The sequence below is a fragment of the Williamsia sp. Y721 genome, from assembly GCF_059683565.1.
Window position 1 is genome coordinate 804286 of record NZ_JCASNH010000003.1, and the last position, 199511, is coordinate 1003796.

198 protein-coding genes, 6 tRNA genes and 1 pseudogene (1 of these 205 running past the window's edge) are annotated in these 199511 nt (G+C 63.5%); 117 read left to right on the forward strand and 88 right to left on the reverse strand.

Going from position 1 to position 199511, the window contains the following annotated elements; all coding sequences use genetic code 11:
- Positions 1-547, forward strand: partial view of a helix-turn-helix domain-containing protein gene (locus AC56PL_RS18500; RefSeq protein ID WP_497154693.1) — the 3' portion only. Its footprint begins 26 nt before the window's first position; the window shows 547 of its 573 coding nt (coding positions 27-573); its start codon lies off the left edge, out of view; it ends in the stop codon at positions 545-547.
- Between the two features lie 7 nt (positions 548-554).
- Here AC56PL_RS18500 and AC56PL_RS18505 read toward each other — a convergent pair whose 3' ends face one another.
- The 6 genes from AC56PL_RS18505 to ftsY all read right to left on the reverse strand — a co-directional run bounded on the left by AC56PL_RS18505 (position 555) and on the right by ftsY (position 9225).
- Entirely contained in the window at positions 555-1631 is a 1077-nt protein-coding gene (locus tag AC56PL_RS18505; protein WP_497154694.1) for an amidohydrolase family protein, read from the reverse strand.
- 14 nt (positions 1632-1645) lie between these two features.
- Positions 1646-3232: a signal recognition particle protein gene (gene ffh / locus AC56PL_RS18510; protein WP_495516781.1), complete on the reverse strand. Its 1587-nt coding sequence runs from the start codon at positions 3230-3232 to the stop codon at positions 1646-1648.
- Positions 3233-3236: 4 nt separating this feature from the next.
- The gene (locus tag AC56PL_RS18515) at positions 3237-5756 is read right to left on the reverse strand and encodes a [protein-PII] uridylyltransferase (protein WP_497154695.1); all 2520 of its coding nucleotides are present in this window, start codon (positions 5754-5756) and stop codon (positions 3237-3239) included.
- A 4-nt stretch (positions 5757-5760) separates the two neighbouring features.
- Positions 5761-6099, reverse strand: a complete 339-nt coding sequence (locus tag AC56PL_RS18520) for a P-II family nitrogen regulator (RefSeq protein WP_495516783.1) — start codon at positions 6097-6099, stop codon at positions 5761-5763.
- 50 nt (positions 6100-6149) lie between these two features.
- A complete protein-coding gene (locus AC56PL_RS18525) occupies positions 6150-7496 on the reverse strand; it encodes an ammonium transporter (RefSeq protein WP_495516784.1) in 1347 nt (448 codons plus the stop codon).
- Positions 7497-7728: 232 nt separating this feature from the next.
- On the reverse strand, positions 7729-9225 hold the full coding sequence (gene ftsY / locus AC56PL_RS18530; protein ID WP_497154696.1) for a signal recognition particle-docking protein FtsY: 1497 nt from the start codon (positions 9223-9225) through the stop codon (positions 7729-7731).
- Positions 9226-9380: 155 nt separating this feature from the next.
- Between ftsY and egtB the strand changes: the two genes are divergently transcribed.
- Together egtB and egtD are read left to right on the forward strand one after the other, a co-directional pair.
- A complete protein-coding gene (egtB, locus tag AC56PL_RS18535; RefSeq protein ID WP_497154697.1) occupies positions 9381-10613 on the forward strand; it encodes an ergothioneine biosynthesis protein EgtB in 1233 nt (410 codons plus the stop codon).
- Positions 10610-11569 carry an L-histidine N(alpha)-methyltransferase gene (egtD, locus tag AC56PL_RS18540; RefSeq protein ID WP_495516787.1) on the forward strand — a complete coding sequence of 320 codons (960 nt, stop codon included), beginning with the start codon at positions 10610-10612 and terminating at the stop codon, positions 11567-11569. Before egtB ends, egtD begins: the two co-directional genes overlap by 4 nt.
- On the opposite strand, the gene smc is transcribed toward egtD, so the two are convergent.
- The 10 genes from smc to rsmD all read right to left on the reverse strand — a co-directional run bounded on the left by smc (position 11554) and on the right by rsmD (position 21122).
- Positions 11554-15195 carry a chromosome segregation protein SMC gene (gene smc / locus AC56PL_RS18545; RefSeq protein ID WP_497154698.1) on the reverse strand — a complete coding sequence of 1214 codons (3642 nt, stop codon included), beginning with the start codon at positions 15193-15195 and terminating at the stop codon, positions 11554-11556. The two genes, egtD and smc, sit on opposite strands and share 16 nt — an antisense overlap.
- 17 nt (positions 15196-15212) lie before the next feature.
- Positions 15213-15503 carry an acylphosphatase gene (locus AC56PL_RS18550; RefSeq protein WP_495516789.1) on the reverse strand — a complete coding sequence of 97 codons (291 nt, stop codon included), beginning with the start codon at positions 15501-15503 and terminating at the stop codon, positions 15213-15215.
- Positions 15504-15534: 31 nt separating this feature from the next.
- A complete protein-coding gene (locus tag AC56PL_RS18555; RefSeq protein ID WP_497154699.1) occupies positions 15535-15981 on the reverse strand; it encodes an OsmC family protein in 447 nt (148 codons plus the stop codon).
- Between the two features lie 113 nt (positions 15982-16094).
- Complete coding sequence (locus AC56PL_RS18560; RefSeq protein WP_495516791.1) at positions 16095-16739, reverse strand: nitroreductase family protein; 645 nt, start codon at positions 16737-16739, stop codon at positions 16095-16097.
- Positions 16740-16781: 42 nt separating this feature from the next.
- Positions 16782-17663: a bifunctional DNA-formamidopyrimidine glycosylase/DNA-(apurinic or apyrimidinic site) lyase gene (gene mutM / locus AC56PL_RS18565; protein WP_497154700.1), complete on the reverse strand. Its 882-nt coding sequence runs from the start codon at positions 17661-17663 to the stop codon at positions 16782-16784.
- A complete protein-coding gene (gene rnc / locus AC56PL_RS18570; protein ID WP_497154701.1) occupies positions 17656-18390 on the reverse strand; it encodes a ribonuclease III in 735 nt (244 codons plus the stop codon). Before rnc ends, mutM begins: the two co-directional genes overlap by 8 nt.
- Positions 18387-18878 (reverse strand): YceD family protein, encoded by a 492-nt coding sequence (locus tag AC56PL_RS18575; protein ID WP_495516794.1) that lies wholly within the window; start codon positions 18876-18878, stop codon positions 18387-18389. Before AC56PL_RS18575 ends, rnc begins: the two co-directional genes overlap by 4 nt.
- Positions 18879-19054: 176 nt before the next feature.
- On the reverse strand, positions 19055-19828 hold the full coding sequence (locus tag AC56PL_RS18580) for a DivIVA domain-containing protein (protein WP_495516795.1): 774 nt from the start codon (positions 19826-19828) through the stop codon (positions 19055-19057).
- A 227-nt stretch (positions 19829-20055) separates the two neighbouring features.
- Positions 20056-20538 (reverse strand): pantetheine-phosphate adenylyltransferase, encoded by a 483-nt coding sequence (coaD, locus tag AC56PL_RS18585; RefSeq protein ID WP_495516796.1) that lies wholly within the window; start codon positions 20536-20538, stop codon positions 20056-20058.
- 35 nt (positions 20539-20573) lie between these two features.
- Positions 20574-21122: a 16S rRNA (guanine(966)-N(2))-methyltransferase RsmD gene (rsmD, locus tag AC56PL_RS18590; RefSeq protein WP_497154702.1), complete on the reverse strand. Its 549-nt coding sequence runs from the start codon at positions 21120-21122 to the stop codon at positions 20574-20576.
- A 188-nt stretch (positions 21123-21310) separates the two neighbouring features.
- On the opposite strand from rsmD, the gene ectA reads away from it, so the two are divergent.
- The 4 genes from ectA (at position 21311) to AC56PL_RS18610 (ending at position 24907) form a co-directional block, all read left to right on the forward strand.
- The gene (gene ectA, locus AC56PL_RS18595) at positions 21311-21832 is read left to right on the forward strand and encodes a diaminobutyrate acetyltransferase (protein WP_495516798.1); all 522 of its coding nucleotides are present in this window, start codon (positions 21311-21313) and stop codon (positions 21830-21832) included.
- Positions 21833-22024: 192 nt separating this feature from the next.
- Positions 22025-23302 carry a diaminobutyrate--2-oxoglutarate transaminase gene (gene ectB / locus AC56PL_RS18600; protein ID WP_495516799.1) on the forward strand — a complete coding sequence of 426 codons (1278 nt, stop codon included), beginning with the start codon at positions 22025-22027 and terminating at the stop codon, positions 23300-23302.
- 67 nt (positions 23303-23369) lie between these two features.
- The gene (locus AC56PL_RS18605) at positions 23370-23768 is read left to right on the forward strand and encodes an ectoine synthase (RefSeq protein ID WP_495516800.1); all 399 of its coding nucleotides are present in this window, start codon (positions 23370-23372) and stop codon (positions 23766-23768) included.
- 227 nt (positions 23769-23995) lie between these two features.
- A complete protein-coding gene (locus AC56PL_RS18610; protein ID WP_495516801.1) occupies positions 23996-24907 on the forward strand; it encodes a Sir2 family NAD-dependent protein deacetylase in 912 nt (303 codons plus the stop codon).
- On the opposite strand, the gene proB is transcribed toward AC56PL_RS18610, so the two are convergent.
- From proB to mobA, 11 genes are all read right to left on the reverse strand, one after another.
- A complete protein-coding gene (proB, locus tag AC56PL_RS18615) occupies positions 24880-25986 on the reverse strand; it encodes a glutamate 5-kinase (protein WP_497154848.1) in 1107 nt (368 codons plus the stop codon). The two genes, AC56PL_RS18610 and proB, sit on opposite strands and share 28 nt — an antisense overlap.
- Positions 25980-27446, reverse strand: a complete 1467-nt coding sequence (gene obgE, locus AC56PL_RS18620; RefSeq protein ID WP_495516802.1) for a GTPase ObgE — start codon at positions 27444-27446, stop codon at positions 25980-25982. The genes proB and obgE overlap by 7 nt, the downstream gene beginning before the upstream one ends.
- Positions 27447-27549: 103 nt before the next feature.
- Positions 27550-27813, reverse strand: a complete 264-nt coding sequence (gene rpmA, locus AC56PL_RS18625) for a 50S ribosomal protein L27 (RefSeq protein WP_028463135.1) — start codon at positions 27811-27813, stop codon at positions 27550-27552.
- Between the two features lie 33 nt (positions 27814-27846).
- Positions 27847-28158: a 50S ribosomal protein L21 gene (gene rplU, locus AC56PL_RS18630; protein WP_482138947.1), complete on the reverse strand. Its 312-nt coding sequence runs from the start codon at positions 28156-28158 to the stop codon at positions 27847-27849.
- A gap of 170 nt (positions 28159-28328) precedes the next feature.
- Entirely contained in the window at positions 28329-31772 is a 3444-nt protein-coding gene (locus tag AC56PL_RS18635) for a translation initiation factor IF-2 N-terminal domain-containing protein (RefSeq protein WP_497154703.1), read from the reverse strand.
- 343 nt (positions 31773-32115) lie between these two features.
- Entirely contained in the window at positions 32116-32529 is a 414-nt protein-coding gene (ndk, locus tag AC56PL_RS18640; RefSeq protein ID WP_495516804.1) for a nucleoside-diphosphate kinase, read from the reverse strand.
- A 31-nt stretch (positions 32530-32560) separates the two neighbouring features.
- Positions 32561-32956, reverse strand: a complete 396-nt coding sequence (locus tag AC56PL_RS18645; protein WP_495516805.1) for a hypothetical protein — start codon at positions 32954-32956, stop codon at positions 32561-32563.
- Between the two features lie 147 nt (positions 32957-33103).
- Positions 33104-33535: a DUF4233 domain-containing protein gene (locus AC56PL_RS18650; protein WP_495516806.1), complete on the reverse strand. Its 432-nt coding sequence runs from the start codon at positions 33533-33535 to the stop codon at positions 33104-33106.
- Positions 33532-34959, reverse strand: coding sequence for a bifunctional tetrahydrofolate synthase/dihydrofolate synthase (gene folC / locus AC56PL_RS18655; protein WP_495516807.1), 1428 nt, complete (start codon positions 34957-34959; stop codon positions 33532-33534). The genes AC56PL_RS18650 and folC overlap by 4 nt, the downstream gene beginning before the upstream one ends.
- Entirely contained in the window at positions 34956-37631 is a 2676-nt protein-coding gene (locus AC56PL_RS18660) for a valine--tRNA ligase (protein ID WP_497154704.1), read from the reverse strand. The genes folC and AC56PL_RS18660 overlap by 4 nt, the downstream gene beginning before the upstream one ends.
- Before the next feature lie 76 nt (positions 37632-37707).
- Positions 37708-38313 carry an NTP transferase domain-containing protein gene (gene mobA, locus AC56PL_RS18665; protein WP_495516809.1) on the reverse strand — a complete coding sequence of 202 codons (606 nt, stop codon included), beginning with the start codon at positions 38311-38313 and terminating at the stop codon, positions 37708-37710.
- A 67-nt stretch (positions 38314-38380) separates the two neighbouring features.
- Between mobA and AC56PL_RS18670 the strand changes: the two genes are divergently transcribed.
- Both AC56PL_RS18670 and fdhD read left to right on the forward strand, forming a co-directional pair.
- Positions 38381-40678 carry an FdhF/YdeP family oxidoreductase gene (locus tag AC56PL_RS18670; protein ID WP_495516810.1) on the forward strand — a complete coding sequence of 766 codons (2298 nt, stop codon included), beginning with the start codon at positions 38381-38383 and terminating at the stop codon, positions 40676-40678.
- Positions 40678-41499 (forward strand): formate dehydrogenase accessory sulfurtransferase FdhD, encoded by an 822-nt coding sequence (fdhD, locus tag AC56PL_RS18675; protein WP_495516811.1) that lies wholly within the window; start codon positions 40678-40680, stop codon positions 41497-41499. Before AC56PL_RS18670 ends, fdhD begins: the two co-directional genes overlap by 1 nt.
- Positions 41500-41512: 13 nt before the next feature.
- Here fdhD and clpX read toward each other — a convergent pair whose 3' ends face one another.
- The 5 genes from clpX to AC56PL_RS18700 all read right to left on the reverse strand — a co-directional run bounded on the left by clpX (position 41513) and on the right by AC56PL_RS18700 (position 45921).
- Complete coding sequence (gene clpX, locus AC56PL_RS18680; RefSeq protein ID WP_495516812.1) at positions 41513-42790, reverse strand: ATP-dependent Clp protease ATP-binding subunit ClpX; 1278 nt, start codon at positions 42788-42790, stop codon at positions 41513-41515.
- Positions 42791-42979: 189 nt separating this feature from the next.
- Entirely contained in the window at positions 42980-43609 is a 630-nt protein-coding gene (locus AC56PL_RS18685) for an ATP-dependent Clp protease proteolytic subunit (protein WP_482144759.1), read from the reverse strand.
- Positions 43610-43682: 73 nt separating this feature from the next.
- Positions 43683-44291 carry an ATP-dependent Clp protease proteolytic subunit gene (locus tag AC56PL_RS18690; protein WP_495516813.1) on the reverse strand — a complete coding sequence of 203 codons (609 nt, stop codon included), beginning with the start codon at positions 44289-44291 and terminating at the stop codon, positions 43683-43685.
- A gap of 162 nt (positions 44292-44453) precedes the next feature.
- A complete protein-coding gene (tig, locus tag AC56PL_RS18695) occupies positions 44454-45815 on the reverse strand; it encodes a trigger factor (protein WP_495516814.1) in 1362 nt (453 codons plus the stop codon).
- Between the two features lie 32 nt (positions 45816-45847).
- Positions 45848-45921 (reverse strand) — tRNA-Pro (locus tag AC56PL_RS18700).
- Between the two features lie 203 nt (positions 45922-46124).
- On the opposite strand from AC56PL_RS18700, the gene AC56PL_RS18705 reads away from it, so the two are divergent.
- Positions 46125-46198 (forward strand) — tRNA-Gly (locus AC56PL_RS18705).
- 118 nt (positions 46199-46316) lie between these two features.
- Here the strand turns inward: AC56PL_RS18705 and AC56PL_RS18710 are convergent.
- From AC56PL_RS18710 to AC56PL_RS18730, 5 genes are all read right to left on the reverse strand, one after another.
- A complete protein-coding gene (locus AC56PL_RS18710; protein WP_497154705.1) occupies positions 46317-46892 on the reverse strand; it encodes a hypothetical protein in 576 nt (191 codons plus the stop codon).
- On the reverse strand, positions 46892-47131 hold the full coding sequence (locus AC56PL_RS18715) for a DUF3263 domain-containing protein (protein WP_497154706.1): 240 nt from the start codon (positions 47129-47131) through the stop codon (positions 46892-46894). The genes AC56PL_RS18710 and AC56PL_RS18715 overlap by 1 nt, the downstream gene beginning before the upstream one ends.
- A complete protein-coding gene (locus AC56PL_RS18720) occupies positions 47124-47555 on the reverse strand; it encodes a hypothetical protein (RefSeq protein WP_497154707.1) in 432 nt (143 codons plus the stop codon). Before AC56PL_RS18720 ends, AC56PL_RS18715 begins: the two co-directional genes overlap by 8 nt.
- Positions 47556-47627: 72 nt before the next feature.
- Positions 47628-48383 carry a restriction endonuclease gene (locus AC56PL_RS18725; RefSeq protein WP_497154708.1) on the reverse strand — a complete coding sequence of 252 codons (756 nt, stop codon included), beginning with the start codon at positions 48381-48383 and terminating at the stop codon, positions 47628-47630.
- Entirely contained in the window at positions 48376-49080 is a 705-nt protein-coding gene (locus AC56PL_RS18730) for a hypothetical protein (RefSeq protein ID WP_497154709.1), read from the reverse strand. Before AC56PL_RS18730 ends, AC56PL_RS18725 begins: the two co-directional genes overlap by 8 nt.
- Positions 49081-49712: 632 nt before the next feature.
- Between AC56PL_RS18730 and AC56PL_RS18735 the strand changes: the two genes are divergently transcribed.
- From AC56PL_RS18735 to AC56PL_RS18835, 21 genes are all read left to right on the forward strand, one after another.
- Positions 49713-50498 carry a phage antirepressor KilAC domain-containing protein gene (locus AC56PL_RS18735; protein WP_497154710.1) on the forward strand — a complete coding sequence of 262 codons (786 nt, stop codon included), beginning with the start codon at positions 49713-49715 and terminating at the stop codon, positions 50496-50498.
- Positions 50499-50595: 97 nt separating this feature from the next.
- Entirely contained in the window at positions 50596-50916 is a 321-nt protein-coding gene (locus AC56PL_RS18740) for a hypothetical protein (RefSeq protein WP_497154711.1), read from the forward strand.
- Positions 50913-51113 (forward strand): helix-turn-helix domain-containing protein, encoded by a 201-nt coding sequence (locus tag AC56PL_RS18745; RefSeq protein WP_497154712.1) that lies wholly within the window; start codon positions 50913-50915, stop codon positions 51111-51113. Before AC56PL_RS18740 ends, AC56PL_RS18745 begins: the two co-directional genes overlap by 4 nt.
- A 26-nt stretch (positions 51114-51139) precedes the next feature.
- Positions 51140-51484, forward strand: coding sequence for a YfdP family phage-associated protein (locus AC56PL_RS18750; RefSeq protein WP_497154713.1), 345 nt, complete (start codon positions 51140-51142; stop codon positions 51482-51484).
- The gene (locus AC56PL_RS18755; RefSeq protein WP_497154714.1) at positions 51481-52323 is read left to right on the forward strand and encodes a DUF2303 family protein; all 843 of its coding nucleotides are present in this window, start codon (positions 51481-51483) and stop codon (positions 52321-52323) included. The genes AC56PL_RS18750 and AC56PL_RS18755 overlap by 4 nt, the downstream gene beginning before the upstream one ends.
- Before the next feature lie 39 nt (positions 52324-52362).
- Entirely contained in the window at positions 52363-52548 is a 186-nt protein-coding gene (locus tag AC56PL_RS18760; protein WP_497154715.1) for a hypothetical protein, read from the forward strand.
- Positions 52545-52787: a hypothetical protein gene (locus tag AC56PL_RS18765; RefSeq protein WP_497154716.1), complete on the forward strand. Its 243-nt coding sequence runs from the start codon at positions 52545-52547 to the stop codon at positions 52785-52787. The genes AC56PL_RS18760 and AC56PL_RS18765 overlap by 4 nt, the downstream gene beginning before the upstream one ends.
- Positions 52784-53284: a hypothetical protein gene (locus AC56PL_RS18770; protein ID WP_497154717.1), complete on the forward strand. Its 501-nt coding sequence runs from the start codon at positions 52784-52786 to the stop codon at positions 53282-53284. Before AC56PL_RS18765 ends, AC56PL_RS18770 begins: the two co-directional genes overlap by 4 nt.
- Positions 53284-53574, forward strand: coding sequence for a hypothetical protein (locus tag AC56PL_RS18775; protein ID WP_497154718.1), 291 nt, complete (start codon positions 53284-53286; stop codon positions 53572-53574). Before AC56PL_RS18770 ends, AC56PL_RS18775 begins: the two co-directional genes overlap by 1 nt.
- Positions 53571-53798, forward strand: a complete 228-nt coding sequence (locus AC56PL_RS18780; protein ID WP_497154719.1) for a hypothetical protein — start codon at positions 53571-53573, stop codon at positions 53796-53798. Before AC56PL_RS18775 ends, AC56PL_RS18780 begins: the two co-directional genes overlap by 4 nt.
- The gene (locus AC56PL_RS18785; RefSeq protein WP_497154720.1) at positions 53795-54310 is read left to right on the forward strand and encodes a DUF7448 domain-containing protein; all 516 of its coding nucleotides are present in this window, start codon (positions 53795-53797) and stop codon (positions 54308-54310) included. The genes AC56PL_RS18780 and AC56PL_RS18785 overlap by 4 nt, the downstream gene beginning before the upstream one ends.
- The gene (locus AC56PL_RS18790; RefSeq protein WP_497154721.1) at positions 54307-54546 is read left to right on the forward strand and encodes a hypothetical protein; all 240 of its coding nucleotides are present in this window, start codon (positions 54307-54309) and stop codon (positions 54544-54546) included. Before AC56PL_RS18785 ends, AC56PL_RS18790 begins: the two co-directional genes overlap by 4 nt.
- Positions 54543-55124, forward strand: coding sequence for a hypothetical protein (locus AC56PL_RS18795; RefSeq protein WP_497154722.1), 582 nt, complete (start codon positions 54543-54545; stop codon positions 55122-55124). Before AC56PL_RS18790 ends, AC56PL_RS18795 begins: the two co-directional genes overlap by 4 nt.
- The gene (locus AC56PL_RS18800; RefSeq protein ID WP_497154723.1) at positions 55121-55456 is read left to right on the forward strand and encodes a DUF7352 domain-containing protein; all 336 of its coding nucleotides are present in this window, start codon (positions 55121-55123) and stop codon (positions 55454-55456) included. The genes AC56PL_RS18795 and AC56PL_RS18800 overlap by 4 nt, the downstream gene beginning before the upstream one ends.
- Positions 55449-56303 (forward strand): PD-(D/E)XK nuclease-like domain-containing protein, encoded by an 855-nt coding sequence (locus tag AC56PL_RS18805; protein ID WP_497154724.1) that lies wholly within the window; start codon positions 55449-55451, stop codon positions 56301-56303. The genes AC56PL_RS18800 and AC56PL_RS18805 overlap by 8 nt, the downstream gene beginning before the upstream one ends.
- A complete protein-coding gene (locus AC56PL_RS18810; protein WP_497154725.1) occupies positions 56300-57424 on the forward strand; it encodes a hypothetical protein in 1125 nt (374 codons plus the stop codon). The genes AC56PL_RS18805 and AC56PL_RS18810 overlap by 4 nt, the downstream gene beginning before the upstream one ends.
- Positions 57421-57609 carry a hypothetical protein gene (locus AC56PL_RS18815; RefSeq protein WP_497154726.1) on the forward strand — a complete coding sequence of 63 codons (189 nt, stop codon included), beginning with the start codon at positions 57421-57423 and terminating at the stop codon, positions 57607-57609. The genes AC56PL_RS18810 and AC56PL_RS18815 overlap by 4 nt, the downstream gene beginning before the upstream one ends.
- Positions 57606-57731 carry a hypothetical protein gene (locus AC56PL_RS18820; RefSeq protein ID WP_497154727.1) on the forward strand — a complete coding sequence of 42 codons (126 nt, stop codon included), beginning with the start codon at positions 57606-57608 and terminating at the stop codon, positions 57729-57731. Before AC56PL_RS18815 ends, AC56PL_RS18820 begins: the two co-directional genes overlap by 4 nt.
- Entirely contained in the window at positions 57728-57997 is a 270-nt protein-coding gene (locus AC56PL_RS18825; protein ID WP_497154728.1) for a hypothetical protein, read from the forward strand. The genes AC56PL_RS18820 and AC56PL_RS18825 overlap by 4 nt, the downstream gene beginning before the upstream one ends.
- Positions 57998-58061: 64 nt before the next feature.
- Entirely contained in the window at positions 58062-58514 is a 453-nt protein-coding gene (locus AC56PL_RS18830; RefSeq protein WP_497154729.1) for a helix-turn-helix domain-containing protein, read from the forward strand.
- Positions 58515-58617: 103 nt separating this feature from the next.
- Complete coding sequence (locus AC56PL_RS18835; RefSeq protein WP_497154730.1) at positions 58618-59007, forward strand: hypothetical protein; 390 nt, start codon at positions 58618-58620, stop codon at positions 59005-59007.
- A 286-nt stretch (positions 59008-59293) separates the two neighbouring features.
- On the opposite strand, the gene AC56PL_RS18840 is transcribed toward AC56PL_RS18835, so the two are convergent.
- The gene (locus AC56PL_RS18840; protein ID WP_497154731.1) at positions 59294-59905 is read right to left on the reverse strand and encodes a hypothetical protein; all 612 of its coding nucleotides are present in this window, start codon (positions 59903-59905) and stop codon (positions 59294-59296) included.
- Positions 59906-60086: 181 nt separating this feature from the next.
- Between AC56PL_RS18840 and AC56PL_RS18845 the strand changes: the two genes are divergently transcribed.
- From AC56PL_RS18845 to AC56PL_RS19065, 45 genes are all read left to right on the forward strand, one after another.
- On the forward strand, positions 60087-60971 hold the full coding sequence (locus AC56PL_RS18845; RefSeq protein WP_497154732.1) for an SRA domain-containing endonuclease: 885 nt from the start codon (positions 60087-60089) through the stop codon (positions 60969-60971).
- Positions 60972-61221: 250 nt separating this feature from the next.
- A complete protein-coding gene (locus AC56PL_RS18850) occupies positions 61222-61677 on the forward strand; it encodes a DUF1643 domain-containing protein (RefSeq protein ID WP_497154733.1) in 456 nt (151 codons plus the stop codon).
- Between the two features lie 316 nt (positions 61678-61993).
- Positions 61994-62851: a hypothetical protein gene (locus tag AC56PL_RS18855; protein ID WP_497154734.1), complete on the forward strand. Its 858-nt coding sequence runs from the start codon at positions 61994-61996 to the stop codon at positions 62849-62851.
- A complete protein-coding gene (locus AC56PL_RS18860) occupies positions 62848-63183 on the forward strand; it encodes a hypothetical protein (RefSeq protein WP_497154735.1) in 336 nt (111 codons plus the stop codon). Before AC56PL_RS18855 ends, AC56PL_RS18860 begins: the two co-directional genes overlap by 4 nt.
- 42 nt (positions 63184-63225) lie before the next feature.
- Complete coding sequence (locus AC56PL_RS18865; RefSeq protein ID WP_497154736.1) at positions 63226-64410, forward strand: RtcB family protein; 1185 nt, start codon at positions 63226-63228, stop codon at positions 64408-64410.
- A gap of 196 nt (positions 64411-64606) precedes the next feature.
- On the forward strand, positions 64607-65047 hold the full coding sequence (locus tag AC56PL_RS18870) for a hypothetical protein (RefSeq protein WP_497154737.1): 441 nt from the start codon (positions 64607-64609) through the stop codon (positions 65045-65047).
- Positions 65035-65679, forward strand: a complete 645-nt coding sequence (locus AC56PL_RS18875; protein ID WP_497154738.1) for a hypothetical protein — start codon at positions 65035-65037, stop codon at positions 65677-65679. The genes AC56PL_RS18870 and AC56PL_RS18875 overlap by 13 nt, the downstream gene beginning before the upstream one ends.
- A gap of 98 nt (positions 65680-65777) precedes the next feature.
- Positions 65778-66017, forward strand: coding sequence for a hypothetical protein (locus AC56PL_RS18880; RefSeq protein WP_497154739.1), 240 nt, complete (start codon positions 65778-65780; stop codon positions 66015-66017).
- Between the two features lie 414 nt (positions 66018-66431).
- Positions 66432-67046 carry a hypothetical protein gene (locus tag AC56PL_RS18885; protein ID WP_497154740.1) on the forward strand — a complete coding sequence of 205 codons (615 nt, stop codon included), beginning with the start codon at positions 66432-66434 and terminating at the stop codon, positions 67044-67046.
- The gene (locus tag AC56PL_RS18890) at positions 67046-67687 is read left to right on the forward strand and encodes a glycosyltransferase family 2 protein (RefSeq protein ID WP_497154741.1); all 642 of its coding nucleotides are present in this window, start codon (positions 67046-67048) and stop codon (positions 67685-67687) included. Before AC56PL_RS18885 ends, AC56PL_RS18890 begins: the two co-directional genes overlap by 1 nt.
- Positions 67675-67992: a hypothetical protein gene (locus AC56PL_RS18895; protein ID WP_497154742.1), complete on the forward strand. Its 318-nt coding sequence runs from the start codon at positions 67675-67677 to the stop codon at positions 67990-67992. The genes AC56PL_RS18890 and AC56PL_RS18895 overlap by 13 nt, the downstream gene beginning before the upstream one ends.
- Entirely contained in the window at positions 67992-68603 is a 612-nt protein-coding gene (locus AC56PL_RS18900) for a hypothetical protein (protein ID WP_497154743.1), read from the forward strand. Before AC56PL_RS18895 ends, AC56PL_RS18900 begins: the two co-directional genes overlap by 1 nt.
- Positions 68604-68691: 88 nt before the next feature.
- Complete coding sequence (locus tag AC56PL_RS18905; protein WP_497154744.1) at positions 68692-69399, forward strand: hypothetical protein; 708 nt, start codon at positions 68692-68694, stop codon at positions 69397-69399.
- A gap of 13 nt (positions 69400-69412) precedes the next feature.
- Positions 69413-69715, forward strand: coding sequence for an HNH endonuclease (locus AC56PL_RS18910; RefSeq protein ID WP_497154745.1), 303 nt, complete (start codon positions 69413-69415; stop codon positions 69713-69715).
- 182 nt (positions 69716-69897) lie between these two features.
- A complete protein-coding gene (locus AC56PL_RS18915; RefSeq protein WP_497154746.1) occupies positions 69898-70320 on the forward strand; it encodes a phage terminase small subunit in 423 nt (140 codons plus the stop codon).
- Between the two features lie 52 nt (positions 70321-70372).
- Positions 70373-72079 carry a terminase large subunit domain-containing protein gene (locus AC56PL_RS18920; protein ID WP_497154747.1) on the forward strand — a complete coding sequence of 569 codons (1707 nt, stop codon included), beginning with the start codon at positions 70373-70375 and terminating at the stop codon, positions 72077-72079.
- A 10-nt stretch (positions 72080-72089) separates the two neighbouring features.
- Positions 72090-73499 carry a phage portal protein gene (locus tag AC56PL_RS18925; RefSeq protein ID WP_497154748.1) on the forward strand — a complete coding sequence of 470 codons (1410 nt, stop codon included), beginning with the start codon at positions 72090-72092 and terminating at the stop codon, positions 73497-73499.
- On the forward strand, positions 73483-74706 hold the full coding sequence (locus tag AC56PL_RS18930) for a VG15 protein (protein WP_497154749.1): 1224 nt from the start codon (positions 73483-73485) through the stop codon (positions 74704-74706). Before AC56PL_RS18925 ends, AC56PL_RS18930 begins: the two co-directional genes overlap by 17 nt.
- A complete protein-coding gene (locus AC56PL_RS18935) occupies positions 74696-75034 on the forward strand; it encodes a hypothetical protein (protein WP_497154750.1) in 339 nt (112 codons plus the stop codon). Before AC56PL_RS18930 ends, AC56PL_RS18935 begins: the two co-directional genes overlap by 11 nt.
- Before the next feature lie 145 nt (positions 75035-75179).
- On the forward strand, positions 75180-75704 hold the full coding sequence (locus AC56PL_RS18940) for a hypothetical protein (RefSeq protein ID WP_497154751.1): 525 nt from the start codon (positions 75180-75182) through the stop codon (positions 75702-75704).
- A 62-nt stretch (positions 75705-75766) separates the two neighbouring features.
- Positions 75767-76735 (forward strand): phage major capsid protein, encoded by a 969-nt coding sequence (locus tag AC56PL_RS18945; protein ID WP_497154752.1) that lies wholly within the window; start codon positions 75767-75769, stop codon positions 76733-76735.
- Between the two features lie 64 nt (positions 76736-76799).
- Positions 76800-77204 carry a hypothetical protein gene (locus tag AC56PL_RS18950; RefSeq protein WP_497154753.1) on the forward strand — a complete coding sequence of 135 codons (405 nt, stop codon included), beginning with the start codon at positions 76800-76802 and terminating at the stop codon, positions 77202-77204.
- The gene (locus AC56PL_RS18955; RefSeq protein ID WP_497154754.1) at positions 77195-77539 is read left to right on the forward strand and encodes a hypothetical protein; all 345 of its coding nucleotides are present in this window, start codon (positions 77195-77197) and stop codon (positions 77537-77539) included. Before AC56PL_RS18950 ends, AC56PL_RS18955 begins: the two co-directional genes overlap by 10 nt.
- Positions 77539-77745 carry a hypothetical protein gene (locus tag AC56PL_RS18960; RefSeq protein WP_497154755.1) on the forward strand — a complete coding sequence of 69 codons (207 nt, stop codon included), beginning with the start codon at positions 77539-77541 and terminating at the stop codon, positions 77743-77745. The genes AC56PL_RS18955 and AC56PL_RS18960 overlap by 1 nt, the downstream gene beginning before the upstream one ends.
- 260 nt (positions 77746-78005) lie before the next feature.
- On the forward strand, positions 78006-78422 hold the full coding sequence (locus AC56PL_RS18965; RefSeq protein WP_497154756.1) for a hypothetical protein: 417 nt from the start codon (positions 78006-78008) through the stop codon (positions 78420-78422).
- A 68-nt stretch (positions 78423-78490) separates the two neighbouring features.
- The gene (locus AC56PL_RS18970) at positions 78491-79090 is read left to right on the forward strand and encodes a phage tail tube protein (protein ID WP_497154757.1); all 600 of its coding nucleotides are present in this window, start codon (positions 78491-78493) and stop codon (positions 79088-79090) included.
- A 97-nt stretch (positions 79091-79187) separates the two neighbouring features.
- Positions 79188-79559 carry a hypothetical protein gene (locus AC56PL_RS18975; RefSeq protein ID WP_497154758.1) on the forward strand — a complete coding sequence of 124 codons (372 nt, stop codon included), beginning with the start codon at positions 79188-79190 and terminating at the stop codon, positions 79557-79559.
- A 134-nt stretch (positions 79560-79693) separates the two neighbouring features.
- Complete coding sequence (locus AC56PL_RS18980; RefSeq protein WP_497154759.1) at positions 79694-79936, forward strand: hypothetical protein; 243 nt, start codon at positions 79694-79696, stop codon at positions 79934-79936.
- Positions 79937-85327, forward strand: a complete 5391-nt coding sequence (locus tag AC56PL_RS18985) for a phage tail tape measure protein (RefSeq protein ID WP_497154760.1) — start codon at positions 79937-79939, stop codon at positions 85325-85327.
- Positions 85324-86247, forward strand: a complete 924-nt coding sequence (locus AC56PL_RS18990; protein ID WP_497154761.1) for a hypothetical protein — start codon at positions 85324-85326, stop codon at positions 86245-86247. The genes AC56PL_RS18985 and AC56PL_RS18990 overlap by 4 nt, the downstream gene beginning before the upstream one ends.
- Entirely contained in the window at positions 86244-87923 is a 1680-nt protein-coding gene (locus tag AC56PL_RS18995) for a Gp37-like protein (protein ID WP_497154762.1), read from the forward strand. The genes AC56PL_RS18990 and AC56PL_RS18995 overlap by 4 nt, the downstream gene beginning before the upstream one ends.
- Complete coding sequence (locus AC56PL_RS19000; protein WP_497154763.1) at positions 87923-88498, forward strand: phage gene 29 protein family protein; 576 nt, start codon at positions 87923-87925, stop codon at positions 88496-88498. Before AC56PL_RS18995 ends, AC56PL_RS19000 begins: the two co-directional genes overlap by 1 nt.
- 85 nt (positions 88499-88583) lie before the next feature.
- Positions 88584-89159: a M15 family metallopeptidase gene (locus AC56PL_RS19005; protein ID WP_497154764.1), complete on the forward strand. Its 576-nt coding sequence runs from the start codon at positions 88584-88586 to the stop codon at positions 89157-89159.
- Complete coding sequence (locus tag AC56PL_RS19010) at positions 89159-90115, forward strand: hypothetical protein (RefSeq protein WP_497154765.1); 957 nt, start codon at positions 89159-89161, stop codon at positions 90113-90115. Before AC56PL_RS19005 ends, AC56PL_RS19010 begins: the two co-directional genes overlap by 1 nt.
- Positions 90116-90118: 3 nt before the next feature.
- Positions 90119-90475, forward strand: coding sequence for a phage holin (locus AC56PL_RS19015; protein WP_497154766.1), 357 nt, complete (start codon positions 90119-90121; stop codon positions 90473-90475).
- Complete coding sequence (locus AC56PL_RS19020; protein ID WP_497154767.1) at positions 90472-90765, forward strand: hypothetical protein; 294 nt, start codon at positions 90472-90474, stop codon at positions 90763-90765. Before AC56PL_RS19015 ends, AC56PL_RS19020 begins: the two co-directional genes overlap by 4 nt.
- Entirely contained in the window at positions 90762-90968 is a 207-nt protein-coding gene (locus tag AC56PL_RS19025) for a DUF7620 family protein (RefSeq protein WP_497154768.1), read from the forward strand. The genes AC56PL_RS19020 and AC56PL_RS19025 overlap by 4 nt, the downstream gene beginning before the upstream one ends.
- On the forward strand, positions 90965-91435 hold the full coding sequence (locus AC56PL_RS19030) for a putative phage holin (protein WP_497154769.1): 471 nt from the start codon (positions 90965-90967) through the stop codon (positions 91433-91435). Before AC56PL_RS19025 ends, AC56PL_RS19030 begins: the two co-directional genes overlap by 4 nt.
- On the forward strand, positions 91420-92121 hold the full coding sequence (locus AC56PL_RS19035; protein ID WP_497154770.1) for a hypothetical protein: 702 nt from the start codon (positions 91420-91422) through the stop codon (positions 92119-92121). The genes AC56PL_RS19030 and AC56PL_RS19035 overlap by 16 nt, the downstream gene beginning before the upstream one ends.
- Positions 92118-93170, forward strand: coding sequence for a hypothetical protein (locus tag AC56PL_RS19040; RefSeq protein ID WP_497154771.1), 1053 nt, complete (start codon positions 92118-92120; stop codon positions 93168-93170). Before AC56PL_RS19035 ends, AC56PL_RS19040 begins: the two co-directional genes overlap by 4 nt.
- On the forward strand, positions 93167-93433 hold the full coding sequence (locus AC56PL_RS19045) for a hypothetical protein (protein WP_497154772.1): 267 nt from the start codon (positions 93167-93169) through the stop codon (positions 93431-93433). Before AC56PL_RS19040 ends, AC56PL_RS19045 begins: the two co-directional genes overlap by 4 nt.
- 39 nt (positions 93434-93472) lie before the next feature.
- Positions 93473-93808, forward strand: a complete 336-nt coding sequence (locus AC56PL_RS19050; RefSeq protein WP_497154773.1) for an LtfC-like domain-containing protein — start codon at positions 93473-93475, stop codon at positions 93806-93808.
- The gene (locus AC56PL_RS19055; RefSeq protein WP_497154774.1) at positions 93808-95163 is read left to right on the forward strand and encodes a hypothetical protein; all 1356 of its coding nucleotides are present in this window, start codon (positions 93808-93810) and stop codon (positions 95161-95163) included. Before AC56PL_RS19050 ends, AC56PL_RS19055 begins: the two co-directional genes overlap by 1 nt.
- A 23-nt stretch (positions 95164-95186) precedes the next feature.
- Positions 95187-95588, forward strand: a complete 402-nt coding sequence (locus tag AC56PL_RS19060; protein ID WP_497154775.1) for a hypothetical protein — start codon at positions 95187-95189, stop codon at positions 95586-95588.
- Between the two features lie 235 nt (positions 95589-95823).
- Positions 95824-96039 (forward strand): hypothetical protein, encoded by a 216-nt coding sequence (locus AC56PL_RS19065; RefSeq protein ID WP_497154776.1) that lies wholly within the window; start codon positions 95824-95826, stop codon positions 96037-96039.
- A gap of 212 nt (positions 96040-96251) precedes the next feature.
- On the opposite strand, the gene AC56PL_RS19070 is transcribed toward AC56PL_RS19065, so the two are convergent.
- Complete coding sequence (locus AC56PL_RS19070; RefSeq protein WP_497154777.1) at positions 96252-97154, reverse strand: LAPAL motif-containing putative phage structural protein; 903 nt, start codon at positions 97152-97154, stop codon at positions 96252-96254.
- Positions 97155-97364: 210 nt separating this feature from the next.
- Here AC56PL_RS19070 and AC56PL_RS19075 point away from each other — a divergent pair, with 210 nt between their 5' ends.
- Complete coding sequence (locus AC56PL_RS19075; RefSeq protein WP_497154778.1) at positions 97365-98000, forward strand: hypothetical protein; 636 nt, start codon at positions 97365-97367, stop codon at positions 97998-98000.
- A gap of 154 nt (positions 98001-98154) precedes the next feature.
- On the opposite strand, the gene AC56PL_RS19080 is transcribed toward AC56PL_RS19075, so the two are convergent.
- On the reverse strand, positions 98155-99291 hold the full coding sequence (locus AC56PL_RS19080; RefSeq protein ID WP_497154849.1) for a GmrSD restriction endonuclease domain-containing protein: 1137 nt from the start codon (positions 99289-99291) through the stop codon (positions 98155-98157).
- 242 nt (positions 99292-99533) lie between these two features.
- Between AC56PL_RS19080 and AC56PL_RS19085 the strand changes: the two genes are divergently transcribed.
- Genes AC56PL_RS19085 through AC56PL_RS19105 form a run of 5 tightly spaced genes read left to right on the forward strand, consistent with a single transcriptional unit; the run spans position 99534 to position 101206 of the window.
- Positions 99534-99800: a hypothetical protein gene (locus AC56PL_RS19085; RefSeq protein ID WP_497154779.1), complete on the forward strand. Its 267-nt coding sequence runs from the start codon at positions 99534-99536 to the stop codon at positions 99798-99800.
- Positions 99800-100429 (forward strand): molecular chaperone DnaJ, encoded by a 630-nt coding sequence (locus AC56PL_RS19090; RefSeq protein WP_497154780.1) that lies wholly within the window; start codon positions 99800-99802, stop codon positions 100427-100429. Before AC56PL_RS19085 ends, AC56PL_RS19090 begins: the two co-directional genes overlap by 1 nt.
- 32 nt (positions 100430-100461) lie before the next feature.
- A complete protein-coding gene (locus AC56PL_RS19095) occupies positions 100462-100659 on the forward strand; it encodes a hypothetical protein (RefSeq protein WP_497154781.1) in 198 nt (65 codons plus the stop codon).
- On the forward strand, positions 100656-100877 hold the full coding sequence (locus AC56PL_RS19100; protein WP_497154782.1) for a hypothetical protein: 222 nt from the start codon (positions 100656-100658) through the stop codon (positions 100875-100877). The genes AC56PL_RS19095 and AC56PL_RS19100 overlap by 4 nt, the downstream gene beginning before the upstream one ends.
- Positions 100874-101206 (forward strand): hypothetical protein, encoded by a 333-nt coding sequence (locus AC56PL_RS19105; RefSeq protein ID WP_497154783.1) that lies wholly within the window; start codon positions 100874-100876, stop codon positions 101204-101206. Before AC56PL_RS19100 ends, AC56PL_RS19105 begins: the two co-directional genes overlap by 4 nt.
- Before the next feature lie 359 nt (positions 101207-101565).
- Here the strand turns inward: AC56PL_RS19105 and AC56PL_RS19110 are convergent, their stop codons facing one another.
- Positions 101566-102879: a restriction endonuclease gene (locus AC56PL_RS19110; protein WP_497154784.1), complete on the reverse strand. Its 1314-nt coding sequence runs from the start codon at positions 102877-102879 to the stop codon at positions 101566-101568.
- A 434-nt stretch (positions 102880-103313) separates the two neighbouring features.
- On the opposite strand from AC56PL_RS19110, the gene AC56PL_RS19115 reads away from it, so the two are divergent.
- Positions 103314-103550, forward strand: coding sequence for a hypothetical protein (locus AC56PL_RS19115; RefSeq protein ID WP_497154785.1), 237 nt, complete (start codon positions 103314-103316; stop codon positions 103548-103550).
- Between the two features lie 317 nt (positions 103551-103867).
- Here AC56PL_RS19115 and AC56PL_RS19120 read toward each other — a convergent pair whose 3' ends face one another.
- Complete coding sequence (locus AC56PL_RS19120; RefSeq protein WP_497154850.1) at positions 103868-104956, reverse strand: site-specific integrase; 1089 nt, start codon at positions 104954-104956, stop codon at positions 103868-103870.
- A gap of 911 nt (positions 104957-105867) precedes the next feature.
- Here AC56PL_RS19120 and AC56PL_RS19125 point away from each other — a divergent pair.
- The 3 genes from AC56PL_RS19125 to AC56PL_RS19135 all read left to right on the forward strand — a co-directional run bounded on the left by AC56PL_RS19125 (position 105868) and on the right by AC56PL_RS19135 (position 109197).
- Positions 105868-107028: a lipase family protein gene (locus AC56PL_RS19125; RefSeq protein ID WP_495516815.1), complete on the forward strand. Its 1161-nt coding sequence runs from the start codon at positions 105868-105870 to the stop codon at positions 107026-107028.
- 52 nt (positions 107029-107080) lie between these two features.
- The gene (locus AC56PL_RS19130) at positions 107081-108325 is read left to right on the forward strand and encodes a lipase family protein (protein WP_497154786.1); all 1245 of its coding nucleotides are present in this window, start codon (positions 107081-107083) and stop codon (positions 108323-108325) included.
- A 194-nt stretch (positions 108326-108519) separates the two neighbouring features.
- Positions 108520-109197 carry a L,D-transpeptidase family protein gene (locus AC56PL_RS19135; RefSeq protein ID WP_495516817.1) on the forward strand — a complete coding sequence of 226 codons (678 nt, stop codon included), beginning with the start codon at positions 108520-108522 and terminating at the stop codon, positions 109195-109197.
- A 69-nt stretch (positions 109198-109266) separates the two neighbouring features.
- On the opposite strand, the gene sthA is transcribed toward AC56PL_RS19135, so the two are convergent.
- The 4 genes from sthA to AC56PL_RS19155 form a co-directional block, all read right to left on the reverse strand.
- A complete protein-coding gene (gene sthA, locus AC56PL_RS19140; protein WP_495516931.1) occupies positions 109267-110703 on the reverse strand; it encodes a Si-specific NAD(P)(+) transhydrogenase in 1437 nt (478 codons plus the stop codon).
- A 106-nt stretch (positions 110704-110809) separates the two neighbouring features.
- Complete coding sequence (locus tag AC56PL_RS19145) at positions 110810-111667, reverse strand: PE-PPE domain-containing protein (RefSeq protein WP_497154787.1); 858 nt, start codon at positions 111665-111667, stop codon at positions 110810-110812.
- Positions 111668-111737: 70 nt separating this feature from the next.
- On the reverse strand, positions 111738-112535 hold the full coding sequence (locus AC56PL_RS19150) for a DNA-formamidopyrimidine glycosylase family protein (RefSeq protein WP_495516819.1): 798 nt from the start codon (positions 112533-112535) through the stop codon (positions 111738-111740).
- A gap of 16 nt (positions 112536-112551) precedes the next feature.
- Positions 112552-113025, reverse strand: coding sequence for a ribose-5-phosphate isomerase (locus tag AC56PL_RS19155; protein ID WP_495516820.1), 474 nt, complete (start codon positions 113023-113025; stop codon positions 112552-112554).
- Positions 113026-113117: 92 nt separating this feature from the next.
- On the opposite strand from AC56PL_RS19155, the gene AC56PL_RS19160 reads away from it, so the two are divergent.
- Positions 113118-114149 (forward strand): M48 family metallopeptidase, encoded by a 1032-nt coding sequence (locus tag AC56PL_RS19160; RefSeq protein WP_497154788.1) that lies wholly within the window; start codon positions 113118-113120, stop codon positions 114147-114149.
- An 8-nt stretch (positions 114150-114157) separates the two neighbouring features.
- On the opposite strand, the gene AC56PL_RS19165 is transcribed toward AC56PL_RS19160, so the two are convergent.
- Positions 114158-114769: a mycothiol-dependent nitroreductase Rv2466c family protein gene (locus AC56PL_RS19165; protein WP_495516822.1), complete on the reverse strand. Its 612-nt coding sequence runs from the start codon at positions 114767-114769 to the stop codon at positions 114158-114160.
- Between the two features lie 174 nt (positions 114770-114943).
- Here AC56PL_RS19165 and pepN point away from each other — a divergent pair, with 174 nt between their 5' ends.
- Positions 114944-117511: an aminopeptidase N gene (gene pepN, locus AC56PL_RS19170; RefSeq protein WP_497154789.1), complete on the forward strand. Its 2568-nt coding sequence runs from the start codon at positions 114944-114946 to the stop codon at positions 117509-117511.
- Positions 117512-117605: 94 nt separating this feature from the next.
- Here the strand turns inward: pepN and AC56PL_RS19175 are convergent, their stop codons facing one another.
- The 3 genes from AC56PL_RS19175 to AC56PL_RS19185 form a co-directional block, all read right to left on the reverse strand.
- Positions 117606-118079 (reverse strand): DUF5130 family protein, encoded by a 474-nt coding sequence (locus AC56PL_RS19175; protein WP_495516824.1) that lies wholly within the window; start codon positions 118077-118079, stop codon positions 117606-117608.
- On the reverse strand, positions 118066-118317 hold the full coding sequence (ctaJ, locus tag AC56PL_RS19180) for an aa3-type cytochrome oxidase subunit CtaJ (RefSeq protein WP_495516825.1): 252 nt from the start codon (positions 118315-118317) through the stop codon (positions 118066-118068). The genes AC56PL_RS19175 and ctaJ overlap by 14 nt, the downstream gene beginning before the upstream one ends.
- A 123-nt stretch (positions 118318-118440) precedes the next feature.
- A complete protein-coding gene (locus tag AC56PL_RS19185; protein WP_497154790.1) occupies positions 118441-119130 on the reverse strand; it encodes an HNH endonuclease in 690 nt (229 codons plus the stop codon).
- Between the two features lie 185 nt (positions 119131-119315).
- On the opposite strand from AC56PL_RS19185, the gene AC56PL_RS19190 reads away from it, so the two are divergent.
- Together AC56PL_RS19190 and AC56PL_RS19195 are read left to right on the forward strand one after the other, a co-directional pair.
- Complete coding sequence (locus AC56PL_RS19190) at positions 119316-119711, forward strand: globin domain-containing protein (protein ID WP_495516827.1); 396 nt, start codon at positions 119316-119318, stop codon at positions 119709-119711.
- 64 nt (positions 119712-119775) lie between these two features.
- Complete coding sequence (locus tag AC56PL_RS19195; protein WP_495516828.1) at positions 119776-121425, forward strand: alpha-amylase family glycosyl hydrolase; 1650 nt, start codon at positions 119776-119778, stop codon at positions 121423-121425.
- A gap of 39 nt (positions 121426-121464) precedes the next feature.
- Here AC56PL_RS19195 and AC56PL_RS19200 read toward each other — a convergent pair whose 3' ends face one another.
- The 8 genes and pseudogenes from AC56PL_RS19200 to AC56PL_RS19235 form a co-directional block, all read right to left on the reverse strand.
- Entirely contained in the window at positions 121465-122157 is a 693-nt protein-coding gene (locus tag AC56PL_RS19200; protein ID WP_495516829.1) for a DUF8185 domain-containing protein, read from the reverse strand.
- Positions 122157-126971 (reverse strand): NAD-glutamate dehydrogenase, encoded by a 4815-nt coding sequence (locus AC56PL_RS19205; protein ID WP_497154791.1) that lies wholly within the window; start codon positions 126969-126971, stop codon positions 122157-122159. Before AC56PL_RS19205 ends, AC56PL_RS19200 begins: the two co-directional genes overlap by 1 nt.
- Before the next feature lie 87 nt (positions 126972-127058).
- Complete coding sequence (gene ettA / locus AC56PL_RS19210; RefSeq protein WP_495516831.1) at positions 127059-128732, reverse strand: energy-dependent translational throttle protein EttA; 1674 nt, start codon at positions 128730-128732, stop codon at positions 127059-127061.
- A 456-nt stretch (positions 128733-129188) separates the two neighbouring features.
- Positions 129189-129464, reverse strand: a pseudogene (locus tag AC56PL_RS19215) (transposase); the annotation flags it as partial.
- A 167-nt stretch (positions 129465-129631) separates the two neighbouring features.
- On the reverse strand, positions 129632-130942 hold the full coding sequence (locus AC56PL_RS19220) for a cutinase family protein (RefSeq protein ID WP_497154792.1): 1311 nt from the start codon (positions 130940-130942) through the stop codon (positions 129632-129634).
- A gap of 1320 nt (positions 130943-132262) precedes the next feature.
- Positions 132263-132556, reverse strand: coding sequence for a transposase (locus tag AC56PL_RS19225; protein WP_497154793.1), 294 nt, complete (start codon positions 132554-132556; stop codon positions 132263-132265).
- Between the two features lie 174 nt (positions 132557-132730).
- Positions 132731-133954 (reverse strand): cutinase family protein, encoded by a 1224-nt coding sequence (locus AC56PL_RS19230; protein ID WP_497154794.1) that lies wholly within the window; start codon positions 133952-133954, stop codon positions 132731-132733.
- A 1474-nt stretch (positions 133955-135428) separates the two neighbouring features.
- The gene (locus AC56PL_RS19235) at positions 135429-137534 is read right to left on the reverse strand and encodes a bifunctional copper resistance protein CopD/cytochrome c oxidase assembly protein (protein WP_497154795.1); all 2106 of its coding nucleotides are present in this window, start codon (positions 137532-137534) and stop codon (positions 135429-135431) included.
- Between the two features lie 88 nt (positions 137535-137622).
- On the opposite strand from AC56PL_RS19235, the gene AC56PL_RS19240 reads away from it, so the two are divergent.
- A tRNA-Arg gene (locus tag AC56PL_RS19240) sits at positions 137623-137696 on the forward strand.
- Positions 137697-137740: 44 nt separating this feature from the next.
- On the opposite strand, the gene AC56PL_RS19245 is transcribed toward AC56PL_RS19240, so the two are convergent.
- On the reverse strand, positions 137741-137968 hold the full coding sequence (locus AC56PL_RS19245) for a hypothetical protein (protein ID WP_497154796.1): 228 nt from the start codon (positions 137966-137968) through the stop codon (positions 137741-137743).
- 176 nt (positions 137969-138144) lie between these two features.
- Between AC56PL_RS19245 and AC56PL_RS19250 the strand changes: the two genes are divergently transcribed.
- Positions 138145-138543: a DUF6188 family protein gene (locus AC56PL_RS19250; RefSeq protein ID WP_495516837.1), complete on the forward strand. Its 399-nt coding sequence runs from the start codon at positions 138145-138147 to the stop codon at positions 138541-138543.
- Positions 138544-138560: 17 nt separating this feature from the next.
- Here the strand turns inward: AC56PL_RS19250 and AC56PL_RS19255 are convergent, their stop codons facing one another.
- Entirely contained in the window at positions 138561-139250 is a 690-nt protein-coding gene (locus AC56PL_RS19255) for a lysophospholipid acyltransferase family protein (RefSeq protein WP_497154797.1), read from the reverse strand.
- 162 nt (positions 139251-139412) lie between these two features.
- Between AC56PL_RS19255 and AC56PL_RS19260 the strand changes: the two genes are divergently transcribed.
- The 7 genes from AC56PL_RS19260 (at position 139413) to AC56PL_RS19290 (ending at position 145624) form a co-directional block, all read left to right on the forward strand.
- Entirely contained in the window at positions 139413-140696 is a 1284-nt protein-coding gene (locus AC56PL_RS19260; protein WP_497154798.1) for an HNH endonuclease, read from the forward strand.
- An 88-nt stretch (positions 140697-140784) separates the two neighbouring features.
- Positions 140785-141330, forward strand: a complete 546-nt coding sequence (locus tag AC56PL_RS19265) for a helix-turn-helix transcriptional regulator (protein ID WP_495516840.1) — start codon at positions 140785-140787, stop codon at positions 141328-141330.
- 50 nt (positions 141331-141380) lie between these two features.
- Positions 141381-143426: an FAD-dependent oxidoreductase gene (locus AC56PL_RS19270; RefSeq protein WP_497154799.1), complete on the forward strand. Its 2046-nt coding sequence runs from the start codon at positions 141381-141383 to the stop codon at positions 143424-143426.
- 19 nt (positions 143427-143445) lie between these two features.
- Positions 143446-143952 (forward strand): nitroreductase/quinone reductase family protein, encoded by a 507-nt coding sequence (locus AC56PL_RS19275; protein WP_495516842.1) that lies wholly within the window; start codon positions 143446-143448, stop codon positions 143950-143952.
- Between the two features lie 42 nt (positions 143953-143994).
- Complete coding sequence (cmrA, locus tag AC56PL_RS19280; RefSeq protein ID WP_495516843.1) at positions 143995-144798, forward strand: mycolate reductase; 804 nt, start codon at positions 143995-143997, stop codon at positions 144796-144798.
- A 69-nt stretch (positions 144799-144867) separates the two neighbouring features.
- Positions 144868-145467: an oligoribonuclease gene (orn, locus tag AC56PL_RS19285; protein ID WP_495516844.1), complete on the forward strand. Its 600-nt coding sequence runs from the start codon at positions 144868-144870 to the stop codon at positions 145465-145467.
- An 84-nt stretch (positions 145468-145551) separates the two neighbouring features.
- A tRNA-His gene (locus AC56PL_RS19290) sits at positions 145552-145624 on the forward strand.
- Positions 145625-145887: 263 nt separating this feature from the next.
- Here the strand turns inward: AC56PL_RS19290 and AC56PL_RS19295 are convergent.
- The gene (locus AC56PL_RS19295) at positions 145888-147120 is read right to left on the reverse strand and encodes an Ig-like domain-containing protein (RefSeq protein WP_495516845.1); all 1233 of its coding nucleotides are present in this window, start codon (positions 147118-147120) and stop codon (positions 145888-145890) included.
- A 250-nt stretch (positions 147121-147370) separates the two neighbouring features.
- Between AC56PL_RS19295 and AC56PL_RS19300 the strand changes: the two genes are divergently transcribed.
- A tRNA-Lys gene (locus tag AC56PL_RS19300) sits at positions 147371-147443 on the forward strand.
- A 215-nt stretch (positions 147444-147658) separates the two neighbouring features.
- On the opposite strand, the gene AC56PL_RS19305 is transcribed toward AC56PL_RS19300, so the two are convergent.
- Positions 147659-147880 (reverse strand): DUF3618 domain-containing protein, encoded by a 222-nt coding sequence (locus AC56PL_RS19305; RefSeq protein WP_497154800.1) that lies wholly within the window; start codon positions 147878-147880, stop codon positions 147659-147661.
- Between the two features lie 144 nt (positions 147881-148024).
- Between AC56PL_RS19305 and bcp the strand changes: the two genes are divergently transcribed.
- Both bcp and AC56PL_RS19315 read left to right on the forward strand, forming a co-directional pair.
- Complete coding sequence (bcp, locus tag AC56PL_RS19310; RefSeq protein WP_482144738.1) at positions 148025-148498, forward strand: thioredoxin-dependent thiol peroxidase; 474 nt, start codon at positions 148025-148027, stop codon at positions 148496-148498.
- An 18-nt stretch (positions 148499-148516) separates the two neighbouring features.
- Complete coding sequence (locus AC56PL_RS19315; RefSeq protein ID WP_495516847.1) at positions 148517-149230, forward strand: TetR family transcriptional regulator; 714 nt, start codon at positions 148517-148519, stop codon at positions 149228-149230.
- A gap of 27 nt (positions 149231-149257) precedes the next feature.
- Here AC56PL_RS19315 and acpS read toward each other — a convergent pair whose 3' ends face one another.
- Together acpS and AC56PL_RS19325 are read right to left on the reverse strand one after the other, a co-directional pair.
- Entirely contained in the window at positions 149258-149662 is a 405-nt protein-coding gene (gene acpS / locus AC56PL_RS19320) for a holo-ACP synthase AcpS (protein ID WP_497154801.1), read from the reverse strand.
- 3 nt (positions 149663-149665) lie between these two features.
- The gene (locus AC56PL_RS19325) at positions 149666-158887 is read right to left on the reverse strand and encodes a fatty acid synthase subunit beta domain-containing protein (protein ID WP_497154802.1); all 9222 of its coding nucleotides are present in this window, start codon (positions 158885-158887) and stop codon (positions 149666-149668) included.
- Between the two features lie 436 nt (positions 158888-159323).
- Between AC56PL_RS19325 and AC56PL_RS19330 the strand changes: the two genes are divergently transcribed.
- Positions 159324-159758 (forward strand): HIT family protein, encoded by a 435-nt coding sequence (locus AC56PL_RS19330; protein WP_497154803.1) that lies wholly within the window; start codon positions 159324-159326, stop codon positions 159756-159758.
- Entirely contained in the window at positions 159751-160521 is a 771-nt protein-coding gene (locus tag AC56PL_RS19335; RefSeq protein WP_497154804.1) for an SIR2 family NAD-dependent protein deacylase, read from the forward strand. Before AC56PL_RS19330 ends, AC56PL_RS19335 begins: the two co-directional genes overlap by 8 nt.
- Here AC56PL_RS19335 and AC56PL_RS19340 read toward each other — a convergent pair.
- From AC56PL_RS19340 to AC56PL_RS19350, 3 genes are all read right to left on the reverse strand, one after another.
- The gene (locus AC56PL_RS19340) at positions 160518-164681 is read right to left on the reverse strand and encodes a PDDEXK-like endonuclease domain-containing protein (protein ID WP_497154805.1); all 4164 of its coding nucleotides are present in this window, start codon (positions 164679-164681) and stop codon (positions 160518-160520) included. The genes AC56PL_RS19335 and AC56PL_RS19340 overlap by 4 nt on opposite strands.
- A 100-nt stretch (positions 164682-164781) precedes the next feature.
- Positions 164782-165117 carry a rhodanese-like domain-containing protein gene (locus tag AC56PL_RS19345; RefSeq protein WP_495516853.1) on the reverse strand — a complete coding sequence of 112 codons (336 nt, stop codon included), beginning with the start codon at positions 165115-165117 and terminating at the stop codon, positions 164782-164784.
- A 154-nt stretch (positions 165118-165271) separates the two neighbouring features.
- Positions 165272-167011, reverse strand: coding sequence for a DEAD/DEAH box helicase (locus tag AC56PL_RS19350; protein ID WP_495516932.1), 1740 nt, complete (start codon positions 167009-167011; stop codon positions 165272-165274).
- Positions 167012-167233: 222 nt separating this feature from the next.
- Between AC56PL_RS19350 and AC56PL_RS19355 the strand changes: the two genes are divergently transcribed.
- Positions 167234-169024, forward strand: coding sequence for an AMP-dependent synthetase/ligase (locus AC56PL_RS19355; protein ID WP_497154806.1), 1791 nt, complete (start codon positions 167234-167236; stop codon positions 169022-169024).
- Positions 169025-169120: 96 nt separating this feature from the next.
- Here AC56PL_RS19355 and AC56PL_RS19360 read toward each other — a convergent pair whose 3' ends face one another.
- Positions 169121-170071 (reverse strand): hypothetical protein, encoded by a 951-nt coding sequence (locus tag AC56PL_RS19360; RefSeq protein ID WP_497154807.1) that lies wholly within the window; start codon positions 170069-170071, stop codon positions 169121-169123.
- Between the two features lie 65 nt (positions 170072-170136).
- Entirely contained in the window at positions 170137-170448 is a 312-nt protein-coding gene (locus AC56PL_RS19365; RefSeq protein WP_497154851.1) for a hypothetical protein, read from the reverse strand.
- Between the two features lie 211 nt (positions 170449-170659).
- Between AC56PL_RS19365 and AC56PL_RS19370 the strand changes: the two genes are divergently transcribed.
- Positions 170660-172198 (forward strand): peroxidase family protein, encoded by a 1539-nt coding sequence (locus tag AC56PL_RS19370; RefSeq protein ID WP_497154808.1) that lies wholly within the window; start codon positions 170660-170662, stop codon positions 172196-172198.
- A 29-nt stretch (positions 172199-172227) separates the two neighbouring features.
- On the opposite strand, the gene AC56PL_RS19375 is transcribed toward AC56PL_RS19370, so the two are convergent.
- A tRNA-Leu gene (locus AC56PL_RS19375) sits at positions 172228-172312 on the reverse strand.
- 59 nt (positions 172313-172371) lie between these two features.
- Between AC56PL_RS19375 and AC56PL_RS19380 the strand changes: the two genes are divergently transcribed.
- Both AC56PL_RS19380 and AC56PL_RS19385 read left to right on the forward strand, forming a co-directional pair.
- A complete protein-coding gene (locus AC56PL_RS19380; protein ID WP_497154809.1) occupies positions 172372-172854 on the forward strand; it encodes a transcriptional regulator in 483 nt (160 codons plus the stop codon).
- Positions 172851-173210 carry a DUF3817 domain-containing protein gene (locus AC56PL_RS19385; protein ID WP_495516858.1) on the forward strand — a complete coding sequence of 120 codons (360 nt, stop codon included), beginning with the start codon at positions 172851-172853 and terminating at the stop codon, positions 173208-173210. The genes AC56PL_RS19380 and AC56PL_RS19385 overlap by 4 nt, the downstream gene beginning before the upstream one ends.
- 27 nt (positions 173211-173237) lie before the next feature.
- On the opposite strand, the gene rdgB is transcribed toward AC56PL_RS19385, so the two are convergent.
- Genes rdgB through clpS form a run of 11 tightly spaced genes read right to left on the reverse strand, consistent with a single transcriptional unit; the run spans position 173238 to position 180849 of the window.
- The gene (rdgB, locus tag AC56PL_RS19390; RefSeq protein WP_495516859.1) at positions 173238-173852 is read right to left on the reverse strand and encodes an RdgB/HAM1 family non-canonical purine NTP pyrophosphatase; all 615 of its coding nucleotides are present in this window, start codon (positions 173850-173852) and stop codon (positions 173238-173240) included.
- Positions 173852-174637 (reverse strand): ribonuclease PH, encoded by a 786-nt coding sequence (gene rph / locus AC56PL_RS19395; protein ID WP_495516860.1) that lies wholly within the window; start codon positions 174635-174637, stop codon positions 173852-173854. Before rph ends, rdgB begins: the two co-directional genes overlap by 1 nt.
- 47 nt (positions 174638-174684) lie before the next feature.
- Complete coding sequence (locus AC56PL_RS19400; RefSeq protein ID WP_495516861.1) at positions 174685-175449, reverse strand: cyclic nucleotide-degrading phosphodiesterase; 765 nt, start codon at positions 175447-175449, stop codon at positions 174685-174687.
- A 48-nt stretch (positions 175450-175497) separates the two neighbouring features.
- On the reverse strand, positions 175498-176316 hold the full coding sequence (gene murI, locus AC56PL_RS19405) for a glutamate racemase (RefSeq protein WP_495516862.1): 819 nt from the start codon (positions 176314-176316) through the stop codon (positions 175498-175500).
- Positions 176313-177011, reverse strand: a complete 699-nt coding sequence (locus AC56PL_RS19410) for a rhomboid family intramembrane serine protease (protein WP_495516863.1) — start codon at positions 177009-177011, stop codon at positions 176313-176315. The genes murI and AC56PL_RS19410 overlap by 4 nt, the downstream gene beginning before the upstream one ends.
- A gap of 37 nt (positions 177012-177048) precedes the next feature.
- Positions 177049-178020: a PLP-dependent cysteine synthase family protein gene (locus tag AC56PL_RS19415; protein ID WP_497154810.1), complete on the reverse strand. Its 972-nt coding sequence runs from the start codon at positions 178018-178020 to the stop codon at positions 177049-177051.
- A gap of 27 nt (positions 178021-178047) precedes the next feature.
- Positions 178048-178320, reverse strand: a complete 273-nt coding sequence (locus tag AC56PL_RS19420; RefSeq protein WP_497154811.1) for a MoaD/ThiS family protein — start codon at positions 178318-178320, stop codon at positions 178048-178050.
- Between the two features lie 12 nt (positions 178321-178332).
- Positions 178333-178737, reverse strand: a complete 405-nt coding sequence (locus AC56PL_RS19425) for a M67 family metallopeptidase (RefSeq protein WP_497154812.1) — start codon at positions 178735-178737, stop codon at positions 178333-178335.
- Between the two features lie 59 nt (positions 178738-178796).
- Positions 178797-179891, reverse strand: a complete 1095-nt coding sequence (locus tag AC56PL_RS19430) for a P1 family peptidase (RefSeq protein WP_497154813.1) — start codon at positions 179889-179891, stop codon at positions 178797-178799.
- A 36-nt stretch (positions 179892-179927) separates the two neighbouring features.
- A complete protein-coding gene (gene aosR, locus AC56PL_RS19435; RefSeq protein WP_495516868.1) occupies positions 179928-180509 on the reverse strand; it encodes an oxidative stress transcriptional regulator AosR in 582 nt (193 codons plus the stop codon).
- 4 nt (positions 180510-180513) lie between these two features.
- On the reverse strand, positions 180514-180849 hold the full coding sequence (gene clpS, locus AC56PL_RS19440) for an ATP-dependent Clp protease adapter ClpS (protein WP_495516934.1): 336 nt from the start codon (positions 180847-180849) through the stop codon (positions 180514-180516).
- A gap of 34 nt (positions 180850-180883) precedes the next feature.
- Here clpS and AC56PL_RS19445 point away from each other — a divergent pair, with 34 nt between their 5' ends.
- The 6 genes from AC56PL_RS19445 to AC56PL_RS19470 all read left to right on the forward strand — a co-directional run bounded on the left by AC56PL_RS19445 (position 180884) and on the right by AC56PL_RS19470 (position 190753).
- Complete coding sequence (locus AC56PL_RS19445) at positions 180884-182185, forward strand: nicotinate phosphoribosyltransferase (protein WP_495516869.1); 1302 nt, start codon at positions 180884-180886, stop codon at positions 182183-182185.
- Positions 182186-182239: 54 nt separating this feature from the next.
- Entirely contained in the window at positions 182240-182830 is a 591-nt protein-coding gene (locus AC56PL_RS19450; RefSeq protein ID WP_497154814.1) for an isochorismatase family protein, read from the forward strand.
- 13 nt (positions 182831-182843) lie between these two features.
- On the forward strand, positions 182844-184946 hold the full coding sequence (locus AC56PL_RS19455) for an ATP-dependent DNA helicase (protein ID WP_497154815.1): 2103 nt from the start codon (positions 182844-182846) through the stop codon (positions 184944-184946).
- Between the two features lie 123 nt (positions 184947-185069).
- Positions 185070-187076: a maltotransferase domain-containing protein gene (locus AC56PL_RS19460; RefSeq protein ID WP_497154816.1), complete on the forward strand. Its 2007-nt coding sequence runs from the start codon at positions 185070-185072 to the stop codon at positions 187074-187076.
- Positions 187073-189283, forward strand: coding sequence for a 1,4-alpha-glucan branching protein GlgB (gene glgB, locus AC56PL_RS19465; protein WP_497154817.1), 2211 nt, complete (start codon positions 187073-187075; stop codon positions 189281-189283). The genes AC56PL_RS19460 and glgB overlap by 4 nt, the downstream gene beginning before the upstream one ends.
- Before the next feature lie 21 nt (positions 189284-189304).
- On the forward strand, positions 189305-190753 hold the full coding sequence (locus tag AC56PL_RS19470) for a neutral zinc metallopeptidase (protein WP_497154818.1): 1449 nt from the start codon (positions 189305-189307) through the stop codon (positions 190751-190753).
- A 41-nt stretch (positions 190754-190794) separates the two neighbouring features.
- Here AC56PL_RS19470 and AC56PL_RS19475 read toward each other — a convergent pair whose 3' ends face one another.
- The 4 genes from AC56PL_RS19475 to AC56PL_RS19490 are packed head-to-tail and all read right to left on the reverse strand — an operon-like array spanning position 190795 to position 194570.
- Positions 190795-191763, reverse strand: coding sequence for a tetratricopeptide repeat protein (locus tag AC56PL_RS19475; protein ID WP_497154819.1), 969 nt, complete (start codon positions 191761-191763; stop codon positions 190795-190797).
- The gene (locus tag AC56PL_RS19480; protein WP_495516876.1) at positions 191763-192992 is read right to left on the reverse strand and encodes an MFS transporter; all 1230 of its coding nucleotides are present in this window, start codon (positions 192990-192992) and stop codon (positions 191763-191765) included. Before AC56PL_RS19480 ends, AC56PL_RS19475 begins: the two co-directional genes overlap by 1 nt.
- A 41-nt stretch (positions 192993-193033) precedes the next feature.
- Entirely contained in the window at positions 193034-193369 is a 336-nt protein-coding gene (locus tag AC56PL_RS19485; protein ID WP_495516877.1) for a DUF3817 domain-containing protein, read from the reverse strand.
- A gap of 13 nt (positions 193370-193382) precedes the next feature.
- Positions 193383-194570 carry an acetyl-CoA C-acetyltransferase gene (locus tag AC56PL_RS19490; protein ID WP_497154820.1) on the reverse strand — a complete coding sequence of 396 codons (1188 nt, stop codon included), beginning with the start codon at positions 194568-194570 and terminating at the stop codon, positions 193383-193385.
- Positions 194571-194637: 67 nt separating this feature from the next.
- Between AC56PL_RS19490 and mce the strand changes: the two genes are divergently transcribed.
- A complete protein-coding gene (mce, locus tag AC56PL_RS19495) occupies positions 194638-195120 on the forward strand; it encodes a methylmalonyl-CoA epimerase (RefSeq protein ID WP_495516879.1) in 483 nt (160 codons plus the stop codon).
- 117 nt (positions 195121-195237) lie between these two features.
- Positions 195238-196296: a hypothetical protein gene (locus AC56PL_RS19500; RefSeq protein WP_497154821.1), complete on the forward strand. Its 1059-nt coding sequence runs from the start codon at positions 195238-195240 to the stop codon at positions 196294-196296.
- 10 nt (positions 196297-196306) lie between these two features.
- Here AC56PL_RS19500 and AC56PL_RS19505 read toward each other — a convergent pair whose 3' ends face one another.
- Together AC56PL_RS19505 and nucS are read right to left on the reverse strand one after the other, a co-directional pair.
- Positions 196307-196567 carry an Rv1322 family protein gene (locus tag AC56PL_RS19505; protein WP_497154822.1) on the reverse strand — a complete coding sequence of 87 codons (261 nt, stop codon included), beginning with the start codon at positions 196565-196567 and terminating at the stop codon, positions 196307-196309.
- A 16-nt stretch (positions 196568-196583) separates the two neighbouring features.
- On the reverse strand, positions 196584-197264 hold the full coding sequence (gene nucS / locus AC56PL_RS19510) for an endonuclease NucS (RefSeq protein WP_495516882.1): 681 nt from the start codon (positions 197262-197264) through the stop codon (positions 196584-196586).
- Positions 197265-197350: 86 nt separating this feature from the next.
- Between nucS and AC56PL_RS19515 the strand changes: the two genes are divergently transcribed.
- The gene (locus AC56PL_RS19515) at positions 197351-197878 is read left to right on the forward strand and encodes an NUDIX domain-containing protein (RefSeq protein ID WP_497154823.1); all 528 of its coding nucleotides are present in this window, start codon (positions 197351-197353) and stop codon (positions 197876-197878) included.
- Positions 197879-197896: 18 nt separating this feature from the next.
- On the opposite strand, the gene glsA is transcribed toward AC56PL_RS19515, so the two are convergent.
- Complete coding sequence (glsA, locus tag AC56PL_RS19520; protein WP_497154824.1) at positions 197897-199291, reverse strand: glutaminase A; 1395 nt, start codon at positions 199289-199291, stop codon at positions 197897-197899.
- Between the last annotated feature and the right edge of the window lie 220 nt (positions 199292-199511).

Here is a 199511-nt window from a genome sequence, read left to right on the forward strand (position 1 = left end):
GACCGCGGTCGGCCCACGACTGCGTGCATTACGCCGCGACCGTGACATCACACTTGCCGACCTCTCCGCGACGACCGGCATCTCCGAGAGCACGCTGTCGCGGCTCGAATCCGGCGGCCGTAAACCCACACTCGAACTACTGCTGCCGTTGGCCAAGGCGTACTCGATCCCCCTCGATGAGCTCGTCGGCGCACCCCCGACCGGAGACCCGCGGATACATCTGCGGCCGATCAACCGCCACGGCCGGACATTCATCCCGCTCTCGCGACGTGCCGGGGGTGTCCAAGCGTTCAAACAGATCATTCCGCCACAGAACGTCCAGAACCCCGACCTCAAGACCCACGAGGGTTATGAGTGGTTGTACGTCCTGTCGGGACGGGTTCGCCTGATCCTCGGAGAACAGGATCTCGAGTTGGTGCCGGGCGAGGTGGTCGAGTTCGACACCCACGTACCCCACTGGATCGGCGCGATCGGGCCGGATCCGGCCGAAGTCCTCAACCTCTTCGGCGCACAGGGCGAGCGCGTCCATGTTCGGGCGCGCAGCTGAACGCAGCTCAGATGACGTTGCCGCCACAGACGATGGTCTCCGGCGCCCGCAGCACCGTCAGATCTGAGATCGGATCACCCGACAGCACAAGGACATCCGCGCGATCGCCCGCATCGAGGGCACCGACTCCCAGCCAGCGGCGCGCCGAGCCGCAGGCAGCGTCGAGCGCCGCTCGAGCGCCCAGACCGATGTCGGCCAGCGCCACCACCTCGTCGACGATGCGACCGTGTTCGACGAATCCGCCCGCGTCGGTCCCGGCGTAGATGTCGACGCCGGCGGCGACCGCACTCGCAAATGTGGCCGGCGCATCGGCGTAGAGCTTGCGCATGTGTTTCTGGTACGCCGGGAAGCGGTCGGCGCCGTCCGCGATCGACGGGAAGTTCTCCACCTGGATCATGGTGGGCACCAACCCGATCCGCTGCTCCGCCATCACCGCGATGAGTTCGTCGTTGAGGCCGGTGCCGTGTTCGATGCAGTCGATGCCGGCGCCGATCAGCCCGTACAACGCCTCGGTGCCGAAGACGTGTGCGGTCACCTTGGCACCACGATCGTGTGCAACAGAAATGGCTTCACGAAGCACGTCCTCCGGCCACAGCGGGGCCAGATCCCCGGTGTCGCGGTCGATCCAGTCCCCGACGAGCTTGACCCAGCCGTCCCCGGCCTCCACCTGCCTGGCCACCTCGGCGGGCAGATCGGTGACATCGTCGAGGTCGACGCCGTAGTCACGCAGGTAACGCTTGGGACGGGCGATGTGCTTGCCCGCCCGGATGAACTGCGGGCATCTGGAATCGGCGTCGAGCGGATGCGTGTCCAGCGGCGATCCGACCTCACGGATGAGCGTCGCGCCGGCCCGGACATCCGCGTAGGCGAAAGCGCGGGCCTGCTCGATGGTCACGCCCAGCCCCGGTGCGATACCCACGTGATTGTGGGCATCCACCAGACCCGGCATGATCCAGCCACCATCGGTCACGGTGACCGCACCCGGCAACGACTCGTACGAGATCACACCGTCGGAAACCCAGAACTCGATCGGTTCCCCGGTCCCGACGGCGCGACCACGAAAGTGCAACCGCGACTGCACCATAGGTGTGATCCCGACTACTTCTTCTTGGGCCGCTGGAACTGGCTGACGTCGATACCATCGAGTCCCGGCGGCATCTGATCAAGGCCGGCCGGCATGTTCGACAGGTCAGGGAAGCCGGCAGGCATTCCACCGGGCATGCCGCCAGGGAATCCGCCCCGGACCTTCGGCGGGGTCGGTCCGCGACCGCCCTTCTTGCCCTTCTTGCCACCCTTTTTGCGATTCACCTTGCGGTTGGCGCCGGGCATACCCATGCGGCCTGCCATCTGCGACATCATCTTCCGCGCGTCGAAGAAGCGATCGACCAACTGGTTGACGTCACTGACCGTGACACCCGAACCGTTGGCGATGCGGGCCCGGCGAGATCCGTTGATGATCTTGGGGTTGTCGCGTTCGGCAGGCGTCATGCCACGAATGATGGCCTGCACCTTGTCGAGTTGTTTGTCGTCGACCTGAGAGAGCGCATCCTTCATCTGACCTGCACCCGGCAGCATGCCGAGCAGGTTCCCGATCGGGCCCATCTTGCGGATCATCAGCATCTGCTCGAGGAAGTCCTCGAGCGTCAGCTCACCCTGACTGATCTTGTTGGCCGCGTCCTCGGCCTGCTGCACGTCCCAGTGCTGCTCCGCCGACTCGATGAGGCTGAGCACGTCGCCCATACCGAGGATGCGGCTGGACATCCGGTCGGGATGGAAGACATCGAAGTCTTCCAGCTTCTCGCCCGTCGACGCGAACATGATGGGACGCCCGGTCATCTCCCGGACCGACAGGGCGGCGCCACCGCGGGCGTCACCGTCGAGTTTGGTGAGCACCACACCGGTGAAGTCGACACCCTCGGCAAACGCCTCGGCGGTGGCGACGGCGTCTTGACCGATCATGGCGTCGAGGACGAACAGCACCTCATCGGGATTCACCGCATCGCGGATCCCCCTGGCCTGCCGCATCAATTCCTCGTCGATACCGAGGCGACCCGCGGTATCGATGATCACCACGTCGTGCAGCTTGGAAGTGGCTTCGGCGACACCGCCTTTGGCGACCTCAATCGGCTCGGCAAGACTCTCGGCGCCATCGTGACCCGAGACACCGAGCTCCCCGGTACCACCGATGTTCTGCCCCGGATGAGGTGCGTACACCGGCACACCGGCACGTTCACCGACGATCTGCAGCTGACTGACGGCGCCGGGGCGCTGGAGGTCGCAGGCCACGAGCATGGGCGTGTGCCCCTGCTTCTTGAGCCACGCGGCCAACTTCCCGGCGAGCGTCGTCTTACCGGCGCCCTGCAGACCCGCGAGCATGATCACGGTCGGCGGGGTCTTGGCGAACCGGATCCGTCGGGTCTCGCCACCGAGGATGCCGACAAGCTCCTCATTGACGATCTTGACGACCTGCTGCGCCGGATTGAGCGCCCCGGACACCTCGGCGCCCTTGGCCCGTTCCTTGATCCGGCTGATGAAGCCGCGGACGACGGGCAGCGCCACGTCTGCCTCGAGAAGCGCGAGACGGATCTCGCGACAGGTGCGATCGATATCGGCATCGGACAGCTTGCCCTTGCCGCGCAGATCGGTAAGGACACCGGCCAACCGGCCTGAGAGGGAGTCGAACATGCCCCTAGCCTATCGGGACACCGGATTTACCGGGTTTGTCGTCGTGCTCTCGGGGTGGCGCGGGTGGTGGCACCACTGCCAGGATCGCCTGTTCGAGCTGGTCACGGGCCTGTGAGCCGTCTCCGGGCAACCGGATACAGAACGAGTCGACCACCGATCCGCCCATCGTGGCGACCTTGGCCCAGGTGATGTTGGCGCCGTGACGCTCGAGAACATCGCTGACCCGGGCCAGCAGTCCGACCCGATCGCCGGCACGGAGTTCGAGGATGACACTGCTGTCGTCGTAGCCGTCGAACCAGATCACCTTCGGGGGTGCCTGTGCGAACAGCGCGGGCACCGCAGGCGACACGCTTCCGTCCGGAGGCGCCAGAGGCGCGCTGTCGCGTTCCTTGGCATCCAGTCGTGCGATCACATCGATCGCGCCTTCGACCGCCTGGATCAGTTGCTGGCGGAGCAATCCCACCTCGCCGGGATCGCCGAAGATCGGCGACACGAGGAACGTGTTGACCGCACTCCCGGCGTGCGTCTGCACGACCGCACTGAGCAACCGCAGACCCCGCAGCGACAGCACGCCTGCCATCCGGGACAACAAGCCCGGCTGCTCCGGCGCGATCATGGTCACGGAGAAGGTGTGCTGGTTGTCGGTGGACACCATCTCGACGCTGACCCCACCGGCCTCGGCGAGAGCGATCAGCTCTGGTGTCAGCGGATCAGGGGTGGACAGGTCGCCACCCTCCATCAGCCGCAGGCACCGCCTGACCAGTTCACCGATCAGCGACGCCTTCCAGTCACCCCAGACGCCCGGTCCGGTGGCCAGCGAGTCGGCCTCGGCCAGCGCCGCGAGCAGCTCCAGCAGGACCCGCGAGCCACCGAGCGTGTCGACAACGCTCTGCACCGTCGCCGGATCGTCGAGGTCGCGGCGGGTTGCCATCTCCGGCAGGAGCAGGTGGTAGCGCACCATCTTCGACAATATCGCCACGTCCTCGGGCCACAACCCGAAGCGATTGCCCACCTGGTTGGCGAGTTCGGCACCGACAACGCTGTGATCGGCACCGCGCCCTTTGCCCAGATCGTGTATCAGGGCGCCCAGCACCAACAGGTCCGGTCGTGACACCCGCGTGGTCAAAGCGCTTGCGTTGGCCGCGGTCTCGACAAGATGCCGGTCGACGGTCCAGGTGTGGATGGGGTCTCGGGGCGGAAGGTCGCGCACCGCACCCCATTCCGGAATGAGCCGGCCCCACAGGCCGGTTCGGTCCAATGCCTCGATCGGCGCGATCATGTGTTCGCCGGATCCGAGCAGGACCAACAGATCGCTCAGAGCGTCCGCGGGCCAGGGTTCGCGCAGTTCCGGTGCAAAATCCGCCAGCCGGGCAAGTGTCGCTGCGGCCATCGGCAGTCCGGTCCGCGCCGACGCCGCCGCGACCCGGAGAATGAGTCCGGGATCCTTGCTCGGGAACGCGTTTCGCGCCAGCGCCACTTCACCCTGGTGCTCGACAACGCCCTCGTCCAGCGGTCGCCGGATCGGAGATCTCCGCAGCTTCGACAATCCCTTGCGGGGCAAAGAGTTCGACGAGGTGCGCAAACCCACGTCGACGGCGTAGCTGATGGTGCGCGCACTGTCACTGATGGTGCGCGCCAGCTCGAACCGATCGCCAATCCGTAGTGCGGCACCGATCTCGTCGGCGTCCTGCGCCCGTAGCTGTTCCCGTGGCCGACCGGTGATCCGGTGCAGTTCGGTACGAACGTCCAGCAAGCGCGTGTATGCCTGGCGCAGTCCACCACCGGGCGAATCCGGCCGCAGCGCGGCCATGCCGTCGGTCAGCTGCGCGATGGCCAACGCGTCGAGCATGTGCACATCACGTAGACCGCCGCGACCGTATTTCAGGTCGGGTTCGGCGCGGTGCGCGATGTCGCCACTGCGACGCCAACGGTCACGGGCCTGATCCACCAGACCGCCGAAGCGCGAACGGATGTCGGTACGCCACTGCTGGCGGACACCACCGATCAGCAGCCGGGACAGGTCCTCGTCGCCTGCGATGTGCCGCGCCTCGAGAAGTCCCAGCGCCGCAGTCATGTCGGAGGCGGCAACCTGCAAGGCCTGCGACACCGTCCGGACACTGTGGTCGAGTTTGATGTGTGCGTCCCACAGCGGATACCAGATCTGATCGGCGACCTCGGCGACGACGGCGGGATCCATCTCGTCGTGCAGCAGGATCAGATCGAGATCGGAGTGGGGCAACAACTCTTGGCGGCCGAGTCCGCCGACCGCGACGATCGCAAACCCACTACCCGGTTTGATTCCGATCTCGGCGGCCTTGGTGGTGAGCCAAAAGTCGTGTAGGTCAACGAGCACCCGCCGCAGGGCGGGCGCATCGATGCGCTTGTTGCCGTCGGCGCGGGTGAGTAATTGTTTGCGTGCCGTGACAAGGTCTGTTGCCGCGGCAGGGGTCGCGTGAGACGGCTGCGGTCCTGCTTCCGAGGGTTCCTCGGAAGCAGGACCGCGACCGCCATTGAGAAATGGCACTGTCTTACAGGGCTTCGCTGCCGCGTTCTCCGGTACGCACCCTGATGACGGCTTCCACCGGGGACACCCAGACCTTGCCATCACCGATCTTGCCGGTGCGTGCAGCTTCGACGATCACATCGACAACCTTGTCCACTGCGGCGTCGTCGACAACGACCTCGACACGAACCTTGGGAACGAAGTCGACCGAGTACTCCGCACCGCGGTAGACCTCGGTGTGGCCCTTCTGGCGACCGTAACCCTGGACCTCGCTGACGGTCATACCGACAACGCCTGCTTGTTCCAGACCGGCCTTGACATCTTCGAGCGTGAACGGCTTCACGATCGCGGTAACTAGCTTCATTTGTTGTATCCCTCCATGAGGATCACTTAGCGAGATTGAGTTTGCAGGACTTAAGCGAAGTCATACGCGCTTTCGCGGTGATCCGTCTCATCGATACCAGTGTCCTCATCTTCGGTGGTGATCCGCCAGCCGAGTGGCTTGAGTGCGAACGCGATGATGGTGGTCATGACAGCGGTGAATGCGACTGCGACCAGTGCGATGACGATCTGGATGACCAGTTGCTTTCCGCCGCCACCGTAGAAGAGGCCGGTCTCGGAGGCCAGCAGGCCGATGCCGATGGTGCCCCACAGGCCGGCAACGAGGTGCACGCCGACGACGTCGAGCGAATCGTCGAAGCCGAGCTTGGTCTTGAGACCGACGGCAACAGCTGCGAGTGCACCGGCGATCACACCGAGGATCAGCGAACCGATCGGGGTCAGCGCGCCACAAGCCGGGGTGATGGCGACCAGACCGGCAACGATGCCCGATGCTGCGCCGACGCCGGTCGCGGACTTGTCGCGGATCTTCTCCACGACGAGCCAACCGATCAGACCGGCTGCGGTCGCGGCGGTGGTGTTGATCCAGACCAGGCCTGCCAGAGCGTCTGCGGTGCCTTCGGAACCGACGTTGAAGCCGAACCAACCGAACCACAGGATTGCCGCACCGAGCATGACGAACGGCACGTTGTGCGGGCGGTAGGCGGTGCGACCGAAGCCGACGCGCTTGCCGATGATCAGAGCAAGGACCAGACCCGCCATACCGGCATTGATATGGACAACCGTGCCGCCTGCGAAGTCGATCGGGGCAACCTTGGCAACGATGTCACCGTCGACGTCCTCGGTTCCGAAGATCCATGACGCGAAGCTGTCCTCGGCGTTCGAGAGCAGACCGCCGCCCCAGACCATGTGCGAGAGCGGGAAATACACGAGGGTGGCCCAGACGCCCGTGAAGACCAGCCATGTCGAGTACTTCACGCGCTCGGCGAGCGAACCCGAGATCAGCGCAACGGTGATCACCGCGAAGGTCAGCTGGAAGCCGGCCCAGACGATGGCCGGGACGTCTCCGAAGCCGCCGATGACATTCAACGTCTCGCCGTCGATGTCTTTGGTCTCCATCAGTTGATTGAGGCCGAAGAGCGAGAACGGGTTGTCGAAGATGCCCAGGATGTCATTGTCGCCGGTTGTCGACGACGAGAACGACATCGAGTAACCCCAGAGCACGTAGATCACGCTCACGACGCCGAGGGAGCCGAAGGACATCATCATCATGTTGATGATGGATTTCTGACGCGACAGGCCACCGTAGAAGAAGGCCAGCCCCGGTGTCATGAAGAGCACGAGTGCGGCGCTCGTCAGGACCCAGGCGGTCGCCCCGACGTCGTAGGGCGCAAACGCATCGTCTGGCAGTGCCAAAACCACTGTAAGAAACCTCCTAGAGTGCGCCGACGGCTCGGCGCCTTCAAAGAGATTGGCGGTCGAGGATTTCGTTTAGGGTCCTCTTAGGTTTCAGGCGTGTGAACCGCCACCCGATTCATGTTTCATCTATGTATACCGGCAGGAACTATGTTGATCAGAGTGCCGAACCGACGTTGATTTGTTGTGTGAGGCCGTCTCGAGTCGCGCGAACTCACACGATCTGAGCAGCGGCAGATCAGCCCAACAGAGCGTCGACGAACGCCTCTGGTTCGAACGGTGCAAGGTCATCGGCACCTTCTCCCAAACCCACCAGCTTCACCGGCACTCCGAGCTCGCGCTGCACATGGAAGACGATCCCGCCCTTGGCCGTGCCGTCCAGTTTGGTCAGCACCACCCCGGTGATCGAGACGACTTCGGAGAACACCTTCGCCTGGGTCAGGCCGTTCTGTCCGGTGGTCGCATCAAGGACCAACAGCACCTCGTCGACGGCGGCCCGCTTTTCGACAACACGTTTGACCTTGCCAAGCTCGTCCATGAGTCCGGTTTTGGTGTGCAGCCGACCTGCGGTGTCGATCATCACCACGTCGACGCCTTCCTCGATGCCACGTGAGACGGCATCGAACGCGACCGCAGCGGGGTCTGCGCCTTCTTTACCGCGGACCACCTCGGCACCGACCCGCTCAGCCCAGGTTTGCAGCTGGTCCGCCGCGGCGGCTCGGAAGGTGTCGGCCGCTCCGAGCAACACCCGGCGGCCGTCGGCCACGAGAACGCGGGCCAGTTTGCCGGTGGTGGTTGTCTTGCCGGTGCCGTTGACACCGACCACGAGCAGGACGGACGGCTTGCCTGCATGCGGCAGTGCGCGGATCGAGCGGTCCAGGTTCGGTTCGATCTGTGCGATCAACACCTTGCGGAGCAGGGCCCGGACCTCTGCCGCCGAACGAACCGGCGCTTGGGCGAGTTCGGTACGCAACTGTTCGACCACTGCCATTGTCACCGATGTACCGAGGTCGGCCATCAGGAGCGTGTCCTCGATCTCTTCCCAGCTGTCCTCATCCAGGTCACCGGCACCGAGCAATCCGAGCATGCTCTTGCCCAGTGCGTTCTGAGACCGCGACAGACGACCGCGGAGCAGGCCCAACCGGCCCGCGGTCGGGGCGATCTCGTCGAGCGTCGGCTCCACGACCTCTGGCTCGAGCTCAGGTTCCGGCGCCACGATCTCCGGTTCGAAGACCTCCGGTTCGACAACCGCCGGCTCGACAACCTCCGGCTCGACGATCTCAGGTTCGATGATCTTCGGCTCGACAACCTCAGGTGCCGGCGCGGCGGTCTCGGGCTGGGCGGTCTCAGGCTGCGCGGTCTCAGGCTCGGCGACCTCGGGTTCCGCTACCTCGGGTTCAGCTGTTTCCGGCTCGACGACCGGCGTCTGGGCAGCGGGCGGTTCGACGACCTCTGGCTCGGGCGCAATCTCTTTCGCAGGTGCACTCGGGACGTCCGGGGCCGGCGGTTCGGCAACCGACGTCCCGGACCCACCCTGGGTGAACGAGAAGCCCGAACCCGCCTGATAGCCGCCCGATTTGTCGACCTGCCTGGTGCCATCGGATCCGGTGATCTGATCTTCGCTGTCGCGCAGGGAGATTCGACGGCGACGAGAGACCACCAGGCCTCCGACCACCAGCGCCAACAGCAACACGGCAACTACAACAACGATCGCGATTACGGCACCTGAGTTCACCGGCCCAGTCTGCCAGAGGGGATCTGAGCCGCACGTTGAGGACACAGTCGAGGGAACGATGGCAACTGCACCGATGACCAGGATCTGGGCGTACGGTGATTGTCAGACCCTGCACCCATACTCGTTACGCCCTGACCACGACCAGGAGACGAACAATGAGCATTTCGGTTGACCAGTCCGCTCTGACCACCAAGTTCCTCGACGTGCGCGGGCTCACCGACCGTCTCACCGCGGCACTCTCGCCCGAAGACCAGACACCTCAGTCGATGCCGGACGCCAGTCCGACCAAGTGGCACCGCGCGCACGTCAGCTGGTTCTTCGAGGAGTTCATACTCCGCGACCTCCCCGGATACACCGTCTACGACGAATCATTCCGCTATCTGTTCAACAGCTATTACGAGGCCGTCGGTGCCCGTCATCCCCGGCCGGAGCGAGGCCTGATCACCCGGCCCGGCGTCCTGGAGATCACCCGCTACCGCGAATACATCGACCGCGCCCTGACCGCTGCCCTCACCGAAGACCGACTCGATGACGCAGCGATCGCACTGGTGGAACTGGGCTGCAACCACGAGCAACAGCACCAAGAACTCGTGCTGATGGATATCAAGCATCTGCTCTCCACCCATCCGTTCGGCCCCGTGTACGTCGATCGGGCGTCTGAATCAACCGCATCGGCCCCTCCCCTGCGGTGGCAATCGATGGTCGGTGGGCTGGTCGAGATCGGCGCCGATGGTCGCGGGTTCAGCTACGACAACGAGGGTCCGCGCCATACCGTTTATCTGCATGATTACGAGATCGCCAACCGGCAGGTCACCAATGGTGAATGGCTCGAGTTCATGGCCGACGACGGCTACCGGCGCAGCGAGTTCTGGTTGTCCGACGGCTGGGCCCGTATCCAGGAGACCGGATGGACCGCACCGGGTTACTGGAGCAACGACGACGGGACCTGGACCACGTTCACGCTGTCCGGCCGTCGCCCGCTGGTGTTCGACGAACCGGTTGCGCACGTCTCCTTTTACGAGGCCGACGCGTACGCACGTTGGGCCGGTGCCCGCCTTCCGACGGAGTTCGAGTGGGAGAACGCCGCGGCCCTCACCGGCGGGCGCCGCGGCGGGCTGCTCGATCCGAGGCGATGTCACCCTTCGATCGCCACGGAGGCGATGGTCGGCGACGTGTGGGAATGGACGTCGAGTGCCTATCTCCCCTATCCGGGGTTTGTCCCGGCCAACGGCGCAGTCGGTGAATACAACGGCAAGTTCATGAGTGATCAGCACGTCCTACGCGGCGCAAGCGCTCTGACCCCGCGCGGCCATGAGCGGATCTCGTACCGCAATTTCTTCCCGGCACCCTCTCGATGGGTCCTCAGCGGCCTGCGGCTGGCCCGATGACCGGGTCGAACACGTCGGTGAATCCGGATCTGGTCGCCGACGCGGTGGTCGGCCTGTGGCAGGACCCGCCGGTCCTTCCGGCCAAGTGGTTGTACGACAAGCGCGGCAGCGAGCTGTTCGACGAGATCACGCGCCTGCCGGAGTACTACCCCACCCGACGGGAGACCGAGATCCTGCGAGCCCACAGCGTCGACATCACCCGGCAGTCGGGTGCCCGCACCATGATCGAACTCGGCTCCGGGACGTCGGAAAAGACCCGATTGTTGTTGCAGGCGTTCACCGATCGAGGCGGGGCGTTCACCTATGTGCCGCTCGATGTGAGCATCGAGATGCTCACCTCGGCTTCTGAGCAGTTGGCTGCGGAGTTCCCGGCCATTTCAGTCGAACCGCTCCATGCCGATTTCGGGGATCCGGCGCTGTCTCTGGCGCACCATGCCGGCCCGCGGATGGCGATCTTCCTGGGCGGCACCATCGGCAACCTCTACACCCGCGAGCGCGCCGACTTCTTTCGGCGGATCTCCGGGGCGTTGCGCCCCGGGGACTTTTTCCTCCTCGGCGCCGACCTGATCAAGGATCCCGGCCGACTCATCGCCGCATACGACGATCGCGCAGGCGTGACAGCCGATTTCAATCGCAACGTGATCGAGGTGTTGCGGACCGGACTGGCGGCCCGGGGCCTGTACGCGGACGACTTCGATCACATCGCGAGGTGGAACCCTGCCGAACACCGGATCGAGATGTGGCTGCGCGCCCGCCGCGATGTATCGGCCGAGTTCGGGACCATCGAGCGCAGCTGGGAACTACCCAAAGGTGCCGAGATCCTCACCGAGATCAGCACCAAGTTCGATCTCGACACCCTGCACGGCGAGCTCGCGGCCGCAGGCCTCGACCGTCACCACACCTGGACCGATCAGGCCGGAGACTTCGCAGTGCTGCTCAGTCAGGTCGCTGCCTGACCCGCTTCGACGGTCGCCGGCGCGCCGAGATCTTGGCCCCGCATCCGCTGCGAGATCACCGTGGTGATGCCGTCACCCTGCATGCTGACGCCATAGAGGGCGTCGGCCACCTCCATGGTCGGCTTCTGGTGGGTGATGACGATCAACTGCGACTTCTCGCGTAGCTGCTCGAACAGTGTGATGAGCCGACGCAGGTTGGTGTCGTCGAGCGCCGCCTCGACCTCGTCCATCACATAGAAGGGCGACGGGCGGGCCCGGAAGATCGCCACCAGCATGGCAACTGCGGTCAGCGACTTCTCACCACCGGACAACAACGACAGGCGTTTGACCTTCTTGCCGGGTGGACGGGCTTCGACCTCGATGCCGGTGGTGAGCATGTCCGACGGATTGGTCAGGACCAGACGTCCCTCACCGCCGGGGAACAAGGTCTTGAAGACCTCGACGAACTCGCGTTCGACGTCCGCGTAGGCCTCGGTGAACACCTGCAGGATCCGGTTGTCGACATCCTGCACCACGTCGAGCAAGTCTTGCCGCGCCTTTTTCACATCTTCGAGTTGCGTGGACAGGAAGTTGTAGCGCTCTTCGAGTGCGGCAAACTCTTCCAGCGCAAGCGGATTCACCTTGCCAAGGGTGTTCAGATCCTTTTGGGCCTTCTTGGCCCGCGCGGCCTGGGTGGCACGGTCGAACGGGATCGGCGTCGGTGCGACCACCGTCTCGCCGCGCTCCTTGGCCTGGTTGTACTCGGCGATCTCCAGCTCCGTCGGCGGCATCGCGACGTCGGGCCCGTACTCGGCGATAAGATCGTCGGGGCTGATCGCGAAGTCGTTCATGATCTGCTCTTCGAGCTGCTCGATCCGTAGCGACACCTGCGCCTTGGCCACCTCGTCGCGGTGTACCGCATCCTTCAACGAAGCGAGCTGCGCACCGACCTCGGCTGCGGCCTTCTTGACCACGTCGAGATGTTCGGTTCGGGTCGCACGCTCACGCTCGAGTTCGTCGCGATACGACTGGGCCTGTGCCACAGCAATTTCCAGTCGCGCGGCGATCAGTTTGCCCAACTCCAGCGCAACCTCCGCGACCTCCGCGGCGTGGGCGCGGGCCTTGTTCTGCCGTTCTGCACGTTCCCGTGCCTCCCGCTCGGCGCGCGCGGCGCGGCGCAGCGAATCGGCCTTGCCCCGAACCGAGGCCAGGCGCTCCTCGGCACTGCGTAGGACGAGGCGGGACTCCATCTCAACGGCGCGGGCCTCGGCGACTGCGGCAGCTGCCGCATCCCGCTCGGTGTCCGGCAGCTCACCGTCGCCGCCTGGATCGCCGCTCTCGTTGCGCGCCATGTGCAACCGCTCCTCGGCGGCCGCGAGTGTGGCGATCGCCTCGGTGCGGCTGTCCTCGACGCGGGCGCGTTGTGATGCCAGACGTGCCGATTCCTCTTGCGCCGCACGGGCCGCCTGGCCGAGCCGGGCCAGCTGTTCGTAGATCGCACCGAGCTGCGCATCCGATTCGTGCAGCGCAGCGAGTGCCTGTTCAGCGGTGTCCCGGCAATCCGACTGTTGGGCCAGAGCGCCGGATAGCGCGGCCATCAGCTCTTCGCTGCGTCGACCGGCCTGCACCAGATCGCTGCGGGCGGCGTCGATCGCCGATTGCACCTCGATGGTCGACGGCCGTGCACCGGTGCCGCCGCTACGCCATCCGGCACCGATCAGATCGCCGTCGAGCGTGACGATCCGTAGCGAACCAATATGCGGTACAACCTGTTTCGCGTCCGCGACAACCAGTTCGGCAATCTCGACAGTGTCGGCGACGACGGTATACCCCAGCAAGAGCTCGACAGCACCGTGCAACGTCTCGGGGACCGAGACCACCTCGAGCGCCCACCGCGCGCCGGCAGGCAGGGCCGCATTTCCGCGACCGGTCGGTTCCACGCCACCGATGAGCACCGAAGCCCGTCCACCCTCGTTCTCCCGCAGCGCCGACAACGATGCGCGGGCCTTGGGCAGGTCAGCGGTGGCAACCGCGTCCGCGGCCGGACCGAGTGCCGCGGCGATGGCGGGTTCGAAGCCCTCCTCGACGCGCAGTAGCGAGGACATCGGGCCGAGCAATTCGGACGAACGGTGTTCCATCAGCCAGGCACCACCGTCTTTGCGCTCCAGACCGACTGCCAACGCATCGATCCGAGCCTTGAGCGAGGTGACCCGTTGTTCGGCGGCGCGCTCGGCAGCCTGTAGTTCGGCGACCCGTTCGTTGGCCTGGTTGAGCGCGGCGACACTGCGCTCGTGGTGTTCGTCCAACCCCAGCTCGGAAGCATCGAGATCGGCCACCGTCGCCGACGCGGCATCGAACTCCTCGCCGGCCGATTCGGCGCGGGCTGCCGCGTTCTCGATGGCGGCACCGAGGCGTGCCGTTTCCGCGTCGATCGTCTCGACCTTGGAGCGCAGGTTGTCGACCTGGCCTTCGAGTCGCGCCAATCCCTCACGCCGGTCGGCAACGGCCCGGACGGCCGCCATGTGTGCACGTTGCGCCGCAGCTGCCTCTTCCTCCAGCTCGGCGAGGGCTTCCTTCGCCCCGTCGAGCTGCATTCCGGCCTCTTCGACAGATTCGGTGAGCGCGGTCTCCTCGGCAGCGGCGGCCTCTGCCTGACGGTCGAGTTGTTCGGGATCACGACCCGAATCGGCCCGAATCGGTTCTGCGAGATAGCGGCTGCGCTCTGAAGCGATCCGGCAGGTCGCTCCGACCCGCTCGGTGAGCGCGGACAACGCAAACCAGGCCTGGCCGGCCTCATTGGCCGCCGGAACGATCTGTGCCAGGGACTTCTCGTTGTCGTCGACCTGGATCTGCAGTTCGTCGAGCTGTGCGGCCAGCTCGTCCTGTTGCCTGCGCAGTTCGCTTTCACTGGTCTGCTGCTCGGCCAGTTCGCTGCGCCGGATCACCAGGTCGTCTGCGGCGAGCCGAAGTCGGGCATCGCGGAGGTCTGCCTGGACCGTCTGCGCGCGGCGGGCGATCTCGGCCTGCCTGCCGAGTGGTTTGAGCTGACGGCGCAGCTCCGAGGTCAGGTCACCCAGTCGCGACAGGTTCGCCTGCATCGCGTCGAGCTTGCGGACAGCCTTTTCGCGGCGTTTGCGGTGTTTGAGCACACCTGCGGCCTCTTCGATGAAGGCTCGGCGTTCCTCTGGCCGGGATTCGAGGATCGAGGCGAGTCGTCCCTGTCCGACGATGACGTGCATCTCACGGCCGATGCCGGAGTCACTGAGAAGTTCCTGGACATCCATCAACCGGCAGGAACTGCCGTTGATCTCGTACTCGCCGGCGCCGTCGCGGAACATCCGGCGTGTCACCGACACTTCGGAGTAGTCGATGGGCAGAGCACCATCGGAGTTGTCGATGGTCAGCGTCACCTCGGCCCGACCAAGCGCGGCGCGGCCCGATGTTCCGGCGAAGATGACGTCTTCCATCTTGCCGCCGCGTAGTGCCTTGGCGCCCTGCTCACCCATCACCCAGGTCAGGGCATCGACCACGTTTGATTTGCCGGACCCGTTGGGTCCGACGACACAGGTGATCCCCGGTTCGAAACGCAGGGTGGTTGCCGACGCGAAGGACTTGAATCCCTTAAGCGTCAAGCTTTTGAGGTGCACAGCGCCTCAGCCTACCGTCAGCGCTCGACAAATCCGGTGAGGTCTCCCCGTGGGGGTTCCCAGTCGGTGACGACCGTGTCGACCGTTCCGGGGCTCTTCCCGGCGTCGATCAGGTCCAGGAGTGCCTGGCATGCTGCGCGCCGGCCCTCGGCGGTGATCAGGACCCGGCCATCGTTTTGATTCGACGCCGACCCCACCAGTCCCAATTCGAGCGCACGCGACCGGGTCCACCACCGGAATCCGACACCCTGCACGTATCCGTGCACCCAGGCCCGCATCCGCACCACGTCGGATCCCGACTCCGTCATGACCTACCCCAACTCCTTGTCTCCGTCTCGCCTAATCGGTTTCGACAGTCAGACCGACCTTGGTGCCGGCCTTCAGTGTCCGGCCGACGGTGCAGACCGCGTCGACGGCCCGCTCGACCACCACGAGCAACCGCTGAGCTGCTTCGGGATCGAGTTCGGACAGGTCGACCTCGAGTACCTCGTTGAGCTGCGGATAGACCTCGTTCTCGCGGTCGGCGGCACCACTGACCCGGATCGTGGCGTCGTAGTCGTCACCGAGACGGCGGGACAGCGGCTTGTCCGAACTCATCCCGGTACAGGCCGCCAAGGCGATCTTGAGCAGCTCACCGGGGGTGAACACACCCTCGACACCCTCCGAGCCGATCAGGACTTCTGCGCCGCGACTGCTCTGGCCGGTGTACCGACGGGTTCCGGTGCGCTGCACCCACAACTCAGTGGTCGAGGGCGCAGCAGTGTTGATTGGTTCGGTTGCGGTCATGTCGATATTTAACACCTGCGGTGGGGCCGCAATTCCACGGGCGGGTCGCCCAGAATGGCACGGGCGGGTCGCCCACAATGGCACGGGCGGGTCGCCCAGAATAATCCGCGGTTTCACCAACGATCGATGTGCAGAACGTTCTCGAGTGGCTCTCGCGGCGCCGGTTTGAAGGTCTCACCGGTGAAGTAGGCAGTCGGGATCAGCGCAGCCTGGTGATATCCGGCCGGGATCCCCAACAACTCGGCGATCTCGGCTTCACGCTGCAAATGCAGAGTGGTCCAAGCGGTTCCGAGACCGCGGGCCCGCGCCGCCAGCGCGAAACTCCACACGCCCGGCAACAGGGACCCCCACAGTCCGGCCTGGTTGCCCGCAGGCAAGGTCTTTCCGGCTTTGATGCAGGGAATGACGAGTACCGGCACCTCCCCCATGTGTTCGCCGAGCCAGGCGACACTTCCGCCGATCCGGTGCTGCACGGTGGCCCGCTCGGGGTCGTCGGCGAAGAGTTTGGCCGCCGAATGCTCGGAGTCCAGGTACTCGTCCACGAGCTCGCCGTAGATCCGGCCCAGCGTGGCCCGGATCTCAGGATCGGTGATGACCAGCCACTGCCAGCCCTGCCGGTTCGACCCCGACGGGGCCTGCAGCGCGATCTCGATACATTCCTTGATCAGCTCCAGCGGTACCGGCCGGGTCAGGTCGAGCCGCTTGCGGACGGTCCTGGTGGTGGTGAGCAATTCATCCGGTGTCAGGTCGAGGGTCATGCCCTGATCATGCCCGCTGCGCTCATCCCCAACCGGAACGGGCTAGCCCCGGGGTCGGATCTGGCAGCGAGGACAACTGAACGAACTGCGGTTCATGAATTGCTCGCGACGCATGATCGCACCACACCGGCGGCAGGGTTGGCCTTCCCGCCCATACGCGTTGAGGGACCGTTCGAAGTAGCCGGACTGCCCATTGACGTTCACGTAGAGGGCATCAAACGATGTCCCACCCTGTTCGAGTGCTTGCGCCATCACCTCTGCGGCATTGTCCAATACCGACCGCAACACCTTTGCGGTGAGTTTGTCCGTGAGCCGCAGGCCGTGAACCCGACTGCGCCACAGGGCTTCATCGGCATAGATGTTGCCAACGCCCGACACGACGGTCTGATCAAGTATCGCTCTCTTGATCTCGGTGTGCTTACGTTTGAGCACCCGGACCACGGCATCGGGATCATATTCTGCAGCAAAGGGATCCGGCGCGATGTGCGCGATCGATGAAGGCCCGAGAGTGGGCTCGCCGATCGTCGGGGCGGCGATCAGATCGTCGACCATCCAGCCACCGAATGTGCGCTGATCGACGAATCGCAGTTCGGTTCCGTTGTCGAGCGTCGCCCTGATCCGCAAGTGGATCTCATCGACGGCACCGGCAGGCTGAACCAGCATCTGCCCACTCATCCCGAGGTGGACGACAACCGCCAACGGATCTGCGCTGCCGAGGGGATCGGCTTCCAGCCACAGATATTTTCCGCGTCGGCGTGCGCCGGTCACGGTTGCACCGGCGAGCATTCCGCTCAGATCGAGTGCGCCGCCGAGGTGTCTGCGAACCGCACGCGGATGCAGGACCTCCACCGAGGTGATCCGGCGGCCGACAACGTGATCGGCGAGGCCGCGGCGTACCACCTCGACCTCGGGCAGTTCAGGCATCTTCTCCTGTCCCGGAAATCGCTTTCCAGGCAGTCGATGCGGCCAGCTGTTCGGCTTCTTTCTTGGTTTTCCCGACCCCGGAACCGAATGGTTCACCGCCGACGAGAACCGTCGCGGTGAACTCCTTGCAGTGGTCCGGACCGGTGGACGTGATCTGGTACACCGGCACCCCGAGAGCCTTTTCGGCCGTGAGTTCCTGCAACGAGGTCTTCCAGTCGAGACCGGCCCCCAGTGCTGCCGACCGGTTCAGTGCCGACGAGAAGAGCGCCAGCACGATGGTGCGGGCGGTTTCCAAACCCAATTCGAGGTGGATGGCACCGATCAGCGCCTCCATGCCGTCTGCCAGGATGCTCGCCTTGTCGCGGCCGCCGGTCATCTCTTCACCCTTGCCGAGGCGAAGGTGGGCGCCCAGACCGCCCGGACCCAGACCGCGCGCGACGTCGGCGAGTGCATGCATGTTGACCACGCTGGCACGGATTTTTGCGAGTTCACCTTCGGCACGATCGGGATGGGTGCGGTAAAGGTGTTCTGTGACAACAACACCGAGCACCGAGTCCCCGAGGAACTCGAGGCGCTCGTTGGTCGGGAGACGACCGTGTTCGTACGCATAGGACCGATGCGTCAGAGCCAGTTCCAACATCTCGTCGGACAACGAAACGTTCACGGCCGCCAGCAGATCCCCATGATCAGCCGAAGCACTCACACCTGACCCGACGGTTTCTGTCACGGTTTCGACTCTGGATCCTCGGCAAACTTTGATGCCAGGCCGGCCCAGCGTGGGTCGATCTTGTCGTGGCGATGACCGGCTTCGGTCACCGCGAGCCGCACGCCACATTCGGGACACAGACCCTGGCAGTCCTCGCTACACACCGGGGTCCCGGGCAGGTCGAGCGCAACCGCGTCGATGATCGCCTGTTCCAGATCGATCTTGTCGTCGACGATGCGATGCATCTCGTCGGCGTCCGTCGTCGCGTCAGTGGCACTGTCGGGATAGACGTACAGCTCTGTCAGGTAAACGCCCACCGTGCCGGAGATGGGCTCCAGACAACGGACACACTGACCTTCGGTCTCGCCGCTCACGCAGCCGGTGACCAGAACACCCTCGGAGACGGCCTCCAGGCGGAGGTCGAGATCCACATCACTGCCTGCCGGGATGGCGATCATATCCAGACCGATGCGCGGCCCATCGGTGATGGCCCGGTGAACCTCCCGCATCGAACCGGCCCGTCTACCCAAACTGCGGATGTCCAGGGAGAACGGGCCATCTACGGGATGGGCTTGACGTATTGAACTGCCTTCGCGCTGTGACACAAGGAACCACGATACGCCTCGGAGCGCCGCATTCGACAATCCCGACACAACCGGGATTCACATCCGGTACATGCGCTGGTTCAGACGGCCATTCCGGTACCGAAATCGCCGCGGCGGACATGCTCGGCGTAGTCGTGCACGCCGGCACCGGTGCGTAGTTGCTGGCGCCCACGATTCACCGAGCGGATCGTGCCGGTCAGCAATTCCTCGAACTCGGCCAGCTTGTTGTCGACGTAGACATCACACTCGCCGCGAAGACGATCGGACTCGGCATGCGCCGCGTCGATGATCCGCTCGGATTCGGAGCGGGCCGCCTGCACGACCTCGGTCTCGGAGACCAGTCGCTGCTGTTCGGCGATGCCCTCGGCGACGGAACGTTCGTAGTTGGCGTTGCCGGACTCGATCATCCGCTCGGCCTCGGCATGCGCCCGTCCGGTCACCGATTCGTACTCACGGCTCGCGGCAGCGGCCAGACGCTCGGACTCAGCGGTGGCATCGGCCAGCATCTGGCCGGAATGCGACTGCGCCTCGGCAACCATGCGGTCGGCATGAGACTTCGCCTCGGCCAGAATCCGGTCCGCTTCCGCACGCGCATGCGCCAGCGACGAATCCGCTTCGGCGGTGGCCTCCCCGACCATGGTGTCGGCGTGCAGACGCGCATCACCCAGCAGTTTGTCGCGCTGATCGAGCACGTCCTGCGCGTCGTCGAGATCGCCGGGAATGGCGTCCTTCACATCGTCGAGCAGTTCCAACACGTCGCCCCGAGGAACAACGCAACCCGCCGTCATCGGAACACTGCGTGCTTCTTCGACGATCGCACCCAACTCGTCCAGCGCTTCGAATACCCGGTACACAGCTACCTCACTCCTCGCCGCAAACCCTGACGGTCGTGCCCGGTTGGCACGTGCTCATCGTGTTGCGATCGGTGGTTTTGTGTTATTTCTGTGACTAGTGTGCCCAATGTTGCGGCTGTGACGACGCAACCCGGGCCGGTGTGTCGGGTCCAGAGTAGGCCGAATGCCTGCGGAAACCTCCGACCGGTCGACAATCACCACGACGACGAACGACGGTCGCAGAGATCTCAGCGACTGGAGGACAACTTTGCGAGTAGCTGTTCGTGCACCACCGGTGGCAGGAACTCGCGCACCGACCCACCCAGTTTCGCCACTTCCTTCACCAGCGAGCTCGACACATGTGCGAGGCGAGGGTCCGTGAGCATGAACACGGTCTCGACGCCGGTGAGGTCACGATTCATCTGTGCCATCGGCAGTTCGTATTCGAAGTCCGCGGCACCGCGTAGCCCCTTCACGATGGTGTCGAACCCCTGCTCGCGAACATGATCGACGAGCAATCCCTGCCAACTCTCGATGCGGACGTTCGGCAGATGAGAGGTCACCTTCCGCAGCAACTCGAGTCGTTCATCAACACTGAACAGGCCCTGCTTGTTCGGGTTGATCGTCACAGTGATGACCAATTCGTCGAATCGGGCCGCAGCACGCTCGAAGACATACAGATGCCCCGAGGTGACGGGGTCGAACGATCCTGGACAGACGGCTCCGGACATGACAGCAAAGTTAGCAGCCCCCGGGGCACGTCCATTCAACCGAGTTCGGCCATGTCGATCCGGGTCTCCCCGTACTTGCGGACCTCGGTATCCCCGAAAGGCTCTGGCCAGTCCGTGTCCGCACTGCGCACCGACCGTTCGAGCACCACCAGACCGCCCGCGGCCAGCGGGCCCGCTGCCAACAGGGTGAGCATCTCGGCGACTTGCTCGTCGGGCAGGTCATAGGGAGGGTCGGCGAACACCAGGTCTGCCACCGGCGCACCGGCACGCAGGTAGTCGGCCACGCGCCTGCGGACGAGGCGGGCACCGGACAGGCCCGAGGACGCGATGTTCGCACCGATCACCTTGGCCGCCCTGGCGTCGGATTCGACAAGAACCGCCGACTCGGCTCCGCGGGAGAGCGCTTCGAGGCCCAGTGCGCCGGATCCGGCAAAGAGGTCGAGGACCACGAGCCCGGAAAAGTCGATCCGATTGGTCAGAATATTGAAAACCGACTCACGTACCTGGTCGGTCGTCGGGCGGGTGCCTGCGGCTGGAACCGTCAGGCGTCGGCCCCGGGCAGAGCCGGCGATTATGCGGGTCATGGCGTCCATTGTCCTGTCCAAACAGCAGAACCAGACAATCGGGGATGCAGCGCAAACAGTTTACGAAGACAAGATTTTGTGAGGCACCTCACAAACAGGGGGTGATCAGGCGTTTGTAGGGTGCTTTTCGTACCAATTTCGCTAGGTGGGTGACATCGATGTGACGCCTTGTTAACTTCAAATTCGATATGAGCCCAACTCAGATCAGCGCTACCCTAACTGCCGCGCCGGACGCGGTGGCCTTTCGTTCACCAAAGATTTCTGACGGAGTCCGGCTCTGGGAAATCGCCCGTGACTCAAAAGTTCTCGATTTGAACTCGAGTTACGCCTACGTTTTATGGTGTCAGGATTTCGCCCAGACATCAGTGGTCGCCGAAGTCGACGGTGAAATCGTCGGTTTCGTGACAGGCTATCTCCGCCCTGAACTGCCCGACGTCGTGATGGTGTGGCAAGTTGCCGTCGACGCCGACCAGAGGGGACTCGGATTGGCCGGAAAGATGTTGGCCCAGTTGATGGATCGACTCGAACCGCGCGGAATCACGACACTGCACACCACCATCAGTCCAGACAACACAGCCTCGCAGGCATTGTTCCAAGGTCTGGCCGATCGACGTGAGATGAGCATCCGACGCGAAGATCTGTTCTCGGCCAACGATTTTCCGGACAATCACGAGCAAGAGGACCTGTACATCGTCGCACCGCGACGCTGATCGGCCACCGCTCCATCCACCCCGCCCGACAAGGGCGAACCACGGCGTAGCAATCGCCGCACACCAAGGCGGAAGCCGGGATCGACCCGCCCGCCAGTTCAGCCAGCACTCCCAGCTCAGTTCGAAACCGACCTGTACTCCCTGACACGTTCAGGTGAGAAACGGGCACTTTTCGCACCCATCGGAGGAAATATGACTGCCTCAATGCAAGAGACCTTTTCGGCCAACATCTTCGAGACCCGTGAGTCCGAGGTCCGCAGCTACAGCCGCGCATGGCCCGCGGTCTTCACAAGCGCCAAGGGCGTTTGGGTCACCGACCGTGACGGCAATCAGTACCTCGATTTCTTCGGCGGCGCAGGAGCTTTGAACTACGGTCACAACAATCCGCTGCTGAAGGCCGCCCTGCTCGAATACATCGAGAACGACGGCATCACCCACGGGCTGGACATGTCGACCACGGCCAAAGGTGAGTTCCTGCAGGCATTTCAAGACAAGATCCTGCTCCCCCGTGGACTCGACTACAAGGTTCAGTTCCCCGGTCCCACCGGAACGAACGCCGTCGAGAGTGCACTGAAGCTCGCCCGCAAGGTCACCGGCCGAACTTCAATCATCAACTTCACCAATGCTTTTCATGGCATGACCCTCGGGGCCCTCTCCGTTACGGGCAACTCCATGAAGCGCGCCGGAGCCGGCATCCCGCTGGTACACGCCACTCCGATGCCCTTCGACAACTACTTCGATGGCGTGGTCGAGGACTTCAGCTGGTTCGAGCGCGTCCTGGACGACTCGGGCAGCGGACTCAACCGTCCGGCCGCGGTCATCGTCGAAACCGTGCAGGGTGAGGGTGGCGTCAATGTCGCCCGCCCGGAATGGCTCCGGGCCTTGTCCGACCTCTGTAAGCGTCGCGAGATCCTGCTGATCGTCGACGACGTCCAGATGGGTTGCGGCCGCACCGGAGCGTTCTTCTCGTTCGAGGAGGCCGGAATCGTGCCCGACATCGTCACGCTGTCGAAGTCGATCGGCGGCTACGGGCTGCCGATGGCCCTGACACTGTTCAAGCCCCACCTCGACGTGTGGGCGCCCGGTGAGCACAACGGCACCTTCCGCGGCAACAACCCCGCGTTTGTCACCGCCACGAAGGCCATCGAGCACTACTGGTCCGACGACACCTTCGAGAAGGAGACCCTCGCCAAGGGCGAACGGATCCGTGATGCGTTCATCTCGCTGTGCAGCACGCACAAGGGCATCAGCACCCGTGGCCGCGGCATGGTCCAGGGTCTGGTGTTCGACGATGCCGACAAGGCCGCCAAGGTGTGCGCTCTCGCCTACGACCGTGGCCTGCTCGTCGAAACCGCGGGCCCGTCCGATCAGGTTGTCAAACTGCTGCCGCCGCTGACGATCACCAACGCCGAGCTCGATCAGGGTCTGGCAATCCTCGCCCAGGCGACCGCAGACATCCTCTATTCCTGAGTTCTCTATTCCTAAGTTCTCTATTCCTGAGCTCTGACGAATAACCCTGCAACAGAAAGGTTTTCGAATGATCGTGCGCACGACGCAGGAGATCACCGACACCGACCGTGACATCACCGCCGACAACGGCAACTGGCGCTCCAAGCGCATCGTCCTCGGCGGCGACCTGGTCGGGTTCTCGTTCCACGAGACCACCATCAAAGCCGGAACGGTCAACGAGTTCCACTACGCCAACCATGTCGAGGCCGTCTGGCTGGTGGAGGGCGAGGGAACACTTCTCGACCGCGAGACCGGCGAGAAGTACCCGCTGGGTCCCGGCTCGATGTATCTGCTCAACGGCAACGAGCGCCATACCGTGACCGCCGACACGCAGATGCGCATGTTGTGCGTCTTCAACCCGCCCGTCGTTGGCAACGAGACCCACGACGAGAACGGCGTCTACCCGCTGGTCGCCGTCGGCGCCTGACGCGGTTCGGCCACGCGCAGACCCGCGGCCTCCGGGCCCTCGCCGGGTAGCGCTGTCTGGTGCATGTGCGATGCACCAGTTTGCCCGGAGGCTTCGGTGTCCGCGTCGGCCGACCGACGCAAGAAGAGCTCGGCACCCCAGTGCGTTGGGGTGCCGAGTTTGCGTTTTGGGGCCTCTGGTTCTGCACCGCGGAGGGAACCGCTCCACTCACCGGTACCCTGGACGTCGTGCGAACCCGCCCGGTGCAGTGGGCACCTGCAGAGCCCACCGATCCCGACCCTGACCTCCCTGCGCGGATGCAACAACTCTGCCATCAGCTCGCAGGCAAGCGCGCACTCGTGCTGACCGGCGCGGGCATGTCGACCGATTCCGGTATCCCCGACTACCGCAGTCCGGACGCCCCGGCTCGGACACCGATGACCATCGAGATGTTCCTGAGTTCGCCACAATTCCGCCGCCACTACTGGGCCCGCAATCACATCGGCTGGCGCCATATGGATGCCGCACTTCCCAACGCAGGCCATCGCGCACTCGCCGCCCTGGAGCGGGACGGCCGGATCAGCGGGATCATCACCCAGAACGTGGACATGCTGCACCTCAAGGCCGGGAACCGGGCGGTACTCGACCTCCACGGGAGTTACGGTCGGGTCCGTTGCCTGAGCTGTGCGCACGTGATGAGTCGCCACCGGCTCGCAGATCTGCTCGAACCGCACAACGCCGGGTTCGTCACCCGCATCCGTGGCCGGGGCGCCATCGAGGTGGCTCCGGATGCCGATGTCGTGGTCGCCGACACCGCCGACTTCATCATGGTCGACTGTCCGTCCTGTGGCGGGATCCTGAAACCCGACATCGTCTACTTCGGTGAAAGCGTGCCGAAAAGCATTGTCGAGCAAGGCTTTGCGATGGTCGATGATTCAGACGCGCTGCTGGTACTCGGATCGTCGCTGACGGTGATGAGTGGTCTGCGATTTGTCCGGCGGGCCTGGCGCAGCGGCACGCCCATCTACATCGTCAACCGCGGTCATACCCGCGGCGACGAGATTGCCACACTCAAGATCGACGGCTCCTGCTCGCAGGTACTCGAGGTGTTGAGCAACGACCGGGACAACCTCTACAGCGCCACCAGATCGTCGGCGTGAACCACCGGCCTGCGAAAGTCCGCCGGTAGGTCAGACGATGATTTCCCGATCATCTTGGCCACTTCCCCGGCATCGTAGGCAACGACGCCCCGGGCTCGGGTCTGTCCGTTCTGATCCGCGAGATCAACCACGTCACCGTTGTAGAAGCGCCCCTTGATGGCGACGATGCCCGCCGCGAGCAACGAATGCCGCGACCGGGCGACAGCGCGAATCGCCCCGTCGTCGAGGATCAGGCGACCGGTGGCCTCGGCGGCATGCCGAACCCAGAACTTGCGAGCCGAAAGGCGTTGGGGGCGTGGCGCGAATGCCGTGCCCACCGAGGCGTCGGTCAGTGCGGCGGAGGCATCGGCCGCCGCTGCCAACAAGACCGGGAGCCCGGCATCGGCGGCCAGTCGGGCCGCCGAGAGCTTTGACGCCATCCCACCGGTACCGAGTGCACCACCGCTACCGGCGATGACACCGTCGAGATCTTCGGGACCACCGACCTCGGGGATGAACGTGGCATCCCCCTTGCGTGGATCACCGTCGTAGAGGCCGTCGACATCTGACAGCAGGACCAGTGCATCAGCCCCGGCCAGGTGCGCCACCAGTGCAGCAAGCCGATCGTTGTCGCCGAATCGGATCTCGTTGGTTGCGACGGTGTCGTTCTCGTTGACGATCGCCACCGCACCCAGCGAGCGCAACCGATCAAGTGTCCGTTGCGCATTGGCGTGGTGAGCGCGCAGCGAGACGTCATGGGCGGTCAGCAACACCTGTCCGACAGTCCGCCCGTAACGGGCGAAGGAGGTGTTCCAGGCGTGCGCCAGCGCGAGCTGGCCAACACTGGCCGCCGCCTGTTTGGTCGCGAGATCTTTCGGCCGAACCTTCAAACCCAGCGGCGCTATACCCGCACCGATGGCACCGGACGACACCACGATGACGTCCGATCCCGCGCGCATCCGCGCTTCGAGTGCGTCGGCGAGCGCATCGAGCCGACCGACGTCCAGGCCCGTGGTCAACTCGGTGAGCGCAGACGAGCCGATCTTCACGACAATACTGCGGGCACCGGTGATCTGTTGCCGGGTAACGCTGGTCACGATTCGTCCGGATCCTCGAGTTCCACTTCGAGGCCGCGGCGCAGGCGCCGGGCGATCTTACGATCGGCGGCTCCGATCCGGTCGGGGCGGTCGAGTCGGATATCAGACCCACGACCACTCATCGGGAAGTCCTCGGCCACGGCAACCTGCGGCTCCCATTCGAACGAGACGTCGCCGATGGTGACGATGCAGCCGGCCTCGGCACCCTGTTTGACCAGTTCCGCCTCCACACCGAGTCGACTGAGTCGGTCGGCGAGGTAGCCAACCGCCTCGTCGTTCCCGAACTGCGTCTGCTTGATCCAGCGCTCCGGCCGCGTACCACGGACGATGAAACCGCCGGGCTCGTCCGGATCGGCGAACACCGAGAATCCGTTGTCGTCGGTGGCGATCGGGCGGATCACCGGTCGTCGGGCAACCGGCTTCGGGTGATCGATCCGGTACTGCCGCACCTGGTCGGCAAGTGCGTACGTGAGTTCTTTGAGGCCCTTGTGGGTCACGGCCGAGATCATGAAGACCGGCCAGCCACGCTGTTCCAGTTCAGGTTTGATCAACTCGGCGAGTTCAAGGGCGTCGGGCACATCGATCTTGTTGAGGATCACCACGCGCGGCCTGCTCGCGAGATCGCCGAGACCGGTGTCGGACTGCAGAACCGGCTGATAAGCGGCGAGTTCGGCTTCGAGCACATCGATGTCGGTGATCGGGTCACGACCGGGTTCGAGAGTTGCACAGTCGACCACGTGCGCCAGTACCGCGCAACGCTCGATGTGGCGCAGGAAATCGAGTCCGAGTCCGCGACCCTCCGAGGCGCCGGGGATCAGCCCCGGGACGTCGGCGATCGTGAAGATGTCTGAACCGCTGTTGACCACACCAAGATTGGGTCGCAGCGTCGTGAACGGATAGTCGGCGATCTTCGGTTTTGCCGCCGAGAGCACCGAGACCAGCGACGATTTACCTGCCGACGGGAAGCCGACCAGTCCGACGTCGGCGACGGACTTGAGTTCGAGAACCAGCTCGCGGATCTCACCCTCTTCACCGAGGAGGGCGAAGCCGGGGGCCTTGCGCGCCTTGGAGGCGAGCGAGGCGTTTCCGAGACCGCCACGTCCACCGGAGGCCGCCGCAAAAGTGGTGCCCTCCCCCACGAGGTCGGCCAAGAGCTTGCCGTCGGGGTCGAGGACCATCGTGCCGTCCGGGACCGGCAAGATCAGCGGTTCGCCTTTTGCGCCATCGCGATTGGCACCGGCGCCGGGTCGACCGTTGCCGGCCTTGGCATGCGGGTGGAAGTGGAAGTCGAGCAACGTGTGGACCTGCGAATCGACCACCAGGGTCACGTCTCCGCCGTTGCCACCGTTGCCACCGTCAGGACCACCGAGGGGCTTGAACTTCTCGCGATGAACAGAGGAGCAGCCGTGGCCGCCGTTGCCCGCGGTCGCGTGAATCGTCACGCGGTCAACAAATCTAGACATTTTTCACCTTGCGAGAGTTAGGAAATTTCTAAGGGGCGGACCGGATCGAGTGACCCTGCCCGCCCCTTAGGAGCTATAGCTTTGTGAAGCTGGCTGCGCCGGATCAGGCCTGCACAGGCTCCGGAACGATATTGACGGTCTTGCGGCCGCGCTTGGCACCGAACTCGACCGCACCTGCAGAGAGAGCGAACAGAGTGTCGTCGCCGCCACGTCCGACGTTGATGCCGGGGTGGAAGTGCGTGCCGCGCTGACGAACGATGATCTCGCCGGCGCTGACCTGCTGGCCACCGAAGCGCTTCACACCGAGTCGCTGGGCATTCGAATCGCGCCCGTTGCGCGAACTGGATGCACCCTTCTTATGTGCCATGACTGTTCTCCTGAGAAGTGTGTGGGCTTGGGTTTACTTGATACCGGTGACCTTGAGAACCGTCAGCTTCTGACGGTGCCCCTGGCGCTTGTGGTAGCCGGTCTTGTTCTTGAACTTGTGGATCTTGATCTTCGGACCCTTGACATGCTCGACGACCTCGGTTGTCACCGAGATCTTCGCCAGCTTGTCAGCGTCAGTGGTCAGATCAGCGCCGTTGACGACAAGCGTCACGGGCAGCGAGACGGTTTCACCGAGCTTGCTGTCAATCTTCTCGACCTTCACCAGATCGCCTTCAGCGACCTTGTACTGCTTACCGCCGGTCTTGACGATCGCGTACGTTGCCATCGGAGAGCTACCTCTAACTGTCTGTCGTGGTTCATTCGGGCTCTTGCCCGTTGCCGATCCGGCCGGGCGCTGCATCGGGCACAGCGCTATCCGTCCGCCGAATGGCGACTTTGCAAGGTTACGGGAGTGTGGCCGACCAGGTCAAACCAGCTCCCCTATCGGAGCGTGTTTCAATCTTCGACCGGCGGTCCTGCCGGTCGTCCGGCCGCCCTGCGCCGCGGTTTGCGACGCACGGCAACAGCCGGTTCTGTGGTTGCTCCCACCGGACCCGACGTGGTGACGGGTGCGGCCGGAGCTGCCTCGACAACCACTGCAGGCTGCGGTGGAGCCGAAGAAGCTACAGGCTTGCGCCGTACCGCGCGTCGACGCTTGGGTGGCGTCGTATGCCCGGTCGGGGCTTGTGCGGTAGGCGACGAAGACTCGTCGCCTTCCGCGGCCGTGGTGTCGACCGTCGGAGCGGGAACCGAGGTTTCGGCAACCGTGACATCCGTCACCGAGGGCGCATCGACCGTTTCTGCGGTGACAACAATCGATTTCGGCGCGCGCCTCGGCCCCCTCTTCGCGGCCTCCGGGGCAACGATTTCCGGAGCCTTCGGTTCGGTCTGTGGTTCCGGAACCACCGCGGTGTCCGGGGCCGCCGGTGATTCGCCCGCAGCCGACGCCGTCACCTTGTCGTCTGCACCCGAATCGGCTTGCGCGTCATGGGTTTCGGTATCGGTGTCCGAGGTGTGGGTCGCCATCGCCCGGAACATCGGATGTTCGGCCGGACTGTGGGCAGTCGGCTTCGACTCGACGACCTGCGCGGCGGCCGGCTGATCTGGCTTGCCGCCACGGCGATTTCGACGCGGGCGCTTCGAATCGTTGCCACCACGGTTCGAGTCGTCACCGCCTGCGGAGATCTCAACCGGGTTCGCGTGCACGATGATCCCGCGACCATTGCAACAGGTGCACGTGGTCGAGAACGCCTCGAGCAGTCCGGTGCCCAGACGCTTACGCGTCATCTGCACCAAACCGAGCGACGTCACCTCCGACACCTGGTGCCGGGTGCGATCCCGCCCCAGCGCCTCGGTGAGCCTGCGCAGCACCAGATCGCGATTCGATTCGAGGACCATGTCGATGAAGTCGACGACGATCATGCCGCCGATGTCACGAAGGCGCATCTGCCGGACGATCTCCTCGGCAGCTTCGAGGTTGTTGCGGGTGACGGTCTCTTCGAGGTTTCCGCCGGACCCGGTGAACTTGCCGGTGTTGACGTCCACCACCGTCATGGCCTCGGTGTGCTCGATGATCAGCGTGCCGCCGGACGGCAGCCAGACCTTGCGGTCCAACGCCTTTGCCAGCTGCTCGTCGATTCGGTACACGTCGAAGACGTCGGGCGAATCCGCATGCGCCTTGTCGAAGCGCTCGACACGATCGAGGAGATCCGGCGCGACGCCGCGGACATAGCCCTCGACCTCATTCCACGCGCTGTTGCCCTCGACGATCAACTTCTTGAAGTCTTCGTTGAACAGGTCGCGGACGACCTTGACGAGCAGATCGGGCTCTTCGTACAGGGCCTGGGGTGCAGTCGACTTCGACTTGTTCGCTGCGGGCGTCGCGGCGTTGATGGTCTCCCACTGCTGCTGCAAACGCTCGATGTCGCGCGTCAGTTCGTCGGCCGAGACACCCTCGGACGCGGTGCGGATGATCACGCCGGCGTCGTCGGGGACGATCTTGCCGAGGATCTGCTTCAGTCGCTTGCGCTCGGTGTCGGGCAGCTTGCGGCTGATGCCGGTCGAACCGCCACCGGGCACGTACACCAGGTAGCGACCGGCCAGAGAAATCTGAGTGGTCAGGCGTGCACCCTTGTGCCCCACCGGATCCTTGCTGACCTGCACCAGGACCGGGTCACCCGGCCGAAGTGCCTGTTCGATCTTTCGCGAACCACCATCGAGACCGGCGGCATCCCAGTTGACCTCGCCGGCATAGAGAACACCGTTGCGGCCGCGACCGATGTCGACGAAGGCCGCTTCCATGCCGGGCAGGACGTTCTGTACGCGTCCGAGGTAGATGTTGCCGACCATCGACGACGAGTTCGAGGTGGTCACGAAGTGCTCCACCAGAACGCCGTCTTCCAGGACCGCGACCTGCGTGTAGTCACGGGTCGCCTGCGATGCGTCCGACGACGAGTTGTCGCCGTGTGCCTCGTGGGTCACGGTTGCTGCGACGCCGGAACGTTCCCGCACGACCATCACGCGATCAACCGATTCGCGGCGTGCCAGGAACTCGGACTCGCTCAGGATCGGTGGACGGCGGCGACCGGCGTCACGACCGTCGCGGCGACGCTGACGCTTGGCCTCGAGCCGCGTCGAACCGGAAATGCCCTGCACCTCATCGCGGTTACGCGACTTGTTGCGGGGTTCACGCTCGTGCACAACCGTATTCGGCGGATCGTCGGTGGTGGTGTCCTCGGCCTCGCCACCTTCGCCACCCTTGCGACGGCGACGGCGGCGACGACGACGGTTGGCAGATCCCGCTTCGCCGGACTCGTCCGAGTCGTCGGAGTCCGACTCCTTCGACTCCCCGGTCGCCCGGTCATCAGAGCCATCCAGATCGTCTGTAGAGGATTCCGGCGCGGAATCGGCCTTGTCGTCGGCAGTGGCACCGTCGGTGCCCGAACTCTCGGTACCGGAGGTGGTGGGCGTCTGATCCGTCTCGGCGTCGACCCTCGGCTTCTTCGACCGGCTGCGCTTACGGCGGTTACCGCTCTTGACCTCCGGCTTGTCCGAGTCGGTCTTCTCATCCTCGGAGTCGGCGGCGTCAGAGGTCTCGGTATCCGATTCCGGTGTGTCCGTCTCGGCCGCGCTGTGCGCGTCAGCCGTGTCCTCGTCTGTTCCATCCGCCGATGCGATTTCGCCGCGCCCGCGGCCACGTCCTCGACGTCCACGACGACGCCGGCGTGAGCCACCATCACCATCGTCGTCATCGGAATCGACATCGGAGTCCGACTCGTCCCGATCCTGCTCTGATTGAGCAGCTGCGACCGGTTCTGCGGACAGGAACAGCGGGGATCCGGCATGCCCGGCTGCGGACGTGGGTCGTTCCGCTGCGGGTGCAGTGTCCTCATCGACTGCCGAGAACAGATTGAGCGGCTCGGCCGCTTTCTTGCGGGATGCCCGGGGAGCACGGACGCGCGCCTCGGGAGGCGCAGGTTCGGCAGCGGTCTCGGCTTCTACATCCGCGACCTCGGGTTCGACGACCGGGACCTGTGGCTCAACAACCGGGGCGTCCGGTTCGGCGACCGGGGCCTCGGGTTCGGCCACCGGGACCTCAGCTGCCGGCGCCTGGGGTTCAGGTGCCGGGGTGGATGCGTCCACGGCTTCGACCGCTGCATCGGAATCCGCCGGTTCGGCGCCTTCATCAGCAGCGATCTTGTCGCGAACAGCTATGGCTGTACTTCGCACGATGCTCGACTGGGGGCTGCGGGCTGCAATCCCCATGTCGGCCAGGTGCACCAGCACTTCGCGGCTGCTCAGCCCCAGAAGTCTTGCCAGTGCATGCACTCGCATCTTGTGCGGAAACTCTTGCGCCGAACTGCTGTTGTTCAGTTCGTCCGGCGACTGCGTGTCGGCCACGTATTCTCCTCAAGCCCCCGGGCGCGGATAAACGCGGCCACGCGAGGGCTGTGCTATTTACCCGGCCTCAGCCGGGATTGTTAGGTCTCGCTTCGCCCGGTGGATGTGAGACGTTCCCCGCACCCTCCGGCGATGCCTGGCGTGATGATTGACTTTCTCGAGCGCCACAATGTCCACGCCACGTCGTATGAGAATCCATGCGACCTGGGGACCGAGCATTCGATCTGATCATCTGGTGGTCGGCGCCCGACGGGCTCGACAACCTCTGCCAGTATCCCACACAACCCGGAGGCCGCGGCCAAGTCCTCCGAGTTCGTCGCAAACTCGGAGGACAGCCGCACGATCAGCCGAGGTCAGGGAACCAGAGTGCGATTTCGCGCTCCGCGGAATCCGGCGAGTCCGAACCGTGGACGAGGTTGAACTGGGTGCTCAGTGCGAAGTCACCGCGGATCGTGCCGGGGACGGCCTTCTCCACCGGGTCGGTACCGCCGGCGATCTGCCGAAAAGCGGCAATCGCACGGGGGCCCTCGAGGACCGCGGCCACCAGCGGCCCCGAGGTGATGAATTCGAGCAACGAGGGATAGAAGGGCTTGCCCTCGTGCTCGGCGTAATGGCCCGCAGCGATGTCATCGCTTGCGGTCTTGAGCTCCATCGCCACCAGCGACAGGCCTTTTCGCTCGATTCGGCCGATGATGTCGCCAACAAGTTGGCGGTTCACACCGTCGGGCTTGATCAGTACCAGAGTGCGTTCAGTCACCGAACAAGCCTAACCTGAGGCCCGCGTCGCCTTACGGCTGGCAGTACTCGCCGGTGACAGCGAAGAATCCGTAGCTGAAGACGCCGCCGCCGGTCGGAGCCGGATCGACCACAACCTGCACACAACCACCCGGTGAGGCCAGCGCCTCGTTCACGGCGATGTCGAATCGCGCCGCCATGGCCAGGTTCGCGAGCTTGTATTCCTCGGGCACCGGGATCGATGAGACGAACTCCGGCAGGTTCATGTCGGCCGCGCGTTCGGTGAGTGCGTGCGTGGCGATGTACCCCCACTGACCACCACCGACCGGCATCGGTGAACCGGCCTCGGCCGAGGCGGCCCCGGTTCCCGCGACCAAACCGGTGGCGATGCAGGCAACAGCACCGAGCGTGGCGCATGCGGCAGGGACGAACTTCGGGGTACGCGACATAGAGAGCACAGACCTTTCGATCACAGGGAGCGGATTAGACAGCTGACGATGTGTAGGCGATCTTGTCAGCGCCGACCGCTCGGCAACACCCCATATGCCCGTTTTCAAGGTCACGGTCCGGCAACGACGGCCCCGGAACCCGGACATTCAGCCGTCTATCGGTTCCTGGCCGTTCAGCTGTCCGCGCTCCATCCGCAGCCGTACATCACGTTTGATGTACGCGATGTACAACCACACGATCCCGAATATCACACCCACAACACCGATGGACCAGTGAATCGCCCAGCCGGCAATCGTGATGGCTTGCAGCGCAAGGTTGTACGGCAATGCCCAACTTCGGCCCTGCAGTCCGGAACCGAGGATCATGGCGAGCGCGAGCACTCCGAGGTAGATACCCGACCACAGTGTCAGTCCCCCACCGACCCGCCACACGATGGGAAAAGCCAGTGCGACGACGATGGCCTCGAGGATCAGGGTCCCGGCCATCACGCCACGAAAGCCGCGCCACGGATCGACGCTCGGCGCGGTGAACCGCTGCGGAGCCGACCCCTGGGAGTCGGTGGAGTCGTTCTCGCTCATGCCGGATCCTTACCGAAAAGTGTGCGCGCGGCACCCGCGGTCACCACCGAACCGGTGATCACCACGCCTGTTCCTGACATCGTGCCGTTGTCGTCGAGGCTCTCCTCGGCGAGTTCGATGGCGGCCTCGACCGCGTCGGGCAGGAAGCCATGGACCTGGACCCGCTCTTCGCCGAAGATCGAGATCGCCACCTCGGCAAGCAGCTCTGGATCCATCGCGCGCGGAGAACCGTTGTGCGTCAACACGATGACGTCGAAAATCGGTTCAAAGGCGCGCAGCAACCCGGCAACGTCCTTGTCTGCCATCGCGCTGACGACACCGATGAGGCGCCGGAAATCGAACTCCTCCTCCAGTGCTGTCGCCAGCGCTGCCGCCCCGTGTGGATTGTGCGCCGCGTCGAGGAAAACCGTCGGCGCCGAGCGCACGCGTTCGAGGCGGCCCGGGTTCGTGACAGCGGCGAATCCGGCGCGGACGGCCTCGATATCGAGTTGCCGATCTGCTCCGGCGCCGAAGAACGCCTCCACCGCGGCCAGCGCCAGCGCCGCGTTCGACGCCTGATGGGCGCCATGGAGCGGCAGGAACACCTCGGGATATTCACCACCGAGACCCTGCAACGTCAACAACTGCCCGCCGACGGCGGTGCGCCGTTCGAGCACCGCGAACTCCGAGCCCTCACGCGCGACAAACGAATCGGCCTCGACCGCCGCCCGCAACAGCACATCGGCGACCTCGGGTGTCTGCACCGCCAGGATCGTCACCGGGTCGGTGGGCACCAGCGAATCCGGCGCCTTTTTGATGATGCCGGCCTTCTCCTGGGCGATCGCGGTGAGCGTGTCACCGAGAAAGTCGCTGTGGTCCATTGCAATCGGCGTGATGACAGACACCGTGGCGTCGATGACGTTGGTCGCGTCCCATCGTCCGCCCATCCCGGTCTCCACCACGGCAACCTCGACCGGCGCTTCGGCGAATGCGGTGTACGCCATCGCCGTGAGCACCTCGAACTTGCTCATCCGGGGGCCGTCCGAGGCGAGTGACCGGTCGTCGATCATGTCGATGTACGGCTCGAGTTCGCGGTAGGTGTCGACGTAGGTCCGCGGCGAGATCGGCACACCGTCGATAGAGATCCGCTCGGTGGCCAGTTGCAGGTGCGGGCTGGTGATCCGGCCGGTACGCCGATGCAGTGCGGTGAGCAGCGCATCGATGATCCGTGAGACCGACGTCTTGCCGTTGGTGCCTGCGATGTGGATCGACGGGTAGCCCTTCTGGGGCGAACCCAACAGATCCATCAACGCCGAGATCCGGTCCAGGGATGGTTCGATCCGGGTCTCCGGCCAGCGAGTGTCGAGCAATGCCTCGACCTCGGACAGCTCGGCGAGATCATCGGCGGTCGGGGCCTGATGGTCGGGGTTCTGTGGTTCGGTCACGATCCCGAACCCAGCGCCTCGATCTTCGCGGTGACCCTGACGACCTCATCCCGGGCGAATTGCTGCCGCTCACGAATCTTGGCAACCACGGCGTCCGGCGCCTTCGCCAGGAACTGCTCGTTGCCCAGCTTCTTGGTGGTCGTCTCGAGTTCTTTCTCGGCGACGGCAAGGTCCTTCGCCAGTCGCCGCTTTTCCGCCTCGACGTCGATGGAACCCGAGGTGTCGATCTTCACGGTGACGGTGGTCGCACGCAGGCGCACCTCGATGGTCGCGGTCGCCGAGAAGTCGTCGTCGGCAGGTGTCAGCTTGGCGAGCGAGTCGATGTAGTCGCGCTGGCCGGCAAGATCGGCCTGGTCGAGGCCGATCAGTTCGGCAGCCACCTTCTGCGACGGTTTGAGACCCTGGTCGCTGCGGAAGCGACGAATGTCGGTGATCAGCTTCTGGGTATCGGTGACCCGGTTTGCCGCAACGGTGTCGGTCGCAACACCCGAATCGGTCGGCCACTGCGCGATCACCACGGATTCACCGCCGGTGAGCGTCTTCCACAGCACCTCGGTGACAAACGGCATCACCGGATGCAACATCCGCAGTAGTGCGTCGAGGACGGTACCGAGCACGACTTTGGTTGCGGCCGAACGTGCTTCGTCGTCACGCGCGAACTGCACCTTGGCCAACTCGAGATACCAGTCACAGAACTCGTCCCACGCGAAGTGATACAGCGCCTCGCAGGCCTTGGAGAACTCGTAGGCTTCGAATCCGGCGTCGACGTCGCGGCGCACCTGTTCGAGCCGGTCCAGGATCCAGCGATCGGTGTCGGTGAGATCTTCGCGCGCCGGGAGTTCACCGACCACAGCGCCGTTCATCAGCGCGAACTTGGTGGCGTTGAACAGTTTGGTGGCGAAGTTCCGGGACGACTGCGCGTGATCGTCGCCGACGGACAGGTCACCGCCGGGGTTGGCGCCGCGGGCCAGCGTGAACCGGAGTGCGTCGGCGCCGTACTGCTTGACCCAGTCGAGCGGGTCGATGCCGTTGCCCTTCGACTTCGACATCTTGCTGCCGTGTTCGTCGCGCACCAGCCCGTGCAGGAAGACGTTCCGGAACGGGACCGGCGCATCGGCGCCGATCTGCTTGCCCAGGTCGTCGGCCACATACGTGCCGAACATCATCATCCGGGCGACCCAGAAGAAGATGATGTCGTATCCGGTCACCAAAACCGAAGTGGGATAGAACTTCTTGAGTTCGTCGCCGACCTCGGGCCAGCCCATCGTCGAGAAGGGCCACAAACCCGACGAGAACCAGGTGTCGAGTACGTCGTTGTCCTGGACGTATCCGGCAGGCGGCTGTTCATCGGGTCCGACGCAAACCATATCGCCGTCGGGTCCGTACCAGACCGGAATCCGGTGTCCCCACCACAATTGACGCGAAATACACCAGTCGTGCATGTCGTCGACCCAGGCGAACCAGCGCGGTTCGAGCGATTTCGGGTGGATCACCGTCTCGCCACTGCGGACCGCATCACCGGCGGCCTTGGCCAGCGTCTCGACGCGAACCCACCACTGCATGCTCAGGCGCGGCTCGATCGGCTCACCGCTGCGCTCGGAGTGACCGACGCTGTGCAGGTACGGGCGCACCTCTTTGACGATGCGCCCCTGCTCCGCCAGCACTTCACGAATCTTGGCGCGGGCTTCGTAGCGGTCCAGACCGTCGAACGCGGTGCCGGTCCCGGCCACGCGGGCCGATTCGTCCATCATCGTCGGCATCGGAAGGTTGTGGCGAGACCCGATCGCGAAGTCGTTGGGGTCGTGGGCGGGGGTGATCTTCACCGCGCCGGTGCCGAACTCGGGATCGACGTAGTCGTCGGCGACCACCGGGAGCTTGCGGTCGACGAACGGGTGGTCGATTTCGGTGCCGACCAGGTGCCGGTACCGGTCGTCGTCGGGGTGCACGGCGATCGCGGTGTCACCGAGCATCGTCTCGAGACGGGTGGTGGCCACCACGATGTGGGGTTCGTTGTCGTCGAGGGAGCCGTAGCGGAAACTGACCAGCTCACCCTCGACATCGGAGTACTTGACCTCGATGTCGCTGATGGCCGTCTTCATGACGGGCGACCAGTTCACCAGCCGTTCGGCGCGGTAGATCAGTCCGTCGTCGTACATCTGCTTGAAGACGGTCTGCACGGCCTTCGACAGTCCCTCGTCCATCGTGAAGCGTTCGCGCGACCAGTCCACACCGTCGCCGAGGCTGCGCATCTGCGTACCGATGGTGCCGCCGGACTCGGCCTTCCATGTCCAGACCCGGTCGATGAACTCCTCACGACCGAGGTCGTCCTTGTTCTCGCCCTTGGCGGTGAGCTGCCGCTCCACCAGGCTCTGGGTGGCGATACCGGCGTGGTCCATGCCCGGCAGCCACAGCACCTCGTAGCCCTGCATGCGGCGTCGCCGGCACAGGGCGTCCATCAACACGTGATCGAGGGCGTGTCCCATGTGCAGCGACCCCGTGACGTTCGGCGGTGGCAACACGATCGAGAACGGCGGCTTCTCACTGGTCGGGTCGGCGGTGAAGTATCCGGCGTCGACCCATCCCTGATAGAGCTCGCCCTCGTACGCACCTGGATCCCAGGCCTTGGGCAGGGCGGTGGGGCTGCTGTCGGGATGCGCGGTCGATTCGGTCACCGGCCAATTCTAGGCAGTCGCCCGGCGAGCGAGAAAAGCGCACGTCGGGTATAGCGGTCCCGACGCTGATCGGGGCTCAGTGGACGCGGAGCCGATGCAGGTCTTCGGGCGCGTTCACGTTGGTCAACCAGGCCGGATCACTCAAGGTCACCCGATGGGTACGCAGCGCGTCGACGGCGGCCAGCATCCGGCGTTCCCCGGTCTGGACCAGCTCGGCGAGGGTACCGGCCACCCGCGTGCGGTAGACCCCGGCCAGGGGGTGGGCCCGCTGTGAGTCCACCGCGATCACGGCGTCGTCGGCATCTGAGAGCCCCCGCAGCAACTCGTCGATCATCTCCACCGAGATCAACGGCATATCGGTGGCACACACGAACACCACGTCGCGTCCGGCTTCGGCTGCTGCGGCCAGCCCGCGCGCAAGACCGGCCAGCGGCCCGGCTCCCGGCTTCTCATCGGTCACCCAGCGGATCTGCTCGGTGCCGGGATGTTCTTCGGCCAGGCCCAGATACGCCGGCGACTTGGCCGAGGCCACCACCAGGACCGGATCACACCGCTCCGCCACCACACGAGTGACCCGGCCCAGCATGGATTCGCCGTTCCAGGCCAATGCCGCCTTGTCGCTACCCATCCGCTTCGATGCGCCGCCTGCCAAGACCACTGCGCCCACTCGTGATGTCTCCATGCAGACAGTTAACGCGAGCGGGGCCTTGCTGTGGGTGGATTCGGGCCGACAGAGGAAGATGGTTTACATGGACACTGAATCGATTCCGGAGCCCGGGCCCGCCGAGCTCGATCAGCATCCGCCCAAGCAGTGGGCGGCCGGAGTCACAGCAGTTGCAGTTGCGCTCAATCGTGCGGTCAAGCAGATGGGTCCCGCCCGTACCGCGCGCACCCTGGTCGGCCTCAATCAACGCAACGGTTTCGATTGTCCCGGTTGCGCGTGGCCGGAAACGCCGGACCACCGCAAGCATGCGGAGTTCTGCGAGAACGGCGCCAAAGCTGTTGCCGAAGAAGCGACAAAACGAACCGTCGGTCCGGACTTCTTTGCAGCGCACAGCGTTTCCGACCTTCGCGAGCGCTCGGAATACTGGATGTCGCAGCAGGGCCGGATCACTCATCCCATGGTGCTGACCGCCGGCGACGATCACTACCGTCCCATCGACTGGGAGCGGGCCTTCGCACTGATCGCCGATGAACTCAAGGCGTTGGAGCATCCCGATCAGGCAGCGTTCTACACCTCCGGCCGCACGAGCAACGAGGCCGCGTTTCTCTACCAACTGTTCGCCAGGTCACTCGGTACCAACAACCTGCCGGACTGTTCCAACATGTGCCACGAATCCTCGGGCAGTGCACTGGTCTCGTCGATCGGCATCGGCAAGGGGTCGGTCTCCGTCCCGGACCTCGAGGCCGCTGATCTGATCATCATCGCCGGACAAAACCCGGGCACCAATCATCCACGCATGCTCTCGGTTCTGGAGAAGGCAAAGAAGCGCGGTGCCACCATCATCGCGGTGAATCCCCTTCCCGAAGCGGGTCTGTTGCGGTTCAAGGATCCTCAGCAGATCAACGGGGTGCTCGGAAAGGGCACCGCGTTGGCCGATGAGTTCCTGCAGATCCGGATCGGCGGCGACATGGCGCTGTTCCGGGGTCTGGGCAAACTGTTGCTCGACGCCGAGAAAGACGCCCCCGGAACAGTTTTCGATCACGCGTTTCTGGACGAACACTGCCTCGGCGTGCAGGACTACCTCGACGAACTCGAGAAGACCGATCTCGACGAGATCGTCACCGCAACAGGATTGACCCTGGACACGATTCGCGCGACCGCCGAACGGTTGATCACCTCAGATCGCACCATCATCTGCTGGGCGATGGGCCTGACCCAACAGATTCACGGCGTCGCGACCATCGAGGAACTCACCAATGTCCTGTTGCTGCGCGGCATGATCGGTAAACCCGGCGCCGGGGTGTGCCCCGTGCGTGGACATTCCAACGTCCAAGGCGACCGCACCATGGGTGTCTGGGAGAAGATGCCCGACGAGTTCCTCGACGCCCTCGACCGCGAGTTCACGATCACCTCGCCCCGCGCACACGGTTTCGACACTGTCGACACCATTCGTGCGATGGCCGCAGGCGACGTCAAGTTCTTCATGGCCATGGGCGGCAATTTCGTCTCTGCCTCCCCCGACACCAACGCCACCGCGGCTGCGATGCGGAATTGCCGGCTCACCGTGCAGGTGAGCACCAAACTCAACGCCTCGCACCTACAGACGGGAACCACCGCACTGCTCCTGCCCACGCTCGGCCGTACCGACAAGGACGTCCGGGATGGTCGCAAACAGGCTGTCACCGTGGAGGATTCCATGTCGGTGGTCCATCTGTCCCGCGGTTCGCTGCCGCCCGCGAGTGATCAGCTCCGCAGCGAGGTCTCGATCATCTGCGACGTGGCCGGCGCCACCCTCGGTGCCGATCACCCGGTCCCCTGGGCCGCGATGGCAGATGACTACGACACGGTCCGCGACCACATCTCGCGGGTGGTGCCCGGTTTCGCGGACTTCAACAATCGGGTTCGCCAACCGGACGGTTTTGTCCTACCCCATCCGCCCCGCGACACCCGGACGTTCCCGACCCGAACCGGTAAGGCCAATCTGGCCACCAACCCACTGACGTGGCTGCGCGTACCCGAAGGCCGCGTCATCCTGCAGACCATGCGAAGCCACGATCAGTACAACACCACGATCTACGGGCATGACGATCGTTACCGCGGCATCAAGGGCGATCGCCGGGTGGTACTGCTCAACCCCACCGACATCACCGCACTCGGGTTCACCGAAGGCGACAGTGTTGATCTGGTCTCCGAGTTCGCGGGTTCGGGCGGTGTCGAAGAACGGCGCGTCGAAGCATTCCGGATCGTCGCCTACCCCACCCCGCGCGGCAACGCGGCGGCCTACTATCCGGAGACCAATCCGCTCGTGCCCCTCGAACATGTTGCGGCCAAATCGAATACACCGGTGTCGAAGGCCCTCACTGTCCGGTTGGAGCATCGCTGATGGGTCGGATGAGCACCCGCGCCAGAGTCCGTCGGATCAGGCCCGGCGGTACCGACTCCCGCGCGGACACACTGGCCGTCGAAGAACCGCTGGAACTGCGGGTGGCCGGCGAGTCCCTGTCGGTCACGATGCGAACGCCGGGAGCAGACATCGATTTCACCCACGGGTTCCTGTTGACCGAGGGCATCATCGAGGGCGCCGACGACATCGCCACCATCCGATACTGCGACGGGGTCGACGAGGAGGGCCGCAACACCTACAACGTGCTCGATGTGACGTTGCGCGGGAATCGCAGTCTTCCGTCGACAGCCACCCGCAACTTCTTCACCACGTCATCCTGTGGGGTGTGCGGCAAGGCCTCACTGGACGCGGTCCGACTGGCTTCGAATCATCGCCCGGCCGACGACGACGCCACCGTGGACGTCGAGACCCTTTCGCAGTTACCGGACCGTCTCCGCGAGTCGCAGAAGATATTCAGCTCCACCGGAGGGGTCCACGGGGCCGCACTCTTCACAACCGACGGTGCCCTGCTGGTGGCCAGAGAAGACGTCGGCAGGCACAACGCGGTCGACAAGGTGATCGGGTGGGCGCTGCAGCAAGACATGGTGCCACTGCGGGCCACCATCCTGATGCTGTCCGGCCGGGTGTCGTTCGAGCTCGTTCAGAAGGCCGTGATGGCCGGTATACCGATCATCGCCGCCGTGTCGGCCCCGTCGTCGCTTGCGGTGGACCTGGGAACCGAACAGGGCGTCGCCATCATCGGCTTCTTACGCGGCGAATCGATGAACATCTACTCCGCCGGTCACCGCGTGATCGAGTGACCGGCGCACGCCGCTAGGCGCTCTTCTCACGCCGTTCGTCGCGGCGCGGCTTGCGCGGGACAATCGTCGGAAGAACGTTGTCGCGCACGGTTTCTCCCGTGACGACAACCTTGGCGACGTCGTCGCGGCTGGGGATGTCGTACATCACCGGCTGCAGAACTTCTTCCATGATCGCGCGAAGTCCACGAGCACCGGTTCCGCGATGGATGGCCTGATCGGCGATCGCCTCGAGTGCCTCGTCGTCGAACTCGAGTTCGACGCCGTCCATGTCGAAGAGACGCGCGTACTGCTTGACCAGAGCGTTCTTGGGCTCCGAGAGAATGTTGATCAGCGACGGCTTGTCCAGCTTGGTCACCGATGCGATCACCGGAAGACGGCCGATGAACTCGGGGATCAATCCGAACTTGATCAGGTCTTCGGGCAGGACCTCGGCGAAGTAGTCACTGCTGTCGTTGTCGTTCTTCGCAACCTCGGTGCCGAAACCGATGCCCCGCTTGCCGATTCGGTCGGAAACGATCTTGTCCAACCCGGCGAAGGCACCCGCAACGATGAACAGCACGTTGGTGGTGTCGATCTGGATGAACTCCTGATGCGGATGCTTGCGACCACCTTGCGGCGGCACCGACGCCTGCGTGCCTTCGAGGATCTTGAGCAACGCCTGCTGGACGCCTTCACCTGAGACGTCGCGGGTGATCGACGGGTTTTCGCTCTTGCGGGCGATCTTGTCGACCTCATCGATGTAGATGATGCCGGTCTCGGCACGCTTGACGTCGTAGTCGGCCGCCTGGATCAGCTTCAGCAGGATGTTCTCGACATCCTCACCGACGTAACCCGCCTCGGTGAGCGCTGTGGCATCGGCGATGGCGAACGGGACGTTGAGCATCTTGGCCAGGGTCTGGGCCAGGTAGGTCTTGCCACAACCGGTGGGACCGAGCATCAGGATGTTCGACTTCGCCAACTCGACCGGTTCCGCCCCACGCGAGTCCTTGCGGTCGCCCGCCTGGATGCGCTTGTAGTGGTTGTAGACCGCCACGGCCAACGTCTTCTTCGCAGTGTCCTGCCCGATGACGTAGTTCTCCAGGAAGTCCCGGATCTCAGCCGGTTTGGGGAGCTCATCGAGTTTGACGTCGCTGGTCTCCGCCAGCTCCTCTTCGATGATCTCGTTGCACAGGTCGATGCACTCATCACAGATGTACACACCGGGTCCAGCGATCAGTTTCTTGACCTGCTTCTGGCTCTTTCCGCAGAAAGAACACTTCAGAAGATCGCCACCATCTCCGATACGTGCCATCTGTTGCTGTCCCTACTTCCGTTACCTGATGCCCCAAAGACCCTGATATCCGTAAGACGTAGCCGTCTTACGGCCCGCCCCAGCTCACGGGGAGCACAGTACTCACGACCGTACCCGTAGGTGGGCGGAACTTCGACCGATAAAGCCAAATGTCGCGGGCCCAATTGGCGGCCCGCGACAGGTGACCGACTACTTACGGCCGGACTTCTTCCGGTACGCGAAGACCTCGTCGATGATGCCGTACTCCTTGGCCATCTCGGCTGTCAGGATGTTGTCGCGATCAGTGTCCTTGCGGATCTTGTCGGCAGGCTGCCCGGTGTGTCCGGCCAGGATGTCGTCGAGTTTCCGGCGGATGCGCTCGATCTCGGCGGCCTGGATCTCCAGGTCGGAGACCTGGCCCTGGTATGCCCCACCGGTGCGCGGCTGGTGGATCAGGATCGTTGCGTTCGGCAGGGCCGCCCGCTTGCCGGGGGTTCCACCGGCCAGCACGATCGCGGCAGCCGAAGCGGCCTCGCCGAGGCAGACGGTCGCGATGTCGCAATGGACGTACTGCATCGTGTCGTAGATGGCGAGCATCGCCGGCACGCTGCCACCGGGCGAGTTCACGTACATGATGATGTCGCGGTCGGGATCCTGCGACTCGAGCACCAGCAACTGCGCCATGATGTCGTTCGCGACGGTCTCATCAATCGGGGTGCCCAAGAAGACAATTCGCTCTTCGAACAGCTTTGCGTAGGGGTTGTACTCGCGTGCACCGTTGGGTGTGTGCTCGATGAACGAGGGAAGGATGTACCGCGACTGGGGTGAAAGATTGTTCATGGTCCTCATTACTTTCCGATGAGTGTGCGAGGGGCCGGAGACGAAGCGGAGCGGAGCTCGGCCACGGATGCGGTCAGGCGCGCGTGATCACGTGATCGACGAGGCCGTATTCCTTGGCCTGCTCGGCGGTGAACCACTTGTCGCGGTCAGCGTCCAGCTCGATCTGCTCGAGCGTCTGCCCCGAGAACTCGGCGTTGAGCTTGTTCATCTCTTTTTTGGTCAGTGCGAACTGCTCGGCCTGGATCGCGATGTCGGCCGCGGTTCCACCGATACCGGCGGACGGCTGATGCATCATGATCCGGGCGTGTGGCAGCGCGTGCCGCTTACCCTTGGTTCCCGCGGCGAGCAGGAACTGCCCCATCGATGCCGCCATACCCATCGCGTACGTGGAGATGTCGCAGGGTGCGAGCTGCATGGTGTCGAAAATCGCCATACCTGCGGTGACCGAACCGCCGGGCGAGTTGATGTAGAGGTTGATGTCCTTGGTCGGATCCTCTGCAGAGAGCAGCAGGATCTGCGCGCACAGCCGGTTGGCGATCTCATCGTCGACCTGGGTGCCCAGGAAGATGATTCGCTCACGCAGCAGACGCTCGAAGACCGAGTCGGTCAGATTAAGTCCGGCCACACCCGAACTCGCGGTTACTCCGGAGAGTGCTGGCGTGTGGATCTTCGGCTCAGTCACGGTACCTACCTTCGCGTCCCGGGATCAGCTCCCGGGATTTTTCGTTCAACGGACTCACAATGAATTGACTGCTGACTTCGACAGTAACGAATAGGGACGACGCCGAACCCTCGGCGTCGCCCCTATTCGCTGACAGCAGAATGCTTGCTGGCGTTTTGTCTCTTATGTCTGGTCGGTCGACTCGTCGCCCTCGGCGTCGGCAACCTGCTTCGGGAAGAACTCTTCGGTGTCGACAACGTTGCCGTCGGTGTCCTTGACGGTGATCTCGTTGACGATCGACGACAGTGCCTTGCTACGACGGACCTCGGCGTAGACCGCGCCGACCTGTCCGGCCTGCTGCAGCTGCTGAGCGAACTCGGCGGGCTGCATGCCGTAGCGCTGCGCCTGGAACATGATCTGCTGCATCAGCTCGTCCTGCGCGACGTCGGTTTCCTGCTGGTCCGCGATCGCGTCGAGCAGCAACTGGGTCTTGACCGACTTCTCGGCAGCCTCACGCGCTTCGGCCTCGAACTTCTCGCGGGTGGTCCCCTGGGCCTCGAGCAGACGCTCGAATGCTTCTTCGTCGTGGCCGAGGCTGTGGACGACCTGATGGATCTGGCCGTCGACCTCGGCGGTCACGATCGCCTCGGGCAGCGGGACATCGATGGTGTCGACCAGCTTGGCGACCAGCGCCTCGCTGATGGCGTTTGCCTGCGCCATCTTCTTCGACCGGGCGACACGCTCGCGCAGGTCGGCCTTCAGCTCGTCGACGGTGTCGAACTCGCTGGCCAGCTGGGCGAACTCGTCGTCGACCTCGGGAAGCTCGCGCTCCTTGACCGAGACAACCTTGACGGTCACGTCTGCTTCGTCGCCACTGTGATCTCCGGCGACCAGCGTGCTCTTGAAGACCTTCTCTTCGCCGGCCGACAGGCCGATGAGGGCCTCGTCGAGTCCGTCGATCAGCTCACCGGAGCCGACCTCGTGGGACAGACCGCTCGTCGCGGCTTCTTCGACCTCTTTGCCGTCGATGGTGGCCGACAGGTCGATCGAGACGAAGTCGCCATCGGCGACCGGACGATCGACACCGGTCAGGGTGCCGAAGCGGGCGCGCAGAGCTTCGAGCTGCTCTTCGACGGCCTCGTCGTCAACCGCCACCGGTTCGACCTCGACCTCGAGGGTCGAGTAATCCGGCAGGTCGATCTCGGGGCGCACGTCGACCTCAGCGGTGAACGTGACACTCTTGCCGTATTCCAGCTCGGACAGATCGATCTCGGGCTGGCCGATCGCCTTGATCTCGGTGGCATCGACAGCTTCGCTGTACTTGGCCGGGATCGCGTCGTTCACGACCTGAGCAAGGACCGCGTCGCGGCCGACACGGGCCTCGATCAGCTTGGCGGGCGCCTTACCGGGACGGAAGCCGGGGATCCGGATGTCCCGTGCCATCGTCTTGTAGGTGCGGGCGAAATCCGGCTCGAGTTCCTCGAAAGAAACCTCGACGTTGAGTTTGACCCGCGTCGGGCTGATCTGCTCGACGGTGCTCTTCACTTGACTCCCTTGTAGTGCGTTTCTTTCTAGAGTCGGGATGACAGGATTCGAACCTGCGACCCTCCGCTCCCAAAGCGGATGCGCTACCAAGCTGCGCCACATCCCGTGAGGTCTTCTCGTGAAAGCAGGCGACGAGCGCCGCTTTCACCGAACGCAAATACTACGTGTCAATGCGCCACGAACCTAAACCGGTCGCCCACGGGGCACAGCCACGCCACGGCGACCAGGCGATTTCTCGTCCGCAGGATCGAGACGGTACAGTTCCTTTCGCAGCGGCAGCAGTGGCGATCCCAGTGATGTCGTATGCACGCGGGTGTAGCTCAATGGTAGAGCCCTAGTCTTCCAAACTAGCTACGCGGGTTCGATTCCCGTCACCCGCTCCAGCTCAGGGGTAGTTCGCAACCAGGAACTACACACTGAAGTACCGACTAAGGTACGAAGTACACACGAAAGAGGCGCTCCGCTTAGGCGGGGCGCCTCTTTTCGTTCGGTCGCGCTAGTTCAACCCCAGCTACTGGACTGATCCCCCGAACCCTCCTCATACACCATTTGCTTCCCCACGCCGCCGCCGCTCGTCGGGTGGTAGTGCATGAACTCGAACACCACGAGTACATCGTCAGACGCGCGATGGCCCATCCTGCATTTCAGCTCGCCCGAGTCCGTCACCTTCTCCGGCGGAGCGCCGTCGCTGTCCCACGTGTGCGCCGGCAATGTCTCGGTAGCCTCCATCTCAAGTTCCAACTGACCCGAGACCAGCCATCGATCCGTTCCAGGCGCACCGCCGGGATACTCGGTCGCCTTCATGTCGGAGTACGCGAAGTTGAGCGGCTTACCGCGTAGCGCGATCGAGGAAGAGTTCTCCTCCACAGTGCGCTGACATTCGGCAACGAGGCGGTCTTCCAAAGTCGCTTCGTCGCCAGCGAAAGTGACCACGAGAACGATGGCCAGCACGGTGGCCAGAATGGCTGCTAGTCCGCTGCCGATAAGTAACCGCCGCTTTCGTTGACGTGCGAGTTCCACATCGATCATGCCGTCAGTGATTGGGGGTTTTGGCAAGTTATGGTCCGGCTCATTCATTATCGAAAGCTCCTCCTTTGCTCACGGGCCATCACCCGTTCGAATCGAATGCGGCGCAACCGGTTCACGAGAATCGGGTTGTGTGCGAGTGCGTCGTTGTCATCCAAGAGGGTGTTCAGCTTCTGCGCGTAGCGAACCGCCGACCAACCGAACTGCACTCGGATCGCGGACTCTTTGTTGCCGCGCGCCTGCCACCACTGGCCCTCGAAATTGAGGAGTCGGCGTTCGAGGTCAGTCATGCCGTTTGCCGCGGTGGCACAGCTCAGTGTTGATGTGGCGGCGTTCCTCGTCGGTGAGCGATTGGATCAGTGCGACGAGCATCGGTACGTCCACCCAAAGCTCTTCGGCCACTTCGTCGGCGTGCCGGGTCCAGCACAGAACATCGATCAGCCTTTCGATGTGGATCAGCCTGCGCGCGGCAATACGCTCGACGGCGATCTCCTCGCGGGCCCGAAGCACAGGGTCGTCTGGGTAGATCCGTCGCTCGTCGTGCACCAGTTCGTGCGACAGGCTCGACCGTCGCTCGTCCTGGTGCATGTCACGCTGCAGGTCGACCCGGCCATTGCGCGAGCAACCACGAATACCTGTTGCGAGGTGATCAACGAACCTGATGTCGAGGTGCTTACGCCCTCGAGCATCGCGCCACGGATGGTATGTCGTCATGGTCTGCGACCGTAGAGAGGAGGTCCGACAAACGTTGCCTTACAACAAATTACATCCTTGTCCTTTGCAGAGTTACTCCGCTGGGTCGAACGGGGTAGTAGGCGCTGCGGTGCGGATGAACGACTCCAGCTTTGATAACTCAGACTCGGCGCCCAGCAGGAGTCGATCGATCGAGGTGAATTTTGCCCTAACGGTCTCTTCTCCCACGACCCGGAGCAGTGCCACAGGAAACTCGTCGAACTCGGCGTTGGTGAGCGCCCGATCGATCCATGAAATCCCACTACCCACCTTGAAGTAGTCGTCGTGGCCCCAGTTCGACGGAACCTTCCACTTCGTTGCGCCAGCTCCCGCGGATCGCGTATAGGACGTTAGGTTGACCGCTCGATCGAGATCCCGGCTCGCAGTACGACACCGCAGCTTCAGCTCCTTCAAGCGCAACTGAACTGCCTCTCCCTGCGAGTTCTTACGAAGAACCGCCAGACTTGTCAGCGCAACGTTGCTCTGGGCGGCAAGATCATGCGCCCCCGATTGAAATCCGCTCTCGCTCAGCATGATTCCTCGGTCAGCACCTACGTCCGACACGATGGATTGCAAAGTGGCGACCTTCTCCTTCGGGACTGGATTGCCCCACTTCTTGCACTCAACAATCCACATGAATGAAAGTCCAGCACGGGAACCCCGCACGACGACATCCACGTTGTGGGTCGCACGCACACCCTTCACTCGGTCATCCGTGACCGCGTCGAACCCGAGATTGCGATAGAACTCGGCCGCCTCTTCTTGATAGTCCTTCCACGCGGGTGCGACGCTGTCTGGGCCGTCACCCATCCTGCGACTCCTCGCCGAGCTGTTCGTCGCGCTCGCGCTGCAGTTGTCGTTTTGATTTGCCGCCGACGTGGCGGTTGCCGCTGGCCAGGTCGTAGTCCGATTGGCGTTCGCCTCCGAGGCTGGCGCCGTCATCCGGCGTGGGCAGTCCAGTGTCAAGGTTGGGATCTGACTCGTCCCGCCGACGCGAGCCCGCCACGTCGCGCGTGTTCGTGATTCGACCCCCTGCCCGTTGTGCATCAGCCCTCCAGCCTTGATCTCCGCGATTCAAGGATGGGGGCTTGCTCTCCTCGACTTCCGGCTCGGCTTGGCTCGATGCTCGCGGTTGCGGCGCAGTTTGTATGTCATTGGTGACCTCCGTGATTGAGCGGACGAGGGTCACAATCGCGTCCCGCTGCACCTCGTTGAGGCGGTCTGCCGTGGACGGCAGCCGGGCGGCCAAGTCGGATTGCGCCCCTCGTTTTACGTCAAGCCCTATGGAACGCGCCGCTGCGAGAACAACTTCAGCTACATCGACGTCGAGGGCTTTGGCCATCGCTTCGAGTGTTGCCGGCTCCGGGAACTCCTTCACGCGCACACCGGTCCCGAGTTGCTGCCATCGCTGGCGCGAGATCACGGCGTCGGCGCGGTTCTCCAGGTCCGCGTAGGAGAAGCCGCGCAAACGCTTTCGTTCGCTGATCAACTCGGTGAGGGTGGGCACCTGTGAAGCGTGTTCGTTCCCTTGGGTCATGCGCAACGCTCCCGAAATTGTGCCGCCTAGCCCGAATGCATGTTGAACACACCTGGGCGCAAGTCGGCTGGCCGAATCACTGCCTACCAATTGACAGTGGCAATTGTGCCGCATACCCCCAGGCAGGCAAAACACATCGTTGTCATTCGCTTGACAGGTGCCTAGCGCTAGGCAGATACTCGACAAGTACTGATTGACAGATAGGCGCCTAGAAGGCAGGATGGGGAAGGTCGGAGATGGCAACGAGATACAGACGACGACCGAAAGGGACTTGGATGAAACTCCGCAGCTCCCAGCTACTCCAGGCGTTCGTGGGTCCAGAGCCAGAGAAAAAGATGAGCGGCCGGCAGCTGGCAAGGTGCGTCGAAGTACACCCCAGCTTCATCAATCACTTGACGTCTGGCCGATCTTCCAGCTGCACGCCCAAGATCGCGGACCGTATCGCGGGTGCGCTCGGCGTCCCCACTGACGTCCTTTTCGAGGAGCGGGTGTCAATTACCGAGCAGCGCTCCGGCAAGGCAAAGGCGCACTCGGCGGCATAAAGAAACCCGCCGAGTTCCAGCTCGACGGGTCCGAGACGAGATCTCGCGGAAGGAGATCCCATGCAAGATCATCGTAACCTCACTGCACAGGGCGGTGTATCCCCATTCGATTCGATCAGGATCGTGACCCCCGAGGGGCGCGAGTACTGGTCGGCCCGCGAGCTGATGCCACTGCTCGGTTACGAGGAATGGCGCAAGTTCGTCGGCGCGGTTGATCGCGCCAAGGTGTCAGCGCACAACGCCGGATACGACACCATCACCCATTTTGTCGGCGCCGACAGAATGGTTCCGATCGGAAGCGGTGCTGAGCGGAGCACGGCTGACTTCCACCTATCGCGCTACGCCTGCTACCTCGTTGCCCTAAACGGTGACCCACGCAAGCCGGAGATCGCCGCCGCGCAAACCTACTTCGTCATCAAGACCCGCGAAGCCGAGACCACAGCGCAACTGTCGCCCATCGAGCAGATGGCTCACGGCATCCTCGCCGCGAAGCAGTTGCTGGACGAGGCCAACCGGGAGCTGGCCATCGCCCGCCCCAAGGCTGACGCCTTCGACCGATTCATGGACGCCGACGGTGCGTACGCGGTCGGGAACGTCGCGAAGATGCTCGGCCTGTCGCAGAACAAACTGTTCTCCGAACTCCGGAACCGCAACATATTCATCGCCAAGGGCGCGATGCGGAACACGCCCTACCAGAAGTACATGCATCACTTCACCGTCCGGCCGCACGAGTTCGAGCGCAGCGACGGATCGGTGGGCGTCTCCTACACCACACGCGTTCAACCAACCGGCGTCGACTTCATCGCCAAGCGGCTCGGTCAGGCACTCCTGGCGGTGACCGGATGATCCCGACGCGAATTCCGTTCGGCGGCATCGTCAACGGCGTCCTCGCGACTGTCGCGTTCTGGATCGTAACCGGAACTGTCATCGCGGTGATCGCATCGTGAGCGGCCTCGACATGGAGTTCGCGCTCGTCTTGCCGAACGGCGAGTACGTCCAGGAACACATTCACGTCGAGGCTCAGCATCCGTCCTTCATGTCGATGTTCGGCGGTGGGTATGAGACGAAAGCTGTTGGCGCCCGCAAGTTTCGGAACCGCGATGATGCACAGAAGGTGGCCGACTTCCTTCGCGCGGAGGCCAAAAAGGTCGGCGTCGACGACCTCCTCGTCCGGGTCGTGCACCGGTGGTGCGGGCCGTGGACGACAGATGATGCCGGCGAGCAGATCGCCCGCCAGTTCCTCGCATACCTGGAAGGCGAATGATGACCGACCCGCGCCGCAAACTTCACAGCCTGAAGCAGGCCGCTGAACTCCTCGGATGCAGCGTCGACCACCTCCGCGAGCAGCACCGCATCGGGAAGCTGCGTCTGAAAAAGCAGGGCCGCAAGTACGTGGTCACCGACCTGGAGCTTGACCGCTACATCGACGAGGAACTCGAAACCGTCGCGCCGCGCCGGTGACTTTCATGCCTGAGGAGGCAAACCGCATGTCTGACAAACCGTCCGAGCAGGACTTCGCTGCAGTGTTGTTGCAGCACGCTCAGGGCCGCGCCCACACCGAGGCGTCGAAACGTCTCACCGAGGTCGTTGAGACGGTCACTGAGACCGGGAAGCCCGGCAAGGTCACCGTCACTTTGTCGATCACCCGGGACAAAGAGATGCACCACATGGTGAAGATCGCCGACTCGATCAAGGCCACCATCCCCGTCGAGCCGCGCCGATCGCTGTGGTTCCCCGACGACGACGGCACCCTCCACCGAAACGACCCCCGCCAGTCCAGCCTGTTCGAAACCGAGCAGGTCGAGAAGATCAACCAGGAGCCCACCAAATGACCGACAACACAGAAGTTTTCATCCAAGGCGACGACGTCCAGAAACTCGTCCACCTTGATGGTGCGAACCTCGCGGACGGAATCCAGGAAGGCGTCCACATCGTCGCCGCTGTCTCCAAAGAGAGCGGGCTGGAGACCAAGCTGGTTGATCTCCGCGAGTATGTGCCCGGGCTGCTGTCGTCCCCCGAGGCCGGCACGCGCCTGGTCACCGACTCGGTGTCGTTCCTCGCCGAGCTGGAACGGTACGAACTCCACGAGTACAAGTCGACGCTGTGGGGCGACGAGACGAAGGGTCGCGTCATTGCGATCTACAACGACCACGCCCTCGAAGGGCCTGGGCACCGCGATAACCGACTCGAACTGAAACTCCGCGCTGACGAGGACTGGGCAGCCTGGCATCGTCTGTCCGGAAACTTCGTCCCGCAGAGCGACTTCGGCGACAAGATCGAGGAACTCCTCCACACGGTTGTCGAGCCGTCCCAGGCGGAACTGATGGAGGTCATCGACTCCATCCGCGCCACCACTCGCGGGAACTTCGAGTCGTCGATCACCCGGGCGACCGGCGGCCAGAAGGTCGAGTGGAGTGAAAACGTCGAGACCCGCGCCGGCCGGACCGCGACCCTCGAGGTTCCGCAGACGTTGACGCTCGCACTGCGGCCGTTCGAGGGCATGGACACCTACCGGGTCGATGCATGGTTCCGGCTCCGTGTGACGAGTGGCCAGCTGCTCCTGGCCGTGAAGTTGAAGCCGACCCGCGCGGTCCTCCGTAAGGCCTGGTCCGACCTCGTCGAGGTCATCGAAGAGAAGACCACCAAACCGGTACTCGCCACACTCCTCTGACTTCCCCTCCCCCAACACATTCCCGAAAGGCCATCGCTGATGGACATTCAACTGCTGTATTTCATTCTCGGTTTCATCACCATCGTGTGCCTCGCCACCCTGGTTGTCGCATGCACTCCCGACAAGAGCGAGCGCAACTTCGACAAGGTCAAGGTGATGGAGGTTGACCGCGGTCGGATCGTCGAACCGTCCACTCCTCTCGATGTTTTGGAGAGGGTGCGATGAGCGCGGTCAGGTACGCGAAGGACCAGTGCTGGGCATGTAGAGAGCCGTCGCCTGATCTGTTGCTCCACCTCCACGATCTCGGTGTCGACGTCCTGGCGGTGCCGGGGCTCCCGGTGACGATCACGGTCGCCGAGCAGGAACTGTCCCCACGTGGAGCCATCGAATTGATCGCGGCTCTGCAGTCGCAGGCCATCCCCCTCGCCAATAAGGCGTTGGAGAAGAAAGGAATTGCGGTATGAGCGCGATCGAGAGTTTTCACTGCGACCGGTGCGGCGCGAAGGCCGGGATCGCCGGCCAATACAGCGACGACCCGGACGAGTACGCGGACCAGCTCGCCGACGACGCCTTGTTCCGCGAGCAGTGGAACGAAGAGCATGCGACGTGCCGGCCGCCGCGGCGCACGTACCGGGAACCGACCGCCTACGAGCTGGCGATCCTCAACGGCCTCAACCAGGACCGGGACAACCGAGTTCGGTCTGCGAAGGATGACCGTCGATCGATTTCGTCAAGACAGATGCGCCGTCGGGCCCGGTTCGGGCGGATGCCGTTGCCCGGCGGGGTGTATGGCGGTTTCCAGGAGGATCAGGTTCTCGGCCGTCGACCGGCGTTCGGGCCTGTCGCGGAGCTGCCGACCCGTGTGGTGGAGGATCCGCGGGTCGGACAGACAGTGCGTCGGCGGGCGAAGAACCGGGTTGCTCGGCGGTCGCGTCGCGTCAACCGGTTGCGGGGTGCGTGATGGCGAAGAAGTTGTCGCGCCGTCAGCGCGCTCGTCTCCCCCAGACATCGGCGGAATCGGCGGCCGCGGCGATGGTCGAGCTCGCGACGTTCCCGGCGCCTGAGCCGTTCGTTCCCGACGACTCCACCTATCGTCTGAACTTTCGTGGCGACCACCGGAACTACGACCCCGAGCACGTGTTCGGCCCGGACCGGTACCGCGGCTTCTACCGCGCCGGCGCCGCCGACTACGACCCGGCCACCGACATAACCACCATTTACCTGCGCCCCATCATCCGGGAGGCATCGTGAACCTCGCAGAATCTGTCGACGCCATCTTTGACGCGACATCCAGAGGTGCGATCAACATCGAGATCCGCACGGACGGCGAGAAGCACGCATGGGGTGGCCAGGTCCGCTCAGCGATCTGGCGAGCGGTTGTGAAGAGCAGCAGCGTGACGGTCCAGCGCGACGGGCCGACACCTGAAGTAGCGCTGGACCGTGCGGCCACGAGCTTCTTGGGGGCGCAGGCATGAGCATCAACTATCCGCCCGATCGCCTCGAGGATCATCCTGACGGGTACACGCCTGAGGACGACGGAACGATGCCGACCAATGTCGCCGAGCTGGCCGAGTCCGTCGTCGGCCGCAAGATCATCAAGGCGGAGCTGACCGACTTCCGGCCCGAGGACTTCGAGGGCACAGAAAACACCTACTGGTACTCGGGATACGGCACCGGGAGCGGTCTGGTCCTGACGCTGGACGATGGTCGCCGCGTTGCGCTCGTCGACACCAGCGACTGCTGTGCCCACACTCACCTCGAAGAGTTCTTCCTCGACCCCGCAGCCGTCGACCACATCATCACCGGTGTCGCGACCACCGACGGGTACACGAAGTGGCACATCTTCGCGGACTTCGGCGACATCATGCGCCTGAAAGTCAGCTGGTCAGCGGGAAACCCGTTCTATTACGGCTACGGATTCGACATTGGCGTCTCGAACGTCATTGAAGGCGAGATGGTTTCGGAACAGAAAGAGATCACATCATGACAATTGCCCAGCAGCGCAACGCGAACGAGGCCCTCGGTCGGCTGACCAAGAGCCTCGACGATTGGTGCGCCGACCACGCCGCGATCTGGTCGATCCGCTACTTCACTAGCGACACCCGCATCGTCGAGGTGGCGTCGACGATCAACCGTGTCCGTGGTGAGTCACTGGCTGAGGCGATCGACAATGCACTCGACCGGCTGGCTCGCATGGACACTCCGGCGGTGGTCGGTCGATGAGCGACATCGTATTCTGCGACACCGAGTGCACGGGCCTGTCTCTCGATGACGACATCTGGGAGTTCGCCGCGATCCGCCGGATGCCGAACGGTATCGAGCGGTCCATTCACATCCAGATCGAGCATGACCTGGACAAGGCCGCCCGGCTGCCGCAGTCGTTCCGTGAGGATCACGACCGCCGGTACTCCCCGGTCGCCGCGCACAGTCCCGAGGTCGCCGCCCTGATGATCGACGCAGCGTTGGCACCCGACGACATGACCCGCAAAGTTCACATCGTCGGCGCGGTCCCCAACTTCGATTCCGAACGCATCGCACTCTTGTTGCGTCGCTTCGGGATCGAACCACGGTGGCACCATCACCTGATTGATGTCGAGACCCTTGCGGTCGGCTGGCTGCACGGCAAGTACGACGCACCGAAGAACCTCGACCCGACCGCCCTACCGTGGAACTCGGATGATCTGTCCCGGGCGTGCGGTGTCGAACCACCAGCCGAAGCCGACCGACATACCGCGATGGGCGATGCCCTGTGGGTGAAGCGCTGGTACGACGCTCTGGTCGGTCATGAGGTGCTGGCATGAACAACTACCGCCGACGCGTATCCGGTGTTGTGCACCGAGTTTCGTTGCCGTTGAAGGACACGCAGACCCTGCAGCTCCGGGGTTTTCACACGGCGCTCCATGTTGCGCCAGTGCGGATGCAGATCCTCGCCCGCGAGAACAGCCAGGCCGCGTTCGAACTTTGGTACGAGGCGATCGCCGACTCCGACGATGCGCTCCGGGTCGATGTTCACGTCGAAGGCACCGGTCACCCGTTCAAGCACGACGGCGAGTACATCGGCACCTTCACCCAGGGTGATGGCGACTTCGTCTGGCACGTCTTCGTGGAGTACCCGGTGATGCCCCATGTCTGACGTCATCACCACTGCACCGACCGAACCCGGTATCTACGACGGAATCTCCGATCTCGTCTACCACGGAGACAAGTCCTCCCTGTCGTCGTCGGGCGCGCGGAAGCTCCTCGAGCCCGGTGGCCCCGCCAAGTTCAAGTTCGGTCGGGTCGAGACGAAGAAGGAATGGGACTTCGGGCACGTCGCTCACGCGCTGGTCCTCGGTGAAGGTTCCGCGGTCGAGGTGATCGACGCGAAGGACTGGCGCACCAAGGCCGCGAAGGAAGCTGCGGCCGACGCACGCGCCGCCGGCAAGGTCCCGATCCTCACCGCGACGTACGAGTCCGCCAAAGTGATGGCCGAAGCGGCACTCACCCACCCGCTCGGTGAACTGCTGTTCGCGCAAGGCGTGGCCGAGCAGTCCTGGTATTGGACTGACCCGATCACCGGCGTCCGCTTGCGGTGTCGCCCGGACTGGAACACCGGCGGTGATCACCCCCTGTTCGTCGACTACAAGACGACGAAGGCCGCTGACCCACGGCAATTCATCAAGAGCGCAATCGATTACGGCTACCACTGCCAGGAACCGTTCTACGTCGACGGCGCCGCAGCCCTTGGCGTCGACGCCGAGTTCCTCTTCTTCTGCCAGGAGAAGACGCCCCCGTTTCTCCCATCGGTGATCCGACTCCCAGCGGTCGCTATCGAGGAAGGTCGCCAGCTCAACCGGGCGGCGATCGACCTATACGCCGACTGCGTCGCCACCGACACGTGGCCGGGATACGAGCCCATCGTCCACCACCCGCCCTGGCCCGACTGGGCTTCCCGCCAATCCGAAGCAATCATCAGCCAACTCGAAAGGCACCCCGCATGAGCGTCGAAGTAACACAGCACAATCCCTCCTCGTTGGAGATCCTCCCGCCCGCCAGGCCTGTCCAATCCAGTGCTGTCGCCCAACTCCGCGACCACGCCGAAGCCATGGACACCGCATTCAAACTTGCCGACGCGATGTGCGCGACGTCGCTGGTCCCGGCGATCTACCGAGGTAAGCCGCAGGACGGCACTGCCGCGATCCTCTACGGCGCTGAGCTTGGTCTGAACCCAATCCAGTCGTTGCAGAACATCTTTCCCGTTCACGGGATGCCGTCGCTGTATGCGAGGACCATGGTCGCCCTCATCAAGAGGCATGGGTACCGGATCCAGACGATCGAGAGTTCCGATGAGTCGGTGACGGTGTGGGGTCAGGCGCCCGACGGTACCGAGGAGACGTCGACGTGGACTATCGAGCGCGCGGTGAAGGCCGGCTATGTTCCGACGATCGATGAGCGGACCGGGAAGTACAAGGTCAACGGCAACGGCAAGTTGATCGGCAACGAGAAGTACATCAAGGACCCCAAGGCCATGCTTTATGCGAAGGCCGCTACGGAGGTATGCCGGCACCTCGCACCTGATGTCCTGCTGGGTATCGCCTTTAGCTACGAGGAACTGGAGTCGGAGAACGACTACGACGAGGCCCCACGCCCAGTCCGCAACGAGACCACATCGCGGGTCGATTTAGACGCGCTGAAGGCCCGGCTCGGTGTCGAACCCCCGAAGGCTAAGCCCGTCGCGGATGGTCCGGAACCGCAACCCGCAGACGAACCCGCGGCCGCGGCCGTGACAACACAAGATGAGCCCTCCCCGACGCCTGAACCGGACGGCGCAGCAGATCAAGAGCCCCTCACCTCCGTCGCATCGAAGCCCACGTCGGGGCAGAACACGCGGCTCAATTCGCTTCTCGTCGCTGGAGGACTTCCGAAGACCGCGAGGGATAAGCGGCGTCTGGTCACCGAGAAATTCCTCGACCGCGCCGACTTCACAGAGTTGCCGATGACAGCTGACGAGGCGGACAGGATGATCGCCGCGCTGGAGCAGATCGACAACGAAGGCCCCGGCGTGCTCGTTGATGCGATCGCAGCGCTGGTCGCCGAACTCGAAGGTGAGGCCGTGAAGTGAGCGCGCGCCGGGAAGACCGTGATCTGGAGGCGTTCGATCGTCTCGAGGCCCGGTATGAGCGCACCTCTGTCGAGCAACTCGCGGAGTTGGATCGCCGGCTGGGTATTGGTGTCGGCGCGAAACGTGAACGAGCCCGCCTGACAGCCGAACTCACCCCGACGAAGCGTAAGCAGGTGGCGTCATGACCTGGTGGAAGAAAGCACTTCTCGGGATCTGTGCACTCACCGTGGTGGTCGTTGTCGGCTCACTCGTCATGGTGATCGACGTCGTCGCTTCGGACATAGACGTTGTGGACGGTGAGTGGTGACGGCCGCCGAGCACCGCGCTGACGCGGAACGTCTCGCTGAGTATGCGGTCAGCCCCGAGTCTGAGAACGCCTATGACCAGCACAAGAGCTTGCTGCTCGCTGGTGTGCATGCGTCGTTAGCGATCGCGGCGAGTCTCGCTGACCTGGCCGTGTCGCCGCCAGCGAAGAAGACGTCAGTGTCCGAGATGGTCGAAGTGAATCAGGCTGCGTCCGAACGATTCCACGCAACTGTGCGCGATGCAGGTCATGGAAGGGGCGTCGGATGAGCGTCGTCGGACTGACCCTGATCGTCGGTATCGCTGGCCTGATCGTGTGGAGGTGGGCACCGCGATGATCTACGACGAAATGGCTGTGCAGCGCGCTCTGCGCGGTGATGACGTGTCGCTCAACGTGCGTGAGCGGACGGCGGTGGTGCGGAAGCTGACCGAAGCTGGTGTGTCCACCAAGGAAATCGCGGATCGGCTGAACATTACGACTCGCACCGTGACCCGTCTCCGTGCCCGCGAGTTCGACGTCGAGTCGATCGACGAGGAGCCGGTGGGCCCATCCATCGAGGAGCGTAAACGGCTGCTCGATGGTGCTGCGGAGGCGGCGGTCTCGATGGCATCACATGTGCGAGAGGACGATCCGCGCATGGTGTGGGCCCACCTCGAAACGCTCACACCCAACCAGGCGCGGACACTCATCGTCGCGCTCGCCGCGATGGTCCCGGTCGACCGGTCACCCCAGGAACTACTCGCGTGGACCGACAACCTCATCGACGACGGAGCGAGGACGGCATGAGCACGGAGCATTACGGCTGGTGGATCCGTGCCGGCGCCGCAGCGGTCGTGATCGGTGTCTGCGCGGTCATTGTGGGTGTGTTCATGGGGACGGTCGACTCGTGATGACGCAACTACCGCTCCCCCGGACCCATGATCTGCCGCCTCGCTGGGACGGTCACGTCGTCGAATGGCATGGCTGGGAAACTCAACTCGACGTCATCATCTGCCCGCCGCTGAAGCCGACGTGCTGCCGGAACTGCGGCAGCATGACCACACCGCCAGTGAACCGCGGAACCGTCTGGACTGACCCCGACGGCCCCGACGCGATCGTCGCGATCGGCAAGGCCCGCCTGCGACGCGGCCGCCACCTCGTCGGGAACATCTACGCCTACCGCTGCCCCGATTGCCGCGAAGACACAGTCCTCGACGGTCTCGGCTCAGACGCCCAGGTGTGGGAGCCAGATGAGTCCGACTACCTCGACAGCGGTTCATACGAGCGGACCACGCCATGAGCAAGAAGCTGCCGTCGGACCCGGTCGAGTTCCGGGAGAACCGCAGCAGCCGACCCCCATCGATTGCCCGGTACGCCGGGCCGTGCGACATGTGCGAACGACGCATCAATCCCGGCGACCACATACAGAGACGCAACGGCCGAGAGCTTCACATCAGCTGCGCAGGAAAGGAATAAGACATGCCCAAACTCGATTGCAGGTTCACTTCCAAATGGATCCCGACTGCGACGGCAACACGCTCGTGACCGACGTTGTTTGGCCAATAGAGAAGGAATTCTGCATCACTTCACCTGATCCTTCGCGCGAGTTTCCGTCGCGCCCACCGCACACGCCGCGCGCGCCAGAACAGATAGTTGCGGTAGAGAAACGTAGCAAACCAGTCAGGAAGCGGAGAAGTTCCCGTCAGCTCTGCATGCAGTTGCTGCACGCGAAAGTTATATGGCTCCAATTCGATTCGCCGCACACCACGGAGCTTGAACGTTGGATGTGTCCACTGCCAGTAGGCCAAAGTGGCCACGAAAGCCGCAGTCGGCACGAAAACCAACCCCACTATTATGATGGCAATCTTCTGACCCGTTTGGGATCCCGAATCCACAAACAGATAAATCAGAACGCCCGTAAAACCAACAACAGTCAAACAGAAAAGATAAAACTGTTGGTGGGTACCTTTGGTCTCAGACGCAGCATAGGCTCTAAGCCGAATATCGGCGTATTCACGCATCCAGCCCTTCATCGGGTCTGTGTCCTCGAGCATCTGAATGATCTGCAAGTCGTTGGCGATCGCTTCCCACCGGCCGTGCCGACTGGAAGCCCTCGCCGCAACTGCCCAGGAAACGATGGCCGCCAAAATCGCGGTACCAACCGGGACGCCAATCGCCGCCGCTGTGTCAGCGTTCATGCCCGGCAATGCTGTCACAGGTCAGGGGAATGGGCACGAAGAATCGGAACGCCCGATGTGCGACTTTCAACGCTGATTAGAATGACCGGCCCCCGCTGCATCTTGGACGGACCATGCGTCGGTTCCTTGCCTTCTCGTCCTAAAGTAGCTGAGGATCAAGCGGGACGGAGAGGGCAACACAATGGCGTGGAGTATCGAACCCGGGTCTACACTGCGGCGCCAGGAAGTACATGCCGTATACGGCGGACAGCGCCAGGGCGGCATTGCCACGCCAACCGACAACGTCCTGATCTTCTCGAATCCGCTGAGCGGGAGGTCGTTCGGGTACGACGTCCACGAAGGCCAGCAATCGGACGGAACCTACCGGTATACCGGCGAGGGCCAGGTTGGCGATATGACCTTCGTGCGTGGCAACAAGGCACTCAGGGACGCTGCGGACGACGGCAAAGCGATACGCCTGTTCATAACGAGCGGGGTCTGGGCGACGTATATCGGAGCGTACGCACTAGGCGATCCAGGCTGGGCTACTGCACAAATTCCGGATATCCACGGCAATTCACGCGAGGGGATCATCTTCAGCCTCGTACCCGTGGACGCGGACCCGGAACTCATTCCTGCGCCGACCACGGGGGCGGCTACCGATACGCGCGACTGGGCGCCGCGCACATCAACGCCATACAAGGTCGCGCAGCAGGTGGCGGAGAAACTGGCCAACCGCGAGGAGTTCGAACTCGAGGCGCGCTTCGGCCGGTGGTTGCAGGCCCGGGGCGACAAGGTCCTCAGCCTCACAATGGTCAGCGGTGGACGCACATTGCTACCAGACCTCTACGACCAGACAACTGCGGAGCTGATCGAGGCGAAGAAATCGGCCAAGTCCGAGGACGTGCGAACCGCGATCGGTCAGGTGCTCGACTACCAGTACTGCGCAGCGAAGCAGGGCATCGCGGTCTCACCTGCGCTGCTACTGCCGCGGGCCCCGCACAACGATCTAGTCGGCCTCTGCCGAAAGCAAGGGATCTCGATCTACGTGCCGGCCGGCAAGTCATTCAAGGACTGCGCCGAGTAGGACTGGTCACCGGCGTCGTCCCGACTCTGGCAGTCCGCCGCTCACGGTCCAGACGGATCCGGAGCCCTTCTTCGCCTTGCGTGCGCGACTCCCGACGCGCTTCTTCTTTCGCCCCAGGCCATTCATCTTTCCGCACTTCTTGCAGACATCCCCGCTCTTCGCGGACCGAACAACACCGCAGTGTTTGCACTCGACTCCCGTCATGCGAGGAGCGTATCGGTCACGAGTCGTGGAAATCGGGTGAACGGCGATGACTCTGTCCAACCAGGACGACGGGGGCATCACCTCAGCCGACGGCGCTTATCGGTATTGGCTGCGCCGGGATCTCCCGCTCACGCTCGAACCGCAGACAGACCCGGATGACATCTGTCTCTTCATCATGCTCAATCCGTCGACGGCGGACGCACACGAAGACGATCCGACCATCCGTCGCTGCATCGGCTTCGCCAGGACGAACGGCTTCGCCCGACTCGAAGTCGTGAACTTATTCGCCTACCGCGCAACCGATCCCAAAGATCTAATCGCCGCAAATGCTCGCGGCGTGGATGTCACCGGACCAGACAACGACGTCCAACGCCAACTGGCAGGCCGTGACCTGTGCTGCTGGTGTCCGCCAACGCCGCTCACCCGCGGAGGATCACTCGACTGGCTCGGATTGCGATGCCACGCCGAAGTACTCCTCGAACTGGCGAACGGTGGTGCGTGATGCAACCACTTCCCAATGCGGAGCTGCAGTACCCGGCGTGCGGATGCTGCGGCGGTGAGACCTCGTACTACGACGACGAGTTCTACTGCGAAGACTGCGAACTCGGCTTCGATCAGAAGGAGCTCACAGCTCACTTCCGCGATTCGGAGCGGCCAGTCTGCCGCGCCGAGTGCGACAACAGTTGGCACAAGAGACCTGGAGCGATCAAACCGGGCGTCAGCTACGAGTGCCAACCGTGCGCCCTGCCGGAGGGCCACACGAGCATGCACTGGACCGGCTGCATCGCCAAGCTGGCAGAGAGGACTGGTGCCTGACAGTGGCCGAATGGTTCGCGATGTCCTCGCGCTTCTACAAAGACCTCGACGACATGGGGGTGTCCGAGAGCGCTCAAATGTGCCTCGCTCGGATCCTCGGATACATCGCTGAGGAGGAGCAGCGAATGGATGGGTACATCACCAAGACCGCGCTGAAAAAGCTCGGAATGCGTGCCGTTTCGCGACGAGTTGATGAACTGATTCGAACACGAATCGTGGTGCCATCTGAAGACGAAAAGGGCTACTACGTCCGCACGTTCGAGAAGTGGCAAGGGCCCCTGATTGCGCACGTCAACAAGAAAAACCGAGACCGTGAGTACCAACGACAGCGCTATCAATCTCGCAACGATTCTCGTGCGAGAATCTACCAATCCTCAGACCCCCACAGTAACCAGAACAAAAAGAAGACAGATACGAAAGTTCCTGAGGCACCCCACGTAAGCAACGCGAGCGACCCTGAAGCTCCGCCGACCGACCGCCCCACCGGGCCTGCCATCAAACCCGACGCCGCCCGCATGGTCCGCGAGATCATCCCCCGCAACCAACCCGACGCCGTCAAGACCGGGCTCCGCATCAAAACCTCCGAGATGCTCGTCGCCGGCACCGACCCCGAGATCGTCGAAGCGGCGCTCCACGAGTGGATGTCACGCACCGATGTTGGCCCCGGAATCCTCCCCTCGCTCGTCAGCGGGCTCCTCAAGGCCCAAGACCCCCGACAGGCCCGATCGAAGCCTCTGACGAAGTCTGAGCGCCAATTCCTCGAACTCGAAGCGCAGAAAACCAACCCCAACCCCGCCGCGCTCCACGAACTCGGCGGACAACCCACCAACCTGCGAGCCATCAACGGAGGCATCCAGTGAACCGCAACGAGATAATCGAACTGCTCCAGGTCGTCCAGTCCTACGACAACCGCGACGTCGGCCAAACGACCATCGCCGCCTGGTGCGAAGCAGCCCAACGCGGCCGCTGGTCCCGCGGCGCCGCGCTCGAAGCAGTCCACAACCACTTCGCCACGTCCACCGACTGGCTCATGCCCGCCCACGTCACCACCGCGATCCGCGCCGCCATGCGCCAACCCGCCCCGGCCGCCGAACTCCTCGAACTAAACAAGCCAATCGCATCCGCGGAGACCCGGCGCAGAGCCATGGCCGATATCGCGAAACTCGCTGAAAGCAAGGCTATTCCAGAGTGACCCAACGAAATCCAACACAGCCGCACCCCCGAAAGGCCTGATATGCCACACCGCATCGACAACTACAAGCTCATCAACTTCGCCAGCCATATCGACGACAACACCATCGAACAGGCGAAGCAGACCGCCCTCATGCCGTTCGTCCACCCACACGTCGCACTCATGCCAGACGCACAATCCGGCAAAGGGTCCGCCGTCGGAACCGTCATCCCCACCGTCAACGCCGTCATCCCTGCTGCGGTCGGCGTCGATATCGGCTGCGGCATGATCGCGGCCAAGACGACGCTGCACAAGGTGAACATCGACGGACTCGACTTGGCCGCCCTGCGTGAGTCGATCGAGTCCGCGATCCCGCTGTCGCCCGGGAACTACAACCAGGGTCTGACCCGATTCACGTTCACGAAGGGCCGGGTTGACGATCTCGCGATCGAGGCGCACCGACGCGACGTCGACCTGCGTCACTCCCCGAAATGGCCCGAGCAGCTCGGCTCGCTTGGTGGTGGCAACCACTTCATCGAACTGTGCCTCGATCAGAACGACGCCGTCTGGCTGTTCCTGCACTCCGGATCCCGTGGCGTCGGCAACAAGATCGCACAGAAGCACATCAAGATCGCCCAAAAGCTATGCAAGCAATGGCATATCCAGCTCCCGAACATCGACCTCGCATACCTGCCCACCGGCACACCCGAGCTCGGTGACTACCTCCGCGAGCTGAGCTGGGCGCAGAAGTTCGCGTACGAAAACCGCGCCGAGATGATGGACCGCTTCGTCCAGACATTCGCGCACTGGGCCCACACCGACATCGAAGGCCTCGAACTCGAACGCGTCAACTGCCACCACAACTACACAACCCAGGAACACCACGCCGGCAAGGACGTGTGGCTCACCCGGAAAGGCGCCATCGACGCACACGAAGGCATCCGCGGCGTCATCCCCGGATCGATGGGCACCCGCTCGTATGTCGTTCGCGGCAAAGGTAACCCAGCCGGACTCTGCTCAGCACCACACGGCGCCGGCCGCCGATTCTCACGCACCGAAGCCAAGCGTCGATTCACCGAAGCTGACCTCGAGCACGCCATGACCGGCATCGAGTACCGGCACGGCGCCGAATGGATCGACGAGATCCCCGGCGCGTACAAGGACATCGACCAGGTCATGGAAGACGCGAAGGATCTCGTCGACATCGAGTACGAGCTCCGCCAGATCCTCAACGTGAAGGGCACCTAGGAATGGCCGCCACGTTCGAAGCCCGCTACGCAGGATTCTGCGGCCGCTGCGACAACCCATTCGAAAAGGGCGACCGCATCGGCTACGACCAGAACAATGAAATCTCCTGCAGCCCATGCCTCACCGGCGCCCACAACAGCAACCGCCCAAGCCCGCTCTGCACCACCTGCGGACTACACCACCGAGGAGAATGCTGATGACAGCAATACTCGACCTCTCGGTCGATGGCCTCACGATCGTCTCACCGTTCGGAGAGGTACCCGGATTGCCAGACACGCGCGTCCACGTCATCACACCGGACGGAACCGACGGTGAATGGAAGCCATGCATCCACCTGGCTGACAGTTCGATGCCGTACCAGATGTTGTTCGCGCGCAGCATGATCAAGAAGCTCGAGAAGAACATGACGATCACCCACCTCGGACTGAACCCCGCGCACGCATCACTCACACGCGATGAAGACCGACTCTTCGTCACCCTTCGCATCGATCACCGCGGCATCGACTTCACACACGACCCGAGCAACCCTGCCGGCGACCATTCGTGGACCTACCAGCTCCACCCATACAACTGGGCCGATCGCCCCAGCACACAAACCCCCGACCCCCACGGATATCTAGGAGTATGGCCAGATTGAATACCCGAATCGCCAGGCCCCGCCGCAAAGTCAGCGCCAACAAACTCCGCCAAACCCTCTACTGGCTCACCCAAGACTGGATCCACCTCACCAATACACTCCCCGTCCCCACCAGCAGCGGCGGCCGCACATCCAACGTCCGCGCATACGGCCACCCCGCCGAATGGGCCTCTGACCAATGCGCGAAAATCGCTGACCTCTTCTGGAACTGGCACGACCTCGTCGCCGACCACCGCCAAGAAACCCAGCCCACCCGACCACGCCGCGAACAAGACGTCATCGTCAACGCCTGGAAATACCTCCAACCCAGACTCGACGACCTCCTCACCGCCGAAACACCATTCACCCAACTCCGCGTCCCCTACCACTGGGACTGGGTAATCGACGACGAAGCATTCGACGAAATCTTCGACCTCCACCGCCACATCCGCCAACGACTCGGCCTCACCAACCCCCGCACCACACTCCCCATCCCCTGCCCCAACGACGAATGCGGACTCCGCACACTCATGCGCGTCGCCGGCGCCGGCCAAGACTTCATCATCTGCGACGCATGCGGATACACCATCAAAGACCAGCACTATCCACTACTCATCCGCATGACGATCGACACACTGATCGCCGCCTCATGAAATTCACAGGTGTGACACGTAATATGCATGCCAGCGGTACAAGTGTGTCCAGGCCCCTGCGCGAACAGCGTGGGGGTTTCGTCATTCCTGGAGGCGAAATGCCAGAAGTTCTGTCCCCCGACGGCGTCAACTCCCTGATCAACGCGAATGAAGCAGCCGGCCTCTGCGACGTATCCGCCGCAACGATCCGCCAATGGGCATCACGCGGCTACCGAGGCCGCGACGGCAAACGCCAACACCTCCTCGTCTCCGGCAAAGACCCCGTCGGCCGGAACCTCTACCGCCTCATTGACGTCGCGCGCGCCGAACTCGCAACACGCGAACTCGCCCGCCGCTAACCAGACTTCACCGCAACGCGTCAAACCCACAGAACACCTTTCGGGTTGGGCAAGCGCATCCCACGACCCCCTTCGATCCCGGGCGAGGGTGTTGCTGCGCGGCGCGGTGAACACAACTTTGGCCCCGGCGTCTTCCCCGATCGCCCAGTCCTGTTCGAGGCCTGGGCGTCAGCGCCCCTGTGAGCTGCGCCGGGTCAAAGCACTTCCCTGGAGGTCACATGACTGCACGCGAGATACTCGCCGCGATCACCGCGACGATCATCGTCAGCTTCCTCGTCCTCATCCAGATCGCAGCGCTGGCCGTCACACTGGACCAGTGGCCATGACCTGGATCCTGGCAGGCCTCACCGGGTTTGCCCTTGGTGTCGCAGCGACCATCGTCGCCGCCTGGATCTACGCACTCACCGACGACGAATGAGAATCATCGTCGGTACATACCGCGAACGAACCCACATCGAGACTGCACTGAAGTCCATCGACACATTCGTGTCCGATGCGACTGACGTCGTGTTCGTCGACGACTCAGGGAACACCGACCACGCCGACTGGCTCCGCCAATACGGCACCGTCATAGAGGTCGGGAAACGTGGCTACAACGCCGCCATGAAAGCCGCGTGTGCCGCAGCGCAAAGCGAAGAAGCGTTCTGGTTCGAGGAAGACTTCGAGGTCATCGAACCCGTCGACCTCGAACGGATCTCCGAGATCCTCTACCACCGGCCGTATCTCGCGCAGGTCGCACTCCTACGCGGCCCACACTTCCCCATCGAACACGAACACGGCGGCCTCATCGAAGCCCTGGTCCACAAAGGCCACACCTTCACCGACGTCGCCGGCGTCATCGAACAAACCGCCACCTTCACCTGCAACCCCAGCGTCTGGCGCGCCGCAGTATTCAACGCAGGCTGGCCCACCGGCCGCTGGTCCGAAGACCTCAAACGCAACACCCTGCTCCACCAGGGCTACCGCTTCGGGTTCCTCCCCGGCATCAAAGTCCAACACGCCGGTGAAAGAACAGGATTCGGATACTGATGGACATCACCGTCTGCATCCCATGGCGGCCGCAACCCGAACGGATGAAAGCGTTCGACCGGATCATCGACTTCTGGACCCACACCGGCTGGCCAATCATCCTGGCCGACAGCGACCCCAACCTGCCGTTCAGCGTCCCCGAAGCCCGCAACACCGCGGTCCGCAAAGCGACCACCGACCACGTCATCGTCGCCGACGCAGACACCATCCCCGACCTCGGCGCCGTCCACCAAGCCCTCCACAACCCCGGCGTCACATGGCCCTTCACCGCCTACCGCCACATCCCCGCCGACTACACCAACCAATCCGACCTCATGGACGCCCAGATCGACCAGGCCTACCGCGCATCCGTCGGCGGACTCTTCGTCACCGCGCAAGACACCTACTGGTCGTTGGGCGGCATGGACGAACGATTCGAACGCCGATGGGGCTACGAAGACAACGCCTTCCACGCAGCAGCACAGACCCTGTCGACTGTGCACCGGGTGAAGGCGATCGTGTTCTCGTTCAACCACCCCGTCGACCGAGACCTCACCCCCGCAAACCCCAACCGGCACCGCATGGAGCTGTACAAGTTCGCGACCGGCAAACCCGACGTCATGAAAGAGCTGATCAAACAGGAGTCGACATGGCACGGATAACGGAAGACCCCCAGCCGACCATCGGACGGATCGTGCACTACGAATCGAAGCTGGGCGACGGCATAGTCTCCCCCGCCATCGTTCTCCGAACACGCGCGACCACCGACCTGGACCTCATCCAACGATGGGGTCCTGGACCTGACGGAACACTCTCGGGCAATGGCAAACCCAACGACCTCGTACCCGAACTGCCGAACGACTTCACCGTCGACCTCCTCGTCCATGGACTCGGAGGCGACTACCGCGAGTACGCAGTCCCGCAAGGGACCGGCCCTCGCACTTGGTCCTGGCCGCCGCGCGTCTGATGACTGTGTCATTCGGTGTCGTCGGTGACGTACGCCGATCCGAAGCCGCATTCGCCCTCGCCGACCAGCTCGGCGCATCCGTCGCTCTCAACAACCACGACAAGCACTGGCCCGCAGGCACAAACCACAAACGCACCTGGGTCCTCGCCAACACCCACCTCGCCGACTGGATCTGCGTCATCGAAGACGACGCCATCCTCTGCACCGACTTCCACACACAACTCGACAAAACCCTCGCCGCCGCACCCACACCAGTCGTCAGCCTCTACGCCGGCACCGGCTACCCCATCCACTGGCAACGACGCCTCCAGATCGCCATCCGCCAAGCCGAAGCCAAACGGCAACAGTGGATCCAACTCCCCACCATGCTCCACGCCGTGGCCATCGCCATCCGCCAAGAACTCGTCGCACCCATGCTCGAACGCATCGAGACCAGCTGCCTCCCCATCGACGAAGCAATCGGAGCCTGGGCAGCCGAAGCCGGCCACACCATCAGCTACCCCACACCATCCCTCGTCGACCACCGCGACGACTCGACACTCGTCGACCACCCCGACGGACGAACACGAACACGAGCACGAGCACGCCGAGCATGGAGGTTCGCGCAGTAGCTGCCAGGCAGCATGAGGTCGTCTGAACGTAGGATCCTCAGGGGGACAGATCCACGGCGCCCCGCAACCAGCTGTTTAATACAAAGCTGTGCCGTCACCAGATTCACCTGCAACGCGATCGCGTGTCCTCACCGCGATCGCGTCTGACCTCTTCAAGAACGTCGCCGCCGCCGTCGCCGTAGTCGTGGCGGTCGCAGCCGTGGTCGTCAGCGTCATCGCTTTTCGCAACGCCGACGGTAATAGCGAGAATATCGCTGAGCTGCAACGCAAGAACGTAGAGATCCAACAGCAGAACCTCGATCTGCAGCAACAAGTTGCGCAGCACCAAGGCGACCTCCTAACCGTTTACCCCGGATTCGTCGGTTTGTGGAAGCCCGGTCAGTCTGCGTCGAAGAACTGGGTACAGGAAGACATAGCCCATGCCCCCGTACGTCAGATACCGGCAGCAGCCTGGGATGATTCGACGACTCGAACGATCACGGTCCGATTGGTCAACGAAGGGCAACAGGACTCACACTTCTCGTCAGCATCCCTTCGAACAAATGCGCAGGACGGTTACTACTTCGATCAACTCAATGTGCGGTGCTCTACTCCGTCGACAGACTGGGCGCCATGCCCCAATGTGATTGAGCCGCACAACGGCTATTCCATGGCCGTCAACATTCCAGACGGGTATCTTCGGGAGCTTGATGAAAGCTACCGCGCGAGTGGAATTGTCCTGTGCGTCACGACAGCATCGGGTGACGGCGGTTGCACCAACATCGGAATAGCGGTCCCCTCCGAAGCACTCGACTAAGGGCATGGTGTCGATGACTTGGACCAACGGCTCGAGTCGCACCAATACACCCCAACACCGACGCTGGGCACGCACCGTCCTCAACCGAGACCACTACGTATGCCAACGCTGCGGGCACCAAGGCCACAAAGGCGACCGAAACACCCAGGCCGACCACATCATCCCCGTCGCCGAAGGCGGCCCGGAGTTCGACCCGGACAACGGCCAAGCTCTTTGTGACCCCTGCCACAAGCCCAAAACCCAGGCCGAAGCCGCCCGAGGCCGAGCCCGACGGACCCCCAAAAGGGCCCCCGAAAGACATCCTGGCCTCTGCTAACCGCCGCTCTGACCTGCGGAAATGCCTTCTGGCTGGGATCATTCGCAAAGGCAACCAAGCCTCTGACCTGCGGTTATGCAAAGAGCGGGGAGGGGACCCCCTCCGCCCCTGGAGAACCCACGGTAGGCATAGGGTCTCCGGCTCTGTACGAAACCCAACTCGTTTCTGAGAGGTGATTTCATATGCCTGTCGGTGGACGGAAACCGAAGCCAGAGGGCGAGGCTCGCAACCGGGCGAAGCCGACTCACGACTGGACCGAGGTCGTTGAGATCCCGTTCAACGATGGGCCGAAGTTGCCACGGACTCGGACGAATGGTCAGCCGTGGATGGCTCGGACGAAGAAGAAGTGGGCGGCTTGGGCGTCGATGCCGCACTGCATCTTGTGGGGTGACGCGGAGTGGGACTTCGCTTTGGACTCGATCGAGCTCGCTGCTCTCGTCCATAGTGGTGAGCCGAAGCACGCGACGGAGCTGCGGAACCGCGAGAAGGTTCTCGGCACCACGGGAGATTTTCGGCGCGACTTGAGGATTCGGTACGTGCCGCCTCGGGTCGAGAAGAGTGGGGCTGCGGGCGTTGCCAACATGGACGACTACCGAGACCTCTGAGGACCTCCTTCCTGGTTACTGGGTTGATCCAGTAACTGGGGCGTGGTGCACGTTGCCGTGGCCGTCCGATCCGGATGAGAAGCAGCAACTGGCCGCCGCGTCGCTGGGTCCGTTGCTCATCAGGTGGGCCGAGAACCGACTGATGCCTGAGGAGTTCGAGGAGTTCGGCCCCGGGCTGACGGACTATCAGACCGGTCGGGATTGGCGGTTCACGCCGGGCCAGAAGCGGTTCCTGATCCTTTGGTACTCGTACGATGACCGCGGTCGGTTCGTTTACCGCTCGGGTGTGAAGCGCGGCGCGAAGGGAACGGGCAAGGATCCGTTCGGGGCGGCGATGTGCAACCTCGAACTCGTCGGTCCGTCCCAGTTGTTGTTCGACAAGCGGACTGGGCTGGGTGAGGGCATTGCTCACCGGATGCCGTTGGTGCAGATCTCGTCGAACTCGGAAGCGCAGTCGAAAGACATGCTGCGCATTGCGAATGCGATGTGGTCCCGAGAGGCGAAGGACTGGCACGAGCTCGACACCGGTGAGACCCGCACGATCCTGAAGGGTCGCGGTCGCCTCGAGGTGCTGACAGCGTCGGAAGCGTCGTCCGAGGGTGACCCGGCGACGTTCATCGCGTTGAACGAGTCGCACCACATGACAGAAAGCTCCGGCGGCCATCGGGTCACCGAGGTCGCACGACGGAACGTCGGTAAGTCGCCGGCCACGTTGCAGGCCCGCCTGTGTGAGTTCACGAACGCGCACTCGATGGGCCGGGACTCAACCGCCGAGCGGTCGTTCGAGGCGTGGCAGAAGCAGATGTCCGGTCGCTTCCGGAACCTGAAGCAAGACATCCTGTACGACTCGATCGAGGCCGACCCGAAGCTCAGCATCCTCGACCCGGAGCAGCTCAATCGCGCGCTGCGGCAGTCCTATTCGGACGCCGAGTGGGCGGACCTGGAGCGCCTGGCTGACGAGGTCCGAGACCCACGTACCCCGGTGGCCGAATCGATTCGCTTCTACCTCAACGGGCTGGCGGCGGCTGAGGACGCGTGGGTGGACCCCAGCAACTTCGACGGTTTGGCCCAGCCGGACAAGATCGTCGTCGATGGCGAGCAGATCGCGATGTTCCTGGACTGCTCGAAGTCGACGGACGCCACGGGCCTGGTCGGCGTGCGACTGTCCGACGGGCACGTCTTTGTCCTCGGTTTGTGGCAGCGCGAACACGGCGATCGCGGCAAGGGCTGGCTCGCACCACGGCACGAGGTCGACGCCAAAGTCCGAGAAACGTTCGCCCGCTACAAGGTGCTGTGGTTTGGGGTCGATCCGTCACCGGCCCGCGACGACGAGAACGAGGCCCTGTACTGGGCTGATCTGATCGACGCCTGGCACCGCGACTTCAGCAAGGTCCTCCCGCTGTGGGCCACTCCCGGCGCCCAGCAGGGGCATTCGGTGAAGTTCGACATGCGGCTGTCTCAGCGCGGTGCGGTGTACCGCAACCAGGCGTTCACGGAGATGGCCGAGCTGGTCGCGAAGCAGATCGACGAGGACAAGACCCTCAGTCATGACGGCGACCCCGGCCTCCGGATGCACGTGCACCAGGCGAAGCGACGGCCCAACCAGTGGGGTGTCTCGCTCGGCAAGGAGAACCGCGACTCGAAACGCCTTGTCGACCTTGCGGTGTGCATGGTCGGCGCGCTTCTCGGCCGCCGCCTGGTCCTGAACAGCGGCCTGGACAAGACCAAACAGAAAACCGGCAAGGCGACGTTCGTGTGAGGGGGTGGTGATGCTCAAATACGAGGAGATCCGTCCACTCGTCATGAAGATGTGGTCGATGCACTCATCTGAGTTGCTCAAGTTCGACATGCTGCACGAGTACGTCAACGGAAAACGTGGCGTCCCGCGAGTTCCCGACGATGCAGATGCCGACGTCAAAGACCTCGCGAAGCTGGCGCCGAAGAACGTGTTGTCGCTCGTCCGAGATTCGTTCGCGCAGAGCCTCTCGGTCGTGGGTTACCGCGCAGCGTCATCGCGCGAGAACCTGCCCGCGTGGGCGATGTGGCAGCGCAACCGGATGGATGCGCACCAAGCTGAGATCTACCGCGCTGCACTGGTCTACGGCGTCGCATATGTGGCGGTCGAGCCGAGTCCCGCCGGCCCTGTGTTCAAGGTGCGGTCACCGCGTCAGCTGATCGCAGTGTACGAAGACCCGCAAGTCGACCCGTGGCCGCAGTACGCACTCGAGGTATGGATCGACACGTCGGACGGTGAGCCGCGCCGAAAGGCACAGTTCTACGACGACACCCACGTGTACCCGCTGGACCTTGGCAGGATCGCCACCGTCAGCACTGAGGGCGATCACAAAATCATGCCCGTTACCGTCTCCGAGAATGGTTTCGGCATCCCCGTGGAACACCACGCGGGGGTCTGCCCGGTCGTGCGGTACATCAACGGTCGCGACGCAGAAGACTTGATCGTCGGGGAGATCGAACCCCTGATCACGCTGCAGCGCGCCATCAACTCGGTCAACTTCGACCGATTGATCGTTTCCCGCTTCGGCGCGTTCCCCCAGAAGGTCATTTCCGGATGGGCCGGGACGGCCGAGGAAGTCCTCGCGGCCTCGGCGAAGCGAGTCTGGGCGTTTGCAGACGAGGTCAAGACGTCGTCATTCGAACCTGCGTCGCTGTCCGGCTACAACGATCTGCTCGCCGAGATGCTCGAGCACGTCGCTATGGTCGCGCAGATCTCCCCCGTCCGCGTCGCCGGAAAGCTGATCAACATCGGCGCAGAGACGCTCGCCGCAGCGGAGAAGAACGAGCAACGCAAACTCGACTCGAAACGCGAATCGTTCGGCGAATCCCACGAGCAGCTCCTGCAGCTCGGCGGCCGGATGGACAACGACCCGGAGACCAGGGACGACGACGCCGGCGAAATGGTGTGGCGCGACACAGAGGCCCGCGCGTTCGGGGCAGTTGTCGACGGCATCACGAAGCTCGCGACAGCGGGTATTCCGATCGACGCGCTCCTGCACCTGGTTCCCGGAATGACACAGCAACAGATCGTCGGCATTCAGGACTCGATGCGTTCGGTGCGGGTGGCAGGCCTGGTGAGCACGCTCAAGGGCGCGGCCGACCAGGCCAAGACGGATCCAGCGGTCAACGATCTCGCGACCAGGACGAATGCCGTCGATCGATGAGGTCGAGCAGATCCAATCTCTGCTCGACGACCTCAACGCGCTCGCGGTCCGCGATCTGACCGCGGTCTGGCGGCAAATTCAGCATCTGGACTTCCAGACTGTCCTGTTGTGGCTTGAGCAGACGACACCCGAGATTGCAGCCGAATACACAGCGGCGTCAGCTGAAGTTACCGCGCAGTGGTATGCCGAGCAGGTCCCAGAGTCGACGTTTTCCGCTCAGCCAGCGGAGATTCCGATTGAACGGATCGAAGCGTCAGCGCGGTGGGCAGCGACGGCAATGCTGACCGACACAGCGACGATGCCGCTCGATCTCTTGGCCGGCTCATTGCAGCGCATGGTCTTCGACGCATCGCGCGACACGATCGTCGCGAACGCGGAACGTGAAACCGGAACGCGCTGGGCCCGCTACGCATCGGCGACCGCCTGCAGTTTCTGCCGCATGCTCGCCACCCGCGGCTCGGTCTACGCCTCGCGACAGTCAGCCACCTCGGTGGTTGGGCGCGGCCAGAGTCTCAACAGGACCCGCGGCACTCGAGGCGTCGGCTCCAAGTTTCACGACAACTGCAAATGCATCGCCGTACCTGTACGGCCGGGCCGATCGTATGAACCTCCGAGCTACATCGGGCGATGGGAAGCGGACTACGTCGCCGCGCGCAAAGCAGGGCTGACTGATCCGAAATCGATCACCAAACACATGGACCAGGCTGACAAGGACCGTCGGGCCACCCCCGCGAGCGGCACTGGCGGCCGGAAGCCGCCCACAAAGCCACCCAGCGGCGGTCAAGCGGTATCGGGCGCAGATGAACCACGCGGCTCAGTCGACACGTCACTCGTCAATGAAGGCAGCCTGCATCCGCACGAGAAGCGAACGGCGGACAGACTCGCCGCCATTGGCCACACCGTGGTCTTCCAACCCGCTTCAGAAATCCACGGTGAGAAATCCGCCGACGTGACCCTCGATGGCGACCTATGGGAGATGAAGACTCTGACCCGGGCGACGCCCAATGCGGTCACCCAGGCCATCCGACACGGCCGACGGCAGGCCGACCGGGTCGTCGTCGACCTGAATGAGGCCGGTCCGTTCGATCCCGACGAAATGAAGGCGATAGCTCAACGGGCCGCAGCGCGATACGCTGATGGGAAGTTGATCTGGCTGCTTGGGCCAGACAATTTCGATGTCAGGATTGGAGGCCCGAATGTCGAATAGCGCATCCATCGACCTCTGGGGCCCAGCGTCAGCCGAGGAGATCGCGGACGTCCTTTCCCCGCTACTCGGTGAACGTCTGAACGACGACAAACCATACTTCCGGCTCGGCGACACCGACCTCATCAACATCGACGAGGACGTAACCGTCACCCGGGACAACTTGGACGGTGCACCGTTCTGGATCGACATCGTCGCCGGCTCTTCCGACCAGCAAGATCGGTATCTCGATGAGGTATTCGATCGCCTGGTTAGTGAGACGAAATGGAATCTTGAAGCCCTGCGAGCTGGCGGAGAACCCGGCCGCACGCGAATCGTGAAAGCGGCCTAACCACCCGACACAGAAGCCCCCGTGAGCAACGCTCCGGGGGTTTTCTTATGCCCCAATACTCCCCGACCCACTTCCCCAGGGCCGGGCGGGCGCGACGGTCTGCGCAACCAAAGTGACCGGATGCTGACGAGCTACGGAGAACAAATTGAGTGACACAGGTACGGAAAACGCCGAAGGCAACGAGAACGACAAGGGTGCCGAGGGTGGAACCGGTTCGGAGAACCAGGCCAAAGACGAAGGCAAGACCTTCACGCAGGCCGACGTCGACCGAATCATCGGTGAACGTCTCGCTCGCGAGAACATCTCCGAATTGAAGGACAAGGCAACGAAGTTCGATGCACACGTTGCTGAGACCCAGACCGCAACACAGAAGCTCGAAGCCGAACGGGACGCAGAACGCAAGGCGGCCAAAGAGGCGAGGGAGGACGCAGCTCGGGAACGAGCAGCTCGCACCTACAGCCTGACCGACGAAGACCTCGAACTCCTCGAGGGCGTTCCGGCGGACAAGTTCGACGCGAAGGCCAAGGCTCTCGCGGCCCGCATCAAGGCTCAATCGGGAGACACCGGCAAGAAGAAGACCGGCGCTCTCCGGTCTGGTGCATCAGGCGCCGGATCAACTACCACCGCCAAAGAGCGCGCCGCCGAGGCGCTGCGCTCCCTCCAGCGGTAGAAATCCCATCCCCGACCGACCGCGTCGTGGGATTTGCCATGACAGAAAGGAATTGATCAATCATGGCTGACATCACTCGTTCCGACGTGGCCGCGCTCATCCAGGAGGGATATGCCCCCGACTTCCTGGCCCACGCCACGAAGAACTCCCAGGCCCTGGCCGCGTTCCCCACCAAGAACATGGGAACCAAGACCGTCCGCATGCCCGTGCTGGCTACCAAGCCCCACGCCAAGTGGGTCGGTGAGTCCGCGACAGAGGACATCGGCAAAAAGCCGACGGCCAAGGCCACCTGGGGCAAGAAAGAGTTGGTCGCCGAAGAGCTCGCCGTGATCGTCCCGATCCACGAAAACGCGATCGACGACGCCACCGAGGACACCCTCGGCGAGATCACCCGACTCGGCGCCGAGGCCATCGCATTCGCGCTCGACGCTGCCGTGTTCTTCGGCATCCAGAAGCCGTCGACGTGGACCTCCCCGGATCTATTCGCCTCGGCTACCGCCGGAGGGAACCTCTTCGAGGTTGGGGCTCTTGGCACCGAGGACGACCTCGCGGGCTCGATCCTGCAGGCCGCTGGTTCGGTCGCGGATCTGTACGATCCCTCCGCGATCCTCGCCCGAAAGGGTTTGCGGTACAAGCTCGCGAACCTCCGGAACGCTGACGGCACCCCGATCTTCACTCCATCGGCATCGACCGGTCCGGACGCCCGAGACGACGTCCACGGTCTGCACGCCTACTGGGTGCAGGGCACCGTCGATGACGGCTCCGGAGGCGACCAGCCCGTCTGGGACCCTGCCGACGCTGAGGCCCTCGTGGTCGACTCGTCCCGTGTCGTGATCGGTGTCCGCCAGGACATCACCGTCAAGTTCCTCGACCAGGCCACCGTCGGTGGCATCAACCTGGCCGAGCGGGACATGGTCGCCTTGCGATTCAAGGCGCGGTTCGCGTACGCGCTCGGCAACAACATCGCCACAGGGTCCGCGGCACACACCTCGTCGCCCGTGGCCGCGGTCGTCCCGTCGAGCGGCTCCTGATCTATCTCACCTGTGACCGCCTCCCCCGGATCTGTTCTGGGGGAGGCGGAAGGGAGCTGAACTGATGGTGCTAGCAACCCGTGAGGACGTGAGGAAACGGCTTGGCCGGGACCTCACTGACGAAGACGTTGCCCGTGTCGACGGGCTCCTCGAAGAAGCATCAGCGACCGTCGAGGGCTACCTCAGGCGTGTGTACATCGACGACCTGACAACCGATCCACCCACACCGCCGTTGATTCCTTCGTCGGTGGTGATCGTGGTGTCTCGCATGGTGGCCCGCGTGCTCGACAACGGTGACACCGACGGCGCAGAGAATCAGATGACGGCGGGGCCATACAGCTTCAGCCGGAAACCTGCGGACACCACCGGCGGACCGTGGCTGTCGAAGGCCGACAAGCAGGCCCTTGCTGGTACCCGCACATGGGCGGTCTCCGTCCCGATGATCTCGGAACGCCGCCAATGCCCCTGAATCCGCCACTGTTGTTCGAGGTCGGGCACAGGGCCTACACCGGCACCGGTGAGGACGCGAACGGCAACGAAGTCAAGACCTGGGCGGACCCAGTGCCGCGCCGGGTCTACGGCTGGGGGCCACCGCAGTCGACCGAACCGAAACTCGCCGGCCACAACCGAGTGGTCATCGAGGTCGAACTGCTCGTCCCACCCGGGTTCGTCTGCACGCCAGACGATATCGAGGTCCTGGACGGTGTCGAGTACGAGGTGGTCGGTGACGTCGAGGAGTACAACCACAATCCGTTCGGCTGGAATCCTGGCGGAGTGGTCAACCTGAAGCGGGTGACTGGCTGATGAAGACCTTGTTCGTCGAGTGGATCAATCCTGAAAAGGGTGCCGACAAATCGAGTTTCGCGGGTGACCGCGTCGAGTTCATGACCGAACCGTCCGGTGCACTCCTCGTGTTCGAGTCACCAGGCAAGCCTGTGGCGGCGTACGGCCCGGGTGTGTGGACCAGGATCTACGACAACCGCGTCGAACCGGTAGTAGCTGATGGCTAGGGTGCGGTTCGTCCAGAATCGTGACGCCCTATACGAGGTTCGACGGATGCCCGGCGCTGTCAGTGCGACGGACGCGTACGCAGCTCGTGTAGCTGCGATCGCGAACGCCGAAGGCAAAGGAACGTACGCGGTCGGCTCCCAACAGGGCGCTCGTCGACCCCAAGGCCGCTGGCGTTCAACTGTTGTCACGGCCGACTGGAAGTCGATGCGAAACAATCTGAAGCACAACACGTTGCTCAAGGCGCTCGGTCGGGTGACTGGTGGCTGACGTTCCGGAGGTTCCCGAGCTACCTCTCCGCCCTATTATCGCGTCGATTCTTGCGCCGGTGTTCCCGGGAGTGAAGGTCGCGACGAAGGTCCCCAGTCCGATTCCGCCGAAGTTCATCAAGGTCGAACGTGCCGGTGGCAGCAGCCAATGGGCGATCGACTACCCGCTGGTGATTCTGCAGTTCTACGCCCCGACCGACATCGAGTGCGAACAGATGTCGTACCAGGCCCGGACCGCGTTGCGCGCTGCTCGCGGCCACATCCACGCCGGCGCAATCATCAACTCCTGGGGCGCCGGTGGACCGGACAACCCTTGGGGTGCTGGCGGCCCCCACAATTTTCCCGACGTGGAAGCGTCACGGGAGAGATGGCAGTACACCGGAGTCCTCGGAATCTCCACTGCCCCATAGCTTCACCATTCCGAAATCCCCTTCAAAGCAGGCCCGTTCCGCAATCGCCTTGAAAGGGGCTATTTGTCATGGCTGACGTCACCAATGCTTTCGTTGCCACGCCGCCGATTGATGGTGGCGTTCTGTTCGCTGCACCGCTGGGCACCACGCTGCCCACCGATGCGACTACCGCTCTCGTCCAGGCACTGCTCGACGGAGATCACGGCACCGTGGGTGAAGACGGATTCACCGTCAACCCGTCGCGGTCGACGACCAAGAAAAAGAAGTTCGGCGGTGGCACGTTCCTCGTGCTGCAGACCGACTTCGAGGAGACCGTCAAGATCCGACTGCTCGAGGACGACAACCTCAACGTCCTCAAGTCGGTGTTCGGTGATGCGAACGTCATCGTCGAAGAGGCCGACGACACCCACGGCACCAGGAAGAAGATCTTCCACACCGCGGCGCCGATGCCGATCAAGTCGTATGTGCTGGAGGCGGTCTCGGGCGCCAAGGCTAAGCGCTACGTGATCGAGCGCGGGCAGGTGTCCGAGGTGGCCGAGATCAAGAACGTCCACTCGGATACCACCGACTACGAGATCACGATCGACTGCCTCGAGTCGTCCATCGCGAACAACAACTACGCGACTGTCGCGGAGTTCCGCGACGACGGAGTCACCTCCGGCTCCTGACCCAATCCCACCCGGCGAGGTTCCATCCCTCGGAACGGGCCTGCCCTCGCCGGGTGGGCTTCGGCCCGTTCTGAATTCGTGAAAGGCCCGTTCCGATATGGCAAACAAAAAGGTTCCGCGCCCCGCATCGTCTCTCAAGAAGAACCGCTGGGAGTTCGACATCGAGGTTGACGGAGAAACGCAGACTCATTCGCTCCCGAAGTTGCAGTTCCTAGGGCGGCGCGGTTTCAAGTTCATGCAGGAGCAGCGACCCGAACTTGAAGGGGTGGACAAAGATACCCCCGCGGGCCAGCAGGCCGCACATGTCGCGGGCATCGAGCTGACCATCGAACTCGTCAAGATCGTGAACTCTACTCTTGGCGCGATCATCGAGGACCTCGAAGACGACCAGATCGACTGGATTGCAGCGAACTGGCAGGAAGCGTCCGGGGTGTCTGTGGGGGAATCCGAAGCCTCCTCCGGCTCCTAGACGAGCACGGGGAGGCTCTCGAAGCCGACCTCCTAGTCCGCGGTTACCGACTCACCGAGCTCGGGACCGACGATTTCACCTGGCGCGACCTGAAGCTCATCGTCGCGAGCCTCCCACCCGACGCCACATCGGCGTTGTGGCGGTCGCGTAACCCGCAGAACTACGGCTACGACCTTGTCGTCCAGGGGCTGCTGCGCGTCGAGTACGCCATCAACGTTCTGACGTGGCGTATCGGCGGATCGATCGCTGAGTTTCAGCCGATCCCGCCAACGATTCCCGGCACCGCACCAGCCGAGTCCGAACGGCCTGCCCGTAAGCGTCTGACCGCTGCGGAGATTCGCGCCAATCACCAGAAGAGATTCCGCAGAGGAGGCTAGATGGCTGTCGAAATCGGTACCGCATATCTGTCGATCGTCCCCGAGACATCACAGATCCCTCGCGGTATTTCGGCAGCCCTGGGACAGGCGTCGCGCGGTGCTGACCGTGCTGGACAGGACACCGGCAACCGGTTCGCGAATGGACTTCAGGGTGCAGTCCGCAAGGTCGGCCCGGGTCTACTCGCGCTGGCCGGTGTGGGTGGTCTGACTGCGGCGTTGACGTCGGTGGTGTCGACCGGCAACTCGTTCACGACGTCGATGAACACGATGCAGGCTGTGTCGCGCGGGTCCGCAGAGCAGATGCGGGAGGTGTCGGCGGCGGCCCGGGAGCTGGCCAACGACACCAGCCTTCCCGCAACGTCCGCGACGGACGCGGCCGCGGCGATGGTCGAGCTGGCCAAGGGCGGTTTCACTGTCGAGCAGTCGATGTCGGCGGCACGCGGCACCCTGCAGCTGGCCGCCGCAGCCCAGATCGATGCCGCGTCCGCGGCGACAATTCAGAGCCAGGCACTGCAGGCATTCGGCCAGTCCGCCGCCTACGCGGGCACGACTGCCGACATCCTCGCCAACGCCGCCAACGCATCGTCCGCCGAGATAACCGACGTCGCTCAAGCCCTCCAACAGTCCGGTACGGTCGCGAACCAGTTTGGTCTGTCGATGCAGGACACGGCCGCCGCGATCGCGATGATGGCGAACGCCGGCATCCAAGGGTCCGACGCTGGCACGCTGCTCAAGTCCGCGCTGCTGGCGCTGACCGATCAGTCCGAGCCGGCGCAGGGTGCGATCGAAGAGCTCGGCATCCAGGTGTACGACGCGCAGGGCAGGTTCGTGGGCCTGCACAAGCTGTTCGGTGACCTGAACGCTGCGTCGAAGACGATGACGGACGAGCAGTACCAGGCCGCCACCGCGACCCTGTTCGGCTCGGACGCTATGCGTTTGGCCGGTATCGCCGCGCAGCAAGGGTCCGAGGGCTACGACCAGATGGTCGATGCCATGGGCCGTCAGGGCGCCGCCGCCGAAGTCGCGGCCGCCCAAACCCAAGGCCTTCCGGGCGCATGGGAGCGGTTCAAGAACGCGATGGAGACCGCGTCTCTCGGAATCTACGACGTCATCGACGGCCCCCTGACCGGCGCGGCAGACGGCGCAACAAACTTGGTCTCCAACCTGATGTCGATGGCCGAGACCGCCGGCCCGAAGGTCGGGAGCTTCTTCCAGGGAATCGGCTCGGATATTGCAGGCGCATACCAGTCCCTGCAGGACTCCGGCAAGATCGAAGACTGGGGTACGCGTCTCACCAACATCTGGAACCAGTTGTCAGAGGCCGGAACCAACCTGGCGCCAGTCGTCCTGCAGTTCTCCGAGGTCGCCGGTAAGGCAGCTGCTGCAATGGGTTTCGCTGCGTGGGAATCGTTGCTCGCAGTCGTTGAAGCAACTACGACCATTCTCAGTGTGGGGATCGTACCCACCTTGCAGTTGGTCGCCGACCTTGCTGAGAACAACCAGGTCCTCGTCGTCGGTCTCGTCGGCGCGTTCCTGCTGTTCAAGACAGTTCCGGCTGTAATCGGAGCTGTCCGTGGGGCTTTCACGCCGTTGGCCACTCAGATCCGCAACGTCAACACGGCGACTGCCGGGTATCGGACCACGATGACGGCGATGGGTGGCGACTTCCGGAACCTCCGCCCGCAGATCGGTGCGTACGGCGCCGCGATGCAGTCGCTGGGCAACAACTCGCAGACGTTCCGGAATATGCAAACGGGGTTCATCAACTCCTCGACCGCGGCCGGTGGATTCACGAGCGCTCTCCGTGCTGGTGTGGCGCCAGCGATGGGTGCGATCCGGACCGGCGCATCCAACCTGATCGGCGCTCTCGGCGGTATGTCCGGCGTCATGATTGCCGGAGCCGCGATCCTCGCGGTGACAATGGTGTCGTCGTACCAGAAGTCGAAGGCGGCATCTGAGAGCTACAAGGAATCAGTGCAGGACCTGGCAGCGAGCCAGGCGGCGTTCACGCAGGCCCTAATGGATTCCCGCGGTGCGGTCAACGACCAGGTGCTCGATAAGGCCGGTGCCAACATCGACGCCTATCTCGCGACCCTCGACGCTGCTGAGCAAAAACGCGGGTCGTGGATGGACACGCTCACCTCGAACCCGATAGACGGTGGCACGTTCTCGAAGCTCTTCGGCAACGACACCGAGAAGACCAAGATCAACGAGGCAGCCGACGCCTATGGCCGGATGGCTGACGAAATTCGTGGGCTCGGGTACTCGAACGACGAGCTCGAGGCGAAGCTCACCGGCGGCGCTGACACGTGGGCTGACTTCTCTGCGAAGCTGCGCGCCACCGGCGACGACGGCAAGAAGGCCGCCGACGGGATGCAGGAGTTCCGCGACAACTTCCTGAACGACCAGAACATGGCGAAGCGTCTCACACCCGGGTTTACCGAGTTGTCGGATGCGATGGCCGAGTTCGGTGACCAGACTGCGTCGGCTGAGGATAAAGCGTCCGCACTCAAGCGTGCGCTCGATGCTCTGAATCCTGCTGCCACAGCGCAGGAATCGATGGCGCGGCACAACGAGGTCATCCGTCAGGTGGCGGCGTCGACGAAGGAGGCGGCCGACGCGACCCAGGGGTTGGGCCGCGAACTGCTGACAGCGAACGGCGAGATCAACACCACGACCGGCAACGGCGGGGAATTGTTCGACGAACTCATGAAGCTGCGCGACGCCACGACCGAGGTCGCGGCCAAGGGCGGCGACATGGGTGCCGCATGGAAGAAGAACGAGGAGGCCTTCGGCCAACTCGCAACAAAGTACAAACTGTCGGTCGACGAAATCCGTGTTGCCGGTGAGTCATTGGGACTCGACAAGACAACCATCGACATGGTCATCAGCCTCAAGGGTGCCGACGAGGTCACCCAGCAGCTCGGGTTCGTGAAAGAGACATTCGACAGCGTCCCCGGGCAGAAGAGCATCGAGGTCCAGTCCGATCAGGTGACGGAAGCGACCCGGCTCAAGCTGCAGGAACTCGGCTTCACGATCACGACCATGCCTGACGGCAAGACCGTCACGATCATCGCGAACGACGGCGCCAGCCCGGCGCTGACCGCGGTAATCCAGAAGCTCACCGCGATGGGTTCGACGACCGGTGTTGCGAACATCGACCTGAACAAGTCGCAGTTCGATCTGAAGGATCAGGCAGCGCGCGCCCAGCTGCAGGGCTTGGACACGACGACAGTCAGCCCAGAGGCCGGCCTGGTCATCCAGAGACTGTTGGATGGCAAAGCCGTCTCCATGGCTGAGCTGCAGGTCTTGGATCAGACCACGTCGAACCCCAAGGTCGACATGGCGATCGACATCATCTTGCAGAAGCTCGGCATCGTCAACGGCGAAATCGATAAGACCGCGGCGCCGCGGACAGTGACGTTCAATTTCACGGACCCTGAAGGGAACCTGGTCACGTCGGGCAATGCTGGCGGAGTCCCGTATAAGCCTGGCTATTTGACGCCGGTGCCGAATGCGAACGGATCGATCCGCCAGTACGCCAACGGCGGATTCGAGAACCTGCCGTCGCAGGCCGTTATTCAGAAGACCAAGGGTGACGGACTTGTTCAATGGGCTGAGCGCGCGGCGGGACCCTGGGAGTCGTTCATCCCAGGCGATCCGTCTAAGCGTGGCCGGGCATTGGAGATTTGGCGGCAGACCGGGCATCTGCTTGGCGCTCAGTTCCAGGAGTTCGCGAACGGCGGTATCCGCGCCGACGACCTCGACCGGCTCGCGCGCGGTGAGACCGATGGTGCATCGCGTCCGCTGACGGGCGCGCCGTACGACTGGGCCGGGATCAACTGGGGTGACTGCTCGGCCGCGATGTCTGCGTTCGCACGCAAGGCCGCCGGGCTGCCCGTCTTTGCTGGCCGGTTCGCGACCGCGAGTATGGCGTCAGCGCTGCAGGCGATGGGCGCGACGATGGGCCGAGGCTCGAACGGTGACCTCCGATTCGGGTGGCTCAACGGCGGCCCCGGCGGCGGCCACACCGCGGGCACCCTCCCATCGGGGAAGAACGTCGAAATGGGCGGCAGCTACGGCGGCGGAATGTATGGCGGGTCCGTCGGCGCTGACGACCCACAGTTCACCGATCACGCGTTCTTCCCGAAGTCGATGTTCGGGCCGAGCTGGACCGACCCCGGCGCAGCGCCCGGCGGGTTCGTGATCCGCCCCGACGGGTCCATCAGCTTCGGCGGCAACGGAAACTACAGCGCCAACGGCAGCGGCAGTGGCGCCGGTGACTCCTCCGCACAGACTCCGGAGCAGAAGATCGCCTCGTCGATCTCGGACAACTTCGGTAACGCCGCGTCGGCATTCGCGAAGGGCATGACGTCCGACGTCCTCGGGATGTTCGGTATCTCCGACAGCCCGGGGTGGCTCGGCGCGGCGAGTGCTTTGCAGAGCGCGAACAGCGGTGCCTCGCAGACCCAGTCGACGACCAGCGACCCGGGCAGCACCTACCCGAAGGAAGGCGAAGACCTCGGGCCCACAGCTGGCCAGCAGGCGATGGCTCCACCGGGAGAACCCGCGTTGTTCACATCCACCGGGGATGCGATCAAGGACGCCGTCAAACGTGCATTCCAGCCGAAGGGCTGGGCTGATGGTGCGCCGTGGTCAGCGACTGAATGGATCGTCGGGAGAGAGTCCGGCTGGAATCCGCTGGCCCGCAACGGTGACGCGTTCGGGCTGTTCCAGCTACTCGGAGACGCGAAGAACCAGTACCTGCCCGATGAAAACCCCGATGCCTACATCCAGGGTTTGGCCGGCAGCAACTACATCACCGACCGGTACGGCGACCCGGAGAAGGCGAAAGCCGCCTGGGAAATCCAGGGTTGGTACGCCAACGGCGGGACGGTCGGCGGCCGAAAGGGCAAGGACAAGAACCTGATCGCCGCAACGTACGGCGAGAAGGTCACCAACGCGGTCAGCTCGTCGAAAGCGTCGACGATTCTCGACGCGATCAACGCCTCACCACGAGTCGCCGAGCAAATCGAAGGCCTGTTCACCGGTGCATCGGATGCTTTTGGTGGCGCGGCCGGCGCGGCGGTCAACTCGTTCGCGCCCGGTGCCGGTGCGGCTGTGGCCGGCGGGGTGAAGGTAGCCACCGACTGGGTCACCGATTCACTCGCGGACACCGCCCAGGTGCTGGTCGGGCAGGGCCAGCAGATGCTCGCTGACACTGCGCGCGGCTGGGTCGGCAACACGATGCCGACCGTGGCGCCGGCGCAGAACCCGACGGGCAACGACTACTCGGTGCAGATCATCAACCCCGTCTACCAATCGGAGTCCGCTGCTTTGGAAGCTCAGAAGAAGTATCAGCGGATCCAGGCGATGAGGCACGGCGGATGAGTCGCATCGAGATCGTCGGCTGCGATGACTCGTTCTGGCGGGTCCACGGCGACGAGGCCGGCGCTGAGGGTGTCGCGATGGGTGAGGACCAGGTCGACGGCGTGTACGACGCGCCGGTCAAGACGGAGTACCGGTCCCCCGCTCGCGGTCGTGGTGGCAGCCACCGCGCGACGAAGCATCAGATCCGCGACGTCACTCTCGGGTTCCACGTCGCCGGATCGGTGTATGGGGCACCGGACTACTTCGAACGGGTGTACTCGAAGTTCCGGAATGCGTTCGACTACCAGCTCGACGAGTGGGACGACGATCCGCAGTACGCCCGGATGACGTGGACGACGGACATGTCCGGTGCGCGCACGCTGAAGATGTTGCTGTCCGAAACACCGGACATGCAGACGAAGCGAGATCCAATCAAGGATCAGTACGGCAATCCGATCCTGCAACTCAAAGCGCCGCAACCATTTTGGGAGGGCGAGACCAGGGTTAAGCCTTGGTCCACCAGCGGATCGACCGGGACAGGATTCATCGAGGTGTACAACCCCGGTGACGTCCCGATGTATCAGAAGTGGGTCCTGACCCGCGGTCATTGGATTCTGCCGGACGTGTCGTGGCGGGGGCGGCGCGGCCACCGGGCCCCGGGCGGTGAGTACGCGGATCGAACCTACGACGTGATCGTGACCGACGCCAACGAGGGCGCGACGGTCGACCTCGATCCCGGCCAGCTGATGATCCGCGATGCCGCAGGAACGAACATCCTCGGCCAGCAACCTATCCAGGGCAAGTTCTTCATGCACGTCATCCCCCCGCACACCCCGAAAACACTTCTTCCGATCGCGGTCGAGGACGCACCCGTCGGCGGCGCGATGGCCCAACTCAAGCAGCCGATCCTGTGGTCGAAGCCTTTCGGAGGTGAGCTGTGAGCGTCATCGACCTCGAGGCTGACCTGCTCGAGCAGTGTGAGGCGATCTGGGCGGCCACCGAAGCGCAGAAACGTGATGAGCAGCGGCTGATCCGGGAGCCTGCTGTTGTCCGGGTCTGGGACGGTGACTGGCATCTGCATCACCTGATGCAGGTCGAGTACTCCGCTGAGTTCGAGTTCGTCGACAACGAGACCGGTCTCGGCACCACTGAACTTCCGTTTGACTCCCCTGTCGCGCAATGGATTTACGACATGTGGGGCCGCATGGAACGCGGTGAGAAGCGGAACGTCCACGTCACCGTCGACAAGACAGGCGCTCGGTGGGGTGGCCGTCTCGCTGACGTGACGGTTGAAGAGACCGAATCAGGTCAGATTCTCACTGTCGCTTGGCGATCCGACTTTGAAGAGCTGAAGTTCTATCAGCTCTGGAGCAACCCATTTCTGCCCGCCGGGGTCCAGATTCCCCGAATTTGGTTCCTCCCGGGACCAGGTCCCTGGGCCATCCTCACAAGCCTGTTCTGTAACCTCATCCGCCAGAACCTGCCGCTCTGGTCGATCCCCGACGACCCACTCGACCGCGACTCGTGGGGCGCGCTCGACCAGTCGAACTGGCCGGTCGTCATCAAACCGATCAGCTTCATGGAGTCGGTCGCCGCGGGTCACATCTGGTCGATCCCCATCTCGCGGTGGAAGAACTTCGACCAGGCCGTCAAGGCGATACTCGAAGACGGTGAGCTGTCACTCGTCACACGCCGATACCTCGAGGGCGACCCACCGCCGTGGCCCGGCGCGAACCTGAAGCACGGCACCTTGGTCGTGTCGATCGAGGACAACTCGGGTGTGTACGTCGGCACCAGCCACGGCGGTAGCCTCGCCGACGGTCTACTCCGCACGGTCGCGGAGTTCTCCGAAGACTTCATCGACTCGACCCTCGACGTCATCACCGACACTGACGTCCCCGAGGAATACTACATCCCGGGCCTGCGGCTCACGAAACCCCGCGTCCCGTACGCGATCTACCGGCCGGGCATCACCCCCGGTGTGCTGTCGGCGAAGTTCACGCAGACGCCGGCGACCGCGATCCAGATCAACACCGGCGGCCACAGCATGCCGGGCGTCAATGAGGCGATCTCCGCGACGATCCAGGCGATCGGTGACGTCGTCGGCAACCAGCTGCAGATCGGCGGCCTAGGCGGCGCCGCTGACGCGCTCCTGAAACCGATCTACGAGGACACCCTCCTGGCGTGGATGTCGGTGAAGAGTCTGCAGCGCGCACAGCAGGCCGGCTGGTCGCGGTATTTCGAGTGGTTCCAGGACGGCGCCGACAAGGCCTACACACTGTCTTCGCTGATGGTCCTGCGGGCTGGCATGTGGACGACGCGGACGTGGTTCTCCCACGAACTGAACGTGATGAACAACGAGCCGTTCATCGTCGGGGACAACGGTCTCGGTCACCTGTTCACCGGGTCCCGGGTCGGATCCACGGTCCCCGGTGATCCGACCGGCCGCATCCACATGGACCGCATCAAGAAGTGCGTTCTGGCGTGGGACGAAGATCACGCCGAGGACTGGACGCTCTCGATCGGCGACGACAAGAAGAACGTCGATCCGATGGTCCGGGTGTGGGAGCGCCTCGAATCTTACGGCGGCGCACTGCATGACGTGGGGGTTGCTTGATGAATGACGATGGCAGGACGTACGACGCGGAGGCAGCAGCCGCGTCTCGTTCCGCTGGTGAAGCGATCCGCCGGGTCGCGGCGATCGAGGAGAAGCTCGCCGATCAGGAACAGGCCATGACCGATCCCCGACAGCGACCGTGGCTGAAGAAGAACCAATTCCCGACGCGGGAGAACTGCAACCCGAACTGCCCAGAAGAAGCATTCCTATGGATGCTCGTCGGGAAGCCAGGCCTCAAAGGCGCACCGCTGGACTACCCGCTGACTTACATGCCGCTGGTGTCACGGCGGATCTGGGACTGCGGTGGACGGCCCGCTGACTGCGACGACGATTTCAAAACGACTGCGGCACCGGTCATCAAGTACCGGCGGCCGGCGAACGACTCCCCGAACTGGCTGACGTCGCCGGGTAAGTGGGTGGGCATCAACGAGCCGGACCGTCCGGTGAAACCGCTCGCGAAGATCATCGGCGCGATGCCGATCCAGGATCGTGCCGCGGCGAAAGACGCTGCTGAGCAGGCGAAGGCGAAGGCCCAGCAGATCATCGACGAACTCGAGGCGGCGTCCGGGCCGTGATCGACCGGTTGCGGGAACTGCCATTCGAAGTGCTCGCACTCATCTGCGCCCTGATGAAACGAAGTGCTGAACGAAAGAGGATGCCATGAGTTTTCGAACCGCCTACGGGAATACGCACTCCGAAAACGGGTGGCGCATGTGTAACCGCGACGAATGCACGGTGATCACGGTCGGCGGCATGAGTGTCCCGGTCCGAGCCGGCTGGGCGGCCGTCGCGCTGAAGGCGTGGATGATCTGGTTCCACGAGAATGTCGAACGACTCGACCAGTACTTTCCGATCGACGACTGGGGTTGGTCCGCCGAGAATGTCGTGTTCGCGAGCAACCATCTTTCGGGCTCGTGCTACGACCTCAACGCGACCGAACATCCCTGGAAGATCGACGCCTCACAGAACTTCACGCGCGAACAGATCGCGACTATTCGCCACGGGCAAAAACTGTTCGAGGACAACATCTTCTGGGGCCAAGACTGGGATACCCGCGATCCCATGCACTTCCAACTCAACCACGGCACCGCCGCCGGAGACGGCGCCAGTGAACGACTGATCGACTTCTGCCGACGACGAATCGGTCCCGACGAACGTCTCATCACAGGGCCTGCGCCCTGGGAACCGAACGCGCGCGACCATGAGGCGTTCTCGCAGCTGACCAGGTTCATCTGATGGGCACCTTCTGGGCGGACGTCTCGCAGTACCAGCGCGTGGCCGACGACAGCTACCCACACCAGGTATTCGCATTCCGCACAAACTCGGGAGACGTGCAAGACAGCAAAGCCCTGGCCAACTTGAACTGGGCGCTGGCCAGTGACCTGCCAATCATCATCGCCTACTACTTCTTCAGGCCGGGCCAGTCGAACTGTGATCTGTGGCGCGACCTGGTGACCCGCAACGGCAAGATCGACCCGCGCATCGTGTGCATGGTCGACGTCGAAGGAGACCGTGGCACCGTCGCCGGGGACCGCAGCGCCGAGATCAACGACGAGGTTCGGCGCGTACAGGGATGGCTCGGCGGCAAGCGGGTCATCGGCTATCTGAATCCCAAGGCTGACCCTGGGTTGTGGGTCACCCGACCCGGTATCCCGCTGGTGGTGCCCCACTACAACGGCACCCCGGGCCAGTCGTACAACTTCCCGGACCGGTTCGCCCACCAGTATTCCGACGCAGTTCCGTGCGCCCCGTTCGGTCTGTGCGACGCGAATTACACCGCGCTCTCGATCGACCAACTCAAAACCCTGTTCGGCATCACCGACCCACAAGGAGACATCATGGCCACCCTCAACCAAGCCCAGGCGGACGCCGTCGCAGAAGGCGGGGGGCAGCTTCTCCGCTACCCCGGCGTGATTCGCATCCCGTCTGCGTGGCTCCGCAGGATCCTCGGCCGCAGCTGGCTCGACAAGGAAGGCCCCCGGTTCGCTGACGCGTTCGGCGCGGTGGTCAACGAAACCGTCTGGGACGGCTACGACTTCACGAGTCCGATCAACGATGTTGCGCTCGCAGACATCCCTGATGAGCAGGGCAAAAACCTGGTGACGATGGTCCGCGTCAATGGCGCCCGTCTGAGCCGGATCGAAAAGAAGCTGGACCGCCTGCTGGTGGCCATCGAATCCAAGGAGATCTGAATCATGAACGCACTCAAGGATATTTTTTCTGACAACCGTCGCGCCTACGTTCACTACCTTGCGGTGTCGACTCTCTCGCTGATCACGGTGCTCACGGGATCTGACCCGGCGCTGGCTGGTCTGATCGTGGCCGTTGTCATCGCGGTGTTCGATCTCGGTGTGGCGATCGCCCACACTTCGTCGCGGGTGAGCTTCGCCGTCTACGGTGTGGCACTCGCCATCCAGCCTGTCGGGCTGGCATTCCAGCTCGGTACCGGTGAGCAGTGGGCCGCCGGACTGACCTTGTTCTCCGCACTCCTGGGTACCGGACTCGCTGCGGCCAAGGCGCCACGGCCGGGTGACTACGACCTCGCAGCATGAGCCTGTTCACGCCGGCGACGTGGAACGGGATCGGGATCGTCACAGTCCTGATCCTGATTGTCATTGCGCTGGCGTGGGCATTGCTGACCGGTCGTCTGGTGCTCGGCTTTACTCACCGCGAGCTCATCGCCGAGAAAGACCGGGCACTCGACGCGGCCGGAGCTCGCGCCGCAGAGGACGCCACTGCGATTGGCAAGTTCGCCGACGCCGCCGCAAAGTCGACGGCCGCCGCCGAGGTTCAACAGGCGATCGTCACCGCCATCCGCCAACTCGCCGAGGAGCGGTCATGAAGTGGCCCTGGCAGCACGAGATTGAGCAAGCCCGCGCACAGGCGGACGAGATGGAACGTGAACGAGATCGGGCCAGCGCTCGCCGACAGCTGGCCGAGACAGTAGATCGGAGGGCCGAAGCGGTGAACGCTGGGCTTCAAAAAGAGCTGCTCCACAACCACTTCATCGACGCGCTCAAGACCGCTTTCGGTGGTGCCGCGTGAGCATTCATATCCGCGTGCTCCGTGCCGTACTGAAGGTTGCGTCGATCGGAGCACTGGTTGCCTGGACGATCTGGGGTGGCCTCGCCCTCGGGCTCACTCTCAAGGATCTGGCGAATTGCGCACTGGTTTCACTGGCCGTCGTCCAGGTTGGCTTTACCCTGCAGTATCTCCTGCGGTCTCCGTGGTGGGTGACAGAGCTCGGTCGGCAGTACGCGACGAAGAGCGTCATCATGACGCTGGTCCTGTGGCAGGTGTCAGCGTCGGTGGTCTCCCAGTCGTCGTACCCGGGTCGGGAATATTGGCGGCTGGCAATCTATGTCGGCGGCGGCATCGCGATGATGTGGCTGTGGTGGGCGTTGACCCGCTATCAGCGCCGGGGTCGTGTTTCGCGCCGTGAGGCCGGGGATCTCCGCACTCAACGGCAGATCTGGCGGGACACGCTTCGGGACTGGTGGGTGAAGCTGTGAAGATCATCGTCTTCCCGGGTGTCGGGGACGCGGGAATGCTGACTGGCGTCACGAATCTGATTCCGGGCGCCGACGTGGTGACTCTGCCGTTTGGGTCATATGGTCCGGTGCCGTTGCCGTTCGGTCCGGATCACGAGGAGTCGGTGCGGCGGTTGATGCGTCAGGGTCGCGCCGAACTCGACAGGGGCCCGGCCGTGCTGCTCGGTTTTTCACAGGGCGCCGAGGCGGCGATGAACTTGGCGGCGGAAGGTCACCCAAATCTGATCGGTGCCGGCGCAGTGTCGGATCCGCGCCAGCCCGACCTGGGCAATGGGCTGACCGGGATCCGTGGCCCGCGGCGTGTGCCGAGGGTGCGGACTCGGTGGGCGTTCGATCCGAAAGATGTGATCTGCCAGTGCCCGAAGGATTCTCCGCTCCGCACGTTCGCGGATCAGACGGCCAAAATGTCGTTCTCCGATCCCGGCGAGTGGAAACGGGACCTCATCGCGCGCGTCGTCAAGGGGCGGTGGCAGGCGGTCAAGGTGCAGTGGTGGAATCCGGTCGGTGTTGTCTTGCAGTACAACCGGGCCCGACTCGATGCGGAGGGCTATCTGTATCGCGGTGATCACACCGGGTACGGGATGCGGCGTGAAGCGAACGGGTCGACGTATCTGCAGAACATGGCGGCCTGGGTGAGGTCCCTGTGAGCTCACCGAACTACCCCGATACTGATCCGCCAGATGGTGGTCCGTTCGGTGACTTCGCGGAGTGGGCGTCGAAGTCTGCCGAGGAGTGGCAAGAAGGCTACGGGCAGCCGAAGATCGAGCCATTCAGCAAGATCGGAGGGTTTCGCGGATGGCTATTGAACGCGATGCAAGGTGGGATCACCGAGGTCCTGAATCCGCTCAAATGGATCTCAGACCTGATGCAGCTACGGTGGCTCCAGGTCGATATCCTGCAAACCACGGTCGATACACATACCGAGGCGATCGCCGAACTTGCAGACATAGCTCCGGCGACACCGGTCACGCCCGCCTATTTGGCGGACATTGACGATATGGCTTCATGTAGCCGCGGTGATTTGATCGAATGGGTGACAACCATCAGCGGCGGCTCACACAGCCACTCGTACAACGCATCTGGCAGCGGTACCGCGTTCGCAACGACAGGGAACACGACCCCGTCATTGACTGTGTCGACCACTCCCCGCACTCCGCTTTTCACCCCAGACGTTCAGAAGGACCCTTTCGGGATCGGAGGGAAAGTCTACTACTGGCCTATCGTCGCCGACCGAAAGGGCCATGCAACGTTGCTGCACTGGAACGTTGGCGAGGACGGCTCCCTACTCGACATCGTCGAATACAACATGGCGCTCTGCGCGTATAATCCGAGCACCGGAAATATTGAAAAGGTTTGGGATTCAGGTAATCTCGCCTCTACCCTGGCCGCGACAACAACACCACAAGAGGCCGAAATCGATATGGCATTGACGGAGACTCAGGGCGCAGTGACTCCCGGCCAGGTCTTGTTTGTGGCGCACCGGCAGCGCGCCCAGGGACTGCTGATGACACCGCGGTCAATCGCCTACGCGCCGCGCACAACCCGGCAGCGTCCCGTTTCGAACCTGTTGAGGGCTCCGTCGTACGTCACCCCGGACTACTACACCGGCATCCCATCTTCCATCGCGCTCTCCTCGCTCACCCACGTCCTGACGCGACTTCCGTGGTCAGGCATCAAAGTAGAGGCAACTGCATGAAGAACCACGACGGATACTTCGTGACCGGCGACGAACTCGTAGCGTTCCGGGAGTCCAGCAAGGCGCACTGGTGGATGAACGCCGACGGCACCACCGACGTCTACACCGACGAATACGAACTCTCACCCGGGTGGCCGGTCTACCTCGGCTCTGCCGGCGTCTTCACCCAGTTGGAGGGCGACGACCTACAGCGGGCGTGCGATGAGCAACTCAATCCCGCCCTACGTGCGAATGCGCACCTATTTCCAGAGGAGGAGTCCTGATGGCAGACATCTTCGTCCGGCACGGATATGAGGTTGGCAGTGGCTGACATTGGCACCCCCACACCACAATTCACTCTCCACCTCCCCACAATCGGGGACTTCCGCGACGGCTACCGTATGGAAGGCGAGGACTTCCCGGAAAACGCGCAGCTCTACCTGTGCTTCGGTGACACCCCACCAACCCTGCCAGTCCCACCAGAAGAACGCTGGGACTACACAATCAGCGGCGACACAGCCACGCTCAAAGTCGAATCCGCCGTCGTGCGCGCCATCGAGCGCAACACCAAGTATTGGCTGATGTATTGCGCGGACCCAACCTCACCCGGTGATGACTACGAAATCCAGACCGGGACTGTGCGAAAGGTAAACGACTGATGGCCACGCTGGTTGGTATCGGCGGCAACCGCATCGACGTCGGGCCCCGCGACCCCGCCAATTACACAGTGCTCAAGCCTGCGGAACCACGAACTCCTGGTGTTCTCATACCGGTGCGCGGCGCGGCCGGTCCCGCGAATTCCCTGTCTATCGGCGCTGTCGTTAGCGGCGAGGAGGCCGGTGCGTCAATCACCGGCGATTCACCCGACCAAACCCTGAACCTGGTGTTGCCGAAGGGCGATAAAGGTGACCGTGGCGACGACTCTGTCGTGCCCGGTCCACCGGGTGAGGTGTCGGCGGCTCAGCTGAACACTGCGCTCTCCGGCAAGGCCAACACCGTCCATACCCACGGGCCAGCCGACTTGCAGGTGCTGAGCGGTGCGACGGTTCCGACGGCGACGGCGTTCTACCGCGGTGACGGGCAATGGATCGTGCCGACGAACACGACCTATTCGGCCTTGTCACTGGCCGAGTTCACCACCGGCACCGCGACCACTACCCGCGGCGTGTCGGCGCTGCTTCTCAATCAGCAAATCAATCAGAAGCTGGCCGCGCTGGTCGCGGCGGCGCCGACCACTTTGGACACGCTCGATGAGCTCGCGGCCGCCCTCGGCGATGACCCCAACTTCGCGACAACGATCACGGCGCTGCTCGGGCTCAAGGCGCCACTCTCAGCACCATCCTTGACGGGTGCCGCCACGCTCGACGGGCAGGCGATCGTCAAAACAAACGATGCCCGGCTGACGAACACTCGTGTACCGACCGACAACACAGTCGCGACCGCGAAGATCATCGACGGCGCTGTGACGATCGCGAAAGTATCACCGGCGATCGAGACGTCGCTCGGCAAGGCTGACACTGCGGTGCAGCGAACCGCGGTGGGCGGCAAGGTGTACGGCACGCTGTGGTCCGACGGGTCTCAGACGACACTCACCTACGACAACGAGGTGTACCCCGACACGCTCGCCGAGCGGTACACCGACGGCCGGCTGCGGGTAGGCGTCGCTGTTGACGGGCAGGATGCTGTAGCAAAGTCTCAGCTCGACGCCGCGCAGCTGGTCGCTGTCAATGCGCAGACGGCCGCGTACACGCTGGTCGCGGCCGATCAGGGTAAGGCTGTCGAGGTCAATTCGGCGACAGGGGTCAATGTGACGGTGCCGACCAACGCGACTGTGCCGTTCCCTGTCGGTGCCGTGATCGAGCTGCTGCAGGTCGGCGCGGGGAAGATCACCGTGGTGTCTGCTGGCGGCGTCACGATCAATGGTTTCTCGTGGCAGACCAGGGCTCAATGGTCGACGATCGTGCTGCGGAAGCGGGCCACAGATACGTGGATCGTGGCGGGCGATCTCGCGTGATCCCCGCGGCAAGAGTCCGCGCGATGAAACGCCGGGTCCAGGTGATCGCCAAACAGCAGATGAACAAGAACGGCACGTTCGCCGGATCCAACGGTGTCGAGCAGACAGTCACCGCGTGGACATCGGACGGCACCAGCCCGGCGACCATCGTCTCGGACAAGCTCGTCATCCAAGGAAACGGGGATTCCAGTCCACTCTTTGCCTCAATCGTGTTCGGCAATGACGGTTTCGGTGGGACCGGCACCGCGAAGCTCTATCTCAATGGCGTGCAGGTCGGGCCGACAGCCAGCATGTCCGGCAACGCAACCTTCACGATTGGCCCGGTGTCGATGCCCGTCGCAGCCGGCGCCTTGCTGCAGCTCACTTTCACGAAGGGCGGCGCTTTCGGCTCGGTCCGGGCGGGGACGTACGTGTCCGCGGGCTGACATCCAAACCTGCAGAATTGCCGTGCCGGGCTCGGCGCTGACGAGTATTGTTCCGCGGGAACAGGGTTCCCCCCACGAAGCCTTGAAATAATAGGACGTCGGAACGCGAGGGATTGGTGTCCTGTTCGAAATTCTCGGGGGTGCGCTCCCCGCAATGCCTTGGCAAATGCCCCCGCCCATAACACCCGAGCAAGAACGCAACGCCGACACGCCGGGATCGTCCTACGGTCGGCTCATGACCTCGAATCGCCACGGCAACAAGCATCTACCGGCACCCGCCAGCCTCAGGAACGCCGGACTCTACGACTTCATCCGGAGTGCACTGACAGCAGAACTCATGCAAACCGGCGAGATCCTCGTGTCGTTCTCAGTCGGCCCGGGATATCCGCACCCCAGTATCGACAGCTACAAATCCTGGGACGTTTCCTATCGCGCAGCACCCCGCACATAACACCCGGATTGCTTCGGCGGTGGATTCACTCCCGGGGGGCCTCGTACTTTATGAGATGGGACGCACTGAGGGTCGCTACAACTATCGACGGGACGATAACGAGCGCGCTCATGCTCGCATAGGTGACGAGCAAGTAAGCGAATGCCCCAGACGCGACGGCGATCACAAGCACAATCAGGTTCACGACGTCGAGTCGACGCCGTGAGTGGCGCCTATATGTCGTCGTCACCTAAAGTCCTCCTGCGACTTGCGACCTTGAGAACAGTCCATTTTGTGCTGGATCGACCGTTCTTCTCGATCTTATCCTCGCGGACCGTCAACTGGAAGGTGTCAGTGTTGCTGATCGCTAGCCCTTCCGCCACTCGCCGAAGGAAATCGGTATCCTTGACTTCGGCCTTCCGCGTCTTACCGGCTGCCTTGACCCGCCACTTCGTCGGATCGCCAAAATCGATCGTCTGCATCTGGGCCAGGACGTCGAACGTGTCTGTAGTTTCCTCGATGTCGTCAGCCGGAGCCACGCTGTCGTAGTCCGCCCGCCGGAGGACGAAAGTCTCGACCGCGGGAGGCTCGGGCACGTCGGCCGTTGCCGGTGGAGTGCCGCTGACATCGAGTTGCTCAACGCGCTCGTCGCTGAGCGGCGCCATAATATCGCGCAGTTGCTTCTTGCGGCGGCGCTTACGCTTGTTCAGCTCGTCCCAAGCTGCCCTCGGAACCTCTTGGCTACTGTTGTCCTGCCAGACGATCTTCACATTCCCGTTCTCCAGGTGCTCAAAGTTCTGAACTTCAGCTCGCATGGACTTCGTCGCCCAGTTGATGATTTGGGCGATCGTGGGCCCGCCCGTGACTGCCGCTACAACCTCCCAATTTTCGCTAGCGACGCGGACGGCCTCGATGATGAATGAGCCCTCCCTTGCAGGGCGCACGAGCACTTCGGAGTCAGCCGGCCCCTCCTCATGGAACACGCCAGCCTTGTCGAAGTCGCCGACTATTCCAGCCAGTCCCTGGAGGACCAGCGCGACGTCGGCTGCGCGCAGCGAGTGCAGGTCCGCGTCTGACTCTTCGTCGCCGGCGAATCGGAGCGTGACCGAGTCGAGAACCTTACGGGTGTCCGTCATGGGCGAATCGTATCGGCACGATCAGCGGCCTGACGTTTGTCGCTCATTCAGACGACGGGCACGGTGAACCGCTCCACGGCGCCAAGTCGCAAGCACCGCACCGCGGCAAGATCAAGGATGCGCTCACCGGAAGGGGGGGCCTCACCCCGTCCCGCACATAACGCTGACTCGACGGTCTGTGCGGTCCCGATGCCGCGGGCCTTATAATTTGTGCGCTACGCCGCGCTGTGTCGCGATGCTAGGTTTTCGTCTGTGGGCGTCTGGGAGTTCTTCGCGTCGATCATCGGGTCGACAGCGTGGCCTGCTGCCGTGGTCGTGGTGGTGTTCATCCTGCGCCAGCCGATTGTGGCGATGCTCGGCCGAGCGCGCTCAGTGTCGGCTAGTTGGGGGTCGGTTCAGATTGCAGCGGAGATGATCGACAAACTGTCGGAAGAGAACCGTCAACTCCAGCCCGACGCCGACCTGAACCAACCACCCGCCCCTCAACGACAGTTGGCCTCCGCAAAGAACCGGAGGCTTGTACGGGAGAACCCGGCAGCGGCGGTCGCATCCGCGTTCGACGACGTCTCGCAGGCGGCCAAGCAAGCCGTAGAGACCTTGGCCCCCCATTTGACGGACTTTCTTTCATTCGAGGACCGGGTCGGCGTCCTCGCGGAGTACGGCTTCCCTAGCTTGACAGTGAATGCTGGTCGATTTCTCAGCATCAACCGTCATGACCCGATCTACTCGTCGGGTGACCCGGAGGCCTACGTCGACGCCGAACGCTACGTCGCACTGGCGGAGCAGTTCGCAACATCGGTTGAGCTTCTGCTCAAACACCAGACGGAGCCAACCAGAGGTGATTGATCGCGCGGCCACGACAATCAACTCTGCATTGATCGTCGCCCGCCCATATCGCGAATTATGACCCGCCGCCTCGCACCACCCCAAAGGACTGCGTCCAGACGACAACACCTCGGCGCCCCATCGAGGTCCGGGGGGGTTGTCGTAGCGCTGATTGCTAGGTCTCGCACCCAACGCCGTCACCATCGCGGTCGAGGTGACTGCCGTAGCCTGGGTCGCCGCGATACACCGGTGCGGCACCGGCGGCACGGGCGGCAGCGCAGTTGGCGAACGCGCCAGTTGATGGCGCATCCACGACAGGCGGCGGCGTGTATTCAGGCTCAGGCGGCGGCGTGTAGGCCGGCGCCGGTGGCACGTACGGAGTTGTCGTCGTCGCTGGCGCGGGTACCGGTGTCTGCGTGCGGGTCTCAGCGGGGGCCGCAGTGGTCACCGGCGCGACCGTGGCTCCGCACTCCCCCAGAATGCGGATGATGGCGTCCTTCTCCGGTTGCGTCACCCACAATCCGTATATCGACTTCGCATCCACCTGGCGAGAGACGTATGTGCAGCGGTAGGACTTGTTGGGCGGCAGCCAAGTTGCGGCATCACCGTCCCCCTTCTGCTGATTTGTCGGCCCATCGGCCGCCTGCAGATTGCGTGGGTCGTTCGCAAAGTCCGCACGCTTCTCCGGCGTCAATTGCTGGGCGCCGGTCTGCCACGCGTTCGACAACGCGACAACATGATCGATCTGGACCGCGGTCGAAGTGTCCTCACCGCGGACAAACGCGATGGGCTCGCCGGTGTACGGATCGTTCAACGTGCCCGATTCAACCCGACAACCGTTCGAACCTGGCTTCACGATGATGTTCACCAAGTCCCGGCGGAGAATGTCGTTGCGGGTGTCGCAGCCGTTGCGGCCATTTTCAACAGCGACGTCGTCTGTCCACGCTGTACCAAACATCGCGCGGTCGTAGCCGGTCTTTGGCGCCCGACCCTTCACCGCGAGAGTGTTGAGCTTCGCAAGCGAAGCGTCTGCAGCGGGGGCAGTCGAGACCTGGACGACCGGCTTCGCCGCTGGCGCCGGAACCTCTGACGTCGGCGACTGTGTCGTTGTAGTCGTCGGTGCGACGGATGACGTCGACGTCACCGCTACGGCTTTCGAGTCATCGTCCTCGGTCGAGCCCGCGACAGCAAAGATACCAATCAGGGCTGCGACCGAGACCGCGCTCACCGCGATCCACGGCCAACGCTTCGCTCGCGGCGGCTGCGGGTACGGGTACGGAGACGATCCTGGCCGATTCCAGTCGGTGGGCATATTGGGTTGGTCAGACACGAGAAACCTTTCGAGTGCTAACGAGTTTGGGTCAGGCTCAAGTGGATTCACCCGGACTGCCAGCAGCGTTACTCAGATATAGCGACCAGAGTGCGCTGTGTTACAGGTCGCCTTGAATGCCGGTCAGTCGATCCCGTCGGTTGGATCTCCGACCGCCCGTAACATCCGACATGTCACTACGTTAGTAGCGCCAGATGTAATTACGCATGGCGCTACGATGGGGCATGGCAAACAACATCCGGGAACGCGCGCTCGCTGACATCGCCAGCGAGCGCGATCGACAGACACAGCTCGGGTGGACACCTGAGCACGACGTCAAGCACGGCGCTGACCATCTGCTGCAACTCGCCGGCCGATACGCACTCGACAGTGCGAGCGTCGGGTCGACCATCGATGAGCAGCGAGCCGACCTCGTCAAGTGCGCAGCGCTGGTCGTCGCAGCGATCGAACTCGTGGACCGCGAGATACCACCAGCGGCAGCGATCTTCTGATGCAGTGGCCCGCGAACATGACCGTCCGCCCGATCCAGCACTGGCCGGGTGAGCTGGCCGGCAAGCGCCGGCGGTCGAACTTCAAGGCATCGTGGTCGGACACGATCGAGCTGCTCGGCCGGGAGCTGCGCGCCATCTCAGCGAAGGACGTCGTGCTGCAGGTCGCGATGCAGGAGAAGGACTTTCGCATCGACGGATACCCGATGGCCCGGGCCAAGGCCGCGCACCCCGGCGTGATCCTGTCGCTCGATTCGAACGTCGGCCAACTGTCGTGGCCATGCGACAGTTTCGACTCGTGGCAGGACAACATCCGCGGCATCGCACTGTCGATGGAAGCTCTGCGCAAGGTCGACCGATACGGCGTCACCAAGCGCGGCGAGCAGTACACCGGCTGGCAGCAGTTGCCCTCCGGGACGGGCACGGCCATGGCGATGGGAGCCCAGGCCGCCGAGGATCTGATTCGGCGGTACAGCCATCGAGCAGGCGGACACAGCCTATGCACCCTCGAACAGGCATACCGCAGCGCTCGCGCCGTCACTCACCCGGACCGGAACAAGGGTGACCGCGCAGAGTGGGATTGCGTTGAGGTGGCAGCCGAGGTGCTGCGCGCAGCTGGGCAGTTGTCATGACCGGCGTACCTACACGCACTACCCTCCGAGGTGTGCCGAAGCCGAAGCCATCCAGCCCGCGAACGTTCCGTATCCCGGACCACCTCTACGCCGAGGGCCAGGCCGCGGCCGAGTTCCTCGACGTGTACCTGTCCGAAGCGGTCCGGTCCGGGATCGAGGATCTGATCGCGCAGGCGAAAGCGGACCCCGGCTACGCGGAGTGGCTGGCAGCACGAGAGCAGGAGAAGTGAGCCTCCCGCCAGCGCCAGACGGCATGCACTTCGCACTTCAACGCAAGGTCGTTGACGGCCACACCAAGATAATCGTCCGGCTGCGTGTCACAGAGACCGGCGGTTTGGTCGACCGCGCGGTGGTTGACGTCGGCCTGTACGGCGACGGCCCTGCAGTCATCGAACGGGCACAACGGATGTTGGACCACCCCGCAGCACGAGAACCGGAGCAGAAGTGAGCGATGTTCGCCCCGATGGGTACAGGCTGCACATCACGAAACGGAACTCGCCGGTTGGCACAATCACGGTGATCAATCAGTGGAGTGACGAGGCGGGACCCCGGCGCATCGACATGCAATGCACCGCCGCTGATCCGCACATTGAAATCCAGGGCAACCAGATCAAGCAGCTCCAGAAGGATTACGTTGACGTGCTCAAGGTTGAGCCCAGGCCGACAGAGATGTACGGAGACATTCTGCGGTTCACGTTCGCGAACCGATCGCTCACGTACGTGGTCTCCGACTACGACCCGCAGACCGACACCTATACGGCGCACTGGCCCGACTGATGCCGACGTGGGTGTGTAGCGAATGCGGACAGGAGTCGTGCGCCGACGGCCAGGACCGGTGCGGCGCCGATGGTGCGATCGATGTGCCAGATACGTTTCGCGACTACCTCATCGCCCGCCCATAGCTCTAAACCTGACCCCGGGCGTGAAACCTTCGAGTTCCCCATGATCGCCATCGGGCGTTCCACGCGACCATTTTGAGCGAAGACCCCCGTCGACGCGGAAGCTGGCGAGACTCCCACTCAGCATGGCTCATCCACCGCAGCATAGGGAATCAAGCAAACGCGCTACCCCGCCAATTTGACTAAGCCACTACCGCGGAAGGATTTAAAATCTACTCTTCATCGTCGCAATGAAGACTACAGGGGGATATCGGAGTCGGGACCGTCGTAGTGCGCCAAAAATTGGCCGGTCGGATGGTCTCGCCGATATATGGCGACTTGCTGTAATTCTCTCAGAACCTCAGCCGATAAGTGGAAGTCAGCGATGAGTGGGCATTTACGCTTCTTATCCAGAGGGAATCCCACAGCACAGGGCTTGTCGGACTGTTCAATTATGAGAACCCTCGGGTCCGGAGGATCACCAATACCGAATCGCCGCCAGTACCGATTCCCCAGCATCGGTTCAGGAAAAGCGCGCGAGTCGCCCGCTACACGGACGCAGTCGTCCGTACACACATCGGCAAGCTCAAGCTGGACCCTTTCGAATATCGGGGCAATAATGTACTCAGTCCAAGCAGCGAACTTCTCAGGGTCACCCAAGAAGCTGTAGTTGTCCGATTCGATGAACCGGCTTGGGTCAGCCACTGCCTCAACTAGGAGATCTGGGGACAGCTCAAGCATGACCCCGAGCACCAGGTAAGCGGCGCTGCGTACTAATTTCTCCGAGCCAATGGGTCGAGCCAGCGACCGCATTTGCAGCTTGGGCAGCTCCAGTAGTGCAACGAAAAGGGCCTCTAAATGAGCGTCAAGCGCGTCTCTAATCAGAGTGGACCAAGGTCGCGCGAGTAAGTCCTCTTCGGCTTCCGCATACACGAACATCGCAATTATGAAAGCCCAGCTCTCTGACGAAGAAACTACCCCGGGAACTGACCAGAAATAGCTCATATCCAGTTCCGTGGGAGTTTCGCCCAAATTGAGGAACCTTTCAAGCAGTAGCTTGAGGCGTGTCGCATCGTCGAGTGCCTCAGGCAGCACACGCGCAGCAACTGTGGGGTATTGGCGAACCAGCCCGGCGAGGCGATCGCGGTCCCAAAGTCTCACTTTTGGCAGCGGGTGCGTCGCTTGCCAGTCAGCAACCCAATCACGTGTGGGATTCGAAAATCGGCTGTTTGTGCAGAAGACCAAGACGTCTAAGTTAGACCTTGCGGCTGCGGTCATTACAGACGCCACAACGTCCTGCTTTGCCACCGTGCCTCGGCGCCCCTTTGCCTCTATCCACCACCGCGACCGATCCAGCTCCCCGTCTGGGGTCGGGCGATCGAACAAGGCTTCGAGATCACGACCGCCGTCCGCTGCCGTGACGCCGCTGTCAGACCCTGATCGCCAGGTCAACTCACCGGCGCCCATGGCCTCAAGAAGCCCGAACAACAACTCCTCAAGCTGCGAACCGACGACCGAGTCCCAGACGACCGCAGTCGCAACTGGCGAAGGTGATGGCGGTTGCTGATCCATGGTCGCCATGCTGCCCGATCGCGGAGACTGTCGCTGCGAAAGTGGCACGGTCACGGTCAACACCAGCCGCTACGGTTTCAGCGTCACAGAGGTTCCAGCTAGGATCCTGGCCATGTGGATACACAAAACTTGCGGCGCACCAGCAGCGTTCGTGAATCGGCCGAGCCCGGTAGCCGGGCGCCCCGACCGCGAGGGATACACGTGTTCCGCCCAATGCGCCAAGGGTGGCCGCAGCTTTCAGATCGGTCACCCCAGCGACGATCCGAACAACTGGCGCGAGGTTCCGGGCACGTAACGGCATTCCCACCCGGCCCAGATGAGGGCCAGCCCGGTCTCGTGCAACTCCTCGATGGCCGGTACGGCTACCGATACACCGACAGCGATGACGTGATCATCATGAAGCGCGGGCCCGAGGCTGAGGTAGGCTGACAGCAGTGCCCGAGGCAGCAGCCGAGGGAAGTGAGCCCCGCAGCTCTCCGGACGGAGAGTCGGCGGGGTTTCGCGTATCTGCGGAACCAGCCGCCGGCCGCCGACGTCTGACCGTCATGCGGTGGACCGAGGACGGCGCGGAGTACCGGGAGAACGAACCGTGGGAGCCGTGGGAGATCGCGATCATCGACCGACTCCGCGCCCAGCACGCCGACGACGTTCAGTCCGGCCGCGCTACGTGATGGAACCCGTCCGGGTGGATCGTTGGAAACCACCTCGCGGCGTGCTCGTAGATGACCGCACCGCACTTCACGCATCGCCATGTCCGGCATGGCGGTTCGTGAAGGTTGTCCCAGCCGACGAGGCACTGGCGAGGGCCGAGCCTGTGGCCATTCGGGCAGCGGACCGGTGGATTGCGATCGGTGTACATCGTCCACCCCTCAGATCAAAGACGCCCCGCCTGGTTCGAGACAGGCGGGGCGCTTCTTTGCGTTGGGCGGACCCTTCCCGGCCAACCCAACCCTAGCAAATGTAGAACAAGTGTTCGAGAGTCGGGAAATCACTCGGGCAGCCCGAACACGTTCGAGCCGAGCTGGTCGAGTGCCTGACGTGACCGCGTCTGATCGATGTGCGCGTACATCCGCTGGGCCGCCTTGCTCGAGTGCCCCATTATCGCCATGCGAGTTACCTCGTCCACCCCCGCGGACTGGAGCAACGTCGCGACTGAGTGCCGCGCGGAGTGCAACGTCAGGTCTGGAACACCGGCGGCCTCAAGCGCGGCATGCCAAGCATCGGTGTCGTCGATCTTCCGATACGGCCGGCCACCCTCCCGCGTCCACACGAGCCCGCTCGTCGGCTCACCCTGCGCAATGTGATGCGCCTTCATCGCCGCCTCCAGTGGTGCGATCATCGGCACGATCCGGCGGGAACCGACGTTCTTCGGCGGCACGATGCACGCTGTCCGCCACACCGGGCGGAAGTCGAAACCAGGCCGGACATCGAACACCGACTTGTCGTAGACCTCCTCCGGCCGCCGTGCATACCGGTCCTTCAGCTTCAGCCACTGCAATGTCCAGGCGACGTCGAGTTCGTGCCGAGTGAAGTCCACTCGGTCCCATTCCAGACCGAGGCACTCGGCCTGACGCTGCCCGGTCATCAGCGCGGTGGCCCACCGCGACATCATCGGATCCTCGGTCTCAATGAGGTACGTGAAGAGTTTGCGGACCTGGTCGAGTTCGTGGGCCCCGCGGTCTTCTCGCGTGACTTTCGGGACTGCGACCCGGTCGCACACGTTCTCCCGGATCACACCTTCGCGTTTCGCGTCGGTGAGCGACTTCGACAGCACGCGATACGCATCGAGCGCTGACCCTGATGCCTGGCCGCGATCGACGATCCCCTTTGTCATCGACCGGATATCCGCCGGCGTGAGCTTCGCCAGCTTCTTGGACCCAATGAACGGAACGATTCTGGAGTTCACCGCAGACCGGTATGCCGTCAGGGTCTTCGGGCTCACCTCGAGGTAGATGATCTCGTCGAGCCACCGCTTGAGCCAGGCCTCGAGTGTCGTGGAGTCGGTGACTGGGAGTCGACCGTCATCGATGTCGCGCTGTAGCCGTTTGAGTTTGTCGACTGCGGTGTCGTAGTTCATCGATGACACCGGCCGGCGTTTGCGTTTCCCGTTCTCGTCGGGAGGTAGTTCGACCGACCCCACCCACAGACCATTCGGCCGCTGAGTCAGGCCTCCCTCACCCCGCGCGCGCCGTTTCTGCTTGGCCACTCACCTCACCCCTCACCGCAGTAGGTACACACTAAAAGTACACACTACGTAGTCATACGCCACGCCTACGACAGGCAGCTAATTAGCAGGTCAGAGCATGTCTTCGATTCGTCTGCCAGGTACAAAATACCATTTGCGCTAGTCTTCCAAACTAGCTACGCGGGTTCGATTCCCGTCACCCGCTCCACACGAAAAAGCCCCGGTCAGCACTACTGGCCGGGGCTTTTTTCGATTGCGCTCCATCACACCGCGAGCTGGATTGTCAGGTTCATTCGCACCTCCCGACGCCGACGGATTCCGTATCGGTCGGTGCCCAATACGATCACCGTCGTCGCGGTCCAGGACGACGACAACGCGTTCACCATCGCGGCGAGGTTGCTGCAGCACATCAACAAACCCTCCGGCCGACGCTCCTCCCCCAAATGAGGTGGGAGCCACTGCCTGACGCGTCGTACCTCCGACACGGCAACGCAGCCAGCACTCGGCATGGTTCGCGGTGAAAATTGTTGCGGTCCAGTCCCGAATGGATCATCCCGTGCGGGGTGACACCCGCCAATGACCGTGTGATGCATACCTCGCAAAACAAACAATGTGATGCACTTGACAACACGAGTCACGGAACGGTTACATTCCAAAAATCGTCGCCAAGGGGGCCGACGCTTTACCCGTTCGCGACCCGGAGGCTCAAAATTCTTCGCACGCCAAACACTGCCGTGTCCCGATCCCGACTACGGCGCCGAGTCACCACCTTCGGCGCACTGTGTGCCGCCACGCTGGCGCTGATGACGACCGCTCCGGGTATCGCCGCTGCTGACGAAGTTGCCCTGCCCACCCCCTTGTCGGACCGTTTCTACGACGCACCCGCCGATATCGGGGACTACGCGAACGGTGACATCGTCGCCAAACGCAAGATGCCCAACCCGCCCGGGTTCCTCAACATCGAGACCTGGCAGCTCAAGTTCCGCAGTACCGACATGTACGAACGACCGATCGCCGCGGTCACCACCCTGCTGCTGCCGGTGAACCGACGCGCGAACGCACCGGTGCTGAGCTTCCAGGACATCGTGAACGCCCTCGGGCTCGAGTGCGCACCCTCTCGCACGCTGTACACGCAGACCAACAGCTTGACCGCTCGTCAGGGACCGGCACTGAACGGCCTGCTGGCGCAGGGGTGGGTCATCGCGGTCCCCGACCATCTGGGTCCGCGCAGTGCCTACGGCGCAGCCCAACTCGGCGGCCGGATCACTCTGGACGGCATCAAGGCAGGCAAGAACCTCGCCGCAGCGAACATCTCCCGGAGTCCGGTCGGTTTGATCGGGTATTCCGGAGGCGGAATGGCTACGGCATGGGCCGCCGCGTTGGCCCCCACCTACGCGCCGGGACTCCGACTGGCCGGCAGCGCTTATGGCGGGGCCCCGATGAACTTGATCAAGATGGCCGAAGGACTCGGCTACAACAACCCCCATCCCGCATTCGGATTGGCATACGCCGCGGCGGTCGGGCTGTCCCGCGAGTATCCGGACGAGATTCCGATGTGGGACAACCTGACACAACTGGGTAAGTCCATGTTCCTCCAGATGCAGAATGCCTGCACCACCGAGATCCTGCGGATCGGAGAAGATCACAGCGCCGACGAGATGACCCCGGACGTCAAGATCTTCGATGACCCAGCCGTGCGGAAAGTCGTCCAGGCCAACGGGCTCGATTCCTATCCGGGGGTACCTAATTCTCCCGTGTTCGAATGGCACAGTCCCACAGACGAACTGATCCCGGTCGACGCCATCGTGGCCACCAACAACCGCTTCTGCCGCGCCGGAGTCAAGGTCACGAGCCTGCTCACCCCCGCGCCGAATCATGTGGCCGCCTACCCGCTGGGTATCCCCGGCGCACTGCAGTGGCTGAGCGAGCGATTTGCCGCTCAACCTGCACCGAGCACCTGTTAGAGGCATGCTTGGCGCAATTCCCGTGCCCCCCTGACACAAAGGTGAGCGGACCTTGCACCGACGAGTATCGAGATCTATCCGTCTGTCACTGATCGCCGCAGCAGCGGTTGTCGCGGTCGCGGTGACGTCAGCTCCGGCCGCGGCCGATGACGTCGCTCTTCCCACGCCCCTGCCGGACACCTTTTACGATGCCCCAGCCGACATCGACCGCTACGCGAACGGCGACGTCATCGCAAGCCGTGAGATGCCCGATCCCCCACTGTTGTTCGACCTGCGTACCTATCAGATCAAATACCGCAGTACCGACATGTACTCCCGGCCCATCGCAGCAGTCACCACACTCCTGGTGCCGGACAACCACAAAGTCGACGGTCCGCTGCTCAGCGTGCAGGACATCGTGAACGCGATGGGGCTCGAGTGCGCGCCGTCACGACAGCTCTACACGACGACCACAAATGTCGATCCGCGATCGGGCAGCCTCACCGCCAGTCAGCGGCCACTCCTGAACGGACTCCTGCAACAAGGTTGGGTTCTCGCCATCCCCGACCATCTGGGTCCCCGTAGTTCGTACGGCGCAGCGCAACTCGGCGGGCGGATCGCCCTCGACGGGATCAAGGCAGCGCAACGCTTCGAGCCCGCCCGTGTCGAGAAGAGCAGGATCGGGCTGATGGGCTACTCCGGCGGCGGGATGGCAACGGCGTGGGCGGCCGCGCTGGCACCCTCCTACGCCCCCGAACTCAAGATCGCCGGGAGCGCATACGGCGGCGCTCCGATGAATCTGATCAAGATGGCCGAGGGGCTCGGTTACAACAATCCCCATCCCGCGTTCGGTCTCGCGTTTGCCGCGGCCATCGGCCTGTCCCGCGAATATCCGAACGAGATGCCGGTGTGGCAGAACCTGACCCCACTCGGCAAGTCCATGTACCGCGAGATGCAAAATGCCTGCACCAACGAGATCTTGCTGACCGGCCTCGGTCACAGCGCGAAAGAGATGACACCCGACGTCAAGATCTTCGACGACCCGGCGGCCCGAAAAGTGGTCAACGAGAACAGCCTGGAGTTCTTCGCAGGGGTACCGAATGCCCCGGTGTTCGAGTGGCACAGTCCTATCGACAGTCTGATCCCGATCGACTCGATCCTTCATACCAATTCGCGGTACTGCCGCGCCGGGACGGACGTGGTCTCGATTCTCACCCCATCACCCGACCATCTCACGGCTGCCGTGATCGGATTGCCACCAGCGCTGTCCTGGATGACCGACCGGTTCAACGGTGTGCCCGCCCCCAGTAATTGTTGACCGATGCCGGGAGGCCTCTGAAATAGAGTGAGCCAGATCACTTTTAGACCAACGGTCGGATAAATGTAGTCACTTCAGCAACTCTGACCCCAACCTCGTTCGTAACGTTTGGCGGTGTGGTACCGACATGCAAGTATTGAATCTGCGCTTTCGGGGAGCGCATAAACCTGCACCCAACGTTAGGGTTATACATAGTGTCGACCAGCAAGTTCACCCGCGGACGCACCGCCAAACGCCTCTTGGCCGCCGGACTCGGCGTTGTCGTGATGGCCCTGGCAGTTCCGACGGCAGCCTCGGCGCAACCGTCGCCCACCATTCCCGGGTTGCCCGGCGTGCCACTACCGCAGATCCCCGGCTTGACCATCCCGGCACCACCGGCACCTCAGACCACTCCGGAACCGGCACCAGAGCCCCCGAAACCGGCCGAGCCCGCTCCCCCGGTGAAGACCGACACGGGCTGGGTTGCCCTCGCCGACGATGCCACCCATGAATTGACCGTGTGGCACGAGGGCAAGATCGTGCGCAAAATGCCGATCTCGATGGGTTCGAATGAGAACCCGACCCCCAACGGCACGTACAACACCAAAGAGAAGTACCGCGACATGTACATGGATTCGTCCACGTACGGAGTCCCGATCGATGCCCCGGGTGGTTACCGCACCTATGTCGAGCACGCGATCCGGATGTCCTGGGACGGAATCTTCATCCACGCCGCACCGTGGTCGGTGGAGCAGCAGGGCAACACCAACGTGAGTCATGGCTGCATCAACCTGAGCGCCGAAAACGGCCAGTGGGTCTACGAGAACTTCCCTGAAGGAACCCCGATCGTGGTGCAGGGCACCGTCGGCGGGCAGTACATCCCGGGCAGCTAGACGAGCAAAGAACATCTGAAAACCCGGCGCCGAGAGCAACTCTCGGCGCCGGGTTTTTCTATGTCTGCGCTATTCAGCACCCAGGTCGTGTCCGTTGCCGGCACCGGTGACCCGGGCGATGGCCCGCATCTTGTTCACCGCGTCCAGTGCCGCCACCTTGTAGCCCTCGGCCAGGGTCGGATAGTTGAAGACGGCGTCGACCAAGTAGTCGACGGTTCCCCCGCAACCCATCACCGTCTGCCCGATGTGGACCAATTCCGCGGCGTTGGAACCGAATACATGCACTCCCAGGATGCTCCGGTCGTGCGCATCCACGAGCAGTTTGAGCATGCCGTAGGCGTCGCCCATGATCGCGCCCCTGGCCAGTTCCCGATAACGGGCAACGCCCACTTCGAAGGGCACGTTCTCCGCGGTCAGTTCCTCCTCTGTCTTGCCGACGAAGCTGATCTCCGGGATCGAATAGATGCCGATCGGATATTTGGACGCGTCTGATTCGCCGACCGGTTCGCCGAAGGCGTCGTACGCGGCCCGTCGGCCCTGTTCCATCGCGGTCGCCGCCAATGCCGGGAAGCCGATGACATCACCGACGGCATAAATGTGAGGCACCACCGTGCGGAAACAGTCATCAACCTTGAGCCGACCCCGGTTGTCACCCTCCAAACCAGCTGCGGCAACACCCAATTCCTCGGTGACACCTTGCCTGCCTGCCGAATACAGCACGGTGTCGGCAGGAATCTTCTTACCCGATTCCAACACGGTGACGGTTCCCGATGGGTGCTTCTCGACCATTTTCACCGATTCCCCGAACCGGAAGGTGACGCCTCGGTCACGCAACTGGTATTGCAATGCCTCGACGATTTCACGGTCGACGAAGTCGAGCATGCTCACACGCTGCTCGACCACGGTCACCTTGGTACCCAGCGCGGCGAACATCGAGGCGTACTCGATTCCGATGACGCCTGCACCGACCACCACCATCGACTGCGGCAACCGGTCGATCCCGAGGATCTGATCAGAATCGACGATGGTCGCGCCATCGAACTCAACAGTGGAGGGCCGTGCCGGACGGGTGCCGACGGCGATGACCGCGTGGTCGAACGTGATGTTCTTTCGATCACCACCCTCGGATTCGACGATTAGTTCATTGGGTCCGACAAACCTGCCGTTACCGATCAGGAGCGCAACCCGGTTGCGGGACAACTGGTTCTGGATGATGTCGATCTCTTTCCCCACCACATGCGATGTACGCGAGGACAGGTCGGCGACGGTGATGTCGGTCTTCAGCCGGTACGACTGCCCGTACAGGTCCCGCTGATTCAGGCCGGTCAAATACAGGACCGCCTCGCGCAGTGTCTTCGACGGAATGGTGCCGGTGTTGATACACACACCACCGACCATGTTCCGGCGTTCGACGACCGCGGCCTTCTTGCCGAGCTTGGCAGCAGCGATCGCCGCCTTCTGCCCCGCGGGGCCGGAGCCGATGACAACCAGGTCGTAGTGATCCACGTTCATTTCTCCCAGCGTTGACAGGTCTGGGATTCAGTGTCACCCAAATACGGGTGTCTCACATTTCAGGCGCGTGAATTGTTTCCACCGGACAAGTGGATACCAGCTACGCAGCGTGCCGATCGACACCGCCGAAGGGCAGGAATGTCACCTGCACCTGCAACCACTGGGCCAGCACCTCGCAACCGGATGCCTCGCCCCCGGCGAGTGGTTCTGCGTCATAGGCGGTGTGCCGGCCGCCGCGACGATTCACGATCTGCAGACCCCGCCACATCAGCTTGCCTGGTAGGTATCCCGCGATCTCCACCATCGCGATCCGCAGTCGCCGTACATCCTTACGCCACTGCCGGGGATGGACCGATGTCCGCGCCGCGTTCTGGAAGTCATTGCCCCTCAACACCTGCCAGAGATGACGGCACCAGCCACGCACGTCATGAATCGACATTGCCGCAGTCAGGTCGGCGAAGTCTCGCAGCAACGAGTCACCGCTGGCGTTGCAGATGACATCGGCGGGGTCGGCGATCCAGATCACCGGGATGTCCCCCGGTATCGCGGGGCCCTCGCCGGCAAGTCCGAATCCGTCGCAGCCCGCAGCCACTCCCGGTGGCTGGTGCGGATCGGCCACGAATCCGACCGCAACCACACTCCTGCGGCTTTCGCGGCCTGCCAACATGTTTCGGATCACGACCGAACCCTGCGAATAGCCGACGAGCATCACCGGTCCGGCGACCGCATCCACCCGGGCCTGCAGATTCGCCACACCCTCGCGCACGCTGTCGAGGTAACTCATACCGGCCAGGTCCGGCACCGGTCCATAGCTTGCCGGGTATCCGACCCACCGGCAGTCGAATCGTTCGTCAAGCTGCTCGGCCACCTCCGAGAGAAGCCCTCCGACCCGGTGTCGGCTGTCACCTGGGTATGACTCGCCGGTTCCTCCCACGAAGAGCACCGTCACAACTGCCATGGATCCATCATGCCCATGGAACCTGAGGGCTTGCTTAGGCGATCCCACTGCGATTGCCCAGAAAATCGATTCAGTCGGCCTGACAGGTCGGGCACCAATAGACCTTGCGTGCCACCATCTCCCCGATCAGGATCGGTGTCCCACAGATTCGGCAGGGTTCACCGGCGCGGCGGTAGACATAGGTCCGCGGCCGACCCGGACCGTACGCCGGAGCGCCGTGATCATCGTCGGGTCGGACGACGTGCATCTTGCCGCGTCGGACACCGATTGCCATCAGCGACACCAGATCCGACCACAATCCGTCCCATTCGGAACGGTTGATCCCGGTTCCGGGGCGATGCGGATTGATCGACGCCCGGAACAGGACCTCCGCGCGGTAGACGTTGCCCACCCCACACAGCACCTTCTGGTCCATCAGGAGTGCACCGATCGCCTTGCGGGACCGGGTTATCGCGGCCCAGGCCGGCTCGGGATCGGCGTCCTTGCGTAGCGGATCGGGACCGAGCCTCGCGGTCAGGGCCGTCAGATCCGCCGGGGTGTACAACTCGCAGGCGGTCGGACCGCGAAGGTCAGTGCCGTAGTCGTCGGATTCCATCCGCATCCGGACCTGGCCGACCGGTTCGGGCAGTGGTGCGGGGCCTTCGCTGAACGCTCCGTAGAGGCCCAGGTGCACGTGGACCATCTCTCCATTGCCGTAGCGATGGATCAGATGCTTTCCCCAGGCCTCCGCGCGAACGAAGGTCTGCCCGTCGATCCGGCCGGCCCCGGAAGCAAAGCGTCCTTGCGGACTACTGACCGCCACCTGTCGGCCGGCAAACTTGCGATGATGGATCCGGGCCAGCCGATGAAGCGTATGCCCTTCAGGCACAGTGCGTTTCGAAGTCTCAGCGCTCAGGCAGCAGCGGCGGCACGCCGGTGCGCTCGTACTCCGCGAGGATGTCGATGCGGCGTTGGTGGCGCTCTTCACCCGACCACTCGGTGTTGATGAACGCGTCAACGATGGCCAACGCCTCGGCCTGGCTGTGCATGCGGCCACCGATGCCGATCAGCTGGGCCTTGTTGTGCTGCCGCGCCAATTGTGCGGTCTCGACACTCCACGCCAACGCGCACCGCGCTCCGGGGACCTTGTTCGCGGCGATCTGCTCGCCGTTACCGCTGCCGCCGAGCACGATGCCCAGGCTGCCTTCGTCGGCGACGGTCCGCAGCGCGGCGTCGACGCAGAAGGCGGGGTAGTCGTCGAGCGCGTCGTATTCGTGCGCTCCACAATCGATCACCTCGTGACCCGCAGAGGTCAGATGTTCGGCAATCTGGGCTTTGAGTTCGAATCCGGCATGGTCGCCACCTAGGTACACGCGCATGCCGACCAGTCTGACAGAGTGCGGTGGCGCGCCGGGCACCGACCGGAAAGCCCGGCCAAGGGCGGCCCATTTCGCGGCACGGCAGCACTAGATTGGGCAGGGTGAATCCCGACTCCCCACCGCCGATTGCGGCGTCACATCGGCTTGCCCCGGCACCGTTCGCCGGACGCCCGCGACGGCATCCGTGGGAGATCCCGATCCTCGTCCTGGTTCTTGTCGTCGGGCTCGGCGCTTACGTCGTGGTTGTGACGCTGGTGGCAACGGGTTCCCTGAACACCTGGTTCTTGCTGATCCTGCTCGCACCGCTGCTGCTGTATCTGATCCGTGGCCTGACCTACGCGATGCCCCGCGTCAACGGGGTCAAGATGAGCCCGACGCAGTTCCCCGAGGGTCATCAGATGGTGGTCGAATCGGCCCGCAGATTCGGGCTCGAATACGTCCCGGACGCCTACGTGGTTCTCGGCAACGGCACCATCAACGCCTTTGCGTCCGGCCACGGCTTCCGCCGTTTTGTCGTCGTCTATTCGGACCTTTTCGAGATCGGCGGGCACGCCCGCAGTCCGGAGGCGTTGCGGTTGATCATCGGACACGAGGTCGGGCACATCGCTGCCGGGCACGTCTCGTATTGGCGTCAGCTCGGTTCGATCATCGGGCTGAACCTTCCCGTGCTCGGCCAGGCGCTGTCGCGATCGATGGAGTACACCGCAGACAATCACGGCTACTACAACCAGCCGTCCGGATCACCCGGCGCCATCGGGGTGCTGGCCGCCGGCAAATACATGCTGACGTCGGTCAGTTTCGACGAGTTCGCCGATCGGGCGACGCTGGAGAAGGGCTTCTTCACCTGGCTGACCAATCTGCAGTCGACCCATCCGGTGCTGACCTGGCGGGCCGCAGCCCTGCGAGACCGATCCGGACCGGGTCGGATGTTCTTCCGACCTCGCCAGATCGTTCGCGGGATCGGGAGCGGCCACGTCCAGCTGCTGCTGCCGACCGGTCCCATGCCCCCGACCGGGATGGTGCCGGTTTCTTCGATACCACCGGCGCCGCCGGTCGACCTGACCAAAGATCAGGCCGACCCACGCGCGACGACACGGAGGCCGAAGAGTGACGACCTCGGTTGAACCATCGGTCAGTCGAACTGCGGGCCCTCGTTGCGGGACCGCTTGAGCTCGAAGAAGTGCGGGTAACTCGACAACGCCAATGCGCCGTCCCACACTTTTCCGGCTACCTCTCCACGCGGGATCCGGGACAGGACCGGCCCGAAGAAGGCCACGTCGTTGATGTGGATCGTGGGAGTACCGACGTCATCGCCGACCTTGTCCATACCTGCGTGATGGCTCTTGCGGATGGCATCGTCGAAGGTGGTTTCGTCAGCGGCCTTCGCCAACTCGGCGGACAGTCCCACCTCTTCGAGTGCCAGCGGGATGACCTCACCGAAGTCCTTGATGCCCTTGTTGTGGATGAGCGTTCCCATCGCCGTGTACAGCGGGGACAGGATCTCATCGCCGTGTTCGGCCTGCGCAGCGGCGATCACGCGAACCGGGCGCCAGGCATCCTTGAGCCCTTCGCGGTATTCGTCGGGGATGTCTTTGCCTTCGTTGAGCACCGCCAGGCTCATGATGTGGAAGTTCGTCTCGATGTCACGGACCTTCTCGACCTCCAGAATCCAGCGGGAGGTGATCCAGCACCACGGGCACAGCGGGTCGAACCAGAAGTCAACGCGGTCAGTCGAGGCGGTCATGAGTTGGAGAACTCCTTCAGCAGTAGAAGCGTGGGGCATGGTGCCGGTGGAACCATTGCATGATTCAACAACTCGCGTCGGTTCACATTCCCTCCCGCACCGACCCATCGCGACCGTGCACGCAATACGGTAGTTGTGTAGCAACCGGCAAAATCTCTCCTGAAGCGAGGCAACGTGGCGGCACCAAACTTGACCCGGGATCTGGCGGGCCAACGCTCGGCGAACATCTCGGTCTCCAACTATGCGATCGATCTCGACCTCACCGACGGCTCGGGCAAACCCGGCGAGAAGACCTTCCGGTCGGCGGTGACCATCACCTTCACCGCCACGGCCGGTTCATCATCGTTTGTCGATCTGATCGCGCAGACGGTGCACAGCGCCACCCTCAACGGTTCACCCGTGGACGTCTCGGGTTACACCGAAGAGGACGGCCTGGCGCTGACCGACCTGGCCGGCGACAACACACTTGTGGTGGTCGCCGACTGCGTCTATTCGCACACCGGCGAGGGCCTGCACCGCTTTGTCGACCCCACCGACGATGCGGTCTACCTGTACTCACAGTTCGAAACCGCCGACGCCAAAAGGATGTTCGCCTGTTTCGATCAGCCGGACATGAAAGCGACCTTCGACGTCACCGTCACCGCACCGACGGACTGGAAGGTGATCTCCAACGGAGCCGGTACCGAAACAGCCCCCGGCAAGCACACTTTCGCCACCACCCCGTTGCTGAGCACCTATCTGGTGGCGTTGATCGCGGGACCGTACGCGGTCTGGACCGACAGCTATTCCGACGAGCACGGTACCATCGACCTCGGCATCTTCTGCCGCTCGTCACTGGCCGAGTTCATGGATGACGAGCGGCTGTTCACCGAGACCAAGCAGGGTTTCGAGTTCTACCACAAGAACTTTGGCATTCCGTACGCATTCGGCAAGTACGACCAGCTCTTCGTCCCCGAATTCAATGCCGGTGCCATGGAGAACGCTGGTGCGGTGACGTTCCTGGAGGACTACGTCTTCCGGTCCAAGGTCACCAAGTACCTGTACGAACGCCGTGCCGAAACCGTGCTGCACGAGATGGCGCACATGTGGTTCGGCGACCTCGTCACCATGCAATGGTGGGATGACCTGTGGCTCAACGAATCCTTCGCCACCTTCGCCTCGGTGCTGTGCCAGTCGGAGGCCACCGAATACAAGAACGCCTGGACGACATTCGCCAACGTCGAGAAATCCTGGGCATACCGGCAGGATCAACTCCCCTCCACCCACCCGGTGGCGGCCGACATCCCCGACATCGCGGCCGTAGAGGTCAACTTCGACGGAATCACCTATGCCAAGGGCGCTTCCGTGCTCAAGCAGTTGGTCGCATACGTCGGCCTCGAGGAGTTCCTGTCCGGATTGCGTGACTACTTCCAGTCCCACAAATTCGGCAACGCCACCTTCGCCGACCTCCTGGGCGCTCTCGAGAAGTCTTCGGGCCGCGACCTGTCGGACTGGGGTTCACAATGGCTCAAGACCACCGGTATCAACGTCATCAGACCAGACTTCGACCTCGACGAATCCGGTGCTTTCACCCGCTTCGACATCCTGCAGGATGGTGCGGCACCCGGGGCGGGCGAGACCCGTACCCATCGTCTGGCAGTCGGCGTCTACGACGACGTGGACGGAAAGCTCGTCCGCACCAAACGAGTTGAACTCGATGTCACCGGCGAACGCACCGCTGTTGCCGAGTTGGTGGGGGTCGATCGGGGGCAGCTGATCCTGCTGAACGATGACGACCTGACGTACTGCTCGGTCCGCCTGGATCCCGATTCGCTGGCCACGGCAACCAGCCGCCTCGCCGACATCAGCGAGCCCATGCCCCGCACCCTGGTCTGGTCGGCGGCCTGGGAGATGACCAGGCAGGCCGAGATGCGCGCCCGTGAGTTCGCTGCATTGGTGGAGCAGGGCATCGGCACCGAAACCGAGATCGGTGTCGTCCAGCGAGTCCTCATGCAGGCGCAGACCGCAATCGACGGCTACGCCGATCCGGAGTGGGCAACCACGGCGGGGTGGCCGCGATTCAGTGCCCGTCTGCTCGAGCTCGCGCGGGCGGCGGAGCCCGGTTCCGATCATCAGCTGGCCTTTGTCAACACCCTGCTCTCCGGCGTGCTCGCCCCTGAACAGACCAGTGTTGTTCGGGCACTGCTCGACTCCGATCCCGCGGACCAGGGTCTGGCCGGCCTGACGGTCGACACCGACCTACGGTGGTCGATCGTGCAGGCGCTGGCGACCGCAGGCGCCATCGACACCGACCCGGCCTCCAGCCCGGTGATCGACGCCGAACTCGCCCGCGACAACACCTCGGCAGGCAGCAGGCAGGCCGCCAAGGCGCGGGCTTCACGTCCGCTGGCGGAGGCAAAGGCCGACGCCTGGGCCCAGGCAACCGAAGATGACACCCTGTCGAACACACTGGGGCGCTCGATCATCGCCGGCTTCGCCCGACCCGGCCAGAGTGAGCTCCTGGCGCCCTACACCGCGAAGTACTTCGAGATCGCCCCGCAGGTGTGGGAACGTCGTTCCAGCGAGGTCGCCCAGACCGTGGTGGTCGGGCTGTACCCGAACTGGGCAGTCGACGAAGACGCGCTGGCACTGGCCGACGAACTGCTTGCCGGCGATCATCCGCCCGCACTGCGCCGGTTGATCTCCGAGGGCCGCGACACCGTGGCACGGACGCTGCGGGCCCGCACCTTCGACAAGAGCTAGACGCGAACACACAAGGGCGGGGCAACCGAATGGTTGCCCCGCCCTTGTGTTCGTTCAGACGCGTCTGTTCAGACGTGTTGCTTGGAGATTCGGATCAGCGAACCGTGACTGCCGCGGCCATGACCCGGATGGCGGAGATCAGTCCGTCGACGAGGTCACCGGACCGGATGCCTGCGATTGCCGCGGTGACCCCGAGCTGGGCCACCCGATCGTTGAGACGTGCGGCGACCTCTTTGCCGGAGACGACCACGACGTCCTTGGTGTTCGGCGAGACCGCGATCAGTACGGCGTGCTCGGGCTCAGGCGCGTTCGGCAGGATCGCCGCGGCACCCGCGACGGCGTCGGCGCCGAGGTCTCCGATGTACACCGAGAAACGGATGGCCGTCTCATCGGTTGCGTCGAACAATGCCTCGTCCAGTGCGACCAGTTCGTCGGTCTTGAACGGCGGCGTGGAAGGCACGTCCGTCGGGAAACGGGCTGCCGAGACCCGACCGCTGAGGGTCAGGGCCGAGCCCATGGGGAGCGATTCGGGATCGACAGTTGACTTGACCACATCACCACTTGCCACTTGCCGAGCCTCCGATCAAATCGTCCGTGCCATGCCCGTGATACAGCGGGGCCACAGGTTTTGCCTCAGTTGCGCTGAGCAGCAACGGTCCGTGCTCCCACTTCTGGTCGATTGTGTAGAACTTCACCTTCGGGTACTTGACACCGCTGGTGAACACCAACGCTCCGACAACCATCACCACAGAAATGAGAGTGATGATGATGGTCGGTATGCCGACCGCCACAATCAGGTCTTCCATCGTTCCGCCCTTCAGAACCGCTCGACTCTTGTGTCAAAACTTAGCCGACGGCACCGGCGCTTGCTTCGCCGAGGGTCGCCCGGCGCGTCGGAACACCCTGCTCCGATGCCGCAGAGATCTGACTCAGGCCGCACCCACATCCAGATACCGCGACCACGCCGGATCGAAATCCTTCACCGTCGCAAGCAGTCGCCAGTGCCGGCCCTTCGGCGCGGTCAGGGCGACCTTGAGCGTCCAGCCGAGTTCTGAGAGCAGGCGGTCGGCTTTCTTGTGGTTGCAGGACGCGCAGCAGGCAACGCAGTTGTCCCAGGTGTGGGTTCCGCCGCGACTGCGCGGCACCACATGGTCGATCGTGTCGGCTTTACCGCCGCAGTAGCCGCAGCGCGTGCGGTCGCGCTGCATCAGAGCGGCCCTCGTCATCGGGATGACTGCGCGATACGGAACCCGCACGTACGTCCGCAGCCTGATCACCGACGGCACGGCTATCGCCATCTCCGCCGAATGAATGAGCGGGCCGGCGCCGTCCTCATGGATGACATCGGCCCGCTCACGGAGCACCAACACAATTGCCCTGCGTATCGAGATCGCGGCAAGCGGCTCATAGGTCGCATTCAGGAGCAGCACGCGGTGCTTGCCCCAGCGCGAATTGGTTCCGCCCCCGGGCGGCACACCGATCGCGTCGACGGAACGGGGGCCGGTGTCCAGCGTGGACACGCTTGCCTCACCGTGCGTTCTCACGCGTCCATCAGTTGTGGTCGGGCCGCGGTCATACCCCGCGTGACCCTTCTTACGCTGCACCTTCGTCCGCGACATCTAACCTCCCGGCCAAACCAACCGACCTCGATGGGAACGATTCAGTTCAACACGGATGCCGAACAAATGCGAGGCAAAATGCAGGCCGCTCGCCGCCAGGTATGTGAACACTGGATGTCCGGGCCCAGAAGTAGCCGACGGGCGGCGCCCACACCGATGCGCTCACCGGGTGGAACAATGGAGCCGTGACTACTTCTCCGCAGACGTTTTACGAGGCAGTGGGTGGCGAACAGACCTTTACCGACCTCACTGCCCGTTTCTACGAGGAAGTCGCGAAGGACGAGATCCTGCGACCGCTCTACCCCGAAGAAGACCTCGGTCCGGCCGAGCGACGGATGCGCATGTTCCTCGTGCAGTACTGGGGTGGGCCTCGGACGTACTCGGACGAACGGGGCCATCCGAGACTGCGAATGCGGCACAATCCCTTCCGGATCGGTCCCATCGAGAAGGCGGCATGGCTGCGGTGCATGCACATCGCTATTGCGTCGATCGACTCGGCTCGTCTGGATGACAATCATCGACAGGCTCTGACCGACTACGTCGAGATGGCAGCCGACTCGATGATGAACTCCCCGATCTGACTGAGAGACCTGCCACGGCGACGTGACCGTGACGTTCTGCAGGTCGTGAGGCAAGATAAATCACGTGAGTGATGAGACGAATGATCTTTCCGAGGCCGCGAGTAATGCTTCGGCGGAAGATCACACACCGGCCGACCCGGGCTTTCCCCGGTGGTGGCAGAACGCGATCTTCTATCAGATCTACCCCCGCTCCTTCTCCGACGACAACGGTGACGGTGTCGGCGACATCCCCGGTGTGATCGACAAGCTGGGCTACCTGGAACTGATCGGTGTCGATGCCATCTGGCTCAGCCCGGTGATGAAGTCCCCGATGGCCGACCACGGTTACGACGTCTCGGACCCACGCGATATCGATGAACTGTTCGGCGGCCTCGAGTCGCTGGACAACCTCATCCGCGAAGCTCACGAACGCGACATCAAGGTCACCATGGACCTTGTCCCCAACCACACCAGCGACCAGCACGCCTGGTTCGTCGAGGCACTCGCCTCTGAGCCCGGCAGCGCGGCCCGCGAACGATACATCTTCCGCGACGGGCGCGGAGAAGACGGCAGCGAACCGCCCAACAACTGGAGCAGCGTCTTCGGCGGGCCGGCCTGGACCAGGGTCACCGAACCGAATGGTGAACCGGGCCAGTGGTTTCTGCACATCTTTGCCCCCGAACAGCCGGACCTGAACTGGGAGAATCCGGAGGTCTTCGCCGACCTCGAGAAGACTTTGAGGTTCTGGCTCGACCGCGGTGTCGACGGATTCCGGATCGACGTCGCCCACGGAATGGCCAAGCCCGAAGGGCTGCCCGACATGGATCTCGAGGACGTCGGCCTGCTCAGCAACGCCGATGACGATCCGCGGTTCAACAACCCGGGTGTCCACGACATCCATCGCCAGATCCGCGCGGTGCTCGACGACTATCCCGACGCGATGACCGTCGGCGAGATCTGGGTGCAGGACAACGAACGCTTCGCCGAATACGTGCGTCCCGACGAACTCCACCTGGGATTCAATTTCCGGCTCGCCAAGATCCCCTTCGAGTCCGAGGCTGTCCGCGCTGCGATCGAGCATTCGCTGGAGGCAGTCGCGTACGTCTCGGGCACACCGACCTGGACGCTCTCGAACCACGACGTCGAGCGCGAGGTCACCCGCTACGCGTCCGACGACTCACCACAGGCCGGCATCGACCGCGCCCGGGCGATGATCCTGGTCGAACTCGCACTACCCGGCGCGGTGTTCATCTACAACGGTGCCGAACTCGGACTACCCAATGTCGACCTACCGGACGAGGTATTGCAGGATCCGGTCTGGGAGCGCTCGGGGCACACCGAACGCGGCCGCGATGGCTGCCGCGTACCGCTGCCCTGGGAGGGCACTGCTCCCCCGTTCGCGTTCTCGACCAACCCGGACACCTGGTTGCCGATCCCCGCGGAGTGGGCGGCGCTGACCGTCGAGAATCAGCTCGAAGACCTGAACTCGACGCTGTCGCTGTATCGGCAGGCAATCGAGTTCCGCAAGACGCGTCCAGAGTTCGCCGGGGAGGCCATCGAGTGGTACGGCGCCCCGACCGGGTGCCTGGCATTCCGCCGATCGCTCGGCAGGTTGGTCTGCGCCCTCAATGCAGGCGAGGAACCGATCGGGTTGCCTCCGGGTGAGGTCCTGCTCTCCAGCGCACCGCTGGTCGATGGCCAACTCCCGCCCAATGCGGCGGCCTGGCTCGTCTGACCACCCTGATGGCCCGGTCGCGCGCGCGGCCGGGCACCGCTAGTTGACCGACAGCCCCAAAGACATGGTTCGGCGCTGGTAAACCGATCCGAATCTGGCGTCTAGTCGTGCCCACACGGCGGTGGCCCGGACCCGGACCATTTCGGCGTCGTCGATGTCTTCGATGGGCGATGTCTCGGTGACGTCGCGGTTGTCGGCCTGGCGCACGAAGCCCATGGCGGTCAGCGCAAAAACCGATCGCATCGATACCCCGATGACCTGATCGGATGACTCCGACGAGACGTCGACCACCCGCTGATCGAGCAGCGAGGTCGGTGGTCCGTGGCCGCTGCCCTGTGTGCGTGCGACCTCGGCCCCGGTCCTGGACAGTTGCACCAGCACCCGCGCGGGTATGTCGTCGATGTGGGTGAATCCGTCGGTGGAAGGCAACGCACCGCGCCAGGCGCTGTCGAGGGCGAACCCGGTGTCGACGGTCGTCGCCCCAGGATCGTCTTTGGTCGCCCGCAACGCCTTTCGCAGCTCGGACGCCCCGCACACCACGTCGTCACCGGACATCGAGCCGGCCACGACACGGCTGGCCAGGACATCGAATCCGGTGTTGACCCAGACGCCGAGCAATCCATCCCCACGCCGCTTGATCCGGATCACGGCGACGTCGTCTGCTCGCAGGGCGCGGCCGGCGAAAGCCGCGAGATCAATACGGTCACGGGCGGACAGTGTCAGATCAGCCATCAGCGGATGATGCTCCTCAATTGTCGAGCTGCGACCGACAGGGTTGCCAGGTCGAGGTTTCCACTCTCGGAGATGTCCGAGAGTGTCGCGCGGACCCTGGACAACCTCGAGGTGTTGTGCAGTTCCCACTCGGCTATCTTCTCGTCCGCCGATTCTTCGGGTTCACCGGAGTCCAGGATCACCAGAGACAGCGATCGCAGCGCCTGGTGCAGATCATCGCGCAATGCCAGGCGCGCCAACGAGTGCCATCGGTCGATGCGGTCGAGATCGGAGACGGCGCTGAGCAGTTTCTCCACCCCGAGGTGATCCATCAGCGCGAAGTACAGGTCACCGACCTCCGCCGGGTCACGATCCGAGATCTCGGCGGCATCGATGATGTCGAGGAGGCAGAACCGGTGAAGGCTCAGTGCGACGGCCTGTGCGACATCGTCGGGGACACCGTCGCCGACCAGCCGTGCGGCGTGATTGTCGACAACGCTCGCCGACGCACCACGTAGCCAACCAGGCAGACGCGGAGACAACTCGGCGACCAGTTCGCCGTAACGGGTGACCTCCGCGGCCATCGCCAGGGGTTGTGGCCGGCCTGCGATCATCCACCGGGACGCCCGGAACAGGAGCCGTCGGGTGTAGACGATCATCGCGTCGGTGGTCGGGACCGGACACGGGGCCGCGGCGATCGCCCACCACAGTGCGTGCAAGCCGAAGACCTCGGTGACCACCTGATAGGACCGCACCACGTCGACCGGCTCGCCGCCGCTGCCCTCGCAGAGGCGGAAGACGTGCGTGATGCCGCCGTTGTCCACCAGATCGTTCACCACCGTGGTTGTCACGATCTCTCGACGCAGCTGATGGGTCGCGATCCCCTCTTCAAAGCGCTCCCGCAACGCGGCCGGGAAATAGGCGCTCAGGCGTGGCGAGAACACATCGTTGTCCGGGAGTTCGCCCGCGAGCATGTCGGCCTTCAGCAGGAGTTTGACGTGCGCCATCACAGTGGCCAGTTCCGGTGAGGTCAAACCGTGTCGGCCGGTGGCATTTCCGCGTTTGGCCAATTCGTCCGGACGGGGCAGCGCCTCGAGTCGCAGGTCGACGCCGCGCCCTGCCATCTCCTTGAGCAACCGCCGGTAGACCTCTTCCGTCTGGTCGGCACTGGCCCGGCTGGTACCGAGTTCGGCGTTCTGCGAGACGTTGTCGGCCAAAACCAGATCCCCCACCTCGGTCGTCATCGACTCGAGTAGTGGGTTTCGCTGGGCAGCAGGCAATTTGCCCGTCGAGACCTGGGAATCGAGCAGGATCTTGATGTTGACCTCATGGTCGGAACAGTCGACACCGGCAGAGTTGTCCATCGCGTCGGTGTTCACCCGGCCGCCGCCGAGCGCGAACTCGATACGCCCGAGTTCCGTCAGCCCGAGGTTGCCGCCTTCCCCGACGACCTTGGCGCGCAACTCGTTTCCGTTGACCCGGATGGTGTCGTTGGCCTTGTCGCCCACTTGTTCCTGGGACTGGGTACTGGCCTTCACATAGGTCCCGATGCCCCCGTTCCACAGCAGGTCAACCGGCGCGAGCAGGATCGCCCGGATGAGTTCTGGCGGGGACAGCGCCGTGATGTCATGAGCCAGTCCCAGCGCGTCGGCGATCTGAGGGCTGATCGGTATCGACTTCTGATCGCGCGCCCACACTCCACCGCCTTCGCTGATCAGGTCGGCGCGGTAGTCGGCCCATGAGGATCGAGGCAGGTCATACAGTCGTCGGCGTTCGGCGAACGACGCGGCGGCGGGGTCCGGATCGATGAACACGTGCCGGTGATCAAATGCGGCGACCAGGTGGATGTGCTCGGACAACAACATTCCGTTGCCGAACACATCGCCGCTCATGTCCCCGATCCCGACGACGGTGAAATCGTCGGTCTGGGTATCGGAACCCATCTCCCGGAAGTGCCGCTTCACCGCTTCCCAGGCACCCCGGGCAGTGATTCCCATGGCTTTGTGGTCGTATCCGGCCGAACCACCCGAGGCAAACGCATCGCCCAGCCAGAACTCGTACTGTCCGGCAACATCATTGGCGATGTCGGAGAACGAGGCAGTCCCCTTGTCTGCGGCCACCACCAGATACGGGTCGTCACTGTCGCGGCGAACCACTTCGGGAGGCCCGACGACCTCTCCCGACTTCGCGTCGATGTTGTCGGTGACATCGAGCAGTCCGGAGATGAATCGCCGATAGCATGCGATGCCTTCGTTGCGGACCGCGTCGCGATCGGCAGCGGCGTCTCCGGTCGGCAGCGGCGGACGTCTGACCACGAACCCACCTTTGGACCCGACCGGCACGATCACCGCATTCTTGACGGCCTGCGCCTTGACCAGTCCCAGGACCTCGGTGCGGAAGTCCTCCTGCCGATCGGACCAGCGCAGACCACCACGCGCAACCGACCCGAATCTCAGGTGCACGCCCTCGACGCGCGGCGAATACACATAGATCTCGAACAACGGCCTTGGCAACGGGGTTTGGGGAATCTCGCGTGGCCGGAGTTTGAAACTGAGGGTCTGGTGCTGCAATCCGGCCCGGTCGGTGCCGAAGTAGTTGGTGCGCACAGTGGCCTTCAGTGCGGAGACATAGGCATTGACGATCCGGTCGACATCCATGCTGATGATGTCGCCGATCGCCACGGATAGACGTTCGAGTACATCGTTGCGACGGTCTTCGTCGGCGCCCTGCGGGTCGAAGGAAGCCCGAAAGAGTTCGACCAGCGACTTGGTGACCACCGTGTTTGTCCCGAGTACCGACGCCACATGTGTTGTGCTGTAGGAACTTCCACATTGGCGCAGATAGCGCGCGTAGGCGCGCAGCATGGCCACCTCATGCCAGGTCAGACCACATCGGAAGATCAGTTCGTTGAAGTTGTCGACCGCGGCGTCGCCACGCCAGATCTGCGAAAATGCCTCGGTGAAACGATGTTCGACGTCGGCGACATTCTGTTCGTCGACCGTCATCCCGTCGGCCAGAGAGAGCCCGAACTCGTATACGAAACACCGATGGCCGTCCTGGCGCTCGATCTCGAGAGGACGTTCGTCGAGGACGTTGACGCCCAGGCTGTGCAAGACCGGCAGGATCTCCGTCAAGGTCGCCGGGCGTCCGCACAGATAGAACGCGAAGCGCCAATCCTGATCACTGCGCTCTATATCGGCGGCGGGCCGGTACAGCCGAACATAGAAGTCGCCGTCGCCGAGGGAATCGACTATCGCGACGTCGACATAGGCCTCCGCCGGGCTCCGCACGTCTTTGTAACTGTCGGGCAGGGTCGCGGCGTAGAACGCGATCTCATCGAGATCCCCGGCATCGCCAACGGCGACTTCACGGAGCAACTCGTCCCAGCCACGCGCTGCCTCGACCATCTTGTCCTGCAACGCAATCTGTCCCGGAGTGCCCACTGCGAGGCTGCCGAGTTCACGACAATCCCGCGCTCGGACCCGCATCACCACGTGCAACTGTGCCAGTGCGGATTCACTGACCCGGGCGGTGTATTCCAGATGCCCACCTCCGAGTTCGTCGAGCAGCAGTTTCTGCAATGTCTCACGTAGCCGGGTGGTGTAGCGGTCTCGGGGCAGATAGACCAGCGCAGAGACGATTTCGCCCGCGGGGTCAGGGCGCAGGAACACCCGTATCTGTCGATTCGGTACGGCCTCGAGGACCGCTGACAGCGTTCGCGCGAGTTCGTCGGCAGACATCGAGAACAGTTCGGTGCGTGGCAGGGTCTGCATCAGCTCGAGCATTGCCATGCCGTTGAAAGAGCTGGGATCGAACTTTGCCTTGGCCAGCACGTCGCCGGCCTTGGTGTCGATCACCGGAATCGCCAGGATGTTCTCGTGCAGCGCCGTCGATGTGAAGGTCCCGACAAAAACGTGATCGCCTTTTCGGGTGCCGTCGGTGTCGTAGTCGGCGACCGTGATCAGAGTGGGAAAGTTCGATCGCTGGATACGCGTCGGAAGATAGAGCTGTTGCACCGTCACCGGCCCGGCCCCCGGATCGGTTCTGTGCGCCGCGGTATCGCCCCGCCAGATACCCAGACCCGTCTCCGGTTCGGCAGTCCGGTTGCCGGCAGTTCCCACGCAGTGCACATAGCCATAAGCCGAAAAATGATGCTCGGCGAGCCAGCCGAGCATCTGGGCATGGTCCGATGCCGTCGCGCGGTCGATACCGTCGGGCACGTCTGCTGTCGTATAGGAACCGAATACATCGGCAAGGCCACCGATCAGACCGATCATGGCGTCTCGGTCGCGATTGACGTCGCGAATCCGGGCAACCACGGTGTCGAGCTCTGCCCGGACTCGTTCGAGATCGATCGTCGAGGTGGTCGGCGTCGCCTCGACGTAGATCCACGATTCGGTGATCCGGCCACGCCCGGCGACGACGTCGTCGGCGGCCCCGGACCCGTCGACTTCCAGCAGCACGCCGTTCTCGTCACGGACAACCGGAAGAATCGGGTGATCGATGCGGACGACCATCAGGTCGGCCGCCTCGATACCGGCCACCACCGACTCGACAAGCAGCGGCATGTCGTCGGCAACCATTGCGATCAACACCGACCCGCCGTCGTGATCGATGTCGATGACCGCTGTGCCCGGAGATCGGATGTGGCCCAGCCCCAGATGCCGGAAGAGCTGGGATCGTTGTGCCGATCCCAGCTCTTCCCATGTCTTCTGCCGACGGGTGCCCGGTCCGTGAAAGTACCCACTGATTGCTTGTCCCAGCAGGGCTTTCATGGGTTCCGGCAGATCGTCGGACGGTATGTCCGCGAAATCAGACTGCGTCGATCCGACCATTACCGTCACACTCCAGTTGATCGGTCTCCCCCGGGATCTCCGGGGGTCTGCCTTCAAATGTAGTGATCGCGGGCGGTCGGCGAATTGCTAATCGCGTGTCAGCTTGCGGTGTGTCACAGAATGCGGGCGGGCGGCCTCGGCTCCGAGACGCTCGATCTTGTTGGCCTCGTACGCCTCGAAGTTGCCCTCGAACCAGAACCACTTGCCCTCTTCGACGTTGCCTTCCCACGCCAGGATGTGGGTACAGGTGCGGTCGAGGAACCAACGGTCGTGCGAGATGACCACAGCACAGCCCGGGAACAGTTCGAGCGCGTTCTCCAGCGAACCGAGGGTCTCGACGTCGAGGTCGTTGGTCGGCTCATCGAGCAGGATCAGGTTGCCGCCCTCTTTGAGGGTCAGCGCCAGGTTCAGGCGGTTGCGTTCACCACCGGAGAGCACCTCGGCGCGCTTCTGCTGGTCCGGTCCCTTGAACCCGAATGCGCTGACGTAGGCGCGCGACGGCATCTCGTTCTGACCGACCGTGATGAAGTCCTGGCCATCGGAGACAACTTCCCAGACGTTCTTCTTCGGGTCGATGTTCGCGCGGTTCTGGTCGACGTAGCTGAGCTTGACCGTGTCGCCGACCTTGACCTCACCCGAATCGGGTTCTTCGAGTCCGACGATGGTCTTGAACAGCGTGGTCTTACCGACACCGTTGGGGCCGATGACGCCGACGATGCCGTTACGCGGCAGGGTGAACGACAGGTCCTTGATCAGCACCCGACCGTCGAAACCCTTGTCGAGGTGGCTGACGTTGACGACCACATCACCGAGGCGCGGCGGCGTCGGGATCTGGATTTCCTCGAAGTCAAGCTTGCGCATCTTCTCGGCTTCGGTGGCCATCTCTTCGTATCGGCCGAGGCGGGCCTTGTTCTTGGTCTGGCGGGCCTTGGAGCCGGACCGCACCCAAGCCAGCTCCTCTTTGAGGCGTTTCTGCAGCTTCTGGTCCTTTTTGCCCTGAACCTCGAGCCTGGCGGCCTTCTTCTCCAGGTACGTCGAGTAGTTGCCCTCGTACGGGTGGAGCTTTCCGCGGTCGACCTCACAGATCCACTGCGCGACGTGATCGAGGAAGTACCGGTCGTGGGTCACGGCCAGCACAGCGCCCGGGTAAGACGCGAGGTACTGCTCGAGCCACAGGACACTCTCGGCGTCGAGGTGGTTGGTGGGCTCATCAAGGAGCAGCAGATCCGGCTTCTGCAGCAGCAGCTTGCACAGTGCGACGCGACGACGCTCACCACCGGAGAGGTGGGTGACGGGCTCGTCCGCCGGCGGGCAGCGCAGCGCGTCCATCGCCTGTTCGAGCTGTGAGTCCAGGTCCCAGGCGTCGCCGTGGTCGAGGGCTTCCTGCAGCTTGCCCATCTCTTCCATGAGCTCGTCCGAGTAGTCCGTTGCCATCAGTTCGGCGATCTCGTTGAACCGGTCGAGCTGTTCCTTGATCAGGCCCATGCCCTCTTCGACGTTCTGTCGAACAGTCTTTTCTTCGTTGAGCTTGGGTTCCTGCATGAGGATGCCGACGCTCGCGTCGGGGTCGAGGAATGCCTCGCCATTGGACGGCTGATCGATGCCGGCCATGATCTTCAGGATCGACGACTTACCGGCACCGTTGGGGCCGACCACACCGATCTTCGCGCCCGGGTAGAACGACATGGTGACATCGTCGAGAATCACCTTGTCGCCGTGTGCTTTTCGCACTTTTTTCATTGTATAGATGAACTCTGGCATCTGGTGGCCTTCCTACCTGCTGTTTAGGGGTAATGGGCGTAGGGATTGCCCTTGTTCTGCCCTCCGCTGAGCCGGGTCAGTTCTCCGGGATGAAGCGTTGTCCGATTTTGACACGCTGCACACGGAGGTGAGCCGACTTTGCACCCCACAACCCTATCCAATCGCCGAAGAGACTTTCGCCCGCCACCGCGCAATCACGGTTGCCGACGTCGCCCGTCAGCCGGTAGAGGCCCATCACCCTTGATAGCAACGTCGCAACATCACCATAGAGTTCCCGGGCACCTCGGGTGGGCGCCGGACCGTAACCACCTCGCGTGCGCATGCCACGAACCATGCGAGGATGCCTGGCACGAATGTGCCGATCTGGGCTTGGTGACTGCCGAAGTCAAACATGTACCGGCTGGACGCCGGCCTCATGAGCAGAGCACTCCCGGAAGTTCACTGTGAAATCATGCTCTTCGACAGGTACACAACGGCCTGGCGCATCACCTCGACTTCCTGCTCGAGTTCTTTGATCCTCTTGCGTGCTTCCCGCAAACCAGCAGCGCCGTCAGTGACGGATCCCGAAGTCGGTCCGTTGATACGGCCCTCGCGATCGGCGATCTTGAGCCACCGCTTCAAACACGTTTCAGAGATCCCGAAATCACTCGCGACCTGACGCACTGAAGCCTCGCCATTGCGAGCGACTGAGATCACCTCGCGGCGAAAGTCATTCGGGTAGGGCTTAGGCATTACAACCGTCCTTTCAACGCGAGATGGATCTCACGCGTGAACACACCGGACCAAGTTTCCGTCGTCCGGTGCGGTTCATTGTTGATCACGATCCCAACGACCATCCGAGCTTTGCCCATGGACAGGAACATGTGTTTTCGCTGCATTCAATTCGGAATCGTTGGCGCTCATCGCAATCCCTGAATATTCGGCAGGACAGCACCTATCGACGGTGGCACCTGATCAGCGACCGAAGTCGACACAGCGTCACCGACAGCCGGCACGACACCACCGACCACAGACGACGCGGCATCATTCAATGCAGACCCGACATCGTTGACAACAGCAATGGCGTCTTCGACCACAGGCGGAAGAGCGTCGGACACCATGGCCGGTGTATCGACCACCGCAGGCGAGATGTCAGCCACCGTAAGTACAGCAGTACCGACGGTAGATGGCGCAGTATCTGACACCGCAGTATCTGACACCGGAGGCGAGACATCAGCCACCGATACATCAGGTACCGCAGAAGGCACATCCGTAGACACCGCAGGCACCACATCCGGAACCACAGAAGGCACATCGGCAGCCACAGCAGGCACCACAGCCGGCACATCAACAGCCGCGGGTAGAGCATTGAGGATCGCAGTGACAATGTCATTCCACCCGGCCATCGCCCAGTCAGGTACCGGAGGCGGAATATAGTCGGTCACCGAATTCGGTAATGCTGCCGCAAGCACAGGAGGAAGAAAGTCGCCCAGCCGAGTCGGTATATAAGGTGCATTCAATGCCCGAATAGGCGCGGTAGGCACCAACTGGTCCATCACTGGCTCGAGATCACGTGGATTCGGCACATCCCAGGGCACCGGATACGACGGATACACCGGATTGGCACATGGCGCTGGATAAGCGTGCTGCGCCTGGCAATACGTCCCAATCGCACGTTCGGCGAATGTCAATGGATCTTTCAACGGATTGACCGCATCACAGTAGAGGTCGCGAAGGTTGCATATCTCGACTATTGCCGGTCCGTTTGCCCGCGCCACGCGCCAACCCGTGAAATGAAAGCCAGGTATGAAAGTGGGCAACACACCGAAGATCCCGGCGCCGTCCGGCCCTGGCAGACGTTTCGGATTGCCTTCGGTAATACAGGTCGTGTTTCTGCCATCCAATCGGTCGCACACGTCCGACACGACGATGGCTCCGAGCGAGTATCCGACTATGGTCACACCCGAACCCGGACATCTGGCACGGAACGAGTTGACGGCATTCGTCAGACCTTCGGTACCGATCCGAACGGACTCGTCACCCGACACGTAGCCCCCGACAGGCGAGATACTCGCTGGATAAATGATATTGGTACGCGGTCCGCCGGGAACATTTGGCACGTTCACGCTGTTCGGGTCCCCGGTCCCGCCGACCACAAAATTCTGCGAGGCAGGACATACCTGGGCATTTGCCGCAGGCACCTGGATAACATGAAAAACGAGAAACGTCAACAGAGCTCCGATTACAGCAGGAATTAGTCGCTTCAACGAGGTTCACCTACGATTCGTTCAGAGATCAATGATGATGCGTGGTTCGGTGGATATCACCGGCACGCTTTACTCACTCGCGGCCTGTTGCAGAAGCCCGAGTATTCAAACGGGAGATTCCCCGCAATCGCCAGGCTTATCCATGCCCGACACAGTGGACCTACTCAGCTGTGCACAAAGTCCCGATGCCAGCCGCCGCAGACCCGCCTTCCCACGACAGGGTGTTGCGCGACTTCAAGACTGAATAAGGACTTGACTGTGAGGATCACACCTCTTGAATACTAGACCCTCGCCTGAACCACGGCTAGGTGCTCACCTAAGCACACCAATCCATGGCCTCATGCCCGACGGTCGGCAAAATAGTGCCCGACCACTGCAGTGCGAGAATGCGGGGAAGTCAATCCATCATGAAATATACGCTGCCGCTTCCGAATTGAAGCTCTCGAGCTAGCTGCACTTCAGATCGACGGTAGACCCGAACCCTGACTGCCGCTCGTTGCCGACGGCGCCCACGTCATCAAATGGTAGCCACCTACGCCTAGGCCTATCGGAAGACACTGGCCGCGTTGACCAAATACAGGGCCTTTTCGTGGCAGCCGGATCCACATAACGGCGTCTTCGTTGATCAACTCAATACTATTGCGACAGAATCGAATTCATGGACAACAGGCGCCTTGTTCCAGAATATCGAGCTCCGAGTCACACGTTCATACATTGCCTGGCATTGGGACCGGCGTATCCACGCATAGGTTCAAAGTGGATAAATCGACCTATCGCGACAATCCCTGGGAAGGTGAGATGGACGGAGTCGATGGCCTTTTGGCATTTTCTCGGAAGGCCTTTTGTGCTGATGTGTGTCGAGATTCTAGGCTGCACCTAGTTGGGAGTCACCCGCGGACCGCCCGGAGTGGGTTCGCTCGAAACCTCCTGGCCGGTACCACCCACGTTGTACGCGAGGGCGTACAACACGGTACGCAAGATCTACCGGTGGAGTCCACGCCGTGCGCAGCATCAACAAATACGGTCCACCGGTCGGGCGGAGTTGCGAGAAAGAGACAGCCCCAACACCTCTCGCTTTAGGCGAGCCTGACACACCGAACCCACGAACCGACCGACTGGCGATCAGATGGCCGCACCATATAGACAACCCAGAAGTCCGTGGCATGTATGCAACGGCGCGCGAGCGAGTGGAGAACCCAGCAGAGTCTCGGCGGTCGACTTTCCGTCGCTGGCAACGTCGAGGATGATCAGCGTACTCGCCCTCCTGAACTGTTCAGGCGCACATCATTTGGGATGGATGCTCCGGGACAGATACACAACAGCAAGGCGCATCACCTCAACTTCTTGTTCGAGTTCCTTGATTCTTCTATGCGCCTCCCGCAACTCAACAGCCTCATCACCAGCCGGCCGCGATGCCGACGGGTTTGTATCCTCCTCGCGTTCAGCGAGTTTGAGCCACCGTTTCAAACAGGTATCTGAGATCCCGAACTCACGGGCTACTTGACGTACTGAAGACTCGCCACTACGCGCGACCGAGATTACCTCTCGGCGAAATTCTTTCGGATATGGCTTCGGCATGACTAACACCCTCTCGCCGTGAGGCGGATTCAATCGGAGAACAAAGTAGAGAGATCAAGATAGTCCAGTGCGGCCCATTTTTGGTCGCGTTGCCAGCGATAAACCGGGGCTGGTCGACGAACTGGAATACGGGTTTTCTAAATATCACCGGCGTCCTTTCGGAATTCCTTTGGATCATGGCATCCCTGGAATATTCGGCAACACGTCAACCAGCGCAGGCGCAACATGATCAGCCACCGCAGGGATAACATCGGCGATCGCGGGCACCACTTCATCCACAGCAGGCACCTCATCAGTGATCCCAGATATGACGTCATCCACCGCAGGCACCGCATCAGTGATCCCAGATACGACGTCATCCACCGCAGGCACCGCATCGGTCACCGCAGATACAACATCGTCCACCACAGGCACCGCAGATACGACATCAGTCACCGCAGGAACAACATCATCCGGTGGAGACACCGCGTCAGTCACCGCAGGCACGACATTGGCGACGGCAGGTACAACTTCACCCACCGCAGGCAGAAGCAAGTCACCAGCCGCGGGCTGCAGAATGTCAGAGACCGGAGGCGGAATGTAATCGGTGATCACCGAGGGCAATGCATCACTCAGCACCGGGGGAAGATAGTCACCGAACGGTGTCGGAATGTATGGCGACTTCACCCGAATAGGTGCATGAGGAACCAGCTTCCGGGTCAATGGATCGAGGCTCCGCAAAGACAGAGTGTCAAAAGGTGTTGCCAAAGACGGCAATACCCGGTCCGCACGTGGAGCTGGATAACCGTGTTGCTGCTCGCAGTATGTACCAATTGCACGATCGATGAATGTCAGCGGATCCTGTAACGGATTTGGCGCCGAGCAGTACAAGTCGCGTTCATTACAGATCTCAACAACTGCCGGGCTACCTGGAGGCGATTCCCGCCAACCCGTAAAGGTGAACCCGGGCATAAAAGTGGGTAGTACACCCATTATTCCGCCATTTTGACGTTTCGGATTGCCATAGGTGACACAGGTTGTGTTCGTGCCATCCAAGCGGTCGCACACGTCCGAGACGACAATGGCTCCGAGTGAGTATCCGATGATGGTGACTTGAGAGTCTGGACATCTGGCCCGGAATGTTTGGACAGCATCGGTCAGACCTCCGGTACCAATCCTTACGGATTCGTCACCTGACACATGGCCGCCTACTGGCGAAATACTCGCTGGATAAACAATATTGGTGCGCGGACCTGGAGGAACGTTTGGTACCCCTCCACCTGTCGGGTCACCAGTCCCTCCGACCACAAAGCTTTGCGAGGAAGGGCATGCCTCAGCTTTCGCGGTTGGCGCCTGGATGACATGGAAACCGAGAAGGACGAATAGTGCTGCAATGGCAGCAGAAATTAACCGCTTCATTGCGGTTCACCTACGATTCAAAGAGAGAGTTGAATAGGGTTACGTAGGTCGGCGGTACCACCGATACGCTCGTTTCCTCGAGACCACTTCGACAGTCCGAGTGTGCGACAGGGAGTTTCCCGATGTGGTCAGGATTTATCCATACCTGACCCGTGGACGCTACAGACTCTTCAGAGCACGATGTTACCCACGTAGACGCGCCTAGGTGGGTCAGCTGATGCGTGACTTCAGCGATTGATCAGAGGTTCGGCTGTGAGGATCAACCACCCAAATTGTATGCCCTAGTTGCGCCCCAGACTAGGTTGATGTTCGACGTGCAGCTACCCCACATTTCTCGTTCTCCCGGTTGCGCGCATCGCAGATCCGACGTCGAGCAATACAGTGCTCCAAGAGCGGTAGATCGATCAAAACTGCTGTGCAGCAGGCATATACATGAACCAAAGCGCTCCACAACTGGAAGCGGCCGGCGGAAGCCAACACCGATTTGCACTGGTTGTCGGCCCATGCCGTTGAGTCATCAAAGGTAGTCGGATCGCCTAGGACGCACCCCCGCCGTTTCGCGGGCATGACCCTTGCCTGCAGTCAGAAGGGTCTGATGGCGGCGACCAAATACAGTTGGGGTGCGGGAGTCCGGCGAACGCCCAACGAGCACGTATCGCACCCGAAAGGGGCCACCGGCCGCCTCAAGACCTGTGTGGCACAGTCTATTCAAGTCATTCCGTCGCATCTCGGTCCAAGCACGACTCGAACGCTCTCGGCATGTTCGCCCATAGTCAGATGCTGTCCGAAGTGTCCACCGCATAGACGCACAAGTGGGCGAATCGTCCTTTCACGGCAACGCTGAACTAGTTGCGCGGGCGAGCTCGAAGGACCTTGGGCATCTCTTTGAAGACCTTTCGGCGCACGGCAAGTGGTGTATGACATCAACGAATGAATCAGGACTCGACTGTCAGGGTCACCCCTCCTGGTACCAAACGCTCGTTCGATCCGCGGCAGGCTCTTCGTCCTTCGTGCACCATCCACGTAGGGCTTCTGACCAAGGATCGGATACGGATCTGGGCCCAGTCGCAAGTGGCGACGTAATGAAGCCACTCACTCCCGAAACATGCACTGCTGCGCCACTATCGGGGCGCCTTGACATCGCCTGACGTCGAGCCGCGGCAACTCCGAGAACATGGCTTCTCCTGGTTGCCGACCCGCCCGCGCCATAAGTGGTTCCCACATCCACCTAGGCCCGGTTGATGACCTTCGGCACCTCCTGCCAAGCCTTCGTCACCCTGAAATATGCTGCCCCACAATTGAATTGTGCAAGTCCGTCCGGATGAATCATCTCGACCACGAGAATCGGACTCTCGGGAGCGGGCTCGGGTCCGAGCGAGGAGAGTTGTGCCACTAGACCGCGTTGCTTGGTTCGTGAAACCAAGTGAAGCCCCGTCGCATCACCGCCGGTGTGGCAAACCCCGATCCAGCACGGTCAGGAACGAGTCCCCGGAGTGGGTTCGCTCGAGTCCGGGGCCCCCGACTCGTCAGTTGCCGGCTTGTCCCCAACCGGGCTCGTTGCAACCACCGACTCCTGTTGGTCTTCTCGCGACATCTGCTTCAACATCGCGTTGTAGCTGGCCAACTCTGCATCTTCGTCACGATCGGCACGTCGGTCGAACTGCCGGGCCTGTCGCAGGTCCTGGCGACTCCATTGCACCAGCAGAGCCAGCATCACCAGCACGAGCGGAATCTCTCCGGCCGCCCAAGCGATGCCGCCGCCCAACCGTTGATCACTCATCAGATCGGGATTCCACGGCAACATCAAGCTCTGGTAGAAGCTGCGGGCGATGACGTTGTCGGTGCTCATCAGGGCCACGCCGAAGAAGGCATGAAAAGGCAACGAGCCGAACACCATTGCGAGCTTGGCAACCGGCGACAACGTGCGAGGCGCTGGGTCGATCCCGATGACCACCCAGTAGAAGAGATAGCCACTGACGATGAAGTGGAAGTTCATCGCAACGTGTGCGGCGTGATAATCGACGAGCGTCTCGAACAAGCCCCCCAGATAGAGGACGTAATAGCTGCCGACGAAAAGCACCGACGCCACCAGCGGATGCGTGATGAACCTTGAGTACGGACTGTGGAGGATGGCCAGGATCCACTCACGCGGTCCCGGTGGTGCGCTCTTTCCGGCCGGACGCAGAGCCCGCAGCGCCAACGTCATCGGACCACCGAGCACCAGCAGAACCGGCGTCAGCATCGAAAGCGTCATGTGCGCGATCATGTGCAGGCTGAACATCGCCGGCGCATATTTGCCGAGTCCGGATGAGGTGGCGAACAACAACGCCGCGCAGCCCAGGATCCAGGCAATTGTCCGACCGATAGGCCACGCATCTCCACGGCGGCGCAAGCGGATCACGCCGCGCAGGTAGACGACGGCCATGACAATCGCCAGGGTTCCGAACAGCAGGTCGAACCGCCAGTCGAGGAAGATCCGCGCGAATGTGGGTTCGTGATCGATTCGGTAGCCCAGAAGCAGTTCGGCAGCGGGCATGTTCGACGGGTTTGCATTGACCGGAGGAGGCGTCCGCGACAAACCCACGGCGATACCGAATGTTGCCGCGAACACGAGCAACTCCACTACTGCGAATCGGATCAGCGGACGCCGGTTGTCATCCTTCTCGATCGCCGGAATGCTGGCCTTCCGGTGCCACGCACCCAATCCACCCAGTACAACCAGCGCCACGATCTTGGCCAGAACCAACTGCCCGTAGGTCTCGGTGAACAGCTGATCGATCTTCACCCGGACCAGCGCGTTGATGACGCCGCTGGCCCCGACAACGATGAATGTCCAGAACGCGACACGGGAATAACGAGAGATCGCGAGCAGTGTGTAGCGTCCGGCACCGCGGGCGTAGATCAGGACCGCGAAGAGTCCACCCATCCACAGGCAGGCGCCGACCAGGTGCAGGATCAGACTGTTCGTGGCGACGTCGTGGCTTCCGCCGGTCGACGAATGCCCTGCCAGGGCGGTCGGCATCAACGTCAAGATCGACAGGGGCAAGACGATCAGCGTCCAGGTCCATCGCAGGGCAATGCGTGCGACGATCGCGCAGATCAACGCAAAGATCGCGGTCCACAACCAGGACCGAGCGTCGGCGACCTGATCAAATGCCGTGATGATCCGGTCGGGACTCAACGTCTCCGACAGCGGATACCCCGACGTGTCCGAGATGGTCAGCGGGATCATCAGCAGGGCCGCCACCGCCCAGATCAGTGCGCCGACCGACGCGGACTTGATCGCCCGATATCCGCCCACGTCGAGGACGCCGTCGGATTGTGGCGGCACGAAGAATGCTGCGAACAACGCGCCGCCGACTGCGATCACCGCGCCGATCTCACCAATCGTCTGAACGGTGGGCAGCCCATACCGCGTCAATGTCCCCGGGTCTCCGACACCGGCGAGATCCAGTGCGTCGCCGGCGGAGACCGCGGTGACCGCCACCGCAACAGAAGCTGCCACCCAGGCCAACACCCAGCCAATGCTTGCTGCCGCACTGCGGCGGATATCGATCGAATCGGGACTGGGTGTGCTCACCCCTTCAGGGTAGGCACCGCCCGACTGTGACTCGCGTCCGCCTGTGTTCGCGCGTGCCGATATACTCGCCTGCGCCGGTCATCGGCACGCCTCCGTAGCTCAGGTGGATAGAGCAAGAGCCTTCTAATCTCTAGGTCGCAGGTTCGAGTCCTGCCGGGGGCACCTGGTTTCCGCTTGCGCGATCACCTGCCCACCTGGGCAGGTGATCAGTCCTCGGGAAGTGCCGCGAAAGCCTTCTTTGTGCTTCGGTACCAACCCAATCCCGCGACGGGTCGCTTCCACCTGCCCTGCATATCCTTCAGCGCACCTTCGTGCGTGGCGTCGCCCTTCTCCACCATTTCCTTCAAATGGCGGTCTTGGGCGTGGATGACGTCGTCCGCCTTGTCGCCACGGAGTTCAACCTCGCACGGCCCACCCAGTTGCTTACATGTCATCGTCTTCATGGCTATACGACCTCCCAGGTCTGGCGTGGACATCGCTTGGTTGATGTCCTACCGGTGACGCTATCCGCGCGTTCGCGGCCCACGCTTCTCGATTCCTGATCGATGCGGTTGGGTGACCGACTGCCGGATGTTATCGTCGATGTGACGTCTGACACACGGAGGCCTCAATGCACCTGTGGATCCAAGGTCACATCGTGGAACGACTCACGTTCGACGACACTCTGACGTTCTTCTTCAACGACCACTGCGAGTTGGTGCTGTGGACGCCGTTCACGTTGACGTCTCCGCCCATCGGCGGACTCGGTGTCGAACACGACAGCATCAACCCTGCGAATGTCATCGACGAGCAACGACCACTCTTCACAATGCTTGGCAATCGAGCCGAGGTCGTGGAGTGCAACGACGACGGCGATCTACACATCGAGTTCGGCGACGGCAGCGCCATAGATCTGCCCAGCGATCCCGAACAGACATCATGGGAGCTTTTCGCCAAACGATACGGATACGCGACCTGCGAGAAGACCGGTCAGATCCGCATCATCGAACACAATCACGCGGCCACCTGACCGAGATTCCGAGCCGTTCAGGCGGCGCCTCGTCGCGGTGTCGATCCGGCCCACGATTTCGCATACTCGTCGACGTACTCCTGCCCGCTGTGCTGGGCAAGGATCCGCATCAATGCGTCGGTCGCGCCGCGATAGTTGCTGGTCGCATACGGTGAGAGATCGAAGGCCGGCAATATCTCGACGACCACACGGCCACGACGCCACCACCTCACGCCCGCCACCGGCCGCGTCCCGGTGATCGCCACCGGGACAACTGGTATCCCGTTGGCAATGGCCACCCTCGCCACTCCTGTCCGACCGCGATACATGCGCCCATCCGGCGACCGGGTTCCCTCCGGATGTATTCCCCACACCTTCCCGTCGCGCACGATAGAGGTAGCCGCCGATATGGCCGATGCCGCAGCATGCCCACCTGTCCGGTCCACCGGGATCTGTCCGAGTGCGGTGAAGAACCAACTCTGGAAACGGCCCACCGTCCCGGTTCGGGTGAAGTAGTCCGACTTGGCAAGGAAGAAGACCTGCCTGCGGGCAGCCAGTGTCAGATAGAAGGAGTCGATCACCGCCAAATGATTGGCGGCCACGATCGCCGGACCGGTCGACGGAACATTATGGCGTCCAACAATTTTCGGTCGCCCGAGCACATACAGCACCGGACCGACCAGGACATGGCGACAAACCCGATAGGCAACCGCACTCGTAAACGACATAGACAGTGTCTACCCCATCCTCCTCGCTTCCATCGGCCGCTTCGGTCCAACCCCTGTCGGACTGCCCCGCTATGCTCCGAACACAGATTCGATCACGTTGTTCGGGGGAACCACATGCTTGAAACAAACGACATTGCGGGCTTTCGAGATGCCTTGCAACATATGCTGTTTGATCTTCCCGCTGCCGATTCGGTAGATCAGATCACGGCACTCGAAGACCTCAAGGCCGCTTGCGCCGCAGCCCAGGCAAGGGCGACCATGAACCTCTACAGCAGGCGCCGTGAGGAACATCGAGAACAAGGGGTGCCCGGCAAGAAGGTCGGTGCAGGCATCGCATCGGAGGTCGGACTGGCCCGACGAGTCTCGCCCCATCGAGGGGGCCGATACCTGGGTTTCGCCCGGGCTGTGGTCGATGAAATGCCCCATACGATGGCCGCACTCGAATCGGGTCACCTTTCCGAGTGGCGTGCCACCATCCTGGTTCGCGAAACGGCCTACCTCGATGTCGCGGACCGGGTCGCCATCGATGCCGAGCTATGCGCCGATCCGGACGGACTGCAGGGCGTCGGCGACAAGGCACTCACAGCTCGCGCCAAAGCACTTGCTTATCAACGAGATCCACACGCAGTTGTCGCGCGTGCCGCCAAAGCGTCCAAAGACCGCCGGGTCACCTCGCGACCTGCACCCGATTCCATGGCAACGGTGAGCGCACTCCTACCGGTCGCCCAGGGCGTCGGAGTGATCGCTGCCCTGCGTCGAGCAGCTGATCTGCACCGCGGTGACGGCGATGGCCGCTCCCGGGATCAGATCATGGCCGACGTCTTGTTCGAGCGGGTCACCGGCAGCGCCGCCGCCGACGGCCCACCGATCACGGTCAACTTGGTCGTATCGGATGCCGCATTGTTGGGTGACGCCGACGACGCCGCCCATGTCGACGGGTACGGCCCGATCCCGGCCGGCATTGCTCGCCAACTGGTTGCCGCGGCCGCCGACCGCGACACAAGGCTCACGATCAGGCGGTTGTTCGCGAAACCAGCCACCGGCGTGCTGGTGGCCATGGAATCAGTCGCCCGAATATTTCCCAAGGCACTGGCACTACTGGTCCGCCTACGCGATCAGATCTGTCGCACCCCATACTGCGATGCCCCGGTACGGCATACCGACCATGTCACGCCCCATAGCATCGAGGGACCCACGACCAGCGAGAACGGACAAGGGTTGTGCGAGGACTGCAATTACGCAAAGCAGGCACCGGGGTGGCATTCGGTTACGCAGCCATCGAAAACCCAGCGGCACTCGATAGCCGTCACAACACCCACGGGTCATCGCCACATCTCCGTCGCGCCTGAGCTCCCGCGTCCTGCCACACCGTTGCCCATGTGCCGACGGCGAAGCGACACCCACAGTCGGCTCGAGGCGAGCCTTCTCGAGCTCATGGCGGCATGATTTGGATCAATACGCAGGTCAACCATATGAACTTCTGGTTATATGAACACCATTGCATAGTGCCGCGTTGCATGGGTATTGTGCAGAGGTGGCACTCGAACACGCGATCATGACCTCGCTAGCCGAGCGACCGGGCACCGGCTACGAAATCGGCCAGCAGTTCAGCCGGTCGATCGGCCACTTCTGGTCTGCCACACACCAGCAGATCTATCGGACGCTCAAGAAGCTCCACTCCGATGGATTGGTCAGTTTCGAGTCGGTTGCGCAAGACGGCAGGCCCGACAAAAAGGTCTACACGCTCTCCGCCAAAGGCCGCGCCGCACTGAGTGATTGGGTCGGAACACCCACCGAGCCCCAACAACTCCGCGACGAATTGGGCGTGAAGATCAGGGCCGCCGAAGCCGCAGATCTACCCCAGCTGATCAGTGAACTACGCCGCCAACGCACCCTCCACGAAGAACGCCTGCGTCTCTACCAAGAGTTCGAAAAGAACGACTATCCCGATCCGAGCGCCCTGAGCCTGCGCAAACTCAAACAACACCTCGTGCTGCGTGGTGGCGTGCGCATCGAAGTCGGTTTCATCGACTGGTGCGACGAAGTGATCGCGGCACTCGAAGGTGTCCTCGACTCATAGCCCCACAGCTGACAACACGGCCAGCCCCCGTGACGAAGGAAGGTCTTGCAATGACAACTCCATATCCAAAGCTGTTCGAACCGTTGACGATCAACAAAACCGTGTTGAAGAACCGCATCATCATGGGATCGATGCATACCGGTCTCGAAGATCGCATCTGGGACACCGACAAGCTCGCCGCCTACTACGCCGAACGTGCGCGCGGTGGCGCCGGTCTGATCATCACCGGTGGCATCGCACCGACCCGCGCAGGACTTCTCCTGCCCTTCGGGAGCAAACTCACCAACAAGGTCGACGTCATCCGGCACCGGCGCCTGACCAACGCCGTGCACAAAGAGGGCGGCAAGATTGCAATGCAGATCCTCTACGCCGGTCGCTACGGATATACACCGCTGAAGTTCAGTGTCAGCTGGGAGAAATCGCCGGTTCACCCCTTCCAGCCGATCAAGATGAACGATGCGCTCATCAAGCACGCCATCTGGTCGTACGGTCGCTGCGCAAAACTCGCCAGAGATGCGGGTTACGACGGCATCGAGATCATGGGCGGCGAGGGTTACCTGCTCAACACCTTCCTCTGCAAGCGCACCAACAACCGCACCGACAAGTGGGGTGGTAACACGGAGAACAGACAGCGGATCGTCGTCGAGATCGCGAAGGAGATCCGCAAGAAGGCCGGCCCCGATTTCATGGTGATCATGCGCCAGTCGATCGCCGATCTGGTCAAAGACGGCCAGACGTGGGACGAAATCGCCTCACTGGCACGCAAACTCGAGGCTGCCGGCGTCGACGCCATCAACACCGATATCGGCTGGCATGAGGCGCAGGTACCCACGATCGTCACGTCGGTTCCGCGTGGCGCGTTTGTCAGCTACACCGAGCGCTTGCGCGAAGAGGTGTCGATCCCGCTGATCGCCTCGAACCGGATCAACACACCTGAACTCGGCGAAGAGATCCTCGAAGGCGGACGGGTCGACGCCATCTCGATGGCCCGACCACTGCTCGCCGATCCCGAGTTCGCCAACAAGGCACAGCAGGGCCGCGGCGACGAGATCAACACCTGCATCGCATGCAACCAAGCCTGCCTCGACCACGCATTCGTGGGCAAGAAGGTCTCGTGCCTGCTCAATCCACGGGCTGGGCGCGAGACCGAATTGACCCTCGGCGCCACCCGCAAGGCCAAGCGTGTGGCAGTGGTCGGCGCCGGCCCCGCCGGGCTCTCCGCCGCTGTCGCCGCCGCCCAGCGTGGACACAACGTCCACCTTTTCGAGGCCGGCGAACACATCGGCGGCCAGTTCTCGATCGCGGCCAGGATCCCGGGCAAAGAAGAGTTCTCCGAGACCATCCGCTACTACAAGCGACAGCTCGAAGTCACCGGCGTGCAGGTACACCTGAGTACCTGGATCACCGCCGATGAACTCATCGAGCAAAAGTTCGACGACGTCATCGTCGCCACCGGTGTCACACCCCGAATGCCGGACATCCCGGGCATCGACCACCCGAAGGTGCTGTCGTACGCCGATGCCGTCCTCGGTCGCGGTGAGATCGGAAAGACCGTCGCGGTGATCGGCGCCGGCGGAATCGGATTCGACGTCAGCGAGTTCCTCATCGTCGACGACTCCCCCACCCTGAACATCAAGGAGTGGGAGCAGGAATGGGGCATCACCGACGACCTCACCGTTCCGGGGTTTATCGGAAAGCCACGGCCGACTCCGGCCACCCGCAAGGTCTACCTCGTCCAGCGCAAGCCCGGGGGCCAAGGTAAGACCCTCGGCAAGACGTCCGGTTGGGTCCACCGCGCCACCATCAAAATGAAGGGCGTGGAACAGATTTCGGGCGCCACCTACGACAAGATCGATGACGCCGGGCTGCACCTGGGTTTCGCTCCGAAAGAAGAAGGCGGGGATCGCACCACCCGCATCCTCGACGTCGACACCGTCGTGGTCTGTGCCGGACAGGAATCGGTGCGCGATCTGATCGACCCGTTGACCGTCGGGGGTGTGAACACCCACGTGATCGGTGGCGCCGATGTGGCCGCCGAACTCGACGCCAAGCGTGCAATCCGCCAAGGTACCGAGGTCGCCGCGAGTATCGTCTGACCCAGCGAGAGGGGTCGCGATGGCCACGCCATTTCCGGATAGACGTTGGGGTTCCGAAGATTCCCGACTGAAATCGTTGGCGCTGGCCTTCGCGGCCACCCCCGCGGGATCGTTGGCGATCCGGAAGCTGACGCCGATCGACCGACGGTTGATGAGCCGGACCAACGGTAAGTACACGACGCTCGGTCCGATCGGCGCTCCGACCATGTTGCTCACCACCGTCGGCGCAAAGAGCGGTCAACGGCGGACGTCGCCTCTCATTTTCTACCGGGAAGATCCGGAGCTGTTTGTGGTCGGCTCCAACTTCGGGCAGGCCCACCACCCCGCATGGACCGCCAATCTGCTGGCGAACCCGGGTGCGTGGGTCAACATCGACGGGAGCGAGATCGAGGCCACCGCCACACCTCTCGAGGGCGCTGAGAAGGTCCGGATCTTCCACGAGTTCGAAACGATGGCCGACGTATATCGGGTCTACAACGGTCGGACGTCCCGCGAACTGCGCCTCTTTCGCCTGACCGCCGTATAACACTTGACCGCCGTATGGCCGGACACCGTTACGATCTGCGCCATGGGTATTCCGCAGCCGTCGTTGTCCGCGCGTGCCGTTGTCACCGGGGCCTCGTCCGGGATCGGGGCCGCACTTGCCACCGAGTTGGCGCGCCGCGGCCATGGACTGATCCTCGTCGCCCGTCGCGAAGAGATCTTGAATGCGACCGCTTCCGACCTCGGTACCGAGTTCGGTGTCGAGGTCGAGGTACGTGCCACCGACCTGTCCGATCCCGTCGCCACCACCGCACTCTGCGACGAATTGGCCCGGCGTGAGATCTCCATCCTGTGCAACAACGCCGGAATCGCAACATTCGGTGCACTCGCCGACCTGGATCCGGACTACGAACGTGCTCAGGTCCACCTGAATGCGGTGGCCGTCCACGACCTCACGTTGGCGGTGTTGCCCCAGATGGTCGGCCGGGGCTCAGGCGGCATCCTCATGGTCGGTTCCGCTGCGGGCAACATGCCCATCCCCCACAACGCCACCTACGCCGCGACAAAAGCATTCGTGAACACCTTGTCCGAGTCCCTGCGCGGCGAGGTCGCCGACCAAGGCGTACACGTGACGTTGCTGGCACCGGGACCCGTTCGCACCCAGACCCCTTCGCCGGAGGAAGCCAGCACCGTCGACCGGCTGGTGCCGGACTTCCTCTGGAACTCGAGCGAGTACGTGGCCAAGATGAGCCTGGATGCGCTGGAACGCAACAAGATGCGCGTGGTACCGGGCTTGTTGTCGAAGGCGATGTCGGTCGCGGGCGGCTACAGCCCACGTAAGTTCACCGCCCCGATCGTCGGCGCCTTCTACCGCAAGTTCGGTGACTGACGGGCCGATCATCCACCCACTCGGCCCACTGGCCTCGGGCAACGGGTATCGCTGAACTAGGGTGATGTGATGCAAGACAAACTTGTGTGGATCGACTGCGAGATGACCGGCCTGCAATTGGGCAGTGACAAACTCATCGAAATCGCAGCTCTGGTCACCGACAGCGAACTGAACATCTTGGGCGACGGCGTAGACGTTGTCATCCATGCCGACGACGACGCCTTGGCAGCGATGCCGGACGTCGTGAAGAAGATGCATGCCGCCTCCGGCCTGACCGAAGAGGTGCGAGCCTCCACGGTCACCCTCGAGGAGGCCGAGAAGATGGTGCTGGAGTATCTGCGCTCGCAGATCGGCTCCGCCGGCGCGGCACCCCTCGCCGGTAACTCCATCGCCACAGACCGCGGTTTCATCACCCGGGACATGCCGAAGCTCGACAGCTACCTTCACTACCGGATGGTGGACGTCAGCTCCATCAAGGAGTTGAGCAGGCGCTGGTACCCGAAGGTCTACTTCGGCCAGCCGCAGAAGGGCCTGGCGCACCGAGCGCTGGCCGACATCCGCGAATCCATCCGCGAGCTCAAGTACTACCGCGCAACGGTGTTCGTACCGCAGCCCGGACCGGACTCCCCCGCCATCGAAGAAGTGACAAAAACACTCGGTCCGGCTTGATGAACCGCAGGTCAGGAACCGATTGGAGTTTCTGCCCGGCATACCGCTAAAGTTAGTTCCGGTCCCGCTCAGCGGGTACCGATGGTGGGCGTAGTTCAGTTGGTAGAGCACCAGATTGTGATTCTGGCTGTCGCGGGTTCGAGTCCCGTCGTCCACCCAAACAGAAACGGTCTATCGCGCTTCGGCGCGGTAGACCGTTTCTGCGTTTGCCCGCCATCGCCTCCGCGGCAACGAGATCCCCGGCCCGGAGTTTCGGTCCTCATTTCCCCGCAGCGGCCTTCGTTGTCCCACTGCGACACCCGATTCGGGTACGACGGATTCAGGGGCTCATATGACAAACGCCGGGCAGTAACCGTCTCTCGACGATCACCACCCGGCGTCTACGGTCCATGACAGGGACCAACCGGAAAGCAGCCTGAATCAGGCGTTGCCCTTCTTCCAGGTCTCCCAGGGGATGTTCCAGTCACCGAGGCCATCGGTGCCCGACAGCTCGGGACCGACCGTGTTCTTGACGGTGACGATGTCGCCGCGCAGCGAGTTCTGCACCCACCACAGGGCATTGTCCGGACTGACGTTCAGGCAGCCGTGGCTGGTGTTCTCGCTACCCTGCGCGTACATCGACCACGGGGCGGAGTGGATGTAGATACCGCTCCACGACATCTGGGTCGCGTAATCGACGTCGAGTTTGTACCCGGCCGGAGAGTTCACCGGAACTCCGTAGGTCGACGAGTCCATCACGATCTCATCGAGGCGGTCTCCGATGATGTACGTGCCGTTGTCCGTGGGTGTCGAATCCTTGCCCATCGAAGTCGGCATGGTCTTGATCACCTCACCGTTCTCGGTGATGGTGATCGTCTTGGTGTTGTCGTCTGCGACAGCGATCAGTTCACGACCGATGGTGAAGTTCGTTTTGAGGTTTTCCTGACCGAACAGGCCGTCCCCGAGGTCGATTCCGTAGGTGTTGATCGCGACATCGACCTTGGTGCCCGGCTTCCAGAAGTTCTCCGGCCGCCAGCGCAGTTCGGTGTCACTGAGCCAGTAAAACGCACCCTCGGTCGGCGGATCGGTCTTGACGGTGATCGCGTCCTGCGCAGCCCTGCGATTCGGGATCGACTCGTCGAAGCGAATCGAGACAGGCATTCCGACACCGACGGTCGAACCCTTCTCCGGCAGTAGATAGGCCTGGGTCAAGTTGTTCGGCGAGCTGGTCGTGAATGTCCGGCTCGATTGGGTCTTGCCGCCGATGCCCTTGGCGTCGGCGACGAGCGTGTACCGCTTGTTGTAACCGAACGAGCCCGCCGGGACCGTCCACGTCTTCTGGTCGTCCGACATCACGCCCGGCACGACCACGCCGGCTGTGTTGGTGATCTTGACATTGGTCAGGCGACCATCATTTGCGGTCACCTGCACGGGTGCACCCGGCGCGAAACCGACGTCGCCGTCGATGACGGGCTCGTTCGCGAGGCCGGTGACCTCGACCGCGGGCTGCAGCAGATCGTCGAACGGTGTTGTGCTGACGACCTGATCGCTGTACTTCGGAGGCTTGGGATCAGAAGAGCATGCCGACGCGACACCTGCCAGTGTCACCAACAGAATCAACAGAACCGTGGGCGTACTCGCCCTCCGGGTCACAGAGGCCTGCCTGAACCCCATCACACTCCCAAGATCTGACTAAGGCCCGACGACGCGGGCAAGAAACTAACTAGGCGAAAGTGTACGTGTTAAACCCGACGTGCATGAAACAATAATCAGCCGATATTGTGACGCTCACTACACGAAGCCCGCTGCGGACCAGTGGTTTCCACGCCCCTCGAGCGGGTCGACCAGGCGATTTTTATTTCCGAGGGTCGGCCTGATAGCGTTCTATCTCGCAAGACGAAGTGAAGAACACGGTAAGAAGCAAGCGCCATTAGCTCAATTGGCAGAGCAGCTGACTCTTAATCAGCGGGTTCGGGGTTCGAGTCCCTGATGGCGCACAACAGAGTTGAACCCCCAGGCAACTGGGGGTTTTTCTTTTGCCCGAATGACGTTCGGCCGCAGCAATCCAACGACTGCACATCGCCGATCAGGGACCCTTCATCGCGGGTGTCCGCCGATTCTCCGACTGGCCCTAAAACCACAAACGCCCACCAGGTGATCATTGGTCACCGGGCGGGCGTGCGAGGACGGCGGTCCCCCGCCATTCATTCGTTCAGCTGACGATCTTCTTGATCACGATGGCGACCACGACCACGCCCACCGCGATCAGCGTCCCGGCGACCACCGGTTTGCGGACGGTGGCCACGACGGTCGCCTTGGCGTCATCGGCCAGGCGCTGCGGGTTGGCACGGGTGGCCAGAGCGTCGAGTGTCCCCGCCAGTTCATCGCGGGCCCGCTCGATATCGCGTTCGATGCTGTCGGTGTCGCGTGCCACAGGTCCTCCATCGGTACAGTGCCGTCCGCGCCGCAGATTGCGGGCGTGGATCGGTCCGGTCAGGTCTTCTGCTCTACGGTAGTTCACCGACCATGTTGCACGTGTTGCGCCACACTGTTTACTTACTCGGCTAGCCTGAGTTCGATGACTGAGAACACACGCTTGGCTGTGGGCGACGACGCCCCCGATTTTTCCCTGCCCGATGCCGACGAGAACATCGTCTCGCTCGCGGACTACCGCGGTCGGCAGGTGATCGTCTATTTCTATCCGGCAGCGAGTACACCCGGTTGCACCAAGCAGGCCTGCGACTTCCGCGACAGCCTTGCCGAGCTCAACACCGAGGGCATCGATGTCATCGGGATCTCGCCCGACAAGCCGGCCAAGCTCGCGAAATTCCGCGATGCGGAAAACCTCACGTTCCCGCTGCTGTCCGATGTGGACAAGTCGGTCCTGACGGCCTGGGGCGCGTTCGGTGAGAAGAAGATGTACGGCAAAACGGTGACCGGCGTGATCCGCTCCACCTTCCTTGTCGACGCGGACGGCAAAATCGCTGCTGCCCAATACAATGTGCGGGCCACCGGCCACGTGGCCAAGCTGCGCCGCGACCTCTCGGTCTGACCGGAGGCAAGCTCGTTCATGGTGGAGCGGCAGCCGGGCCCCGGGCACGGAACCACTGGTGCGCTGAAGACCAGCGCTCCGGGATCCGGCGCGTCCCGGCTGCTCAGTGCCGAACCGCTGGTCCCCCGCAAGCGACCAACGCAGCAACGTAGTCAGCTGCGTTTCGACGCGATGTTGGCCGCTGCGCGGGAGCTGCTCATCGAGGTCGGGTTCGAATCACTGACCTGCGAGCACATCGCAGCCCGTGCCGATGTCCCGATCGGCACCCTCTATCAGTACTTCGCGAACAAGTACGTGGTGGTCTGTGAGCTCGACAGAGAGGATGCTGCCGGGGTTCAGGATGAGCTGGCGACGTTTGCCGCGGAGATCCCGTCGCTGGACTGGCCTCGTCTGCTGGAGAAGTTCATCGATCACCTCGCCCGACTCTGGCACGACGATCCGTCCCGGCGGGCCGTGTGGCTGGCCGTTCAGTCGACTCCGGCCACCCGAGCCACCGCGACAGTCCACGAACGCGCCCTGGCCGCCCAGGTGGCGCGCATCATCGCGCCGTTGACACCGCAGCGCGACCGCCGGGCCCTGATGTCGGAATTGCTGGTACACACGGCGTATTCGTTGCTCAGTTTCTCGGTGCAGGAAGGCCACAACCACGCCGATACCGTGGCCGAACTCAAACTCATGCTCGGGCGATACATGATGCTCGAAAACCCCGAAAGCCGCCAGACCACAGAGTGATCCGGCGGCTTTCCGCGAGCGGGTGATTCAGTCTTCTTTCGGGGCCTCTTCGATGATTGCCACAGCTGCTGCCATGTCGCCATCATGGGTCAGCGAGATGTGCACAACGGTGCCTTCCAGATGCCCGGCGATCTCGCCGCCCAGTCTGATCGCAGGCCGACCCCACGTATCGGTGACAACCTCGATGTCGCCGTGCCGGATCATCGGCAACAACGGCTTTCGCGCGAACCGACTCACCGACCAGGCCTTGATGACGGCTTCCTTTGCCGCCCACCGGGCAGCCAGATGCCTGGCGTCATCGCCGGTGCCGGATGCAGAGTCGCGACGCTCCCCCACCGTGAACCGGTCGGCGAATGTGGTGCCCGGCTGCTGCAGCTGCTCGGCGAAGCCGGGGATCGACACGAGGTCGATCCCCACTCCGATAACCGTCATGACTCAGTAGTGTCCGTTGACCGACAGTCGGGCGTCACCGTCGAGCAGCATCGCCGCTTCCTGGTCACCCTCGTATGCGCTGTCGTCGAACCGCCGGTTCGGCGGCCGCTGGTACGCGGGCTTTCCACCGAACATCGACTCCAGCAGACGCTGCTGGCCCAACCGTGAGCGCTCTGCAGCCGCGGTCCGGTACTGCTCACGCTGAGCCGGATCAAGCGATGCGACAAAGGCTTCCGGATGCACGACGGCGATCAGGCCGGAGACGTGACCGAATCCGAGGCTGGTCAGCAGACCTGCCTTGAGCGCGAACCGGTCACCGAAGTGCAGCGGCTCGGTCGGCCAGACGAGGTGCTTGTACTCCTCCATGGCCTCGTCGACACAGTCCAGGCTGCGGTTCGGCGGGATGACGCCATCGCGCAGCATCTGGCACAGGCCGATCAGCTGGAAGGCAGCGGCACCACCCTTGGCGTGACCGGTCAGCGACTTCTGCGAGACAACGAACAGCGGCGCACCATCGCTGCGGCCGATGGCCGCGGCAAGACGCTCGTGCAGGTTCGCCTCGTTGGGGTCGTTGGCCTTGGTCGAGGTGTCGTGCTTGGAGACCAGCGCCACGTCGTCCGGGCTCACACCCAGTTGGCGCAGCGACCGGGCGAAGCCCGAATCCTTCTGTCCACGAGCCGCACCCAGTGCACCGATACCCGGCGCCGGGATGGACGTGTGGACGCCGTCGCCGAAGCTCTGTGCCCAACCGACGACTCCGAGGACCGGCAGACCCATCTCGGCCGCGACATCGCCGCGGGCGAGCAGGATCGTGCCGCCGCCCTGCGACTCCACGAATCCGCCGCGACGACGGTCGTTGGCGCGAGAATAGCGACGCTCGTTGATGCCCTGTGCGGCCATCTTCGACGACTCCGCGGTGGCCGACATGTCACCGAATCCGACGATGCCCTCGATACCGAGGTCGTCAAAGCCGCCTGCCACTGCGAACAGCGCCTTGCCGAGCTTGATCTTGTCGACACCCTCTTCTACCGAGACGGCGGCGGTGGCGCAGGCGGCGACCGGATGGATCATCGCGCCGTAGCTGCCGATGTACGACTGGACCACATGGGCCGCAACAACATTCGGCAGAGCTTCCTGCAGGATGGCGTTGTCTTTGGCCTCACCGGTGAAGGTGTCGAGGTACAGCGACCGCATCGACGTCATACCGCCCATGCCGGTGCCCTGGGTGTTGGCGACCAGACCGGGGTGGACCCAGCGCATCAGTTCCGACGGTTCGAATCCGGAGGCCAGGAAGGCGTCCACGGTGGCGATCAGGTTCCACAGCGCCACGCGGTCGACCGACTCGGTCATGTCCGCGGACACACCCCAGCGGGTGGGGTCGAATCCGGTGGGGATCTGACCGCCGACGGTCCGGCTGAGCTTGAACTTGCGCGGGACGCGGATCTCGGTGCCCGACATGCGGGTGACCTGCCATTCGCCGCTCTCGGCGTCGACCTTGATCTTGGTCTTGTCGGGAGCCGCGGACAGGAACGACCGCGCCTCGGTCTCCGACGCAACCGAGAAGGTCAGGTCGTTGTCGAGGAACACCGACGTCAGCAACGGCGAGGTGTTGTCGATCATGTCGCCGTCATCGACGTACCGACGAATGCCGCAACGTTCCACCACAGCGTCGTGGTAGCGATCCGCGATCTCCGACTCCGCCACGGGATCACCGGATTCGGCGTCGTACCAGCCCGGCTTCGGGGTGGCCTCCCAGACGATCAGGCCGGTGCTCCAGGCCAGCTCGAGCACACCGGCGGCCGACAGTTCTTCTGCGACCTCCATCTCGAAGCGGGTCCGGCTGCTGCCGTACGGTCCGAGTTCACCGGCGCCCACGATGACCACGAGGTCTTCGGGGCGGGCGTCGATGTTGCCCCACGCCGGAGTGGTCGACTCGGGTGCGCGAGCCGGTGCCGGCAGTGCCGCCACGGTCGGCTCGTCGTCTTCGGTGTCGTCCTCGGTCGCGGCAGCCGCGTCGGCCTGTGCCTGCGCCAGCGCCTTCATGTCGAGCTTGGCGTCGCCGAGCCCACCGGTCAGGTCGAGCTGCAACGGTTCGGTGCGTGCCTGCGCACGCGCCTCGGGAGTGACGGCCTTGAGCAGCTCGGTGGCCATCTCGGCCGTCGACCACGTCTTGACGCCTGCAGCCTCCACGGCGTCGACGAGTCCGTCGTTGTGGCCCATCAGGCCGGTTCCGGAGACCCAGCCGATCAGGGCGTGGGCCAGGGTGACCTTCGAGTTCCACGAATCCTCGGCGTTCCAACGCTTCACCAGCGCGTCGAGTGCAGCCTTGGATTCGCCGTAAGCACCGTCTCCACCGAACATTCCACGGTTCGGGGAACCGGGCAGCACCACGTGCAGGCGGGCCGCCAGGTGATGATCGGCTGCGATGTCACCGAGACCGGCGATCAACCGCTCGACCGACCACAGCAGCACCTTCATCTCGAGCTCGGCGCGACCACCGGCATCGGTGAGGTCACCGGCAACCCGCGGCGCGGCGAACGGGAACAGCAGCGTCGGCTTGAGGGCCGGCTTCACCACACCTGTTTTGCCACCGAGGTTCTCGGTCTGTTCGCTGCCGATCCACGAAACGAGTTCGTCGACGTCGGTGTACGACGACAGGTTGGCCGGAACCACCCAGAGCGCAGCGTTTCCGCGGGCGCTTCGGCGGTACAGCGATTTGAAGAACGCCAGGCGGCCATCGTCCAGACGCGAGGTCGTCGCGACAACCGTTGCGCCGTCGGCCAGGAGCTGCTCGACGATCGCGGCCGCGATCGAACCCTTGCTGGCGCCGGTGACCACTGCGATGTCGTCGGCGTAGGACGACGGCTGTGGATCCTGTGCGGCATGGGCGATCTGGGCGTACAGGCGCGAGTGCTCCTGATAACCGTTGGCCAGGGCCTTGCCCTGCCACCACGTCGCCTGATGGCACACCGTCTCTCCGGCACCGACGAAGCGTGTAGCGATGTCGTAGAAGTCCTGGTCGAGCACATGCTCGTCTTCGATCCACAACCGTGCCAAATCCTCACGGGAGCTGGCCCAGCGATCGTCGATCAGGATCGCGCGACGCTCGTCGAAAGCCGGTGCCACAACGCGTAGCCAGTCCGAACCGAGTTCGGCGTTGACACGCTCGAGGGCGACGGTGTTGTCCTCGGCAGGCTCGCCTGCCGAAACCTCATCGTCAAGACCGAGCTTCTCCAGGATGGTCCTGGCGGCCGAGGCCAGTGCCCCACTGCGTCCGGTGAACTGTTCTGTCAGCTCGCCGAGGGCAGCAGCGTCGATCGTGCCTCCGCCACCACCGCCACCGGCGGCCGGCTTGGACACCAGAATGCCCTTGATGGCGCCGACCTTCGCGACCGCGGCATCGATCAGCGCATCAACGGCGTCGGTGTTGGCCGGTGCCGTCGAGATCAGGTCACCGAGATCGCCACCGCGCACGCTCACGCCGTCACGACTTCCGAGTGCGACCGCAACGGTGGTGTGCAGGGCCCAGCCGGGGCCGAGCTGCCAGACCGAGGTGACGCGGTCTTCGATGTACGACGAACGCTTGCCCGCCGGTCCGAAGACCTTACGGATCTGATCGCCCACCGCGTCGGTGAGCACCGATCCCAGCGGCTTGTAGCCACGGGCCAGCGCGTTCACTGTTGTCGACAGTGCCGGCATCTCTGCTTCGGCGGCGCCGTCGATCGCACCCAAACCGAGCTCGCCACCGATGTCGAGGAGCAACTGGTTGCGACGCGAGGAGACACCGTCACACAGCGCCTCGATGGTGTCGGCCGATCCGATCTGATCGACACGGATCTTGGTCCAGAGCGCGATCACCGAGTTCACGGCGTCGGTCGGACCGAACGAGATGTCGTCCGGGCGCGGACCTGAATCAGCCGGAGCCGCAACAGGAGCCGGAGCCGCCGCGACAGGTGCAGCAGCTGCCGGTGCGCCGGTCTCGGCCGGAGCCTGCGCCACGACGTCGTCCTCGTCCTCGTCGATCTCAGGCGCGCTGTCCTTGGACAGGATGACGTCGGAGTCGCGCTCGATGTTGAGCACCTGGACGATCGCCTGCTGGTAGTCGTCGAGCTTGAGGGTGTTGCCTGCCAGGCCGCTCAGCGTCGGTGCGGACTTCACGCCGACCTCGACGAAGCGCTCCACACCGATACCGCCACGCTCGGCGGGGGTGAACAGCAGATCCTGCGTCTCGATCCACCGGACCGGGCTGGCGAACTGCCAGGCCAGCAGCTCGATCAGGATCACCCGGGTCAGGGCACTGGGCTTTGTGGTCCATGAATCCCAGTCGGCCAGAACCTCGTTCAGCGGCTCGGACGGGACCAGGTCGGCGATCTCCTGGACGAAGTCGCGGCCCAGGTTGAACATCCGCGGAACCAGGTTGGGGACATAGCGGCCGACGAGGATGTCGGGGTCGATGTGCTCGGGAAGCAGATCGTCGAGACGGTGCCGGAAGTCGGGCACACCGGCGCGCAGGACCGTCGAGTGGAACGGCACGTCGATGCCGGGGATGACGATGAACGAGCGTTTGCCACCGGTCTTCGCGCGGCGCACCTCGATTTCGGCTTCGAGTGCTTCCAGACCCTTCACGGTGCCGGCGATGGCGTACTGCGAACCGAGCAGGTTGAGGTTGACGACCTCGACAAACTCGCCGCTGCGCTCACCGATCTCGTTGACGAAGGGGATGACGTCGATGTCGGCAAGACCGAACTGGCTGGGCCGGATCGCCGCCATCTGGTAGTCGCTGCGGCCCTTGGCATCTCGCGGTACCAGATGGTGCATCGCCTCGCCGCGCTGGAAGACGACCTCGAGCACGGCCTCGAGCGGGAGAACCCCGGCACAGGCGGCCAGCGCGTTGTACTCCCCGACCGAGTGGCCACAGGTGATCGCGCCCTCGATGAAGCCTCCGGACTCTTTCAGTTCGGCGATCTGAGCAACACCGAGGGTTGCCATCGCAACCTGGGTGAACTGGGTCAGGAACAGGACGCCGTCGGGATGCTGGTAGGTGGTGCCACCTGCCGACAGCGTGGTCGGGTTGTCGCGGACCACGGCCAGGATCGAGAAGCCCAGTGCATCTCGGGTGTGCTTGTCGGCACGGTCCCAGATCTTGCGGGCGGCTTTGGAGCGGGCGCGGGCGTCGAGACCCATGCCCTTGCTCTGGATGCCCTGGCCCGGGAACGCGTAAACGGTCTTCGGCGGCGCCAGCAGTCCGGTGGCCTGCATGACCAGCAGGTCGCCCACCTTGCAGGTGACCTCGATGATGTCGCGGCCGGCGTCCATGCCGACGCGATCAACGCGGATCGTCACCTCGTCGCCGGGACGGACCATGCCCAGGAACCGGGCGGTCCAGCCCTGCAGTGCACGCGGAACCGGGATCGGGTTCTTGGAGTCGGTGGCCGTCGCCACGTGCTGCGCTGCGGCCGAGAGCCACATGCCGTGCACGATCGGGCTACCGAGGCCGGCCATCTTTGCGGCCGAGTCGTTGACGTGGATCGGATTGTGGTCGCCCGAGACCAGCGCAAAGCCGTGCATCCGCGACGGTGTGGCGACCTTGGCCTCGCGCAGCTTCTTCCGGGTTGCGTCACCGGCCTTGGCACTCAGGGCGCCTCCGGCACGATCCGGATCGGACAGCTCTCCGGCACCGGTGCGTCCCCGCACGGCGAACCGCTCGGTCATCTCTGCGATGACGCGCGATCCGTCGGCGATCGACACGGCGACGGTGATCACGCGACCCAGGTCGGTGTCGGTGACATCGGAAAGTGTTGCGGTCACGGTGAACTCGGCCTTGGTACGGGGCAGCTCACCGACGGTGGATGTCGCGTGGTCGAGGTGGACCAGATCGAGCAGGCCCTCGACGACGGGCGCGCCGTCGTTGGTGGTGGCCGCGCCGATCACGCTGAACACGGTCGGCCAGCAGAGCCCGACGAGGGTGTCGGGGTTGGCAAAGCCACCTGCGCCCTGCGGCAGTGAGGCACTGAGATGTTCGGGCAGCGTGTATGCGGTCACGGCCGCATGGTCGGCGACAGCTTCCGGATCCCAGGTCGCGGTGGTGGTCGCGGTGCGGTCGGCAACCGGGGTCAGCGATCCGCCTGCGGCAACGGTGAGCAGCTGGCGCATCGCACCGGCGGCTGCATCGACGGTCACCTTCGGGGCGCCGCCGTCCAAGATGGAGTTGTCGACGACCATCGGGATCGAGACGATTGCCTTACCGATCGGCACGTTCAGGACAGCACCGTCGTCGGTGCGTTCGAGTACGGCACCGGTGGGCTCGTGCTCACCGCGGTCCGAGGACGGGAACTCCCAGGCATCACGATCGCCCAGCAGCGCAATCGGATTGGCGACCAGACGGCCCGACCACTGGACGTTCAGGGCTTCGATGACGCTGCCGAGGACTCCGTCGACGTCGACCAGTCCGGCCCGCAGCCGGGCACTGATCCGCTGCGGCTGCTCGCCTGCGCCGACCAGATCGGTGACGACCTGGGCCTCGAAACGGTTGAGCAGGTCTCCGACCGGCTCATTGACCCGGGTGATGCCGGCAACGGCAACGGTGCCCGGGATGATGCACACCTCGTCGGCGCTGTAACGGGGGTCGTGGGCCTGCCACAACGAGTCACTGCGCCACCAGCGGCGGACGTCCTTGTCGACAACCGGCACGAAGTTGACCGGCTTGCCCGGGGTGCGGCACAGCTCGAGAAAGAACACCAGATCGGCGGGATGCAACACATCCGTGCCTGCCGACGGATAGACCGCGATCAGTGCATCGATTGCGGCACCGGCGTTGTCGGTCGCCGAACTGTGTCCGAAGAGGGTGGTGATCTGGCCGCGATCGGCATCGTTGAGGCGAGCCTCGGCGCGCTGCAACATCTCGATGAAACGCTGACGCCAGGTGATGTCGGCCCAGGTCGCCTCGCCGGTGGCATCGCCAACGGCAAGCTCGACATAACGTTCGAGCCACTGCTGGTACGTCATCTGCGCGACGTCACCGAAGTACGGCTTGGCGGTTCGGGACAGCGCCTCGATGATCTCGTCGCGACGCTCGGCGACAGCCTCTTCGTCTCCGGCCACGTCGTCGAGCAACCGGCCACAGCGGGAGGCGGCGTTGTCGATCTCGTGGATGTCGGCGCCCAATTGGCTTCGACCGGAGGCCATTCCGGCAGCGGCGTATCCGGCCCCGATCCACTCGTCACACCCCGGGGTGTTGACGAGGAGTTCCTTGACCTGCGGCGAAGTGGTCGCCTCTTTGGTGGCCATGGCGGCGGTGCCAACGAGGATGCCGTCGAGCGGCATCAGCGGGTAGTCGTGCGCGGCAGACCAGGCACCGGTCAGGTACTCGCTGGCGCGCTCGGCGGTGCCGATGCCACCACCGACACAGATGACGACGTTCGGACGGGCCCGCAGCTCACCGTAGGTGGCCAGCAGCAGCGCGTCTAGGTCTTCCCACGAGTGGTGTCCACCGGCGCGGCCACCCTCGATCTGCACGATCACCGGGTAGTGCGGCACCTCGGCGGCGATCCGGATCACCGAGCGGATCTGGCTGATCGTTCCGGGCTTGAATGCGATGTACGGGATATGCGCATCGGCGAGTTCGGACACGAGGGCGACTGCCTCGTCGAGCTCGGGGATGCCGGCCGTCACGATGACGCCGTCGATCGGGGCACCGTTGGCGCGGGCCTTCTGCACCAGGCGCTTGCCGCCGATCTGCAGCTTCCACAGGTACGGGTCGAGGAACAGGGTGTTGAACTGTGCCTGGCGACCGGGCTCCAGCAGTTCGGTCAGTTTGGCGATGTTCGAGGCGAAGATCGCCTCGGTCACCTGGCCGCCACCGGCGAGCTCGGCCCAGTGACCGGCGTTGGCGGCCGCAGCCACGATCGCGGGGTCGACCGTTGTCGGGGTCATGCCCGCCAACAGCATCGGCGAGCGACCGGTCAGACGGGTGAATGCGGTCTCGACGACCTGTCGGCCGTCGGGCAGCGACACGATCCGGGGACGGTAACTGCTCCACGGGGTCTGGACTTCGGGGATGCCACCGGGTGCGAACAGGTTGCGCTGTCCGCCGCGTTGGCTGACGGAGATCAGGCCGATCCCCTGTCCGCGGACCACGGGGACGCTCAGGCGGGTGGCGACATCTCCGGGGCCGAGGTCCAGGATCCACTTCGCGCCTGCGCTGACCACGTCGTCGAGGGCATCAACCCAGTTGACCTGATCGACCAGGACGGCAGCGGCGAGCCGACGCGCGGCGACCTCGTCGATGTCGCAGGCGGCTGCCCATTCGGCGACCAGGTCGCAGGCGGCTTGCAGGGACGGGTGGTGGAAAGCGATCGACACGGCGAGCGGATCGAAGACCGGCGCGAACGGCGAACCGCCGGTGAGCTTCTTCTTGCGGTCCTGCGCCTCCGCGGCGGCGACTGCCTCACACCGGGTGATGAACGCGGCCAGATGACGCGGCGCGCCGGAGAGCACGACCGAACGGCGGCCGTTGATGATCGAGACGACCGGTGCCGACACGCGGTCGGATTCCTGCAGTCCCTGCGCATAGTCGTCGACCAGCACCTGGATGCGGGCGGGATCGACCTGGGTGACCGAGAGCATCGGACTACCCGCGGCGTCCACGGACAGGCCTCGGCGGCGGGCGATCAGCGCGCCGGCGGCGCCGATGAAGTGTGCAACCGCAAGCAGTGCTCCGTCACCCAGTCCGCCGTCGTCGGATGCGGACTTGACGGCTTCTGCGGCGAGCACGCCCTGCGAATGACCGACAGCGGCCACCGGGGGCAATGCGTCGAGGTCGAGTCCCTGCTTGCGGTTCGCGCTGATGGCGGCGAGCTGCGCAAGCAGGATGCCGGGTACCGACACCGGGGCGGCGGCAAGGGCCGAGCCGGCGGGCAAGGTCTCTTCGCTGTTGTGCGCATGCACCCAACTCAGCGGGTGGAAGCCATCGGGGCGCACGGCCGAGAGCTGATCGGAGACCGGCTCGATGAGTCGCTGCGCGGCTTCGACGATCTTGGTGGTGCTGCGGTCGAGATCTGCGTCGATCACCAGTTCGGCGAGCACGGGCAGCCACGGACCGCCCTGTCCACCGAAGCTGACCGCGTAGGGCTCACCTTCGCGCAGTCGGTCGATCAACGATCCATCCGGGCGCGGGGCCCAGGATGAGTTCTCTTCTGCTCCTGCGCGAAACTGGTGAATGGTCACGGGGCTCCCTCATAGCTGTTCAATCTTGATGGTTTGCGGGCGTGACACCGCTCATCGTCTTTGGTTGCGCACCTGCGAGCCGTTCCCACCTGTCAGCGACCACTACGCTGTCGATCATGTTGTGCTCCAACATGATCCATCTCCAGAGCCAGGCCTCGACGCCTGGCGTCGTCAGATGCGCATGGAGACCATGTTTACACACAAAAATGAGGCTTTCCTCATGTTTGAAAGTGACCCGCGGGTATACCCGTCGGTAACCTCGCCGGTAGTCCATTGATGAATATCTGTAGGCAGTCGAACTATCGGAAAACGCCAGTTCACACCGCCCGAACGACCGCTCGGCCGGTGCGAATCGGTCACGTCGAGTTGTTACCAAACCGTGATAATTGAATATGTCACTGATCGCGTCGTTCTCGGCTGCCACTAGGGTGGGCGCATGACGGAGTGCATCTTCTGTGCCATCGCCGACGGTTCATCGCCAGCCCACCTCGTCTACGAAGACGTCGACATCCTCGGATTCCTCGACATCCGACCGGTGCGCCCCGGCCACACCCTGCTGATCCCGAAAAAGCATGCCGCCGACCTCGCCGAGTTGAGCCCTGAACTCGGCGGCAAGCTCTTTGTGGCAGGCCAGAGGATTGCTGCCGCACTGCGGGCCTCTGCCATCGCCGCCGACGGCGTCAACCTCCTGGTCAACGACGGCCGCGCGGCGTTCCAATCGGTCTTCCATTCACATCTGCACGTGGTGCCACGTCACCATGGTGACAAGCTGACCCTGGCAAAAGGGTTGTTGACCAGACGTGACCCCGACCTGCCCGCGACCGCCGCAATTCTGCGTGCCCAATTGGAGAGCTCGACCACCGATGACTGAATCCGCACTCGATCCGGCAATCGCAGATCTGGTGGGAGACGCCGGATGGGTGACGGTCTGCTCGGGCGCCGGAATGTCCGCCGAGAGCAAAGTGCCGACCTTCCGCGACGCGCAGACCGGTCTCTGGGAACGCTTCGATCCGACCGAACTGGCCACACCGGAAGCCTGGTCCCGAGACTCCGCGATGGTCTGGGCCTGGTACCAGTGGCGCGCCAAGCTCGTGCGCTCGACAACCCCCAATCAGGGCCATGTGGCGCTGGCGCAGTGGGCCGAGCGCCGCACCGTCTCGGTGATCACCCAGAACGTCGACGACCTACACGAACGCGCCGGTAGCGAGGTCATCGCACATCTTCACGGCAGCCTGTTCGAACCCCGGTGCTCGAACTGCGAGCTGCCCTACTTCGGCATCGACGCCGATCCGGAGATCGCGACCGAGGCACCGCGCGTGGAACCGCCCTCGTGTCCACAATGCCTGTCAGAAGTACGCCCGGGTGTCGTGTGGTTCGGCGAACCACTCCCCTCCGACGCCTGGGGTCGCGCGGCCGACGCCGCGCTCGGCTGCGACCTGTTGATCGTCGTCGGTACATCGGGTCTGGTCTACCCTGCCGCATCACTGCCCGAGCGAGCTCTCGCCGCCGGCATTCCGGTGATCGAGATCAACCCGGAGCCAACACCTTTGAGGTCATCGGTCACCCACTTCATGCAAACCACCGCTGGCGCGGGCCTTCCCGCACTACTGCGGAAGGTCCGGGCTACCGGTTAGTCGCCGCCGGTCAGCGCCACCGGCACCCACGGGTCGTCAACCGGGCCGCCTGCCAGGTCCGGACCCACCGAATTGGGTCGCACACCGCGCTTTTCGAGTTCATCCCAGAGTCCGTCGAGGGCATGTTCGGGATTGAGCAGATACTCCGATTCCCGTACCCGCCAGAACCGCCAACCACACCGCCGGAGTTCACGCTCGCGTTCCATGTCGGCTCGGGCTTGTTCGGGGGTACTGGTGAACTCGTCACCATCACACTCCACTGCCAGCCTGGCATCGCTGCCGGTGACAACCAGATCGACAACCCGGTTGTTCACCACCACTTTTGGATTCACATAGAATCCGCGGTCGACGAGGTCGACAAAGATCTGCTGCTCGAACAGTGAATCGAAAGGTTCCGTACGTGTGTTCGGGGTGACGCCGGTCGGCATCGGATCAACCAGGGCGCCTTCGGTCTTCTGCATGTAGGTCAGCAGCGAGTACCGCAGATCGTTGTCCTTGAGATCGTCCGGCTGAACCGAATGGACGAGCCACAGCTGTTCCATCGCGCGAGATGCGGCAACATTGATGCGCCGCTGAGATTCACTGCGCCGCAGAGCATTCACGTTGGTGTCAGGGCAGACCACCATCGACAGGAACACCACATGCCGTTCGTCGCCCTGGAAGTCCGGCGGTGTGCCGATCCGGAGGTTGCGGTCCCGCCACACCTGCGGATCGAGCGCTTCCCGCAGCATCTGGGTGAGAAGGTCCACCTGCCGTTGACCTTGCAGTACCACCACACCGAAGGACATGCCGTCGTAGCGGGGATCCTCCATGCATTCGGTCACAACACCGACCAACGCCGCGGCCTCGTCGGCATTGACCAACGAGGAGTTGGTTCCGGTACTCCTGGCGTTCTCGACGTAGCGGGTACGCAACGGCGGCAACCTGTCGGCACCGAACTGGCGCACCGGGATCAGCGGCGAATCCGGATAGAACTGCCGACTGGAGAACTCGATGATCTCCGGCATCGACCGGAAGTGTTCGCGCAGGCGCACCACGTGACCGAACCTGGTCCGAAGCATCGAGAACAGGCTCGACCGCGGAGTCAGGCTGTCACGCATGTACTGCGGGATGTCGGGCAGGTAGGTGTCGAGCTTGGCAAACACCTCTTCCATCCCCGAGCCGCCGAAACCACCCGGTGCACACTGCCGGTCGTCGCCGACGACGATCACCCGCGGTGCCAGCCAGAGCAGGAACAGACTGGAGATGTCGGCCTGGCTGGCCTCGTCGACGATGACCACATCGAATGAGTTCTGTGCGGGCGCAACCGAACTGAGGACCTGGGCGATCGGCATGATCCACGCCGGAACCGCAGTCTGTGCCTGCGCCATCGCGGAGCGCGCTGCCAGCCGGAAGCGCTCGGCGTGTTTACCCGAACCCTTACCGATGTTGGTGATGTGGTCGCGATAGGACTGCAGTGCCTGCACCTGACTGACGGTCATGTGCTCCAGGCACTCCCGCCAAGCGCATGCCGCAGCCAACCGGGCGGTGAAGTGGGTGATATCCGCCTCGACCTCATCGAGATCCGCTTCCAGGCGGCTCTCTCGGTCGGGGTCGCTGCGCTCTTGGGCCCACTGGTAGGCGCGTCGCCACGACCAGGCGGCATCGAGATCTTCGAGCCGGTCTTCCCATACGGGATCAGTTGCGGTCTCGACAAGAAGCTTGACAAGGGCAGGCGCCTTCGCCTTCAGTCTCAATTCCAAAAGATCGAGCGCGCCCTGGTTTTCGAGTTCGACGCGGGCGGTGTGCCACGCCCGGCGAGCCTCCAGGACCGCATCGGCGTCCGCTGCCCGTACCGCTGCCAGTAGCGCGTCCCCTTCCGGCGACGGGCCCTTCTCGACCTCGGCCGACAGTGCACGTGCCACGTCGTCGAGTTCACGTCGTGCCAGGACACCGTCGTTGGCCGCGGCGATCGCACCGGCCTGCCGCGCAACCTCTTCGACCTCGTCGATGCTCTTCGGGCGCGGGCCGCCGGGGCTGATTGCATTGAGCTCACGGACCAATTGGTCACGGCCGGTGAGCAACTCGGAGACCCAGCCCAGTTGTCCGTCGAGACGTACCAACCGTCCGAGTTGCACCGATCGAGTGCCGGACGTATCCATCGGCACGCCCACCTCGGACAAGATCGCCTGTACGCGATTGACCGCATCGAGCACGCCGAGATGATCGGCCACCAGACGCAGCGACGCCGCATCCGTCGGTTCACGCCCGTCCACGGTGAAGGTGGCACCGAGATCTTCGACTGCCTTCTGCTCCTGCGCTTTTCGGAAACGTGCCCGCCACTGGCCACCGGACTCGAGGTACTCGGCCGCCTTCTCGTAGAGCACCGCATCGCCGGGCGCGGCACCGTGGCCCTCGACCGTGTGGGTGCCGATCCGGGTGTCACGTTCGGTGGCGTCGTCGATCACCGCAGAGAGTGCGGTGACGCGATTCCACAGGTAGGAGGCCTCACCCGAGAGCAATCGGTCTGCCATCTGCTGCAGATGCGGTGGGAACGTGCGGACTTCGCGCACGGCGGCGCCGAGTCGATCACACCTTGCCTTCACACGCAGCAGACGGGCACTGTCGACATCGGCCAGGATCGCGAGCAGCGAACCGCTGCCGACCATCTGCTCGGTGGGTCGATTGCGCACCCGGTTACAGATCGACTCGAGTTCCATCGTTCCGGGCAGGACCAGGTCGAGGTCGGGTAGATGCTGGCCGATCCGGCTCGCCCACTGCTCGGTGCGACGACCCAGTAGCTCGAGCAACCGATCGAACTCTTCACGCTCCAGCGGCGGCAACGGGCTGTGCAGCGGTCCCGGCAACCAATCATGTTGCACGGCAACATCATTGCACTGCCGGACGATGCCGGCGGCGGTACCGCTGTAGCCGGCCGCGACCCACTCGTGCTTTTCGGTCTCGGACTCGCGCAGCTGCCAGATGTCCCGCAGGATCTGTTCCCGCTTGGACCGGGCCTGGTCACGCTTGGACCGCAGGTTCTTGATCTCGCTGGTCGCCACCCGCGACTGGAAGCTGCCCTTGCGATTGGCGATGGCTTCCACGCTGTCGATCAGCGATTGTGAACCGTCTTTGGTGACGTCGGTGATCGACACAGCCAACTGCTGTACTTCGACGGGCAGTTTGTCACGCAGTACGTGCAAGGCCTGCGCCTTTTCGGAGACGACCAGTACCCGCTGTCCTTTGGCCAGCAGCGCGGTCATCAGATTGGCGATCGTGTGGGTCTTCCCGGTTCCGGGCGGACCCTCGACCACCACGCCGCTGTCGAGACCGAGCTGGGCCAGGATGTCGCGCTGCTCGACGTTGGACGGCAACGGATAGAGCGCATCCTCGATGAGTTCTTCAGCCGACATCGCGCCACTGTCACGCAGACGTCGAACACGCTCCTCTGCCTCGACCGGTTCGACCAGCTGGGCCAGACCGATCGGGATCTCGTTCGACTCGTCGCGCAGAGCCGCGATCATCGACTCGTAGTAGTCGAGCAAGGGGGCGAAGCCACGTCGTCGGAGTACCAGCGCGGGCTCCAGGTCGACCTGGACCGACGCCGGGTCATCGGCAACCGCACGGCGCCATTTGGTGAAGAACTTCTCGATCGAGTCCGCAACCGGTGAGCGCGTGGTGGCCAGCTGGCCGGACAGTTCGGCCGAGACAGTCAGATCGAAACCGTCGAAACCGGTCAGCAGGTGGCCGGCGTGCAGTTCAGGTTGCGAGCCTCCGGCGAGCTTGACGGTGATGATGCCCGCGGTGTGGTCATGGACGGCGACAACGGGCTGGGTCACGAGATGCTCGCGGACCAGAAGCGGGTCGCCATACGTCAACAGCCCCGAGGCGAGCACCAGTTCCAGTGACTCAGGACGCTCGGCCAATTCGTCGACCGCCTGCGCGAGGAGGTCATACGCGGTGTTCTGCGCTGGATTGTCGCGCGAGAGCTCGGTGATCACCTGGCCCACGGCAGCGTCACGGTTGATCGAGATGTCATAGCCGTCGCCGAGCCACACCACGCCGGCGTGCTCGCTCACGTCACGGATCACCGACGATTTTGCGCGGATCAGTTCATGCAAGAACTGCAACAACCGCAGGACCCTGCCACGCCGGTCGTCGCCGGACACCGAATCGGTCATCACGTCCTCGAGTTAAGCCTCAGGTTGACACTATTTATCACCCTGAACGCTACCCGCTGAAGCGTCTCGGTTCACACCGCGTGTCTGTTACGGCCTGTCGTCACTTGTGGCTGATGGCACCGCGCAACGCGCGGTACCCGCCGACAACATAATGCACGTTCGTATACCCCAGGGCTGCGATCTTTTCGGCGATCCGGGAAGCTTGTGACTTCACCGACACCACATCGATTTCGGTGTCGAATCCGTCGATCACCGGGATCCGGCGACTCGAACCCGGGTCGAAGGCATCCTCCAACTCACCGGGCTCGACCACGACGGCCCCGGGCAAACTACCCTGATGCCGCACTACTTGTGGTCGCATATCGACCACGATCGCTGTCCCGCGATCCCGATGCTCGGCTGCATCAGCTGCCGAGATCGGATCCGCTGTCGCCACTGAACCCATACTGTTCCTATTGCTATCGAGAGATGTACATGTGCCACTGGTGAGATCGTGTCACCAGACTGCATTGTTACGAGAAGATCTCATTTTGTCGAATACTTCCCCAACACGGACATGTTTTCCAGCGATAGGACCAGGTCCCTGTGAACTACCTGGGGCCGCGGCCGGCAACTTTCTGCGTTCCGCGCCGATCGCGACTGAACGACTTGTTGCCGTAGCTCTTCGAACCGCCACCCTGCGAGCGACCGCCGCGGGGCGAACCCTCGTCCTTCTTGATGCCGATGGGAACACCGGCGATCCGAGTGCTGCGCAGCCGCGACAGCGTGTCGCGATCGAGATTGCGAGGCAGCTCGACCAGAGAGTGGTCGGCGCGGATGCTGATGTGACCGAAATCGCCACGGGACAGGCCGCCCTCGTTGGCGATCGCGCCCACGATTGCACCCGGGGTGACGTTGTGCTGCCTGCCGACGGCCAGTCGGTAAGTGGCAAAATCGCCGTCGCCGTGTCCGGAACGCTCAGTACGTTCCTTGCGATCGCGGTCTTTGCGCTCGCTCGCCGGCGGGTCCGGTGACAGCAGGAATCCGCCATCACGCGTTTCGAGTGCCAGCGCAGCCGCGATGTCAGCCATCGTGACGTCGTTCTCGCTCGCGTAATTCTCGATCAGCTTGCGGAACAGGTCGAGGTTGTCCGATCCGAGGTTCGCGGTGATCGACTCACCGAACTTCGCCACGCGCTGCGCGTTGACATCGTCGACGCTCGGCAGACCGATTTCTTCCAGCGGCTGACGAGTGGCCTTCTCGATGGCGCGGAGCAGGTGACGCTCCCGCGGCGAGACGAAGAGCAGCGCGTTACCCGAACGACCGGCGCGGCCGGTACGACCGATCCGGTGCACGTACGCCTCGGTGTCGTGCGGGATGTCGTAGTTGAGGACGTGCGAGATCCGCTCGACATCGAGCCCACGGGCCGCGACGTCGGTGGCAACCAGGATGTCGACCTGACCGTTCTTGAGCTGTGCGATCGTCCGCTCGCGCTGCGCCTGGGCGATGTCACCGTTGATCGCTGCTGCCGAGAAACCGCGCGAACGCAGGCGTTCGGCGAGATCCTCGGTGGCCTGCTTGGTACGGACGAACACGATCATCGCGTCGAATGTCTCGACCTCGAGCACACGGGTCAGCGCGTCCATCTTGCGCTGGTGAGAGACCTGCAGATAGCGCTGCGTGATGTTCGACGCAGTCGCGGTCTTGGCCTTCATCGTGATCTCGACGGGGTTCTTCAAGTACTTCTGCGACAACCGCCCGATGGTCTTCGGCATGGTGGCCGAGAACAGTGCCACCTGCTTGCTGTCGGGGGTGTCGCGCAGGATGCGCTCGACGTCCTCGGCAAAGCCCATGTTGAGCATTTCGTCCGCCTCGTCGAGGACGAGGTAGTCGAGCTCGGAGATGTCGAGGGTGCCCTTGTCGAGGTGATCGATCACGCGACCGGGCGTACCCACGACGATCTGGGCTCCGCGGCGCAGACCGGACAGCTGCACGGTGTAGCTCTGGCCGCCGTAGATCGGCAGCACCTTCACTCCGGGGAGGTGCACCGAGTAACGGCCGAAGGCCTCGGCGACCTGCAACGCCAGTTCACGCGTCGGCGCAAGGATCAGCGCCTTGGGCTTGCGACCGTTCGGATCGATACCCGAGAGAATCGGCACTGCAAAGGCAGCGGTCTTACCCGTGCCGGTCTGTGCAAGACCCACCACATCCCGACCCTCGAGGAGCGGCGGAATGGTCGCTGCCTGGATCGGCGATGGGGTTTCATAACCCACATCCGTAAGCGCCTGCAACACGCGGGGATCCATCCCGAGGTCTGCGAAGGTCACGGTTTCTTCATTTTCGGCGGCCATATCACTCGTGGGGGCCGCACCAATACTGTCTGTCATCGCTTTCCACTGTAGCCGTGATCAGCTTGAATCCGTTATTCGTGAGTCGCGTGGTGAGGATGCGACACACTTACACCGTCAGCCCCCTACTCGCGAGTAATAAGAAAAGGTAACGTGGCCCACAGCTAAGGGTGTCCGAATTGGTCGGTCACCCCTGTCCGCCATTCGTTTCCACTGGAGGCAAACGTGCAAGAGATCACCGTCCCCTCGGACTTTGTTGTTCCGGAGAAGGCGTCCATCGTCGATTCGATGCTGAAGCACCGCGCCGAGTCACCCACGAAAACACTGTTCAAGCGCCGCGCGGCGGATGGTTCCTGGTACGACGTCACCACCAAAGAGTTCGCCGATCTGGTCGACAAGGTCGCGAAGGGCTTCATCGCATCGGGTATCGGCCCGGGTGACCGCGTCTCCATCCTCTCGGCGACCCGCTACGAGTGGACCGTCATCGACTACGCCGTCTGGCGAGCAGGCGGCGTCACCGTCGCGATCTACGAGACCTCGTCACCCTCGCAGGTCCAGTACATCGTCGAGAACTCCGGAACTTCGGTGCTGGTTCTCGAGAATGCCGACCAGAAGGCGCAACACTCCCCTGTACTCGCCGACGCCACCGAACTCAAAGAGACACTCGTCATCGACGAAGGTGGCATCGACGAGCTCGTGAAGCGCGGCGAGACGATCGACGACGACGAACTCGAGCAGCGCCACGCCAACACCCTGGCGTCCGACGTCGCGACTCTGGTCTACACCTCCGGGACCACCGGCAAGCCCAAGGGCGTGGCGCTGACCCACGCCAACTTCATCCATGAATGCCACGCGGTCCGGGTGACCCTCGGCGACCTGATGTCCGAGGGCAGCTCCACGCTGCTGTTCCTCCCGTTGGCCCACATCTTCGCGCGGGTCATCTCGGTGGCATCGATCGTGCACCTCGTGCAACTCGGCCACACCACGGTGTCTCCCACGCTGATGGACGACCTGGCCGCCTTCAAACCGAGTTACTTGCTGTCGGTCCCCCGCGTCTTCGAAAAGGTCTACAACGGGGCAAAGCAAAAGGCCGAGGACGGCGGCAAGGGCAAGATCTTCGCCGCGGCCACCGACACCGCCGTCGAGTACTCGAAGGCACTGGACACCGGCGGTCCCGGCCTGGTCCTCAAGGTCAAGCACAAGCTGTTCGACGTGCTGGTCTACTCGAAACTGCGCGACGCACTCGGCGGTAATTGCGATAGCGCGGTCTCCGGCGGTGCCGCGCTTGGCGCGCGCCTCGGCCACTTCTTCCGCGGTATCGGCGTGCCGATCTACGAGGGCTACGGCCTCAGTGAGACCACCGCAGCCGTCACCGTCAATGCCGAAGGCGCACAACGCATCGGAACCGTCGGACGCCCCGTCCATGGTCAGTCGGTTGCGATCGCCGACGACGGCGAGGTCTTGCTCAAGGGACCGGTGGTCTTCGGGGGTTACTGGAAGAACGAGCAGGCCACCAAAGAGGCCATCAAGGACGGCTGGTTCCACACCGGCGACATCGGCACACTCGACGATGGCTACCTGTCGATCACGGGACGCAAGAAGGAGCTGATCGTCACCGCGGGCGGCAAGAACGTCTCGCCTGCCCAGATGGAAGATGCCGTCCGCGCCCATCCGCTGGTCAGTCAGGCGCTCGTGGTCGGCGACAACAAGCCGTTCATCGCCGCCCTGATCACCCTGGATCCGGAGGCACTGCCCGGCTGGCTCGAACGCCACGACCTCCCGGCAGATATGCAGATCTCAGATCTGTTGGAGCACAAGGAAATTCTTGCCGACGTCGACGAAGCCATCGCCGCGGCGAACGCCCTGGTGTCCAAGGCCGAGGCGATCAAGAAGTACCGGGTCATCGAGACCGACTTCACCATCGAGTCGGGCGAACTGACGCCGACCCTCAAGCTCAAGCGCAACGTGATCCACGATTCGCACACCGCCGCCATCGAGGGCCTTTACACGAAGTAGGGCAGTCCGAGCGTCAACTGAGCAAACAAGAGGGAGACCATCCACCCGGGTGGTCTCCCTTTTTGCATGGCCATTTGTCGACCGATCGCCATCGCATCAGCGAGGCGCCACCGTCGTCGAAGTCACCACACGACGGGGGCCGGCAGTGCCGAGTACGTCGTTGACAGCGGACGCCACCGTCGTCAGTCGGTCGCGCGCCGGTTGCCAACCCTGTTCGTACTGTTGACGACTGAGCAGGACAACCACAAAGCGCCCGTTGCCATCGACCAGGCCCGCACTGTGCAGGTAGCCGGTCTCGCCCCAGCAACACATCCAGCCCTGTTTGGCGACCGCCACGCCGTCGGGCCTCGCGGCGAGCAGACCGAAGTATTGGGCAAAACCGTCCGTCGCAAATGGAGGTGCTGCGGCAAGCGCATCGAGGATCAGATCCCGGTCGGATGCGGGCATGGCCAGCACGTGACCGTAGATGCGCGCGATGTCTGCCGCGGTCACCGTCATCTCCCCCCAGTCCGAGGAGTCGACCGGTGCAATCGTCCCGGTCAACCCGAGGCGCGGGCCCAACCGATCGACCGCACCTTGCCCGTCGAAACGGGCCCAGAGCTCGCTCATCGCGACATCGTCGCTGGGCCCGAGCACTCGCCGGATCAGATCGAGGTCGGGTCCACTCACCATCAAGCCCTCATCCCGCCGGCGATCGATGATGTCCACCACCACAACCAATTTCGAGAGCGACGCCGACAGCATGGGCGGGTCGCCGTGACCTCCCGGGGCCAGCGCACCGGTCGTCGTGTCGAGGATCGCTGCCTCCAATTCGATCCCACCGGCGGTCCCAGCCGCAGCCTCGGCAGCCTCGGCGGCTGTGTTCACCAGGCTCTCGCTCGACGACCGCGACGGTGTCCGAGCCTCGATGGAATCCACGGTCGCATTGCCTGCCCCGCAGAACAAAGCGCCGACGGACGCCGTCAGCAAGACTTGAACAGCGATCAACCAGACCGCAACGGCAGCTCGTGCAGACCGCCGGCCGGGGGCCGCCAGGTTCGCAGACATGGTCCTTCCAGGGTCCGCCTCTATGCCGACTCCCGCCACCTCGCGGATCGACCACACGCGGCGGCTTACCTACGTCCGGGCTCCTCAACCGGCCGCAATGCCCAGCCCGGTACCCAGTGCGTCACCTTCTCCTCGCGGCCGCGCGCCGGGATCGTGTAGGTGACCTTGCCGAACCATTCACCCCACTCGGTCATCCCCCACTCGGTCAGCACTCCCACCGTTTTTCGACGAAACTGCAACCCCTCGGGGTGATAGATGCCCGAGTGGTGCGGCTGGTAGGCGTAGAGGGTCACGAGATCGATCGACACGGCGACATGGCCGACTCGGACGAACGCCGAACCACGCGGTTGTCCGCCGTCACCGCCAATATCTGCCACCTTCACAGTTCGATCATACGTTCGAATCTCTGTTACTCTCAACCACGGCAGGGCGGCGATGCCTGCAGACGTCACAGCGGATGCAGAGACGCCGCCCGCCATTTCATCTCTGCCCGATGAGGCACGACAACCGGCCGGTGATCGCGGTATCAAAGACGAAAGCTCTGGCAACGTCGCCCTTTTCCGTGCACCGTCAACCAAGCAGGTCACCATGACACACGAATCGACATCATCGAACGAAGCCGTCTCACCGCGTTCCCGTCTGTACCAGGGCCCATATGGTCGACTCTTCGGTGATCTTGCACCGTGGCGTCCCACCGGCGAGGACGGGAAACCCATCTCCGACAGCGCGGAACTCGAGGCCTTCTGCCTGGAGTTCGCAAACAAACACATGATCGAGGCGGCCCCCAACGGGATCCCGACGCCACCCCATGAAGTCGACGAACCGGCGATGAACACGGAGTTCAAGTCCGTGATCCCGGCCGGCTACACCTACTTCGGCCAGTTCATCGACCACGACATCACGTTCGACCCGGCATCGAGCCTGCAGCGGGTGAACGACCCGAACAAGCTCGCGAACTTCCGGACACCGCGCCTCGATCTCGACAACCTGTACGGCCGCGGGCCGGACGACCAGCCCTACCTGTACGACACTGACCAGCCCGACCCGGCCAAGCGAAAGTTCCTGGTCGGCGACATACCCTCGACCAGCCTTCACGATCTACCCCGAAACTCCAAGGGACGCGCACTGATCGGCGATCCGCGCAACGACGAGAACAGCATCGTCAGTCAGCTGCATCTCGCATTTCTGTTGGCTCACAACACCTTGGTCGACCGCGCAATCGCACAGGACATCCCCGATGCGTTCACGGCGGCCCGAACAACACTGCGCTGGCTCTATCAGTGGGTTGTGTGGCACGACTTCGTCAAACGGATCACCGACCACGCGATCCAGGACAAAGCACTCGTCCCACCGGTGGCGGGAACCATCCCCGCGGCGTGGACCCGCAACCTCAAAGAGGTGTACGACTGGCATGATCAGCCGTACATGCCAGTCGAATTCTCCGGGGCGGCATACCGATTCGGCCACTCGATGGTCCGGTCAAAATACAACACGAACTTCAAGCGCGGAGTCGGCGACGACGACCTTGTGCCGATCTTCGACAATTCCGGAACGCAACAACCGCCCGATCACCTTTTCGGTTTCGGACCGGTGAGCCACGAAAACGCCATCCAATGGGACTGGTTCTTGCCGATGGCAACATCGAGGGTTCCGAGGTTTCCCCAGCGCGCACATCGAATCGACACGAAACTCGCGAATGCGCTTGCGTTTCTCCATGAAGGCAAGCCCGGAGACCCCAACAACGTCCTGGCATCGCGCAACCTTCTGCGAGGGATTCAGCTGGAACTCCCCAGTGGTGTCGACGTGGCGAAGAAGCTCGGCATCACACCGATCAGGATCGAACCCGAGGAACCGGGTTCACTCTGGTTCTACATCCTCAAGGAAGCCGAACTCGGCGGTGGCGAACACCTCGGCGCAGTCGGCTCCACCATCGTCGCGGCGGTGTTCGCCGGACTGCTCGACGGTGACCCGCAGTCCTGGATCAATGTGCAACCGACGTGGACGCCGGATACCGATCCGCTGCTCAACCCAGGCGAAGACAACATCGACTCACCGGGTTCGTGGGAGCTCAGTTCGATCATCCACATTTCGGGTGTCCCCACAGCCGCCGGTGGCGACTTCGCCTAGCCGGCGGCAGATAAACCTCATCGATCTCGTGGTGCGCGAGGGGGGACTTGAACCCCCACGTCCGTAGACACTGGAACCTAAATCCAGCGCGTCTGCCAATTCCGCCACTCGCGCGTGCAGGAGACAGAGTACCGGCTGACCTGCGACTTGCATCACTTAGGTACCGTCAAGACATGGCATCGAACAAGCGAAGGCACCGACCAGCACTCATCGCGCTGGTCGTGGTGGCAGCTGCCACCTGCCTTGGGCTGGCGTGGTGGCAGTGGAGTCGGTTCGAATCGACCGGCGGGACGGGCCAGAACTTGGGCTACGCGCTGCAGTGGCCGGCGTTCGCGGCATTCTGCGTCTACGCCTACCGCAAGTTCGTGGTCCTCGAATCCGATCCGGAAGAAGTCCACAAGCTCAACAGCAGCCGCGGCGTGACGGAGATTCCGGATGGGCTCCTGCCGCCCCGACCGGATGCGGCACCGACCCCGCTGGTCGAGGACGGCACCACCGACGGCGCCCAGATCGCCGAGTACAACCGACTGCTGGCCGAACTCAGAGACGCCGACACGCATCGCGCCACAGAGTCGCGCAGCACCAACAATGACCCCGCAGACAATCACGACGCAGACAATCACCCCACCGACAACCCGCAACGGAGCAATCAGTGAGCCAGACCCCCGCCGAGTCGACCACCCCGGTCACCACAGCGACGCCGCCGAAGAAGATCAAGGGCGCACTGCTGCGGTATCGGGTGATGGCATGGATCACCGGTCTGTGGTTGCTGCTGCTGGTCGCCGAGATGATCCTGCTCTACGGCTTCGACGACCACACCCTCGACTTCGTGCCGTTCGTGCACGGGTGGGTCTACTTCATCTACCTGATCATGGCGATCGACCTGGGTATCAAGGTCCGGTGGCCCATCGGCAGGGCGGTCTTCACGCTGATCGCCGGAACGATCCCGTTCCTGTCGTTCTGGGTCGAACACAAGCGCACCCAGGAGATCCGGGCCCAGTTCGGTATCTGACCCGAACCAGACCCGGATCCATAGGACTTAGTTCGAAGCCAGTTGCTGCAGCGCGGGCACCAGTTGGGCCAGGGCTCGGCCGCGATGGCTCAAAGCATCTTTCTCCGCCGGTGACAGCTGCGCTGCACTGCGTCCGGACGCCGATTCTTCGTCCGGCACGAACACGGGATCGTATCCGAAACCGTTGTCGCCGACCGGTTCTGCGATGATCCTGCCGCGCCACTCGCCTCGAACCACCACTTCGGCGTCCGCGGTGACCAGCGCGCACGCCGACACGAATGCCGCGCCGCGGCGGTCCTCGGGGACATCTCCGAGCTGATTGAGCAACAACTCCAAATTGGCGATGTCGTCGCCGTGACGCCCGGACCAGCGCGCCGACAGCACGCCCGGCATTCCGTTCAATGCGTCGACTTCGAGCCCGGAATCATCTGCAACAGAGGGAAGCCCGGTGGCCGCGAACGCGTCGCGCGCCTTTGCCAGCGCGTTCTCCTCGAACGTTGCGCCGGTCTCGGGTGCCTCGTCGAACGGTGGCACCTCGTCCAGACCCACCACATCCAGGCCCTCGATACCGGCCTTCTCGACAACCCGACGCAGTTCGGCCAGCTTCTTCTTGTTGCGGCTGGCAACCAGGATCTGGCTCATCAGCTGCCGAAAGTCTTACGTTTCCCGGTGATCTCGGGCTCGGGAAGCACGCCCGGGTACGGCAGCGCCAAAGCCGCACGCTGCACCACGAACAGCTCCTCGATGCCGGCCATCGCCGAATCCAGCAAACGATCGAGTGTCGAACGCGGGAACGTCGCGCCCTCACCGGTGCCCTGGATCTCGACCAGCGTCCCGGTGTCGGTCGCGACCACGTTCATGTCGACCTCGGCGCGCGAATCCTCTTCGTACGGCAGGTCGAGCCGCACGCGACCGTCGACAACACCGACGCTGACCGCTGCAATGCCACACGAGATCGGTTGTGGATCAGCAAGTTTCCCGGCCGCGTTCAGGTAGGTCACCGCATCGCTCAGAGCCACGTAGGCACCGGTGATCGCGGCGGTTCGGGTACCACCATCAGCCTGCAGCACGTCGCAGTCGAGTGCGATGGTGTTCTCCCCCAGCGCGGCGAGGTCGATGCAGGCACGCAGTGACCGGCCGATGAGACGGCTGATCTCCTGTGTCCGTCCGCCGACCTTGCCCTTGACGGATTCACGGGCGGAACGATCATGGGTGGCCGCAGGCAACATCGCGTATTCAGCGGTCAGCCAGCCGAGGCCGGATCCGCGCCGCCAGCGCGGCACACCTTCGGTGACGCTGGCGGTGCACATCACCCGCGTGTCCCCGAATTCCACAAGTACTGATCCGGCGGGGTGACTGGTGAAACCACGGGTGATGGTCACCTTCCGCAGTTCGTCATCGGTTCGGCCATCTGCACGTCTACTCACAGGGCCCACCCTATCGAGTCGCCCCGGCAGCTGTATCCGGGTGGGCGTCAGGCGATGTTGATGACGTCGCCGCGGCGGACCACCCGAATCGGACCGTCATAGGCCTGCCGGGCCTCCGCGAGCACCTCTTCAGGCCAGGTCCATGGCGGCAGATGGGTCAAGAGCAGGCTCTTGACACCGGCCTTGGCCGCGGCCTCCCCCGCCTCCCGACCCGACAGATGCAGATTCGGGGGCCGGTTCACCGGGTCGTGGGTCCACGACGCCTCACACAGGAACACATCAGCGCCTTCGGCCAACTCGACCAGTTCATCGCACACCCCGGTGTCACCGCTGTAGGTGAGCACCTGCCCCTCGGGACCGGTCACGCGGAACCCGAACGTCGCGGGCGGGTGATTGACCCGGCGGGAGAAGAATGTCATCCCGCCCAGTTCGATCTCGCCGCCGTCGATCCAGGCGCTGACACCGAACGTGTCGGTGATGTCGTCGAGTTCGCCGGGGTACTCCGACGATGCCGCGCCGATCCGGTCGGCGGTCCCGGGTGGCCCGATCAGCGTGCCCCGCCCCACGGCCGGGACCGGGCTGTAGCGACGCCACACCAACAGGCCAGGGAGATCCAGGCAGTGATCGGCATGGAGGTGACTGAGCGCTATCGCAACCTCATTCGGATCCACGTGTTGCAGCAGTGATCCGAGGACACCGGGACCGAAGTCCATCACGACCGGCTGGCAACCGGGCACCGTCAACAGGTACCCCGATGCGGGCGAATCGGGGCCTGACAAACTGCCCGAACACCCCAGCACGGTCAGACGCATGACGCCATGCTGCCACGCCCGATCGGTCCGCGGTTGTCGGACCACCGATCACACGTGCTGGACTGCTCCGATTGCCGGTCCCAGGAATCTGGTCGCGAGCTTCGCGAACAGTTCCGGATCGCCGGTGGCCTGGAAAACCCGTTCTGCCGGGGCATCGGTCGGCCCTCGCAGCAGGTCGCCCGCGGTCAGTACCCGCAACACGTCCTTGGCTGTTTCCTCGGCACTGGACACCAACGTCACGTCGTCGCCGACGGCGAGCTGGATGACCCCGGACAGCATCGGATAATGCGTGCATCCAAGGACCACGGTGTCGACGCGGGCCGCGGCAAGGGGTTCGAGGTAACCCTCCGCCAACCCGAGGACCTGCCGCCCGCTGGTGATCCCCCGCTCCACGAAGTCGACGAATCGCGGACAGGCCACTGAAGTGATCACGGCATTTCGCGCCGCGGCGAACGAGTCCTCGTAAGCGCGGGAAGCGATGGTCGCCTCGGTACCGATCACGCCGATCCGTCCTGAACGGGTGGCTGCGACCGCACGACGGACCGCGGGCAGGACCACCTCGATCACCGGGATCGGGTATCGCTCACGGGCATCGCGAAGGCACGCTGCCGACGCGGTGTTGCACGCGATCACCAGCGCCTTGACGCCGCGCTCGACGAGCTCGTCGCCGATCGCGAGGGCATGGGACCGGATCTGCGGAATGGTCAGCGGTCCGTACGGACCATTGGCGGTATCCCCGATGTAGATGATGTTCTCCGACGGCAACTGATCGATCACCGCACGGGCAACCGTGAGCCCTCCGACGCCGGAATCGAAGATGCCGATCGGCGCATTGACATCTGGACTCGCTGACGCATCTGATTTCACAGTCTGGTGCTCCCGGGATTGCCGAAGTTGGTGGTGCCGTACGGCGTCGGTGATGCCGCCTTCTGCGCCTGCTTGCGATCTCTCCTGGACAGGTACCAGGCCGCCAGGACGCCACCGACGGCGCCAAAGAAATGACCTTGCCACGACACACCGGTATCGGCGGGCAGCACACCCCACAGGATGCCGCCGTAGATCATGAAAACCACCACACCGATCAGGATCTGCATGAAGTTCCGGTTGAACAGGCCACGCACCAGGATGTAGGTGAGCCAGCCGAAGATGATGCCCGAGGCGCCAACGGTCACCGAATACGGAGGTGCGAACAACCACACCCCCACGCCGGAGACCACCCATACGATCGCGGTGGTGATCAGGAACCGGCGGGTCATCAACACCAGAAAGCCGAGCACCATGCCCGGAATCGTGTTGGCGGCCAGGTGTTCCCAGTCGGCGTGCAGAAAGGGTGAGGCGGCGACGCCGGTCAGTCCGTCGACTTCGCGCGGCTCAATGCCTGCGCTGTCGAGATCACGATCGCTGAGCACATCGATGAACTCGATGACGTAGAGCAAGGCCGTGAGCGCCACCATGATGGCAATCGACCGCACCCACAGCGGCCAGGATGCCGGGCCTTTCGAACGCGAACCCGCAGGCGATTGTCCGTCGGCAGCGCCGTATGAACCGAGTGATCCGGTCATGGTTCTCCGATCGAAGGTGGCAACAGGGGTGTGGCGGTCAGGCCCAGAGCTGGCCTTCGAGCCCCTCACCTGCTTCATCGAGGCTACCTTCGTACGCCCCGGTCGACAGATACTTCCATCCGGCGTCGGCCACCACGAACCCGATGTCGGCCCGGACACCGGCTTTGATGGCCTTGCGCCCGACCCCGAGTGCCGCGTGCAGGATGGCACCGGTCGAGATCCCCGCGAAGATCCCCTCGGCCTCGATCAGCTCCCGGATCCGGCGGACCGCGTTGCGTCCCTCGACCGAGAAGCGGCTGGTGAGGATCGTGTCGTCGTAGAGTTCCGGCACGAAGCCCTCGTCGATGTTGCGCAGGCCGTAGACCTCGTCGCCGTAACGCGGTTCGGCGGCGACGATCTCGACGCCGGGCTTGTTCTCACGCAGGTATCGGCCGACACCCATCAGTGTCCCGGTGGTTCCGAGGCCGGCGACGAAGTGGGTGATCTCCGGCAGATCCGCCAGCAGTTCGGGGCCGGTGCCCTCGTAGTGCGCCAGCGCGTTTGCGGGATTGCCGTATTGATAGAGCATCACCCAGTCGGGGTGTTCGGCGGCCAGTTCCTTGGCCATCGCGACCGCCTTGTTCGACCCACCGGCGGCAGGCGACGAGATGATCTGCGCGCCGAACATCGTCAACAGCTGCCTGCGTTCGATCGACGTGTTCTCGGGCATCACGCAGATCAGGTTGTAGCCCTTGAGTTTTGCGGCCATCGCCAGCGAGATGCCGGTATTGCCACTGGTGGGTTCGAGGATGGTCGCACCCGGCGACAGCAGGCCGGCGGCCTCGGCCTGCTCGATCATCCTCAGTGCCGGACGGTCTTTGACCGAACCGGTGGGATTGCGGTCTTCGAGCTTGGCCCACAGGCGTACGGCGGGACCGTCATCGCTGTCGTGCCATCGCGGCGACAGGCGCGGCAGCCCGATCAGCGGTGTGTGACCCACCGAGTCGATGAGCGATTCATAACGTGTCATTTCTAGTGGTTTTCGGCTCGGCGCGAATCAGCCACCGGCGACGGCGGGCAGGATCGTCACCTCGTCGCCGTCGGCCACCGCGGTGTCGAGGCCTCCGGAGAAACGCACGTCTTCATCATTGACATAGACATTGACGAAACGATGCAGCTTGCCCGACGCGATGAGCCGGTCCTTGAGTCCGTTGTGGCCTGCATCGAGGTTGTCGATCAGCTCGCCAACGGTGGCCCCGCTGGCTTCCACGCGCTTGTTCCCGTCGGTGTACGTACGCAGGATCGTCGGGATGGAAACAGTTACTGCCATGGTGAACTCCCTCTAGGTGATGTCGATCGGCTCTTCGGAGATCTCGCCGTCGACGATCCGGTAGCTCCGGATTTCTTCGTTGTCGGGGTCACGGGTCGAGATCAGCACGTAGTGGGCATTCGGCTCAGAGGCGAACGAGACGTCGGTGCGGCTCGGATAGGCCTCGGTCGCCGTATGCGAGTGATAGATGACCACGGGCTCTTCGTCCCTGCGATCCATCTCACGCCAGACCTTGAGCTGCTCGATGGAATCGAACCGATAGAAGGTTGGTGATCGCTCGGCGTTCACCATCGCGACGTATCGCTCCGGACGGTCCGAACCCTCGGGTCCGGCGATCACACCGCACGCTTCGTCGGGGTGATCCGCGCGGGCATGGGCGACCATCTGATCAACCAGCGACCGGCTGATGGTTAGCAACACAACCCCTGACGTCGTTTCGGCAGCCTCGGTATCGGCAACTCTGGGGTGACCGAAAGCTATTCGGGCACGAATGCTGTTGGCAACGTCTCCCGGTAAGTCGGTATTCCGGCGACCGGTGTGGCGGCAACCACTGCGCCGACGATGGCGCGCTGCACCACGGTCGCCGCGGCCTCACCGATCGCAGCCACCAACGCGACGAGCGGGTTCATGCCCGGCGGAACCTCGGGCGACTCGTCGGGCCCCGGCGTCGGCGTCGCCGATCTGGTCGCAACGGCGAAAAGTGTGTCCCCGTCGAGCGGTGAATGGGCCGGACGGATCGCTCGGGCCAGCCCGTCGTGTGCCGTCATCGCGATTCGTCTCACCGACGCCGGATCCAGCGGGGCGTCGGTGACCACGACACCGATGGTGGTGTTGAGCGGGCTCGCCTTGGTGGTGAGCTCCAACAGCTTCGACACCTCGTCGGGCGCCGGCTGCTTCAGACCGTAGTGGTCCAATTCGAACGGGAGTGCGCCCCAAGGCAATCCGCTGGTCGGGTCGATGACCGCACCCACCGGATTGGCAACGATCAGCGCTGCGACGGTGATACCCGTGGCCGGACCGGTGGTGAATGTGATGCTCGCGCTGCCGACGCCACCTTTGAGCGCACCGGCCCGGGCGCCCGTGCCGGCTCCCACGGATCCGGTCGCCACCGACGTGTCCGCGTTCGCCGCCGCGCGGGCACCGAAGTCGCGGTCGGGACGAGCCGACCAATTGCCGACCGCGAGGTCGAAGATCACCGCGCCGGGCACGATCGGCACCACCGAACCACGCTTGTCCATCGCCAGGCCGATGCCCTGGCTCTCGAGATGGGCCATCACCCCGTCGGCCGCGGCCAGTCCGTAGGCACTGCCACCACTGAGGACGATCGCGTGCACCTGCTGCACGGTGTTGGACGGATCGAGCAGGTCGGTTTCGCGCGTACCCGGTCCACCGCCGCGGACATCGACCGCTGCCACGGCGCCCTCGGGCAACAAGACCACGGTGGTACCGGTGGCCCAGCCTTCACCCGCTGCATCGTCGGTCGCCACGGTGACGTGATCGTCGAGCCGCTGATGGTGCCCCACCCGCACGCCCGCGACATCGGTGATCGAATCCGTCGGTCCTGGAATCATGCAATCCTCACTTCAGGCTGACTGCCGGCCGACCGTTCACTTACCGATGAGGGCGACCACGAGCAGTTCTTGCACGACGGTCAACCAGTGGTAGACGTCGAGATGGGCCGCCATCGGATCGCCCTCGGGCAATTGGTCCGGAGTGGACTCGTTGATACCGATCATCGCGCCCAGTGCCAGGCGCACGTCGTTCACCGCGGACAACCACTGGTCGGCTTCCGCCGGGGTCAACGAGACCACACCTCCGCCTTCGGGAAGCGAGTCGAGCACCACCCGCGCGGCTTCCTGTTTGGCGGAGATGATGTGCGGTTCGTGCAGACTGCGCAGTGCGCCGTTGATGTCGCCGGTGGCCGCGTCCATCGATGTGGTCTCGTCCTGGTCGGGACGATGAAAGTCCGGAAAGAGTCTGCCGAGGGTGGCATCGGTCGGCGGGGTGGAGTGACCCGACGCGATGCCTGTCATCTCGGAGAGCTCATCGGTCGGAGCGGTCGACTCCCGTTCGTCGAGCAACTCGGTCATCGACATGACCAGTGACGCGATCAGATCGGATTCGTGCTGATCGAGTTCGGTGGTGATGCGTAGCCGATCGCCGGAACCACGCCGTTTCCAATTGCGCACGCGGTCAGCTGTCCCGCTGCATGGTGGCCCACAGGCCCGCCGAATGCAGCTTCTGCACGTCGAGTTCCACCTTGTCGCGATCGCCCGACGACACCACGGCCCGCCCTTCTGTGTGTACCTGCATCATCAGCTCGGAAGCCTTGGTTTCGCTGTACCCGAAGACCTTCTGGAAGACGTAGGTCACGTACCGCATCAAATTCACCGGGTCGTCCCACACGATGGTCATCCACGGGCGATCCAGTGCCTCGTCGCGTTCGGCAACGGCGGTACTGGACGGGGTAGCCTCGTGCTGACCGTCGCCCGCCGACAACGTGGTGTGGACACGCTGCGGTGCGGTCATCATCTGTCCGCGCATAAGCCCTAGGGTACCGATAGTGACCGCATCGAACACAGCGCTGCTGACCGACCACTACGAGCTCACCATGATCGCGGCCGCGCTCGCCGGCGGCAGTGCGCATCGCAACTGCACATTCGAACTGTTCGCACGGCGACTCCCCGATGGCCGCCGATACGGTGTTGTCGCTGGTACCGGGCGTCTGATCGAGCAACTCGCCGAGTTCACCTTCGGCCCTGACGAACTGACCCTGGTCGAACCGTTCCTCGATGCCGAGACGCTCGAGTGGCTGAGCAGATACCGATTCTCCGGAGACATCGACGGATATCCCGAGGGCGAGCTGTATTTCCCTGGCTCCCCGGTGCTGACCGTGCGCGGCACCTTCGCCGAAGCGGTTGTGCTCGAAACCCTCGCCCTGTCGATCATCAACCATGACAGCGCCATCGCCTCGGCGGCGGCCCGGATGGTCACCGCGTCGGGTTCCCGTCCGATCATCGAGATGGGTTCCCGCCGCACCCACGAGCAGGCGGCGGTGGCATCGGCCCGGGCCGGCTACCTCGCCGGGATGTCCGCCACGTCCAACCTCGAAGCCGCCCGTCGGCACGGAATACCGAGCACCGGTACCAGCGCGCACTCCTTCACCCTGTTGCACACCACCGCCGACGGCCCGGACGAGAAGGCGGCGTTCGCCTCACAGATCGCGCGCCTCGGTGTCGGGACAACCCTGCTCGTCGACACCTACGACATAGCCCAGGGTGTGGCCAACGCCATCGAGGTGGCCGGCACCGACCTCGGCGGCGTCCGTATCGACTCCGGCGATCTGGGCATGCTGGCACGCCAGGTCCGCCAGCAGCTCGACGACCTCGGCGCCACCGGGACAAAAATTGTCGTGTCCGGCGACCTCGACGAATACGCGATCGCGGCACTGCGCGCCGAGCCGGTCGACGCCTACGGCGTTGGCACGTCACTGGTGACCGGATCCGGGTCGCCCACCGCAGGCATGGTCTACAAACTCGTCGAGGTCGACGGCATCCCGGTGGCAAAACGGGCCAGCCGCAAGGAATCCCGTGGCGGTGCGAAGACAGCGCTCCGAACGGCCAAGCCGTCGGGAACGATCCTGGAGGAAATCGTGTATCCCCGCGGATCGGCGGCACCCGGCCTGCCGTCACCATCGCGGCCACTGCAGATCCCGTTGGTGCGAGATGGCAAACCCGTCGATGGGCTCCCTACCCTGGAAGAGTCGCGGCAACACCTGGCCGAGGCTCTTGTCAGTCTGCCGTGGGAAGGTTTGGGTCTGTCCCGCGGCGAACCCGCAATACCCACCCGCTTCATCGCCCCGTAGGCAGTTGCTTTCGACCGTAGGGATGGTTTTGTCTCATCAAGTAGGGAATCTGTTGTGAGCAAACATATTCGAACCGCATTGCTGATCGTCGACGTGCAGAACGACTTCTGCGAGGGTGGCTCACTGGCAGTACGTGGCGGCGCCGACGTCGCGGCCGCGATCACCTGCTACACCCAGCGCGAACACGGCTATCAGGTGATCGTCGCCACCCGCGATCACCACATCGATCCGGGAGCCCATTTCTCCGACACCCCTGACTTCGTCGACAGCTGGCCCCCGCACTGTGTCGTGGGCACCCCAGGTATGGACTTCCATCCCCGTTTCGATGCCTCCGTCGCGGATGCGACCTTCTCCAAAGGACATCACAGCGCCGCATATTCGGGCTTCGAAGGCATCGACAGCAATGACGCTGCCCTGGTCGACTGGTTGCGCGGGCATGACATCAACGCCGTCGACGTGGTCGGTCTGGCCACCGACCACTGTGTTCGGGCCACCGCGATCGACGCCGCTGCGGCCGGGTTCGAGACCCGGGTCCTGCTCGATTACTGCGCCGGGGTCAGCGCCGAGACCACCTCGTCTGCGATTGCTCAGATGAACAGCGCCGGTGTCACGGTCGTGCCGCCGTCGGCAGGAGCCCACGTCTGATGACAGACCCGCGATGAGTTCGATTCCCGAGGTACCCGACCTCCTGGCCGAGGCGGTTTCCGCACTGGGCGGGGCCCGGCGCGACGGTCAGCTGAAGATGGCCTCGGCCGTTGCCCATTCCATCGACACCGGCGAGCATCTTGCCGTCCAGGCCGGGACCGGTACCGGTAAGTCGCTGGCCTATCTGGTTCCGTCGTTGCGTCATGCCGTCGACACGGGCAAGACGGTGGTCGTCTCGACGGCGACCATCGCCCTGCAGCGCCAGCTGGTCGATAGAGACCTGCCCCGAACCGCCACCGCGCTCACCAAGCCGCTCGGCCGCCCTCCGGAGTTCGCGATCCTCAAGGGTCGCGGTAACTACCTGTGCCTGAACAAGATCCACGCCGGAATGCTCGACGAACCGGCCGACGACGATCTGTTCAGCGCAGGCGGCCAACCCGATCCGTTTGCGGCCTCCCGGCTCGGACGTGAGGTCACCCGCCTGCGCGAGTGGACCTCCGACACCGAGACCGGTGACCGCGACGACCTCGACACCGGTGTCTCCGACCGCGCGTGGCGCCAGGTCAGTGTGACCGCCCGCGAATGCCTCGGCGCCACCAACTGCTCATACGGTGCCGATTGTTTTGCGGAGAAGGCAAAAGCCAAGGCCGGTCAGGCCGATCTGGTGGTCACCAACCACGCGCTGCTCGCGATCGATGCGATGAGTCCGGCCGCGATCCTTCCCGAACACGATGTCGTGGTGGTGGACGAAGCGCACGAACTCGCCGACCGGATCACCTCGGTGGCCACGGCCGAGTTGTCGGGAGGAATCATCGCCGGTGCGGCCAGGCGCTGCGGAAAACTCATCGACGACGAACTCTCCGACGACATCGCAGGCAGCAGCGAACAGATCGAATTACTGCTCGATGAAATCGCACCCGGTCAGTGGACGGGTTTGCCCGACGGTGCTCCCCTGGCGTTGTCCTCGCTTCGCGACCGGCTGTGGAAGGCGCACACCGCCATCGGCCCGGCCCGGCGCAGCGGCGAACTCGACGCCGATGCCAGCGCCGCCCGCTCGGCCGCTCTGACCTCTCTGGAAGAGCTGCACGACACCGCGGTCCGGATCCTGGGCGCCTTCGACGATCCCGACCCGGCCAGACGTCCGGATGTCGTATGGGTCGCCGAGGAATTGGTCCGCGGCGATCGGAAGAAAGTGCTGCGGGTGGCGCCGCTGTCCGTAGGCGGACTGCTCCGCGCCTCCCTGTTCGCCAATGCCACCGTGATCTTGACGTCGGCGACACTGACCGTCGGTGGTTCGTTCGACAGTCTGGCCGCGGAATGGGGTCTGCCCCCGCATCGCCCGCGATCCGACGACGAATCGGAACCGCAGACACAGGCGACCAAGTCGGCGCAGAGCATCACCGCCATCGGCAAGCCGCCCCCGTCCGACAAGAAGAAGATCACCTGGAACGGTGTCGACGTGGGGTCGCCTTTCGATCACCAGAAGGCCGCCATCCTCTACGTGGCCCGTCACCTGCCCGCACCGGGTCGGGACGGTTTGTCGCCCCGCATCATCGACGAGATGGTCGAACTGATCACCGCGGCCGGTGGCCGCACGCTCGGGCTCTTCTCGTCGATGCGCGCAGCCAAGGCTGCGGCAGAGGCCGTCCGCGCGCGCATCGAACTCCCCGTGCTCTGTCAGGGCGAAGGTGCCACCGGCGCGTTGGTCAAGGAGTTCGCGGCCGACGAGAGCACGTGCCTGTTCGGCACCCTGTCGCTGTGGCAGGGCGTCGACGTCCCGGGTCCGTCCCTGAATCTGGTTCTGATCGATCGCATCCCGTTCCCCCGCCCGGACGATCCCCTGTTGCTGGCGCGGCAACAGGCCGTCGAGGCCCGCGGCGGCAACGGTTTCATGGCCATCGCCGCCGGCCACGCCGCACTGCTGTTGGCCCAGGGCACCGGCCGTTTGTTGCGATCCACCTCCGACCGCGGTGTGGTGGCCGTCCTCGACTCACGTTTGGCAACGGCCCGATATGGCAACTACCTACTGGCATCGTTGCCACCGTTCTGGCGAACCTCGGATGCGCAGTTGGTCCGAGGAGCGCTGAGCAGATTGCACGGCGACACCAAAGCCTGAGGCGCTCGAGCCCGCGCCGAACCGGCCGCGGTCGCATACGGTGGGAACCGACAGCGATGACAGTGCAGCACCCCTCGAGAACCATCTAGAACCCGTCGAAAACGTCGAAAGGTGGCGCAGAAGGTGATTGGGCGCATCGGGATCGATGACATAGCCCCCGTGGTCTCCTCTGGTCAATTCTCCGCGAAAGCGGTTGTCGGAGAGACCGTCCCCATCAGTGCAACGGTCTGGCGGGAAGGCCACGACGCCGTTGCCGCCACATTGCATGTCGATGGGCCGTCACGGAGCAAGAGCCTGGACATCCGGATGTCGCCGGGCGTCGAACCCGACACGTTCAACGCCCTGTTCACGCCCGATGCCATCGGCTACTGGTCGTTCCGGATCGACGGTTGGAGCGATCCTTTCGCGACCTGGCGCGACGCCATGGACAAAAAACTCGCGGCAGGCCAGGGCAGCTCCGAACTCGCCAACGACATCGAACGTGGTGCGCGCCTGCTCGAAAAGGCGATCACTCTCGTCCCACCGGACGACCGCGATCTGTTGACCGGTGCCATCGCCGCATTGCGCGATCAACAGGCCGCGCTCCCGGTCCGCGTCGCGCCTGCACTCTCGGAACCGGTCAGCACCCTGTTGATCGACCACCCGGTCCGGGAATTGGTCACCAAGAGCCGCACACACCGCGTCTGGGTCGACCGCGTGCGCGCGCTGTTCGGATCCTGGTACGAGATGTTCCCGCGGTCCACCGGCGGCTGGGACAACGACGGACACCCGGTTCACGGCACCTTCCTGACCGCCGCCGAAGATCTGCCCCGGATCGCCGACATGGGCTTCGATGTGGTCTATCTGCCACCGATCCATCCGATCGGCGAGGTGAACCGCAAGGGGCCCAACAACTCTGTGATCGCCGGACCCGACGATGTCGGCTCCCCGTGGGCGATCGGATCGGCGGACGGTGGACACGATGCCATCCATCCACGCCTTGGCACGCTCGACGACTTCAACTATTTCCGCCAGCGCACCGAGGAACTCGGCATGGAGGTCGCGCTCGATCTGGCGCTGCAATGCGCGCCCGACCATCCCTGGACCACCGAACACCCTGACTGGTTCGTCACCGAACCCGACGGGACCATCCGTTACGCGGAGAATCCACCCAAGAAGTACCAGGACATCTACCCGCTCAACTTCGACGACGACCGCGACGGAATCTTCCGCGGCGTGCTGAAGGTCGTCCTTCACTGGGTCAAGCAGGGCGTCAAGATCTTTCGGGTCGACAACCCGCACACCAAACCACCGGATTTCTGGGAGTGGATCATCGTCGAGGTCAAAAAACGTGACCCCGACGTGCTGTTCCTGGCCGAGGCCTTCACCCGGCCGGCCCGCCTGTACGGGCTGGCCAAATTGGGGTTCACGCAGTCCTACACGTATTTCACCTGGCGGACCGCCAAGTGGGAGATCACCGAGTTCGGCAACGAGATCGCGGCGAAGGCGGACGTCTGCAGACCCAATCTGTTCGTCAACACCCCGGACATCCTGCACGAGAGCCTCCAACACGGCGGTCCCGGGATGTTCGCACTGCGGGCGGCGCTGGCCGCCACCCTGTCCCCGACGTGGGGTGTCTACAGCGGATACGAACTCTTCGAACACAATGCCGTACGCGATGGCAGCGAAGAGTATCTGGATTCGGAGAAGTATCAGCTGCGTCCCCGCGACTACAAGGGCGCGGCGAGCCGTGGTGAATCGCTCGAAGGATGGATCCGCTCACTCAACGAGATCCGCAGGCGCCACCCGGCGCTGCAGCAATTGCGGTACCTGAAGTTCCATCACATCGACAACGATGCGCTCATCGCGTTCTCGAAGTTCGACCCACACACCGGCGACACGGTGGTCGTGATCATCAACCTCGACCCCATCGCCGCCCAAGAATCAACCGTGTGGCTGGACATGCCCTCGCTGGGCTACAACTGGCACGACCGCTTCAGCGGTATCGACGAAGTGACCGGCGAAAGCTTCCACTGGGGCCAATCCAACTATGTCCGGCTGGAACCATGGCGCTCGGTTGCCCACATCGTTGCTCTTCCGCCCATGCCCGAGGCGGCGCGCAGCGCACTCGCGTTCAGGACTCCCTCATGACCACACCGTCAAACACCGCACCCGACGCCACCCTCGAGAAGTCAGAACTCGACAGGCTCCTGTCCGGCACACACCACAACCCGCACGCGGTCCTCGGCGCCCATCCATCGGGCGAGTACACGATCCTGCGCACCCTCAAGCCTGATGCGATATCGGTGAGCGCGATCATCGGCGGTGTCGACTACCCACTGACACACCAGGATTCGGGCCTGTTTGTCGCCACCATCCCGTTCGCGGAGCTGATCGACTACCGGTATCGCGTCACCTACAAAGACACGACCGGCACCACCCGCGAGTTCATCGTCGCCGACGGATACCGGTTCCTTCCGAGCCTCGGAGAGCTCGACATCCACCTGTTCACCGAGGGCAGGCACGAACGGCTGTGGGAGATCCTGGGCCCGCAATCCCGGCTGTATTCGACACCGGACGGCAGTGTTGACGGCACCAGCTTCGCCGTGTGGGCACCCAACGCCCAGGGTGTGACCGTCATCGGCAGTTTCGATGGCTGGCGCGGGCACACCGCACCGATGCGCAGTCTCGGCTCGAGCGGGGTCTGGGAAGTCTTTGTGCCCCATGTCGGTCCGGGCACCACCTACAAATACCGGATCACCGGCAACGACGGCGTCGTCCGGGAGAAGGCCGATCCGATGGCCCGGGCCGCAGAGGTCCCGCCGGCCACCGCCTCTGTCATACCCGAGACATCATTCGAGTGGACCGATGCCGAGTGGCTCGACCGCCGCGCGAAGCTGGTTGCGGTCAATGAACCGATGAGCGTGTACGAGGTACATCTCGGGTCGTGGCGCCAGGGTCTGGGATATCGCGAACTGGCCGACGAACTCGGCACATACGTCAGCGAACTCGGCTTCACGCACGTCGAGTTGCTCCCGGTCTCGGAGCACCCGTTCGGCGGATCCTGGGGCTACCAGGTCACCTCGTATTACGCACCGACCTCACGTTTCGGCACACCCGACGACTTCCGGTTCTTCGTCGACCGACTGCACGAGCTGGGGATCGGCGTCCTGGTCGACTGGGTGCCCGCCCACTTCCCCAAAGACGCCTGGGCACTTGCCCGTTTCGACGGCACCCCCCTCTACGAACACGGCGACCCGCAGCGCGGCGAGCAACTGGACTGGGGCACTTACGTTTTCGACTTCGGCAGGCCCGAGGTGCGCAACTTCCTGGTTGCCAACGCGCTCTACTGGTTCGACGAGTTCCACATCGACGGACTGCGCGTCGATGCCGTCGCCTCCATGCTCTACCTCGACTACTCCCGCCCGGACGGGGGCTGGTCCCCCAACATCTATGGGGGTCGGGAGAATCTCGAAGCGGTGCAGTTCCTGCAGGAGATGAACGCGACCGTCCACAAACACCACCCGGATGTGGTGACGATCGCCGAGGAATCGACATCGTGGCCCGGGGTCACCCGCGACACCAATCTGGGCGGGCTCGGCTTCACGATGAAGTGGAACATGGGCTGGATGCACGACACGCTCGGCTACCTCGGGCGCGATCAGATCCACCGCAGCTTCCATCACCACGAGATCACGTTCTCGCTGATGTACGCCTGGAGTGAGAACTTCGTGCTGCCCATCAGCCACGACGAGGTCGTGCACGGCAAGGGCACACTGTGGACGCGGATGCCCGGTGATTCGCAGACGAAGGCGGCGGGTGTCCGCGCGCTGCTCGCCTACATGTGGGCTCATCCGGGCAAGCAGTTGCTGTTCATGGGCCAGGAGTTCGCCCAGACCCCGGAATGGTCGGAGAACCGCAGCCTGTCGTGGGAGCAACTCGAAGGCTGGGAGGGTGAGCTGCACGCCGGTGTCCAGTCACTCGTCACCGACCTCAACAGCGCATACCGCCGACATCCGGCGCTGTACAGCCAGGACATCACGCCCAGCGGCTACTCCTGGATCGATGCCAACGACACCGCGGGCAACATCATCAGTTTCCTGCGATGGGGGTCGGACGGCTCGGTGGTGGCGTGTGTCTTCAACTTCTCCGGCACCACGCGCACCGACTACCGGGTCGGACTCCCGGTCGTCGGTGTCTGGAACGAGATCCTCAACACCGATGCACCGGCGTACGGCGGCACCGGCGCCGGTAATCTCGGTCAAGTGATCGCAAACAGTGAAGCCTGGCACGGTCGGCCCGCATGCGCCCGACTGACTTTGCCTGCCAACGGAGCCATCTGGATCGCGCCGGCCTAGCGGCGGGCGCCGGGGACATCCGTGAACACACGACGAATATCGTGGATCAGTGGGCTGGTCGGCGTCTGCCTGCTGGTGTCCACCGGTTGCACCGACCGTGAAGAGCGTGTTGTGGTCGACGGTGATCCGGTGTCGGTGTACTCCGACCCGTTCACCGTTGCCGGCCTCGCGGTCAGCGACGGCCCAACCGGCGTGCGTTCCGGCGCCGAAGAACCGGTGCTCGATATCGACAATGCGGACTCCGGTGAGATCGACACCCTGATGGCCGCGGCCCTGCTGGATCTCGAGAAGTACTGGAAAGAGGCCTTCGAACCCGCGTTCGGCGGTGAGTTCAAAACGGGTCTGGGGTTCGTGTCCTGGGATGCCGAGGCGCCCCGAAGCGCATCGGTGACGTTCTGTGGCGACTCGACCTATGGCCACGTCAATGCTGCGTTCTGCCCGCCGCGGGACCAGATCGGCTGGGACCGTGGGGTTTTGATGCCGGCCCTGATCGACGAGTTCGGGCCGATGGCGCCGGTGACGGTCATTGCCCACGAGTACGGCCACTACGTGCAGATGATCGCCGGCATCGACAAAGACGCCTCCCCGATCGTGAGCGAACAACAGGCAGACTGCCTGTCGGGGAACTTCATCCGATGGATCGCCGAGGACAAGGGCCAGTACCTGCAGATCAATACCGCCGATGGGCTCAATTCTGCTGTCGCCGCGCTGATCTCGGCCCGAGACAGCGAACGTGGACAGTCCGATCACGGCACCGCGTTCGAACGGGCCCACGCATTTGAAATCGGATTCGGCAGCGGACCGGAGCGATGTGCGGCGATCGACGAGATAAGCATCGACGACATGCGCGATGCGATGCCGCCGCGCTTCGACAACGCAGGCAGTATCGACACGACCCGGTTCAGCAAAGGCGGACTCGACTCGGTGATCTCGTCGGTCGAGGAGTTCTTCGCCCTGCCACCGGAGGTTCGGCCTGCTGTCGACACCGATGCCCTGAACACCGGTTGCCCCGCTGTCGACACGGTCGCCACGCAGCCACCGGTGGCGTTTTGCCCGGCCACCAACTCGGTGTCGATGGATTCGTCAGACCTCGCGTCGATCGCCGACAACGGAACCAGCGGTCCCCCCGGGTTGCCGAGCTTCATCGGTGGCGATTTCAGTGCCTACTCGCTGGTGGCATCCCGATACTCGATCGCGGCCCAACAGGCCCGTGGTCAGGTGATCGACCAACCGGTCTCCGCAGCCCGAGCGGCGTGCGCCACCGGCCAGTGGGCCCGGTCGACCGCGGACTCCGGTACGTTCACACTTCGCGGCGGCGACCTCGACGAGTTGGTGTCCAGCCTGCTGGTCAGCGGTGCCGTTGCCAGTGACGTCGCAGGCCGCTCGCTTCCGAGTGGCTTCTCCCGGATCGCAGCGTTCTCGGCAGGCTACTTCGACACCGACAGTGGTTGCTCCCGCTACGACCCGTGAGACCTGATCAGTACCCGGCGGTGATCAGTACCGGGCGGTCATCAGTACAGGGCGGTCGCGAGCTTGCGCCTTGCCGCGACCACAAAGGGTTCAACCGGATCGAACAGTTCGAACAGTTCGAGCAGCCGGGCCCTGGCGGCGGTGCGATCGTCGCCCGCAGTCCTGGCAACAACCTTGATGATCCGATCGAAGGCGGCCTCGGGTTGCTGATTGAGCAGCTCCACGTCCGCAGCGGCCAGTTGCTTCTCGATGTCGTCGGGTGATGCGTCGGCCAGCGCTGCCGGGTCGTGGGACTGGGCCCGCGCGACGAACGTCAGGTTGCGGACCAGCGACGCGGCCTCGAGGTTGTTCGGCTCGGCGGCCGCGATTTCCTTGTATTCGGCAAGCGCGCCGTCGATGTCGCCGTCGTTGAGTTTGTCCTCGGCAGCGGCCATTCGTGGGTCGACCGGATCTTCGATTTCAGCACCGGCCTCTGCAGGCGCACCGGTGATCCCGGCACCGTGCTGGCTCATGACGTCGTCGATCCAGCTCTGGATCTGCGCGGCCGGCTGTGCACCGGCGAAGGCCGACACCGGCTGACCGCCGATGATCGCGACCACGGTCGGTACCGACTGCACACCGAACAACTGCGCGATGCGCGGGTTGGCGTCGACATCGACCTTGGCGAGCACCCAGGCGCCACCGGATTCGGCGGCCATTCGCTCCAGCGTCGGCGACAGCTGCTTACACGGACCGCACCAGGTCGCCCAGAGGTCCACCACGACCAGAACCTGCGAGGACCGGGCAACGACCTCGGACTCGAAGGTTTCCTCGGTGACGTCGTAGACGGCGGGGAATCCTGCTCCCCCGGTCGGGACCGACGGTGGCGCGGCTCCCGGTGGCGGTGTGGGCCGACTGGCTTGCGCACGTTGCGCGTCGGCACGTTCTTTGAGACCCGAAAGGTCCACGGCGCCTGACATTGCCGCTGCCGCACGGGCAGCCGCCTGCTGACTTTGTTGCGGTCTGGTCATTACTCCAGTTTGGCACGGTCGTCGGTGACGTGGTGCCGGGGTCCGGTTGTGCGGGGCCGGACCACCGGTGCGAAAACGATGGCGACGGCCAAGCCTGCCACCGCAAACCACAACGCGCTGCCCAGAGAGAACCATTGACTGAGCGGACCGATGACGGCCGGGCCCGCCAGCATCCCGACATAGCCGAAGCCGACAACCACCGAGATGATCTGACCGCTCGACGCGGTCGTGACGTTTCCGGCGGCGGTGAACAGCTGTGGAACGCCGCCCGCGACACCGAGGCCGAACACCGCCCACCCGACGATGCTCCACGGCGCAGTGGGTGCGCAGATCGCCAGCGCCATCCCGGCCACGGCAACTGCCGCACCGCCGCGCACGACGGCCACCGGTCCGAACCTCGCGCTCACCGTGTCGGCGGAGAACCGGAAGAGCACCATCGTGGCGCTGAATGCACCGAACGCCACCGCGCCCATGGCATCGGAGACGTTGTAGTTCTCGACGATGTAGAGCGCACTCCAGTCGTAGGCGACGCCCTCGGCGAGCATCAGCATGAACGCCACCAGGGCCAGCAACGCGATCCGGCCCCATGGTCGCGGCTCGCGGACCGCGACGTCCTCGCCGCGATCAGACCTGGCCACGCCCTGTTGATCGGGCACGACCTCCAATCCGGCGCCGGCAACCTCGTCGCCCGCGCGGCCGGTCAACAGGTCCCGGGACAGGACCACCGCGCTCACCAGTCCCAGAGCGCAGAACGTGCCCAGAACCGCCATGAGGGGCACGTCGAGCGCCAACCCGCCCGCCACGATCCCGGCACCGGCCAGACCGCCCACCGAGAAGTATCCGTGGAAAGACGACATGATCGGTCGCTTGTAGGTGCGTTCACACAGCACGGCCTGAGTGTTCATCGAGACGTCGAGCGCACCGTTGAAGAAGCCGAACACCACGAGCGCGCCCGCCAACGACGTGGTGCTGGTGGCCAGACCCGGCAACAGAATCGCCAGCGACAGACCGACCGCACTGATCACCGTGGGCCATTTGGATCCGATGCGGTCGGTCAACGGTCCGACCAGTTGCATCGCAACCAGAGCCGACCCACCGATCGCCAGCAGCAGACCGCCCAGGGTGGCGTGACTGACACCGGTGCGATCCTGGATCACCGGGATGTGGGCCACCCACATGGCGGCCAACAGGCCGTTGAGGCCAAAAATGCACGAAACCGCCACCCGCACCCGAAGATTCGGATGCGCGATGGCGGTTTCGGGTGGTGTTGTCAGACTGTTGCAGCCTTCGACGGTGCTTCGACTCCGTCGAGGTGGCCATTACGCTTCGCCCACACCTCGAAGACCAGGGTGCCGAACGGCGGAATGCTCGCCACCAACGCGAGGCCGGTGGTGACCAGGTTCCACTTCAGGCGCCACGCGGTGAACAGCGAGACCACGACGTACACCACGAACACGATCCCGTGGGTCATACCCGGGATGGCGATGGCTTCTTCATGGCCGAGCACCCACTTGAAGAACATCGCGATCAGCAGCGCCAGCCAGGTCACGGCCTCGGCAATTGCCACTACTCGGAAGATCTGGGCGGTGAGTTTTGCAGAAATCAATTTTCGGTCACTTTCACTTCTTGGGTACAGAAATTATGAGCGCATCACCCTGTCCACCGGCACCACAGAGTGCGGCCACACCCGTGCCACCTCCGCGGCGGGCGAGTTCCAGGGCGAGATGCAGCGTGATGCGTGCGCCGGAAGCACCGATCGGGTGACCGATTGCGATGGCGCCACCGTTGACGTTCACTTTGTCTTCGGAGACCCCGAGGTCCTTGGCGGAGGCCAGGCCAACCGCCGAGAACGCTTCGTTGATCTCGTACAGATCGAATCCGGCGGGATCGATCCCGGCCTTCGAGGCAGCCTTGCGGATGGCGTTGGCCGGCTGATGCTGCAGTGTCGAGTCGGGTCCGGCGACCACACCGTGAGGGCCGATCTCGGCGAGCCATTCGAGCCCGAGAGCCTGCGCCTTCGCCTTGCTCATCACGATGACGGCAGCGGCGCCGTCCGAGATCTGCGAAGAGTTGCCTGCGGTGATGGTTCCGTCCTTGCGGAACGCCGGACGCAGACGCGACAGCGTCTCGGCGGTCGTGTCGGCACGGATGCCTTCGTCTTCTGCGAACAGGACCGGATCACCCTTACGCTGCGGGATCGGCACCGGCACGACCTCGTCATCGTATACACCGTTCTTCCACGCGATGGCGGCACGCTGGTTCGACTGCGCGGCGAACTCGTCCTGCTGCTCGCGGGTGAACTTCTCGACGTCGTTCTGCTGCTCGGTGAGCGCGCCCATCGGCTGATCGGTGAAGGGATCGTGCAGGCCGTCGTAGGCCATGTGATCGACCAGCTCGGTGTTGCCGTATTTGAAGCCGCTGCGGCTGCCCTGCAGGATGTGCGGCGCCTGGGTCATCGATTCCTGACCACCGGCGACAACGCACTCGAACTCGCCCGCCCGGATCAGCTGATCGGCCAGCGCGATCGCATCGATGCCCGACAGGCACATCTTGTTGATCGTCAGAGCGGGGACATCCCAGCCGATACCGGCCTTGACCGCGGTCTGCTTGGCAGGCATCTGACCGGCGCCGGCGCCGAGAACCTGTCCCATGATGACGTATTCGACCTCAGAGGCAGGGACGTTTCCCTTCTCCAGGGCTCCGCGGATCGCGATCGCACCGAGGTCCACCGCACTGAAATCCTTGAGCGAACCCATCAATCGGCCGATCGGGGTACGGGCTCCGGACACTATTACCGACGTTGTCATCTGTTCTGACCTCTCTGAAAAGCTGGCTGAATCGTCGCTCAACTAAAGCCGAGGTTACCTTTATGCCATGACCACATCTGAACAGAACCCCCAGTCAATGGCCATGGCGACCATCGGCGAGCTCGTCACGGCGATCGATCATGTCGGGATCGCAGTGCCCGATCTGGAGGCCGCCAAGGCCTGGTACCTCGAAAACCTGGGCCTGGTGACGCTGCATCAGGAGACGAACGCCGCCCAAGGTGTGGTCGAAGCAATGGTCGGCCCCGCGGGTGCCGACAAGACACACGCCCTCATCCAGCTGCTGTCGCCGATCGATGAGACGTCGACCATCGCCAAGTTCATCGATCGCAACGGTCCCGGACTACAGCAGATGGCTGTCCGCGTCACCGACATCGAAGAGGTCACGCGCCGTCTGGTCGCCAACGGTCTGCGGGTGCTGTACACCGAGCCGCGCCGTGGCACGGCGAACTCACGGATCAACTTCATCCACCCCAAGGATGCCGGTGGAGTCCTCCTCGAACTCGTGGAACCGGCTGCCGCAGCGCACTGAGGCCTCACACCGAAGCCGCCGACCGGGCCGGGGACACGGGTTGCAGCCTGGTAACTCCTGTGCGCCACACCGTGTTCACCCCCGGTACCGGTGGCAACACAGCGTAAAATCTCACCCATGCCAAATAACGAGGCCACATCTGCCAGCGGCCTGCCGTTTGCCACGGTCATGCGTGGTTACGACCGGGATCAGGTCACCGAGTTCTTCCGTCGTTTCGACGCGGAGATGCGGGTCATCGCCGCCGACCGCGACGCCGCCACGGCCAATGCCCGTGAACTCGCCGAGAATCTCGAGATCGCCCGCGACGACATCGACGAACTCCGCCGCGAGGTCAATCGGCTATCCGTGCCACCCACCACTGTCCAGGGGATGAGCGAGCGGGTCTCCAGCATGCTCCGCCTAGCTTCTGACGAGGCTTCGGAGATCCGGGCACAGTCGGAAGCAGAAGCGGCAGAAGTACTTTCGATCGCACGTCAGGAAGTCACGGAACATCGCGAGGAGATCGCGCGAAAGACCGCGGAGCTCAACCGCCGCCGTGAGGCGATGCAGGCCGAACACGAGGCCACGATGATCGCAGCCCGCAACGAGGCCCAGCGCATCCTCGCCGAGGCAAAAGCGCAGGCCGAAGAACTCGACGCCCGGGCGCAGGCCAACCGGGAACGGATTCAGCAAGACTTCGACATCACGATCGCCGCCCGCCGATCCGAGGCCGTCGCCGCAGCCAGCAAGCTCGAGACCGACAGCAAGAACGAGGCACGCGAACGGCTCGAGAACGCACACGCCGAAGCCGAGAGCCTGCGTCAGCGCGCCGCCTCCGCGGCAACCGAAAGAGTCACGCGCTCACAAGAAGTCGCCGAGCAGGTCCGTGCGCTGCGGAGTCGGATGTTGTCTCAACTCGCCGAGATCCGTAGCCAACTCGACGACGTCCCACAGTTGCTCGCCGCAGTCGAGAACGAGCCCGAACTGCTCGATCCGAACACCACCGGCCTCCTCAACAAGGAACTCTCCGACAACGCACGCCTCGAAGAGCCATCGTCGACCCCGGCCGACGATGCTGTCGAGCACGACGATGTCGACACCGAAGACTCGGAACTCGAAGAATCCGCCGATCTCGAGCCGGAGGACGTCACAGACAGCACAGACACCCCCGATCGGGTGAGTACTTCTTACCGGTAGCCCACGCGCGCTAACGTCGTGCGCCGCGCGCACCCCGCGCGGCGCGACGCCAGCATCCGGTGTGCCAATGGCGGCGATCATCCAGATAGGAACCGCCGCCCGCGTACCCATCCATCCCGTAGTCATCCACCGGCCAGGCGACCACATGCGGAACGCCTACCATCACGGTCTGGTTGCAGCCCGGGCATCGGTAGATCTTGGTTGCGCGTTGACCGGTGATCGGCCGGACGTAGTAGTCGCCGCCGCCGGGGCCTGGCTCGATCCGTTCCATCACACTCGCCGGTATCTCAGAACAGCCGGAACTCGGTGCTCTCGGTCCCACGAAGCTTGTCGTAGTCGAGCGTGACGCAGCGGATGCCGCGATCGTTGGCGAGGGTCTTGGCCTGCGGCTTGATCTGCTGGGCCGCGAAAATCCCTTGGACCGGGGCCAGCAGCGGATCACGGTTCATCAGCTCCAGATAGCGGGTCAGCTGCTCCACGCCATCGATCTCACCGCGACGTTTGATCTCCACCGCAACCGACGAACCGTCAGCGTCGCGGCACAGCAGGTCAACGGGACCGATGGCGGTCATGTACTCACGCCGCACCAGCGAATAGCCGGTGCCGAGCGTCTCCACGTGTTCGGCCAGCAACTCCTGCAAGTGTGCCTCGACACCGTCTTTGACCAGTCCCGGATCGACGCCGAGCTCGTGGCTCGAATCGTGTTCGATCGCTGTGATCGTGATCTGGAGTTCCTCGCCCGCCTTGTTTGTCACTACCCACAGCTGTGGTCCATCAGGCGTTTCAGGCGTGGTCTCCACCAGCCAGCACGGTGGGCTCATCCAGTTCAGTGGTTTATAGGCACGATCGTCGGCGTGCACGCTCACTGAGCCGTCGGACTTGATCAACAGCAGTCGGCGAGCTTTGGGCAGATGGGCGGTGAGCCGTCCGACATAGTCGACCTGGCATTCGGCAATAACAAGACGCACGAGGACCACCTTAGGCCCGCGGACGCAACGCGCGTCGCCCCCGTGCCGTGCGCCGGCCATATTCTGATGTGGTGTCGATCAAGCGAGTGTCTTCAACCGAAATTTATGCCAACCCGTGGTTGTCTCTCCGCGAGGACGAAATCGTTCGCTCCGACGGCAGCACCGGCATCTACAGCGTTGTCGACAAGCCCGAGGGTGTCGTCGTCATTCCGCGCGAAGAAGGTCGTTTGTATCTGGTCGAGCAGTTCCGGTACGCAGTGGACGCGCGGCGATGGGAGTTCCCGGCGGGCACGGCACCGGACCGTCAAGTGGTTCCGGCCCAGGCACTCGCGGTCCGGGAGCTCGCAGAGGAAACGGGCCTCCGCGCCGACTCACTAACCCGGATCGGGACAGTGGATGTGGCGCCCGGTTTCAGCAGTCAGAGACAGGCGGTGTTCCTTGCCGAGAATCTGCATGCCGGTACCGCGCAGCGTGAACACGAAGAGCAGGACATGGACGCCCGGTGGTGGCCTGTGACGGAGGTATGGGCGGCGGTCCGCTCCGGAGCGATCTGCGACGCCCAGACCCTGGCTGCACTGACCCTGCTCTCCGCCCACGACGCCGCTGCGAGCTGAACGACGCCCCCACCGTGGCTACTGCTTCTCGATCGCCGTCTTCAGCAAGAAGTCTTCTGCTTGGGCAAGTGCATCGGCCATCGTCTTGACGACGTAGTCGAGTTGCGGACCTGGTTCGGCCTCGTGGGTATGTGCTCGCAGCACGATGCCGTCCGGATCCACCACCACCGCAATGCGTTTGACATTCTCGAGGTTCTTGCTGGCACCGAGGAACATCGTTCTCGAAACCTCGTCGACCTGATCGACTCGACTCATGTCGAGGATGACCACATCGAACTCATTGGCCGCCGATCGAACACGTCGCAGCACGCTCTCGGTACCCGAGAACGTGAGGTCACCCTGGAGTTCGTAGATCCTGATGCGGTCACGGTTGCCTTTGAGGAAGTGCCGTTCGAACTCGTTGCGTTCGGTCGCTACCTCGAACTCCTCCGCGGATCGGAATGAGCGAACCGCGGATCTGCTCTGCCGGGCAACGTTGAACATGTGCAGACCGAGATCGGACGAGAGTCGCTTACAGGCGTTGACGCCACGGACGCTGTTTCCGTGCACGTCGAGGAGCGGCGAGTACACACCGATACCGAGCTGTCCGGGCAGCACGGCCATGATCCCGCCGCCCACACCGCTCTTGGCCGGAAGACCCACCCTGGTCACCCAATCCCCGGCGCCGTCGTACATGCCGCACGTCGTCATCACGCTGAGCACCCGTTCCACGATGGCCTGTGTCAAGACCCGCCTGCCCGTTCGGGGATTCACTCCCCCATTCGCCAACGTGCCGGCGATGACCGCAAGGTCGGTCGTCGTGACGATCAGAGAGCATTGACGGAAATAGAGGTCGATCGAATCCTCCGGAGACGCTTGCAGAGCACCAAAGCTCTGCATCATGTACGCAATCGCACGATTTCGGGCGCCGCTTCGCATCTCGGAGTTGTAGACATCGGCGTCGAGTGACAGCCGACGGCCGGCGCAGGATGAATAGAAATCGAGCAACTCTGCAAACGCCACGTCGACATCGGGTTGGATCTCGAGGAGCAGAGAAGACGACAGGATCGCACCCGCATTGATCATCGGGTTGCGTGGCCGGCGCTGTGAATCGACGCTGATCTCGTTGAACGCCTCACCCGAGGGCTCTACCCCGATGCGTCCGTCGAGCTCATCAAAACCCTTGTGCGTCAAGGCAAGTGCGTACGTGAGCGGCTTCGACACCGATTGGATGGTGAACCCGACATCCGAATCAGCGATCGAATACACGTACCCGTCGTGCAACGCCAACGACAGCCCGAATTTTTTGGGATCGACCTGGGCCAGCTCCGGTATGTAGTCCGCGAGCGCGCCTTCACCGCCGGCAGCGCACGTGTCGTGGATGTGTTGCAGATACGACTCGACCAGGGTGGGGCCGCCGATCAGTGATGCCATGCCCTATCTAAGCAAAGATCCCCGCACGACACTATCGACCCGGAACGCACTGAGCCCCCACATAGGGAGACTGGCCTTCGACGACACGGGTGGATATAGCAAAATACCCTGTATTCGAGACCATTGCTGGTGTCGAATACAGGGTATTCGCAAATTGTGTTCGGCGGTGTCCTACTCTCCCACACTGATTAGGGTGCAGTACCATCGGCGCTGGTAGGCT

Bases quoted from the DNA above. Each gene is read 5' to 3' on its own strand.
- AC56PL_RS19125 (WP_495516815.1), top strand. From the start codon at position 105,868: ATGACGACCGCTCCGGGTATCGCCGCTGCTGACGAAGTTGCCCTGCCC.
- AC56PL_RS19415 (WP_497154810.1), bottom strand. From the start codon at position 178,020: ATGACACGTTATGAATCGCTCATCGACTCGGTGGGTCACACACCGCTG.
- AC56PL_RS18720 (WP_497154707.1), bottom strand. From the start codon at position 47,555: ATGACGACATACCATCCGTGGCGCGATGCTCGAGGGCGTAAGCACCTC.
- AC56PL_RS18835 (WP_497154730.1), top strand. From the start codon at position 58,618: ATGACGCAACTACCGCTCCCCCGGACCCATGATCTGCCGCCTCGCTGG.
- AC56PL_RS18850 (WP_497154733.1), top strand. From the start codon at position 61,222: ATGACTCTGTCCAACCAGGACGACGGGGGCATCACCTCAGCCGACGGC.
- AC56PL_RS18795 (WP_497154722.1), top strand. From the start codon at position 54,543: ATGAGCGACATCGTATTCTGCGACACCGAGTGCACGGGCCTGTCTCTC.
- orn (WP_495516844.1), top strand. From the start codon at position 144,868: ATGCAAGACAAACTTGTGTGGATCGACTGCGAGATGACCGGCCTGCAA.
- AC56PL_RS19185 (WP_497154790.1), bottom strand. From the start codon at position 119,130: ATGTCGCGGACGAAGGTGCAGCGTAAGAAGGGTCACGCGGGGTATGAC.
- AC56PL_RS18935 (WP_497154750.1), top strand. From the start codon at position 74,696: ATGTCGAATAGCGCATCCATCGACCTCTGGGGCCCAGCGTCAGCCGAG.
- AC56PL_RS19000 (WP_497154763.1), top strand. From the start codon at position 87,923: ATGAATGACGATGGCAGGACGTACGACGCGGAGGCAGCAGCCGCGTCT.
- AC56PL_RS19370 (WP_497154808.1), top strand. From the start codon at position 170,660: ATGACACACGAATCGACATCATCGAACGAAGCCGTCTCACCGCGTTCC.
- AC56PL_RS19250 (WP_495516837.1), top strand. From the start codon at position 138,145: ATGCACCTGTGGATCCAAGGTCACATCGTGGAACGACTCACGTTCGAC.
- AC56PL_RS18520 (WP_495516783.1), bottom strand. From the start codon at position 6,099: ATGAAGCTAGTTACCGCGATCGTGAAGCCGTTCACGCTCGAAGATGTC.
- ectB (WP_495516799.1), top strand. From the start codon at position 22,025: ATGACTGCCTCAATGCAAGAGACCTTTTCGGCCAACATCTTCGAGACC.
- AC56PL_RS18505 (WP_497154694.1), bottom strand. From the start codon at position 1,631: ATGGTGCAGTCGCGGTTGCACTTTCGTGGTCGCGCCGTCGGGACCGGG.
- egtB (WP_497154697.1), top strand. From the start codon at position 9,381: ATGAGCATTTCGGTTGACCAGTCCGCTCTGACCACCAAGTTCCTCGAC.
- AC56PL_RS19120 (WP_497154850.1), bottom strand. From the start codon at position 104,956: ATGAACTACGACACCGCAGTCGACAAACTCAAACGGCTACAGCGCGAC.
- AC56PL_RS18725 (WP_497154708.1), bottom strand. From the start codon at position 48,383: ATGGGTGACGGCCCAGACAGCGTCGCACCCGCGTGGAAGGACTATCAA.
- rsmD (WP_497154702.1), bottom strand. From the start codon at position 21,122: ATGACCCGCATAATCGCCGGCTCTGCCCGGGGCCGACGCCTGACGGTT.
- AC56PL_RS18970 (WP_497154757.1), top strand. From the start codon at position 78,491: ATGGCTGACGTCACCAATGCTTTCGTTGCCACGCCGCCGATTGATGGT.
- AC56PL_RS18915 (WP_497154746.1), top strand. From the start codon at position 69,898: ATGCCTGTCGGTGGACGGAAACCGAAGCCAGAGGGCGAGGCTCGCAAC.
- AC56PL_RS19225 (WP_497154793.1), bottom strand. From the start codon at position 132,556: ATGCCGAAGCCATATCCGAAAGAATTTCGCCGAGAGGTAATCTCGGTC.
- AC56PL_RS18840 (WP_497154731.1), bottom strand. From the start codon at position 59,905: ATGAACGCTGACACAGCGGCGGCGATTGGCGTCCCGGTTGGTACCGCG.
- AC56PL_RS18575 (WP_495516794.1), bottom strand. From the start codon at position 18,878: ATGCGGGAGGTTCACCGGGCCATCACCGATGGGCCGCGCATCGGTCTG.
- AC56PL_RS18950 (WP_497154753.1), top strand. From the start codon at position 76,800: ATGGTGCTAGCAACCCGTGAGGACGTGAGGAAACGGCTTGGCCGGGAC.
- AC56PL_RS19270 (WP_497154799.1), top strand. From the start codon at position 141,381: ATGACAACTCCATATCCAAAGCTGTTCGAACCGTTGACGATCAACAAA.
- AC56PL_RS19015 (WP_497154766.1), top strand. From the start codon at position 90,119: ATGAACGCACTCAAGGATATTTTTTCTGACAACCGTCGCGCCTACGTT.
- AC56PL_RS18755 (WP_497154714.1), top strand. From the start codon at position 51,481: ATGACCGACAACACAGAAGTTTTCATCCAAGGCGACGACGTCCAGAAA.
- AC56PL_RS18685 (WP_482144759.1), bottom strand. From the start codon at position 43,609: ATGAACAATCTTTCACCCCAGTCGCGGTACATCCTTCCCTCGTTCATC.
- AC56PL_RS19410 (WP_495516863.1), bottom strand. From the start codon at position 177,011: ATGACCGGATCACTCGGTTCATACGGCGCTGCCGACGGACAATCGCCT.
- AC56PL_RS18770 (WP_497154717.1), top strand. From the start codon at position 52,784: ATGAGCGCGATCGAGAGTTTTCACTGCGACCGGTGCGGCGCGAAGGCC.
- AC56PL_RS19005 (WP_497154764.1), top strand. From the start codon at position 88,584: ATGAGTTTTCGAACCGCCTACGGGAATACGCACTCCGAAAACGGGTGG.
- AC56PL_RS19230 (WP_497154794.1), bottom strand. From the start codon at position 133,954: ATGAAGCGGTTAATTTCTGCTGCCATTGCAGCACTATTCGTCCTTCTC.
- AC56PL_RS18605 (WP_495516800.1), top strand. From the start codon at position 23,370: ATGATCGTGCGCACGACGCAGGAGATCACCGACACCGACCGTGACATC.
- AC56PL_RS18885 (WP_497154740.1), top strand. From the start codon at position 66,432: ATGAGAATCATCGTCGGTACATACCGCGAACGAACCCACATCGAGACT.
- AC56PL_RS19340 (WP_497154805.1), bottom strand. From the start codon at position 164,681: ATGACCGATTCGGTGTCCGGCGACGACCGGCGTGGCAGGGTCCTGCGG.
- AC56PL_RS18895 (WP_497154742.1), top strand. From the start codon at position 67,675: ATGGCACGGATAACGGAAGACCCCCAGCCGACCATCGGACGGATCGTG.
- AC56PL_RS18960 (WP_497154755.1), top strand. From the start codon at position 77,539: ATGAAGACCTTGTTCGTCGAGTGGATCAATCCTGAAAAGGGTGCCGAC.
- AC56PL_RS19315 (WP_495516847.1), top strand. From the start codon at position 148,517: ATGGTGGAGCGGCAGCCGGGCCCCGGGCACGGAACCACTGGTGCGCTG.
- AC56PL_RS19020 (WP_497154767.1), top strand. From the start codon at position 90,472: ATGAGCCTGTTCACGCCGGCGACGTGGAACGGGATCGGGATCGTCACA.
- rplU (WP_482138947.1), bottom strand. From the start codon at position 28,158: ATGGCAACGTACGCGATCGTCAAGACCGGCGGTAAGCAGTACAAGGTC.
- AC56PL_RS18645 (WP_495516805.1), bottom strand. From the start codon at position 32,956: ATGTCGCGTACCCCGAAGTTCGTCCCTGCCGCATGCGCCACGCTCGGT.
- AC56PL_RS18890 (WP_497154741.1), top strand. From the start codon at position 67,046: ATGGACATCACCGTCTGCATCCCATGGCGGCCGCAACCCGAACGGATG.
- AC56PL_RS19145 (WP_497154787.1), bottom strand. From the start codon at position 111,667: ATGGCAGTTGTGACGGTGCTCTTCGTGGGAGGAACCGGCGAGTCATAC.
- AC56PL_RS19255 (WP_497154797.1), bottom strand. From the start codon at position 139,250: ATGTCGTTTACGAGTGCGGTTGCCTATCGGGTTTGTCGCCATGTCCTG.
- AC56PL_RS18880 (WP_497154739.1), top strand. From the start codon at position 65,778: ATGCCAGAAGTTCTGTCCCCCGACGGCGTCAACTCCCTGATCAACGCG.
- AC56PL_RS19295 (WP_495516845.1), bottom strand. From the start codon at position 147,120: ATGGGGTTCAGGCAGGCCTCTGTGACCCGGAGGGCGAGTACGCCCACG.
- AC56PL_RS19350 (WP_495516932.1), bottom strand. From the start codon at position 167,011: ATGGCCGCCGAAAATGAAGAAACCGTGACCTTCGCAGACCTCGGGATG.
- AC56PL_RS18715 (WP_497154706.1), bottom strand. From the start codon at position 47,131: ATGACTGACCTCGAACGCCGACTCCTCAATTTCGAGGGCCAGTGGTGG.
- AC56PL_RS18775 (WP_497154718.1), top strand. From the start codon at position 53,284: ATGGCGAAGAAGTTGTCGCGCCGTCAGCGCGCTCGTCTCCCCCAGACA.
- AC56PL_RS19045 (WP_497154772.1), top strand. From the start codon at position 93,167: ATGAAGAACCACGACGGATACTTCGTGACCGGCGACGAACTCGTAGCG.
- glgB (WP_497154817.1), top strand. From the start codon at position 187,073: ATGACCACACCGTCAAACACCGCACCCGACGCCACCCTCGAGAAGTCA.
- AC56PL_RS19505 (WP_497154822.1), bottom strand. From the start codon at position 196,567: ATGGAACGGATCGAGCCAGGCCCCGGCGGCGGCGACTACTACGTCCGG.
- AC56PL_RS18760 (WP_497154715.1), top strand. From the start codon at position 52,363: ATGGACATTCAACTGCTGTATTTCATTCTCGGTTTCATCACCATCGTG.
- AC56PL_RS19500 (WP_497154821.1), top strand. From the start codon at position 195,238: ATGCCAAATAACGAGGCCACATCTGCCAGCGGCCTGCCGTTTGCCACG.
- cmrA (WP_495516843.1), top strand. From the start codon at position 143,995: ATGGGTATTCCGCAGCCGTCGTTGTCCGCGCGTGCCGTTGTCACCGGG.
- AC56PL_RS18910 (WP_497154745.1), top strand. From the start codon at position 69,413: ATGACTTGGACCAACGGCTCGAGTCGCACCAATACACCCCAACACCGA.
- AC56PL_RS18745 (WP_497154712.1), top strand. From the start codon at position 50,913: ATGATGACCGACCCGCGCCGCAAACTTCACAGCCTGAAGCAGGCCGCT.
- AC56PL_RS18765 (WP_497154716.1), top strand. From the start codon at position 52,545: ATGAGCGCGGTCAGGTACGCGAAGGACCAGTGCTGGGCATGTAGAGAG.
- AC56PL_RS18810 (WP_497154725.1), top strand. From the start codon at position 56,300: ATGAGCGTCGAAGTAACACAGCACAATCCCTCCTCGTTGGAGATCCTC.
- fdhD (WP_495516811.1), top strand. From the start codon at position 40,678: ATGGGTCGGATGAGCACCCGCGCCAGAGTCCGTCGGATCAGGCCCGGC.
- mutM (WP_497154700.1), bottom strand. From the start codon at position 17,663: ATGCCTGAACTGCCCGAGGTCGAGGTGGTACGCCGCGGCCTCGCCGAT.
- AC56PL_RS19420 (WP_497154811.1), bottom strand. From the start codon at position 178,320: ATGGCAGTAACTGTTTCCATCCCGACGATCCTGCGTACGTACACCGAC.
- ettA (WP_495516831.1), bottom strand. From the start codon at position 128,732: ATGCCAGAGTTCATCTATACAATGAAAAAAGTGCGAAAAGCACACGGC.
- AC56PL_RS18990 (WP_497154761.1), top strand. From the start codon at position 85,324: ATGAGTCGCATCGAGATCGTCGGCTGCGATGACTCGTTCTGGCGGGTC.
- AC56PL_RS19065 (WP_497154776.1), top strand. From the start codon at position 95,824: ATGACCTCGAATCGCCACGGCAACAAGCATCTACCGGCACCCGCCAGC.
- AC56PL_RS19275 (WP_495516842.1), top strand. From the start codon at position 143,446: ATGGCCACGCCATTTCCGGATAGACGTTGGGGTTCCGAAGATTCCCGA.
- AC56PL_RS19110 (WP_497154784.1), bottom strand. From the start codon at position 102,879: ATGGATCAGCAACCGCCATCACCTTCGCCAGTTGCGACTGCGGTCGTC.
- AC56PL_RS19330 (WP_497154803.1), top strand. From the start codon at position 159,324: ATGACGGAGTGCATCTTCTGTGCCATCGCCGACGGTTCATCGCCAGCC.
- AC56PL_RS18820 (WP_497154727.1), top strand. From the start codon at position 57,606: ATGACCTGGTGGAAGAAAGCACTTCTCGGGATCTGTGCACTCACCGTG.
- AC56PL_RS19025 (WP_497154768.1), top strand. From the start codon at position 90,762: ATGAAGTGGCCCTGGCAGCACGAGATTGAGCAAGCCCGCGCACAGGCG.
- AC56PL_RS18985 (WP_497154760.1), top strand. From the start codon at position 79,937: ATGGCTGTCGAAATCGGTACCGCATATCTGTCGATCGTCCCCGAGACA.
- AC56PL_RS18945 (WP_497154752.1), top strand. From the start codon at position 75,767: ATGGCTGACATCACTCGTTCCGACGTGGCCGCGCTCATCCAGGAGGGA.
- AC56PL_RS19475 (WP_497154819.1), bottom strand. From the start codon at position 191,763: ATGACCAGACCGCAACAAAGTCAGCAGGCGGCTGCCCGTGCGGCAGCG.
- AC56PL_RS19430 (WP_497154813.1), bottom strand. From the start codon at position 179,891: ATGATTCCAGGACCGACGGATTCGATCACCGATGTCGCGGGCGTGCGG.
- AC56PL_RS18975 (WP_497154758.1), top strand. From the start codon at position 79,188: ATGGCAAACAAAAAGGTTCCGCGCCCCGCATCGTCTCTCAAGAAGAAC.
- mobA (WP_495516809.1), bottom strand. From the start codon at position 38,313: ATGGAGACATCACGAGTGGGCGCAGTGGTCTTGGCAGGCGGCGCATCG.
- AC56PL_RS18735 (WP_497154710.1), top strand. From the start codon at position 49,713: ATGCAAGATCATCGTAACCTCACTGCACAGGGCGGTGTATCCCCATTC.
- AC56PL_RS18650 (WP_495516806.1), bottom strand. From the start codon at position 33,535: ATGAGCGAGAACGACTCCACCGACTCCCAGGGGTCGGCTCCGCAGCGG.
- AC56PL_RS19400 (WP_495516861.1), bottom strand. From the start codon at position 175,449: ATGCGTCTGACCGTGCTGGGGTGTTCGGGCAGTTTGTCAGGCCCCGAT.
- AC56PL_RS18550 (WP_495516789.1), bottom strand. From the start codon at position 15,503: ATGACGGAGTCGGGATCCGACGTGGTGCGGATGCGGGCCTGGGTGCAC.
- ectA (WP_495516798.1), top strand. From the start codon at position 21,311: ATGAGCCCAACTCAGATCAGCGCTACCCTAACTGCCGCGCCGGACGCG.
- acpS (WP_497154801.1), bottom strand. From the start codon at position 149,662: ATGACGGTTATCGGAGTGGGGATCGACCTCGTGTCGATCCCCGGCTTC.
- AC56PL_RS18670 (WP_495516810.1), top strand. From the start codon at position 38,381: ATGGACACTGAATCGATTCCGGAGCCCGGGCCCGCCGAGCTCGATCAG.
- mce (WP_495516879.1), top strand. From the start codon at position 194,638: ATGACCACATCTGAACAGAACCCCCAGTCAATGGCCATGGCGACCATC.
- AC56PL_RS19155 (WP_495516820.1), bottom strand. From the start codon at position 113,025: ATGCGCGTGTACCTAGGTGGCGACCATGCCGGATTCGAACTCAAAGCC.
- AC56PL_RS18925 (WP_497154748.1), top strand. From the start codon at position 72,090: ATGCTCAAATACGAGGAGATCCGTCCACTCGTCATGAAGATGTGGTCG.
- AC56PL_RS18800 (WP_497154723.1), top strand. From the start codon at position 55,121: ATGAACAACTACCGCCGACGCGTATCCGGTGTTGTGCACCGAGTTTCG.
- AC56PL_RS18560 (WP_495516791.1), bottom strand. From the start codon at position 16,739: ATGACCCTCGACCTGACACCGGATGAATTGCTCACCACCACCAGGACC.
- ffh (WP_495516781.1), bottom strand. From the start codon at position 3,232: ATGTTCGACTCCCTCTCAGGCCGGTTGGCCGGTGTCCTTACCGATCTG.
- AC56PL_RS18790 (WP_497154721.1), top strand. From the start codon at position 54,307: ATGACAATTGCCCAGCAGCGCAACGCGAACGAGGCCCTCGGTCGGCTG.
- AC56PL_RS19055 (WP_497154774.1), top strand. From the start codon at position 93,808: ATGGCCACGCTGGTTGGTATCGGCGGCAACCGCATCGACGTCGGGCCC.
- rpmA (WP_028463135.1), bottom strand. From the start codon at position 27,813: ATGGCACATAAGAAGGGTGCATCCAGTTCGCGCAACGGGCGCGATTCG.
- AC56PL_RS18805 (WP_497154724.1), top strand. From the start codon at position 55,449: ATGTCTGACGTCATCACCACTGCACCGACCGAACCCGGTATCTACGAC.
- ctaJ (WP_495516825.1), bottom strand. From the start codon at position 118,317: ATGGAAGACCTGATTGTGGCGGTCGGCATACCGACCATCATCATCACT.
- bcp (WP_482144738.1), top strand. From the start codon at position 148,025: ATGACTGAGAACACACGCTTGGCTGTGGGCGACGACGCCCCCGATTTT.
- AC56PL_RS18875 (WP_497154738.1), top strand. From the start codon at position 65,035: ATGGCCAGATTGAATACCCGAATCGCCAGGCCCCGCCGCAAAGTCAGC.
- clpS (WP_495516934.1), bottom strand. From the start codon at position 180,849: ATGACCGCACCGCAGCGTGTCCACACCACGTTGTCGGCGGGCGACGGT.
- coaD (WP_495516796.1), bottom strand. From the start codon at position 20,538: ATGTCCGGAGCCGTCTGTCCAGGATCGTTCGACCCCGTCACCTCGGGG.
- AC56PL_RS18955 (WP_497154754.1), top strand. From the start codon at position 77,195: ATGCCCCTGAATCCGCCACTGTTGTTCGAGGTCGGGCACAGGGCCTAC.
- AC56PL_RS19080 (WP_497154849.1), bottom strand. From the start codon at position 99,291: ATGCCCACCGACTGGAATCGGCCAGGATCGTCTCCGTACCCGTACCCG.
- AC56PL_RS19205 (WP_497154791.1), bottom strand. From the start codon at position 126,971: ATGGTCGGATCGACGCAGTCTGATTTCGCGGACATACCGTCCGACGAT.
- glsA (WP_497154824.1), bottom strand. From the start codon at position 199,291: ATGGCATCACTGATCGGCGGCCCCACCCTGGTCGAGTCGTATCTGCAA.
- AC56PL_RS19335 (WP_497154804.1), top strand. From the start codon at position 159,751: ATGACTGAATCCGCACTCGATCCGGCAATCGCAGATCTGGTGGGAGAC.
- AC56PL_RS19360 (WP_497154807.1), bottom strand. From the start codon at position 170,071: ATGTCTGCGAACCTGGCGGCCCCCGGCCGGCGGTCTGCACGAGCTGCC.
- AC56PL_RS18830 (WP_497154729.1), top strand. From the start codon at position 58,062: ATGATCTACGACGAAATGGCTGTGCAGCGCGCTCTGCGCGGTGATGAC.
- AC56PL_RS18710 (WP_497154705.1), bottom strand. From the start codon at position 46,892: ATGAATGAGCCGGACCATAACTTGCCAAAACCCCCAATCACTGACGGC.
- AC56PL_RS18865 (WP_497154736.1), top strand. From the start codon at position 63,226: ATGCCACACCGCATCGACAACTACAAGCTCATCAACTTCGCCAGCCAT.
- AC56PL_RS19490 (WP_497154820.1), bottom strand. From the start codon at position 194,570: ATGACAACGTCGGTAATAGTGTCCGGAGCCCGTACCCCGATCGGCCGA.
- AC56PL_RS19085 (WP_497154779.1), top strand. From the start codon at position 99,534: ATGGCAAACAACATCCGGGAACGCGCGCTCGCTGACATCGCCAGCGAG.
- AC56PL_RS18870 (WP_497154737.1), top strand. From the start codon at position 64,607: ATGACAGCAATACTCGACCTCTCGGTCGATGGCCTCACGATCGTCTCA.
- clpX (WP_495516812.1), bottom strand. From the start codon at position 42,790: ATGGCACGTATCGGAGATGGTGGCGATCTTCTGAAGTGTTCTTTCTGC.
- AC56PL_RS18750 (WP_497154713.1), top strand. From the start codon at position 51,140: ATGTCTGACAAACCGTCCGAGCAGGACTTCGCTGCAGTGTTGTTGCAG.
- obgE (WP_495516802.1), bottom strand. From the start codon at position 27,446: ATGTCTAGATTTGTTGACCGCGTGACGATTCACGCGACCGCGGGCAAC.
- AC56PL_RS19165 (WP_495516822.1), bottom strand. From the start codon at position 114,769: ATGACCGCCTCGACTGACCGCGTTGACTTCTGGTTCGACCCGCTGTGC.
- AC56PL_RS19245 (WP_497154796.1), bottom strand. From the start codon at position 137,968: ATGACATGTAAGCAACTGGGTGGGCCGTGCGAGGTTGAACTCCGTGGC.
- AC56PL_RS19090 (WP_497154780.1), top strand. From the start codon at position 99,800: ATGCAGTGGCCCGCGAACATGACCGTCCGCCCGATCCAGCACTGGCCG.
- AC56PL_RS18845 (WP_497154732.1), top strand. From the start codon at position 60,087: ATGGCGTGGAGTATCGAACCCGGGTCTACACTGCGGCGCCAGGAAGTA.
- AC56PL_RS19070 (WP_497154777.1), bottom strand. From the start codon at position 97,154: ATGACGGACACCCGTAAGGTTCTCGACTCGGTCACGCTCCGATTCGCC.
- AC56PL_RS18900 (WP_497154743.1), top strand. From the start codon at position 67,992: ATGACTGTGTCATTCGGTGTCGTCGGTGACGTACGCCGATCCGAAGCC.
- AC56PL_RS19455 (WP_497154815.1), top strand. From the start codon at position 182,844: ATGAGTTCGATTCCCGAGGTACCCGACCTCCTGGCCGAGGCGGTTTCC.
- rdgB (WP_495516859.1), bottom strand. From the start codon at position 173,852: ATGAGCCAGATCCTGGTTGCCAGCCGCAACAAGAAGAAGCTGGCCGAA.
- AC56PL_RS19380 (WP_497154809.1), top strand. From the start codon at position 172,372: ATGGCATCGAACAAGCGAAGGCACCGACCAGCACTCATCGCGCTGGTC.
- AC56PL_RS18555 (WP_497154699.1), bottom strand. From the start codon at position 15,981: ATGACCGCAACCGAACCAATCAACACTGCTGCGCCCTCGACCACTGAG.
- egtD (WP_495516787.1), top strand. From the start codon at position 10,610: ATGACCGGGTCGAACACGTCGGTGAATCCGGATCTGGTCGCCGACGCG.
- AC56PL_RS18785 (WP_497154720.1), top strand. From the start codon at position 53,795: ATGAGCATCAACTATCCGCCCGATCGCCTCGAGGATCATCCTGACGGG.
- AC56PL_RS18930 (WP_497154749.1), top strand. From the start codon at position 73,483: ATGCCGTCGATCGATGAGGTCGAGCAGATCCAATCTCTGCTCGACGAC.
- AC56PL_RS19200 (WP_495516829.1), bottom strand. From the start codon at position 122,157: ATGGCTGATCTGACACTGTCCGCCCGTGACCGTATTGATCTCGCGGCT.
- AC56PL_RS19010 (WP_497154765.1), top strand. From the start codon at position 89,159: ATGGGCACCTTCTGGGCGGACGTCTCGCAGTACCAGCGCGTGGCCGAC.
- AC56PL_RS19260 (WP_497154798.1), top strand. From the start codon at position 139,413: ATGCTGTTTGATCTTCCCGCTGCCGATTCGGTAGATCAGATCACGGCA.
- AC56PL_RS19060 (WP_497154775.1), top strand. From the start codon at position 95,187: ATGAAACGCCGGGTCCAGGTGATCGCCAAACAGCAGATGAACAAGAAC.